The sequence below is a fragment of the Mixta sp. Marseille-Q2659 genome, from assembly GCF_940807255.1.
Lineage (GTDB): Bacteria > Pseudomonadota > Gammaproteobacteria > Enterobacterales > Enterobacteriaceae > Mixta.
The window spans coordinates 1-208,787 of sequence record NZ_CALNWY010000005.1 but is presented as its reverse complement, the minus strand read 5'-3'; the positions used below and the strand labels follow the sequence as shown (position 1 = coordinate 208,787).

Genomic DNA, 208,787 nt, shown 5'->3' with positions numbered 1-208,787 from the left:
GTCATATACGGAGCGCGCTTTAACAGAATATGCTGCGTACACATCTCTACTGCCTGCACGCATTGACGCTGCGCCGCCCCCTGCGCATGATGAATTTTCTGAAGTCTGACCTTCACTGAATGGATGAGAACGCTATGGCAAGTCTGTACCAACCGGTAAAAATCGGCGCGCTGGAATTAAAAAATCGTATCGTGATGGCGCCTCTGACGCGTATGCGCGCGGTTGACGCGCGCACGCCGAATGAAATCATGCTGAAACATTACGTGCAGCGCGCCAGCGCCGGGCTGATCGTCACCGAAGCAACTTCGGTCTCTCCGCAGGGCGTTGGCTATCCCAACACGCCGGGCATCTGGAGTGAGGAACAAATTGCCGGCTGGCGCAAAATCACCGATGCGGTGCATGAGGCAGGCGGCAAAATTGTAGTACAGCTGTGGCATGTGGGCCGCGTTTCCGATCCCATCCACCTGAACGGCGAACTTCCGGTCGCGCCCAGCGCCATTGCGCCGGAAGGACACGTTACGCTGGTGCGTCCGCAGCGCCCTTACGTTACGCCGCGCGCGCTGGAAACCAGCGAAATCGCCGGCATTGTGGAAGATTTCCGCCAGGCGGGGGAAAACGCTAAACGGGCAGGCTTTGACGGCATCGACATTCACGCCGCCAACGGCTATTTAATCGATCAATTCCTGCATGATGGCTCCAATAAACGCAGCGATCAGTACGGCGGTTCCATCGAAAACCGCGCCCGTTTTCTGCTGGAAATTGTGGATAGCCTGCTAACGGTCTGGTCTGCGGATCGCGTCGGCGTGCATCTGAACCTGATGTCCAACGCCTATTCCATGTCAGATTCTAATCCGCGGGCGCTATTTGGCTATGTGGCGGAACAGCTCAATGCGCGCCAGCTGGCCTTTATTTTTGCGCGCGAAGCGCTGACTCAGGCGGAGCCTATTGGCCCGCTGGTGCGTGAAAAATTCAGCGGCGCGTTTATCGCTAACGAGGGCATTACTCAAGAAGAGGCGGAAAAGCTGATTGCCGAAGGCAGTGCCGACGCTGTCAGCTTCGGCAAGCTGTTTATCGCTAATCCCGATTTGGTGGCGCGCTTTACCCGACAGGCGCCGCTGAACGCGCTGAACAACGATACCATCTATCGTATGGAGCCGCCGTTCGAGCGCGGTTATACCGATTATCCTTTCCTGAACGCGTAACGCTTTCCCGGAGCGCCGCAGCGCTCCGGGAACATAGATTACTGCGCCGCGCTCACGCGCCAGACGGTATTGCCTGCGTCATCCGCAATCAATACGCCGCCCTGCTTATCCATCGCTAACCCAACCGGCAGGCCGCGCACTTCTTTCTGATCGTCGCTTAAAAAGCCAGTCACAAAAGGTTCCGGCTTACCGACCGGCTGACCATTCTGGAACGCGACAAACGACACGCGATAGCCGTTGAGCGGCGAGCGATCCCAACTGCCATGCTCGCTGATTAAGGCGCCGCCGCGATATTTTTCCGGCAGATTGCTGCCGGTATAGAACAGCAGTCCCAGCGGCGCAACGTGCGAACTCAGCGCATAATCAGGTTTGATCGCCTTTTTCACCAGATCCGGGCGCTGCGGCATCACGCGATGATCGATATGATCGCCGAAATAGCTATAGGGCCAGCCGTAAAAGCCGCCTTCCTGCACTGAGGTCAGATAATCTGGCACCAGATCGGCACCGATCTCATCGCGTTCATTCACGATCGCCCACAGTTTGCCGGTTTGCGGTTCCCACTGTAGGCCGGTGGGATTACGCAGCCCGCTGGCGTAAATGCGGCTGCCGCCGGTGGCGGTATCCACTTCCAGCACCGCCGCGCGGCGATACTCGGCGCCGAGGCCGTTTTCCATCGTATTGCTGTTGGAGCCGACGCCGACATACAGTTTGCTGCCGTCCGGGCTGGCCAGCAGCGATTTTGTCCAGTGATGGTTAAGCGGGCCGCCCGGCAAATCGCTCACTTCCGTGCCGGGATCGGTAATACGCGTGGAACCGCTCTCATAGCGATAGCGCATAATATTGTCCGCATTCGCCACATAGAGCGTATCGCCCACCAGCTGCACGCCGAACGGCGAGTGCAGATTTTCAAGGAAGATATATTTCTCCCAGGTCACGCCATCGCCGCTGGGATTACGCAGCAGCGTAATGCGATTGCCGCCTTTCCCGCCCTTGCCGGAGGATTTCTGCACCATGCCCATAATCAGCTGTTTGGGCATGGTAACCGGCTTGCCGGCGGGGCTGTTGGCTTCCACCACCAGCACATCATTATTAGGCAGCACATAAACCTGGCGCGGATGCATCAGGCCGTCCGCCACTTTGGTGATTTGCAGACCGTCAGCGACTTTTGGCTTCTCGCCCGCTTGCCAGGGAACGCCTTTCGGCACCTGCATCGGCGGCAACAAAAAATCCTGCGCCTTCGGCAACACCGGATTCGGCCCAACCTGCTGGCTGGGATCGACAGAAGCCTGCTCATCACAGCCGCTCAGCAGCAGCGCGGAAGAAACGGCGAGCAATAAGAGTTTATTCATCGGGCCGCTCCTTGTGCGGTACGCAGGCGCAGGGCCAGCTGAATATTGGCCAGGCAAAGCAGCGCCACCACCAGAGTCGAAAGAATAACGCCCGCAGGCACCACGGCATAAGCGTCGCGGCTGTGGACAAAGGCGTTGAATATCGCCAGCACGATCGCCAGCAGGTTAGCCCAAAAGTGAATCTTTACCGGCGAGGTTTGCGGCCAGGAGACGCCGACCCAGGTCTGCACCAGATTAATCAGCCGCGGAATAATGGCGATAATCAGCCCAAACGCAATCAGCCAGCTGGCGCTTTTCGTCCACATGGGGTTGTAACTTTTCAGATAAATAATGTCGAAAATCCAGGCGGCGACAAAAAATCCCAGCGGAACAGGATTAAGAAATTCATACAGCGCCACAGCAAGCGCAGAGTTGCGTCTGGTCGCGTTCGGGTTCATTAGCAGGCTCCTGAAGGATATGGAATGACCGGCCACAATGGGTTTGCCGCCGTATCGCTATCCTGAAAAAGCGTAGTAAAAGTAATGCGTTTCGCGCAAAAAAGTGCCGAAAATAGTTAACTGTTACCAAAAGGGATCGAAAAGCCGCTTGCACTAAAGATATATCTTAGATATGTTTCTGCTCACCCTTACCGAAGAGACGATAACGATGAGCGCAGAAACACCTGTCCAGGCCTGGCCCCTTCCCTCGCGCAGAAAAAATCAGCTGAGACTGCGTCAGCTACGTGTTCAGAGCAAAACGCAAATCGGCAGCTTCTGGCGCATTTGCTTAACCGGCGACGATCTGCAGGGCTTTACCTCCCACAGCTTTGACGATCATATAAAGCTCTTTTTCCCCGATGCGGAAAATGGCGAACTGGTACTGCCAGCAGTGGGCGATCAGGGCGTGGTGTGGCCGGAAGGCAAACGTCCGCAGTCGCGTGACTACACGCCGCTGGCCTATGACGCGGCAGCCAATACATTAACGCTCGATTTCTTTATTCATCCGGGCGGCCTCGCCAGCGGCTGGGCCGAAAAGGCGCAGCCGGGCGATCCGCTGGTGATCGGCGGCCCGCGCGGCTCGTTCTGTATGCCGCTGGAATATGCTTTCCAGCTCTACCTGTGTGATGAGTCCAGCCTGCCGGCGTTAGGCCGCCGCCTGGCGGAAATCGCCGCGGCGCAGATCGATGCGGAGATCCATGTGATGATCATGGCGGATGAAGCCCAGACGAGAGCCTATCTGCCCTCGCTGGCGAACGTAACCTGCCACTTCCTGCCCGCTGGCGATGTTGATGCCGCGCTGAGCGCGCTGGCAGAGCTGGCGATCCCGCAGCAGGGCTATTTCCTGTGGCTAACCGGCGAAGGCGATCGGGTTAAAACCTTAATCGACTACCTGACCGAACAGCGCGGAATCAATGAAAACTATCTGCGCGGCGTCGCCTACTGGCATCGTAAATAACCGCTTATTCCCGGTCTCACGGACCGGGAATTTTTTAACCAGGCAATGTGAAATAAAATGATGAAAGAGAAAAAACATTCCGGCTTTTTTGCCCATAAAAAACGTAAAGAGCGTCTGCTGGACGCCACGGAAACCCGCCTGCTGATCCTGAGCATTCTCGATTCGCGTCCGGCGCACGGCTATGAAATTATCCGGGCGATTGAGGAGCTGTCGCGTGGCGAATACGCGCCCAGTCCGAGCCTGATTTACCCTAACCTGACGCTGATGGAAGAGATGGGGCACGTCAGCGCGGAAACGGGCGAAGGCAATAAGAAAAACCATTTTATTACCGATGCAGGCAAAGCATTCCTGGCACAGCAGCAGGAACCGCTGGCGCGCGTCACCGGTCGCCTGCAATCGCTGGCGGTGCTGGCCAACAACCGCGGCCTGCCGGAAGTACAGCGCGCCATTCATAATATGCGCATGGCGCTGAATACGCGCCTGGCCGACGAGCAGATCTCGCAGCAGTCGCTGCATGCCATTATCGACGTGCTGGACGACGCCGCGAAAAAGATCGAACGCAGCTAACGCGCGCTATCCGCTGGCCTGTTCAGGCCAGCTTATCCACCGTCTGCTGCCAGCTAAACGGCAGCAGCATTTGATAGTCAATCTGCTTTTGCGCCATCTGTTCTACCAGCGCCAGCTGGCTTTCCGCGATCGCCTGGCTCATGGTGCCGGACAGGGCGACATCCTGTAGCATTTTCACCACTTCGCGCATCTCCTCCGAGCGCCGACGGCCATGCTGCGCCACGCGACTGATCAGGTAATCCGCCAGCTCGCCGTGCCAGCCGAGCGAGGGAAAACTGGCGTGCAGCGAATCCAGCACCGCCTCCTCAACGCCATAGCGTCGCGCGGCGGTCAGACACTCGGTGGTCAGCGCTTCCAGCCCTTTGATCATTACGCTGCGACACATCTTAATCGCCGAAACGTCACCGACGCGATCGCTGAGCGCCTGCGCATGACAGCCCCAAAGCCGCAGTTGCGCGGCGACGCGCTCCGCCTCTTTCCCGCCCAGCAGCAGCGGCGTACGCAGCCGCGCCGGTGGCACTGGCGCCATCACCGCCACATCCAGGTAGTTGCCCTGCCGCTGCGTAACGGCCCGCTCCGCGCTGCGCTTGGTTTCCGGCGCTACCGAATTAAAATCGAGAAACGTCTGGCGCTGGGTTAAAAGCGGCGCCGCTTCCTGCGCCAGCGTCAGCGCGCTATCGGCGGTTACCAGCGAAAAGATCAGCTGTGCATCGGCGATCGCCGCCGCCAAAGACGCCGCCGGTGTCACGCCCGCCTGCTCCGCCTTCGCCAGCATCGCATCGCGCTCCGGGCCGACAAATTTCAGATCCCAGACGTTTACCTGCACCTTATCAGCCAGATCGCTGGCAAAGATGGTTCCCGCCTCACCGAAACCAATAATGGCTACCGTCGTCATTGTTTCCCCTCACTGAACAGCGTAGCGGGCACCGCCACGCGACCGTCGAACAGCAGGCGCGCGGTACGCAGCAGGCCGCTGTTGGTAATGTTGCCGTCGCTATCACGCGTCAGCAGCACGCTAAATTCACCCTGCGGATGCTCAACCTGAATACGCTGTTGCGGCGCCTCGCTGACCTGTGCCAGTCCGGCGGTGACGCTGCCCTCGCTCAGGCAGGCGGTCGCCACGCTGACCGCGCCCAGCACGCCGATCGACGCGTGACAGCGATGCGGAATAAAGGTGCGGCTGCTGATGGTGCCGCCAGCGCGCGGCGCGGCAACCAGCGTCATTTTTGGCACGGTGCGGGCGCTTACATCGCCCAGATTCATCTTCGGCCCGGCCTGCAAACGGATCGACTCCAACCGCTGCTTCAGTTCGCTGTCGTTATCCAGCACCTCGCGGCTTTCATAACCGCTGCGCTGCAAATCGGCGGCGCGCACCAGCACCACCGGCATGCCGTTATCGATACAGGTCACGTCGATACCGTCAAAGCGATCGCGCGTATTGCCGGTAGGAAGCAGCGCGCCGCAGCTGGAACCGGCAATATTCTGGAAATTCAGCACGATCTCCGCCGCCGTCCCCGGCACGCCGTCGATATGCAGCTCACCTTCATAGTTCACATCGCCATCCGGCGTCTGCACCTCCGCCACCGCCAGCTGACCGGTGTTTTCCATCCAGATACGCACCTGAGTTTTATCACCGGTCGGCGTCACCAGCCCGCGCTCGATGGCAAAAGGGCCGACCGCCGCCAGAATATTGCCGCAGTTTTGTCCGTAATCGACCCGCGCCTTGTCCACGTTAACCTGGGCAAACAGATAATCCACATCCGCCTGCGGATGCCGGGATCGACGCACGATCGCCACCTTACTGGTTAGCGGATCGCCGCCGCCGATCCCGTCGATCTGGCGCGCGTCGGGCGATCCCATAACCGCCAGCAGCAGACGATCGCGCAGCGCCGGATCGGACGGCAGATCTTCCGCCAGGAAGCAGGCGGCTTTCGAGGTGCCGCCGCGCATTAATAAACAGGGAATAAAATGCTGTCTCATTGCTTGCTCCTTCACCCGGCGCGGGCGCCAGTTTATTCCGCGACGTCGTCCGCGCAGTCGTAATAGCGCAGGCCCTTTTCCGCCAGCCGGGCACGCATCTGATAAATATCCAGGCCCAGCTCGCCCGCCGCCAGCCGCGCCCGCTTCGTCTCTTCCAGCGCCACGCGCTGCTGCGCCTTATCCAGCACCGTCACCGCCTGCTCGCGCGGCACAATCACTACGCCGTCATCGTCCGCCACCACCACGTCGCCGGGATTGACCAGCTGTCCGGCGCAAACCACCGGCACGTTCACCGATCCCAGCGTCTCTTTCACCGTGCCCTGCGCACAGACCACGCGCGACCAGACCGGAAAGCCCATGTCACGCAACGTCTGGCTGTCGCGAATGCCAATATCGCCCACCAGCGCCACCACGCCGCGCGCCTGAAGCGAGGTCGCCAGCAGATCGCCAAAGAAGCCGTCGCTGCATGGCGAAGTTGGCGCAACCAGCAAAATATCGCCCGGCTGGCACTGCTCAACGGCCACGTGGAACATCCAGTTATCGCCCGGCGTCACCAGCACCGTCACTGCGCTGCCGGAGACCGCCTTCCCCTGCTGAATAGGTCTGATGACTGCGTCCAGCAAACCCTGGCGCTGATGCGCTTCATGTACTGTCGCCACGCCATACTGGGCGAACTGCTCAACGACCCGGCGCTCAGCACGCGGGATCTGGCGTATCACCACGCCCTTTTTGCCAACCAGACTCATGACAAATCTTCCGTCACGCGCGGGAAGATGCTTTGATAGTCTTCGCCGTGGGTAATCTTTTTGTCGGCGGTAATGCCGATATTGCGCTGCGCCTGCACGCCGCGCTGCAGCGCCACGCGGGTGTAATATTCCCAGAGATGTTCCTGCCCCTGCATACACTGAATGGCGCGATATTTTTTCTGCCAGACAGCGGTGATATCCAGCAGCACATCCGGCTTCCAGTTGCACTGCTCCGGCTGATGCGGTTCAAAGCAGTAAACCGGCGGCGCGCCAACGATTTTCTCGCCCGGACGATAGCCTTCCGCCTGCGCAATAATGCGCGCTTCCTGCGCCAGATGGGTGGCCTGCGGATGGTCGTAGTTATAGGGATCCTGCAGCGAATGAGTTAAAACGAAATGGGGTTGAACGCGGCGATAAACGTCCGCCAGGCGGAACAGGGTTTCTTTATCACAGCGCAGCGGATAGTCGCCCAGATCGAAAAACTCGATAGTTGCACCGAGGATCTCCGCCGCTGCCGTCGCCTCTTCACGGCGCACCGCTTTTACTTTCTCTTCGGTCATTTCGCCTTTGCGCCACAGCTTCGCCGATTCGCCTCTTTCGCCAAACGAAAGGCAAACGATATGCATCTGGTAGCCGCGCTCGCCGTGCAGCGCAATGGCGCCGCCCGCGCGCCAGACGAAATCAGCCGAGTGGGCGCTAACTACCAGCGCGCTTTTCTGCGTCGTTTTATCACTCATGGTCTTTACCTTTGCCGTTGCTGTTTTTTTCATCCTGTCACGCGGCCAGCGGCGACGGGTAATCAGTTTATTTGCAGCAGCTATGTATTTTATTTATGTTGTGAAATCGCTCCCGCCCGGATGGAAGAACGCAATGCGCAAAGGCAATGAAAAAGAATTATTAAATATCATGCAGATAAGAGCATTTTGCATGATTGCCAGCCACGGTACGGTTTCAAAGGCTGCGGAAGAATTATTTCGTACCCAGTCGGCCATCACGCGCGCGGTACGCGATCTGGAGCAAACTTTAGCGGTCTCGTTATTCGAACGGCACGCCAGCGGCATGCTGCTAACCGACTTCGGCAAGGCGGTTTTGCCGCGTGCCCAGCGGGCGATGGCCGAACTCAATACCATCCCGGCGATGCTGGCGAAACAGCGCCAGCGCGAAAGCAACCAGCGCGAGAACAGCGAACCGCTCTGGCTCTATAACGGACGCCGCCTTCAGCTTTTTCTCGCGCTCTGCCATTTGCACCACACGCAAACGGTCGCCAGCCAGGCGGGCATCAGCCAGCCTGCGGTCAGCGCGGCGCTGAAGGTGCTGGAAAAAGGCGCCGGACAGGCGCTGTTTCAACGGACGCCGAAAGGTATGATGCCGGTAGCGGTCGCCAGAGAGATGGCGGTAAATATCAGCCGGGCGCTGAATGAGTTACGCCGCATCCCGGAAGATATTGCCGCGCGTCAGGGGATGCTGGTGGGCAGCATCCAGATTGGCGCGCTGCCGCTCAGCCGTACGCGTCTGTTGCCAGAGGCGGTGGTGAAATTAATCGCGCGCCATCCCGGCGTGCAGGTGATAACCAATGAGAGCGACTTCAGCACGCTGGTGTCCGCCTGCGCTCCGGCGATATCGATCTGATTGTTGGCGCGCTGCGGCAGGAAACAGAAGTGGCGGATATGGTGAATGAAGCCCTGTTCAGCGAGGAACTGGTGCTGCTGGCGCGGCCCGGTCATCCGTTAACCCAGCGCGCCATTACGCCACAGGATTTAAGCGCAACGCAATGGATTCTGCCGCGTCCGGCGACGCCCGCGCGCTATTTGTTGCAGCACGCTTTCCTGGCGCTCGGCATCGCCGCGCCGCAGCCGGTAGTGGAAACCGGCGATCTGGCGATGGTGCGCGGACTGCTGCTGCATTCCGATATGCTGGCGGCGGTCTCTTCCCACCAGCTTGAGTATGAAGTTAAAGCGGGGCTGTTGATCGCCCTGCCGCTGGCGCTGCCGACCACGCGGCGCGATATTGGCCTGACGTTCCGCCACGGCGCGCTGCATTCACCGGCCACCGCTGCGTTGATGCATTGCCTGCGCGAGGTGGCCGCCGAGCAGTCAGCGGAGTAAGCCACCAGGCCTGACGACACTGGCGTCAGGCCATCAGCCATCAGCCATCAGCCATCAGCCATCAGCCATCGGCCATCAAATATTTTTCTGATGCAAAATAAAGAGATCATCATAATCCCATTGATATAACTGTAATTTATTTGAAAATTACCGCCTTTCCCTTTGTTATGCCTCTCACAAAATAAACAAAACTCATACCTCTAAAACGTTTTTTTGGCAGACAGCCCTCTTTAACGCTTTTAGCTTTTCCGCTTACAGACAACGCAGTTCACCTGACGTTCTGGCACATAAAAAGCCCCTGAGGGCAGATAAATGAGAGCGTACCCTATGAACCATCGCAATATAACCGACGTAAAAGCGTGGATCGACCAACGGCCCGTTTCCGCGCAGCAGTGGAAGATTTTGCTGCTGTGCCTGACGATTATTATGTTTGATGGCTACGACGCCGCGGTCATGGGCTTTATCGCACCGGCGTTAATCGAAGAGTGGCACATTACCCGTTCCGTAATGGGGCCGATTCTTGGCGCAGCGATGTTTGGCGTGGCGATTGGCGCGCTGATTGCCGGGCCGATCGCCGATCGCATCGGCCGCAAGCGCGTTATTCTGATGTCGGTATTCTTTTTTGCCGCCTTCAGCCTGCTCTGCATCTTTGCCCGTACTCCGACCGAAATGGCGCTGCTGCGCTTTATCGCAGGCCTGGGCCTTGGCGCCGTCATGCCCAACTGCGTCACGCTGATTGCGGAATATATGCCGGAGCGCCGTAAAGGTTTAATGATTACGCTGATGTTCAGCGGCTTTAATATCGGATCCGGGCTGGGCGGCTTTATCGCCGCCGGTTTGCTGGCGCACGCTAACTGGCAGGCGGTGATCCTGTTTGGCGGTGTGGCGCCGCTACTGCTGCTGCCGCTGCTGATCTATGCGCTGCCGGAATCGATCCCCAATATGGTGGTACGCAGAATATCGCGCGAAAAAATCGCGCAGGCGATGAACCGCATCGGCGGCAACTTTACGGCGGAAACCACCTTTGTGATTAACTCGCCGGTGGTCAATAAAAAGAACCCGGTTTCGCAGCTGTTTCGCAATGGCTTTGCCCGCGGCACCCTTATTCTGTGGGTAACCTATTTTATGGGCCTGTTTGTGATCTACCTGCTGAACGGCTGGCTGCCGACCATTATGCGATCTGGCGGCATCTCGCTGGAGCAGGCGGCCATTACCGCCGGTCTGTTCCAGCTTGGCGGCCCGCTCGGCGGCATTATCGTCGGCATGATGATGGATAAGCTGAACCCGCGCCTGGTGATCGGCCTGACCTATCTGCTGGGCAGCCTCTGTCTGCTGTTTCAGGGGCTGGCAGGCTTCACCGGCGTATCGCTGGGCATCATCGTCTTCATTATCGGCATGTGCATTAACGGTGCGCAAAATGGTTTGCAGGTGCTTACTCCTGCCTGGTATCCCACAGAAATCCGCGCCACCGGCGTCAGCTGGATGCACGGCATCGGCCGCAGCGGGGCCATCCTTAGCTCCTCCATTGGCGGCGTGCTGTTAATGGCCTTCCCCGGCCAGCTGGCGATTTTCCTGATTCTGGCGTTGCCGGCGCTGTTGGCCGCGTTCGCCATCATGATGCACAGAAAAGTGAATCCACCCATGAAAATAAAAGGGGCGACGCTGTCTGATGTCCCGGAGCTTTCTCAAACCTTAAATAACCGATAACGGGAGTACCTGTCATGGCAAAAATTATCGGCGGTCTGGCGGTTTCACACACGCCAACTATCGGTTTCGCGGTCGATCATAACAAGCAGGAAGAGGCGGCGTGGCAGCCTATTTTCACCGGTTTCGAGCCGATGCAGCGCTGGCTGGAGGAGAAGAAGCCGGACGCGCTGGTCTATATCTTCAACGACCACGTCACCTCCTTTTTCTTCGATCACTATTCCAGTTTCGTGCTGGGCATCGATAACGAATATGCAGTCGCCGATGAAGGCGGCGGCCCGCGCGATCTGCCGCCGGTTAAAGGCGATGCGGCGCTGTCGCGCCATATCGGGGCTAGTCTGATGTCGGATGAGTTTGATATGTCGTTTTTTATGAATAAGCCGCTGGATCACGGCCTCTTCTCGCCGCTTTCCGCGCTGATGCCCCATGAAAACGGCTGGCCCGCGCCTGTGGTTCCGCTGCAAATTGGCGTTTTGCAGTTCCCTGTTCCCAGCGCCAAACGCTGCTATAAGCTGGGCCAGGCGTTACGGCGCGCCATTGAAAGCTACCCGCAGGACATTAACGTAGCGATTATTGCCACCGGCGGCCTGTCGCATCAGGTACACGGCGAGCGCTGCGGCTTTAACAATACCGAATGGGATGCGCAGTTTGTCGATCTGATCGTCAACGACCCGGAGCGTTTAACCGAGATGACCATTGCGGAATATGCAGAGCTGGGCGGCGTGGAAGGCGCAGAAATTATCATGTGGCTGGTGATGCGCGGCGCGCTGTCGGCCAATGTGGAAAAGGTGCATCAGGCTTACTATCTGCCGTCGATGACCGGCATCGCCACGCTGATTCTGGAGAACAAAGCGGGTACGCTGCCGCTGGATACGATGCAACGCCATCGCGATAAAATGCAGCGCGAGCTGGCGGGCATTGAAAAGCTGCCCGGCACCTACCCTTTCACGCAGGAGCGCAGCCTGAAAGCGATACGTCTGAACCACTTCCTGCATCAGCTGATCCAGCCTGCCCGACGCGAACGTTTTCTGACGCAGCCGCAGGCGCTGTTTGATGAGGCGCAGCTGACTGACGAGGAGCAAAAGCTGTTAACCCAGCTCGACTGGCGCGGGCTGATCCAGTATGGCGCCAGCTTTTTCCTGCTGGAGAAACTGGGCGCGGTGACCGGCGTTTCCAACCTGCACATTTATGCGGCGATGCGCGGCGTCAGCCTGAGCGAGTTCCAGCAAACGCGTAATCAGCAGGTGACCTATTCTGTGGCGGGCAAATCAGCTACGCCGGTTAAATAAAGCGGCACGCAGGAAGGGATAAAAATTGCTGTCAGCAGAGGGAAAACGGAGAGGGAAAATGCCTCCGGCGTCCGCCGGAGGCAGCTAACGTTATTCGCTAACGCGATAGCGTTCCAGCCAGTGAGCGTAAGGCGCAGGCAGCACCCAGGCGGCTTTATCTTCTTTCAGCGCCAGCGCTGCCTGGTAAGGCCAGTGCGGATTCGCCAGGTGCGCGCGACCGACCATCACCAGATCCAGCTGCTGCTGTTCTACGGTGCGGTTGGCAATCGCAGGCGCATCGATGCCCCAGGCGGAAGCGACCGGAATATTGGCTTCACGACGCACATGTTCAGCGATCGGCGCCAGGAAAGCCGGGCCCCACGGAATATTGGCGTCCGGCGTGGAGAAGCCGACGCTGACGCTCAGCAGATCCAGACCGCCAGCGCGCATCTGACGCGTAACTTCAATCGATTCTTCCAGCGTCTGCTCATCGCGACCGTCATACTCAATCACGCCAAAACGCGCGGTCAGCGGCAGGTTTTCCGGCCAGACATGGCGGACAGCTTCCAGCGTTTCCAGCATAAAGCGGCTACGGCCAGCCAGATCGCCGCCGTACTGATCCTGACGCTGGTTCGCCTGTACAGAGAAGAAGCTCTGCGCCAGATAGCCGTGGGCGAAGTGCAGCTCCAGCCATTCGAAACCGGCATCGCGGGCGCGACGGGCGGCGGTGGCGAAATCTTCACGCACGCGTGCAATATCGTCCAGCGTCATCGCTTTCGGCACCTGCGGCAGGTTTGCGCCAAAGGCGATCGCGGATGGCGCGATGGTTTCCCAGCCGCGGCCATCGTCAGCAGCGATATGATCGTCGCCTTCCCACGGACGGTTTGCGCTCGCTTTGCGTCCGGCGTGTGCAATCTGAATACCCGGCACGGCGCCTGCCGCTTTAATATCACGGGCGATCTGCGCCAGCTTTTCCGCCTGCTCGTCGTTCCAGATGCCGAGGCAGCCTGGGGTGATGCGGCCTTCCGGCGCAACCGCCGTAGCTTCAACGATAACCAGGCCAGCGCCGCCGCGCGCCAGGCCGCTGTAGTGAACGCTGTGCCAGTCGTTGCTCAGGCCGTCAGTTGCGGTGTACTGACACATCGGCGGCACCGCAATGCGATTACGCAGCGTCACGTCTTTCAAAGAAAACGGTGTAAATAAACCTGACATGTAAACCCCTTGCATTCAGGAAGTGTGAATATGGCAAAGCCGGTCAGCGACCGGCTCTGAATAATAACCAGAACAGAAATGTTGCTGGCTATCGAACCCCAAAGAGGCCCGATAATAGCCTGCTCGCGCGTTTTAAACTTCGCCGTATTTGCTACGCATCATATTTTCGATCTCTTCCAGGCTCTTGCCGCGCGTCTCCGGCAGCAGGAAGTAAACAAAGACAAATGAGCCGATATTCAGTAGCACAAAGATAAAGAAGGTTTGATTACCGATCAGGCTCAGCGTCAGCGGGAAAGCAAAGGCGACGATGGCATTACAGATCCACTGAAACGACACGGCGGTGCCAGCCAGCGCACCACGAATTTTCATCGGGAACAGCTCTGACATCAGCAGCCAGTAAACCGGCGAAATGCACATCTGCATAAAGAACAGGAAAACCAGAATGCTGGCTAACGCCAGGTAGCTCTGCAACAGGTTTTGCGGCAGCAGCGTCAGCGTCAGGCCCAGCGCAACCTGCGCTAAAATCACCACGCTCAGACCGGTCATCAACATGCGGCGACGGCTGAAGCGGCTGACCGCCCAGATGCCAACCAGCACCGCAATGACCGAAACCACGCCGTTACCAATGGTGGCGGCGATAGATGCGTTGGTGCCCAGGCCGGTGGTTTTCAGGATAATCGGCGTGTAATACATAAAGGCGTTAACGCCGGTAAACTGCAGTACAAAGCCCAGTCCGCAGCCGGTTAACAGCAGGCGGATCACCCAACGCTCTTTCAGCAGCTCTTTTACCGATGGCCCTTTTCGCGCCAGCTTCTCCTGCTTGCGCATATCCGCCATCTCTTTGCGCACCTCGCGCGGCGTCTCGCGCAGCTTTTTCAGCACTTTTAACGCTTCGCTAAAGCGCCCTTCCGATACCAGCCAGTGCGGCGAAGCCGGTACGAAAAAGGTACCGATAAACAGCAGGATGCCCGGCACCATCGCCAGCGCCAACATATAGCGCCAGATATGCGGATCGTGCAGCGCATAGCTCATCACGGTACTGATGATATAGGCGGTAAGCTGACCGACAACGATCATCAGTTCATTGCGGCTGACCAGCGACGCGCGCCGTTTCGGTCCGGCGATTTCAGCGATAAACACCGGCACCGTTGAGGAGCCGCCGCCCACCGCCACGCCTAAGATAAAGCGCATAATCACCATGCTGGTAACCGAAGGCGCAACGGCAGTGCCCAGCGCGCCGGCAACAAACAGCAGTGCCAGACTGCGCAAAGTCATGCGGCGGCCAAAGCGATCGGAAACAAATCCGCTAAGGAAAGAACCCAGCGCCGCGCCGAAAATTAGCGATGAAGCGACCAGCCCTTCAGTGAAAGAGTTGAGCCCCAGGCCGCCTTGTGAAGGCGCGCTGGACATAAACGGCAACGCGCCGGAAATGATGCCGGTATCGTAGCCGTAAGCGAGCGCGCCCATGGTGGCTACCAGCACCACAATAAAGATGCGCTGTCTGACGGACTCTTTGGTTTCTGTTTGATCAGCGGGATGCTGGTCGGATGGATAATCGGTCATATCGCTCCCTGTTATCGGTTTTGTAATAATTTGTGCAGGTGTTACCCACTGAATTTAAAGCGCTTTACTTGGTTAAAACTGAGAAAGGTAAAGATAAGTTTAGACAGGCTTCGCTGAGATCGCCTGTTTTCGTGATGAGGATCACATTGGAAAGGGTTTCATACGGAAAAGCATCACGGCAGTCGGCAGCCGATATAACTACGCATAAAGGGTAGCTGCCGCCCTCAGCAGTCAGCACGCCGCTTTATGCTTGCCCATCCTGATCGGCAAACAGAGTAAACAACTGCTGACGTAACCAGCGATGGGCGATCGCCCGATGAGTACGTTCATGCCAGGCTACGCTTTTGGTAAACCCTGGAATCGTCAGCGGCGGCGTGCGCGTCGTTAAGCCCTCAAGCTGCGCGCTCAGTCTGGCTGGCACCACCGCCACCAAATCGCTGACGCGCAGGATCTCCGGCAAAATTAAAAAGCTGGTTACCGATAAGGTCACTTTTCGCTTCAGGCCCAGCTGCGCCAGCGCCCGGTCGGTCACACCGTTAAAATCTTCGCCCTGATAAGACACCAGCGCCTGATCCAGCGCGCAAAACGCGCTTAATGTCAGCGCGCCTTCCATTGCCGCCGGATGATCCTGCCGCATTAAGCAGAGGTAATGCTCATCAAACAGCGCGCGCGCATGCAGTTCAGACGGCGTACTCTCCGGCGTCACCAGCGCCAGATCCACTTCACCACGTGCCAGCTGCGCCGAAAGCTGTGCATCATCAACCGGCCTGACGCGAACGCGAATGCCGGGCGCGAGCTGACGTAAACGCGCCAGAAACGGCACGACTACCGCCCGTAGCGCGTAGTCAGTCGCGGCAATCGTCAGCTGCATTTCGCTGCTGGCCGGATCGAAATCCTGCGGTTGCAGCATCGCCTCAATATCGCTCAGCACTCTGGTCAGCTGCGGCGCCAGCGCCAGCGCGCGCGGCGTGGGCAGCATGCCGCGCTGACTGCGCACAAACAGCGGATCGTCAAAATTTTCCCGCAGGCGGGCCAGCATGCTGCTGACCGCAGGTTGCGTCAGCGCCAGGGTTTCCGCCGCGCGCGTTACGCTACAGGTTTCCAGCAGTGCGGCAAACGCCTTCAGCAGGTTTAAATCGAGTTTTCTGATATCACCAGACATGATGAGTGGAATAAATAATCGTGATTAGATTTATAACAGCCTGCCACGCACTATAGCGCTTGTCGAGTCAGACGCTGTTAAGCGTTCTGCTTCCCTGCAATAAATCGAGGAAAAGACGATGAGCGATATTATCTGGCCGGAAGGCTATCTGCCGGGCACCACGGACAACGCGGTTTCTAACGAAATTACCGTAGCCAATCTGAGCGCCGCCGACGTATGGGCACAGCTAATCGATACCCGCGCCTGGCCGCGCTATTACAGCAACGCCAGCGACATCCGTTTCCATGATAACAGCGGCCCGCTGCTGAATGCGGGCGCACGTTTCCGCTTTACTACCTTTGGTTTTGCGGTTGAGGCGGAAGTGACGGAATTTGTGCCGCCGCAGCCGGGGCAGCCTGCACGCATCGCCTGGCACGGCTGGGTAGAAGGCAATGCCGATGAGCGCCTTGATGTGCATCACGCCTGGCTGTTTGAAGATTTAAGCGGCGGCCGCGTGCGCATCCTGACGCAGGAAACCCAGAACGGCAAACCGGCGCAGGAGCTGGCGCGCACGCGACCAAATCCGATGCTCAACGCGCATCAGGAGTGGATTGACGGGCTGGCAGCGGCGGCGAAACTTAAGTCCGGCCCGGCACAAGCAGCGCAATAGCAATAAACGACAGCACGCAGAAAGCGGCGTTCACCAGTAATCCTGCGGTTGCGGCGCTGGCCGCGCCCAGCGGCAGCATTGCGGCATAGACCGAAGCGGAAATCGCAATGCCGAACGCGCCGCCCAGCGAACTGGCCATTTTATAAATGCCGGACGCCACGCCGACCTTATCTTCCGGCGCGCTGGAAATGGCGGTATCGGTAGAGGGCGTGGCATAAAAGCCCAGGCCCAGCCCAAACAGAATATAGCCAATAAACACCACCGCCAGATAGAACCGATCGGGGAGCTGCGTTAACGCCATTAACGCCACGCCACTCCCGGTCATTGACGTTCCCCAAAGCATCGGTTTACGCGCGCCGACTTTCTGCAATAGCCTTTCCCCTACCCGAATCATCGCCAGCACCGCAACCAGATAGCCAAGCGTCAACATACCTGACTGAAAGGCGCTAAAGCCGCGTCCCTGCTGCACATAGATGCTGGCGACAATCAGCGTCCCGGCCACCGCATTCAGCAAAAAATTAGAAAGTGTCGCCCCGCTGTAGGCCCGCTGTTCAAACAGCGCGAAATCGATAAAGCTGGCGCTCTGTTTACGCCGCGCGCCGCGAAAAAAGAGCAACGCCGCCAGGACGAATATCCCGCCGGGGATCAGGATGATGCTGCTCATCCAGCCAAAGGCGTTACCTTTAGTGATGGCCCAGTTCAGGCAGATCAGCATAATGACAAAGGTAAACAGGCCAGCATAATCAAAGCGATGCGTAGTGCTGGCGGCGACTTTGCTTTCCGGCGTGCCGCGTATCAGCAGCAGCCCCGCTATCGCGCAGCAAATCGACAGAATAAATACCCATCGCCAGCCGAAACAGGTCGCTATCGCCCCGCCCGCCAGCGAGCAAAGCCCGGAACCGCCCCAGGAGCCGATCGACCAATAGCTGAGCGCCCGCTGCCGCGCCGCATCCTGATAATAGGTTTTTATCAGCGCTAAGGTGGCAGGCATAATACAGGCGGCGGACAGCCCCTGGATAATACGTCCCACGGCAAACAGCAGGCTATTTTGCGCGATGACCAGGCACAGACAGCCAGCGATACTTAATGCAAAACCAAGCTGGGTGAACTTTACCCGCCCCAGGCGATCGGCCAGGCCGCCCGCTACCACAATAAAACAGCCGGAGAATAATCCTGTCAGGCTGATCGCTAAATTAAGCGAGCCCAGCGGAATAGCCACATCCTGTTGAATAGCCGGAACGATATTGACGACCGACTGCGCAAACAGCCAGAACGTCAGCACGCCAGCCATAATGCCGAGAATTAAGCGACCGCTCCCCTGAAATTCAGCGGACGCGGCATGATTAATTTCTGTAGTGGACATTGTGATTCCCTTCATCTGTTAGCCAGCCGGTTATTCTTTTGCCCGGCGACTCGCCGTGCGAAATAAAGCGCAACCGGCGGCGGCATTAATTTAAAAAACGTTCGGTAAGCTGGCTGAAAAATATTGCACCTGGCACGATTAACGCATCATTAAAATCGTAGCCGGGATGATGAACCCGACACCGTTCGGGTTCATCGCCTGCACCGAGGAACAAATAGCTGCCGTGCGGGTTTTCCTCCAGCATAAAGGCGAAATCTTCGCTGCCCATCACCGGCGCGGTATCCGTACAGATCATCTCCTCGCTCACCAGCTCGCGGGCAACCTCAATGGCGAAGGCGGTTGCGGCGGCATCGTTCACCAGCACCGGACTGCCGTTGATATGGTCAATCCTCACCTCTGCACCAAAGCTTTGCGCCTGGGCGCGGGCGATGTCGCTGATACGCTGCAGTAACTGCTGACGAATATCGTTATCCAGCGCGCGTACGCTCAGCTTCAGTAGCGCGCGCTCGTTGATGATGTTCGGTGCCTCGCCTGAACAGAGGCTACCGACGGTGACCACGGCGGGCGCAAAAGGCGAAACGTTACGCGACACAATGGTCTGCAGAGCGACGACGATATGGCAGGCCACCAGCGTGGCGTCGATGGCGGTTTCAGGAAAAGCGCCGTGGCCGCCTTTGCCGATAACCTCAATATGCAGCGTATCGGACGAGGCCATCATCGCGCCGGTTTTAAAATGAAAGTGGCCCTGTTTGATGCCCGGCATGTTGTGCAGCGCGTAAATCGCATCGCAGGGAAAGCGTCGAAACAGCCCATCCTCCAGCATCAGCCGGCCGCCATACAGCAGCTCTTCGCCCGGCTGGAAGATCAGATGCAGCGTTCCGTTAAAGTTTCGCGTTTTCGCCAGATATTCCGCCGCACACAGCAGCGTTGCCGTATGGCCGTCGTGTCCGCAGCCGTGAAATTTGCCGTTGATGGTACTGCGCCAGGCTTTGTCGCCCTGCTCCTGCATCGGCAACGCATCCATATCCGCCCGCAGCCCCAGCGTTTTGTTACCGTTGCCCACTTTCAGCGTGCCGACGACGCCGGTTTTCGCCATGCCGCGATCCACCTGATAGCCCCAGCTCTGTAATTTTTCGGCGACAATATCGCTGGTGCGCCGCTCTTCCAGCCCGATTTCAGGATGCTGATGCAGATCGCGCCGCAGCGCGGTAAACAATGCCCGGTTATTTATAATATGTTGAAATTTTGCGTTCATAGTCCGCCTCAATAAAGGTCATCTATCTGACTAATAAAATAATTCCGCAATCCACTCTCTCCTGTTTTGAGAAATTAAAATGCGCGCCTTTTCACATAAAAATAAAATCGCCTGATATAAACAATAATTAACGGCAACGGACATTTATTCAAAAGCAATATTCCTGTTAATGACCTTTGCACCGTTATTTATTCCCACCCTAATAAATCAGCATATCTAAAGAGTTCCTGGTTACTGGATCGGTTATAAGCTGTTTCAGCGTTGGCAATATTTCCTGGGTGAATAACAGATTGCGCGCATCATATTAATCGCGCTGTATTATCCGTCACTTCATGAATGAATTTATGAGAATAAGTTACCCGATAAAGATAAACAGGTTAGCCAATGCGCTATTTATTATTTTTTAATAATGCCAACTGTTTTTGCCGAAGCCGCTAACCGCAACAATGAACGGGAATGTTATCGTCAGGACATTAAAAAACCACGGCGGCAAGCTTCAAGCCTGCCGCCGTGGTGAGAGATAACGCGCTGCTTACGCCAGTTTATCGAAGTCAGCGGCATCGTGACGCTCGACCAGCTGCCGATCGCCCCATGTACGGTTAACGATGCGTCCGCGCTGTACCGCCGGACGCTCGCCGATCTCCTGCGCCCAGCGCTGAAGGTTTTTATACGACGCGACATCCAAAAATTCCGCCGCCTCATACAGCCCGCCCTGCACCAGCACGCCATACCACGGCCAGATAGCGATATCGGCAATGCCGTATTCGTCGCCGGCAATATAGCGATGTTCGGCCAGTTGGCGATCCAGCACGTCCAGTTGACGCTTGGCTTCCATAGCGAAGCGGTCAATGGCGTATTCGATTTTTTCCGGCGCGTAGTGATAAAAATGGCCTAAACCGCCGCCCAGATACGGCGCCGATCCCTGCAGCCAGAACAGCCAGTTCAGGGTTTCCGTGCGCGCAGCGCGATCCTGCGGCAGGAAATGGCCGAATTTTTCCGCCAGGTAAAGCAGGATATTGCCTGATTCAAACACCCGTACCGCCGGATCTTCAGAACGATCGAGCAGCGCCGGAATTTTGGAGTTTGGGTTAATGGCAACAAAGCCGCTGGAGAACTGATCGCCTTCGCCGATACGAATCAGATGCGCATCATATTCCGCGCCGCTTTCGCCCAGCGCCAGCAGTTCTTCCAGCAGAATAGTGACTTTCTGCCCGTTCGGGGTTCCCATGGAATAGAGCTGAAGCGGATGCTTGCCAACCGGCAGCGTCGCTTCGTGCGTCGCTCCGGCAATGGGACGATTTGTTTTCGACCAGCTGCCCGCACCCTGTTGATCCCATTTCCAGACCTTCGGCGGCTGATAAGTGTTCTCTGACATAATGTGGTGTCCTTAATAAAAGTGATGAGACGACGCACTACATTTAGCTCTGGAGTGTAGCAGTTGGCATTGAACAAACTTAACCGTGCTGGCTTTGCTGACATCCAGCCTGTCAATATGACAAATCCCTGTCATTTTGACCTTACCTGATGCCCTCAAAATGACAGTCCCGCTTTTTTAAATACCTATTATTCAATAGTTTAATTCTGGCATACCGCTTGCAAAAAAGGAGTGACGGCGATGTTCGTCGTCTCAGGCAACCGGCTAAAGGGGTTCATATGACCTGGTATGATGATTTACAGCGACAGGTAGAAAAGTGCGCGGGTGGCGAAAACGCTCAGCTGATGAGCGAGCTGCTGGCAGAAATCGGCGTGGAAGCGATGATCGCCGGAAATGAACGCTATTATTTACAGCGTCTGCTGCGCAACAGCATCGTTGACAGCCTGCGCAGGCGCTTAAGTCTGCATCGTTTTTTGCAGCGCTAATCCAGCGTGGCCTCAACGGTCGTCACGACCAGTCTTACAGAGCGGAAGTAAATGAAAATAATTGCAGTTGAAGCCAATATCGCCGCTGGCAAAAGTACATTAATGGCGCCGCTGGCGGCGAAAATTTCGGCGCTGACCGGAGAACAGTGGCAGGTATTAGTAGAGCCGGTAGACGCCGATCCGCATTTTTTAGCGCTGCTTCAGGAATTTACCAGCCGCCCCGGTGACGCCAATGCCCGCATACGCTTTCAGCTCTATATCACGCTGATGCGGCAACGGCTGTTAAAGGATCTGCCGGAGGGGAATTATCTCATTGAGCGCTCGCTTTACAGCGATGTGGTGTTCTGCCACACCAACTTTCTGCATACCGAGCGTCCCGACGCTATCTATATGGATTACTACTATCAGATTAAAGCCTGCCTGAGCGACTATCCGCCTATTGATGTGGTGCTTTATCTCGATCGCGATCCTGCCGCCTGTTTTGCCAGCTGTATGGCGCGCGGGCGTGCAGGCGAAGCCGCCTATACGCTCGACTATTTTCTCGATCTGAAACGCTTTCACGACGCCTGTTTGCCACAGCTGGTGCGGCAATATCCGGCGCGGCTGATAACCTGGCCGGTCGGCGCAGGCTTCGCCGATGTCGATGCGCTGGCCGCACAGGTGATACAGCAAACCGGCTGGGGAACGGTGTAAGCAGAACCGCAGCGCTTATTAAGCGCGTCAGCGCAGGATTATGGCTTTTTCTTCGGCTGATATTTTTCCGGGATCGGCGGAACCGGGCGCTTATCATCAATCAAATGGCGAATCGCCAGTACCGGATGGTGCCAGAGCATCCTCGGCCCGGCCCAGCGCATGATTTGCTTCATCTCCTCGCGCTTCGCGGGCTGATAGCAATGAATCGGACACTGTTTGCAGGCGGGCTTTTCTTCGCCGAAGGCGCAGCGGTCAAGGCGTTTAACCGCATAACGGTATAACGCCTGATAGCGTTCCGGCTCAGGTTCGGCCTGTGGGCAACCGGCTTTATACAGTGCGATCATTTTTTCAATGGTGCGCTTTTCTCTCTGAATGCGTTTACCTGACATAACGGGTGCCTGAGATCATCTTATTGAACAAGCGGATTTGTTGTGATTGGATATTTTTACAGCAAACAGACAGAGCGGATATTAATCACGATCAACAGACCTTTCTTAACCAGCAAAAATCGCTAAACACGCCTCAGGCTGTCAGTCCGTTTGATGCTAAGCAACACACCCCCTTTAAATAAAATATATTCAAACACTTAATCTGAATTCACATAAGCTCTGTGCAGCTGTTCGTCGGCCCTCACAATGATGCCGCCCGCCTTACTAAGAAAAATCTTAAGAGAAAATTTGCCTTTATCAATATAGTAACTAAGGTTTACTAAGTGGGTTTGTGATGACTCCGCTTAATAACCAGCTATTTCTAACAAGTATCAGAAGGATAACCATTATTTAGTTTCACTCGTTTATTTACATAGCCCCTGTTCTGAAACTATCAGAAGACAATTCATACATCATACTCTTTGCCTGCTAATTAAATGAACGGGCAAGGAAGCGGATATTATTATTAAAATTATGGATGCGAGTTATGGCTGTTTTAAGTACTTCCAGGAAAAAACTTACCGTTCAGGTTGCACTGGCGCTGCTACCGGTTTCTATTTGCGCGGCTGACGTGGAAATTGCCGATGGCGAAAAAGTTTCTGCCATTCTGGCGGATAGCCGACCGGGCACCTCCTCCGCGCCAACAATTATATTCAGCAATGATAATATTCTGGTTAATGGCAGCGTAAACATCGATAGCAGTAATATTACGCCGGAACAGGCTGGATATATTGTTCATGCCTATGGTCGCACCATTGATTTGGGCCAGGGAAGCCATGTACTTTCTGAAAATAGCGCGAATCTGTTAACGGCCGAAGCGAGCGGTTTAATTCACGGAACCGATATTAGTATTAACGCGACAGATAATAATTACGGCCAGACAATGGGCCAGATGTATGGCATTAACGCTATTTCATCGCCCGAATCCGCAGAAAATAAACTTATCGATCTTGCAGGCGTGACGCGCGTTACCCTGAATAATTTCTCCGGTAACGCTACCGGTATCTCCGCTAACTGCGGAACAACAGCCGACTGTAATAACAGCCAGAGTATTAATATTCAGCTTGAGGATCTGGGCGTTAATGTTATCGCCGCAGGCGAGGCAAAAGGCGTTGAAGCCATCGGCCAGAACATTGCCGTGGGCGATGCCTCTGTTGTGGTTAACAGCAATAGCAAAGACGTTAACGTACAGGGGCTGGTCGCCGCTGGCGGCAGCATCACCGCCACCGGCTATACCGATCTTTCCGTTTCCGGCAACGGCGCGCTGACCGCCATCTCTGCCAGCGGCCCTTCTGCTTCAGGCCTGGCGAATATCGATTTGCAGGGCGGCGCCTCGTTGACGTTGGTCAGAGACCAGAACAACACGCACGGCATTAATGGCGTGGTAGCTGCGGACGGCGCAAACGTGCGGCTGAGCGACAGCTGGCTAACGCTCTATAGCGACGCCAGCGTTAGTGAAACCGATCGTTTTGTCACGGCAAAAAATAGCCGTGATGATGTCGCTTCTACCATTGTGGTCGACGGCCAGCTTAATGTCGCCGTAAGCGAAGATTCACCGTTGTCGGACTCCCTGATTTACGTGGGCGCCGAAGGCAACAGCAGCATTAATCTGAACGGCAGTACGACCTTAGGCGATCTGCGCAATGCGGACAATGCAACCGCATTTTATGCACGTGACGGCAGCCAGATCGCGCTCAACGATCAACAGGTTAAGGCGTGGGGTGCGGTGACGGCGGATAACGGAAGCATCGATCTGCGCACCGCTGATAATTCTTATCTCTATAGCACTCTATCCACACTGAACGGCGGTACGACGAACCTGGCGTTGAACGGCGCCAGCAGCGTATGGGATATGACCGGCAGCTCGTCGCTGACTAATTTGCAGCTCAACGGCGGCACCATTAACTTCCTTAACGATTCCGGGACAGCCTTTAAAACGCTGACGGTGAACGGTGACTATAGCGGCAATGGCGGTACGCTGGTAATGAACGTGACGCTGAACAGCGATGATGATTCGCCCAGCGAGCGGATGTTGGTGACCGGCAATACCAGCGGCAGCACAACGGTGAAGTTTAATCATATATATGGCCACGGCGATCATACCGATATGGGAATAGAACTGATCACCGTGGGCGGCGCATCTGACGGGCAATTTACTCAGGATCGACGCCTGGGCATTGGGCTGTATGACTACGCTTTGGTGCAAAAAGGTAAAAACTGGTATTTGAGCAACAGCCTGGCGGATGTGGAAGGCGATGGCGCAGCATCAGCGCCTGCGGCTGATAACCCTGACGCCGGAAACAACAGCGACCCGAATGGTTCCGGCGGCAGCGGAAGCACCGGCGGATCGAACGGTTCCGGCGAGAGCGGAAATACGGGAGGATCAAACGGTTCCGGTAATAGCGATACGCCGAACGAGGCCGGTAATGCGGGCGAATCAGGCGACAGCGGTAATGCCGATAATTCCAACGGCTCTGGCAGCAATACCGATAACTCTGGACGCTATGACTATACCAAAGTGTATCGCCCGGAAAGCGGCAGCTATATCGCCAACATAACCGCGGCCAATACGCTGTTTCTGACCCGTCTGCATGATCGGCAGGGCGAACATGAGTATGTCGATTATGTGACCGGCGAACGTCACTCCACCACATTATGGATGCGCAATACGGGTTCGCACAGCCGCTTCGAAGAGGCAGGCGGCCAGCTGATCAGCCGCAGCAACAGCTATGTCTTACAGCTTGGCGGCGACGTGGCGCACTGGAGCAGTAACGCGCGCGACGGCGGACGGCTTGGCGTCATGGCAGGCTATGGCCATAACCACAACAAATCGCGCTCTCAGGTTACTGGCTATACCTCACGCGGCCAGGTAAATGGCTACAGTGTCGGGCTCTACGGCACCTGGTTTGCCGATGAAGCCACGCGCACCGGCGCCTGGGTCGACAGCTGGGTTCAGTACAGCTGGTTCCATAATGAGGTATCCGGCCATCAGATGCGCGAGGAGAAATATCACGCCGACGGCGTTACCGCCTCGCTGGAAGCAGGCTATGCGCTCCCAATCGGCACCACGGAAAAATTCAGCTACTGGCTGGAGCCGCGCGGACAGGCGGTATGGATGAATGTGCAGGCGGATTCGCTGGTAGAAGATCAGGGAACGCACGTTAGCAGCAGCGGTTCTGGCAACGTGATGACACAACTGGGTATGCGTGCCTGGATGAAGGGCAAGCCGGAAAAAGGCATGGCGGACAGCTTCCGACCCTACGTTGAAGCTAACTGGATTCATCACACCCGCGCATTTGGCGTGCGTATGAACGGCGAAAACAACACCATGATTGGCAGCCGGAATCTGGCGGAAGCGCGCATCGGTGCCGAAGGAGAAATTAACAGCCGTCTGGCGCTATGGGCCGATGTCGGTCAGCGGATAGGCCAGCACAAGTACAGCGACACACGCGGTACGCTGGGCGTGAAATTCCAGTTCTGATGATGAATTTGGTTCGGGCTGGGTAGCAGTTTGCAGGATAAGTTAACGATCGATGGCAGCGGCGCATAAAGCGCCGCACCTTCTCTACTGAAGTGAACCTCGGTTATGTGCCAGAAGCGGACATTGCTGACAACACGTCATGTTGCTGCCAACAGCTCTGTTTACCTCCGGCTAAGTTTGAGGCAGAGACGTCTCGTGAAGATGCCGCCAGATGGCATGACCCTCATGATCACATTCAAACACAGCTGTTGAAAAACGGAGCGTTGCTTCCTGTCCGGGCAATTGCTGTAATTCTTTATAAATGACAGTGGCCCCCCTTTCATTTTCAGCAATAACCTGCATACCGGTAATTTCAATATTCAGCCCCTGACGGGCACCACGTTGAGTACAGAAAAAAGCCTTTAATGCGGCAAAATCGAGCAAGACTCCACCCGGTGTCACCATTGAGAATTTCGGGCTGAAGCGTGACAGTAATTTTTCACAAATATCGGCATGTGCATCAGCATCACCTAGCCAGTTCTGGATTAATACGTGGGCATCCAGCACTTCTTTAAAATAACGATTCATTACTGCTCCTGATTAACCAGAAATATAACGCGTTGATTATTTAGGCGATAACAGCACAGCATGGGAATAACGGCGCTGCATGCTGCTAATACAAAGCAAAGATGATAAGCCTCTTCTGTGGGCAGGCCGGTATTGGCGATCAGATTAAACAGAAGATTGAGCAAGGTGACGCCAAGACAGAAGCTGAGCTGACGATTGATATTCCACAGCGCGCTGGCATCAGCAAGTTCGCGGTCTGCTATCTGGATGAAGGCGGAACTTTGTGCTGTGCTGCTACACAGGCTACTGCCAAAACCCATCAACGTGAACGCCATTACACAAACTGGCACATCCATAGTGTGGCCAGTCAGAGCCAGTAGACCAATACCGAAAGAGCTAACCAGACAACCCGTTATAAACAGGGGGCGTGGTCCCCATATATTGAACTTTTTCCCTGTCATACTGATTGCTGCAAAAGAGGCCAGTGACCATGGCAGCATCATCGCGCCGACAAAGCTGGCACGCATGCCGAGCTGATTCTGCAGATAGAGCATGCTGAGCATATTCACACCGGTAAATACGCCTGGTACAAACTGATAAATCAGCATTGCTGTATGCAGGAGCGGATCCCTGACCAGCCGCAGATTTAACAACGGGCTGCTTTTTGTCAGGGCATGCCATACATAGCCAGCCAGGCAAAATATGCCGGCAGTCAGTATCAAGGCTCCATAAAAAATATGATTGGGCTCGCCCAGATATGTCAGCCCCAGTAGCACCAGGGTTAATGCGGCGCATCCACTCACCAAACCCAACATATCTAACCGCTCGCGTGATTCCTCCCGCGCATCAGTTTTGAGCCAGAACCCGGCCAATATCAGGGCAACAACGGCCAACGGCAGGCTTGCCAGAAATACCCAGCGCCAACTGAGGCTATCGACCAGAAATCCTCCCATTGCGGGAGACAATGCCGGAGCCAGCAGAGCAATCAGCATCACAACTGAAGAGAGCTTTGCGCGTTCATGACTCTGATAGAATGCATAGGTCATTGCCTGACCGACAGGGATAAGTAATCCACCACCAATGCCCTGTATCCAACGCCATGCAATAAGTTGTGAAATTGATGATGACGCCCCAACGCCACAGGTGCCAGCAATGAAAATAAGCAGGGAAAACATGAAAAGACGTTTAGCGCCAGCGCGTCTTGCCAGCCAGCTGCTGAGGGGTATCACAAGTGTCAGGCCTAAGATGTAGCCATTACTTATCCATGCCACCTCGCTGACAGTGGCATCAAAACGTCGCGCAATATCAGGATAAGCGACGTTGGCGATAAACATGTTTACCAAATCAATAAAAAATCCCAGCAGATATACGATGGTAACGCGCACACGATAATTCATTCTGTTCTCAGAAAAGGACATCACAAGACGCGCAGTATAAAAGCTGCGGAAATCGGGATAAATTTCCTCTCCGTTGTTAAACTGTCAAAAAAATTTTGACAGTTGTTACATAAAAGAGCATAAAAAATGATTAACATGCAACGTGCAGCAATCTTTGTTGCAGTAGTTGAGGCGGGAAGTTTTACCGACGCAGCCCAGACGCTGGGTCTGACTAAAGCGGTCGTCAGCTCTAATATTAAAATGCTGGAAAAAGAGTTGGGCGTCTCATTACTATCCAGAAGCACCAGGCACGTTTCAACTACGGATACCGGTGTAAGATTTTACCAGCACTGTCTATGCCTCCTTCAGGATGCCGAACGTGTCCTGGACGATATTCGTAGCGATCACTCAGGATTAAGCGGTTCACTCAGAATTACTACAACATCGGAATATGGCGTGCGCGTCGTTGTCCCGGCACTGGCTGCCTTCAGTGCCTGCCATCCGCAGGTGCGTATACAACATGTTTCATCATCCCAAAATGATAATCTCATTTCTGGCCGTTTTGATGTCGCGATACGGCTTGGCCATCTTGCCGATTCCAGTTACCACGCCCGTCTCATTGATCGGTTTGATATTTATCCGGTCGCTTCGCCTGACTATCTGAATACGTTGGGGGAGATGTATGTCGCGGAACTGGCACAGCTTGCCAGGGCGAAATGGATTGCTCACAGCCGTTTATCCACGCCATTGAGCTGGCAGGTAACCACACCAGAAGGAGAAAATGTGGTTTTTAGCGCCCATAACCCCGCCACGATTATGACCGACAGCGCCTCTTCATTACTGTCTTTTACCCTCGAAGGCGCTGGCGTCGCGATTTTACCCGGCTGGCTGGTAAAAGATGAAGTGGCCAAAGGAAATTTGGTTCGGTTACTGCCAGACCATCATTTTCCCCGGCAAGGTATTTACGCGCTCTATCCTAATACACGGCATGTGCCAGAAAAAGTGCGGGCATTTATTGATTTTTTGCAAAGCAGGGTCGAAAACATGGATACAGGCGATATGTCTTCATAAACCTGTTTAAATAATCCAGGGTTTAACCCGTACACAGATATGTAATGCATGAGAAATAATGGGTCATGTCTTTGGTTGCCCATTCCAGGATTACAGATAATGATTTTACGCCCGCTCCTCGCTCAAAGCGGGCGTCCGGAATGAGCGCCCCCATAACCGTAGTGCGTCTGAACATACCCACACAGAGTAGATATGCCCTGAAATGAATTACTGAAGTTTTAAAAGCGACAGACTTCCCTGAAGCTTAAGCGATTCATGAAAACTACCGGAAACGTCCACGTCTCCGCTCTTAATGCGCAATACAGAAATAAAAAAGCCGACAACAGCGATGTTGTCGGCTTTTTTCATGCCTGCGGCAATCAGGCGTTCTGCAGCTGTTGCCCACTGGCTATGACGCTCGCCAGCAGAACTTTCACGTCCTCCAGGCAAACGGTGGGATTGAGCAGCGTCATTTTCAGGCAGGTAACGCCGTCAGCTTCTGTGACGCCAACGTTGGCGCTGCCGGAGGCCAGCAAGGCATCACCGATACGCTGGTTCAATAACGCCACCGCTGCGGCATCGCCGTTTTCCGAGCGGAAACGGAACAGGACGCTGGCCAGTTGCGGCTGCATTACCAGCTCCAGCTGCGGTTGCTCGGCAACAAACTGCGCCACCTGCTGTGCCAGCGTTACGCCATTATCAATGATTTCAGCGTATTGCTTTTTACCCAGCGCTTCCAGGCCCATCCACAGTTTCAGGGCATCGAAACGACGCGTGGTTTGCAGCGACTTCGACACCAGGTTCGGCACGCCCTGCTCTTCATCAAAGTCAGAGTTCAGGTACGCCGCCTGGTAACGCATTAGCTGATAATGACGCGCGTCTTTCAGCAGGAAGGCACCACAGCTGATGGTCTGGAAGAACTGCTTGTGGAAGTCCAGCGTCACGGAGTCCGCGAGTTCCAGGCCATTCAGGAAGTGACGATACTTCTCAGAAAGCAGCAACGCGCCGCCCCAGGCTGCATCCACATGCACCCAAATCTGCTGTTCAGCTGCCAGCGCAGCGATTTCGGCTAACGGATCGATCGCGCCCGCATCGGTAGTGCCTGCGGTGGCGACAATAGCCATCACCTGTTCGCCATTGGCTTTCGCCTGCGCCAGCTTCTCTCTCAGATCGTTAAGATCCATACGCGAGAATTCATCGGTTTTCACCAGCGTCACAGACCGGTAACCCAGCCCCATCAGCGCCATGTTCTTCTGCACAGAGAAGTGCGCGCTTTCAGAACATAACACTTTAATTTTTCTGAGTTCGCCGGTCAGGCCGTCCTGCTGAACGGAATGGCCCTGGCGAGCAAAAAAGGCATCACGCGCCAGCATCAAGCCCATCAGATTGCTTTGCGTACCACCGCTGGTGAAAACCCCGGCGTCACCCGCCGGGTAACCTACCTGCTCGCGCAGCCACTCAATCAGCTTCATCTCAATGATGGTCGCCGACGGGCTCTGATCCCAGGAGTCCATGCTCTGGTTGGTTGCATTGATCAGCACTTCCGCAGCCTGGCTAATGACCAGGCTCGGACAGTGCAGATGCGCCACACACTGCGGATGATGTACGGACAAACTGTCTTTGAGAAAATATTCAACGGCGCGTTCAATGGCGACCTGGTTGCCCAGGCCCTGCGAACTGAATTCTAACTTGATGCGCTCACGTAATTCTTCAACGCTTTTGCCCTGGTACATTTCAGGTTGCTTAAGCCATTCCACAACCGCTTTTGTACTCTGTTCAATCGCTTCCTGGTAGGCGGCAATACTTTGCGCGGAACCAGACAGAATCGGATTTAAATCAGACATTAATTATTTGCTCCGATTAAACAGGCTTTACGCCAGCACTCAGCAGCGCGTTTTCAAACTTATCGAGGAAAATCCCCAGTTCGGCGTTGCTGATAAGCAGTGACGGCAGCAGACGCAGGACGCAGCCGCCACGGCCGCCGCGCTCAAGGATCAGGCCCGCTTCGAAACATTTTTTCTGCAACAGCGCGGAGAGTTCGCCATCCGCCGGGTAACAACCCATGTGATCCTGCGCTTCGTGCGGTTTAACGATTTCAATACCAATCATTAAGCCCAGACCGCGTACGTGGCCGATAACAGGGAAACGTTTTTGCATTTCAGCCAGTTTGCCTTTCAGCCATTCTCCCTGCTCTGCGACTTTATCGGCAATACGCTCTTCTTTCAGGATCTTAAGCGTGGTGAGGCCGGTCGCCATCGCCAGCTGGTTGCCGCGGAACGTACCGGTGTGATGACCCGGCGCCCAGGCATCGAACTGTTTTTTAATGCCCAGCACCGCTAACGGTAAACCGCCGCCTACCGCTTTGGACATCACGATGATGTCTGGTTCGATACCTGCGTGTTCGAAAGCGAAAAACTTGCCGGTACGGGCAAAGCCCGCCTGTACTTCGTCAAGAATCAGCAGGATACCGTGTTCCTGGGTCACTTTACGGATGCGCTGCAGCCACTCGACCGGAGCCGGGTTTACGCCGCCTTCGCCTTGCACCGCTTCCAGAATAACGGCAGCCGGTTTACGCACGCCGCTTTCAACGTCGTTGATCAGATTTTCAAAGTAGTAGGTCAACGCTTTCACACCGGCTTCGCCGCCGATGCCTAGCGGGCAGCGGTACTGGTGCGGGTAAGGCATGAACTGTACTTCCGGCATCATGCCGTCAACCGCTTCTTTCGGCGACAGGTTACCGGTCACGGAGAGCGCACCATGCGTCATACCGTGATAACCGCCGGAGAAGCTGATCACCCCGGCACGTCCGGTCACTTTTTTTGCCAGCTTCAGCGCCGCTTCAACGGCATCCGCACCGGAAGGCCCGGTGAATTGCAGGCAATATTCTTTGCCCTGATTCGGCAACAGTGAAAGCAGATAAGCGGAGAACTCATCTTTTAGTGGTGTGGTCAGGTCAAGCGTATGTAACGGTAAGCCACTGGTAATGACGCTTTGGATGCTTTGAATCACATCAGGATGATTATGACCCAGCGCCAGCGTTCCGGCGCCCGCAAGGCAATCAAGATATTGTTTATTTTCAACATCGGTAATCCAGACGCCCTGCGCTTTAGCAATTGCTAACGGCAATTTACGTGGATAACTTCTGACGTTGGACTCAAACTCAGCCTGTCTGGTTAAAAAGGACTCATTGCTTTGCGGTAATGAATTAGCACTCAAAGAATCAATACGGACTTTATCCGTCATCATATCTCTCCTACAACCTGGGTCGTTTTAACGCCGGGTTGGATAAGGGTTTAAGGGGGTGAAAAAACGCGGCTAATATATGGCTTTTCAGCGGCGTACTCAATCTTATATTTTGTGTGGTCTTTTATAACATTTCCCTTAAAAATCAATATTAAATAATATTTTTGCGTGGAATGTACACAGTATTAATTATAAGCAATTATGTCTGAAGGTTATTATTGGCTGGATTATGCACAACGCCATATTTTAATATCCATGAGTTTTTATGTTGCATTAATGTTATTAGAAAAATTTGGTCAGCAGCCTGTCATGAAATATTCATATATTCCATCGGCTTATCATAAATGCTAAGGAAAATATCGATTCAGCGGGTTTATTCACTTACTATGCCCGCCTTAAAAATCCCAAAAAGAAAAAGGAACCGCCATTAATGCGCATCAAACCGGATAACCTGTAAGCGGCAATACAGGTTATCGATAGCAGGAGCAAAATCCTGGGTTTTAAACAGAAATGTTCGCGGGCGGACATTTCGTAAGGTGAAGACCGCTTCCCTTATGCCGAGAATGAAAATTTTCATGCCATATGAGTATGGCGCCCTGACATGAGATTGTTATGACTCGCAATTATCCACACATCATCGTTGCCAAGTTTGGCGGAACCAGTGTTGCTGACTTTGACGCGATGAGCCGTAGCGCCACCCTCGTCCTTGCTGATAAACACGTTCGTTTGGTTGTCTTGTCTGCTTCCGCAGGTGTCACTAACTTATTAGTCGAACTCGCTTCCGGTCTGGAAAGCCGTTTTCGGCTGGACAAAATTGATACCCTGCGCACCCTGCAATACAACATTATTTCACGCCTGAAGCAGCCGGAAGCCGTTAGTCAGGCGATCGACCATCTGCTCAACAATATTAACCGCCTGGCTGAACAAGCTGCCGATTCCCGTTCAGACGCGCTGTGCGATGAGTTAGTTAGCCACGGGGAGTTGATGTCTTCCCTGCTGTTTGTGGAAGTATTGCGTGAACGGAATGTGGAAGCGCAATGGTTTGACGCCCGCAAAGTCATTCGCACCGATGATACGTTTGGTTGCGCGGTACCGACGATAAGCGACATTGCAGAGCTGTCAGAAAAACATTTACGTTCGCGTGTTGAACAGTCGCTGGTCGTGACACAGGGCTTCATCGGCAGCGATGCGGCAGGTCACACCACCACGCTCGGGCGCGGCGGCAGTGATTACACCGCTTCTCTGCTGGCAGAGGCGCTACAGGCCGCGCGTGTGGATATCTGGACCGATGTCGCCGGGATCTATACGACCGATCCCCGCATTGTCGCCGAGGCGAAACGGATTGATACCCTCTCATTCTCCGAAGCCAGCGAAATGGCGACCTTTGGCGCCAAAGTGCTGCATCCAGCCACGCTGCTGCCTGCGATGCGCAAAAACATTCCGGTTTTCGTGGGCGCCAGCAGCAATCCATCAGCGGGCGGAACGCTGGTTTGCCGTGACGTGCCGGAGCCGTCGCGTTATCGCGCCCTGGCCGTGCGCCGCCAGCAGACGCTGTTAAAATTATCCAGCATTAATGCACGGCCCACTCCCCACTTTTTAGCGGAGATATTTGGGATTTTGTCTCGTCATGAGATAGCGACCGATTTGGTGACCATCTCGGAAACAAGTATCGCGCTAATCCTGAATGCCACCGGTTCAACATCAGGCGAGGCCGATACGCTAAACAGCGCGCTGCTTAGCGAGTTGTCATCGCACTGCCGTGTTGAAATCGAGACCGGGCTGGCGCTTGTTTCGCTGATTGGCAACGCGCTCCCGCATTCCCCGGTGGTGTACAAAGATATTTTTGCTGAACTGGAACAGCACCCGGTGCGTATGATTTGTCACGGCGCCTCCAGCCATAACCTCTGTTTCCTGCTTCCGGCGGAATTTGCAGAGCGCGCGGTCAAAGCGTTACACCGCAAGCTGTTAGAATAACGACGCCCGGCATGCGCAACAGTTAGCGCGGGCGAACCAGGCGCATAGGGTGAAACGGGCCACTATGCGCCGCGGTATCACAGGGTGCTGTACAAAGGGAAAGATTCACGGGGCGCTGAGCTGAGACAACGAGTGCTGCCGCCCCGCATTCAAGCTGGTTGCTGACAACTCACTGTTATAAGCGCGGCAGTCATGAACACATCGTTATCCCCAATCATCCTGAGCGGCAGTTCACAGTGACAGGGCCTAATCTGGTGTGATGCGGTATATCTGGATTGGAAAACGGCGGGCTTATCTCGCGGTGGTACCCGACCCAGTCAGTTAAGTTAAGCATCCTTCGCTGACGGACCTTTATGCGTTTCTGTAATCAAGGTACTCGATAAACTTTTTCACAGCCCGCGAAACAGTTTTTCTGCTTCTGAAAGCCAGGTCAATATTACGGTGTGGTGAGATATCCATTTTCCTGGTAGCGATACGGTAGGGCATACTCCTGAGGATGAGGCCAGGTAAAATACTCACACCCAGCTTTTTTCCACCATAGCCATGACGGCGTAATCATCCCACAGAGTGAATTTTACGCGCGGTGCCAGTCCATGCTCTCTGAATATCTCTGATATTTCATTATTCTTTCCCTTCTCAAGCAAAATAAACGGCTCCCGGCATAATGAGGCAACAGGAACCACTTCATATGCTGAAAGCGCATGAGCTTCAGGAAGAACAACCAGATAATCATCTCTCTCCAGGAAAATGGTTTCAAATCCGGATGGTCTTCTGTGGGGCTGCGCCGCGATATTCACCCGACTGGGGCTGGATAATGCTTCCCCATTGGCGCTGCTTATTTTCCGTTTCGGCATCGCACTCGGAACATTGCTAATTATTGGTTGCTTCCGCCACCGCTGGCGGCCTGAGAAAGGCGCCCGCCGACAGGTCGTTCTTACCGGTCTGATGCTTATTGGCGGGTATTCGGTCTGTTACTTTCAGGCCATGGCGCACGGCATCACGCCCGGACTGATAGCAACCATTATGGGCATTCAGCCAATCCTTACGCTGTGCATTGTTGAACGCAGAATGCAGGGAACCCGTCTCGTCGGACTCATGGTAGCTCTGTCAGGTCTGGTTCTACTCGTATGGCGCAGCCTCTCCGCCTCACATTTGCCGGTCTCTGGCGTGATGTTTGCCCTGGCAGCACTGCTGTTTATGACCTTCGGCGCAATTATGCAGAAAAAAACCGCCAGGCACCGGCCGACGTACTCCCCCTACAATACGGGATAAGCCTGATATTGTGCGTAGGCCTACTGCCTGTGGGCACCTTTTATGTCAGCTTCACGCCGGATTTTTTCATTTCAGTGCTGTTCCCTGGCGTGCTGATTTCCGTGGTAGCACAGCTTCTGCTTTACCGGCTGCTCAGCGCCGGTAGCATTGTTAACGTCACCAGCCTGTTTTATCTGGTGCCTGTCATAACGGCCGTTCTGAATTACCTGCTGTTGGGTAACACTCTGCCGTGGTCAGGCGTGGCGGGCATGGGCGCCATTCTGCTCGGAATAATGATGGTATTCCGGGCACCCCGGATTAAATCATGAAAGTCTGCTTTTCGCTCAAAGCGGACTGTAAGTAAGATGCTGGGCTACCCCGGCTTCTCTTATACGCCTTGAAGAAAAATACGGCAGGTGTTATGCCTGCCGATGAATCACTTCTCGGTGTAGTGAATTTTATTCACTACACCATCGTTATTGAATTCCAACAACAGAAGCTGCTCTCTGTCCCTGAATATGGGGATAAATAAATAGAGACGGCGATCCACGACTTTCGAGGCATAAATCCAGTTGCTGGCGGTTTTAAACTCGTTTGGAGTGGTAGGAGTACCAAGTAAAAGCAGCATATCTTTTTTAGTGGATTTACCCACTACGATAATTTTTCGGATGTCCTTCTCTGAATAATTATCTAAATCTGAGGCTCGTGTTCTATCCACATTGGCAATACAACCATTCAGCGCGATCGTAGTGAATGCCAGCAAAAGAAATTTTTTTACATTCACTTCACATTATCCTCGTAATAAATGTCCATATCAGCGTCGTATTTTATTTCTTTGGCATAAATGACGCAGTAACCTGCTTTATCTCCGTAGCTGTAATGAATCTCATATAACGATTTTTTCTTTGGAATGATATTCAAATCAACGGTGCAACCACCGTTTAAAGCGTGATGGATGGTTGTCTGACGATCCGGGAGTAGTATCGTTTCGAAAAAGGTGCCGCTGTAATCTTTATTCTTCAGTTTGGGAAATCCTAGATCTCGGGTATTTCCCAATAGGATATTGACGTAAGCGCTATGCTCCTGAACCCAGCCTCCGATTTTTTTACCGTCGCTATCTTTTTGATACAGGGCATAGCTCATAGGCGCGCCCATCAAACGAATTTTTGCTACATCCGGTGTATTCTCTGGGGGAACGTACAGAGTAGGTTTAGGGAATAAGGCACTACAGCCAGTTAATAGTAACGTCGCGGTGAGTACAGTAGCTTTAATAGTACCAGCGCCATTAATAGAATAATTCATCATTGTAAAACCCTTATTACGCTTGCATTAATTTTTTATTTTATGAAAACAGGCGGAGAAATCGTATAAATAACATCTATCGGCAGCACTCTCTTTTTCTTTAGAAGAGAGATAGATGGAAAAATATTCATATCCCAGTTTATTCTTACTAACCACTGGCGTGCTGGACTGCAAATTTGCCTTTATTGCGTGGCATACGGAAATCAGTCAAAGTACATTACACAACGAATCTGCGATGTGAGTAACGCTGAGGATTTCGATATGACCACTTTTCATCAATTTACTGCCACCAGCCTGAGTGGCCAGCCTGTCGCTATGGCCGACTACGCTGGCAGGCTGGTTCTCGTGGTCAATACCGCCAGCCAATGTGGATTTACGCCACAATACGCAGGCCTTGAGTCGCTCTACAGGAAGTACGCCGCTCAGGGTCTGGTGGTGCTTGGCTTTCCCTGCAACCAGTTCGGTAAGCAGGAACCCGGCGGTGCTAACGAAATCGCGCAGACCTGCCATATTAATTATGGTGTGAGCTTCCCGATGTTCGAGAAAGTGGAGGTTAACGGCGCCTTAACGCACCCGGTATTTCGTTATCTGAAGGAAGAATTGCCCGGCGTGCTGGGCGGGCGAATCAAATGGAATTTTACTAAGTTTCTGATCGGACGCGACGGCAAACCCCTCAAGCGTTTTGCACCGATCACGCCCCCCGAGAAAATAGAAGCCGTCATCCTTGCCGCGCTTGAAAACTAAGCGCTTCTGGTATTTACACTCTTTATCCTTAACGCGTTTCCGGCAAATGATTATTTCTGGGTGACGTGAATGTCCGCTCCTCGCCTAAAGCAGACATCGCTGCGCTCATCAGATGAGTGGCCGCCAGAAGCGGACGTTGATAACGTTAATCCAGTACCTGGGCGACGTTCAGCCCGGGTAATTTTGCCTTAACAAATTATCGGGTGCTGAAAGCAAGTTTGGCTGCAAAGCATAAAAAAAGACCTCCTGTTGCACGATCCATTGCCTTGATGACACGGCTTTTTTTAAGAATGCCGGATGCAAAATGCGTGGACATAATAAGCGTGATGGACCACAGGGTTCCGATCAAAATATGGATGCTGACAAGTATAAATGTCCAGATTAAGGGCGAATGCCCGGCTGGTATGAACTGAGGCAGAAATGACATATAGAAAATGCCCATTTTTGGATTAAGTACATTTCCAGGCATCCCTTTTATAAACCAACCTCTGTGTGAAGCAAGAGTGTCATTGTTCTGACTGAATGACGAGCGGGGACGCACCAGCAGCCGTAAACCCAGCCAGGCCAGCCAGGCCGCTCCGCAAAATTTCAGAATGGAATAAGCAAGCTCAGAAACGGCCAGAATAGCGCCCAGGCCCAGCGCGACGAGCGCCCCCCAGATGAAATAGCCGGTATCAATTCCCAGCGCGACCTGAAACGCTTTTTTACCGCCTTCAGCGCATGCAGTTCGAAGAATGAGTGCCGTATCAAGACCGGGAGTGAGAGTCAGTAATAGCGCAGCCAGGGAGAAAGCGAGAAGTGAATCGGTGACAGACATTTTCTTTATCCGAAAGAGCGGATGTTACCGACTTAAAACCATCCTATCAATAGCTTACGGTTTCATTTTTTTATTCAAAGCCCGAGAGAGCAGCACTCCGGTGCAGACACTTGTTGGCCTTTTCCCTGCACTTTTGACATCAGTAGACGTAATTAAAGATAAGAGAAGCTGCCAGCGGACCAGAAATCTCCCTAAGCCACAAAGCAAAAAACCCCCGCTTTTCAGCGAGGGTTTGGAAGAAGTGGTGCCCGGACTCGGAATCGAACCAAGGACACGGGGATTTTCAATCCCCTGCTCTACCGACTGAGCTATCCGGGCAACGGGGCGCATTAAACCGTAAAGGCGCATTGTCGTCAAATGCTTTTCGATGAAAAAAGTTTGATTGCGCTCTTTTGCAGCAATAGACAAAACCTCGCTGAAAAAGCCGCCGTATACGCCTTCTGTCGTTGAACTATTAACCAGCCAGGCCGATAACCCCTGATGAAACTCATAACATAATAAAGGTTCACCATGTTCAGTTCTGTTACATCAGGAATCGCCTCACGCTTCGTCTTCTCGCGGCGTGATTCATCGGCTACGCTGGCGTCGCTAAAAGGCGCTATTGCCATGATCGAGTTTAAGCCTGACGGCACCATCCTTACTGCGAACAATCTGTTTCTGCAGCGTATGGGCTATCGTCTTGATGAGATCGTCGGTCAGCATCACCGCATGTTTTGTCCAGAGGAGCTGATCCACTTGCCAAAGTATCAGGCCTTCTGGCAAAGGCTACAGCGCGGCGAAAGCTTCAGTAATAAGTTCCTGCGGCTGGATAAACAGCGCAATCCTGTCTGGCTGGAAGCCAACTACGTGCCGGTGCGCGATCGCAGCGGCAACGTAGTCAAAATCATTAAGCTGGCATCCGATATTACCGCACATGTTCTTGATGCCCAGCAACAGCGCGCAATGACCACCGCTATCGATCGTTCTATGGCGGTTATCTCGTTTAACTTAAAAGGCGAAGTGCTGAAGGCGAACGCCAACTTTTTACAGGCGACCGGCTATCGTGAAGAGGAAGTGATTGGTCAGCATCATCGCATGTTCTGTACGCCGGAGCTGCGCAACAGCCGCGAATATAGCGACTTCTGGCACAAGCTGAACCAGGGCGATTTTATTTCCGGCCAGTTTCATCGCATCGATAAACAGGGCCGCACGCTCTGGCTACGCGCTACCTATAACCCGGTGTTCGATGAAGAGGGCCAGCTCTGTAAAATCGTGAAGTTCGCTTCCAACGTCACCGCGCAGGTGGAAAAAAACCAGCTGGAGCGCGAGGCGGCGACGCAGGCTTATGAGATCGCGCTGCGTACCAATGAAAGTACGCGCATCGGTGCCAGCGTGGTAGAAAACAGCGTGCTGAATATCAATGCGCTGGCGGGCGAACTGCACGGCATCTCCGGCGATATCTCCAGCCTGAGCGCGCAGTCGGATCAAATCGGCATGATTGTGGAAACCATCCGCAATATCGCCAGCCAGACCAACCTGCTGGCGCTGAACGCCGCCATTGAAGCCGCGCGCGCCGGGGCCCACGGCCGCAGTTTTGCGGTAGTGGCGAACGAAGTGCGTTCGCTGGCGGCGAATATTAACCAGGCGACCAGCGAAATTGAAAAGATGGTCAGGGATAACCATCAGCTGGCGGGGAAAGCGCTAAACGGCATTGAGACCAACCTTCAGCGCGCCGATCGGGGCGTAGAGCTGGCGCAGGAAGCGGGCGAAGTCATTATGGAAATACGTGACAGCGCCGCTGAAGTAGTCAGCGCCATCAGTCATATCGCTGACGCGCTTAAAGAGGAGTAAAGGCTGGACGGCGACGCTGAAACAGGCGTCGCCGTTACCCTCTTTTCAGGCGGCGGGCAAAACGCCTGCCGCCTGCTTCGCCGTCGGCTTATCCGTCGCGCCCTGCCCCTCTTGATCCGGCAGGAAGATATGATCAAGAATTTGCCTGACCACCGGCGCCGCCACCACGCCCTCGCTGCCGCCGTTCTCCAGAATCAGCGCCATTGCCACCTTCGGATCGTGATAAGGCGCAAAAGCGGTATAAAACACATGATCGCGCAGGCGCACCGGGATCATTTTTGCGTTATACACCTCATTCTGCTTCAGACTGAACACCTGCGACGTTCCGCTTTTGGCTGCGATGCCGTAAAGCGCAGTGTGGAAATATTTATAGCCGGTGCCGTTCGGCTCGTTAGCCATGCCGAACATAGCGCGCCGCACCAGTGCCCAGTAAGGTGACTTCGCGTCGGCAATCTGCGGCTGCGGCTTTTGCGGCTGCCAGCGCGTTACCTCTTTGCCGCGCCGGGCGGCATACAGCAGATGCGGCGTTACCACGCGCCCGTTATTAATTAAGGCGTCCAGTGCCTGCACCATCTGAATTGGCGTGGCGATCCAGTAACCCTGGCCGATGCCGACCGACACCGTATCCCCCTGATACCAGGCGCGTTTATGCACCCTCCGCTTCCAGTCGCGATCCGGCAGCAGGCCGTTGTACTCCTCGTTCAGATCGATGCCGGTCGATTTGCCGTAACCGAACTGGCTCAGCATTTGATGAATACGATCGATGCCCATCTCAAACGCCACCTGATAGAAAAAGGTGTCGGCGGACTCCTCAATCGCTTTGGTAACGTCCAGCATGCCATGACCGCTTTTTTTCCAGTCGCGATAGCGCCGTTTGGTGCCGGGCAGCGTCCAGGTCGGCGCGCCGTAAAAGGTGGTTTGTGGCGTAATCACGCCGCTCAGCAGCGCCGACATCGCCATATAGGGTTTGACCGTTGAGGCGGGCGGATAAAGCCCCTGGGTTACGCGGTTAATCAGCGGCAAATCCTTGTTTTTCAGCAGCTGCTGATAAGCCTTGTAGCTGATGCCCTTCACAAACGGATTGGGATCGTAACTGGGGCTGGAAACCATTGCTAATACCGCGCCGTCATGCGGATCTTCAATCAGTACCGCCGCGCGTTGCCCTTTTAGCAGGCTCTCCACATATTGTTGCAGATGCAGATCGATCGTCAGGTAAAGGTTTTTTCCGGCTACTGGCGGCACCTCTTTCAGCACCCGCACGATACGGCCATGATTATCCACCTCGACTTCCTGATAGCCGGTTTTGCCGTGCAGCAGCGACTCGTAATAGCCTTCGATGCCCTGCTTGCCGATGTTATGGTCAGCGGCGTAGTTCTCCGCCGCGCCCGCCTCGCTCAGGCGCTGATAATCCCGATCGTTGATTTTCGATACGTAGCCGACAACGTGCGCCAACGCCGCGCCGTAGGGATATTGCCGATCCTGGTAGCTGTCGATCTCGACGCCTTCGAAGCGGTACTGATTTACCGCAAAGCGCGCCATCTGCTCCTCACTTAGTTCGCTTTTTAGCACTACGGGACGATAGCGGCTGCTTTGCTTCAGCGCCTGACGAAAATCGGCGATCTCCTCCGGCGTAAGCGCGATCACCGGCGTTAACGCCTGGAGCATCGCCTGCATATTTTTCACTTTGTAAGGCATCACCGTGACGTCATACCAGGTAATATTTTTCACCAGCGCAATGCCGTTACGATCGTAAATAATGCCGCGCCGGGGCGCGATCGGGATCATTTTGATGTCGTTACGATCGGATCGCGTCTGATAATAGCTATGCTGCTCTACCTGCAGATGCCAGAGATTAATCACCAGGAGGGTGAAGCAAACCACGACCAGCACAAAGGCGATCGAGGCGCGCCAGGTAAAAAGTTTTTCTTCAGCGGCAAAATCACGAATCTTCATTTAATAAATAATATCATTCTCATTTTGCCGACCATGATAAAGAGGCTACCTGCCCAGACCAGCCGAAAGATGCATACAGGCGGCCTAAAGTGTGACATTTGTTAAAGATGTAACAGATAACCTACTGAAATCATTATAAAGGCGGCTATTTGTAATGAAAACGCAGGTAAAAATGCGAATTAACCTCATTCAGGAATTGAATTAATTATCTTTAAAATCAGTTAATTAAATAGCAAAAAGGGATAAAAAAGCGTATTCCTTTAAAAAACTTTGCTGCATAATCCACCACAGGATCTTTCACCTGCCATGTTTATAAGGAATCGCTATGCTGACCAATGAAATGACCGCTCGGTTAAACGAGCAGCTAAATCTGGAGTTCTATTCCGCCAATCTCTATCTGCAAATGAGCGCCTGGTGCAGCGACAAAGGTTTTGAAGGCGCGGCGGCGTTTTTGAAATCCCATTCGCGTGAAGAGATGGAGCATATGCAGCGCCTGTTTGATTATCTCAGCGATACGGGCGCCATGCCGGTATTAGGCAGCATCGCCGCGCCGCCGGTGGCGTTTAATTCGCTGGCTGACGTATTTGAACAGACCTATGAGCATGAGCAGCTGATCACTCGCAAAATCAACGAGCTGGCCCATGCGGCGATGACGACGCAGGACTATTCCACCTTCCATTTCCTGCAATGGTATGTAGCCGAGCAGCATGAAGAAGAGAAGCTGTTTAAATCGGTGCTGGATAAGCTGGCGCTGGTGGGCAACAGCGGCAAGGGCCTGTTCTTTATCGATAAAGATCTGGCGAAAATGGATGGCGAAAGCCACGGCCCGACGGCCTGATGCTGGCGATGTGGGCAGCGGGGTAATCGCGGTTCCGGCTGTCTGAATAAGATGATTCCAGCTAAACGATTCCGGCGCGCGGCAACGCGCCGGAAGCGCTTTTAAAGCATCGTTAACCGCAATTCAGAAGGCTGCGGTCGGCCAAAGAGATAGCCCTGGAACAGGGTACAGCCTTCCTCTTTCAACTGATCAAACTGCTCGCGATTCTCCACGCCTTCCGCCGTAATCTGAATATCTAAACTGCGACTCATGCCGGTAATGGCGCGAATAATCGCCAGCGCCTCGCGGCTGTCGTGCATATCGTTGATAAAGGATCGGTCGATTTTAATCTTATCGAACGGGAAAGATCGCAGATAGCTGAGCGAAGAATAGCCGGTGCCGAAATCATCCAGCGCAATCAGCACGCCCAACGCCTTCAGGCTTTGCAGCGTGCGGATATTGCCGAGCGTATCGTCCAGCATCACCGATTCGGTAATCTCTACTTCCAGCCTTCCCGGTTCCAGCCCCGACTCACGCAGCGCCCCTTCCACCACCGAGACCAGCGAACTGTTTTTAAACTGAACCGGAGAGAGATTGACCGAGACCGTCTGGCCGTTGGGCCAGCTTTGCGCCTCGCGGCAGGCTTCATAAAGCGCCCACGCGCCCAGGCTGTGAATCAGGCCGGTCTCCTCCGCCAGCGGGATAAACTCGCCCGGCATAATCAGCCCTTTTGAAGGATGATGCCAGCGCATCAGCGCTTCATAGCCGATAATCGCTTTCTGATCGCTGTTAGTGATTGGCTGATAGTAAAGCCGCAATTGGTTTTCGGTAATCGCCTCGCGCAGATCGTTTTCCATACAGCGGCGCGTGCGCGCCTGGGCATCCATCTCCGGCGTAAAATATTCGTAACGGTTGCGGCCATTACGCTTGGCTTCATAGAGCGCCATATCGGCGCAGCGCAGCAGCTGCTCCGGCGAAGAGAGCGCATCGTCGGCGAAGGCGATGCCGATGCTGGTGCCTACCGACAGATTGTGCCCTTCCACATTGACCGGCGGACGCACCGCCTCGATAAGCCGCTGTGCCACCATGCTTGCCTCCTGCGTATGGTTCAGGCCCGGCAGCACGATGGCGAACTCATCGCCGCCGATGCGCGCCAGCGTATCCTGTTCACGCAGCACCGCACGCAGGCGCTTGGCGATGGCACGCAACAGCTCGTCGCCCATTTGATGCCCCAGCGCATCGTTCACATGTTTGAAATTATCCAAATCAAGACAGAGCGCCGCGGTTTGCCGATCGTGCAGCGCGCCCTGGCGCAGCGCATCGTTCAGCCGCTGGCGAAACAGAATGCGGTTCGGCAGGCTGGTGAGGTAATCGTGATGCGCCATATGGTGAATACGGGCGTCGGCGGCGCGCTGATCGGTAACGTCATCCACAATCAGCATGACATATTGCGTGCGGGCATCGCCGCCGCGCACCGTCGCCGCGCGGGTATGCAGAATGCGCTCGCCGCTGGCGGTAAGAAGCTGGCGTTCGCTCTGATGAATGCCTTCGTTGCGCAATGCCGTATCAGCCAGCGCATTAAAATAGTCGCTCAGCTCCGGCGGTAAGCAATCATGCAGCTTTTTACCGTGCATGCTGTTTTTTTCGAGGCCAAACAGCTGCTCGGCCTTGCGGTTGACCAGCAGGATCTCGCGTGAAACTGCGTCCTCCACCAGCACGCAAGAGGGAATGCTGCTGATAATGGTATCGAGAAAGCGCGACATTGAGGTCATGCGATCGCTCTGCGCTTCCGCCAGATCGCGCGCCCGCAGGATCTGCTGCTCATATTCGCGTCGTTCGGTCACATCGCGGGTAATTTTGGCATAGCCAACCAGCCGACCGCCGTCATCATGGATCGCATCGATCACCACGTGCGCCCAGAAGGCGCTGCCGTCTTTACGATAGCGCCAGCCCTGATCCTCAAAACGGCCGGTGGTACGGGCGATATTCAGATTAGTTTCCGGCATTTTGGCCTGCCGATCCTGCGCGCTGTAAAACAGTGAAAAATGCTGGCCGAGGATCTCCTGCGCGCTATAGCCTTTGGCGCGCTGAGCGCCCGCGTTCCAGTTCACTACATGGCCGCGCGGATCGAGCATATAGATCGCGTAATCGGTAACGCTCTCCACCAGCAGGCGGAATTTCTCCTCCTCTGCCCGCCGTTGTCGCTGTAGCTCGCGTTGTTCAGTGCAGTCGCGGGTAATTTTGGCGTAGCCAATCAGCTTGCCGTTATCGTCGTGAATTGCATCGATGATCACGTGCGCCCAAAAGGCGCTGCCATCTTTGCGATAGCGCCAGCCTTCATCCTCAAAGCGACCGGTGCGAAACGCGGTCTGTAGATTCTTTTCCGGGATATAGGCCATGCGCTCTTGCAGGCTGTAAAAGAGAGAGAAATGTTTGCCGACAATCTCTTCGGCGCTGTAGCCTTTGGTGTGCTGCGCGCCGACGTTCCAGTTCATCACCAGCCCGTCCAGATCGAGCATATAGATCGCGTAATCGGTGACGCCCTCCACCAGCAGACGGAATTTTTTCTCCTGTTCGCGCTGCTGCGCCAACAGCGCCTGCTGGCGAGTGCAATCGCGGGTAATCACGGCAAATCCCAGCGGTGCGCCGTTATCGGCGTATACGGCATCGATCACCACGTGCGCCCAGAATGTGCTGCCATCTTTACGGTAGCGCCAGCCTTCCGTCTCGAAGCGCCCCTGACTGACGGCTAGCGCCAGGTTTTTGGCCGGTACGCCTTTGCGCTGATCGGTTTCGCTGTAAAAAAGCGCGACGCTTTTGCCGATAATTTCTTCTGGCTGATAGCCTTTTATCTGCTGTGCGCCTGCGTTCCAGTTAGCAATGGTGCCGTCGGGATGGATCATATAAATCGCGTAATCGACCACGCTCTGCACCAGTAGCCGATAAAGTGTGTCTGAATTCTCGATCATCAGGTTACTCCGTTGCTGCCTGGAATAGCGATCTGGGTGGGTTGGGTATCGCAACGTCGTGCGGCTGGCGGGTCGGCGCTACGCTAAAGAAAAACTTATCGGTCCGCCCGACCTGATGCGATCGGACGCGAGCTTTTCATTCATATCGGCAAGAATGACGAATTTTTCAGAGGATTACAGGCGAAATGATCTTAACTAAACGACTTAAGCAAGATTTTTCCTGAGGGTAATTTTTCGCCTGCGACAGCGGCTGGCGAGCGATCCGGTTCAGCCAGGCGCTATGAATACCCCCTGGCGATTGACTTTTTCGGTCAGGGAAGTGGATGCACATTTCCGGCCTGGGTAATGCCAAATTCGATCAGGATCTGGCGCAACGTTGTAAAGGCGGGCAGCATATTCTTCTCTTCCACGCAGGCAAAACCGAGCAGCAGCCCGCGGCGCGTCGGGCCCTGCATATAATATTGCGACAGCGGCCGCACCCTGACACCGCGCTGATGGGCGGAGGCGGCAATGGCCACATCGTCACAGTTCATCGGCAGGTTAAGAACCAGATGTAAACCCGCTTCGTGGTTGAATTCACGTAAAAAATCATCGCCGAGATAGCGCTGAATCAGCCCGATCAGAAAGGCACGCCGTTTGCCGTACAGCAGACGCATACGGCGAATATGCGCCACGTAATGCCCTTCGCGAATAAACTCCGCCAGCGCCCGCTGGATCAGCAGATGGCCGCCGCGATAGAGTTCCGCCGCCGCAATACGCAGCGGCTGCACCAGTGCTTTCGGCACCACCAGATAACCGATGCGCAACGCCGGATAGAGCGTCTTACTGAAGGTGCCCATATAGATCACCGGCGCATCCGGCTCCAGCCCCTGCAACGCCGGAAAAGGCTGACCGGAGAAGCGGAACTCGCTGTCGTAATCATCCTCGACAATCCAGCTACCGTGCTGGCGCGCCAGACTCAGCAACTGCCTGCGACGTGCCAGGCTTAAATGCGCGCCCAGCGGATACTGGTGCGATGGCGTAACAAAAACCAGCCGCGGCGGGGAGCAATCGGTGGCGGGCACAATACCCTCTTCGTCTACGCGCATCGGCACCGGCTTCAGGCCGTTAATCCGCAGCAGGTTGCGCGTGCCCCAGTAGCCAGGCTCCTCGATCCAGACTCGATCCCCGCTGTCGCATAACAGGCGCGACACCAGATCCACCGCCTGATGGATCCCTTCGGTGATCAGGATCTGATCGGCATCGGCGCGCAACGATCGCGCCACGCGCAGGTAATCAGCCAGCGCGCTGCGCAACTCCTCACAGCCGCCGGCGCTGCTGTAGCTCAAACGGGCAACCTCCGGCTGACGGTTCAGGCGCGCCTGAATACGGCTGAACTGCGCATGGGGAAAAGCGGTGACGTCCGGCACGCCCGGTACAAAAGCACCCCACTGATACGGCGAAGCGCTGGCGTAGCCCAGCAGCGCCGCGCCGCGCTTTGAGAGCCGAACCGGCGCAAAAGGCATATCCGCTGCCGCAACCGGCTGGCTGTGCGCATTCAGACAGCTTTCCGGCAGCGTCGCGGCCACCCAGGTGCCGCTACCGGTACGCGCCTGCACATAGCCTTCCGCCAGCAGATGTTCATAGGCGTTCAGCACCGTATTGCGCGACACCGCTAGTTCGCGCGCCAGATCGCGTGACGCGGGCAGACGGCTGTGCGGCGGCAAAATGCCTTCCACGATTGCGCTGCGCAAACAGCGAAACAGACGCTGATGCAGCGCACCTTCGGTTTCCTGTTGCAAACGCTGCAAAAGGTGATCTCCATGCAGGCTGTGCAATTGGCTCCCTCCTGTTATTGCGAAATGGCTCTCGTCACTACGGCTTGCCCACCGCTAAATAAACGTGATTACACAACTTTTGTAAACAAACAATAACAATGAGGTAACGCTATGGACATCAAAAATGCGGCACTGAACGATCGCAAACAGCAGGCGACGCCGCGCGGCGTCGGCGTCATGTGCCCATGGTTTGCCGATCGGGCGGAAAACGCCAGTCTGTGGGATGTGGAAGGCAACCAGTATATCGATTTTGCCGCCGGTATTGCAGTGCTGAATACCGGGCATCGTCATCCGAAAGTGATGGCGGCAGTAGCGCAACAGCTGGAACGCTTTACCCATACCGCCTACCAGATTGTGCCCTATGAAAGCTATATCGCGCTGGCGGAGCGTCTGAACCAGCGCGTACCGATTGAGGGGCCGGTAAAAACCGCCTTCTTTACCACCGGCGCGGAAGCGGTAGAAAACGCGGTGAAAATCGCGCGCGCCAGCACCGGACGCCACGGCATTATCACCTTCGGCAACGCCTTTCATGGCCGCACCTTTATGACCATGGCGATGACCGGCAAAGTGGCCCCTTATAAGCGCGATTTCGGCCCGATGCCCGCCTCGGTGTTCCATGGGCGTTATCCAACCGCGCTGCGCGGCATCAGCGTTGATGACGCGATGAACAGCCTGGAGGCGATTTTCACCCAGGACATTGCGCCGCAGGATGTCGCCGCCATTGTGCTGGAGCCAATTCAGGGCGAAGGCGGTTTCCATATCGCGCCTGACGAATTTTTCCAGCGTCTGCGCGCCTGCTGTGACCAGCACGGCATTCTGCTGATCGCCGACGAGGTACAGAGCGGTTTCGCCCGTACTGGCAAGCTGTTTGCGATGGAACATTACGCGGTCAAAGCGGATCTGATCACCATGGCGAAAAGCCTGGCGGGCGGCCTGCCGCTGTCGGCGGTTTCCGGGCGAGCCGAGGTGATGGATGCGCCCGCGCCAGGCGGACTGGGCGGCACCTACGCCGGTAACCCGCTGGCGATCGCCGCTGCGCACGCGGTGCTGGACGTTATTGATGAAGAGCAGCTCTGCCAGCGGGCCAATCAGCTCGGCGCCGAACTGGTCGAAGTGCTGCAACAGGCGCAGCGCAAGCTGCCGGGCCTCGCCGAGATCCGCGCGCGCGGTTCGATGATCGCCGCTGAATTTAACGATGCCGACGGCAAGCCCGATGCGGCGCTGGCGCGCGCGGTGCAACAGCACGCCATGGAACAGGGTTTGCTGCTGCTTACCTGCGGTCAGCACGGCAACGTGATCCGCTTCCTTTATCCGCTCACCATTGAAGAGCCGACCTTCCGTCGCGCACTGACCCTGCTGAGCCAGGCGCTGGAGGCTCAGGCATGATTAACGCACAGTCCGACGCCCTGCTCGATCATCCCGATGTCAGCCTGACGCCGCAAAATGATAGCTGGCTGGCGGTTACCGATGCGGCCAACGGCGAATCGCTGGCCTGGGTGAAAACGTACGATGCTAATGCGGTAAACGCGGCCATCGCCCGTTCCGCCGCCGCACAGCGCCAGTGGCAGCGTCAAACCGCCGCCGCCCGCGCCGACGTGCTGTTGAACTGGTATCAGCTAATTTTGCAACGGCAGGAGGCGCTGGCGCAGCTGCTGACCGCCGAACAGGGCAAGCCGCTGGCAGAAGCGCGCGGCGAGATCGGCTACGCCGCTTCATTTATTCGCTGGTTCGCCGAGCAGGCACGCCGCACCGACGGCGCGATCCTGCCCTCCGCGCTGCCGCAGCAGCGCCTGCTGGTAATTAAGCAGCCGGTGGGCGTTTGCGCCGCCATTACGCCGTGGAATTTCCCCGCCGCGATGATTACACGCAAAGTCGCGCCCGCGCTGGCTGCCGGTTGCTCGATGCTGGTTAAGCCCGCCGAACAGACGCCGCTGACCGCCTATGCGCTGGCGGTGCTGGCTGCCGAAGCGGGCCTGCCCGCCGATCTGCTGCTGATCCTCTGCGGCGATGCGGTGAATGTCGGCCAGGCGCTGTGCGCCAGCGATACGGTGCGCAAGCTGAGCTTTACTGGCTCGACGGAGGTGGGACGTCTGCTGATGGCGCAGTGCGCGCCGACGGTGAAAAAGCTGTCGCTGGAGCTGGGCGGCAACGCGCCGGTGCTGGTGTTTGACGATGCGGATCTGGAACAGGCGGTGCAGGGCATTATGCTCAGCAAATTCCGCAACAGCGGCCAGACCTGCGTCTGCGCCAACCGCATCTATGTGCAGAACGGTATCTATGAAGCGTTAAGCGAGCGCCTGACGCAGGCGGTCAGTCAGCTGCAGGTAGGCGACGGCCGCCAGGCTGGCGTCACGCAAGGGCCGCTGATTGACGATGCCGCCATTGCCAAAGTGCTGAGCCATATCGACGACGCGCGCGCTAAAGGCGCCACGCTGCGTCTCGGCGGCGGACGCGACGCGCGCGGCGGCACCTTCTTCCAGCCGACGGTATTGACGGAAGTGACGCAGGAGATGCGCGTAGCGCGGGAAGAAACTTTCGGCCCGCTGGCGCCACTGTTCCGCTTCAGCGACGAGGCCGAGGCGATCGCCATGGCTAACGATACCGAGTTTGGCCTGGCCGCTTACCTGTTTACGCAAAATGCCGCTCGTCAGTGGCGCGTCAGCGAAGCGCTGGAATACGGCATGGTGGGCGTCAATACCGGGCAGATCTCCAATGAAATCGCGCCGTTCGGCGGCATTAAACACTCTGGTCTGGGCCGCGAGGGATCGCAGGCGGGCATCGATGAATATCTGGAAAGCAAATATCTCTGTATGGACATCTCTTCACCGGGCGCCTGACGGCACTAAGGAGCATTTATGTCATACGAAACATCCTGGCCCGCGCGCGCCGCCACCGGCGATGTACGCGCCGTCGTTAATGCCAAACCGCTTAGCTTTGTTGAAGGCGTGGCGATGATCGTCGGCACCAATATTGGTGCAGGCGTCCTCTCTATCGCCTTCGCGGCGCGCAAGGCGGGCTTTATGCCGCTGCTGTTCTGGCTGGTGGTAGTGGGACTGTTTACCACCGTGACCATGCTGTATGTGGCGGAAGCGACGCTGCGCACCCGTGCGCATCTTCAGCTAAGCGGGCTGGCGCGGCGCTATGTGGGCCGCACGGGCAGCTGGCTGATGTTCGCCTCGGTATGCGTGAACTCACTGGGCGCGTTGACCGCTTATATGAGCGGCAGCGGTCGGCTGTTGCAATCACTGCTCGGCCTGCCGCCGTCGCTGGGCAGCGTGCTGTTTTTCCTGCCGGCCGCCGGCGTACTGTGGTTTGGCCTGAAGGCAATTGGCCGCAGCGAAAAAGTAATCTGCATCTGTATGGTGGCGATGCTGGTGCTGCTGTTCGCCGCCACCTTCCTGCAGCCGGAAACCCACCTTGCCCATCTGCTGGAGGGCAACTGGCTCTATATGATCCCGGTGTTTAACGTGGTGGTGTTTTGCTTCTCGGCGCAGTATATCGTGCCGGAGATGGCGCGCGGCTTCAGCAATAAGCCGGAGCAGCTGCCGAAAGCGATTATTACCGGTATGGGCATCACCTTTTTACTGTTGGCGATGGTGCCGCTGTCGGTAATTGCGCTTAACGGGCTGGCTAACGTTTCGGAAGTGGCAACGCTGAGCTGGGGCGAGGCGCTGGGCAACTGGGCCTTTTTCTCCGCCAATATTTTTGCCCTGTTCGCCATGCTCACCTCCTACTGGGGGCTGGGCGGCAGCCTGCTGACCAATATCGGCGATCGCTTTAACTGGCAGGTCGATAGCGCGGCGCGTCAGCGTATGCTGGCGATGCTGCTGGTAGTCGCGCCGCCGTTTGCGCTGGCCTACAGCGGGTTGGTTTCCTTTGTGAATGCGCTCTATATCGCCGGCGTTTTCAGCGGCGTGGTGCTGTCGATTATGCCGATGCTGATTTTGCAAAACGCCCGCAAACAGGGCGATACGCAACCGCGCTGGCAGTGCCGTCGCTGGCTGACGCATCCGCTGATCAAAAGCGTGATTGTGCTGATCTACCTGGCCAGCGCCCTCTACGCCATCGCCTCGCTGTTTAATCTGTTGCCTTCCGGCTGGTGATTTCCCGCCTTCCGCCCTGCCCGGCCAGCGCGCCGGGCGTTCTCTTTCTGCCCCTGCTTCCCCTGGAAAATCAAAAATCTTGTCGGCTAAACGGGTTATGCTTTTACTAACCGCTTAACCAGACAGGGCAACGCATGAAAATCGATGCTGATATTAGCTTCCGCAAGCTGGAAATTTTTCTCGCTTTTATGGCCAGCGGCAATATTGCGCGCACCGCCGAGCAGTTGGATCTGAGCAGTGTCAGCGTCCACCGCGCCCTGCATACGCTGGAAGAAAATGTCCGCTGCCCGCTGTTTATTCATCAGGGCCGCAGCCTGAAGCCGCTGGCCGCCGCCCATACGCTGCGCGAATATGCGCAGGATGCAGTCGAGGTGATGGCGAAAGGGATCGCCGATGCGCGCCAGAAGGCTGGCCTCGGACAGAAACGGATGCGTATCGGCACGCTCTACTCGCTAACGATGGAGACCGTGCCGCGCCTGATTATGGGCATGAAGCTGCGCCGCCCTGAACTGGAGCTGGATCTCACTATGGGCTCTAACCAGCTGCTGCTGGAAAAGCTTCAGCTCGGCGAGCTGGATGCGATTCTGCTGTCGGTGACCGACAGCCAGATCGATCGGCGGCGTCATGAGGTGCTGCCGCTGTTTGAAGATAATATTTTTCTCGCCGCGCCCACCGATGCGCTGCTGGGCACCGGCCCCAGCGCCGATCTGCGCGACTATCGTCAGCAGAAGTTCGTTTCGCTGGCGGAAGGATTTGCCACCTTTCACGGTTTCCAGGAAGCGTTCGGCGTGGCCGGATTCGATGCCAACATTGTGATGCGGGTTAATGATATTTTTTCGATGTTGAGTCTGGTGCAGACGGGCGTCGGCTATGCGCTGGTGCCGGGCCGCATGCGGCGGGTTTATGAAAACAGCGTGCAGCTGTTGCCACTCTCGGAGCCTTATCAGATGCGCCAGCAGATCGCTATCGTGTTTGACCGCAATCGCGAACACGATCCTAATCTGCTGGCGCTGGTCGCGGAAGGCCGAATGTACGCGCGCGAGACCATTGCGTTGGCGGCGGAGCAACAGTAGAACGCCGGACACCGCAGCCAGACACCCTGTTCCGATGCTGGCGACAGGGCGCCGGACGCCGCAGCCAGAGCGTCAGCGCTGGTCGCGCGCCTGGGCCGCCAGCCTGAGCGCCAGCGGCAGGCCCGCCTGATCCAGCGACAGGGCATCGCCTCGCGTCAGCGGCTCGCGCGCCAGGCCGGTCAGCACCGCGCCCGGCGGCATCTCCAGCGCCAGGCCGACATCGCGCTCGCTGGCCGCCTCCATCGCTTCATGCCAGCGCACCGTGCGCGCCATATTCATCGCCAGATCGTCAGCGATCTGCGCGGGTTGAAACAGGACACGCGCGCTGCTGCCGCTGAGATAAGCACAGCGCGGGCGCGTTAGCGTCACGCCGGCAAAGGCCTGCGCCAGTTTTTGCGCCGGTTCATCCAGCAAGGCGCAATGGGAAGGCACGCTGACTGCCAGCCGGTGAATTTTCTGTGCGCCGATCGCCACCGCCCGCTGTGCGACCTGCTGCATCGCGGCATCGCTGCCGGCAATCACCATCTGCTGCGCGGCGTTGATATTCGCCAGGTAGCAGTCGCCGAGCAGCGGCTCCAGCTGACTTTGGCGCAGGCCGGTAATGGCCGTTAAACCGTAGCCGGACGGATAAGCCTGCTCCATCAGATCGCCGCGCAACGCCACCAGCCGCAGCGCATCGCTAAATTCCAGCGCGCCCGCCGCGACCGCCGCCGGAAAAGCGCCGATAGAGAGTCCGCTGACCATATCCGGCTCCAGACCCTGGCGCGCCAGCTCGCGCACCCAGGCGATGCCGGAAATCAGCAGGCAAAGCTGCACGGCGCGGGTATGTTGCAGGGCGTCGCTGCTGTCGAGCTTTGCAGCATCTTCATTCAGCGCCGCGCTGGCTTCCTGCAGCACGCGTTCGCCGTCCGGCAATCCCTGCAGCATGCCTGGACGCTGCGGCCCCTGACCGGGAAACATAAACAGTATTTTCATCAGTCTGACTCCTCCATTTCAGCCTGCCAGGGATCGCTGACCAGCCGCGGCCCCCGGTTGGTTTTTAACAGCGCCCGTCCGTCGCGCAGCCACTCGTTAAGCGCAAAAGCGCCGTTGGGCGTTTCCACCTGGGTATCGGCCCGACACGGCAGACGTTCGATCGCCTGCTGCCAGCGGCTGAAGGCCTGCGGCGGCAACGGCTGCGGCGCGCGAATCAGCAGATCGAGATCGCTGCCGCTGTGCATAACCGGCACCTCGGTCGCCAGCGCGTAACCGCAGCTGCCGGTCACGCCCCAGGCCCAGGGCCATGACTGCTGCGCCAGCAGGATAGTCGCCTGTACCGGCTGTTGTGAGACGAACGCCGAACGCAACAGCTGCGGCAGATCCACCAGCGATTCCGGCGTCACGCGCCGCGCTATCGCCGTTGCGGGCAGCCAGGCGGCGGCGCGGCGTTCGCGTCCCAGGCCGCGTATTCCCACGGCGATCAATCCGGCAGGGTGCGTATCGCGGCGCACCACCAGCGGCAGCGCGGGCCGCCACTGCTGCGCCACCCAGTCGGGCAACTCGCCCTGTAATGCCTGGGGATCGTTAAGCCAGATTAGGTCGTGGGGTCGCGGTAACATCAATTACATTCCTGCGGTCAGAGAGATAAATAACGGCAAGGTGACAATACATAGCACTGAACTGATCAGCAAGGCAGCTTCCGCATCAGGCGACTGCACGCCGAAACGGTTGCCGAATACTACGCCGAAGAAGCCGGCTGACAGCGCAATCATCAGGATAGCGGTAATCGCCAGCGAACCGTGCAGGCCCATCATCAGCACCAGCCCCCAGGCAATAAACGGTTGAATGATCATTTTAGTAAGACTGGAGAGCGCGACTACGCCATTCAGCTTCAGCTGACGCGCGGACAGGATCAGGCCGGTCAGGAACAGCGCGGCGGCGGTGGCGGCCAGGCCCAGCGGTTTAATCGCTGTCAGCACCAGATCCGGCATATGAATGCCCAGCGCCGACAGCACCACGCCCAGCAGCGGGCCCCATACGATCGGTTTTTTCACCGAACGCCACATCAGCACCGGCAGCATGGTCAGCGAAGAACCCTGCGCAGTTCCCGCCTCGCGCGCTTTTTCACGTTCCAGAATCAGCAGGCAGAACGGCGTCATCAGCACGGAACCGCAGGCGATAGAGACCGCCACCGACAGCGAAGTGCTGCCGCTTTCGCCCAGTACGCTACCGAGGATCGGCAGCCCCAGCGCGGCATAGTTCGGCAGCGCGACGGTAAGCGTCAGCACCGCGGCATCCTGCGGCGACTTATGGAACCACTTAATGCAAATAAAGTAGAGGGCGGCGTAGGTGATCCACATCGCCAGCGTTAATACCACCACCAACGGCATCTGTTCGACGATGCCGCTCCACGGCGTCTGTACCGTCGCGCTAAACAGCGCCGCCGGCAGGGCAAAGTCCATCACGAAAATATTCAGTAAAGCAACGTTCTTGTTATCCACCATTTTTGCCTTACCGGCCCAAAAGCCTAACAGCATAATGATGAAAATCGGGGCGAGAGCATGAAGAATGATATATGACATAAACCACCTGTATAACAATGGGTTGTAATTAGCACAGGTGCGATGATTTATTATTTTTACAGGCTATTTTTATGGATGGGCAGCAGGTGCCCATCACTATCGTCCTGGCAGGTTTGTCTTAACATGGATTACCAGTCGGCGCGCATGCGTTCACGCACCAGCGCCGAGCTGTGGCGGTTTTCACCACGCAGGCGATGCTGCAATGTACGGTCGCCCGCGCGCGCATCCTGAATGGCCCGGATCAGCGCCTCGGTAACCTGCTGCTTTTCCTGTTCGCCCGGTGCATCGGGTTTGGCAATATTCAGCAGTTCATCCAGTAGGCCCAGCGTATTGAAACTTTTCACGTCATAGGCCATCGGCGGTACCGTAGACGCCAGTTCAATCAACGCCTCGACGCTGCGCAGCGTAATGCGCGCCGCTGACGCCTGGCCCATCGCATGCACCATCACGCCGGGATCGTTGAAGGCGATAAGACGATTAGCCTGATAGCCATGCGCCAGAAAGGCACCGGACATCGCTTTGCCGACAATCAGGCCGATAACCGGATGGCCAGCCAGCCGCGCCTGCGCCCAGGCCGCGGCGGAAGCCGCCAGCGCCTGATGAATGCCGAAGGCTTCTTCTCGACGGCCATAGGCCTGGCTCGGCACGTCAATTACCGCCACGATAGGACGTTTGCGCTCCGACTGTTCATCGGCGGCGATGGTTTCCTGTACCACCTTCGCCAGCGTCCAGCCTTCCAGCAGACCGACTTCGCCGCCGCGTGCGCGTGGGAAATGGTTATTTTCATCAGGGACGACGGCGATATAACGGACGTTTTCTCCGTCCAGATCGGCGTCCGCCACCTGTACCGACGGGCACAAACCGCCTAAGCGTGGCGCGTTCTGGCTCAGAAGCGCCAGCCAGGTCTCACCGCGACTGTTGGTTTTCATAGCGAATCCTCCGCAAAGAATTGTTGAATTTGTTCGCTTTCCGGCTGCTGGCTGGTATCAACCTTGTTCAGACGCGCCAGCATATCGTCATACTTATCGGTGCGGTGCTGCGCCGGAACGCCGCGTGCCAGGGCGTTGTTTACCGCCTCTTTCACCGCATGAACGCCATCGTTGACCAGCACGTCGGCCAGCCCGCTGCGATAGCGCGCTTCACCGCCGGTCATACGCCAGATAAAGGGACGATCGCGCGAGTCATACTCTTCAATACCCGCTTCCTGTTCGATAACCTGCGGGCCGTTCAGTCCCAGGCGCGCTTCGCGGGTGACGATCAGCGCGCTGCACAGGCCAGCGGCAATTGACATCCCGCCGAAGCAGCCGACGGTGCCGGCGACAACGCCAACCACCGGGGTGTAACGACGCAGATCGACAATCGCCGCGTGAATATCGGCAATCGCCGCCAGGCCGAGGTTGGCTTCCTGCAGACGCACGCCGCCGGTTTCCAGGCAGAGAACCGCCTGCGTCGGAATACCTTTACGATGATCTTCCGCCGCCAGCTCCAGCGCCGCCGCCATTTTCGCGCCGGACACCTCGCCCATGCTGCCGCCCTGGAAGGTGCCTTCGATAGCAATCACCACCGTCGGCTTGCCGTTGATGGTGCCCTTCGCCACTACCATGCCGTCATCGGCCTGCGGCACGATGCCCTGCATCGGCAGCCATGGCGACATGATGCCGTCAAAGGGATCGAGCAGCTCACGGTATGAACCTTCGTCCAGAAGCAAATGCGCACGCTCACGCGCCCGCAGCTCAATAAAACTGCTGTCGTTACGCATCAGCCGCCTCCTCAAAAACCTGTTCAATACGGATACGCGCTACGCCCGGCGTTGCGCCGAAATCATGAATGGTCAGTTTGCCGGCCGGTAAGCCAGTAAGCGTACTGAGACGATCGAACAAGGCGCGCCAGCGCGCTTCGAAATTGACTACCGAAGTAGTGATGTCGACTTCAAGGCGTTCGCCCTGATCGGCGACAAACAGGGCTTCCATATCGCCGGAGCCCACAACACCAGCCAGCGCCTGTCCATACAGGTTGCGCGTGGCGGGGTAAGAAAGTGTGATTTTTTCCATAACATCCTCAATCTGTAGGTAAGCAAATACCATCGAGAAACAGCGTGGCCGCCAGCAGATCCGCTGCGCCGCCCGGCGAAGCGTTCATTTGCAGCATGTCGGCATCAAGACGGGCCAGCGCCTGACGACCTTCCGGCGTACCGCAGCCGCCAGCCGTCAGCACCTGCAACGCCCCCTGCTGCATCGCCTGCAGGCCGGGCAGTCCGGCGCGCGACAGCACGCAGGTATCGCTCAGCGAGGTCATAATCGCCATCAGCGCATCAATACGCGCTTCTGCTTCGGTCGCGCCTGCGGCGCGGCTGCGATGCAGCTGCGGCAAGGCCAGCCGGGCAATATGCGGGAACGCCTGCTGCGCCTCTTCGCGCGCGCCGGGAACCCGATAACGCTGCGTAGCACGTAGCCCTTTGCTGAAGCTGCGCGGCGCCCGATCGTCCGGCAAATTCGCCAGCGCAGCGGCGCTGTGACAAATGGCCTGCGCCGTCGCGCGGCCGCCCAACATCGCAACGCCGCTGACCAGCAATCCCAGCGCCCAGATGGCGCCACGGTGGGTATTAACGCCCTGCGTGGCGGCCATCATCTGCGCTTCGCCAGTGCGCCCCAGCTCGCCAACCTGCTGACGCAGGGCGATATCCGCCGGGCGCAGCCAGCTGTGCAAGGCCAGCGCGTAGAAAGTGGGCTGCAGGCTGTAAGCGGATCGCTCCATCAACGCCAGGGTTAAATCCTGATGCGCCCCGCTGCCGCGTCCGTCGACCAGACCGGGTTTCGGCGTTAAGCGCGCTTCGTCGATCAGCGCTGCGGTGGCACGTTCCGCCAGCCGTAAGGCCAGCGTTTCGGCCTGCTGCGGTGAACGTTGCGGTTGGATCATCATTACCAGCTCCGGAATTTAGCCGGTGGGTTGTAGAGGCCGCCGGACCATTCCACCAGATCCGCCACGCTGCCTGCGGCCAGTAATGAACGGCTGGCTTCGCTGCGGCGAATGCCGAGATCTTCCGGCCAGGCGACTTTGCCTTCCTGACGCAGTTTCGCTACGCGCTGGGCATCGACGCCGAGGCCGATGTCGGTAATACCGGCAACCGCCGCAACCATTGCACGACGCTCTTCCATCGATTCAGCGCGATAGAGGTAAGCAATACCCTCTTCGGTCAACACGTGGGTGACGTCATCGCCATAGATCATGACCGGTGCCAGCGGCATGCCTGAGGCTTTCGCCACGTCAACGGCATCCAGTTTTTCCACAAAGGTCGGCTTGCCGCCCGCCTGGAAGGTTTCTACCATCTGCACCACCAGTTTTCGGCCACGCACCATCGGATCGGGCTTGTCGATCATTGCCAGCCAGGCAGGCGTGGCGTGACGACGGCCATGCGGATCGTGACCCATATTCGGCGCGCCGCCGAAGCCGGAGAGACGGCCACGGGTGACGGTGGAGGAGTTGGCGTAACCGTCAACCTGCAGCGTCGAGCCGATAAACATATCGACCGCGTACTGGCCTGCCAGCTGACAGAAGGCGCGGTTGGAGCGCATCGAGCCATCCGATCCGGTAAAGAAGATGTCCGGGCGCGCGGCGATGTAGTTTTCCATCCCCAGTTCGCTACCAAAGCTGTGAATGCTTTCCACCCAGCCGCTTTCAATGGCCGGAATCAGCGTAGGATGCGGGTTCAGCGTCCAGTGCTTACAGATTTTGCCTTTCAGCCCCAGCTTCTCGCCGTAGGTCGGCAGCAGCAGTTCAATAGCGGCGGTGTTAAAGCCGATGCCGTGATTCAGTGACTGCACCTGGTGTTCGGCATAGATCCCTTTGATGGCCATCATCGCCATCAGGACATGTTCCTGTTTAATCAGACGCGGATCGCGGGTGAACAGCGGCTCAATAAAGAACGGCTGGTCGGCGACCACGACATAGTCAATCCATGAGCCGGGAATATCGACGCGCGGCAGATCGCTGACATCATCGACCAGCTCATTCACCTGGGCGATTACGATGCCGTTGCGGAAGGCGGCGGCCTCGATCAGCGCAGGCGTATCTTCAGTGCTGGGGCCAGTGTAAAGGTTACCCTGGCGGTCAGCCTTAAAGCCCGCGACCAGCGCCACATTCGGCACCAGATCCACATAGAGACGGGCATAGAGTTCGATGTAAGTATGAATGGCGCCGATTTCTAACTGACCATCTTCCAGCAGTTGCGAAATACGCAGGCTTTGCGTGCCGGAGAAAGAGAAGTCGAGCTTGCGGGCGATGCCCTTTTCAAAAATATCCAGATGCTCGCTGCGGCTGACGCTTGGCATGATCATATGCAGATCGTGAACTTTTTGCGGGTTCACTTCGGCCAGCATACGCGATAAGAAATCGGCCTGTTTTTGGTTATTCCCTTCCAGAACCACGCGGTCGCCGGGGGCGATCAGTTTTTCCAGAACGGCGGGTAAATCATGGGTGGGCAGAACTTTACCTGGGATCGCGAGTGATGCGATGCGTCGCTGTTTTTCAGTGCGACGCGTATCCCAGACGCGACCTGACGCTGCTTCAGGCAACATAGCTAACCTCCTGACTCGTTAGTGACTTAACTAAAATCGACAGGGAAAGTTTCTGCCTGATACGTGTGAGCATCAATTAAGGCGGGCGTTAAAACGTTAGCCTAAGAGTAATGGAATTCCGCAGGGAGTGGTGTAGCCTGAAAGAGGTATGTCTAATTTAACCCTTTATAAAGTCGGGTTTTTCGTCTATTTTGCTAATAAATAAAGATTTATTTTCATAAGAACGCGCCTGATGCCGGTTATTGCCTGCCCGCGCAGGCTGATGTAATCGTTACGCTTAACGGCGACTGGCTCACAAAAAAGGCACAAGCAGCCGTCTATTTTTCTGCTTCCCTCTCCTTTAGTTCAGGCGTTCTGCGAAAGCGCACGCGGCGAGAACATTGATTAATTTTTTTACTGACTCATCTAAAATTTATTGTCTCTTACTTTATTATTTTTAAATTCATTTCTTGCAAAGAATAAGGCTGTTATTTATTTAAACTCTTTCTATTTCGCTAAATAAACTCCATTTTTTGTTAAATATCCCTTTTAACATCCTTCCTCCTTTCCCATTTATCAGGTTTGATTAAAAATTGACGAAAAGGCGAAAATAGCAGGACTGCCCCATTTTGATCTGGCAGGATTTTATTAAAACACAATGTAAAAAAGCTTATCAGAAAAATATTGGAGGGAGATCGCATTTGTAATGCATAAGTAAATATATGCTATAAGCGCATAAGCATTACTGCGGAATTAGAGACAATTCTTACATTGATTTATTTGGTGAGCAGATAAAATGCTTCGCACACTAAAGTAAAACAAGCTTTTAATAAATATTTCAACTGTAAATTTTATTCAGGATTTAATATGATTAATACCGTATTTATTGTTGATGACCATCCCTTTATCTGTTCCGGCATCAAAGCCTACTTACGCGCTAACGGCTATACGATTGCCGGCATTGCGGAAGATGGCGTGTCGGTAATCGCCGATGTCGGCCTGCACCGCCCCGATGTGGTTATTATGGATCTTAATATTCCCGGCAGAGACGGTATGCAGGTGATTGAAAGCCTGAAACGTATTAACGCCCAGCAGAAAATTATTGTCCTGACTGCCTCCGAAAGCGAATTTCATATGCAGCGCTGCCTGCTGTTGGGCGTTGACGGCTATCTGTATAAGAGTCATGATATTTCACAGCTGCTGCAGGCGATTAACAGTATCGATAAAGGGATTAAGTTCTATCCCAACACCCATAATTTAGAAAGCAAAAACGTACACCCGGAAAGTGAAAAACTGATGTCCCTCTCGCCGCGCGAGCTAATGGTTCTCAGGAAGCTCGCCGCCGGTTATTCAAATAAAGAAATCGCCGTTCAGCTCTCTCTCAGTAATAAAACCATCAGCACCTATAAAATTAAAATATTACGTAAACTGGGAATTAAAAGCGTGGTTGATATCAACGAAGTCGCTAAAAGAAATTACCTAATCTAATCTATTTGCCAGCTCACCATTTTGTTAAGCAGGTATAATTGTTACAGATTTACGCGTTTAACCGAGTGGGCAGTCGATTACGCCGCCCCGCCCATTGTTTTAATTATGATGAGAAAGCTGTTGAACAACAGGATGCCAGAAATCAGTTACCGCACCTTCGCCGCCGGTTAACGGATCGAACTGCGGTAACGGCACCCGTTTAATCGACGCTATCGCTCTCTCCATCTGGTTTTTATCGTCACGCAGCGTATCGGGTTCCATACCGGCCGGATAGGCGCCAACGGTAAAGAAATCCTCGCTGGCCGCGATTTGTTGATGTCCTACGCCAGCCGGAATTAACACGGCATCGCCGGTCCGCAGCGTTACCATTCGCCCACTTTCCCCGCCAAACAAAATCTCCGCCCAGCCTGCGCCTACGCCCAGCAGTTCGTGACAGTTTGAATGGTAATGTGTGTAAGGGAAAACCGGCGAGCGCCAGCGCGGCGTCCAGCCATGTTCGGCAAAACGCTGTTCGAACCAGGCCGCAATATCTTCGACCTCATCCGGCACCGCACGCGGATAGATAATCAGCGGCAGCGGATTGTTAGGAATACCGTTAGAAGGCGTAGCCAGCATCAGGTGCTGCGGGTTGTTAGATGTTCCTGAAAACAGCGTGCCCGCTGCAAAGGACATCATAGCCATAAGACTGCACGAATAGGGAAACATACCGCGTCTCCAGTTAGCCGCAATGTTGATTGATTGTGGCAAAAGTTAACAACTTTGCAATAGTAAGAATGCCTTCTCGCTCACATAAATCTTTAATTTTCAACACTTAACCCAAATTTTTGCGGCAAAGCGCAATTTTCCGATGGCGTGGGGAGGCGGCTGGCCTTACTCTGTGCCTTCACAGCGGCGCGCCGGTTAGCGTTGCCCTCGCCGGGTTGCGCTATACTCCGTATGTTACATCTCCGCCATTTCGTTATCTTCTCGTGAACAACTGTTATAGTTTTTTTACTAAAATCTGTTTCTGTCATCCTTGCTGTACTCATGGTTTAATTTCGCTCTCGTTGGCTTCAATGACCGAGGTAAAACAATGGATGCCATCAAACAAATCTTGCAGCGCGAAATCGATACGCTGAACCGTGAAGAGTTACGCGATAACAAACCGCGCTTTAGCTTTAATTTTCTTAAGACGCATCCCGGCCTGTGGCTGACGATGTACGTCTGCTATGGCCTGTGCGTTGCGCTGATTTTTACCACCGATTATTTGGGCTGGCCTGCTTTTTGGGGCGCAACCGCGTTTGTGCTGTTGATGAGCTTTTTGATGCTGCTCGACATTAATCCTAAATATCGTTTTGAAGATATCGATACGCTGGATTTGCGCGTTTGCTATAACGGCGAGTGGTATTACGTGCGGACGCTTTCTGAAACGGCGGTTAACGACATTCTTAATCATCCCTCCACGCCTGAACACGTTAAGGCCGGCATTCGGAAGCTGCTGTCGTTAAAAGGTGAAGTGGATTTTTACGATGTTTACCATCTGACCTGGGGCAACAAACCTGCCGCAGCCGTTTAAGCGATTGCCCGACGGCAGATCCTGTCGGGCGATACGATTTCCTTTCCTCAGCTACATCATGGCGGCAATCAGCCCGCCCAGAATGGCCACCGCCGCCTCTTGCGCATCGTCCCACGGCCAGGAAGTATTAAAGCGAAAGTAGTTTTCATACTGCTGTCCCGATGAAAACATGCTGCCCGGCGCGATACTGATATTATGCTCCAGCGCCCGATAATAGAGCTGGGTCGCATTCACCTGGCGCGGCAGTTCAATCCACAGAAAATAGCCGCCGCGCGAATCATTAATTTTTGCGCCGTAAGGCAGATGACGTTTCAGCGACTGGCGGGCGAGGTTTTTGCGCTGCTCCAGTACCTGACGCAGCTTGCGCAAATGGCTGTCATAGCTGCGCGTGCCGAGATAGTTCGCCAGCGCCAGCTGCATCGGCGCGCTGGTGGAAAGCGTACTCATCAGCTGCAGGCGCTGAATACGCAGCGCATGTTGCCCTGCCGCTACCCAGCCGACACGAAATCCCGCCACCAGATTTTTAGAGAAGGATGAGCAGTGCAGTACGCTGCCCTGCCGATCGAAGGCTTTTGCCGGTAACGGCTTGTCAGCGCCGAACCAGAGTTCGCTGTAAACATCATCCTCAATCAGCGCTACCTGATGCGCCGCCAGCATGTTCACCAGCGCCTTCTTTTTTTCACGGCTCAGCGTAAAGCCCACCGGATTTTGCTGATTAGTCATCAGCCAGCAGGCTTTTACCGGCCAGCGTCTCAGCGCCTGTTCCAGCTCGTCCAAATCCATGCCGTGCTGTGGATCGGTGGCGATGGCGACGGCTTTCAGCTTGAGCCGTTCAATGGCCTGCAGCGCGCCGTAGAAAGTAGGGTTTTCCACCACCACCCAGTCGCCCGGTTCGGTAACCGCCTGCAAACTCAGGCTCAGCGCCTCCATCGCGCCGTTGGTGATCACAATCTCATCCGGCGAAACGGTAATGCCCTGCTGAGCATAGCGACGCGCCAGGGTTTTGCGCAGTGCCTCGTTGCCCGGCGGCAGATTATTGATGGCATCGCCCGGCGTCAGGCTGTGAGAGACGTTATTGAGCGCGCGCATCAGCTGCCGCTGCGGGAAAAGTTCGGGATCGGGAAAGGCGGAGCCGAACGGGATAATCAGCGGATCGCGGCAGGCCTGCAACACATCAAAAATAAAGGCGTTAATATCGACAGCTTCCGCCAGCTGCACCTTTTGGTGGCTTACCGGCTGGCTAAGGAACTCGGCGCGTGGCGCTACGTAATAGCCAGACTGCGGACGAGAAACGATGGTGCCCTGGCTTTCCAGCACCTGATAGGCGTGCATCACCGTCATCAGACTAAGGCCGCTCAGGCTGACCTGATCGCGCAGCGAAGGAAGTTTTTCGCCCGGCTGCCAGACTTCGGCATCAATTTGCGCCTGGATTTGCTCCACCAGCTGAAGATACTTCGCCATAAACTGTTACAGCTCTCAGGAGATTAACTGGCAGCTATTATAGTTTTTCTGTTGGAGAGCGGATACCGCAGCCGCGCTTTTTATTCACGCGATACGGTCAGCCAGGCGGACTCGGCGCCTGGCAAGAAAGCTCTCCGCTTCGTAAGTCATCAAACCTGCGGCGAGGATTCGTTTTGCCGAACGAACTCTTTTAGTTCGTGGATGCGATCCGGCGGAATCGGTTTCCCCAGCAGATAACCCTGCAGGCTGTTACAGCCGAGATTGGTCAGGAAGGTTTGCTGTCGGTAGTCTCCACGCCTTCAGCGACCACTTTCAGATTAAGCGACTGCGCCAGCGCCACAATGGCGGAAACAATGGTCGCATCGCCGCTGTTTTCGCTCAGCTCATTGACGAAAGCGCGATCGATTTTCAGCTCGCTGGCGGGCAGGCGCTTCAGATAGAGCAGGCTGGAATAGCCGGTGCCGAAGTCATCGATGGAGGCGCGCACGCCAAGGTCGGTCAACGCGGTGAGGATACGCACGCTTTCATCGGGATTGCGCATCGCCGTCGTTTCCGTCACTTCCAGCGTTAACATCTCCGGCGGGATCTGATGTTTTTCCAACGCCGTCACCACCGTATCAACCAGGCTGCTCTGCTCGAACTGCAGCGCCGGCAGGTTTACCGCCACTGACCAGTTTTTATGGCCTTCTTCGCGCCAGCAGTGTAACTGACGACAGGCTTCATTAATCACCCAGTTACCGACGCTGATAATCAGGCCGCTTTTCTCCGCCAGCGGCAGGAAAATATCCGGCGACAGCAGGCCGCGCTGCGGATGCTGCCAGCGCAGCAGCGCTTCAAAGCCGACAATCGGCCCGCTTGGCGCGGTGTACTTCGGCTGGTAGAACAGCCGCAGCTCGTCGCGCTCCAGCGCCAGCCATAAATCATTAATCAGCTGGAGTTGGCGTTGCGCAATGGTGTTCATCGACGGCTGGAAGAAGTTGTAGCCGTTGCGCCCGTTGTTTTTGGTGTGATACATGGCGGCATCGGCATTAAACATCAGCTCGCGCTCATCCACGCCGTCGCCGGGGTAGACCGCAATGCCGATGCTGATGGAAACCATCAGTTCATAGCGTGAAATAAGAAAAGGTTTCTCAATAAGCTTAACCAGCGCGTCGGCGATGGTCGCCGCATCATTGGGATCGTCAATTTCAGTAAGCAGGACAAACTCATCGCCGCCGAGTCGCGCCAGCGTATAGTGGCCGGAGATGCTCTCCGTCATGCGCTCGGTTACCGCCACCAGCAGGCTGTCGCCAATATGATGACCAAAGGCGTCATTGACCGCCTTAAAACCGTCGAGATCCATAAACATCAGGGCAAAGCGCGAGTTTTCCCGCGTCGCTTTGTTGATGGCCTGATCGAGACGATCTTCCAGCAGAATACGGTTAGGCAACCGCGTCAGATTATCCTGTAAGGCGAGCTGCGCCAGTTCGCGGTTGGCTTCGGCCAGCGACGAGGCGAGCATGGAAGTACGCGCCTGTAAACGTGCATCCAGCATCGAAACCAGCAGCGTAATCCCCAGAATGGAGAGCGAAACCACCGCCACCAGGATTGCCAGCCAGTCGCTGTTAACGCCGTTGTGCATAACGTGGCCGGAGGCGGGAAAACTGGCGGCGGCCATGCCGGTATAGTGCATCCCGGCAATGGCGAAGCCCATAACGATTGCGGCGCCTGCGCGCAACAGCGCAAGACGGCCCGGCCCTTTACGCAGCCGGAAAGCCAGCCACAGCGCCGTGCCGGACGCGAGCAGCGCAATGACGATCGATAAAAACACCCAGCGCCAGTCCCAGACAATACCCGGTTTAAACATCAGCGCCGCCATGCCGGTATAGTGCATCGCCACGACGCCGCTGCCTAACACCAGCGCGCCGTAGCTTAGCCGCGGCCAGCGCAGATCGCCATAACAGACGATCCATAATGCAAAGATGGAAGCGGCGACAGCGATCACCATCGACAGTACCGTCAGCGATCCGCTATAGCTCATCATCATCGGCATATTCATCGCCAGCATGCCGATAAAGTGCATCGCCCAGATGCCGATTCCCATCGCAAAACCGCCGCCGAACAGCCGCCTTGCCCGTGCTGGTAGCTACGCGGCCAGCCATATCAAGCGCGGTATACGAGGCCAGAAAAGCCACGATAATCGAGACGATCACCATAACCGTATCGTAAGAGGTTACCAACATAGAGATTCCCGCGAATAAGCGCCCGCCAACGGACACTGAAATTGAAAAAGAAACAGCGCAAGAGATAAACGGCCTGCAATGGTTAAATTATCGGCAGATTGCAGCCAATGCTTATCACCATCTTCATGAATAAAAGAGATTGCCGGGACCAATGAAATTGTCCTAAAGAAAAGATCAGGTTGCACCCTACACCACACTATTCATAAGTTTTATTTTCGTTTAATCAACAGCAAAAGGCCGCTGATTTCTTCTTGCCATGCCATACTTCGTTTATTACCCTGCGGGAACAAAGGTTATATAACAGCTTATTTTTTTAAGTTGCAGGGCCAACGCAATTTATAAAAAGCGAATTTTCTTAGATAGCGAAAAGAAAATAACATTGATAGTCATTTTCGGATAGATGTTACAGAAAGAGATCGTCAGTTTGTCACCCGAAAGCGCTTCGTCAGGCTTATGCTGCGGATTATGGCGGTAGCCTCAGGATGGTTAGCTATTTTTTTAACTTTCCGTTTACCGCTTTGCTGGAGGTTGATATATAGTAAAAGAAGCTAATATAGTGGTATTAAAATGATATCCGGCTTTTTTTTCGGACGATGAACCACTTTTTTTCATTTTTCCTTGTTTTTGTTGCTTTTAGGCTCGGCTCTTTACTGAACACCAGGTGATAAGGTCAATTATGCTATCGCTATCAGTAAGGAAAATTTATGAAACTGAAGTTATTGCTGGTTGTAGCCGGTTGCACGCTGCCGCTTATTACAACCTCTACTTTGGCTGCCACCACTACCGGCACAATCAACGCGACGCTGACGCTTACTACCGGCTGTCTGGTTAACGGTCAGCCCGGCACCAGCGGCGTTAACTTTGGTACCTTAGACTTCGGCAGCAGCGCCGCTACCTTCGATACGCTGAACGCCACACTGGTCGGCGCGGCGGGCACCGGTATCTATGTGCGCTGCACCACCGGCCAAACCTATAACGTGCAGGTGACCAGCAGTAACGCCGCGCCCGCAACGGTTTACGGCGAAGTCACCGGCCAGCCGCGCTATTTGTTGCTCGGCGCCGATAATACCCAAGGTATCTCCTACACCCTTTACAGCGATGCCGGCTTCTCGAACGCCATCGCCAATAATACCAGTATTCCCGCAACCGGCACCGCGAACCCTACGCTTGGCGATAACTACCAGATATTCGGACGCATTACCGGCGGCGGCTTTAACGCCACCATTCCGGCGGGAACCTATACCGATACCATCAGCGTTGCCGTGAATTACTGAGGTCATCGCTGAGGAATTAAGGTGCCGAGGAAATGGCGGCGCGCAGCGGGCTGGCATGGCCCGCTCGGCCTGATAACGCTTATTGCCAGCTATAACGCCCAGGCGTTGCCAACGCAGACCTTTCAGGTCAGTGCGGCAATTGTGGCGGGCTGCGTGATTTCCGGCAGCAATACCGGCGTTTTCGGCGCGCTGAACTTTGGCACACGCTCCGGCGTGCAAACTGCCGCCATCAGCGCCAGCTTTGTGCAAAGCAGCACCGTTAATATCGCCTGTACGCCCGGCACCGCGCTGTCGATGAGCATTAACGGCGGCAGCAACTACACCACTACGCGCAACCTGAAGCTGACGAATTTTAGCAATACGCTGGCCTATCGCCTGTTTACCAACGCCAGCTTTAGCGCCGCCAGCGAAATTCCTGTGAATCAGAACGTAGCCCTGAGCTACAGCAATGCCAATAACATTACGTTGCCGATTTACGGCCTTTTACAGCTCAGCGGCGTCCAGCGCGCCGGGAGCTACAGCGATACGCTGACGGTGACGCTGAGCTGGTAAAGAGATAACAAGGATTGAGTATGACTCTTCTGCGCGCGCTTATAACGGCTTTCCTGACGCTGCTCGTCCCGCTGGCCGACGCGGCCAATTCCGTGATGATCTGGCCTATCGATCCGAAAATAATCAGCGAAGATAAAGCCAGCGAGCTGTGGCTGGAAAACCGCGGCAGCGCCACCACGCTGATGCAGGTGCGCATTTTCGCCTGGCAGCAACAGGAAGGACGCGAGCAGTACCAAACCCAGCAGCAGGTGGTTGCCAGCCCGCCGCTGTTGCGCATTGAGCCGGGGCAAAAACAGCTGGTGCGCCTGATAAAAATGACGCCGCCGCCTGCAGGACAGGAAGCGGCTTATCGCGTGGTACTGGATGAGATCCCAACGCCGCAGCAGCCGGGAGAAAACCAGGCAGGGCTGCGTTTTCAGATGCGTTATTCCGTTCCGCTGTTCGTGTACGGCAGCGGACTGGCGCCGGACAGTTCACGGCCGCAGCTAAGCTGGAGGACGGTCAATGAAGGCGGACAGCGGTGGCTGGAAATTAATAATCACGGCGCAATTCATGCGCGCATCAGCAAAGCGTCGCTTAACGGGCGCTCGCTGGCGGACGGGCTTTACGGTTATGTACTGGCGAACAGCCGCCATCGCTGGCCATTGACGTTTGCCGTCTCCGACGGCGCGCAGCTAAGCGCTGAGGTTAATAATAGCGCCTGGCGCAGCGCCAGCAGTGCCCGCTAGTTTATGAACATCGCTTTCCGTTTCGGACTGCGGCGCTGTTCGCTGGCTATCGCCGGTCTGTACGGCTGTCTTACGCCCTTAAGCGGCGACGCGGAAACCTTTTCTTCCCTGCCGCCGCCGCCGTCAGCCAGCGCCGCGCAGAGCGAAAGTCCGCAATATATGCTCTCCCTGGTGGTAAACCAGCAGGAGGGCGCAATCGTGCCGGTGATCTTTCGCAACGGCCACTATTGGTTGCGCGCGGGCGATTTACAGCGGGCCGGCCTGCCGCCGGAAAAGCTCAGCGGCGCGGAAGTGGATGTTTCCGCCATGCCGGAGGTACGGGCGGAATATGACAGCCAGCGTCAACGCCTGTTGTTGACCGTTCCCGCCGCCTGGCTGCCCGCACAAACCTTTCGCGGCGAAGAGAACGCGCCGCGTTATCCGGGCCGTAGCAGCACCGGCGCGCTGTTGAACTACGATTTTTACACCAGCCGTAACAGTCAGTCCGGCAGCCGCCTCTCAGCCTGGAATGAGTTCAGGCTGTTTGGCGCGGCGGGACAGTTTTCATCGAACGGCGTCTGGCAGCAGCAGCTTAGCGGTGGCGAAAGTTACCTTAACGAAGGCTATATACGCTACGACAGCTGGTGGAGCTATGAGGATGAAAACCGTGTGCTGAGCTGGCGCGTGGGCGATCTGATCACCGATGCGCTGAGCTGGAGCAGCAGCGTGCGGCTTGGCGGCATCCAGCTGTCACGCGATTTTAGCGTGCGGCCAGATATTGTTACCTGGCCGCTGCCGACCTTTGCCGGTCAGGCAGCGGTGCCTTCTACTGTCGATCTGTTCGTTAACGGCTACCGTTCGAGCAGCAATCAGGTGCAGCCCGGCCCCTGGACGATGACCAATATGCCGTTTGTTAACGGCGCTGGTGATGCGGTGGTGGTGACGACCGATGCGGTGGGCCGTCGGGTCAGTACCGCGCTGCCCTTTTATGTGTCCAGCGATCTGTTGAAGCCCGGCCTGTCCGATTTTTCATTCTCCGCCGGGGCGCTGCGGAACAATTATGGCATCAAAAACTTCGATTACGGCACGGCGGCGGCCAGCGGGTCCTGGCGTTACGGCCTGACCGACTGGCTGACGCTGGAAACCCATGCGGAAGGCGCAGAGAGTCTGGCGCTGGGCGGCGGCGGCGCGCAGGTGAAGCTCGGCGCTTTCGGCGTGGTAAACGGCGCGCTGGCGCAAAGCCGCATGGCTGGTGACAGTGGTACGCAGCACAGCTGGGGCTATCAATATAACAACCGCTGGTTCAGCCTCGGTACCCAGCACACGATACGCAGCGCGGAATTTGCCGATCTGGCGCTTTACAGCACGCGCAGCAGCGACGTTAACGATATTACCTGGTCGCTTAGCCGCCGCAGCGCGCAGTATAACGCCAGCGTGTCGCTGAGCCGCTTCGGCAATCTGGGCGCCGCCTTTATTGATATCACCAGCGGCAGCGGCGATCGCACCCGCTTGTGGAATCTCTCCTGGAGTAAAAATATCTGGGGCAACAGCAGCCTTTATGTGGCCGCTTCGCGCGATATCGGCAGCGGAGAGTGGACCGGCGCGGTTTCGTTGATTATCCCGTTTGGCGAACGCGGCAGCGCCAGTCTGAATCTGGAACGCAATCAACAAGGCCATAACGCGCAGCGCGTCTATCTTTCGCAATCGATGCCCAGCGACGGCGGCTTTGCCTGGGATGCCTCCTGGGCCAGGCAGAGCAGCGACGGCGATTATCGCCAGGGTAGCCTGCGCTGGCGTAATCAGAAGATTGATACCTCCGCCGGTTTCTACGGCGACAGTGAAAACCATACCGAATGGGCCGATCTTACCGGTTCGCTGGTGCTGATGGACAATCGCCTGTTTGCCGCTAACGCCATTAACGACGCCTTTGTGCTGGTGAAAACCGGCTATCCGCAGGTGACGGTACGCTATGAGAACCAGGCGATGGGACGCACCGATAGCGACGGCTATCTGCTGGTGCCGCGTATCAGCTCTTACTATCCGGCAAAATATGATATTGACGCGCTTGATCTGCCGCCGGATATGACGGTGCCGCGCACAGAGCAGCGCTTTGCGGTAAAACGGCAAAGCGGCTTTTTATTGGATTTCCCCGTTGAGCCGCTGCGCGCTGCCAGCGTGATTTTCCACGATCGGCAAGGCAACCCGCTGCCGGTTTCCAGTCAAGTACTGCGCGCCGGCGAGCCGACGGAATATGTTGGCTGGGATGGGCTGGCCTGGCTGAATAACCTGAAGGGCGACAATGCGATTGAGATTGTTGCGCCGGATGGCCGCCGCTGTACGACGCACCTCGCTATCGCCTAGGGGCGGCCGCAGGCGTTAAAAATCTACGGCCCCGTGATCTGCGCCCTGCCGGAAGCGCCGAACGGCGCGCCGGAAAGCGTATCCACTAATTCTACCGCAGGTATATTGCCATGAGCGTCAGGCTGTTACTGTTGTTAACCCTGCTGTTAAGCAGCTTTAGCGGGACGCTGTGGGCGGCCTGTACGTTGCCCTCCTCGACCGTCAGCTTCGGCTCGGTAACTTCTTTTACGGTGAATACCACCGCCAGCACCAGCTCTACCACGGCGAACGTCAACTGCGGCTCCGGCAATACGCTATCGCTGCTGTCAGGAAACAATATTACGCTGCGTCTCGCCAGCGCCTCGGCCACGTCCGGCACACGCGGCACCTTAACGCTGAATGGTGCCGCCGGCGGCGATAATATTCCCGTACAGCTTTGTACCGCCGCGAACTGCGCCACGGAAATGACCATCGGCGCCACGGCGATTACCTATAACTCGACGCAGCTGGTGAACCTGATCGGCCTGCTCGGTGGGCTTAACTTTTCGATACCGCTCTACCTGCGCACCCTGCCCGGTCAGGTGGTTGCCGCCGGAACCTACAGCGGCACTCTGAATCTGGCCGTCACCTACCGGATTTGTACCGGCATTGCCGCGCTTGGCATCTGTCTTGCTGGCCAGGATCAGAACGGCTCCGGCATGATTCCCATTACCGTGACGCTAACCATTACCAACGATTGCACCACCATTACCGCGCCGAATATTAGCTTCGGCAGCGCGCCGCTGGTCAGCGGCTTCTCCGCCGTCTCGCAGTCAATTAACGTGGTCTGCACCAAAGGCAGCACCTATACGGTGGGATTAAGCAACGGCAATAACGCCAACGGCAGTGTGCGCAATATGGCTAACGGCAGCAATCGCCTGAGCTATGAAATTTATAAAGGCAGCAGCACCAACCGCTGGGGGCCATCCGGCACCGAGCGCCAGTCGAGCGCCAATGCCACCACGGTCAGCAGCGATGGCTTAACGCGCACGTTCCCCTATACCGCACGCGTTTTAACCACCCAAACCACGCCGCCTGCGGGCAACTATACCGACAGCGTGGTGGTGGATCTGGCCTTTTGATTACAGTGCGGTGACAGCTATTCCGTTCTGGCGCGTTTGGTACTGTTTTAACAGACGCCGAATAATCAGCGTGCCGAGCAGGCCGCAAACCGCAGCGATGGTGAGCCAGACGCCAGGCATCGCCTTATCGCCGGTCGCGTGGATCAGATAGCTGGAGATGGCAGGTGTAAAACCACCGAACAGCGCGGTCGCCAGGCTGTAGGCCAGCGAGAAACCGCAGGCGCGTACTTCAGCAGGCATCACCTCAGCCAGATAAACCACCATCGCGCCGTTATAGCTGGCGTAGAGGAAAGAGAGCCAAAGCTCCGCCTCCAGCAGATGGGCGAACGAAGGCGATCCTACCAGCCAGTGCAGTACAGGCCAGGCTGTCAGGATCATTAAACAGGTAAAAACGATTAATAGCGGTCGGCGTCCTACCCGATCGGAGAGCGCCCCCATCAACGGCAGCCAGAACAGGTTAGAGAGGCCGATGCAGAGCGTGACGAGAAAGCTCTGTTTATCGCTCATCATCAACACGGTTTTACCAAAGGTCGGCGTAAAGGCGGTGATCATATAAAACATAACGGTTGTAGTGACCACCATCAGCATACCCGCCAGCACCAGCGCCCAGTTGCTGGCGACCGAGCGCACAATCGCCCGCATTGACGGATGCTGCTTACGCTGGCTGAACGCTTCGGTCTCCTCCAGCATCCGGCGGATCCAGAACAGAAACGGCACGATCAGACAGCCGACAACAAACGGAATACGCCAGCCCCAGTCGGTTACCTGCTGCGGCGCCAGCAGATGGTTTAACAGCAAGCCCAGCAGCGCGGCGAAGATTACCGCGATTTGCTGGCTGCCGGACTGCCAACTGACGTAAAAGCCTTTGCGTCCTTTTGGCGCGACTTCAGAGAGATAGACGGAGACGCCGCCCAGCTCGACGCCAGCGGAGAAGCCCTGCAGTAGCCGGCCCAGCAGGATCAATATGGGCGCGACGACCCCGAGCGTGGCATATCCCGGAACGCAGGCGATGGTCAGTGTACCCAATGCCATTAATCCCAGCGTCAGCAACAGCCCTTTGCGGCGTCCGTGGTGATCAATATAAGCGCCAAGGATGATGGCGCCTAACGGGCGCATTAAGAATCCTGCGCCGAAGGTCATCAGCGTTAGCATTAGTGAGGCGAATGGATTGTCGCCAGGAAAGAAGGTCTTGGCTATGGCGCTGGCATAATAGCCAAACACCATAAAATCATACATTTCCAGAAAATTGCCGCTGGTTACGCTAAAGATCGTTTTGGCACCGCTGCGGCGAGGCTTATGTAAATGCTCTACTGAGTTCATATTGGCTTCCTTGTGTTTTTCTCCCTTTTAGCCCGTTCAACAGGCTGATAACGTGACCCTGCTCACCATTGCAGTTTACAAATCGATCTGTTTAGTAACCATTTTTTAACAGAATTGTTATCCTTTGTGTTTATGCGGCGCAACCGCTCTTTTCTCGTACATTATTCATATTTGCTCATATTTATTCGCATTTTCCCGCTGCGTTTTTTCCCTGTAACTACAGCAACCTGGCGATGCAAATGTTACAGCACTCGACATCGCTGCAGTTTCTCCTAGCCTTAACAGTGAAATTTCTTTTAATAAATCAGGAGGAAACATGGCAGACCAGAATAAAATGCAGAATCCTCTTACCCAGTATTACACCGGTGAATACCCGAAACAGCGTCAGCCCGCGCCAGGCATCCAGCAGGATATGCAGCCTGTGCCGGACTGCGGCGAGAAAAGTTATCGCGGCAGCCAGCGGCTGGAAGGTCGTAAAGCGCTGGTGACCGGCGCTGATTCCGGTATTGGCCGTGCTGCCGCTATCGCTTATGCGCGTGAAGGCGCAGACGTCGCTATTAACTACCTGCCTGCCGAGCAGCGTGATGCGGAAGAAGTGGCTAACTATATTCGTGAAGCGGGCCGCAATGTGGTGCTGATCCCGGGCGATGTCAGCGACGAGGCTTTCTGTAAGCAGCTGGTCACGCAGGCGCACGAAGCGCTGGGCGGGCTGGATATTCTGGCGCTGGTAGCCGGTAAGCAGGTCGCGGTAGAAAATATTGCCGAGCTGACCACCGAACAGTTCCGTAAAACTTACGAAACTAACGTATTTGCCCTGTTCTGGATTACGCAGGCCGCGATCCCGCTGTTGCCGGAAGGCGCGTCGATTATTACAACCTCGTCGATTCAGGCTTATCAGCCAAGCCCGCATCTGCTGGACTACGCTTCGACCAAAGCGGCAATTCTGGCCTATACCCGCGCGCTGGCCAAACAGGTGGCGGAGAAAGGTATTCGCGTCAACAGCGTGGCGCCAGGCCCAATCTGGACCGCATTGCAGATAGCTGGCGGACAGCCGCAGGAGAAACTGCCGGAGTTCGGTAAACAGACGCCAATGAAACGTGCCGGTCAGCCTGCCGAGCTGGCTGGGGTTTATGTCTACCTGGCTTCGCAGGAATCAAGCTACGTCACGGCGGAAGTCCACGGCGTGACCGGTGGTGAACACCTGGGCTAAGTTTTCAGCCATAAAAAAACCGGAGCTTTGGCTCCGGTTTTTTTATGGTCGGGAAGCGCTATTTCTGTGCGCTTTCCATGCCCATCAGGCCAATCTTCAGATAACCCGCACCGCGTAACGCATCCATGGCGCTCATCAGCGTTTCATAATCCACAGACTTATCGGCCTGGAAGAAGATAGTGGTATCTTTCTTGCCTTCCGTCTGCGCGTTCAGCACCTCGATCAGCTTATCTTTGGAAACCGCTTCATTGCCGATAAACATCTGCTTATCTTCTTTAATAGAAAGATAAACCGGTTTTTCCGGTCGCGGCTGCGGCGCGCTGGTGGAAGCCGGTAAGTTCACCCTGACATCTACCGTTGCCAGCGGCGCGGCCACCATGAAAATAATTAACAGCACCAACATAACGTCGATAAACGGCGTCACGTTGATTTCGTGCATTTCGCCGTTACTGTCCAAATCGTCATTTAACCGCATCGCCATAACGCTTAACCTACCCGCAGTTTGTGAGCATTCTGAACCGGCTGTGCGCCGCTGTTGCTGCGCGCTAAATCGAGGTCACGGCTTTGCAGCAGCAGCACCTGCGCCGCCACGTCGCCAAGGCCCGCTTTATAGCTGGCGATCATACGCGCGAAAATGTTGTAGGTCACGACCGCCGGGATGGCGGCAATCAGGCCGATTGCGGTTGCCAGCAGCGCTTCTGCGATACCCGGCGCAACCACCGCCAGGTTGGTAGTCTGGGTTTGCGCAATGCCGATAAAGCTGTTCATGATGCCCCACACCGTACCGAACAGGCCGATAAAGGGCGCGACGGAACCGATGGTGGCAAGGAAGCCGTTACCACGACCGGCGTGACGGCTAATGGCAGCAACGCGACGTTCCAGACGGAAGCCGGTACGCTCTTTAATGCCTTCGTTATCGTCGGAGCCTGTGGACAGCTCCAGCTCATTCTGCGCTTCCTGCAGCAGCAGCGTGCTTTGGCTACGTGCATGGAAGTTTTCGCTCAGCTCGGCGGCCTGACGCAGCGAACGCGCATCTGCCAGCGCCTGCTGCTCGTGTTTCAGGCGACGGCGCGCCGACGTTAGTTCGGTAAATTTGCCGAAGAAGATGGCCCAGGTGACGACGGACGCCAGAAGCAGCCCAATCATTACCGCTTTTACCACGATGTCCGCATGTTCAAACATGCCCCAGACGGAAAGATCCGCCTGCATCAGCTCACTGGTTACCACGCTATTTCTCCAACCTTAAGGGAATTCGTCAAAACAGGTCGGGATCATACCAAAACAAGAGTGAATTGATAGTAGTTCTCATTAGTATTTACAAACATTTCTGAGTCCTGGGCCGCCCCAGAAGCGGTGGGTAACTGCGATGTTATCGGTTAGTTTTTAAACTGTGACGCTGCGTATAAATTTATTAAAACATCGTTTTAATTTTGTGATGCAATTCATTCAATTCATCTACGCCAATTTTCCGCCAACGCAATTTATCTATAGTGAATCAGCCCTGCTGGCAGCTCTCTTTCCCTACCCTTCTTTCCGCCAGAGACGGGGTTCCCTTTAAGCGCAGGAGAACAATAGATGAAACTGAAAAAACTGTTGCTGGCGTTATCGCTGGCATCCACCGCGCTGTTTACCTGCGCCGCCTCAGCTAAAGTGCTGAAGGTGGCGGAAGTCCAGCCCGCCGGTTATCCCACCGTTGTTGCGCTTGAACATATGGGGGAGAAGCTGAAACAGGCCACCGATGGACGGCTGGAGATGCGCGTTTACGCGGGCGGCACGCTGGGCGATGAGGAGCAAACGCTTCAGCAGGTGCAAATCGGCGCGGTGGATATGATCCGCGTATCGCTGGCACCCGTTTCCACCCTGGCCCCGGAAACGAGCGTGCTGACGCTGCCCTATATTTTCCGCGATGAAGCCCATATGCACAGCGTGCTGGACGGCGAAATCGGCAAAGCGATCGCCAACAAGTTCGATAACGATCCCAATACCCGGATGGTGTTTCTCGGCTGGACCGACGCTGGCGTGCGTAACATGATCACCAAAAAGCCCGTTACGAAGCCTGACGATTTGAAAGGGATGAAAATTCGCGTGCAGAACAGCGCCATCTCGCTGGCGACGCTGAAGGCGATGGGCGCGAATCCGGTGGCGATGGGCGTCAGCGAAGTCTTCAGCGCCATGCAGACCGGCGTGGTGGACGGTACGGAAAACAATCCGCCAACCTTCGTCGCCCACAACTATATGCCGGTCGCAAAATATTACACGCTGACCGGCCACTTTATTCAGCCAGAAATGATCCTGTTCTCGAAACGCTCCTGGGACAAGCTGTCGGCAGAAGATCAGGCGCTGCTGCGCAAGCTGGGTAAAGAAGCGCAGGAGGATGAGCGCAAGCTGTGGGCCGAGTATAACCAGCAGTCGCTGGATAAGATGAAGGCAGGCGGCGTGACCTTCCAGCAGATCGATCGCGACTATTTTGTGAAGGCGACGCAGCCGGTGCGCGATCAGTATGGCAAGAACTATCAGGATCTGATGCAGCAAATCGCTGCGGTGAAATAACCCTCTTTGCGCCGCGAACCCTCGCGGCGCTCCTAACCAGGTAAAACATCATGTCTGCCTATTCACGTCTGATGGATGCGGTCTATCTGCTGTGCATGACGATCGCCGCAATTGCGCTGATGATCATGGTGACGGTGATCCCGATCGGCATTTTCGCCCGCTATGTACTGAACGATGCGCTCTCCTGGCCGGAGCCGGTCGCCATTGTTTGTATGATTATTTTTACCTTTATCGGCGCGCCGGTCGGATTCCGTGCCGGCACGCATATTTGCGTATCGATGGTGACCGACCGTCTGTCGCCGCGCGGCCAGAAAATTGCCGCCATCGTCAGCGATCTGCTAATGCTGGCGGCCTGCCTGATTATTTTCCAGGCCAGCTATGCGCTGTGCGAAGCGATGTGGCTCCAGCCGCAGGCTTCGCTGCCCGCCGTCACCTTTGGCCAGATGTATCTGCCTATTCCGGTTGGCGCGCTGCTGACCATTCTGTTTGTGATTGAGCGCCTGCTGTGCGGCGATCAGTCCGCCCGCCCGCTGGTCAGCCTCGGCGGCACCCACTGATTCGGAGCTTATGATGGACGCACTGATCTTAGTAGGCAGTATGATGGTTCTGTTGCTGATCGGTTTCCCGGTGGCGTTTGCCGTCGGCCTTAGCGCTTTTATCGGCGCCTGGTGGATCGATCTGCCGCTGGAAGCGGTGGTGATCCAGATTACCAACGGCGTAAATAAATTTTCGCTGCTCACCATTCCCTTCTTTATTCTGGCGGGCGCGATTATGGCGGAAGGCGGCATCGCTCGCCGGCTGGTTAACTTCGCCTATATCTTTGTCGGCTTTATTCGCGGCGGCCTGTCGCTGGTGAATATCGTCGCCTCAACCTTTTTCGGCGCCATTTCCGGCTCGTCGGTGGCGGATACCGCCTCTATTGGCTCGGTGATGATCCCGCAGATGGAGGAGAAAGGCTATCCGCGCGACTTCGCCGCCGCGGTGACCGCCAGCGGATCGGTGCAGGCGGTGCTGACGCCGCCCAGCCACAACTCAGTGATCTATTCGCTGGCGACCGGCGGCGTGGTAACCATCTCCTCGCTGTTTGTCGCCGGGATTTTTCCCGGCCTGCTGCTGGGATTGTGCCTGATGATTATGTGCCTGGGCTTTGCGCGCAAACGCGGCTATCCGCGCGGCGAGCGTATTCCCTTCAAACAGGCGGTAAAGATCTTTTTCGACGCCTTCTGGGGCCTGTTTACCGTGGTGATTATTCTCGGCGGTATTCTCTCCGGCATTTTTACCGCGTCGGAATCGGCGGCGATCGCCTGCATCTGGGCCTTTTTCGTCACCATGTTTATCTACCGCGACTTCAAATGGAACCAGCTGCATATCCTGCTGTTTCGCACCATTAAAACCGTCACCATCGTGATGGTGCTGATCGCCTTTGCATCCGGCTTCGGCGCGGTCATGACCTTTATGCAGCTGCCGCAGCTGATCACCGAGTTTTTCACCAGTGTGTCCGATAATAAGTACGTCATTCTGATGTGCATTAACGTTCTGCTGCTGGTGATCGGCACGCTGATGGATATGGCGCCGATTATTCTGATCCTGACGCCAGTGCTGCTGCCGGTGACTAATGCGCTGGGTGTCGATCCGGTTCACTTCGGCATGATTATGATGATTAACCTGGGGATCGGGCTGATTACGCCGCCGGTAGGCTCCGTACTATTTGTCGCCAGCGCCGTCGGCAAACAGAAGATTGAACAGGTGGTGAAGGCGATGCTGCCGTTTTACTGCCTGCTGTTTGTGGTGCTGTTGCTGATTACCTATGTTCCGGCAATTTCGCTCTGGCTGCCGCGCATGATGGGCGTGATGTAGCTGTCGTCACCAGCCGTTGCGCCTGCGGCTGGCGACTGTCTGATAGTGGTAAATGGCTCTCAACCCTGACTGGCTAAACGTGGTAAGTTAACCGCCTTACTACGGGTTAGGCAGGACCGCTTGCAGCATGTCGAAAAAAAATATTGAAACTACCCTTATTGGCGCTGGCAGACAGAAACGTTACACACAAGGCTCAGTTAACAGCATCATTCAGCGCGCCTCCTCTCTGGTATTTGATACCGTTGCCGATAAAAAACGCGCGACCGCCGGGCGGGCGCAGGGCGAGCTGTTTTATGGCCGCCGCGGTACGCTGACCCATTTTTCTCTCCAGGAAGCGATGTGCGAACTGGAAGGCGGCGTTGGCTGTGCGCTTTATCCCTGCGGTGCGGCAGCGGTATCCAATGCCATTCTCGCTTTTGTCGAAGCGGGCGATGAAGTGCTGATGGCCGGTTCGGTTTATGAACCGACCCAGGATTTCTGCAATAAAATCCTCAGTAAGCTTGGCGTCACCACGCGCTATTTCGACCATACCCTCGGCGCCGGGATCGCTGAGCTGGTGCAGCCGCATACCAAAGTCGTGTTCCTTGAATCTCCCGCCTCGATCACGATGGAAGTGCAGGACGTTCCCGCCATCGTGCAGGCGGTACGCAGCAAAGCGCCGGACGCGATCATTATGCTGGATAATACCTGGGCCGCCGGGCTGCTGTTCCGCCCGCTGGATCACGGCGTGGATATTTCCATTCAGGCGGGCACCAAATATCTGGTCGGCCATTCCGATGCGATGATCGGCACCGCCGTCAGCAATGCGCGCTGTTGGGATACGCTGCGTGAGAACTCCTATCTGATGGGCCAGATGGTGGATGCTGATACCGCTTATGTCACCAGCCGCGGCCTGCGCACGCTGGCGGTGCGCTTGCGTCAGCATGAAGAGAGCGCGCTGGCGGTGGCGAACTGGCTGGCGGCACGCCCGGAAGTGGCGCGCGTCAATCATCCGGCGCTGGAACAGTGCCCCGGTCATCAGGCCTGGAAACGCGATTTTAGCGGCAGCAGCGGCCTGTTTTCCTTTGTGCTGGAACAAAAACTGAGCGATGAAAAGCTGGCACAATTTCTCGACGGCTTTCATCACTTCAGCATGGCCTACTCCTGGGGCGGCTTTGAATCGCTGATTCTGGCTAATCAGCCGGAGGAGCTGGCGGCCATTCGTCCGGTTAACGGCGTGGATTTCAGCGGCACGCTGGTGCGTCTGCACATTGGCCTGGAGCATATCGAGGATCTGATTGACGACCTGTCCGCCGGTTTTGCGCGTATCGCTCAGCCATAAATGGCGTAAAGCACGCTAACCTTAAACCAGAGCTTAACAGGACGTCCCCTGCCGTCTTTCTGGCAGGAAGTGAGCGGCCATTTGCAGTTACACTTATAGCCAAATAATTCAGGCTGCATCGCGGCGGCAAGTGAACGAATCCCGATGAGCTTACACAGTTAAGTGATTCGGGTGAGTGAAAGCAGCTAACAAAGATGCAGCCTGAAGTATGAAGGGTAAGACGATTACCACAGTCAACGAGGAAGCACATGGGTGTGATACATGAGATTGTTCAGGCGCTATGGCATCAGGATTTTGCCGCGCTGGCCAATCCAGATGTGGTTTGGATCGTTTATGGCATTATGTTTTTGACGCTGTTTTTAGAAAATGGCCTGCTGCCTGCTTCTTTTCTGCCGGGCGACAGCCTGCTGCTGCTGGCGGGCGCGATGATTGCCAAAGGGGTGATGGATTTTATCCCGACGCTGGTGATTCTGACCGCTGCCGCCAGCCTGGGCTGTTGGCTTAGCTATTTACAGGGCCGCTGGCTCGGCAATACCCGGCTGGTGAAAAGCTGGCTGATGCACCTGCCGGCGCAATACCATCAGCGGGCGTGGCATCTGTTTAACCGTCACGGTTTGATGGCGCTGCTGGTCGGCCGCTTTCTCGCCTTTGTGCGCACGCTGCTGCCGACGATGGCGGGCATCTCCGGCCTGAAAAACAGTCGCTTTCAGTTCTTTAACTGGCTGAGCGGCCTGCTGTGGGTAACGATTGTTGTCGCTTTTGGCTACGGTATCAGTCAGGTGCCGTTTATCAAACGCCATGAAGATCAAGTGATGGCGATTTTGATTATTCTGCCGGTCGCCCTGTTGTTCCTTGGTCTGGCGGGCAGCATCGCCCTGATCTGGAAAAAACGCCGTCAGCGCGCCTGACGGTTTGCGGCGGCGGGATTAGCCCGCCAGCCGCATCCGCGTGATCTCTTCTCCCGGCGTGACGCCGAAATAGCGCTTAAACTCGCGCGAAAACTGCGAGGCGCTTTCATAACCGACTTTCATCGCCGCCGCGCTGGCCTTTAAGCCCTCCTGCAGCATCATGTTGCGCGCCTGATGCAGCCGATAGCTTTTCAGATACTGCAGCGGCGAGGTGCTGGTCACCGCCTTAAAGTTGTGGTGAAAGGCCGAGACGCTCATATTTACTTCCGCCGCCAGCAATTCAACGCTGAGGCTATCGGTATAGCTGGTTTCAATACGCCGCAGCGCGCGCGCGATCTGGCTAAACTGCGTGTGACGGCTGACCAGCGAGAGCAGCGCGCCGCCGCAGGGGCCGACCAGCACGTAATAGAGAATTTCACGCACGATTTGCGGCCCCAGCACGCGCGCATCGCGGTCTTTCGCCATTACGTCCAGCAGCCGCTCGGTGGCGCACAGCAGCTCTTCAGAAAGAAAGGCGGAGTGAATGCCCTGATTCAGCGGCTTCGGCTGGAAGCTGTCATCGCCGTTGAGTTCAATCAGCAGATCCTGCAGGCGCGGCATATCGACATGCAGCATCAGCCCCGCCAGCGGATCTTCCGGCGTGGCAAAGGTTTCGCACTCAAACGGCAGCGGCACGGTAAGCATCAGATATTTGCTGGCGTCGTAATTAAAGGTGGTGGTGCCGATATAGCCGACCTTTTTCCCCTGAAACAGAATCACGATGCCTGGACGATACATTACCGGCGTACGGCCCCAGGTTTTATCCGCATAAAGCAGCTGCACTTCCGGCAATTCAGGCAAGGCGCCGCGTCCGGCATTACGCAACTGAATCACTTTTTGCGCCAGCAGCGCGCAGATCGCTTCCCGTTCCATTGTTTCTACCCGCATTGATTTATCCATCGGCAGTTTGCCCGCTGTTGCAGGAATTCTCCAGCGCCCTGGAGAAACAGGCAAGATTCTCGCAGAAATAAGCACGGCACCTTTGCATAATGGTTGCCGGGCGCTGAGCCGCCGCGCCATATCTCGACTAAACTTAAGCGCTATCGGGTCCAACTAACCATTAAGGAGACGTTATGGCAGACCAACCAATTATTAAACTGCGCGACGGTAATATGATGCCGCAGCTGGGACTGGGCGTCTGGCAGGCCAGCGTAGAGGAAGCGCGTAACGCGGCGCTGAAAGCGCTGGAGGTCGGCTATCGCTCAATCGATACCGCCGCTATTTATAAGAATGAGGAAGGAATAGGTCAGGCGTTACAGCAGACCGATGTGGCGCGCGACGAAATTTTCGTGACCACCAAACTGTGGAATGAGGATCAGCTGAACTGGCAGCAGGCGATGGAAAGCAGCCTGCAAAAGCTGCAGCTGGAGTATGTCGATCTCTACCTGATGCACTGGCCTTGCCCGCAAAAAGGCAATTTTGTCGAGGCCTGGAAAGGGATGATTGAACTGCAGCAGCAGGGCCTGGCGAAAAGTATCGGCGTCTGTAATTTTCAGGAGACGCATCTGAAGCGGCTGATTGATGAAACGGGCGTGACGCCGGTAGTAAATCAGATAGAGCTGCACCCGATGCTTCAGCAGCGCGAGCTGCATGCCTGGAACGCCATGCACCAGATCCAGACGGAGTCCTGGAGCCCGCTGGCCCAGGGCGGCAAAGGCGTGTTCGATCAGGAAGTGATTAAGCAGCTGGCGAAAAAGTATGGCAAAACGCCTGCACAAATCGTTATCCGCTGGCATCTGGATAGCGGACTGGTGGTTATCCCGAAATCGGTCACCCCAGCGCGTATCGAGGAAAACTTCCGCGTCTTCGATTTCCGCCTGGAGAAAACCGAAGTCACCGAAATTAGCAAAATGGACAGCGGCACGCGTCTGGGCCCGCATCCTGATGAACTGAATTAAGGTGGTTTCAGGGCGGCTTTAGCCGCCCTGCGCCGGTTGTACCAGCAATTGGCCCGCCGTGCCGCGATCGGCCATTTCCAGCGTCTGGCTGTAATAGACAAACGGGAAATGCTCAGAGGAAGGCTGATTAAAGGCCACCAGCAGTTCCACCTCGCCATCAATCCAGACCGTATCTTTCCAGCCGCGATCCTCGCCAAACGGCTGTGCGCCGTTCACGCTTTTCACCAGAAACGCGACGCCCTGAATATGAAACGCCTGCGGCGTATCGGCATGCACGATCCAGCGTTCATAGCTGCCCTGCTGCGCCTCAATATCAATGCGCGACATATCCCACAGCGCGCCGTTGATGCCCGGCTGCGCATCGCCTAAGCGCAGTTCGCGCGTGCGCACCGGCGTGCCGTCGAGGATTTGATCGGCCAGTAAACGCATCGGCAGATTATCGGTCACCAGCGGCAGCAGGCCGGTTGGCCGCAGCGTCAGGATCTGCGTCGAGGTAAGAATACTGGACGGCTCAAACAGGCCGCGCAGACGATCCATAATGCCCGCCGCAACGCCAGCGGTAATGGAGACCTCTTCGCCCTGCGACATATCCAGCAGCACTTCACGCCGCTCGCCAGGTGCCAGCGACAGCTGCTGAACCGCCACCGGCGCGGGCAAAAAGCCCTGATCGCTGGCGATCACATGGAAAGGACGGTTATCGCTCAGAACCATGTCATAACGACGGGCGTTGGAGGCGTTAAGCAGCCGCAGGCGCACCCAGCCGCGGGAAACCTCGACAAAAGGATTCTGTACGCCGTTAACCAGCAGCGTATCGCCCATCAGCCCGCCGTTTTCCGGCGGGTCATAAACCGGCACGCCGAAGTTATCAAGGCGTTTGTCCTGAATAATCAGCGGGAAATCATCTACACCGTAGTGCTTCGGAATCGGCAGCGCCTTACTGATCTCATCTTCAATCAGCCACATGCCCGCCAGCCCGTTATAGACATGCTGCGCCATGCGGTTCGGCGTACTGGCGTGATACCAGCAGGTAGCGGCGCGCTGACGTACCGGCAGCACCGGCGCCCAGTCAACGCCCGGCGACATCATACGCGGCGCGCCGCCGCACAGCGCGCCCGGCACCTGCAAGCCGCCGACGCTCATCGCGATCGGTTCGTTCAGGCGATTGTTATAGATAAGCTTAACGTCATCGCCGCTCCAGACGCGCACCGTAGGCCCCAGATAGAGGCCGTTAATGCCCCAGACCGGCACTTTGTTGGTGTCGCCGGAAAAAGACCAATGGCTGCGCTGAGCCGTAAGGAACAGCGGCTGTCCACGGCGTGACTCCAGTAACGGCGGGATCGGTAACGGCGTTTCACTGCCCCCCCCCCGAGCGCTGAACGGCAGCGCGCCCGCACACAGGGCTATGCCCGAAGCCTGTATAAATTGACGTCGACTGAAAGACATAACGACTCCATAGCGGCGCGTGCGGCGCCTGGCTGACGCGGTCCGTTTTTATTGTTGTTCAGAGATTGCTGTGGGGCCGCGACGGCGGCCCGTATGAATTATACCTTGCCGTTGGCTTCTCGCTCGGCGACTTCAGCGTCCAGCTCAGCCAGTTTGACCTGCATCAGCTCACGACAGTGCGTGGCCAGCTTGCGCACCGAGGTATCTGCAAAGGCGGTAACGTCTACCGGCGGCAGCATTTCTACAATGACCAGGCCGTTTTTCCAACGGTTCAGCTTAATTTTATTGTGCGTGGAGGAAACCACAATCGGGATGATCGGCACGCCAGCGGCTACCGCTGCGTGAAAAGCGCCGGTTTTAAACGGCAACAATCCGCGTCCGCGACTGCGCGTACCTTCCGGGAACATCCAGAAAGAGATGCGCTTTCTTTTAAATTCCTCGACCACCTGAGCGATGGTGCTGTGCGCCTTGGCACGGTTATCGCGGTCGATCAGCAAGTTGCCGGTCAGCCAGTAAAGCAGGCCGAAAAACGGGATCCACAGCAGGCTTTTTTTCCCGACGGTCACCGTGGAGGGCTGCACAATATTCGCCGCGGTAATCATGTCGTAGTTGTTCTGGTGGTTAGCAATGTAAATGGCATTGCCGTAATGTTCCGCTCCCGCCGGTTTGCGCAGTTCCACTTTCACGCCGAACAGCGGCGCCAGCTTGCCGAACAGATGGCCAAAAGTAGCGACGTGGCGTGGATTACGTGGGGAGAACAGACACCAGATACAGCCAAATACACAAACCAGAATTGAGTAAATAATAACCAAAAAGACACGTAAAATTAGCAGCATAACGACCTCATTGTGGCTTCCGCCTAAGTATACCGGCTTTATATGAAAAGACACCGGTATTGCACCGAAGCGCCGCGACGGTAAGTGGCGACGCTTCGGCTTCCGTGCCCGCTATCAGGCTTCGCTATCGTCAGCGCCAACACGCGCTGGCGCATCCACTTCAACGCGATCAATACGCTGCAGGCCGCGCGGCAACAGCGTGCCGCGACGTCCGCGCTCGGCACGGAATTTCTGCAACTCTTCAGAACGCAGCGTCAGCTTACGTTTACCTACGTAGAGCGTTATCGCGCTGCCCGGCGGCAGCAGATAGAGCCATGCCAGACGATCTTCGCCGCTGGCGGCCTGCGCCGACGGAATCGAGATAATCTTGTTGCCCTTGCCTTTCGACAGCTGCGGCAGATCGCCAACCGGGAACATCAGCATACGGCCCGCGGCGGTGATCGCCAGCAGCATATCGTCGTCGCTGTGAATCGCCATCGGCGTCATCACTTTGGCGTTCTCCGGCAGCGTCAGCAGCGCTTTACCGGCGCGATTGCGCGAGACCAGATCGGCAAAGGTGCAGACAAAACCGTAGCCGGCATCGGACGCCATCAGCAATCGCTGCTCTTCCGCCTCCATCAGCACCTGCTCCATCACCGCGCCCGGCGGCGGCGTCAGCTTACCGGTTAACGGCTCGCCCTGGCTGCGTGCCGACGGCAGCGTTGACGGATCCAGCGTATAGCTGCGTCCGGTGGAGTCGATAAAGGCGACCGGCTGGTTGCTTTTACCGCGCGCGGCGGCCAGATAGCTGTCGCCCGCTTTGTAGCTCAGGCCGGTCGGATCGATGTCATGCCCTTTGGCGCTGCGTACCCAGCCCATCTGCGACAGCACCACGGTGACCGGCTCGGACGGCATCAGCTCGTTTTCGCTGATCGCTTTTGCCTCTTCGCGCTCGTGCAGCGGCGAACGGCGGTCGTCGCCATAGGCTTCGCTGTCAGCCTGTAGCTCTTTCTTCAGCAGCGTATTCATGCGGCGTTCGGAGGCCAGCGTGGCCTGCAGCTGATCGCGCTCTTTTTCCAGCTCGCTCTGCTCGCCGCGAATTTTCATCTCTTCCAGCTTCGCCAGATGACGCAGTTTTAATTCAAGAATTGCCTCTGCCTGGGTTTCGCTGATGCCAAAACGCGACATCAGCATCGGCTTCGGCTGATCTTCGCTGCGGATGATTTCAATCACTTCATCAATATTCAGGAACGCCACCAGCAGGCCTTCCAGAATATGTAAACGCTTCAGTACCTTATCAAGACGGTATTGCAGACGGCGGCGCACCGTATCGCGGCGGAATACCAGCCATTCGCTGAGGATCTCCAGCAGGTTTTTCACCGCCGGACGGTTATCCAGCCCGATCATGTTCAGGTTAATGCGGTAGCTTTTTTCCAGATCGGTGGTGGCGAACAGATGGTTCATCACCTGATCGAGATCGACGCGGTTAGAGCGCGGCACCAGCACCAGGCGCGTCGGGTTCTCGTGATCCGACTCATCGCGCAGATCTTCAATCATCGGCAGCTTTTTATTGCGCATCTGCGCGGCAATCTGCTCCAGCACGCGCGCGCCGGAAACCTGATGCGGCAGCGCGCTGATCACCACCTCGCCATCCTCTTTTTTCCAGACGGCGCGCTGACGTACGGAACCGCGTCCGCTCTGGTAGATCTTACGGATCTCCGCGCGCGGCGTAATGATTTCCGCCTCGGTCGGGAAGTCCGGGCCCTGCACGATATCCAGCAGCTCATCAAGGCTGGTTTTTGGGTTATCGATTAGCGCCATAGTCGCCTGCGCCACTTCGCGTAGGTTGTGCGGTGGAATGTCGGTCGCCATCCCGACGGCAATGCCGGTGGTGCCGTTCAGCAGAATATTCGGCAGACGCGCCGGCAACATTTTCGGCTCGTTCAGCGTGCCGTCAAAGTTAGGGACGAAATCAACCGTGCCCTGGCCCAGCTCGCCCAGCAAAACCTCGGCGTAGCGCGACAGACGCGATTCGGTATAACGCATGGCGGCGAAGGACTTCGGATCGTCCGGCGCGCCCCAGTTCCCCTGCCCGTCCACCAACGGATAGCGGTAGGAAAACGGCTGCGCCATTAATACCATCGCTTCGTAGCAGGCGCTGTCGCCGTGTGGATGGTATTTGCCCAGCACGTCGCCCACGGTACGCGCTGATTTTTTGAATTTGGCGCTGGCGTTCAGCCCCAGCTCCGACATCGCATAGACAATGCGGCGCTGTACCGGCTTCAGGCCATCGCCAATATAGGGAAGCGCCCTGTCCATGATGACGTACATGGAATAGTTCAGGTACGCATTCTCGGTAAATTTATGCAGGGCAAGACGCTCTGCACCATCCTGCGTCAAGTCACTCATTATGATTCCTCACGTTGCGGCGGGCGGCAGCGCGCCGCATGGCGATCTGTTTGGCGAGGATAGTACCTTATCTGATGCGGGGATGTCACAGTTTAGTCATGGCGCGCGGGCACGTATAAACGGCAGCAGGTTGGCGATAAGTTTTATGTATTTTTTTAACACATTCGCACCGGATTATTGCGCCCTACGCAAAAGTGTTGTGATCAAACGCACATTTTTCTTTGCCTGATGCGCGCGTAGACTAGCCTCAGAATTTTCAACGGAGCGATAGCGAATGAGTAAGATTTTAATTCTTGATGCGGGTAAAGAATTTGCCCACTCAAAGGGCGAACTGAACCATACCATGACCGAAGTGGCAGAGAGCTTTTTACGCGATAACGGCCATGACGTGCAGGTAACACGTGTTGATGACGGCTACGATATTCAGCAGGAAGTACAGAAGTATCTGGACAGCGACGTGGTGATTTATCAGATGCCGGGCTGGTGGATGGGCGAGCCATGGATCCTGAAAAAATATATCGATGAAGTCTTTACCGAAGGCCACGGCGCGCTGTACGCCAGCGACGGCCGTACCCGTTCCGACGCCAGCAAAAAATATGGCTCAGGCGGCCTGTTACAGGGCAAAAAATATATGCTGTCGCTGACCTGGAACGCGCCGCTGGAAGCCTTTACCGATCCAGAGCAGTTCTTTGAAGGCGTTGGCGTGGATGGCCTTTACCTGCATTTCCATAAGGCTAACCAGTTCCTCGGCATGAAAGGCCTGCCTACCTTTATCTGTAACGATGTGATTAAACAGCCTGACGTGCCGCGTGATATTGCACGCTATCGTGAGCATCTGGGCAAAATCTTTGCTTAACTTAACGCATTGAAACTTTCCAGGGGCTGATTATGTTAACCGTTGTAGCTGAGATTTGCGTAAAGCCTGGCCGCCGAGAGGCAGTGCTGGCCGCCATTTATGATTTGACGCCAATCGTTCTTGCCGAAGAAGGCTGTCACAAATATCAGGCGTTGGTTGATCATCAGGCGCAGGTGCCGTGGAAGCAGAATCTGCCAAACTCCATTTTCATGCTGGAATACTGGGAGACGCTGCGCCATCTGGAACAGCATCAGCAGCAGCCGCATATGGAAGCCCATCGCGAACGTATTAAAGATGATGTGCTGGATGTGAAGATCTTCCTGATGGAGAATCCGACAGACTCCAAATCGGATTCAACATCGCTTTAAGCACAGCGGTGCGACAGGGTTGGTGGTAAAACAAAACATCCAACCCAAAGCGCATTTCACCCGATATCCCATATCGTCTACATCCCGAAGCCCCGCACCTGCGGGGCTTTTAGCTAATTCAAATTGCGTTGAGCAGACTGTATATGACACAACGTCACGCCCCGACCAGTATCAGGTTGCCGCGCTTTACTGGGCAGCGATTGCACGCGGCCACATCTTCAATGCTGCAAACAAACGTACCGCCGTTGCAAAATCGCCCTGGTATTCCTGCGGCGTAACGGGATCGCTGTTCGTGTTGGCGCTCTGGACGCCGCTATCGCAATCTCAGTTGCTGCGACGACCGGAGAAGCGGGTGTTCAACACCTGGCGGATTATCTGCGCTCCCTGGCGGTTAGTGCGCAATAAAAAAACCGCCGTCTGGCGGGTTTTATCAACAAAGCAGTATCAGAACTGGTAAACCATGCCCAGGCCTAACACGTCATCCGTCGCCAGGGTTCAGGGTTTAAACAGCATCGTCATTTTTATTCAGCAGGTTGAATTTGTAATCTGCATAAACGGCCATGTTTTTGTTGAAGTAGTAAGTAGAACCCAGCTCAATGTATTTAACCTGAGCGAACTCCTCGTCCAGCTTCTGCACTTTGGACTGTACATACGCCAGAGCGTTATCGCGGCCATTGGCGCTTTCGCCCGCGCCACGGTTGCTGCCCTGATACTGCAGAGCGAAATCCAGACCGTCAACCAGGCCAAAGAAGTTGCTGTTGCGGTAGGTCGCAATGTTATTAGCGCAACCGGTCATGAAATTGTCAGAGGCAGAGTAGGAATCGCCACCAAACACCGGCAGGATGTCGCTCATGGCTTCTACGTCTTAGATCACGCCGTAGTTACGGCCATAATCGAAAGAACCAAAATCGCCAAATTTCAGACCGGCAAAGCCCAGCCGCGTTGCGCTACCCGCGGTGCCATCTTCTTCCGCGTTGTTGGCCTGGATATTGTATTCCCACTGACCGTAGCCGGAGAGGCTATCCGTGATCTGCGTTTCGCCTTTAAAGCCCAGACGAACATACGTTGCGTCACCGTCATTGCCGTCATCTTTGGAAACAAGATGACGCGCATCAACTTTGCCATACAGATCTAATTTATTTCCGTCCTTGTTGTAAATTTCAGCTGCGTTAACTGCACCCGCGGCCAGAATTGCGGGAATTAAAATAGCGAGAACCTTTTTCATAACTAATAATCTTATATATGCGTTACTGAATAAGTCGGGGAGACAACCCGGCTGCCAACTGCAGTAACATAAACTAAGTAAAAGCACAGAATAATAAACCAGCAAGCTGTAAAGAAATGCAAAACAGTTATCTTCATAACTCATTGAAAAAAGTATTTTATCCAGTTCAAATGCCTGTCAGTTATTCCTTTAATTATTATGAACACAGGTTTTAAAAGCAGCGGAAATTAATTAAAAAATAGCAGCTAATTTTAAATAGATCGCTTATCTAAATAGAATTCCAACGGAATTAAAATAATAAAAAAAAGCAAAATTGCAATTATTATTAAGGATAGCGGATGATATTAATTATTCGACCAGAAAATTCAGACCAGGTTCCGAATTTGACAGATACCCATAACTTCATCATTTCATCCTGTTAATATTATCCTCATTAGGATAAGCCGGGCATTTCTCTATTTCGCCCAGCTTATTTTTATACGAGATAATGCTTTCAGTTCGTAATCTGTTAATCCGCATCGTTTTGTTATGGGGAAAAGCGCGCCATTCCGATCTCCGCGGAACCGGAAAAACGGATCAAAAGTGAGGTCAGCGCGCAGCTGTTTACCGCGATCGATAAAATATTCTGTATGCTTTGAGGGTAAAACCCGGCATATCACCCACACCTGTTCTGCACGGCATATCCGCAAGCCATTTCATGATGAGTCGCGCTACAACAGATAGCAGATAGCAGATAGCAGATAGCAGCCATAGTAAAACGGCCTGGCTATCTTGCGATGCCGGGCCGTTTATTTTTCTCTGCGATGTATGCCGCAATGCCTGCGACGGCAAGCTTTGGCTGAGCAGGCTTAAACCTCGATTTCCGCCTTGTCGCCTTTCTCCTGCAGCCAGTTACGGCGATCTTCTGAACGCTTTTTCGCCAGCAGCATATCCATCACCGCCAGCGTCTGATCGACATCTTCATCATCAATGGTGAGCTGCACCAGACGACGCGTGTTCGGATCAAGCGTGGTTTCACGCAGCTGCATCGGGTTCATTTCGCCCAGACCTTTGAAGCGCTGGACGTTCGGCTTGCCCTTTTTACGCTTCAGCTGCTCCAGCACGCCATCTTTTTCTTCCTCATCCAGCGCGTACCAGACCTCTTTACCCAAATCGATGCGGTAGAGCGGCGGCATCGCCACATAAACATGGCCGCCTTTCACCAGCGAACGGAAATGCTTAACAAACAGCGCGCACAGCAGCGTGGCGATATGCAGGCCGTCCGAGTCCGCATCGGCGAGAATACAGATTTTACCGTAACGCAGTTGGCTCAGATCTTCGCTGTCCGGGTCGATGCCGATCGCAACAGAAATATCATGCACTTCCTGCGAAGCCAGCACTTCGTCTGAAGAGACTTCCCAGGTATTCAGGATCTTGCCTTTCAGCGGCATGATCGCCTGATATTCGCGATCGCGCGCCTGTTTGGCCGAGCCGCCTGCGGAATCCCCTTCCACCAGGAACAGCTCGGTTTTATTCAGATCCTGCGCGGTGCAGTCAGCCAGCTTGCCAGGCAATGCCGGGCCGCTGGTGAGCTTTTTACGCACTACCTTTTTCGCCGCGCGCATACGACGCTGCGCGCTGGAGATCGCCAGCTCCGCCAGCTGTTCAGCCGCCTGCACGTTCTGGTTCAGCCACAGGCTGAAGGCATCTTTTACCACGCCAGAAACGAAAGCCGCGCACTGACGCGAAGAGAGGCGCTCTTTAGTCTGTCCGGCAAACTGCGGATCCTGCATTTTGACCGACAGCACGTAAGCGCAGCGATCCCAAATATCTTCCGCCGACAGCTTCACGCCGCGCGGCAAAATATTGCGATATTCACAGAAGTCACGCATCGCATCGAGCAGGCCCTGACGTAAACCGTTAACGTGCGTGCCGCCCTGCATGGTCGGGATCAGGTTAACGTAGCTTTCCGTCAGCAGTTCGCCGCCTTCCGGCAGCCAGAGCAGCGCCCAGTCTACCGCTTCGACATCGCCCGCAAAACTGCCAACAAACGGCGTTTCCGGCAGGGTAATCAGGCCGTTAATCGCTTCGCTCAGGTAATCGGTCAGGCCGTCCTGATAACACCAGCGTTGCTCGGTGTTATTCACTTTGTCTTTGAAAACAATCTCAACGCCCGGGCAGAGTACCGCCTTCGCCTTCAGCAGATGCGACAGGCGCGAAACGGAGAAGCGTGGGCTGTCAAAGAAACTGCCGTCCGGCCAGAAATGCACGCGCGTTCCGGTGTTGCGTTTGGCGACCGTACCGGTAACGGTGAGATCCTGCACTTTATCGCCGTTTTCAAAGGCCATATCGTAGATTTCGCCGTTACGTCGCACGGTCACTTCCACGCGCTTCGACAGGGCATTAACCACTGAAATGCCGACGCCGTGCAGACCGCCGGAAAACTGATAGTTTTTGCTGGAGAACTTGCCACCTGCGTGGAGGCGGCAAAGGATCAGTTCAACTGCCGGTACGCCCTCTTCCGGGTGAATATCTACCGGCATGCCGCGCCCGTCATCGATTACTTCCAGTGACTGATCGGCGTGCAGTATCACTTCCACGCGTTTCGCATGGCCGGCCAACGCTTCATCAACACTGTTATCGATAACCTCCTGTCCCAAATGGTTAGGGCGCGAGGTATCGGTGTACATTCCCGGACGACGACGAACGGGTTCGAGGCCGCTGAGTACCTCAATGTCTTTAGCGTTATAGCTGGATTGAGTCATCGTATCGTTCTGAATTGGTGGCTGAAAAAAGGGTTATACGATCCCGCGGCATCAGGCGCGATTCAGACCGATAAAGTCAAGAATCGAAGGGAAAAAGCGTTCGAATCCGGTAAAGGCGTGATTGCCGCCCTCCTCGACCGTCTGGCGACAGGCCTGGTAGTAATCCAGTGCCTGAAGATAATCGAGTACCTCATCGCCCGTCTGCTGAAGTAACCAGAGCAAATCCGGCGCCTCAAGCGGGTCAATCTGCATGACTTTCAGATCGTAAATGTGGCGAGACTCTAACACATATTGTTGGCCCGTGTATGGATTCTCGTTGGTGCCAAGGTAATTGAGCAGCAGTTCAAAAGGCCGCACCGCCGGATTGATCACTACCGCTGGCAAGGTAAAGCACTGCGACAGCCAGGTCGCGTAATAACCGCCCAGCGATGAGCCGACAATTCCTAACGGTTCACCCGCGCGCGCCAGCACGATCTCTTCCAGCATCTGCGCTGCGTCAGCCGGATAAGCCGGCAGCTGCGGCACCAGCATCGTAATCTCAGGATGATGGATGGCGAGCCAGCGTTGCAGCAGCGTCGCCTTAGCGGATAACGGAGAGCTGTTAAAACCGTGCAAATAGAGCAGCGTCGCCATTTAGTAGCCTTCGGAATCAAGATCGGGCGTAAAAGCGCGCGTCGCAAGACGCTGCACCCGGGTTTGCACCGTCCCGTTTTCATCCAGTTCCAGCCAGCGCCAGCCCGGCGCAACGGCGTCGATAGTAAAGTTGGTGCAGTGCGGTTTGAACTGAACGCAGGTTGATGGCGAGGCCAACAGGCGTCGCCCCTGCCACTCCACATCCATCTCCTGATGAATATGGCCGCAGATGAGCGTTTTCGCCAGCGGGTAATGCTGGAGTATCGCATCAAGCGCGTGCGGATTGCGCAGGCTGTGCTGATCCAGCCAGCTACAGCCTGACGGCAGCGGATGGTGATGCAGCAGAACCAGCGTGTGTCGGTCAACGGTTTGCGCCAGCGTCTTTTCCAGCCAGTCGAGCTGATAATCACTGAGCATGCCGTGCGGCACGCCCGCCACCTGACTGTCGAGTAACACTAACTGCCAATGCTCGCCGATCAATACCTGTTTAGCTTCCGCAATGCCGGAATGCGCCAGCGTTTCATACATTGCGGGTTGAAAATCATGGTTGCCCGGCAGCCAGACGCAGGGCGCCGTCAGACGCGCAATACCCTCAGCAAAATGCTGATAGGCTTCGGGGGAATGATCCTGAGCCAAATCGCCGGTGGCGATAATCAGATCGATCGGCAGCTGTTCGGCCTCGATAGCCTCCAGTACCGCGTTAAAGCTGGCCCAGGTATTAACGCCCAATAGCGTTTCATGTCTGCCTGAAAAAAGGTGGGTGTCCGTGATTTGTAATATCCTGATACTGGCCCCACTCACCACAGGAAGTTTTAGCAGGCTATCCAAAGAGTTTCCTTAATCTCCACGCCATATCAAGGTTATTGCCGTTTTACCAGGCCGGTACAGCCATCGCGCCATGCGACAAACAATAACGCAGCCAGTCCGCAAGAAACTGGTTGATTTGATGCTTTTCATCACGCTGGTGCAACTTTTTATTCGGGTAATCATATCGCGCTTTGAAGCGATAGATCTGCTGCGTTGAACACACTTCAGCAACCATCGCGTCATGATACAGCCTGACAGACATTGAAGGCAGACTCCAGTAGCTGACGGCGGGCGCGGTCTGACGGATCTCAACCAGCGTGGTGTAGCGCGTAGACTCAATAATAGTAATGCTGTAGCTGGCGCCTTTTACCTGATAGGTCACCGAGGCTCCCGCTTCATCATTGCGCGGCAGCAAACGACGCAGCTGGGCGAAGTTGGTTTCGCTCAACCGCATCATTTCGGGAAAATCAGGGACGTAGCGCTTGATCATGTTGGATTCCACTCGTTTCGCAATTTCTCATAGTGCAACATCAGCCATTGCAGAGCGATGACGGAAGCCGCGTTATCAATTTTCCCCTCTTCCACCCAGTGGTAAGCCTGTTCGCGGCTTACCACATGCACAAGAATATCCTCATTCTCTTCCTCCAGACCGTGGCATCCTTGTGCCACGCTGGCATCCACTTCTCCCACCAGCACCGACAGGCGCTCGCTGGTACCGCCCGGACTCGCCAGGTAATTAATTACCGGCTGGACGCGTTTTACCGTCAGGCCCGCTTCTTCCATCGCCTCGCGGCGCACCACATCCTCAACGCTTTCTCCAGGCTCGATAATGCCGGCCACTAATTCCAGTAGCCAGGGCGTTGGGCTGGTGTCATAAGCGGGAATGCGGATCTGTTCGATCAGCACCACTTCATCTCGCTGGGGATCATAGGGTAGCAGGACTGCGGCATGTCCGCGCTCAAAAACTTCGCGCACAACTTCCTTGCTCATTTCACCGTTAAACAGGCGGTGACGGAAACGATAACGGACTAAAGAAAAAAATCCGTTATAGAGCGGCTCACGTGCAATAATTTCTACATCGTTTTTGCTGAAAGTCACAGGGGATTTTGTATTTTTAACCATAAAGCCGGCGTCCTTTATAGTGGGGGCGGTGGTGAGCGGTTTCAAACAGGCCCCGCCCGGAAGGGTGGTTCTTTCTGAATTATTTACGTAAATTAACGGAAGATGGCACTTTCAGCCAACTTATCACTCTGGCACACTCTGCTAGAATCGGCGCTTATTTTTTTAGCTTACGTCAGTGCTACCATAGCAACTTTGCTGCACTACAAGGAATGCAAATGAAGAAACTGCTCCCTTTACTTATTGGCCTGAGCCTGGGCGGCTTCAGCGTAGCTAGTCAGGCGGAGAACCTGCTGCAAATTTATCAACAGGCCCGTTTAACTAACCCCGATTTGCGCAGCTCAGCGGCTGACCGTGACGCGGCATTTGAAAAAATTAATGAAGCCCGCAGTCCGTTACTGCCTCAGCTTGGCCTGGGCGCTGATTATACTTATAACAGCGGTTATCGTGACGCCCGCGATACACATTCAAATACTACCAGCGGCTCTTTGCAGTTAACCCAAACCATTTTCGATATGAGCAAATGGCGCGCGTTAACCCTGCAGGAAAAAACGGCTGGTGTGCAGGATGTCAGCTATCAGGCAGCGCAGCAGAATCTGATCCTGAATACCGCTACCGCCTACTTCAATGTGTTACGTGCGATTGACGCGCTTTCTTATATTGAAGCGCAGAAACAATCCATCTATCGCCAGTTGGATCAGACTACCCAGCGTTTTAACGTCGGTCTGGTCGCTATTACCGACGTACAGAACGCCCGCGCGCAGTATGACAACGTGCTGGCAAATGAAGTCTCAGCGCGTAATGAGCTGGATAATGCGGTTGAAACGCTGCGCCAGGTAACGGGTAATTACTATCCGACGCTGGCTTCGCTGAACATCGATCGTTTCCGTACCGATAAACCGCAGCCGGTCAGCGCGCTGCTGAAAGAAGCGGAAAGCCGTAACCTGAACCTGTTATCGGCTCGTCTGTCGCAGGATCTGGCGCGTGAGCAAATTCGTTATTACGAATCTGGTCATATGCCGACTATCGATTTAAATGCTTCTACCGGCCTATCGAACAATAAATATGGCGGCAGTCGCGCAACGCAGAACGACAACATTACCGGAAATAATCAGGTTGGTGTCAGCTTCAACCTGCCGCTGTACAGCGGCGGCGCGGTATCTTCGCAGGTGAAACAGGCGCAGTACGCCTTCGTTAGCGCCAGCGAGCAATTAGAAAGCGCGCATCGCTCCGCAGTGCAAACCGTGCGTTCTTCCTTTAATAACGTCAACGCCTCGGTCAGCAGCATTGAAGCCTATAAACAGGCGGTGGTTTCTGCGCAAAGCTCACTGGATGCAATGGAAGCGGGTTATCAGGTCGGTACGCGCACTATCGTTGACGTGCTGGATGCAACCACCACGCTGTACAACGCGAAACAGCAGCTTTCCGATGCACGCTATGATTACCTGATTAATCAGCTGAACATTAAATCTGCGCTTGGCACCCTGAACGAACAGGATCTGGCCGCGCTGAACGCCAGCCTGGGTAAAGAAATTCCGACCGCGCCAGAATCGGTAGCGCCGGAAAATCCACAGCAGGATGCCGCAGCCGATCATGGCACTAACCTGCAGGCAGCCAGCAATAACGCGACAGCGGCTCGTCCCGCAGCAACGCGTCAGCAGAGCGGTAATCCGTTCAGCCACTAAGCATGACTTCCGGCCATGAAAAAGATTAACTTCATGGCCGGAAATCTTCTTTTCCTGCCGTTTCCTTTCTATTCTGATCCCCGCTCGCATTTGAACGTATAACTACGTAAAGATACAGGCACAGCGCTGCCTGTTGCTTCATTTTTGAACCAGTTTCACCTATCCTTTGCGCTACCTTTGGGCAGAGGACTATCCCCATGAAACGGACAAAAAATATTAATCGTGACGCCTTCCGTAAGAGTTGGCGCGCCCGTCATCTGACGCCGGTCGCACTGGCCGTTACCGCCGTGTTTATGCTGGCGGGCTGTGAGCAGGCGGACGAAACGGTTTCTCTCTATCAAAACGCCGACGACTGTACTAAAGCCAATCCGGGCCAGAGCGAGCAATGTACTACCGCTTATAACAACGCGCTGAAAGAAGCGGAAAAAACCGCGCCGAAATATGCCACGCGCGAAGATTGCGTAGCGGAGTTTGGCGAAGCGCAGTGCCAACAGGCCCCAGCTCAGGCTGGCACTAATGCCGAAGCGCATCAAAGCGGCAGCTTCTGGATGCCGTTAATGGCGGGCTATATGATGGGCCGTATGATGGGCGGCGGCGCAGGTTTTGCGTCACAGCCTTTATTCAGTTCAAAAAATCCGGCCAGCCCGATGAACGGTAAGTTTGTTGATGCTACCGGCCGTAACTATGGCGCCGCCACGCCAGGCCGTACCATGACGGTACCGAAAACAGCGCTGGCGCCGAAACCGGCGACAACCCGTACCGTAACTCGCGGCGGTTTTGGCGAGACGGTGGCTAAACAGACTTCGATGCAGCGCAGCAGCGCGACCGGCACCAGCCATCGCTCGCTGGGAGGCTAACCGGCCTGATGAAACGCATTGCTATTGCTGAACGTCCCGACTGGCGCGCCCGTGCGACCGAATACGGTTTTGGTTTTCATACCATGTATGACGAACCTTACTGGTGTGAAGATGCTTACTATCAGTTCACGCTGGCGCAGGTTGATTATCTCGAAGAGACTACCGCCGAGCTGCATCAGATGTGTTTACAGGTGGTGGAGAAGGTGGTTAACAGCGAGGAGCTGCTGACTAAATTCCGCATTCCTAAACATACCTGGGATTTTGTCCGCAGTTCGTGGAAAATCTCGCAGCCGTCGCTCTATTCTCGCCTGGATTTAGCCTGGAACGGCAGCGGTGACGCTAAGTTGTTGGAAAATAACGCCGATACGCCGACATCGCTTTACGAAGCAGCCTTTTTTCAATGGCTGTGGCTGGAAGATCAGCTTCAGGCTGGCAAGCTGCCGGCAGGCAGCGATCAGTTCAACAGCCTTCAGGAAAAGCTGATCGATCGCTTTGCCGTTCTGCATCAGCAGCACGGTTTTAACCTGCTGCACTTTACCTGTTATCGCGATAGCGAAGAGGATCGCGGTACGGTGCAATATTTGCAGGACTGCGCAAGCGAAGCCGGACTGCCGAGCGATTTCCTGTTTATTGATGAGATTGGTTTGGGCGAGAAAGGCCAGTTTACTGATGTTAACGACCAGGTTATCAGTAATCTGTTTAAGCTCTATCCATGGGAATTTATGCTGCGGGAGATCTTCTCAACCAAGCTGAACGATGCTGGCGTACGCTGGCTGGAGCCGGCCTGGAAAAGCATTCTGTCTAATAAAGCGCTGCTGCCCTTGCTGTGGCAGATGTTCCCTGACCATCCGAATTTGTTACCTGCTTACTTTGCTGAAGATGATGTGCCCGCCATGGACAAATATGTGGTGAAGCCCCTTTTCTCACGCGAAGGCGCCAATATTCGCATTGTGGAGCAAGGGCAAGAGATCGCACGCGTTGACGGCCCCTACGGGGAAGAAGGCATGATTGTGCAGCAGTTCCATCCGCTGGCCCAGTTTGGCGACAGCTATACGTTGATCGGCAGCTGGCTGGTGGACGATCAGCCCGCCGGTATTGGTCTGCGTGAAGATCGTGCGTTAATTACGCAGGATCTGTCGCGCTTCTATCCGCACGCCTTTATTGAATAACCTTTACGGGCAACGACAGTTGCCCGCTTTTCACTCTATCCCACCTGCACTGACAGCATACTCAGCGCCGACATCACTATCCCATCCACCGGCACCGTTACGGCTTCATCTGGCTGACGCGAACCGATGATATACAGCAGCGGCAGATAATGCTCCGGCGTCGGATTAGACAGCGCCGCGCCTTCATGTTGCATAAAATTCACCAGCGGATGCTCAGCTGCTTCCCCCTGCCAGCTGAGATTATCGCGCACGTACTGATTAAACGCGGCGGCCCAGGGAAAAGCCTCGCCGTCATCCTGCCAGCGCGCCATGCGCAGGTTATGCACCACATTACCGCTGGCAATCAGCATAACGCCCTGCTCGCGCAGCGCCGCCAGCTTCTGCCCCAACTGAAAATGCCAAAGCGCTGACTGCGTACCGTCAATACTGAGCTGCACCACCGGAATATCCGCTTCAGGATACATTTTGATTAAAACGCCCCAGGAACCGTGATCCAACCCCCAGCTGTTATCCAGCTGTACATTGAGTGGCGCCAGTAACTCTGCAATTTCCTGCGCCAGCGCTGGCGCGCCGGGTGCGGGATAGCGCGTGTCAAATAACGCCTGAGGAAAACCGCCAAAATCATGAATAGTGCGCGGATTCGCCATGGCAGTGACTGCCGTACCGCGCGTATACCAGTGCGCAGAGATAGCCAGAATCGCCCGCGGCCTTGGCAATGCTTTACCCAACGTGCGCCAGGCCTGCGTATAGCTGTTCTCTTCCAACACATTCATGGGGCTGCCGTGCCCCAAAAAAAGTGCGGGCATACGTGGAGATTTCATTGTTCTCAACCTTATTAAATACGATTGAGAAATACCTTACGCATTTTGTCTGAAGGATGCAGGCGGATAAGGCTGACAAACATACTCAGATTTTTTGAACGTCATTCAGACAAAACTTTACCTAATACCCCCTCGCTTTTTGTCAGAATTTAAATAGTCTTGATAAGAATCATTATCATTATGGAGTCTGTAATGTCAGTTCCTTTATTGCTGACTATTTTGGCTGGCGCGGCAACTTTTGTTGGCGCGTTTTTAGGCGTAATAGGTCAGAAACCTTCCAACCGTATGCTGGCTTTTGCGCTGGGCTTCGCCGCAGGCATTATGCTGTTAATTTCTTTGATGGAGATGCTGCCAGCCGCGCTGGATGCGCCAGGGATGTCGCCGCTGCTGGGCTATGGCATGTTTTTACTGGGGCTGCTGGGCTATTTCGCTCTCGATCGCCTGCTGCCTCATCAGCATCCTCAGGATTTAATGGCTGAGAGCCAGAAACCACGTAACCTGCGACGTACGGCAATTTTACTGACGCTGGGGATTAGCCTGCATAATTTCCCGGAAGGTATCGCGACCTTTGTTACGGCCAGTAGCGATCTGGAGTTGGGGCTGGGCATCGCGTTAGCAGTAGCCATTCATAACATCCCTGAAGGGTTGGCCGTCGCCGGCCCGATGTACGCAGCAACCGGTTCAAAATCGCGGGCGGTTTTTTGGGCCTGTATTTCCGGTATGGCGGAGATTCTTGGCGGCGTACTGGCTTTTTGGGTACTCGGTCCGGCAATGTCACCGGTGGTCATTGCGGCTATTATGGCAGCCGTCGCCGGCATTATGGTGGCGCTATCGGTTGATGAACTGATGCCGCTGGCACGCGATATCGATCCGCATAGCAACCCCAGCTATGGCGTGTTGTGTGGCATGACGGTGATGGGTTTTAGCCTGACGCTGCTGCAAACCAGCGGCATAGGGTAATGTCATTTATCTGAAAATAATCACGGACACAATGATAAATCAATAAGATAGTTTAGCGGCGGGATTTTCAAGACCTGTCTGGTATGCTTGCTCCCCGCCGCTTCGTAAACTCCCCGTCACCTTTGTTTGATGACGGAATTCCAATGCTGATACAGGGCGCCATTCTTTGTTTGGCTCTTAATATATATCATGAAGCGCGTGGAGAACCGCTAAAAGGACAGATAGCGGTAGCGTCGGTAACGATGAATCGCGCCAATTGGGATGTGACGCAAATTTGTCCGGTTGTTTATGCACCAAAACAGTTTTCATGGACGCATTTAAAGAAAAGTGCCTACAGCTATCCATTGAAAAGCGACAAAAGCTGGCAGCGGGCACAACAGATAGCTCATCAAATTATTAATGGCGAGCTTTCTGATGTGACTAATGGCGCAACCTATTACCATAATCAAACGGTTAATCCGTCCTGGCGCAGCGAATTCGCGCAAACCGCCGCCATTGGAAACCATATATTTTATGCGAAGCGATAAAAAAGCCGGGAATCTCCCGGCTTTTTTATTCTTTTATCTGTCGCGGCGCGCTTAACTCGCCTGGCGCGTTTCGTGGCTACGACGATAAGCGATCAGGTCTTCAATGGTAACCAGCGGCATATTATGCTGTTTAGCAAAAACTATCGCCTCTGGCGCGTGCGCCATGGTGCCATCATCATTCGTCAGCTCGCACAGCACGCCAGCCGGTTTAAAACCTGCCAGTGAAACTAAATCGATCGTCGCTTCGGTATGGCCGCCGCGCGCCAGGACGCCGCCGTCACGTGCGCGCAGAGGAAACACATGGCCTGGGCGATTAAGATCGCTGGGCTTAGCGTTATCTGCAATAGCGGTACGAATGGTTGTGAGGCGATCCTGCGCTGAAACGCCAGTCGTTACGCCCTGTGCGGCTTCAATCGTAACGGTAAAACCGGTGCCGAAAGAGCTGGTATTGTTCTCCACCATCATCGGCAGATCAAGTTCCTGACGACGCTGTTCGGTAATGCAAAGGCAAACAATACCGCTGCCGTGACGAATCGTTAATGCCATTTGTTCAACGGTCATGGTTTCCGCCGCGAAAATCATATCAGCTTCATTTTCACGGTTTTCATCGTCGAGGACCATTACGCCGCGACCTTCACGCAGAGCTGCGATGGCGCGTTCTACACGCTGTTCAGGCGTGCCAAATTCAGAAAGTAGCGTCTGATTCATGGTAAATTAACCTTATCAATATTGTGGTTACCAGAATCAGGGCGTGCTTGAGGAGTGCATAAAAATAACGCGAAGCGAGCCGAAGCTCGACAGAACCGTTACTCTCTCCCATCCGGACTTTAACCGTCGGCCCCGGAATTACACCGGATCTGCTGACCTTCCAATCGCAAAATCGGAAGCGCTCGCGGGCTTTCAGCTGCTGCTGATTTACCGCCGGTGGGGAATTTCGCCCCGCCCTGAGAATAAGCGGATTTACTATAGCGCCAAATATCTGCTCCGGCAACGCACAATAGCAGCATAAGCTTATCTATATAACGCAACTGCCATTTTAGGTTTATCCTTTTTCATACAGGCATTACACTTAAGTTAACTTTGTTGCGACCAGGAAACGGCCATGATTGACCCGAAAAAAATTGAACAACTCGCTCGCCAGGTACATGACGCCATGCCAAAAGGCATTCGCGAATTTGGTGATGACGTTGAGAAGAAAATTCGTCAGGTTCTGCAAGCACAGCTGACGCGCATGGATCTGGTTAACCGCGAAGAATTTGATGTACAAACGCAGGTGCTGCTACGTACACGTGAAAAGTTGGCCGTACTGGAGCAGCGACTTGCAGCTCTGGAAGGCCAGAATGATGGCACAACTTCAACGTCTGCCGCACCGATAACGTCCGCTTCGCAAACTGCGGCATCTGCACCGCCAACCTCACCTGCAGCAACGCCAGCAACGCAGGATATTGTTAAGACTGAGGATCCAAACAGTTAACAACAACGGCAGGCCTGTCTCTTATAGCCTGCCGCTGTTATTTTACGCGTGCTGTCGTAGCTTATGAGCGAATACGTTTGATGATGTTGGTCGTGGAAATACCGTCTTCAAAGTTCAGCACGCGCACTTCACCGCCGTTATCCCAAACTTCTTTGCTTCCTGCGATCTCTTCAGGCTTATAATCGCCCCCTTTCACCAGCAGGTCAGGCAGGATTCCGGCAATCAGTCGCTGCGGCGTATCTTCTTCAAAAGAAACAACCCAGTCGACGGATTCCAGCGCCCCCAGCACAATCATACGGTTTTCCAGCGGATTAACCGGCCGGCTATCGCCTTTCAGGCGCTTCGTTGACGCATCGCTGTTAACGGCGACAATCAGACGATCGCCCAGCTTACGCGCGTTAGAGAGATAGGAAACGTGTCCAGCATGCAAAATGTCAAACACGCCGTTGGTCATGACCACTTTTTCACCACGCTGACGCGCCAGCGCTACCGCTTCTTTCAGCTGTGCTTCGTTCATAATGCCAAAGCCGCTTTCCGGGCGCGCATGAATCGCGTTTTCCAGTTCCACAGGCGACACGGTAGAGGTACCCAGCTTGCCAACCACCACGCCAGCCGCAGCATTGGCCAGAAAACAGGCCGCTTCCAGATCGTCGCCAGCCGCCAGCGAAGCGGCCAGCACACCGATCACCGTATCGCCAGCGCCGGTCACGTCATAAACTTCCTGCGCCAGCGTCGGTAAATGCAGCGGCGCCTTGCCCGGCTGCAACAGCGTCATGCCATTTTCTGAGCGGGTAACCAGCAGCGCTGACAGTTCATAATCAGCCACCAGCTGCATGCCGCGCTCAACAATCTGCGCTTCGTCCTTACATTTGCCCACTACTGCTTCAAACTCGGACAGATTCGGCGTCAGCAGTGTGGCACCACGGTAGCGCTCAAAATCGGTGCCTTTCGGATCGACCAGAACCGGCACATTTGCGCTACGCGCCAGCTGGATCATCTGTTGCACACTGGCCAACGCGCCTTTAGCGTAATCAGACAGCACCAGCGCTCCGGTATGCGGCAGCGCGGCAGCGATGCGCTGATGAAGGGGTTCAGGGTTGACGCCTTCGAAACCTTCTTCAAAATCGAGACGGATCAGCTGCTGATTACGGGAAAGAATACGCAGCTTGGTAATAGTGGGATGCGTAGACAGCGCAACGAAATCGCACTGGACATTCACATTTTGCAGGCTGGTGCCCAGCGCTTGGGCGGCATCATCCATGCCCGTCAGTCCGATCAGCCGTGAAGAAGCCCCCAGCGCGGCAATATTCATTGCTACGTTAGCTGCTCCGCCAGGACGCTCTTCGACGTTGTCCACTTTAACCACCGGCACCGGCGCTTCCGGTGAAATACGGCTGGTAGGGCCATACCAGTAGCGATCCAGCATCACATCACCGACAACCAGCACTTCTGCACGGCTAAATTCGGGCAGTGTCACTTTCATTACAGAGACTCCAGACTGCATTAAAAATATTGCGCGCGATAATAGCACAGTCAAAACGCTGTGCCGCGCATAATGGTTTCTCTAGCTTTCAGGCGGTGAGATTTGCAGCCAGCGTTGCCAGCTCTCCTGCACCACCTGCCGCTCGCCCATAAAGGATTCCGGCGCGACGTGTCCGGCCTGCTCCTGCAGCGCCAGATGATGTAACTCATCGCGTAACGTGACGTAAGCCTGCGTCAGCGCGTCAGCCTCCTGCTGCGTCATTTTGTTATAGCGAGCCAGCAGCTCAAGGATACGCACGTTATCAGACCATCCCGTCAACTTCGGCTCCAGGGATGCATAACGCAGCACCAGATACTGCGTAATAAATTCAATATCGGTAATGCCGCCTTCGTCGGCTTTAATATCCCAGCGCTCTTTATATTTATGGCTCAGATGGGCATACATTTTTTCGCGCATTTCGCGCACCTCTTTTTGCAAGGAGGCAGCATTGCGCGGCAGGCAAAGGATCTGGCGGCGAATGGCTTCGAAACGCTGGCTTAACGCAGGCTCGCCATAAACAATGCGCGCTCTGACCAGCGCCTGATGTTCCCACGTCCATGCCTCGTTGCGCTGATACTCCTCAAACGCGTCCAGCGTACTCACCAGCATTCCGGCAGATCCTGAAGGCCGTAAGCGCGCATCCACTTCATACAAAATCCCCGAAGAGGTGCGCGTGCTGAATAAGTGCATAACCCGCTGCGCCAGGCGTAAATAGAACTGTCGGCCATCAATCGCGCGTTCGCCGTCGGTTACTGATTCAGCCGGACAGTCGTGGAGAAAAACCAGATCGAGATCGGAACTGTAGCCCAACTCCCAACCGCCGAGCTTGCCATAGCCCACTACAGCAAATCCGCGCTCGCCCTGTTGCAGATGCGAAGGCCGACCATAGCGCTGAACCATCATATTCCACGCTTGTTGAACTACCGCCTGGATAATGGCTTCCGCCAGCCACGTCAGGTGATCGCTGACTTTCATTACCGGCAGCGTGCCGGCTATATCTGCAGCGGCAATACGCAGATGCTGCACCTGCTTAAACTGACGCAGCGCCTCCAGCTGTTGCTCTTCATCATCCTCAGGAATACGCAGCAGATACTGGCGTAGCTCATCACGATAGGCATCGGTCGCGGTAGGTTGATAAAGCGTGGCGGGATCGAGCAGTTCATCCAGCAGAAGCGGATAGCGCGCCAGCTGGCTGGCAATCATCGGCGAGGCGGCGCAGAGACGAATCAGCTGTTTCAGCGCGCCGGACGACTCGGTCAATAACTCAAGGTAGGTGGTGCGCGTGACCACGCCCAGCAAGAGCGGGATCAGTCGTTGCAGTGTGGTATCCGCATCGGCCCGCACGCACACTTCATTCAGCAGACGAGGCATCAGTTGGTCAAGTGCCAACCTGCCGCGCGGACCAATAGTGCGTTTATCCACATCCTGACGAAACGCATTAAGCGTACGCGAAAGGGTTTGTCTGGCTGACATATCAAGATGCGCCAGTAATGCCTCCAGATCGCTTTGTTCCAGCTTATCCAGCCATAGCTCGGCCATCTCCTGGCTTTCATTCTCTTCAGCGCTGTCTGGCGCATCTTCACCAATCAGCTCGTTAAAAATCAGCCGTACCTGCGCCATCTGGTTTTCCAGCGCCTTGTGCAGCGCCGTCCAGTCGGCAAAGCCCATCGCCCAGGCAAGCCGCGCCTGATTCAACGCATCCGCTGGCAGCGTTTGCGTTTGCTCATCAGCAATGCTCTGCAATAGGTTCTCCAGCCGTCGCAGGAACAGATAGGCCTCCCGCAACGCACTAACCTGTGGCCCGGTCAGTAAATTCAATTCTTCAATAGCGGAGAGCGTTGGCAGTAATGCGCGCTGCTGTAGCGAGCGCTCACGTCCGCCACGGATCAGCTGAAAAACCTGAACGATAAACTCGCTTTCGCGAATGCCGCCAGCGCCCAGCTTAATATTATCTTTCAGGCCGCGCCGACGGACTTCACGCGCGATCATTCCTTTCATATTGCGCAGCGACTGTATAACGCTGAAATCGATGTAGCGACGATAGATAAAAGGACGCAGCATCTGCTGTAGCTCCTGGCTCCAGCGATCTTCGCTATCGCCCATCAGCCGCGCTTTTACCATCGCATAACGTTCCCAGTCGCGCCCCTGCTCCTGATAGTAATCTTCCAGCGCGGCAAAGCTCAGCACCAGCGGCCCGCTGTCGCCGAAAGGCCGCAGCCGCATATCCACGCGATAGACAAAACCATCGGCTGTAGGCTGGTCGAGAACTTTAATCAGACGCTGTCCAAGCCGGGTAAAAAACTGCGCGTTATCCAGCTCGCGGCGTCCGCCGCGCGTTGAGCCGTTTTCCGGCCAGACAAAAATCAGATCAATATCCGAGGAGAAATTCAGCTCTCCGCCACCCAGCTTGCCCATACCCAGAATCAACAGCGGCTGAGGATCGCCCGCTGCATTGCAGGGCGTGCCGAAATCGCGACAGCAGGCCTGCCACAGCCAGTCGCGCGCGGCGACAATCAGGGTTTCGGCCAGCACGCTGAGCTGCCGGAGCGACGCTTCCGTACTGCTTGCGCCGGTCGTCTGCATCCAGGCGATACGCACCATCATTTGCCGACGGAACAGACGCAGCTGGCGCATTAGCGCTGTTTCATCGCTAACAGACTGAAGCTGCTCGCTCAGCCAGCTGGCATAGTGCTGCCATTCCTCCGGCTGCGGCGGCTGGTCGGTAAGCTGCTGCCACCACTCCGGGTGCTGTAGCAGGCTTTCGGTAACGAAATCGCTAAAGGCCAGTACCGCCTGCTGTTGCAGGCTCAGCGATGCAAATGAACGCTCCAGCCGCTCCGCCGCTTTCTCTGCCTGCTGCTGCAATAGCGCTGGCAGCGGTCCGGTAAATGTTGGCAGCATAACTTCTCCCTGAGTGCGATCAGACGTTGCCGTTAAGCCAAAATGCCGGTTGTTTTAGTGCCTGACGGCACAGCACGTCCAGCTCGTTATAGCGGTTAGCATGAATTGCCTGCGCCAGCTGTTGCCAGGGCAGCAGCCAGTTCTCAACTTCATGCTGCGGATAAGCGCCAGCCAACAGGTGAACCGCCAGCAGCTGACGCGACAGACGCGCCAGCTTATCCAGATATTCATTATGCTGACGAACAGTACCGAAGGTTTCTTTTAAATCGGCGGCAACGCGACCTAACATAATGTCAGCGAAACGTTTAAAGGAACCCTGTAGACGAGTACTATTTTTTGCGTCAACGAAAGGACGCCAGCCCGCCGCGATCAGCCAGCTGGAAAAAGTAAGCTGCGCATCCAGCCACGCCAGGCTGTAGCAAAATGATGAGGCGTCCTGCCTCCCCTCTTCCAGCGTCTCAATCAGACAGATCAGTTTTTGCCGCAGTTGATTGCTGGCTTTACGCGGCACCAGCGCGCCGAACAGCGAGAATGTCTGTCTTATGGTTTCCAGCGCTTCCAGCACGTTTTCCTGGGCTGCTGGCTCTCCACGCAGCCATAGCTCTTCATGATATTGCCACTGCTTCATCGCCAGTGAAAAGGCGGCCTGCATGCCCTCCTCCACCGTTGCCTTGGGTTTGACATGCAGAATCGGCAGCGGCCGTATTAACTGCGCGGGTTTACCCTGCGCCAGCCAGTAACCGCGAGCCGCTTTACTCAGGCTGCCGAGACGCAAGCCTTCCTCTTTCCCTAACTCAGCCGCCAGCGCCAATACATCGGCCAGCTCGCCCTGTTTCAGCTCCAGCTCCACTTCCTGCAAGGGCTCGCTGAACGCTCCGGCGCTGACTTCGCCTCGATCCAGCGCCACTTCTATTTCGCTGTTTCCATAGGTCACCAGCCAGCGCTCACGATTGAAATGGGTGGTAAACAGCGGCTTAAGCTGCTGCTGTAAAGCCTGCGTATCGGTTCCGGCTGGCCAGATTTCGGCGGGCAGACGCGCTATATCTAACTCCGGCTGGGTTAAATCAACGTTGTATTCCGGACGCTGATGCAGGCCGCCGATCGTCTGTCCGGCCGCTTTCAGCGTCATCTCATAGCGGTCGCCGATACCGCGAATACGCAGCCCCATATCCCAGCGGCGTAGCTGATTGTCCGACGTTTCGTAATAGATGTTGGTTAGCGCGACCGGCGCGCTGTATTGATGAGGCCAGGCGGCCAGCTGGCTGCCAAGTCGATCCGCCGCCTGCGGCGTTGCAATGAACTTTAACTCGATTTCAATGGTCATAATTTTTCATTCAATCTTTCACTGGCGCAGATTTCAGGAATAAGCCGAAGAGTAATGCAGATAACCCGCTGCTGTCTCTGCTTTATTATGCTTTCGCGAGCTTTGCCGCATCAGTTTGAGTCCAGGATAGTTCTCATTCAGATTTTTGCGTAGCCTATCCAGACTGTGCCCTAAAATTTTCCCGGAACACATGAAAAAACGACATCGAATGAAGAAATCACATCTTATTGGTCTGACTTTGCTGGCTTTCAGCGTTACCGTCCCCGCCCATGCCGAAGAAAAACGGTATATTTCCGATGAATTATCTACCTGGGTTCGTAGCGGGCCGGGCGATCAGTATCGTCTGGTAGGCAAGCTGAACGCAGGCGAACAGGTCACGCTGCTACAAACTAACAATGAAAGTCATTACGGTCAGATTCGCGACGCCGAAGGCAAAACGAACTGGATTCCGCTGGCGCAGCTGAGCGTTGAGCCCAGCCTGCGCACACGCGTGCCGCAACTTGAGCAACAGGTGAAAGATCTCACCGATAAGCTGGCGAATATCGACAATAGCTGGAATCAACGCACGGCGGATATGCAGAAAAAAGTGGCCGCCAGCGACTCCGTGATTAACGGTCTGAAGGATGAAAATCAGCAGTTGCGCAATCAGCTTATTGTGGCGCAGAAAAAGGTTAACGCGGCCAATGTGCAGCTTGACGACAAGCAGCGCACTATCATTATGCAGTGGTTTATGTACGGCGGCGGCGTAGCCGGCGTTGGTCTGCTGCTGGGCCTGCTGCTGCCGCACATGATCCCTCGCCGCAAGCAAAACAATCGCTGGATGAACTAGCCAGCGCGTAGTTTCCGTCAGGCTCCTCACTAACCGCAGGGCGAATAACGCGCCCTGCTGCTGTCATGCCCGTAATTCTGCTATTGTTGTGCCAGAATATTTCTTCTGGACACCATGCTTTTGCCGGTTCAGAGAACTGGCTCCGGCACGCCTGATGATTAATTTGCTGAACTCTGGAGAAGATCTGTAGTGAAAACATACCTTGTCGGTGGCGCGGTACGCGATGGTTTGCTTAAGCTGCCGGTCAAAGACAAAGACTGGGTTGTCGTCGGCGCAACGCCGGAAATGATGCTGAAACAGGGATATCAGCAGGTAGGGCGTGATTTTCCGGTGTTTCTGCATCCGACAAGCCGGGAAGAATATGCGCTGGCGCGCACCGAGCGTAAGTCCGGCAGCGGCTACACCGGTTTCATTACCTGGTCAGCACCCGATGTAACGCTGGAACAGGATCTGCAACGTCGCGATCTGACGATTAACGCTATTGCACAGGATGAAGCCGGTCATTATATCGATCCTTATCAGGGACGTGCGGATCTGGATAAGCGCCTGCTGCGTCACGTCTCCGATGCCTTTATTGAAGATCCGTTGCGCGTATTGCGCGTGGCGCGCTTCGCTGCCCGCTACGCCCATCTTAATTTCCGTATCGCTGATGAAACCATGTCGCTCATGCAGGCGATGGTTGCCAGCGGCGAGTTGGCTCACCTGACCGCTGAACGCGTCTGGAAAGAGACGGAAAATGCGCTGGGCACGCGTAATCCGCAGGTCTATTTTCAGGTCTTACGCGACTGCGGCGCGCTGGCCGTGCTGTTTCCTGAAATCGACTGCTTATTTGGCGTGCCGGCACCGGCCAAATGGCACCCCGAAATCGATACCGGCATTCATACGTTAATGACAGTCGCCATTGCCGCTCAGCTAACGCCAGAGATCGATGTCCGTTTCGCTACACTCTGCCATGATGTGGGCAAGGGTTTGACGCCGCCGGAAAAATGGCCCAGCCATCCGGGACACGGGCCAGCCGGCGTGCCGCTGGTAGAAAACATTTGCCACCGCCTGCGTGTTCCGAATCATATTCGCGATCTGGCGGTTCTGGTGGCGGAGTTCCATGATGTGGTACATACCATCGAAAACCAGTCTGCAGAGCGCCTGGTTGCCCTGTTCGATCGCATGGATGTCTGGCGTAAGCCGCAGCGTGTCGTCCAGCTGGCGCAAACCAGCGAAGCGGATGCCCGTGGACGCGCTGGTTGGGAAAGCAATCCCTATCCACAGCGGGATTATCTGAGCGAGGCGTTTCAGGTCGTCCAGGCCGTTCCCACTAAAGCGGTGATTGATGACGGATTCAAAGGCGCGCAGGTGCGTGAAGAACTGACTCGTCGTCGCATCGCGGCACTGGAAGGCTGGCGAGTAGATCGGAGCCGGTAAGATTTGGGCATAAAAAGGAGGCGCATGCGCCTCCTTTTTTTGTCCGTGCTGTTTAAGCGGTTAGACAAACACCATATAAACCGCCGCCGCTACGATAAACCGGTAGATAGCGAAAGGCACGAAAGAGATGCGTTTAATAATGTGCAGGAAGAGTTTGATAGCCAGCAGCGCCACGATAAAGGCAGTAATAAAGCCCACCGCGAACATCGGTAGATCTTCCATTGTCAGGAAGCCCATGCTTTTGTAGAGATCGAGAACGGTTGCGCCCATCATCATCGGCACGGCCAAAATAAATGAAAATTCAGAGGCCGCGTAACGGCTTACGCCCATCAGCATCCCACCGGAAATCGTCGCGCCCGAACGGGAAAACCCCGGCCAAAGAGCCAGACACTGAAAGCAGCCAATCATAAAGGCCTGGCGATAGGTAATATCATCAATACCCGCCGCTTTTGGCTGTTTCGGCTTGAGAAACTCGGCGGCCAGCAGCAGCACGCCGCCAACGATCAGCGCGTACATAACATTGATGGGATTAAACAGCGATTTAATCTGATCGTGCAGGATCAGGCCGATCACAACCGCTGGAATCATGCCCAGCAGAATATGAATCAACGTAAGATGACCGGTGCCTACGCCTTCATACTTAACTTCGCCGAAACGAATACCAATTAAACCGAACAGCCGACGCCAGAACATCACGACAACAGCCAGAATGGAGCCTAACTGAATGACAACTTCAAACGTTTCTGCTTTATCGCCTTCAAAACCCAGCAGATGGCCAACAATGATCATATGACCCGTGGATGAGACCGGAAGAAACTCCGTCAGCCCCTCAACAATGCCAAGGATTGCAGCCACCCAAAGCTGATGAATATCCGCCATCAAATGTCCTCTACCCTAATGTTTAAATCATTAAAAAAGCGGACGTCAGGAACGTAGCCGCCAGAAAATACGCCAACTCAGCGTAACGCCGGATTTTGACAGCCATAATGTGGTTCGGTTTCATTGTGATAGCAATCACATTGGATCTATTTCAGAATTGTCCCCGCTAGCGCTGACGGGTTCCGCGTTCAATAATGACGCCAACCTGCGCCGCCTGCGCCACCGCGCCAGGCTTGCTCAGCTTGATGCGTATCCAGGGCGATCCGAAACGCGTCAGCAGCAAATCGGCCACCTCTTCCGCCACCCGTTCTACCAGCGCAAACCGTCCCTGTTCGACATGTTCGATGATGGCAGAAGCGACATCGGCGTAGCTCAGACAATCATTTACATCATCACTGGCCGCCGCTTTCCGGTTATCCCAGGCCATTTCGACATCGAAAACCAGCTTCTGCTGGATGGTCTGTTCCCAGTCGTAAACGCCAATCGTGGTGATAACCGACAGCTGTTCAATAAATACAATATCCATGATGACAGTCTCTATTTTTGCGTTAACCGGATACCACTTCCGGCGAATTATGCGTATTATCCACGGATGATGAGAATAAAACGACCCTTACGAAACGGAACGTTGCTATGAGTGCAATCGCGCTTGGTATGATTATTTTCGCGTATCTGTGCGGATCCATTTCCAGCGCCATTTTGGTTTGCCGACTCGCCGGCCTGCCCGATCCGCGACAAAACGGCTCAGGCAATCCTGGCGCGACCAATGTGCTGAGGATTGGCGGTAAAGGCGCGGCGGTTGCGGTGCTGATCTTCGACGTTCTCAAAGGCATGTTGCCGGTCTGGCTCGCTTATGCGTTAGGCGTTTCGCCGGTTTATCTTGGATTGACCGCTATCGCTGCCTGTCTGGGGCACATTTATCCGGTCTTCTTCCGCTTTCGCGGCGGCAAAGGCGTCGCAACGGCCTTTGGCGCTATTGCGCCGATTGGCTGGGATCTCACCGGCCTGATGACCGGCACCTGGCTGCTGACGGTACTTTTAAGCGGCTATTCGTCATTAGGCGCTATTGTCAGCGCGCTGATCGCGCCCTTCTATGTCTGGTGGTTTAAGCCTCAGTTTACTTTTCCTGTCGCCATGCTCTCCTGCCTGATTCTGTTACGCCATCACGATAATATTCAGCGTTTATGGCGCGGACAGGAAACAAAGATATGGAAGAAGCGGAAAAAATAACAAGATAAATCCTGTACTGATCACGGTTAAGCGCTATCTTTGCAAATGTATCACTTGTTTTAATCGTGACACTCAATTAAAAAAATATTTTCTTAAGCTTGTAATCCCTACGTCCGCAGGCTATATCGCGTTGATTTTCTAACGGTTTAACGGATGAAACAATGGGGGAAAGATGAGAGAATTAACAGAATTAGAATAGCATTATTATGAAATATCAGGCTTAATCGGCGATTACCTGGGTAACCTTATTTATTCATATGTTCCTGAGCTATCAATTAATATTCCAATTCTCGGCGCCACACATATTACAAGCTATTTTCCTAATCTCGGCCATGACGTCGGTAAAAATATAGGTGTAGGCATCGGCGGAACAATAGAAAGTATCGTCAACAAGGTGCCAGTTATTGGCAGCGTTCTAAATAAGCTTATAGGAAATTAAGGCATTTTTATAAAAAAGCAGGCTGCTTTATATAATAAGCAGCCTGTTTATATTTTGCTTAATAATCAGCGAAAGCGTTTCTTAAGCGATAGCCGGCAGTTCCGCCAATGGCCAGCGTGGACGTACGGTAACGCCGAGTTCGCCGCGCGTGCCGCCTTTTAAGCGCACCATACCTGCATAAGCGATCATCGCGCCGTTATCGGTGCAGAATTCCGGTCGGGCATAAAAAACCTCACCGCCGCGCGCCTGCATGACTTCCGCCAGCTTCGCACGCAGCGTGCGGTTAGCGCTTACGCCGCCAGCCATAACCAGGCGCTTAAAGCCCGTTTGATCCAGCGCGCGCTTACATTTAATCGCCAGCGTATCAACTACCGCATCCTCAAAGGCGCGGGCGATGTCCGCATGAGTTTGCGCATCCTGGCTATTTTCGCGAATCGTATTCGCCGCAAAGGTTTTTAAACCGGAGAAGCTAAAATCCAGTCCTGGACGATCGGTCATCGGGCGCGGAAAAACAAAGCGTCCGGGTGTTCCCTGCTGCGCCATGCGCGACAACATCGGCCCGCCGGGATAATCGAGTCCCAGCAGCTTGGCAGTTTTATCGAAGGCTTCGCCAGCGGCATCGTCGATCGATTCGCCCAGCAGCGTATATTCGCCAATGCCGGTTACGCCGATCAGCTGTGTATGGCCGCCGGAAACCAGCAGCGCGACAAAAGGAAACTGCGGCGGGTTATCTTCCAGCATCGGCGCCAGCAGATGCCCTTCCATATGATGAACCGGCACGGCTGGCACCTGCCAGGCAAACGCCAGCGAGCGGCCAATGGTCGCGCCCACTAATAATGCGCCGACCAGGCCAGGCCCTGCGGTATAGGCGACGGCATCAATATCTTTGCCCTCAAGGCCCGCTTCTTTCAGCGCCGCCTGAATTAACGGCACCGTTTTACGCACGTGATCGCGCGAAGCCAGTTCCGGCACCACCCCGCCATAATCGGCATGGACTTTCACCTGACTATAGAGTTGATTAGCGAGCAAACCGGCCTCATCGTCATAGATGGCAATACCGGTTTCATCACAGGATGTTTCAATACCCAGAACGCGCATGGTTGCTTTACCTCTCAGTTGCGGCGCGCAGTGTACCACAGCCGCCAGGCACTCAAAGGCGATTTTCCGTAACGACCGTCTGTTTTTCGAACAAAAAACGAAAAAATAGTGAACGCCGCCCGGTGCGATACGGTATACTCCTGCGCCTGCAAAAAAGCGGCAGCCGCCAGGTTCGCTGTCACGGTAAAAGTGCGATGTTGCTTTACAACGCAGCCGCGATTGTTGTAAAATTCCGCACCATTTTGAAATGAGCTGACGCTGACGTCAGCAAAAGACCGAATTTATCGAGGTGAGAGTTACATGCCGGTAATTAAAGTACGTGAAAACGAGCCGTTCGACGTAGCACTGCGTCGCTTCAAGCGTTCCTGCGAAAAAGCAGGCGTTCTGGCTGAAGTTCGTCGTCGTGAGTTTTATGAAAAACCGACCACAGAACGTAAGCGCGCTAAAGCGTCTGCTGTTAAGCGTCATGCCAAGAAACTGGCTCGCGAAAACGCACGCCGCACTCGTCTGTACTAATTTCTTTCGGAGGCTTCGCGCTTCCATCGCGTGTTAAACGCAGACAGAGTCAAGTTAGAGGCCGTGCTTTCCGGAAGGAAGCGCGGCTTATTTTCGTTTATGAGCGAAGAAAACGGGGCTTATGGCCGGACGAATTCCACGCGTTTTTATTAATGACTTACTTGCCCGCACGGACATTGTGGATCTTATTGATGCCCGCGTTAAGTTGAAAAAACAGGGTAAGAATTTCCACGCGTGCTGTCCTTTCCATAACGAAAAAACCCCTTCTTTCACCGTTAACGGTGAGAAACAGTTCTACCACTGTTTTGGCTGCGGCGCTCACGGCAACGCTATCGATTTCCTGATGAATTACGATCGTCTGGAATTTGTCGAAAGCATTGAAGAGTTAGCGACGCAGCATGGTCTCGAAGTGCCCTATGAAGCGGGCAGCGGGCCCAGCCAGCTTGAACGTCATCAGCGCCAAAGTTTATATCAGTTAATGACGGGCCTGGCCGAGTTCTATCAACAGGCGCTTAATCAGCCGCAGGCTACCGCCGCACGCGCGTACCTTAATCAACGCGGATTAAGCGATGAGGTTATTGCTCATTTTGCTATTGGTTTCGCACCGCCCGGCTGGGATAACGCGTTAAAGCGGTTTGGTCGTAACCCTGACGATCGCCAGTCGCTGACGGATGCCGGCATGCTGGTTACTAATGATCAGGGCCGTAGCTACGATCGCTTTCGCGATCGCGTGATGTTTCCTATCCGCGATAAGCGCGGGCGCGTGATCGGCTTTGGCGGACGCGTATTAGGCGACGGCACGCCAAAGTATCTTAACTCGCCGGAAACCGATATTTTCCATAAAGGCCGCCAGCTGTATGGCCTTTATGAAGCGCAGAAGCAGCATGCTGAACCCGCCAAACTGTTGGTGGTCGAAGGCTATATGGATGTGGTGGCGCTGGCGCAGTTCGGCATCGATTATGCCGTTGCTTCGCTGGGCACTTCCACGACCGCCGACCATATTCAGCTGCTGTTCCGCAGCACAGATAATGTGGTTTGCTGTTATGACGGCGACCGCGCCGGTCGCGAAGCCGCCTGGCGTGCTTTAGAAACTGCGCTGCCTTACATGAATGACGGTCGTCAGCTACGCTTTATGTTTCTGCCCGACGGCGAAGATCCGGACACGCTGATTCGTAAAGAAGGCAAGGCCGCCTTTGAAGCCAGGATTGAGCAGGCGATGCCGCTCTCCAGCTTCCTGTTTGATTCGCTGCTGCCGCAGGTTGATTTGAGTACCCGTGACGGGCGGACGCGGTTAAGTACGCTGGCGCTGCCGTTAATTAGCCAGATCCCAGGCGAAACGCTACGGATCTATCTGCGCCAGGAGCTGGGCAATATGCTCGGTATCTTGGACGACAATCAGCTGGAAAAGCTGCTGCCGAAGCAGGCCGAAAGCGGCGTTCAGCCCGCAGCACCGCAGTTAAAACGCACAACTATGCGTATACTTGTGGGTCTGCTGGTACAGAATCCACGGCTGGCGACGATAGTGCCTTCATTACAGGGGCTGGAACAGCTTAATATGCCGGGCTTACCGCTTTTTATCGAACTGGTAAAATCCTGTACGGCAAACCCTGGCCTGACCACTGGGCAGCTACTAGAGTTATATCGCGGCACAAATTTTAGCCAGCACCTTGAAACTCTGGCGACATGGAACCACATGATCGTTGATGAAGAAGTCGAGGTGATGTTCCAGGATTCCCTGGCAAAAATATATGACTCCGCGTTGGAGCAGCGGCTGGAAGCGCTGATCGCGCGCTCCAGAACGCACGGCCTTAGCCCTGAAGAGCGGGAAGAAGTCCGCTCATTAAGTCAGGCGCTGGCAAAGAAATAGTCATTCGCGATCGCGCCGGTATGAAGAGACGTTACTGGCGTAACCGGCACAGCGTAGCTTAAAAACGCTTAAACCGGCACGCAAAAGGATAAGCATTACAGTCTCGACAGTAAATTTTAGCGGCTTAAGTGCCGATTTATACTCAGGCAGACCCTGACAGCCGCTACGAGGGCAGCGGCAATAATCCAAACGCCTTCACTGTTATTGTTGGCCCTGTAGCCGACCCGACACCAATCAAATTAACAGAAGTGTGGATACCGTCTTATGGAGCAAAACCCGCAGTCACAGCTTAAGCTACTTGTCACCCGTGGTAAGGAGCAAGGCTATCTGACCTATGCCGAGGTCAATGACCATCTGCCGGAAGATATCGTCGACTCCGATCAGATCGAAGACATCATCCAGATGATCAACGACATGGGTATTCAGGTTGTGGAAGAAGCACCTGATGCCGATGATCTGATGCTGAACGAGAACAGCGCCGACACGGACGAAGATGCGGCTGAAGCGGCAGCTCAAGTGTTATCCAGCGTAGAATCTGAAATCGGACGCACCACCGATCCTGTGCGCATGTACATGCGCGAAATGGGTACCGTAGAACTTCTGACGCGCGAAGGCGAAATTGACATCGCTAAACGCATTGAAGACGGTATCAACCAGGTCCAGTGTTCCGTAGCCGAATACCCTGAAGCGATTACTTACCTGCTGGAACAGTACGATCGCGTTGAAGCGGGCGAATCTCGCCTGTCCGATCTGATCACTGGCTTTGTCGACCCTAACGCTGAAGAAGATCTGGCGCCGACCGCGACCCACGTTGGCTCTGAGCTTTCTGAAGAAGAACGCGCCGATGAAGATGACGAAGAAGATGATGATGACAGCGACAGCAGCGACGATGACAACAGCATCGACCCTGAACTGGCGCGTGAAAAATTCATCGAGCTGCGCGATCAGTATGAAGCAACACGTCTGACTATCAAAGCCAAAGGCCGCAGTCACGCAGACGCTGTTGAAGAGATTCAGAAACTGTCAGAAGTCTTTAAACAGTTCCGTCTGGTGCCGAAGCAGTTTGACTATTTGGTCAACAACATGCGAGAAATGATGGAGCGCGTGCGTACGCAAGAGCGCATCATCATGAAGCTGTGTGTTGAACTGTGCAAAATGCCGAAGAAAAACTTCATTACGCTGTTTACCGGCAATGAAACCAGCCCGACCTGGTTCCAGGCCGCGTTGGCGATGAATAAACCCTGGTCTGAAAAACTGCGCGAAGTGGAAGAAGATGTGCAGCGCAGCATGCAGAAACTGATGCAGATCGAGGAAGAGACCGGCCTGACGATCGAACAGGTAAAAGATATCAACCGTCGGATGTCCATTGGCGAAGCGAAAGCGCGCCGTGCGAAGAAAGAGATGGTTGAAGCGAACCTACGTCTGGTTATTTCTATCGCCAAGAAATATACCAACCGTGGTTTGCAGTTCCTTGACCTGATCCAGGAAGGCAACATCGGCCTGATGAAGGCGGTAGATAAGTTTGAATATCGCCGTGGTTATAAGTTCTCAACTTACGCCACCTGGTGGATCCGTCAGGCAATCACCCGCTCTATCGCAGACCAGGCGCGCACCATTCGTATTCCGGTGCATATGATTGAGACCATTAACAAACTCAACCGTATTTCACGCCAGATGCTGCAGGAAATGGGCCGTGAGCCGACGCCGGAAGAGCTGGCCGAGCGGATGCTGATGCCGGAAGATAAAATTCGTAAGGTGCTGAAAATCGCTAAAGAGCCGATCTCAATGGAGACGCCGATTGGTGATGATGAAGATTCACATCTGGGCGACTTTATCGAAGATACCACGCTGGAGCTGCCGCTGGACTCCGCCACCTCAGAAAGCCTGCGTTCTGCAACGCATGACGTTCTGGCTGGCCTGACCGCGCGTGAAGCGAAGGTACTGCGTATGCGTTTCGGTATCGATATGAATACCGACCATACGCTGGAAGAAGTGGGCAAACAGTTTGACGTCACGCGTGAGCGTATTCGTCAGATTGAGGCGAAAGCGCTGCGTAAGCTGCGTCATCCGAGCCGTTCTGAAGTGTTGCGTAGCTTCCTGGACGACTAAGCAACCAGACGGCAAAAAGGCTTCCTTCGGGAAGCCTTTTTTATTGGTGCTGTTGAAATGAACACCTGGCACAACAGCCGTTTATCACTATAGCCGGGCGAACCATCCCAAAAAGTGTCTCTGCATCTTTTTACGAATAACGCTGTCGGTAACGGAAACAGCGGCGAATAGCTGTTATGGCTAATTCCGCCAGGGCACATTCTTCAAAAAACTTTTTTAAGGGGCATAAAAACAGGGCTTGATAGCTGTTATTAAAATCGGCGGCTGGCACCTCATAGCCGTTGAAGAAGAGCCTGATATAATTCCTGCCCGCCATTACTACAAAAGTACGAACATCATTGTCCACGCATCGCCAGTGCATGCTCCAGCTCCTGGTACGCGGCGGTTAATTTTTCTTGTGTCGCGCGATTCAGTCCGCTGGGATTCGGCAAAACCCAGATTTCCGTTTCGCCAATTGTTATTTCCTGCCTGCCCCACTCTACCTTGCTCTGCCGAAACGCTTTTTTAAATGCGTCCTTACCCAGCACGGCCAGCGCCGCAGGCTGATAGCGCGCAATCTTCTCTGCTAACGCTTTAACGCCTTCACGCAGCTCATCTGATGAAAGTTCGCTGGCTTCCTTTGTCGGACGTTCCACCAGCATAGTAATCCCGCAGCGGGTATCCAAAAGCTGCAGCTCCTCTTCCGGTTTTAGCTGACGCTCGGTAAACCCGGCCAGCCAAAGCGTTTTCCAGAAACGATTACCAGGATAAGCAAAGTGATACCCGCTGTGAGCAGACGACTTTCCCGGATTGATGCCGCAGAACACCACCCGCAGACCGGGCGCAATAATATCGGTAATGTTATGTTCACTCATCCCTGCTCTCCTGATTTCTGTAAACGAACTGAACTGCCTGCAATATGCTGCTCAGTAAAACAGCCTGGGGTTCTGCTAACCACCAGCCAACCAGCCAACCAGCCAGCTAACCAGCTAACCACCTAACCAACTAACCAACTAACCAACTAACCAACTAACCAACTAACCAACTAACAAGCTAACAAGCTAACAAGCTGCATTTATTGTGGCGCAGATTTCTTTATCGGGCACATAAATGACGCAGGTTTCGCGACATATCCCGTTGCGCTACCCTGCCTTAAAGAAATGATGATTTTTCAATCGATTGAATTGCTGTAAAAAGCGCCAACCGAATAGCGATTGCTGGATTGCCCTGACAAGTTACTTTATAATCCCGCTCCACAGGCCCCTTAGCTCAGTGGTTAGAGCAGGCGACTCATAATCGCTTGGTCGTTGGTTCAAACCCAACAGGGGCCACCAAATTTTAGCTGTTAAATCAGTTAGTTAGAGCCACTCTTCGGAGTGGCTTTTTTGTTGGTGTGGCAGCCATTGGCAGCAAAATGGCAGCAGAAATTTTGCATGAATCTTAAACTGAGGCCCTTTTCATGAAAAAAACTCTCTTTGCGCTTTCACTCCTAATGACGTCTAACGCCTTTGCTGAAGCAATCCCACAGCCCATTTTAGAAGTGATAAACGTCTATCAGCATGGTTCTTTCGGTCTTGATAAGGGCGTTCTGTCGATGGCAGTTAAGAAGCCCAGCGTAAACGAAGATATGGCAGTACTGTTTTTCCAGGGCATCTGCAATACGCAATACGTTGGCAAGACATGGAATCCCGACCTGGTAAAAAAGGTTGTAATGTTCAATGCGTCAGGTGAGCAGCAAATAACGATTAACGGCGGCGGGCAGGAATGCAAAAAGCTAGGCCCGATGAATATGGATGAGTCTGATAAGTATATAAAATCGCTTATTCAAAAATAAAACCCGCCTGAGCGGGTTCTGATGGAAGGTTATAACCAAAGAGTGCCTTGTGGCGAGCGGTTCGGATGCGGGGGAACGGGCTTCACTGTACCGGGTTTTGAAATAATTTCAGCTACGGTTTCGTGAGATTTGAAGGTACAGCTGCAATTAATATTCTGGCACTGGTTATAGCGTTCCTTCGTTGTCTTAGAAACCTGAAAACTACTGCGTGTATGTGCTGCGCTTCCACACAGCGGGCAATTCATCATAGCGGCGCATCTCCCCTTCCCATTTGAGATGGATAATACACAAAACAACCATAATGGGATAGTTCTTATTCCATTTCGAGACTATCTATCTTCACTTCCAGTTCCAGACTGGTGGTAAACCCGCCGTCACTGCCCAAGCTGTGCGTCAGCGTAGTAATGATCCAGCTGCTACCGTCTATCTGCTTTTTGAAGCCGCTGACCTTCACCGGCATTTCCGTGTAAAGGTCGGCCCGCCCCCGCGCCAGCTGAATGGAGAATGTTGCCACGCCGCGCTGCAGTCGCTCCCACTGCATTTTAGCCGCCCGCTCCGCGTTGCTGCGGTTAGCATAGGTCCGGCTCAGTACCAGCACGTTTTCATCCGTGCCGATAAGATAATCGCCCTGCTTTGCCTCCGGCTCCTTTTTCTTCGCGGTGCTTTTCCGCCTGCGCTTAACCTTCGTGATTTCCTTTTTGGCCGGTTCACGGGTATGCAGCCAGCTGGCAATCACGCCGGTGTAGGCGTCACGGTCCGCCAGGGTAAAGCGGTGACTGTCGCCCGCCGAACGGGTCAGCGTGATAACCGGCAGGGGTTTACCGCTGGCCGTCCTGCCCTGCCCCTGCCGGATAAACAGCAGTTTTCCGTTCTTCACGCAGGCCAGCGCCCCGCACTGGCGCGCCAGGCGCATCAGAAAACTGGCATCTGACTCGTTGGTCTGGTCCAGGTGATCGATCGCCATCTTTGCCATATCCTCACCCAGCGCCGGGTCCAGCTTGTGCCTGGCGGCAATCTCTTTCACCATGTCGCCCACGGTGGTTTTGTGCCATGACTTTTCGCGCCGGGTATTGAGCGTTTCGCGAAAGTCGGCGCTGCGGGCGCGCAGTACCAGCTTGTCCGGTGCGCCGGTGTGTTCGATTTCGTCCACGGTGTAAGAACCTTTGGAAATAAGCGGCTCGCCCTGCCAGCCCAGCGCCAGCGTAAGCTGAACGCCCCGGCGCGGCAGCTGCAGCTGGCCGTCCGCGTCGTCCAGCTCAATGTCCAGCTGGTCCGCCTCAAAGCCCCGGTTATCCGTCAGCGTCAGGCTAATCAGCCGCTTTTCAATGCGCTGCGTGATGTCGGCGCCGTCCATCGTCAGGCGAAAGGTGGGCGCGCTGGCCGTGCCGGTTACCCATTGTATTGCGCTCACTGGAACAGCCCTCCCACGGCGGCAGCCGCTTTTCCTGCTGCGCCGCTGGCAGCCTTTTGCATCGATGCCAGCTGGTCACTCAGGCTGCCGAACATCTCGCCCAGCGACTCGTCCACCCGTTTCAGCGTCAGCGTGAACTCGATGCGTCGGCACGCGCCGTTACTGAAAAATTCTGCCCTCGTCTGGTTCAGGCTCTCGATCACGAACATACCGAAGATGGTGCCGCTGCCCTCAATCAGCGGCCACGCCTTGCCCAGCTCCGCCATCTGCTCCAGCGCAAACAGCGACAGCCTGCCGCCGGTAATTTCCGGCAGCAGCGTGCCGGTCAGCGTCAGCGTGTCGGTGTCCGGCCCCAGAAACTGCGCTGACGGCCGCAGCCCCACGCGGCTGTTGGTGGGAAAGCGCCAGCTGCGCTGATACTGCAGCTCCTGATACGGCACCGTTTTCAGCATGAAAACAAACAAACCCAGCGTCATCATCATTCGTCAAATCCTCCCCGGTCACGGTAACTGCTGCGGGCGCGGGCCTGCGCCTGCCGCTCTTTTGCCTCCAGCTGGCGCATCACCTCCGCCACCACGTCCTGTGCGCTCTGCCCTGGCTGCTGCACAATGGTAATCGGGGCGTGAATGGTCACGGCGGGCGCCGGGCTGCTTCCGGCACTGGCTGCTTTTACCGCTGCCCCGGACTTAACCGGCAGGCTCATCGGATGCAGCGGGCGGGCGGTTGCAGGCGTGGCAGCAGCGCCCATTGCCAGCGCCGCCGTGGCGGCCAGCGCGGCGGTACGCCTGCGGCTGGTAATGCGGGCGGGACCGTTTACCAGCTCCGGGCCGTTTTCGCCAGCAATGCCAAACTGCCCGGACGGGATAAAACCGCCACTGTCAAACAGCCCGGCAAAGCCTGTTTTCTTCGGCGCCGCAGGCTTGCCCGCAGGGCCGTTGCCGCCTGCGGCATCCGGCTTCATCCAGTCCGGCAGGTAGCTGTTCAGCGACGTCAGCTTACTTTTCAGTGCCTCCCATTTCTGACTAATGCCCGCCATCAGGCCGTCAATCATCTGCGCCCCGGCCTCCTGAAAACGGGCGGGCAGCGCCTTGAGGTCTGACGTGATTTCATTCCATTTAGTGCTTATCCAGGTGGTGATGGTATTCCATGCACCAATTGCACCATCGCGGATGGTGACCCACAGCGCGGCAAACTTTGGCCCCAGCGTCTCCCAGTTCTGCCAGATATACAGCGCTGCCATCGCAATCAGACCCACCACGGCCAGAATCGGGTTTGCCAGCATCAGCCGCCCCAGCCACAGCACGCCCTTGCCCACGATGCCCAGCGCATTACGGATAAGCCCGAACGCGCCGGGCACCTTCAGCCCCAGCATACTGAAGCTCATCCGCATCAGGGCCAGCGGGCCGAGAATGGACGCCGCTGCCAGCGACAGCGCCCCGATGGCCGTCATGGCGACAGCAAACCCGGCTGCCATTTTGAACAGCGCGGCGGTCAGCTGCGGATGCGCTTTTACAAAATTTCCCAGCGCCGAGGCCAGATCGCCCAGCCAGTCGGCCAGCTCCTTCAGCACTGGCGCAACGGTTTCACCGATGGCGGCCATTGCGTTGGTGAATGAGCCGCTGGCAGCGTCCCATTTGTTGCCGAGTGTGTTCAGTGACGCGTCCACGCGCTCACGCAGGGATGCCTGATTTTCCAGTTTGGCCGCCGTTTCCTTATAGCCTGCCAGTCCTTTGGTGATCATGTTGTTCAGGACCTGCAGGGTTTCCGCATCGTCCCCGAACATATCCTTGAGCGTCCGCAGGCGCTTTTCCGTACTCAGCGTTTTCAGCTGGTCCAGCTGCGCATACATCTTTTCGATCCCGGCAAACTCGCCCCTGCCGTTGGTGAAGTCGAACTTCACGCCGGTGCCCTTCAGGTCCTTGTTCACGCCGCCGATTTTTTTAGTGTCCATCATGGCCTGCAGCACCTTGCGGTAGGCGTTCCCCGCCGAGCCGCCGTCCATACCCTGCTGGTCCGCCATGACCAGCAGCGGCGCAAAGGCTTTTGCCGCATCCAGTCCCTTCATTTTGATGATGTCCATCGCGCTGCCGATTTTGGCGTAGCCCTGCAGCATGTTTTCTGAATCCACCCCGGCGTAGAAGCCTTTCTGGATGATGTCGGTCAGCGCCATCATGTCTTTTTCCGAGGTCTGCGTGGCGTCCTGCAGCTTGGCGGCAAACTCCGCCGCCTCCGTGGGCGCCATCTTCAGCTGCACGCCCAGATAGGCGGTGGCTTCACCCAGCCCGCCCAGGATGGACTGCGCGGACATGCCCTGACGGCGCAGCATGGTCATCATGTTCTGGAAGTCCGCCGTGGTGCCGGGCAGCCTGTCGCCCAGGCTGACGGCCAGCCGGTTTATTTTTTCAAACTCCGGCGCGACTTTCGCCCCCGGCCCCATCATGGAGGCGGCCAGCTGCGTGGCGGCGTCCTCCGACTGCGCGTAGGCGCTGACCGGGGCCATCATCGTCATGCCCGCAGCTACACCGGACGCCACCATACCGGCGCCGTTCCCGGCAAGGTTATTGCGCAGTTCCTGCGTTTTCTCCCGGCGCGCCCGGATGGCGTTCAGTTTCTGCTGCCGTTCGCCCAGCTTTCGCAGGGTCGCCTGCTGGCGCTCAATGGCACCGCTGGCGGCTTCCGCGTCGGTTTTCAGGCGACGCTGCGCGGCGCTCAGCTGTTTTGTATCGATACCGGCGGCGTTCAGCGCCTCACGCTGGCGCTGCACGGACAGGCGCAGCCCGTTATATTTCTGCTGCAGCTCGCTGGCGCGGTTTTTGGCCTGCTCCAGCAGTCGGGCCTGCTGTGCCGTGGGGCGGTTGGTGGCGGCAAACTGTGTCGCCAGCGCGGCAGCTTCCTGTCGGGCTGCGGCCAGATTTTTTTCGGTGATGGCAAGCTGCGATCGGGTTTTGCGGAACCCGTCGATTTTTCCGGCCTGCTCGTTCAGGGATTTCAGGGTGTCTTTACTGGCTTTCAGCGCGGCGGCCAGCTCCCTGGAACCGGCCTGCGCGTTTCGGAAAGGACGGGTGATTTTATCCACCGCGTTTAAAACCACCTGCAGCCGCAGGTTTGTGTCACTCATCGTCACCGGCTCCGCTTCGCAATATCGCTTTATGCCGCCACTCCAGCACTTCGGTAAGCGGCATCACGTCAGTGACGGACGGCGGCCAGTGAAAAATGGTGGCGATGTCCGCCACCAGGTCATCCACCGTCAGTTCGTCGGGAAATCCGACAGCACCGACTTCGGCAACAAAAAAGTGACCACCTCCACCGACAGCGAAAGCAGGTCGGCAGGGTCCATTTCGGCAATCTCATGCGGCTGCAGCGCGGGCTGGCTGATGCGCGGGATAACCGTCATCATCGCGTTCACGTCCATATCCATCAGCGCCTGCAGGCGGGTGCCGCGCAGTGCGCCGGACTGCGGCTTGCGCAGGGTCACGCTGGTAATCTGCTCTTTGCCACGCGTTACCGGCGTGTCCAGGGTGACGGTTTTCTGCTGCGGCTGCGGTACGGCGTCGTGTTTAATCTCTGTCATCGTTTTATGTCCTGAATGCGTTAAGAAAATGCGGCAGGGCTTCCCCTGCCGGGGTTATCAGAGGCCAAGGGCGCTTTTGTGTTTTTCCATCAGATCCGTGCCGCCGACGATTTCAACCATGTTCACCAGGTCAACCTCGTACAGCACCTCGCCGTTAATGGTCAGCTTCGCGTAGCTGTTGGTGCCGGACACTTTGGTGCTGTTGCTCTCACCGGTTTTCCACTCGCCGGAATCCACCTCTTTGTGGCGACCGCGTACGACCAGCTCCACGGCCTGCACCTCACCGGTGCTGTCCGTCTGAATGGAGCCGGTAAAGCGCAGCTGAATGGCGTCCGCCGTAACGGCGCCCATCTGTTTGAACAGCAGCAGCTCCGTGCCGCCGATGGAAAATTCGGTATCCAGCGCGCCGTCATCCAGCCCCATATCAATGTCCACCGCGCCCGGCATCCCGCCGCCACGGTATTTTTCAAACTTGCGGGTAAATTTCGGCAGGGTCAACGATTCCACGATGCCCATCCAGTTGTTCCCGTCGTTAAACAGGTTCAGGTGTTTCAGCTTGCGGGGTAATGCCATCTGTTTTTCTCCTTACGCGCTGACCTGGCTGGCAAAGTTCACCAGATACTGGTCCGTGATGCGCTGGCGCAGCATCAGGTTTTCCAGCGGCGGCACCGGCGTGTAGTCATAGTCAATGGTGAGTTTGCCCGCCTTGAGCGTGTCCTTGTCGTTCACGCTCTCATCCAGCCAGCAGTCGGCGCCAATGAGATAGCCCTGGCTGACCAGGCTGCGCAGTTTTGCGCGAATGCTTTCGATAATGTCGCGGGCCAGCGACGGATTCAGGGCACCGTCCACCGCCCACATCTGCGCCTCCGCCATGGTGTCCATCAGCACCTGCGCGGTGCGGGTGTAGTTCTCAAACGCAAACAACGGATCGTCGCTCAGGCAGCGGGAACCCCAGAAGCGGAAGCCGTCCTGGCGGATCAGCGTGGTGACGTCGTTCTGGTTCAGCAGGCCCGCATCCGTTGCCGGGTCCTGCAGGTCCCAGAAGACGTCTGCGGAAATGCCGGTGACGCCGTTCACGCCCACGTTGGACAGGGTTTTGTGCCAGCCGGTCTGCTGGTCTATTTTTGCACGCAGGCCGAGCGCACGGGCGGTGGCATAAGCCGTGGCGTCCGCGTTCAGCACGGTGTCAAAGTTGATGAAATCCGGCCAGATAAGCATCCCTTCGCGCTGGCTGAAGTTGGCGCGATAGGCGATCGCCTCTTCCACGGTCTTACAGCCGTAAGCAGTGAGATAGGCAAAGCCGCGCAGGCTCTGCGCCACGGATAACAGCTCCGTTGCCACCGCCTGCGTGTCGTGTCCGGGCACGCCGAGGATGCGCGGCTTAACGCCGCATTTGGCCTGCGCGGTCAGCAGCGCTTTCATGCCGGTGCGTTTGCCGTCTGCGGTCACGCCGCCGATGATGTTGGACGTGGTTTCCGCTTCGGTTTCGCCCTGCGCCACGCGCACGACCACGGTCACCGGTTTGGCCTGGTCGCCGATCGCATCGAGCGAACGGGCCAGCGTGCCTGACTCTCCGGCTTTGCCGCTGGCGGTCAGCACGTCGGTGAGTAAAACGGGGGTATTCAGCGGGAAGGTTGCCGCGTCGGCATCGTCTGCGGTACAGACCATGCCCACAATCGCGGTACTTACCGTTGAAATGGTGCGGGTGCCTTCGTTAATTTCCGTAACGCGCACGCCGTGATGATAATCGTCTGCCATGTAGCAAATCTCCGGTTAAGGGGTTTTGCTATGGTGTTACGTGGCTCCGGTTGATTCACGCCCTTGCTGTTGTATGAGGTCTGACACAACGGACGACTGGCTTTTTTTCAATTCCTTTTGCTCAGCTGCCGGGATGTAGCGATACAGCGTCTTAACCGAAACATCCAGAACCAGCGCCACCTGATGCAGGGTCGCACCGTTACGTAACATCCGCCTGGCTCTTTCGGTTACCTCTTCTGTCATTATCCTGCGGCGCCCGCCGATGCGACCTTTTTCACGCGCCGCTGCCAGTCCTGCACGGGTACGCTCAACAATCAGCTCGCGCTCCATTTCCGCCAGCGCCCCCATGACATGAAAAAAGAAGCGGCCCATTGGTGTGCTGGTATCAATACTGTCGGTCAGGCTGCGGAAGTTTATTCCTTTTTCGCGCAGTTCCTCAGTCAGCATCACCAGATGGCGCATACTCCGGCCAAGCCGATCCAGTTTCCACACCACCAGTGTGTCGCCCTCCTGCAGGCAGCGCAGTGCTTTTTTCAGTCCCGGTCTGTCTGCCTTTTTTCCGCTTATTCTGTCTTCAAAAATCAGTTCACAATTTGCGCTCTGCAGTGCGTTACGCTGCAAATCGGTGTTCTGGTCATTTGTTGACACCCTGATGTAGCCAATCAGCACGGTAAACCTCGCATAAATGGCATGGAGTGTGCCAGCCTGGTGCTTTTCAGGGCCAGGGGTTTCTTTCGGTTTTTGGTTGGTTTGGGCGAGGCTGCAAAACTGCCTGCGGCCTCAGCAGCAGCAAGTGGTTCAGGGTGGCTGTCCGTACCGGTAGTTATTGGCGGTACAGTGCGGAATATTATTTTGCAGTGGAAATCTGTTACCGTGCCGCAATCTACCGATGGGACGATGGTTGTCGTTAATTCATCATGGCCGGTTTCATTTCCTGCCGCCTGCCTTTCAGTAATTCAGGCGCTGACCAACTCGACCATTTATGCAACGAACGGTAATCCTTACACATCATCCGCAATAGTAGATCGCGCGACTTTTGCTGCTGCATCCAGCTATTCCAAATCAGCTTCTACAGTAACAGTATGGGGTATAGGCTGGTAAAAACGTTGCTATTCGAATGCGTCCGCTATGAGCGAGGAGCGGACATTACTGACAGCATTCTATGCGAATCAACAGGAGGCAGATCAGGTTAGTGAACATTATGTGAAAACTTACTGATATTTGATGCATGGTTAAGAATTGTCTGATAGGGTGGTTTTCCTTATGTTTATGGAAAGGAAATCTGATGAACGTCTTCATTGATACCAATCTATTCTTAGACTTCTACCGTATGGGTAAGGATAAGTTAGACGAGTTAGACAAGGTTTTTGCATTACACCAGTACGGACAACTTAAACTTTGGCTCCCGGCGCTTCTGAAGAATGAGTTCTGGCGTAATCGCTCTAAAGTTGTAGCTGACAACATCAAAGAGATTGAGAAGGACTACAAACCCGGTCTTCCTCACATCTTCAGACAGCATGATGATATCAAAAAGTTCAACAAGGCTGTCACTGAATCAAATAAAATTAAGAACAAAATTTTTAGTGATATTCAGGAGCAGTTCAGGACTGAAACTTTAGCCGCCGATATTGTTATTAAAAGGATTTTTGGAGTAGCTACAATAATTGAGGCAGAGGAAGAAACAATTAAGAAAGGTATGCTGCGCTATGATCTAGGCAATCCACCGGGTAAGAACAAATCTTACGGCGACGCTGTTAACTGGGAATGCTTGCTGAAAGAGATTCCAGAAGGTGAGGATCTTTACCTGATCACCGAAGACTCAGACTACAAAAGCCCCTTCATTGAAGGTGATATGAACGAGTACATGAAGCATGAGTGGAAGACAAAGAAAAAGTCTGAGCCGCACATGTACGCTCGTTTGTCTGAGTTCATCAAAGACCACTTCCCACAAGCAACAAACCTTGCCGATCTTGAAGTAGAACTCACGATCAAGGATCTCGAAGAATCTCCTAATTTCCATGCAACTCATAGAGTAATCGAGAAACTTTCGAAATATAAAGACTTTAACCAGAACCAGATCCTTAAGTTGATGAACATCTACTTTGACAATGATCAAGTTGGATATATTAGACATGATCAGGACGTTCGTAAATTTGGTAGAAAAATTCTCGAAGAATATGTGGCTGGCAAGAACGAAGACAATGATGAGTTTGCTGAATTCTTCAAGAAGTTCATTAACGGTAATTAAAACAGGTTATGCCACACTCAGAGGACTCTTTGGAGTCCTTTTTTATTTTAAACAGTTTAAGTGACCTGTTCCCCGTGGATTAGTACATCATGATATCAGCCATGTCCACTTATGGCACATAGCGGACTAAGGACGCCAAGACATTACCACTAGTGTCACAAATGTTGGTTTGGGCGAAGCGGCAAAACGGGATGTTGGGAGCGATACTAATCAAATCCCTGACATGGGCGCTTTTTCATCCGGTCTGTCAAGAACCGGCTGGCAGAAGATAGCCGGGGGATTAATTTTGCAGTGGGGATATGCTCCTGTCCCTGCAGGAAGTGCGACAGGGAAGGTCCTGTTCCCTATAGTATTTCCAAAAGATATTTTTGCCATATTTGTTACTGATACCGGTGCTGCGTGTCTGTCATACGGAACTACTGACAGAAACAACGCAGGATTTACCGTGGCGCGCCTTACCAGCACGTCGAGTGGTAGCGTCAACGGTTTTTATTTGGCGATCGGAATATAACGTTGGTTTGGGCGAAGCAGCAAAACGGGATGTCGGAACAGGAGAAAATCACATCCCGGATATGAACAGCTTTGGGAGTAATTTATCTGGTAACGGCCATATGTTTTTCCCCGGTGGACTTATCCTGCAGTGGGGCAGGATTGCTGTGGATTATTCGATTGAGCATGGCTCTGCTACGGTGCCTGGAGGAAGTGTACATAAATATAGGGGAATGGGGAGTTTCCCTATTTCGTTTCCTAATACATTAATGTGTGTTACAGCCACAAGTAATGATGTTCCGAATACATATATAGCCAGCATTTACCCGACCTCTATGCAGGATTTTAATTAGTCTTTTCAGTCGGCCCAACCCTACTCAACCAGCAGCTCAGGTGCAAACTCTTTTTGCTGGATCGCAATAGGTTGCTAAGATTAGGGGGAAATTAATAGTCAATTTAGAGTACTAAATAAAAAGCCCTTTCGGGCTTTTTTATTAGTGTTAATTGGGCCAGGCGGGAACAGTATAGCCATTATTTACAGCTTCAATTAAAATCCACTGGGGAATATCTGGCAGTTTGATTAACGGCCATCCCTCAGTGTTAGGCCATACTTTAAAGCTGGAGCGAACATTTAATAATTCCTCTCGCTGCTCACCTGACAAAAGAGTGCCATTAATGGTGTAGTCCTCAATTAACATTCTGTCTGTTGATAATATAAAATCATCACGTAACGTTCTGGCTTGCGCTTTTAATTCATCTTCAGTTACTTCATGAACGGGCATGTCAGCCCAACACGGGTATCCTTCATTGTCAATAGACCGTACTTTTCCAACTGGCGGAATCCCAGTGAATTCCATAAAAGTATCGTTACTTATATCTTTTAAATCTTCCGGCAGTGTCCCTGCAGTCTGGTAGGCTTCTTTAAGGACTTTAGGATAAAAAGCATTAGTTTTAGGACTAAACCAGTAGCTCATTAAAAATCTCCGATAAAATATAAAGCCCTACTCTAAATTTATTTTTCACTGAGTGTAATGACTTACTGTTGTGTCATGTATCAAACAACAGAACCCTAACCAACCTTTAATTGCCAATTAAAATATAGCGCCCATAACATGCTGATCCGTTAGCGCCCCGTGTCACATTCCCGCCTACTGTTGCCGCGTCCAACATGGTGGCTGATGCTTTGACCTGGGTACGGCTTAATACCGTGATTGAATAAATGGTTGGCCGGGCAAAGTGCCCGGAATTATCATGAGTAGCGACAGCAGAGAAAATATTATTTGGAAACGCTACGGGAAGATCGACAGTGACTTCCATCCCTGAAGTCAATGAGGTAAATCTACCCCACTGAATCATGATGGCGGCGCCATCACTGAGTGGAATATTTAACCATCCAGCACCAGTAAGTGCAGCCGTCGGCGCTGGCAGTTTTGCCGCCTCGCCCAAACCAAGATTTTTAAGAAACGCCGCCACGTCGGCAATATCGCTGCCGTTTTTCGCTATATCCATTTTCCCGGCTAACTGGTTAAGAACGGTCGCGGAAAAATTCGGGTCATTGCCCAGCGCATCGGCCAGTTCTTTCAGCGTATCGAGCGCGGCAGGTGCCGCACCGGCCAGCGCAGAAAGCGCAGCGGTCACAAATGCCGTGGTTGCCAGCTGCGTGGAGTTGTTGCCCGCTGCGGGCGTCGGCGCTTTTGGCGTACCGGTAAACACCGGGCTGGCCTTTGGCGCATACTGCGAATGTGGATCGGTAGCGGCCAGATGTTTTGACATCAGGCTGTCCGCGTACTGGCGTACCTCCAGCACGTTTTCATCCACATACTGGCGCGTTGCCAGCACCACGGACGGGTCCACCTTTAGTGTGATGGCCGCCGTGCTGCTGACAATCAGGATCATGCGCAGGCGCTGCGTACGCCCGCTGCCCTCCTGCAGCTGCGGCTTGTAGGTGTCAGCAGTATTACAGACCGCAATCAGCGTGCCGTCACCGTCAAACAGCCCCATCTCCCGAATCCAGAAGCCACCTTCCGTTTCAGGGATAATCTGTTCTGCAATAATCTGGCTGCCGTTGGCCGCGTCAACGGTCAGCGAATTGAGCGCCGCCCGGCGTACCTCGTTTACCAGCTTCGTCTGGCTGGCGTTCGGCGTGGGCGACGTACCGCCACCGTCTCCCACCGCCATGTGCGTGATATTCAGCTTTGTGCCGAGCGATACGGCGTTGGCAATTTTCGCCGCGCCGAGGTTGGTTACGATCGCATAATATTTTTGTGTCATGGTCCCACTTCCAGCAAGTCGATAACGTGAGTCGCCGCACCCGGATAGCTCCGGCCGCTGACGGAAATAATGTCAGGTGTATAGGGGTAAACGGTGAGATCGTCACCGCCATAGCTGGCGGCACCGAGATAACACTGGCCGCCGCTTTGCAGGTTGATGGACATGCCCAGCATATGGCGACTGCACGGCTTCGCATCGCTTATCAGGCGCTCCAGCTCCTGATAGCTTTCTTCCGTGATGCCCTGCTCCTGCACGCCAATATCCAGCCGGAAGGTGCCGGGTGCCTCGCCGTTCTGCCACCATTCAATAACGCGGATAAGAAAACCGAACGGCTCCACCACACGGCGCACCGCGCTGATGGTTCCCTTGTGCTGATGGATGTAAAACGCATCCTGTACCACCTTGCGCTTGACGCTCTCCGCCCAGCTCTCATCCCAGCGGTCTACCGAAAATGCCCAGGCAAGATACGGCAAAAACTTTACCGGGCAGGTTGCCGGGTTCCACAGTTCACGCAGCGGCACCTTCAGCCCGGCCAGGTCGCTGCAGGCTTCTGCCAGCCTGCGCTCAGTGGCAGATGAACCCGGCGGCAGCAGGCTGTTGTTCAGACTCATACCGCTCCCCCCGCAGCGTCACCCGCCACCGTTATCAGCGTGCCGGTGCAGTAACCTGCCTGCGTGCGGTCCATGATGATGTCGCGGGCCGGTTCGACCATTTCCACCCAGTCCACGCCAGCCACACGCAGCACTGCCCCGTAAGAGTCCTGGCGCACGCTGCGCCCCAGCTTCGCCTGTTCTTTCAGGTAGGCGGCCAGCGCTGCGTTAGCGGCATCCAGACAGGGACCGGCCACCACACCGTCATAAAGATGCAGCCTGGCTTCCACGCGGTAGGGGAATATCTCAGCGCCCTGCACCGTCACGCGGTCCGCCACCGGGCGCACGCTTTCGTCATTCAGCGCGCTGTCCACGACAGTCAGCAGGTCAGCCGGTGCCGTGCCGTCCCCTTCCCGGCTCAGTACGGTAATTAACACCTCCGCCGGTGCCGGGCTGGTTGCCGATACGTCCGCCACACGCCCGTCCGCACTTTTGGCGTAAAATTCATAGGCCGCTTTCGGTCCGGCCACGCTCAGCCCTTCAAAGGCATCCGGCACGCGCAGGCGCAGGTCATCGTCCGTTTCCATCTCCGCTTCAACCGGCGGGATAGCCTCCGGGTCCGCCGGGGTAATGGTCAGGCGCTTCAGGTTGTAATTCGCCGCCAGCTGGTCCAGATCGCTGCCAAGCGCGTAGGCCACCATCACCGCCTGCGCGGCTTCGTTGATGCGCTGGCGCAGCAGGATTTCCCGGTAGGCATTTTCCTGCAGCAGCTTAACCACCGGTTCAGACTCCAGCGCCAGCGTGCGGCGTACCGCCGCCTGCTCATCGGCCGGATGCAGCGCGATAAACGCCGCCTTGCGTTCCGCCAGCAGCGTTTCAAAGTCCGGCACCTCCACCACTTCCGGCGCGGGCAGCTGTGAAAGGTCAATTACCGCCACTGTTTCCTCCCGTTGAGACGTTCATGGCCAGCGGCGAACCGTCCGCGCGCTGCCCGGTTAACTCCACCTGCAGGGAGCCGTCATAGTTGCGGCTGACCTGCAGGGCACTGAGCCTGACACGAGGTTCCCAGCGGCTCAGCGCGGCGTAGATGGCGGCCATCAGTTGCAGGTTCAGCGCATCGTTCTGCGGCTGGTCCATCAGGGCAAACAGCATCGAGCCATATTCACGCCGGGCAATGCGGCTGCCCTGCGGGGTTACCAGAATGTCGCGGACCGACTGCCGGATATGGTCGGTGTCCGTCAGCGCCCTGCCGGTCTGCTGGTTCATGCCGAGATACATTGTCATTTCGGCCCGTCCGTTCTGCTGCTGCCACGTTCAACGCCGCCGTGATCATGATCGTCCACAATGACGCCGTTAGAACTCATGGCGCCACCGCTCTGCGTCACGCCGCCGTTTATGGTCATTTCCGCGTTGATTTCCGCCTGCTCAGCGTTAAGCGCAAAGCGCTTCGTGTTCAGCTCCATATTTTCGGCACCCTCTATCACCACGTTCTGCACGCCCTTAATCAGCCAGCGATGCCTGGCCGGGTCATATTCAAACCAGCCGCCGTCCGGGTATTCGGTCACGCTGCCCGCTTCTGAATCGGACGGTGGCGGGAAGGTACTGGAATAAATGGCGGGCAGCGCAAAGGCGGTTTCCAGATTGCCGCCGAGGCTCAGCAGTACAACCTGTTCCCCCACGGTAGGCGCCCACCATGTGCGGCTGCTGCCGGCGCGCAGGGTCAGCCAGTTAATCCAGTTGGTTTCAAGGTCGCCCGTTTTCACCCGGCACAGCCAGTTGTCCCGGTCTACTTCCGACACAATGCCGGTGCGGATCAGGTTGGTGATAAGGCGCATGATTTCGGTAAGTTGAGTATTCATCCCTCTAAGGTATCCATAGGGATGCATTGATAGCATCTGATTATGGTTGTATCGTGAACAGCACAATTACAAACCCAGCTAAGCCAACGGCCTACTCATGACTAACCGCCAGCTTTTTTACAAGATTACAGAAACTCAAAGTGCTGATGAATTATGGGATATGTTGTCACCTACACGACTTAATGAAAAAGGAAAATTTGCTCACCTTAAATTTCGTGGGCATGCAAATTCAAATTGGAAGCTTATTCCAACATCACTTAGGGAAGGGTTTCATAAGAATAACTTTTTATTAAGCGGCATAAAAAACCTTAGTGATATAGTCGCAAATGAAATTGCCATGCTTTTTCACTTCGCACGATCATGCGATAGAGTTGGTATATCGATACCAAACGATTCAATTTTATTCAGAAATGAAAACCTTATACTTACGTCCAATGAGAATGGAAAATACTTCGACAATCCAGCACTATGGCCTAACCCTAAACTTTATGAAATTATGGCGATGGCACAACATCATGGTGTTCCTACCCGGCTTTTAGATTGGAGTGACAGTCCATATATTGCAGCTTATTTTGCTGCAGGCGGTGCTATTGAAAAACATGAAGAACAAGACTGGATTTCACAAAAACTTGCAATATGGGCAGTCAGAAATCCCATTCAGCCTAGTTCAAATCAGCTGCAATTCATTCAAGCCCCAGGTTCAGTAAGTAAACATTTGCCTTCACAGAGAGGTAGCTTTTCAGTTCACCCAATTTATTCTTATACAAACGACATATTAAAAACAAACGGACTTGAAGATTATAATTTTTATGGGGACGGATTTGAGTTTTATAAATTCACACTTCCTGTTACTGAAGCTGTTCGTCTATTACATTTATGTTCAGTTGCAGGCTTTACCGCCGCCGAGCTATTCCCTTCCGCCGACGGCGCTGGTAGAGCAGTTAAAGAAGCTATGCTATTAACAACTGTCATCAACAGGCTTCAGCTAAATTACGATGGCAGTAGCTCAAAGTGAAAATTTAAATGCCAGTCAATTCAGCCAGCGCAGCAACGCCTCCTGCACCGTGGTTTCCACCTCGCCGTTTATGCCCAGCAGGGGGCGCGCGGCGTATTTCACTTCTGGGCCGCCCCGGCTCACCCGATCGCGCAGTCCGTAATGATGCACGCGGGCAATGCGCTGCGCCTGCCGGGTAAAGCTGACTTCCGCCTGGCTGGCATTTGCCGTCGCCTTCAGAAACTTCGCCGTTTTCAGCTTCGTGAACATCTTGCGCTTAACCCGCCCCTGTTTCGTCCGGGCGGTCATGCGGCGCGGCTCCCATGCGGTCCCGTCCGGCGCACGCTGCGCGGTGATGTTCTGCTGCTGAATGCGCCGCACGTCCCGCGCCACTTCGCGCAGCATCCGGGCGCGCGCCGTGGGTTCCAGATTTGCCAGCAGCGCGGCCAGCCAGGCATCCACTTTCTGCAGTTCGTCCATCAGCGGCCCGTCCAGAACTCGTCCGGCTCGTCCGGCTCCGGCACGGCTTCAACCTGCATCTGTCCGTTGACCTCACGCGCCAGCACCCGCTCCGTCAGCTTCAGGTTCAGGCTAAGGTCACATGCACCGTTGCCCAGAATGTCTACCTCAAAGGTAAACAGCTTTTCCCGCTCGTCAGGGTTCTGCAGCGCATCAGGCTGATTGTCCCGCAGCCAGTACAGAATGGGCGCCATCAGCAGGTTCTGGTCACCGGTGAAGTCCGTCACCACCACATTCAGGGTGTAGCGGTACTCCCAGGAGATGGACGCGGCAGCGGTGGCAACCAGCGAACCGTTATCCACAAACAGGTGCAGCCGGTCCGGGTTTTCCCGCACGTAGGGCACCGACTTATTCAGGGCGTGGCGTAAGGACTGCGGTTTGTTCATCGTCTTTTTCCTGGCAGTTCACTATGGTGTCCACCTTGTCCGCGCAGTTCGCCCAGGCGGCTTCCGTCTCATCCAGCAGGCGCATCAGATCGCCGTTACTGCGCGGGGCGGCTTCCGGCAGGTGGCAGCGCGTTATTTTTGGACAGCCAGTCACGGTAAGACTGACCTCCGGTGATGGCCGGTCGCTGGCGCAGCCGGACAGCAACAGCAGGCAAAGGGGCAGCAGCCCAGCGGCGATAGGCTTCATTTTCACGGGTCAGGTCCTCAATTTGGCGCTGGCGCGTCTGCAGCAGCGCACGGGTTTCTTCTGCAGCCGCATAAAGCCGGGTCTGCTCCCGGCTGTTGGTCTGCGTCAGGATATTCAGGGCAATCAGCTGGCTGTTTTTCTGGTTCAGCTTCGCTTCCAGCGCAGCCAGGGCGTTTTTCTGACTGCGGTTCGCCTGCTCAGCCCTGTCCAGCCGCCACGTCTGAACGCACATCGCCGCAACGGCCATCAGTAGCACGGCCACCAGTGCGCGCATCATGCAGCCCCCTTCAGGCACCAGGCCATTTCCCGCCCACGGCGGTTATCCAGCCCCTGATTAAACACGCCGTTCACGTAAACCCAGCGCGGCAGCTGACGGCAGGCATCCGCCCAGCGGCGCTGGTTCAGCAGCTTCACCAGCGTGGAGCCGCAGGCGTTGCCGGTGCCCACGTTGAACGCAAACGACACCACCGCGTCATAGACGTGCTGCGGCAGCTGCGTGACGATGCACCGGCCCAGCACTGCCTCCGTGCGCAGCACGTTGGTAATCAGGCTCTCCGCCGCCTGCCGCTCCGTGATGGCTTTGCCCGGCACCACGCCGTGGGTGTTGCCGATCCCGTCCGTCCATTTTCCGGCGCTGCACTGGTACGGCTGCAGCCTGCAGCCCTCAAAATCAGCAATCAGCTTCAGCCCCTCCAGCGAGGTGTGCAGCTGCTGAAAGCCCGGCAGCGTGGCGGCAATCGCCAGCACCAGGCCCACCGTACAGCGCTTAACGGTTTGCAGATTCATAGTCGCTCCGGCTGATGCGTCCGCTTTCCAGCAGCTGGTAGGTTTTGCGCTTGTAATGCCAGTTGATAAGCGTCATCAGCACGCCCAGCGCCAGCCCCACATATGTGGAAATATCTTTCAGCGACATCTCACCCAGCCAGGCCATCGCCACCGCGATGCACCAGGTGATAAACGCGCTGATGCGTTCTGTTGTCATGATTTCAGTCCCAAAGCTGCACGGTCTGCGCAGTGGCTGCAGGCGTGACGTCCGGCAGCTCCACCTCCAGCCCGTGGGGTAAAAAGGGGCCATGTGACGCCAGCCCCGGATTCGCCTGCAGCACCTGCTCCGTCAGCCCCTGCGTGCGCCCGTAGTGACGCCAGCACAGCGCATCCACCGTGTCATACTGCTGCGCACGCACCTTCATCAGATAAGCTCCACGATGCTGTGCGGCCGGTCCTGCACGCGGCTGATGGCCCAGCGCGCATCCCGCCACAGGTCGCCCGTGGCATCCTCCAGCGCCTCCCCGCGCTTCACGCCTGCCGCCGTGGCGTCATAGTCCTGATAACGCTCATTCAGCACCGCCCGCGTCCAGCACCACACCGCATTGCGGTAGTGATGAACGCGCTGGCTCTGCCCGGCCAGCTTTTCTGCCGGAACCGCTGCCAGTGAGGCATAGCCCAGCTGCTGCTGGCGGCTGCGGTAGTCGTACAGCTCCGCATTAACCTCAGAAATGGCGGTCAGCACCACCTGACGCAGACGGGGCGCGGTTACGGTGCCGTCCGTTCGCATGGCGCTGCGAAAATCCGCCAGGTTAAGGTCCGGCCAGAACGGCGTGTTTTCGATAATTTCCGGCGTGTCCGGTGCCTGCTCCGTCGCTACAAAGTTCATTGCCGTGGTTCTCCTGAATTAGTTGGGCGGTGGACGGGGTTTTGATAAGGCCATGCCTGTCGCCACCCCGTGCCGCCCCGCGCGTGGGCACGTCCGGTTATCAGCTGTCGCTCTTACGCAGAAGGCGCTCCAGCTGTTCAATGTCTTTTTTCACCCCACAGCGTTCATCCAGCTGCAGCGCACGTTTAAGGTGGTCAAGGGCAGCGTGCGGATCGCTTTCACGCAGCAGCCAGCCGGTTGACTTGTGCAGACGGGCGCGGGACTGGTCGGGCATATCCAGCGAGCCGGTCACGTCCAGCACCTGCAACAGCAGCCGCTCATCAAAAGGGGTCTCCGCCAGCAGCGCCGCCTTTGCCGCGTCGGCCATCTCTTCGGCCAGCAGGGTCTGCACATTGCGGTTAAAGCCCTGCGGCATCACCCAGCCGTGTTTCAGCGCATGGCGGCCAATCCGCAGCGCACCGGCATAGTCCCCGGCATCGATGCGCCAGAGCATCACGTACATCAGCACGTCATCCTGTTGTGCGCCGTTGGCGGCCAGCACGCCGTCCACCCAGTTAGCGTATTTGGGCAGCACTTCCTGCTTGATTTCGGCTTTCTTGACCGTGGACTGGATGCCCTTAAGGCGCCGGCGGTCTTCACCCAGCTGCATCAGCATCAAGTCATAGCCCTTTGCATGGCGAACGCTGCCGCCCTGACGGGCGGCCTGTTCGGCCTGAATGCGCAGGCGGTGCTGCCGTGCGGGACTCAGGCTCATGCGTTACGCTCCGGTATCAGCGGGCGCGCTGAAGTCGCCGATGGTGATGTTTTCAACCAGCGCCGCGCAGCGGTAGTCTTCCACTACGTACGCTTCGTTCACTGACTCAAAGTTTTCGATGCGATCGCGCTTCGGATTGTCGATAACCGAGCGGCGGCGGGTCTCCTCCTGCCAGTAGATGGACAGGTTATCCAGACGGGTAATCAGCACGGCATTTGCCGGGAAGAACGGCGCGCGCACGGCCTGCAGTCCTCCCATGCGTTTCTGGCTGATAATCAGGTCGGCGGCCAGTGCCTCCGTGTTCGGCTGCTGCTGGTTAACCAGCGGGAAATACTTATCGGACAGCAGCTCACGCCCGCAGACCACCACCAGTCCGTCATCGTCCTGGAAAATCGGGTCAATCAGTTCGTTCACCGCATCCATCACCAGCGCGTCAAGGTTGGCGTAGGTGCCGCCCTTGCCCACTTTCAACGGGTCCGCCGTGGTCACGCCGTCCTGGGTGCTGCTGCCCATGACATTATCCGGCGCATCCTCACGGATTTTCTGCAGCCAGCCCTTGTTTACGTCCTGCAGCAGCGGGTTTGCAGCACGGTCAGAGGTTTTGGCGCGCTTCACGCCGTTAAAACCGATCATGATGCGGTCCAGCGCCTGACGCTTCACGATGGCGTCACGGATACGCACCTGGAAGTCCTGAAACTTGGCCCACAGGTCCAGCTTCGCGTAGGTCAGTACGGTGTCAAAGTTGGTCTGTTCGCATTTGTATTCCACGTCCGCCATCAGCGTGGGGTCGGTCGGCTCACGCTCTTTCGTCGTGGTGTCGGTGGTGCCTGCAATGGTGCTGCCCACGCCAAGACCCAGCAGCTGGCCGGACTGCTCCGCCACGCCCATGACGTTAATCAGGGTCAGGAAGGCGGTGGACTGCTGGATCTGATCCTCCAGCGTCTGCGCCACGGACGGCTCCACGCTGAACTTACTGGAGAGTTCGGTAATTTCCACGCCGTTCAGGCGGGCCAGCTGCTGCAGGTAGGCGTTAAAGGCAAAGCGGGTATTCTTTTTCATTGGGTCTGTTGCTCCATCAGCAATTGGTCAGGGTGCCTGCCGGTGCGTCACCGCCCGGTGCGCGCTGGCGATAATCGTTGCGGCTGTCCTGACGGCTCAGCTGTTCCTGCAACGCATCAAACGCGGCTTTGTATTCATTCAGTTCGGCTTCCAGCTCGCCGGTGCGCGCTGCCTGCTCCTGCAGGGCGGCATCGGTGCGGGCGCTGTAGTCCTGGTGTTCAGTGGCAATCAGCTCCACCGCCTGATGCACGTCCGAAAAGCGGGCATCGTCGGACTGCTGCTTTTTACGGAACAGCGCGGTGACGCTGGCAAACAGGCCCGGCCTGTCGTCCGGCACCTCTTCCAGCTCGATGACGGTTTCGGTGGCGGCAGTAAACAGGTTATCCGGGTGCTTTTTGCGGTTCGCCAGCGGGTTCTGCGCGGCGCTGGCGCTGAAGGCCAGCATTTCGGTGCCGAGGCTCGCCGGGTCGTCGGTCACCGCCAGGCCAATCAGGTAGGCTTTGCCGGTGTCGGCAAACTTCGGCGCGACTTCCATTGAGGTAAACAGCTTCTGCATTTTCCCGGTCATGGTGACCAGCTCGTCGGTCGGGGAAATGGTGGCAAACAACCCCAGCTTGCCGTCCAGCAGACCACCCTGAATTTCTTCCGTGTCCAGCGCATCCACCACGCCAAAGCGGCGGAACGGGCTGTCAGGCGTGTAGCCCTTGATGTGTTCCATGTTGATCACGGCGGTGTAGACCTTCGGGTCATAGTTCGCCGCCATCTCTTCCAGCCAGTCGCGCTGGATTTCGCGTCCGTCCGTGGTGGCACCTTCCACCCCGATCCGGAAACGCTTTGCTTTCACTGCCATAGGTCAGGCTCCGTTGAGGAAAAACTCGTGAGGCCCTATGTTTGCGGCGGAAGGGGGTCTGAAACAACGCGGGAACATTGTGTGAAAAACCACACAAAGCACAGCAGCAGAAAAGCGGACGGCGGGGCCGTATTTTGTGCCCATGACCACGATAATGACGCCCGACGACCTCGATCCCCGCAGGCAGGCCATGCTCCTGTACTTTCAGGGATACCGTATCGCCCGCATTGCTGAAATGCTGGGAGAGAAGCCTGCGACCGTTCACAGCTGGAAGAAGCGCGACAAGTGGGGCGACTATGGCCCGCTTGACCAGATGCAGCTCACCACGGCTGCGCGTTACTGCCAGCTCATCATGAAGGAGCAAAAAGAAGGGAAAGACTTCAAGGAAATTGACCTGCTGGCGCGCCAGTCCGAGCGCCACGCCCGCATCGGCAAATTCAGCAACGGCGGGAACGAAGCGGACCTGAATCCGAAGGTGGCGAACCGCAACAGCGGACCACGTAAGCCGCCGGAAAAAAACGTGTTTTCAGACGAACAGATTGAAAAGCTGCAGGAGATTTTTCACGGCTCGATGTTCGGCTATCAGCGCCAGTGGTGGGACGCCGGTAATAAACACCGTATCCGCAACGTGCTGAAGTCGCGCCAGATTGGCGCCACCTTCTACTTTGCCCGCGAAGCGCTGATTGATGCGCTGACCACCGGGCGCAACCAGATTTTCCTGTCGGCCAGTAAGGCGCAGGCGCACGTATTCAAACAGTACATCATTGAGTTTGCCAAAGAAGTGGACGTGGAACTGAAAGGCGACCCGATGACACTGAGCAACGGCGCGTGCCTGTACTTTCTGGGCACCAATGCCCGCACCGCGCAAAGCTACCACGGCAACCTGTATCTGGATGAATATTTCTGGATACCGAAATTCCAGGAACTGCGCAAGGTGGCGTCCGGTATGGCGCTGCACAAGAAATGGCGACAGACCTACTTTTCCACGCCGTCCAGCCTGACCCACAGCGCCTATCCGTTCTGGTCCGGTGCCCTGTTTAACCGGGGCCGTGCCAAAGCCGATCGCGTGGACATCGACCTGACGCACCCGAACCTGTCGCCGGGCCGCCTCTGCGATGACGGCCAGTTCCGCCAGATTGTCACCGTGGAGGACGCGGTGCGCGGCGGCTGTAACCTGTTTGACCTTGACCAGCTGCGCCTGGAGTACAGCCCGCCGGAATACCAGAACCTGCTGATGTGTGAGTTTGTGGACGACCTGGCGTCCGTGTTCCCGCTTACGCTGCTGCAGGCGTGCATGGTGGACAGCTGGGAAGTCTGGACCGATTTTGAGGCACTGGCCCTGCGCCCGTTCGGCTTCCGGGAGGTCTGGATAGGCTACGACCCGGCCAAAGGCACGCAGAACGGCGACAGCGCCGGGTGCGTGGTGATCGCCCCGCCTGCCGTGCCGGGCGGCAAGTTTCGCATTCTGGAGCGCCACCAGTGGCGCGGCATGGACTTCCGCGCCCAGGCGGAAGCCATCAGAAAGCTGACGCAGCAGTACAACGTGACCTATATCGGCATCGACTCCACCGGCGTCGGTCTGGGCGTGTATGAAAACGTGAAGATGTTTTTCCCGGCGGTGAAGGAGTTTGTCTACAACCCGAACGTGAAAAACGCCCTGGTGCTGAAGGCGTACGACATTATCAGTCATCAGCGCCTGGAGTTTGACGCCGGGCACCTCGACATCGCGCAGTCGTTTATGGCGATCCGCAAAGCCGTCACGGCCAGCGGCAACCGCCCCACCTATGAAGCCAGCCGCAGCGAGGAAGCCAGCCACGCGGATCTGGCCTGGGCAACCATGCACGCGCTGGCAAACGAACCCCTGCAGGGCGAAGCGGCCCACACCCGCAACATTATGGAGATTTACTGATGAGCAAACGAAAAAACCGCGCCCGCACGCAACCGGTCAGCCAGCCGGAAAACATGACCGGCGCACCGGCGGCGGAAGCGTTCACCTTTGGTGATCCGGTGCCGGTTCTCGATCGTCGCGAACTGCTGGACTACGTGGAATGCGTGGTGATGGACCGCTGGTATGAGCCGCCGGTGAGTTTTGACGGGCTGGCGCGCACGTTCCGTGCCGCCGTGCATCACAGCTCACCGATTGCCGTTAAGCGTGACATTCTCAGCAGTACCTATATCCCGCATCCGCTGCTCAGTCAGCAGGCTTTTACGCGCTTTGTGCAGGACTATCTGGTGTTTGGTAATGCCTATCTGGAGAAGCGTACCAACCGCCTGGGCGGTATTCTCTCGCTGGAGCCAGCGCTGGCAAAATATACCCGGCGTGGCACCGATTTAGACACCTACTGGTTTGTGCAGTACGGCCTGACCACGCAGCCCTACCAGTTCACGCCGGGCAACATCTTTCATCTGCTGGAGCCTGACATTAATCAGGAGATTTACGGGCTTCCCGGCTACCTGTCAGCCATCCCGTCTACGCTGCTGAATGAGTCGGCCACGCTGTTCCGCCGGAAGTATTACCTTAACGGCAGCCATGCAGGTTTCATCATGTACGTGACCGATCCGGCGCAGAGCCAGGAGGACGTGGACAGTATGCGCAAGGCGATGCGAAGCGCGAAAGGACCGGGTAACTTCCGTAACCTGTTTATGTATTCGCCGAGCGGGAAAAAGGACGGGATTCAGATTATCCCGCTGTCAGAAGTTGCGGCAAAGGATGAGTTTCTGAATATCAAGAACGTGTCACGGGATGACATGATGGCCGCGCACCGCGTACCGCCGCAGATGATGGGGATTATCCCGAACAACACCGGCGGATTTGGCGACGTGGAAAAGGCCAGCCGCGTGTTTGTGCGTAACGAACTTATCCCTTTGCAGAAGCGACTGGAAGAATTAAACAGGTGGCTGGGCGAGGATGTGATCCGGTTCAGTCCGTACGTGCTGGATACTGAATGACAGGCATAAAAAAGCCCGGCTAAGCCGGGCTTCATGCAAAACGCATTATGGAATTAAGCAGCTTTCTGCTTTTCTTTGAGCTTGCCATGCAGCTCATTCCCTTCAAACTTGCCGTCCTGTAGCATATGTGGAGCCGCTTGAAGTAGTTCTTCCATTGCGACGCCCATACGGGTGAAAACGTCAGTTACTGAGTAGTGCTTCTGAGTTTTCTTGTCACTATGCGTCATAGTCATGATTTCCTCTTAGAGGCCAAGCCTCGTCATCCGGTTGTGGATGTCAGGCGCAGCATTCTATCACTGCGCAAAAAATTATCTACTGTTTGTTAGAAGTAATGTAACGCCGAACTACATCACTAATTGTAGCAAATGGTGCCGAAAGCAGATTTATGTCACCTTCGAAACCAAATTTTTTGTAGTGGCACGCCACTTTATGATTCAACGCCTCGGGGATGTGGATCTCGCTACAACCGACGGCAGAACCGAACAGGTATACGCCCCAGAGTGTTATCATGAACATGTTCCCGTAGAGGGGATGAGCAACATCATCATCCTTCACAAAGGATTCCACAAAGTGGATCTCTATGACGCCGCTTTCCTCATCAAAGGTACACAAAGCCGCGCCAGATGGAATATGCTTTAACGGACCTGCCAAAAGTTTCAGACAAAACTCAAACTTATCATCCCGGTTCCCATAACGTGAAAAGCCATGATCCCACTCAAGCTGGGCATAACCGGAAGTTAAGATTGCATAGTCTTCGTCGTTGATAGGGCCGACGGCTAGCGGCATCTTCATGTTGTCCAACAGCATCTGAAGATTACTGATGCTTAGACTGGCAATCTGCTCTAAGTTCAATTCTCTATCCTTAATAACGGCATAAAAGGTGAGTTACTTTAATGTCATTTTCGGACAAAGACTATAAATCTTTAATGGGACTTTAGCAGAACCTTTTCAAGCCTGACTACCTATCAATGCAACTTGTGACAGACATAAAATCTATAGCCAATCCTGGTACGAACTCAATATTTTTTTATTAAGCCATAGATAAGTTCGTACGCAATTCCTGCACATTAGCAGGCCTCATTGAAGCGCATCAGCAGCATTCTGCGAGGCGCTTTCTTTTTTGCCGCACGCCTCAGCACCAAAAAAAACAACATGGCAGCGGCCTGCACAGGCAGCTTAACGGGCATAACTCAACCCGCCAGCGCGCGCTCGTACCCCCGCCACGCCTGCCCGCTTTATGTAGTGGTTTTCATGCAGGTGCATGAGATACGCAAAGGCCCGCCATTACTGGCGGGCCCAGGCATTTGCGATCCTCTGCGGATCATGCGTTTTCATGCGGCATAGTCATGCACTAACGCCTCGCTCTGCTCGTTGTTCAACCCCGTCCGCGCAAAAAGCAAGTTTTAACGCGGTCGGCGTTCACTTAATGCAGCCAGCTGTCATCTTCCCAGACGGCCTGAAGAATATTCATTATGTTCTTTTTATCTTCATCCTGTCTCAGGCCGTTCAGCTGCACGCTGGTTGCACTGCACCTTCGGATACGAACAGCCATTGCGGGATAGTGGGGGTGCAAATTTTTAAGCAATTCAGCTTCCAGCGCGTCCAATGTTGCCTGGCTGATTTTTTGCTCTTTATCAATCATGATTTCAACTTGCATAGCTGGTTCTCCCTGTTAATGCTGGCTGCGTTCTGTTATCCGATCGTATTCATCAAGTCTTGTCAGCAGACACGTTGTCAGCTCTGCAATCCATGCCACAGCCAGCTCTTTATCACTCCTGTTGCAGTCAGCCGCATTAATAAGTCGGGCAACTAAATCAATACGTTGCAATTGAACCGATTCTTCAAGTAAATCCTGCACTTTTCCCCCTCCACTCAACCACTGTACATAAATACAGTATAGTTTTTCTGGCGGATTTTAAAATGATTTTTTATCTCACTATGGGATAAATCTTACAATTCCCTGATTTTAAATCTCATAAGGATTAGTGGGTTATAACCAGGCCAGCTAAGACCATTGCCGCCACTTATCATCCTCCTGCAGACGCTGGTTGCGGTAAAAAATCCGCAGTCCTGCGCCGGACGGTATGCTGCCGCCACGTAACAGCAGGTCGATTTCTTTTTCACTCCCGTCAAATCCCCTGATTTTCAGCTCTGCTTCCAGTTGCAGCCGCTGACTGTCAGTAATTTCCTGTTTGTAGCCTTTTCTCCGCTTCGGTTTCACCTGCTGCATCCTTGCCCGCAGTTCACGCAGTTCTTTCTTGCTCATGGTCAGGAAGTCCGGGCACGGTTCCGGCCCTTCTTTACCGGGCAGATCGCCCCCTGTAATGTTTAAATTTTCTACAGGGGGACAGTTATTGCCACGAGTCCAAGGGGCGCTAGCGCCCTGGTCGGCTGAAGCCTCCTGAAGGTCAACGGCCTTACGAACCATTTTCCACTTAACCGCGTGCGTGCAAATTTTGCCCTCAATAAGTGGTGACCAGATACCATAAATGCGAATGCCGTGATCGCCGTAGGCGCTCGGTTCTTCATTAAGCTCATAAGCCGTTCGGATGAGGTGATGCTTGCGGGGAACCAGCACGCCGCCCTGTTTCATAATGTAGGTGGCGAAGCAACCCACATCAGCAGCGGCCAGCACCGCGTCCAGACTGGCGTTTTCAAGCACCGGCGCGCCCGGCTTTTTATCACCGGCCATGCGGTTGCTCTGACTTGCCAGCAGGCGCAGCTCCCGGTAAGCCTGACGCCCCGGAATACCAAAGAAACGGAACTGCTGCACGCGGTGCAGCGATGCCCATGCGTTTACGTTTTCCGCATTGTCACGCAGTGATTTACCGGTTTCTTTGCTGATTTCGCCAGCCAGTCCGCGCCCGTCGATGTTCTTGCTGATGTATTTGGCAATGTAGCTGGTCGGGCTGCCTTTTTTGGGGTTAATCAGTTCAGACTTAAAGCGCGGTCCGGTATTGTTTCCCAGCTCCGCACGATCTTCTCGAATGGCGAACTTACGCAGCAGCGCCGTAATTGAGCGGCGTTCTTTCTTGCGCATAAAGCACAGCAAATGCCAGTGTACGGTGCCGTCATGGTGCGGTTCAGCAACGCGGACGCCATACCAGCGCAGACCGGCCTTATGCATGGCCTTGCGGAACGCGGCAAACGTATCAACCAGATAATCACTGCTCTGGCGGACCGTTTCACTGGTCCACTTCGGATTAGGTCTGCCGTTGCTCAGGGTGGCGTGGAAGCGTGACGGGCAGGTGATGGTATAGAACACGGCGCAGTCGCCGCGCATTTCCGCGATAAGCTCCAGCCCCTTAACGCAGGCCATCATTTCATTACGGCGGTGTGCGGGGTTACTGTTGCTGGCGTTCACCACGTCTTCCATATCCAGCGTGTCGCCGCTTTCATTAACCAGTTCATGCGAGCGGAAGAACTCAAGCGATTTCCGGCGCTGCTCGCGTTTGTGGATCACGGCTTCATAGCTGACATACGGGGAGGCTTTTTTGTTGACCAGGCATACGGCGCGCAGCTGTTCCTCCCGCCACTCGCAGCGCATTTGCCACAGCTTGCGATACCACCAGTCCGCGCACAGCATACGGGCCAGCGACGGCGGAATAAGGTCATAAGGAACGGGCTTACGGCGGCGCTTTTTACGGCGCAGCTGGTCCCAGGCGGGCGGGATGACGTCCAGCCGCATGGCTTCAGCGGCCACCCTTTCCCATGCCTGGCGAATCTGTTCCGGTTTAACCTCATCGGCAACAAACAGATCGCTACTGGCCGCATCCAGACACATGCTCATGTGTGCCGCAACCAGCGTGGACAGGCGCTTGACCTGATGCTGATTCATTTCAGGCAGCACCAGCAGCCCTTCCAGACCGTCATGGCTTGCCATAAACCGGAACGACGCAGACACCTGACTGTCACGCACGCGGGACAACCTTTCCAGGCATGGCCTGATGGTTTCATTCAGATAACGGGAATAGGCTTTGGGCTTGTCCAGGCGCTGGAAATAGTTAATGCGCTCCATCAGCGGTTTGCTGATGTGGGCAGGTTCGGCGTTTACGTCAGCCAGAATAACCAGATCGGGATTGAAGCGCTGCTGTTCGTGGGCCATTCTGGCGCGGCTGACCAGATTATCCTGCGCCATTTCACGTAAGACGGGATCGCGGGACTCGTTATAAAAAAAGCGATTCCATGCCTCATCACTCTGTGCTTCGCGGCGCAGCTGTTCGTGCTTCCCGTCAGCAGCGTAAAGAGTGATAAGGGTTGAAAGCGCTGATGCCGGTACCGGCTCAGTTGTTTTCAAGCGCGGGTTAACCGCTTCCCGTGGAGCGTTCCACGGGTAAGCGTATTCTTTCTGCATCAGAGGCCGCCCCGGTAGTGGCGATTTTTCAGCTCTGCGATTTCCTGGCAGGTGACACAACACTGCACGCCCTGAATTGCGCGGCGGCGCGCTTCCGGGATCGCGGCATCACATTCTTCGCAAAAAAATTTGCTGACGTGAACGGGGCGACTGGTCGCCTTATAAAGATGGCGCGCCAGTTCTTCCTGCACACGTTCCTGTACGCGGTCCATTGAGTCGCTCATCAGTGCAGCTCCTGTGATTCGCTTTCATAACGTGCAGCTTCCTGGCGGATAAGCTCTGCCGCTTCAATGCCGTTCAGCTCCTTCTGATGAATATGAAGGGCAAGCGCAACAAGACGCTCAGAAACGCGCAGCGCACGCTCTTTGCGTTCCTCGTTGCGTGCCTTATTGAGCAGTGCCACCATTGCGTCTGTATCAGCTTCAAAACTACGGGTTTCAATATTTCGCATATTTCTTTCTCCAGAATTTGGGCAAAAGAATGCCCGGCGGGTTTACGCCATTTAATTTCGTTGGGTTAATTAATTAGGTAACGTCAGTTTTTTGGGAAATAAACTCACGACTGCACGAATATGATTCATTGCACTTATCAGCGCGTATTTTTCATCACTCGTCAGTTCATCAAATTCAACGTCATGACGTTCTGACCGGATATTTGCCAGAAAGAAAATTGCGCCTAATGCCCTTTTGTTCTGCTCGTACTGCGTATCGCGCTTGTCGCGCATATCAGCCATAAAACGCTTCAGCTCATTACCGCAGTTATCACCCCACAATTTCGTGCGGATAGCCGCAATGTGATTCAGGCCGTTAACACGCTGACCGGCACTTAACTGAACAGCAATGTCTTCACCTTCAATTGCCATTTTTTCTTTCTCCCGTTTCCGGTTAAACCTGCCAGCAGTTCCGCCTGGTTATTTGACGGGTGCCAGCGCCTGCCGTCCTGCCCCATTATCCAGCCATGACCGTAAGAGGGTGACGGGCTTTGCTGCTTCAGCAGAGGGGCCACTGAAAATGCCATGCTTACCTCAGCTGATACCGATCGAGGCGCCAAGACCGCTGATAGCGTCCACGGTGCTGGCAAGCGTCGGGTTTGAATGAATGCGCGTCTGTACGGCCATTGCGGCCAGCGTCAGACAGCGAATACCGCTGTTTACGTTCTGAATTAAGCCACGGCGGCAGGACGTTGTGATTTTGTCCTGAACAACTGCAGCGGCGGCCAGCTGCCCTACTTCTGCAGTGGCTTTGAGGACGTAAGAAGATAATTTTTCCTGCGCCACTTCATTAACCGGCACACATGGCAGGCACTGCAGCTGTGCCAGCATCCCATCAACCAGCGTTGCATCTTCGGTCAGGTCGGTAAGGATCAGCATTTCCCGAACCGTAAGCTGATGCACCTGTTCCGGGTTCAGCTTGTTGCTGATGGTCTGCGGATTCAGACCCGCTTTCTTAGCCAGCTGGATGATATTGTGCTTTGCCGCAAATGCCCGGCAGGCTTCATCAAAATGGCTATGTGTGGAAACACGGAAATCAAACATGAACTTTCCCTTTCTATATCCCAATATGGGTCCATTACGACTGCATTGTGATTTGGTAACTGCCGGCAGCCTCAACAATCAGTGCCAGCATGTTCACTTCAATAAGACCGTTAGCACCTTCTTTCTTCCTGATAGGTAAGCGGTTTTCATTGCACATCTTACGTGCGGTACGTTTACAGATACCGGTGCGGCGGCAGTATTCATCTAATGAGATGAAAGGCTCTGAAATCACAAAGTTGAGATTTGGTCGCATTGAAAAATCATGTTTCATGATGCAATATCCCCTTTTGGGTTAAACGATGTCTCTATATGTCACTATATGTCACTATATGGCATACATCACAAACGCGATGATAGGATCTCAATTAAAACATGTCAAACGATAAAAACACCACAGAAGAGATCACAGCATACAATTTTTCATCTCAAGGTGGAGGGAAAGAAGCAATTATGCGCATCCTCCAGGCATACGGGTTTAGCACAAGGCAGGCTTTATGCACTCATCTAGGGATTTCGCAAAGCACGATGGCAAACCGCTGGATGCGTGACACTTTTCCACACGACTGGCTAATAGCTTGCCATCTTGATACAGGTGCTTCGCTGCTCTGGCTTGCAACAGGCCAAGGTGAACCGACAATAGCTGATAGCAGCGACAATGGATTTCGTTTGAAATTAAAGCAAATCTCAGATGGGGTTTTAACGTCTTGCGAAGAAATCCGCTATGACGCTCACTTAGTCCCTTCTGACACTACGAATCCATTTATGGTGGGGTTTGAAAACTCGTTTTATTTGGCTGATGAGTTTAGTGGGGAAATCAACGACGGAGTTTGGCTGATTAAAATTGATGGATTTTTGAGCGTCAGGAAAGTTAACAGGCTTCCCGGTAAGCGTTTACGTATTGAGAACGGCCCAGCTTCTTTTGAATGCGCTCCAGAAGATATTACCGTTTTAGGTAAAGTCATTTCAAAAACTGAGTATTTTTAACGACTATGGCAGTTAACAAACTAGCTAATGTAAGTGGCAGGCTCAGGTTTTCCTAACGGACGGGATGGCAAACGCATACGCCGCCAGTTCGCCACAAAAGGCGAAGCGCTGTCATTTGAGAAACACGTTAAAGACCAATCTCAAAACAAGCCTTGGCTTGGGGAAAAGACTGATAAGAGACGCCTTTTCGATTTAGTTGAAACTTGGTACAACGCTCATGGAATTACTTTATCTGACGGTCAAAAGCGGAAAGATGCCATGGAATTTGCCTGCCAAGCTATGGGTGATCCCCTTGCCACAGAATTTAATGCACGAATATTTTCAGCATACCGGGAACAGCGGTTGTCAGGAAAAATCACCCGTTCAAACCGTGTCAAAACAGTGACTCCCAGAACCGTCAACCTTGAACTTGCATATTTTCGAGCTGTATTTAATGAACTGCGTCGCCTGGATGAATGGACCGCTCCTAATCCATTAGATAATGTTAGAGAGTATAAAATTTCTGAGTCAGAAATGGCTTATCTAACTAACGAAGAAATAAGGGCGCTGTTAAAAGAATGTGAAGAAAGTCGTTCTAAAGACCTCTTGGCAGTAGTAAAGCTGTGCCTCGCTACTGGCGCAAGATGGGGTGAGGCGGAGTCATTGAAAGGAAATCAGATACGCGCAGGAAAGGTGATCTTTACTAAAACGAAAGGCAAGAAAAATCGCGCTGTTCCGATTAGCGATTCTTTATTAGAAGAACTGCCAACTAGCAGGAAAGCAAAGCCGCTTTTTTCCTCTTGTTATGCTGCTTTCCGTTCCGCGTTAAAGCGGGCACAGATCGAGACGCCAGCGGGTCAGCTTACACATGTCCTGCGTCATACTTTCGCCTCTCATTTTATGATGAACGGCGGGAACATTTTAGTGCTTCAACGCATCTTAGGACATACCGATATTAAGGTCACAATGCGCTATTCACATTTCGCCCCTGATCACCTTTTTGAAGCGATCAACCTAAACCCATTGAACCGACTCTAATGGCAGCAAAATGGCAGCAGCGCATGACACTATATGTCACTATATGTCGCTATATGTCACACCAATAAAATTAAAAATCAGTAACTTACTGTTTTTACTAAAAACAATTTCGGACTCATAATCGCTTGGTCGCTGGTTCAAGTCCAGCAGGGGCCACCAAATTTAAGCTGTTAAATCAAAGAGATAAACCACCATATGCACGGTGGTTTTTTTGAATCACCACAGATAATCCAGACACTTCCGAGTCGTTGATAATACTGGTTTTCGTATTCAGAAGGTGGCATCTGATTACCCAAACCATGCCGGCGCCTGCTGTTATAAAACATTTCGATGTAATCAAAAACATCACTGCGGGCTTCTTCCCGCGTTCCATAGATCTTTCTCTTTATCCGTTCGCGTTTCAGTAACTGGAAAAAGCTTTCTGCAATCGCGTTATCGTGACAGTTACCGCGACGGCTCATACTCCCCTCCAGGCCGTGTGATTTCAGGAACGACTGCCACTCATGGCTTGTGTACTGACTGCCCTGATCCGAGTGAACCAGCACCTTTCTTTGCGGATTACGCCGCCATACAGCCATCAGCAGTGCGTTCAGGACAATATCCTTTGTCATCCGGGATTGCATTGACCAGCCGATAACTTTGCGTGAGAACAGATCAAAAACCACGGCCAGATACAGCCACCCTTCGTGGGTCCTGATGTAGGTTATATCCGTTACCCAACGCTCATCCGGAGCATCCGGATTGAACTGTCGCTGGAGCCTGTTGGGTGCCACTATGCTGGCTTCACCTTTACGTGCCCGCGGGCTCCGGTACCCGACCTGAGCTTTTATTCCGGCACGCTTCATCAGCCGCCAGACCCGGTTCACTCCGCACTGTTGCCCAGTGTCACGCAGATCCAGCTGGAGCTTGCGATAACCATAGACGCTGCCTGACTCAAGCCAGAACTGTTTGATCTGTCCCGTCAGTCTCAGATCCGCCTGGTGGCGCTGAGAATACGGCTGCTGAAGCCAGGCGTAAAAGCCACTGGGATGAACATCCCGCACCCGACAGAGCAGGCGAACAGGCCAGCAACAGGTGTTGTCGCGGATAAAGGCGTACCTCAGTCGGACAGTTTTGCGAAGTACGCCGCGGCTTTTTTTAATATGTCCCGTCCCGTTCGTCGTTAACCCGCTTCAGCTCTTTCTGAAGACGGTGGATTTCGGTCTGAGCATCTGACTGTTCTTTATTAATGGAAGAATCCGGACCGTACTTCTTTATCCAGGCGTAAAGGCTGTGGGTGGTGATATCAAGACGTGTTGCAACGCTGGAAACAGAATGACCGCGATCGATAACCTGTTTGACTGCTTCAGTTTTAAACTCTTCGGGATAACGCTTACCGCTCATGGGCACCTGTCTTTAAGCCATCTTAAATGACTCTGCGGTGTCTGTTAAGCCCCTGGCGATTCAGCATTTTCTTGTATTTCAGCATAGCGAGCTGTCAATTGTTTCAGATGCATCTCCAGTTGAGCCCGGGCAGCAGCAGGTAAAGGTTCTCTCTCAGGATTTTGTAACAACACCCGCATTTGCTCTTCAGCCGGTACCGATTTGTTAAATGACTGCATGGTGGAAAATACCACAGATTTCAGCTCGCTGACCGTCATGTATTTCCCCTTCTGTTCATCCAGCCCGTTCAGCCTGTCACTCAGTTGCTTCAGCTTCATCATCCCCTGATGCCAACCATCCAGTTGTTCTGTTGGTAATGCAGCAGCATTAAGTCGTTGTTGCCACTTTTTTGCCAGAGGTTTAGCCTGTTCCGGCCACAGCTCTTGGGCCTGTTGTGTGAGTTTTCGGCTGTAAGCAAGATTCCAGTCAGGCGGCAACCTATCCAGTCGGGCAAGCTGCTGCTGTGTCTGTGCGATAAGGTCCTGCGGTAACGGAGTTTGCTGTCGCAACATTCCCAGCTGTTCAGACGTGAGGGGCGCAGGGAACGGAGCCAGTGAAGCAGCAAGCTGAGTCCGCAGCGAGTCTGGCCGGTGAAGAAAATGCCAGCTCCACACAGAGGCTATGCTTATCACCAGCATGGTACACATGCCGGCAGCGAAGGATTTCCACTTTTTAACCGGAACAGGCATTGTCGACAGCACTTCCACATTCGACTGCGGTTCCGGTTGCGCAACGTAAACCCACTTCACTGCACTCTCTGGCGTATCTTCATCCGGTCCACCAGCAAAGTCTCTTGTGGATGCTGCCGCATCATTCATCACGGTGGCAGGCAACACAATACCTGGCTGAATGTTCGACCCGGTGCTGGTTATGCCATCGCTGTTTTCCAGCCGGACAGCACTGTTGTGCATCAGGGTACGCAACGTATCGAGCTGGCTCAGATGCTTAAGCTCCAGACGCTGCAACACTCCCGCCAGAGCGGTAAGCAGTTGCTCCGCCCGGTACAACTGGCTGACGTCCATCCCTTCCACCTGGAAGTGCGGCACGGCGTACAGCTTCACGCGGAAGAAGCCCGGATTATCCTCGATATCTTCCACCACAACTTTCGCATCGCGCAGCGGATGAGAGGCTTGAAGTTCATCGCCTGGATCGGTCATTTCCGTCACCAGTCCGCGCACCCAAGTGTTCAGCTCCAGCTCCAGCAGACGACGGTCCTTGGTGGTGCCGATGTTTTCGCGCTGAATCAGCTTCAGGTAGTGGGCAATACGCGAAAGCAGGAAGATATAGGGCAGACGAGCGTTGATACGGCTGTTAGCGGTCGCATCGGCGGTGTCATAGAGGGCCGGTTTCTGGGTCGAGTTGGCCGAGAAGAAGCAGGCGTAGTCGCGGTTTTTGTAGTACGACAGCGGAATAAAGCCCAGGTTAGCGAACTCAAACTCGCGGGTTTCCGGGATCATCACCTCGCTCGGGATTTTTACCTGGTTACCCGTACCAAGGTCATACAGATGGATAGGCAGATCCTGAACGGCGCCACCAGCCTGCGGGCCACGAATTTGTACACACCAGCCGTTATTGATAAAGCTGCGCACCATGTTGGCGGCAAACGCAAAGGAGGCATTGGTCCACAGGTATTTGTTGTGATCCGGGCCTTTTACTTCTTCCACGTAGTTGAAGCTGCGTACGGGCACGGTATCCGGGCCATACGGCAGGCGACCCAACACGCGCGGCATCACCAGACCGATATAGCGGGCATCGTCCGTCTCGCGGAAGGATTTCCACTTGATGTACTCCGCGCGGTCAAAGTAGTTACCGATATCCTTGATGGCTGCTACTTTTTCCATTGAGTCCTTGAGGAAGAATTTCGGGCCGGCAGAGCCGATAAACGGCATATGCGCTGCGGCAGACACTTTTGAAATGTTGCGCAGGAGCGCGACATCCTGCGCAGACGCATCAAATTCGTAAGCGGAAATCAGCGCAGCGATCGGCTCTCCACCCGGCGTGTCATATTCATCGATATATGTATGTTTATACAGTCCACTCTGAATGATTTCCGGACTGTCTTCGAAGTCCTGACGCAGGTCTTCTTTTGACATATCCAGCAGCTCCACCTTCACGTTCTGACGGAAATCGGTTTTGTCGACCAGGGATTTCACGCCGCGCCACAAGCTCTCCACCGCCTGGAACTCTTCGCTATGCATTACTGCATCCAGCTGACGGCTAATCTGGTAATCCAGTTCCGCGATATGGTGGTCAATCAGGTTTTTGTCGAGTTTCTCAACTTTTGAGCCCGATTTTGTCAGGCACTCCAGGAATACCTGCATCCCCGCCGTTAAACGTTCATCCGCGGTCGCATCCGACATCGCCTGTGCGTCCTGCCAGATGTCCAGCGCACTCATCTCGGACACCGGCTTGAGATTGATTTTTTCAAACAGGGAGGCATAAACCCCTTCAGGCGCATTGCCTTCCAGTAGAGTGGTTTGTCCCTGCGCAGCATTTGTTTCGCTATTGACTGGCATCAGCATTCTCTCTATTAGTCCATTAACAGGCGCCTTTGCGTTTATTCCGGGGCAAGGGCACTTAATTCGTCACGTAATTCCTGAGTCAGTGCGGGATCTTTAATTATTTTTTCCAGCTCTTTGCGGAAAGTGACATTATCCAGAAGATTAGATTTAAGATCGCGTAATAGATTGCGCATCGCCAGCATGGCGCGTAGCTGCGGCATCTGGCGCGCAACCTGCTCCGGCTCGAAATCTTTCATATGGGTAAAGCTCAGCTTTACGCTCTCTTCTGACCCATCTTCAGAAAGCGTATTTTTGACGGAGAGGTTAACTTCTGGATTTAATTCTGCGAGAACGCTATTAAAGTTATTTTTATTGACGTTTATTTTATTTCTTTCCGAAACTGGCAGGGTTTCTTTCCCGTGACTAAAATCCCCAACTGTCAATAACTTCAAAGGTAACTCTACTTTTTTTTGTGCCGAGCCGGTATGCAGATCCAGCCGAATATTTACACGTGCTTTCGGCACCTCATTTTGAAAGGAATCGCCCATAATTATCTCTTTTTGTGAAGGATTGGTGAGAAGTGATGCGTTGATTTTGCAGCCGCATAGTAGAACAAATAATAAAAACAGATCAACAAGTCAGTTCAAAGATCTGAAATTTTGCAGAAAATAAGAATTTTCTTCTAAAAATTAACAGTGCAGATGGTTACCAAACCGCTATTTTCCCAATAAGAAAGCTATTTTCAACAAATAAAGAAGTGACTTGTGCTAAAATTAACTAAAATAACAAGAAAAGCAGCCCACTCTGATATAAACTTAATTTAAATCAATGTTTCCCTTTAGATAAATATTAAGTCAGGAAATTTTTTATTAAAAGTATCAACGACGAATAATAAAAATAACAACAAATATAATTATTCAGATAAATATAACCTCCCTATTTAATTTCTGAGTAAAAACAGCGCAGCTAATTATTTGTTCAGTTTTTCAGGCACCAGGGGGATGGAAGAGTTAATCCAGTAAGTAAGCAAGGATTAAACATTCATCTTTTTATTCAATTTTAAAATAAAGCGGTTTATTATTTTTGAATTACAGACTGATTGAAGCTGAGACAGGACAATTACATAAACTTTAGCGTGGCAGGTAACAGGTAACCTTTGATGGACTTATAGCAGGCTTCCCTGCCCACCAATATGGCGTTAACGCGCCTGACGAAACGCGTTGAGATCAACCACCTGATGCGGCTGATTTATCGCTTTCCTTGCAAGCCAGTAAAGCAATACTCGGTCGTCGTCATTTTCACGATCTGCCATAGAGAGCAGTTTCAGCGAAAGCGTGGATTTATTAACCGGCTGACTGGTGTCACTCAGTTCAACAACAGCGCGACCGATAAGCAAACAAACTTCATCCTCTTTGGTAATGGATTCATATGCTCGGTCTTTCATATTTCCTCCTCTTATGTAAAAACTAAGTCTGGCACAAATAATAATTTCTTGCGGAAATTATCTCGCCAGTGAAATATGTTGCAACGTTTTCTGAAGTTTGCTTGCGATTTATCGCGGCAAAGCGGAGAAAAAATAAACTCAGGAAGGTTTCTATGCGTTATAACGCCGTACTGTTTCTTCTGTTGTCAGGCATGATTCCCACGCTTCATGCCGATCCGCTGACACAGTCCAATCCGATGACTGACTGCCTGAATAATCATATTTTGCCGCAGATGGGAACGAATGCCGCGCCTGCAGAGGTGGTTAATCAGGCCTTTCTGATTTGTCGGCCTTTCGTTGACGGCTGGCTGGCTACCAGGCCTGTTGCACACCGTCAGCCGCTTGAAAATGCGCTGCGTCAGTTCTATCTTGACCGGCTGAATGTCGCCCTTTACCGACGTCAACATTAAAATACCGCGAGAAACATCGGTGTCAGAATTATTGCCGTTGCTTATCAGGCTCTTGACAAGGTATTAACCCTAAAGCTACTGTTTTAACCTTTCCGGCCAGCGCTTATCAGGCCTCTTCGCTGCTCTGCAATGCCATTCATGCCGGAAAAAATGCATTTCATTCCGTTCTGTCAGTCACTCATTCCCTTTTAGTCCATTGAATAACGCAACCGCTCTATTCTGAGGCTAATTCAGGCATTCCCCTGGGGGAGAAGATAATGAGCAGAACTAACCTCTCAACCGTTCCAAATTCCGTTCGCTGGTTAACGCTGGCAGGCACCATCATTATGCAGTTTGCGCTGGGCTCGGTGTATACCTGGAGCCTGTTCAATGGGCAACTGGCGCAAAAGCTGGATGCGCCGGTCAGCCAGGTGGCATTCTCGTTTGGCTTACTTAGCCTGGGACTGGCGGTTTCCTCGTCAGTTGCAGGAAAGCTGCAGGAGCGTTTTGGCGTGCGTAACGTCGCCATCGGCGCCGGACTGCTGATGGCGCTGGGCTTATATCTTACGGCGCAGGCAAATTCACTGATGATGCTGTGGCTCAGCGCCGGGGTGCTGGTTGGTCTCGCCGATGGCGCAGGTTATCTGATGACCCTGTCAAACTGCGTAAAATGGTTCCCGGAACGTAAAGGCGTGATCTCAGCCTGTGCGATTGGCGCGTATGGCCTGGGCAGCCTCGGCTTTAAGTTTATCTGTAGCGGCCTGTTGGCCCATTTCAGCCTCGAAAACACCTTTATTATCTGGGGCGGGCTGGCGATGGCGCTGATTATTCCAGCCGCGCTGATGATGAAAGATGCACCGAAACAGGAAGTTTCTCAGGCAAAAGACGCACCGGCCGTGCGCGATTTCAGCCTGGCGCAATCCGTACGCATGCCGCAATACTGGATGCTGACGCTGATGTTTTTAACGGCCTGCATGAGCGGTTTGTATGTGATTGGCGTGGCGAAAGATATTGGCGAAGGCATGGTTCATCTTAGCGCGCAAACTGCCGCCTCTGCGGTTACCATTATCGCGATTGCCAACCTGAGCGGTCGTCTGGTGCTTGGCGTCTTATCAGACAAAATAGCGCGCATCCGCGTGATTACGCTGGCGCAGATCGTCTCTATCGTGGGCATGAGCATCCTGCTGTTTACCCGCATGAATGAAACCACGTTCTTTATTTCCGTCGCCTGTATCGCCTTTAGCTTTGGCGGCACCATCACCGTGTATCCTTCGCTGGTCAGCGACTTCTTCGGCCTGAATAACCTGACTAAAAACTACGGTCTGATTTATCTCGGCTTTGGGATCGGCAGCGTGCTGGGTTCGCTTATCGCTTCACTGTTCGGCGGCTTTACCGTCACCTTCAGCCTGATTATGACGCTGCTGGTTATTTCGCTGATAATGTCGATTATTATTCGCATGCCGCATAAAGCTCAGGATATGCAACCGGCTTTACAACGCGGTTAATCTCTTGTCGGAGCAATGTCCGGGCTAAGAAAAACAACGTTTCCGGGCGGGTTAATACCCGCCCGATTTTATTTAGCCAAACAGCGGCTCTGGTTGACCGGCCACCGGCATCCGTACGGCAAGCAGGCTGCCAGACCACGGATATTGCGCCAGCTCTTCTGCAGTGCGGTTTTCGCGCGAGGAGGTGATATAAAGCGTTTTCAAATCCGCGCCGCCAAAAGCCACCATGGTTGGCCAGCGAACCGGCAGCGGAATTTCATCAACAATTGCCGCTGTATTGGGATTGATACGTACGATACGCCCGCCGTCAAAAAGCGCCGACCAGTAGAAGCCTTCCGCATCTACCGCCGCACCATCCGGCTGTAGTCCATTTTTGAAATGACAGAAAATTTCACGCTGGCCATGCTCGCCCGTCACCGGATCGAGCGGATAGCGCCAGATCGTATGCTTTGGCGTGTCGCTGTGATACATCCAGCGCCGGTCAGGAGAAAACGCCAGGCCATTGGAAATCTGAACATCATCATTAATGACGTGCAGCTGGAGATCGTTATCGAGACGGCAGAGTTTGCCACCGTTGCGATCCTGCGGCTCCCACAGGCTGCCGCACCAGAAGCGGCCAAAAGGATCGACGCGCCCATCGTTAAAGCGGCTTTTATCGGCGTCGCCGGGATTGTCCGCCACCTTGCGCTGCGGCCTGCCCTGCTCGTCAAGAAACCAGACGCCGCTGCGCATCGCCGCCACCAGCCCGCCTTCGCGACGTAAACCGATACAGCCTACCTCTTCCTGCTGTGGAAAAACCTTGTGTTCGCCGCTTACGGGATCGAAGCGGTGAATGGCGGGGGCCAAAATATCCACAAACCACAACGCCTGCTCTGTTGTTGACCACAGCGGACATTCGCCCAGCTCGGCCTCAATGGGTAAAACGCGTTCTACCTGCCAGTTCATTACGGCTCCTTTTCACTACCGTTTGCGTGCATAAACTGTAGCGGAAATTGGCGTCCTGCGTTTTACCCGACCGGCAAATTAATCAGCCTTTCAGACTGGCACCCTGAGTGGCGATAACCTGCTGATACCAGTAAAAGCTTTTTTTGCGGCTGCGTGTCAGGCTGCCTTCTCCGTTGTCGTCGCGATCGACATAAATAAAGCCGTAACGCTTGGATATTTCTGCCTTCGAGGCGCTAATCAGATCGATCGGGCCCCAGCTGGTATAGCCCATCACCTCAACGCCATCCTGTAGCGCTTCGGCGACCTGCACCAGATGATCGTTCAGATAACTGATGCGATAATCATCTTCAATGGTACCGTCAGGCTGTGGCCGATCTTTGGCGCCCAGGCCGTTTTCCACAATAAACAGCGGCTTTTGATAGCGATCCCACAGCATATTCAGCAAAGTACGCAAACCAATGGGATCGATCTGCCAACCCCATTCGGAGCTGGGCAGATGCGGATTGGGCACCATACTCAGAATATTGCCGCGCGCTTGTTGGTTCAGCGCCTCATCGGTAGTGACGCAGCCGGTCATGTAATAACTAAAAGAGATAAAATCGACGGTTTCACGCAACGCGATACGATCGTCTTCGGTAATGTTCAGTTCAATGCCCTGCTCGCGTAGATAACGCAGCATGTAGCCCGGCCAGGCGCCACGGCACTGGACATCGCCAAAAAACTGCCAGCTGCGGTTTTGTTGCAGCGTTTCGAACACATCTTCCGGCTTGCAGGTCAGCGGATACATCAGGCCGCCCAGCAGCATATTGCCAATTTGCGCATCCGGGATAATGTCGTGACAGGCTTTAACCGCCAGCGCGCTGGCAACCAGCTGATGATGAATCGCCTGATAAATCGCGCCTTTACTGCTGTCGGCAGGCAGGCCGACGCCGGTAAAAGGCGCATGCAGCGACATATTGATCTCATTAAAGGTGAGCCACAGCTTCACTTTATGCTGGTAACGCTGAAAAACGGTGCGGGCATAGCGCTGGAAAAATTCAATCAGTTGGCGATTGCCCCAGCCGCCATAGTTTTGCACCAGTCCCAGCGGCATTTCGTAGTGGGATAAGGTGACCATTGGCTGAATACCGTGCTGTGCCAGCTCGTCAAACAGCCGGTCATAATAGGCCAGCCCCGCCTCGTTCGGCTGGGTTTCGTCTCCCTGCGGGAAGATACGCGTCCAGGCGATAGAGATGCGCAGGCAACGGAAACCCATTTCGGCAAACAGGGCAATATCCTGCGGATAGCGATGATAAAAATCGATGGCGATATCTTTCAGCGATCTGTCGCCCGATTTGCGCTCAACCACCGGCCCGAAGATGCCCTGTGGCTGAACGTCGGAGGTCGACAGACCTTTCCCATCCTGCTGCCATGCGCCTTCAACCTGATTCGCGGCAATGGCGCCGCCCCATAAAAAATTATCTGGAAAACGTTTCATACTGACTCCTTTGTATGATGTTGCACGCCAAGAAAAGGCGCACCTGAATGAATCGTCTCGTCGCAGGCCAGGCTAACAATGCCTGCGTAATCATCGCTGTTGCTGATGATGACCGGCGTGGTGAGATCGAAACCGGCGTTCTGGATCGCCTGACGATCGAATTTCAACAACAGATCGCCCGGCTTGATGACGTCGCCCGGCTTAACGTAAGCGGTAAAGTGCTGGCCGTTAAGTTTGACGGTATCGATACCCACATGAATCAGCACCTCTACGCCGCTGTGGCTCAGCAGGCCGATCGCGTGCCGGGTAGAAAACAGCGAAGCGACCTTGCCATGAAAAGGGGCCAGCACGTAGTTATCCTGCGGTACAATCGCCGCGCCAGCGCCCAGTAAACCGCTGGCAAAGGTCGCATCGGCCACCTGCTCCAGCGCCACGACCTTGCCGCTTATCGGCGCCAGCAGCATTTCGTCAGGCTGCACCGCGCGGTCAGCTGTCCAGGCTGCGGCCTGAGCGGCGTTGGCGATTGTCGAAGAGGAAGAGATAGCAGCAGAACCGTCAGCGGTAGCGGAATCCTTACTGGCGGGCGCGGAAGCGTCTTTTACAGACTGCGCTGACGGCACGGCAACCGCCGCCTTTTGACCGGCGGAAATGGGCAACCCGGCGATAAGCGTTAAGATGCAGCCAATCAGCAGCGCCAGTAACGCGCCCAACGCCGCGTCCCAAACGCTGGCATCAATACCTGATGAGGGAATAAACTGCGCCAGGCTGAAAATGCTGGCCAGCCCGAAAGAGTATGTGCTGGCGCCGCTGAATCCGGCGACACAGCCGCCCAATGCGCCGCCGAGACAGCCAAAAATAAAGGGACGACGATTCGGCAGCGTAACGCCATAAACCGCTGGCTCAGTAATACCAAAAACACCCGCGGTGGCGCCCGATCCCGCCAGCATTTTCAGCTGCGGATCGCGGGTGCGTAACATAACGCCGAGGCTGGCACCGACCTGTCCCATTACCGCAGGCACAATCAGCGGTACCAGCGAATCATGGCCCAGCACCGCCAGATTATTCATCATTAACGGCACCAGTCCCCAGTGCAGGCCAAACATGACGCATACCTGCCAGATGCCGCCAATTACCAGACCGGCCAGCCAGGGCGCAAAAACATAAATGCCCTGGTAGCCATAAGCCAGCAGCTGGCTGAGCCAGGTCGCCGCCGGGCCAATTAACAGAAAGGTTAACGGTACGGTGACCATCAAACAGATCAGCGGCGTGAAGAAATTTTTGATCGCCGCCGGCAGCACTTTGCCACACTGTTTTTCCAGCCAGCAGCTGACCCAGGCGGCAAAAATAATCGGAATAACCGAGGAGCTGTAATTAAGGAAGGTAATGGGCATACCCATAAAGCTGATAATGGCCGCATCGGGCTGACTGCTTGCCTCAAATGCCTGAATCATTAACGGATGCGTAAGCGCGCCGCCGATAGCCATCGTAAGGAATGGACTGCCGCCAAATTTTTTACCGGCGGTGTAGCCCAGCACCAGCGGGAAAAAGTAAAACAGCGCATCGCTGGCGGCGTACCAAAGCTGCCAGGTGCCGCTCCCGGTCGTCAGCCAGCCGCAGACTATACAGAGCGCCAGCAGTCCTTTTAATATTCCCGATCCCGCCATCACGCCAAGAAAAGGGGTGAAAATGGCGGAAATAATGTCGATCAGCCGATTAAAAAGATTACCTTGTTTCTCTTCGTCGGCGGCAGACGCGGTCTGGTCACCCGGCCCATGTTGCTGACATATTGCCTGATAGACATCATGCACATGGTTGCCAATAACTACCTGAAACTGCCCGCCGCTTGATACCACCATAATGACGCCCGGATGCGCTTTAAGCTGCTCGCTGTCGGCGCGGTTGAGGTCTTTTAACTTAAAACGCAGACGAGTAGCGCAATGTACAACGCTGATAATATTATCGCTTCCGCCTACCCCACTGATAATTTCCCTGGCTAGCTGTTGATACGACATACCTAATCCTTTTATGACGGCTGCCTGGCGGCAACATATAACTGATAAAAAAAACCTGAAAGCAAGCCTCCGTCAGAAAGCCTGCTTTCAGGTTTTGCCTGCCGCAGCAGTAACAATCCCAATGTAAACTGTGATTAATTGACCAGCGTCTGATGATTCTCTTTACGTACCCGCTCAATATGGATAGCCAGAAACATCTTCTCTTCGTTAGTTAAATCAGTCTGATATTGCTGATGCAAATGCTGGTTAATTTTTTCCGTGCAACGCCAGGCTTTGGGATAATTCTCTTTTACCGAGAGATAAAGCTTCACGTCATCATCTGCTATTACGCAGCGCCCCAGCATACGTTGCGCAAAGAATTTCAGATGGGTGACAAAGCGCTGATAGCTAAGCGATTGCTGGTCATATTCCAGATGCAGCTGATACTTAACAATATGCAGGATCTCCTGCATCACACGCGTTATATGCATCACCTCCGGCATTTCGCTATGAAGCTGCGCATTAACCAGATGCAGCGCAATAAAACCCGCCTCATCCTCCGCCAGCTGCACGCCAAGCCGCTGGTGAATAATCTCCAGCGCCTCCAGCCCGATGCTGAACTCTTTGGGATAAAGCTGTTTGATTTCCCATAACAGCGCATTGGGGAGTGGAATATTGCCGTTATGACGTACGATGGCAAAATGACAGTGATCACTAAGCGCAATACAGAGATTTTCCTGCAGCTTTCCGAGCCGCTGACGCGCCAGCTCGGTAATACGATCGCAGGCAATCAGCACCTCCGGCGGGATCTGACTTAGCAACTCCGTTAAGCGGGCAACTAACGCATCGTTTTGCCGCGCAAAAACCTTTTCGATTTTACGGCTATCGACGCTGTCGCCAATGCGTTTCTGGAAGCCTAACCCGCGCCCCATCACCACCTGTTCGCACTGATGTTCATCCAGAACGACCACTACGTTGTTATTCAGCACCTTGGTGATCTTCATGCTTCCCTCAAAAACAAAAAAACCCGATCTCCGGCGCAGGCCGGATAACCAGGTTTTGCCTGCGGATGCAGTAACAATTCAGCGCGTTCACTCTACCAGCTTTACCTGGCGTCTCAATGCGAGGTGGGTAAAAACGTGATGGTGATCCAATCGTCCTCGTCAGGGTCGCAGAGAGGATTTCTCTAAAAGGTAATAAATCCAGCCAGGCAAGAAGGCTATTTCGACTGAGATTATTATCACGGGTGCTGGCTATTATTGATGGTAATAAAATTGATGAATAGCTGTATATACAAACAGTTTATTTTATATATTCTTCGCCATGCTGCCGGATAAAGTTTCATAAGCCCACGCACCAGCAGCGATATTCCTGCGAAAAGATAATAGCGACTGGATACACGTCAAAATAATGTGGACGGCAAATGAGAATGAGAATATGCAGGTTATTGCCTTTAGGATAATTCCTGCCAATATCCGCCGCCATTCAGTTCATTCCTATATTTTTGCGCGGTCCTTATCTCTACTCTTAATTGCATTGAAACATTTGTAAATAATTGCCTGGTTAACTCTACAAACGAGCCCTTATTCCTTCACTTTTAGGCCGTAAAGTGAAAGGCATTAAGAAGATGAAGGAGTTCACCATGCGAATAATGATAAAAAGTGCCTCTGTTCTGGCGATTGTCAGCATGCTAAGCGGTTGTATAATAGCTCACGATCGCGGCGGGCCGGGATGGCATCATGATCGCGGCCATCATCACGGCTGGCATCATCACCGCGGGCGTTAAATCAAATTCTAAACGGGCGCGTCACAGTAACGTACCTGGCGGGCAAAGCCTGCACACAGCAATATAATAAAAAATAAGGTAGGAAAAATTGGGCGAGAATATTCTCGCCCTTTTCTTTATTAACCTTTTATCGCGAAATTACATTGATACCAGGCGGTTTTTAATCCGGGTATATGACTGTCCTGCACGGGTAATGGATCAACCAGATCAAAGCCCTGCGCATTACAATAATTCGCCACGTCATTTTCCAATGCCGTTTTATTCACTTTCTGAGGATGGTATCGATATTGAACCGTATGTGAAACCGGATCTTCATCGACGCGTTCAAACGCTCCTGGTTTGCTGGCCGTACAGCCTGCTAATAAAAACAGCGCCAGAGCGCCGTAAATTTTACTCTTCATTTCTCTTCCTTATGCTGGTGTGGTATCTTAACAGGCAGCACCAGAGGCACAATCAGAATGTCCCTTAAAGCGCCGTTTCCATTAACGCTTTTATCAATTGAATCGATTCAATTTAACGCTTTGTGCGGTTGCCTGTCAGGTGCGATTATCATTTCAGACGCCATGATGTCTGTACCAACCACCAGGTTTATCACTATAAATAATAATGATTTGACTGTTAACGCCCGCTGTTTGCGGGCTTTTTTTTGTCTGTCATCCGGCGTTAGCGCTAAGCATCATACGCAAAACGTTAGCCGATTGTTTGGGAGGAAGTGCGAGGATGCTGCGATACAGGTCAATGGTCATATCGCACATTTTCTGCCGATTCACATGGCTGTCTGCTGGCGCGTTAAGCCACTGCAAATCATTACCCCATGTGGCATAAAGCTGCTGTACCACTTTATTTAAGTTTTGATGCGCGGCGGCCAGATCGACTTGCTGCTCAGGCCCGGCGCTGTCCTGCAACAGTTGTTCAATTTCCCGTAAATCCCGCTGCACCAGGCTGGCGGGCAACACCACGTTCAGATTAACGCCGCCGCTAACCTGCGGAAACAGAAAGCGAAAGCAGAGCTGGACATCTTGCGCGCGCAGGCTTTCCATCTGCTCCAGCGATAGCGCGATATAACGGTTAATCGCTTCATCCCCGGCACGGCCAATGCGCTGATTCAACAGATCGCCCAGCATGGCGCGCAAATTGCTCGTTGCCTGTTCAGGCGCGATCCCGGCGCGCATCTGCGCCACCAGTTCCGCATTAAGCTGCCGCCACAGCGCGGGTTCCTGCCGTTGTAAAATACGATAGCCAGGCAGCTGAGCCAGCCGTTGCTGCGCCGTCTCGATCTGCGTCTGCAAACGCGCTTCCGGCAGAATAACCGTGCGATAGCCCAGCCAGCCGCCGACAATGACGATTACCGCAATGGCCAACAGCGAAGCCTGGGTAACGGAAAGCTTTTTATAGCGATACAGGACGATAAGCCCAAAGAGCAACGCCGCCAACAGAGCGGCGCTGATAACAAAATCATGCCTCAAAACGTTTTTCCTGCTTCAGGGCGCTACTGCGCCCGTACGTCGACCAGCACCGGACAATGGGCGCGCTCAATGACGGCCGCGCTGACAGAACCCTTCAGCAGGCGGTTAAAGGGGGAAAGATGACGCCGTCCCATAATAATCATTTTTGCCTCCAGCGCGGCGGCCTGCGCCACAATGGTTTCCGCCGACTCACCGGCCACCACGCGACCGCGCGCTTCAATGCCGGCACCCAGCAGCTGCGCCAGCGCATGACGAATCACCAGCTCCGCCGTGTTTTGCTCATCCAGCGCAGCGCCAAAATCAGCCGGATCCTCACCAGCGGTGATATCCAACGGCTCGCCGCAGGTAGCGTAAGCGGGATCGATACAGCACAGCACCATAATCTGCGCGTTTAGCGCCCGCGCCTGTTCTGTCGCCAGTGAAACCACTTTGCGAGAGTGATCCGAGTTATCTATTGCCACCAGCAAGGTTGTCATTTTCTTTATTCCTCAGTCATGCGCCAGATGTTTACCAATTTCACGCGTCATCGTCTCTTTACATCTTAGTATTTCATGGCGATAGAGCGCTTCATTCCTGTGAAAGCGCGCCGCCGGCACCAGCAGCGAAACGGCAAAGCGTCCCAGCAGCGTATCCAGCGCTACGCCCATGGTTGAGATACCTTCCAGTGTTTCGCCGCGATCGAAGGAGACGCCGGTTTTACGGATCTCTTTCAGCTGCCGCAGCAGTTCCGGCAGGGTTTTAATGGTGTTTTCGGTGATGGGATCCCAGGATTCGCCGACCAGCGTGCGCACATCTTCATCGCTTTCCAGCGCCAGCAACGCGCGGCCGCCGGACGTGCTGTAGAGCGGTAAATTCAACCCCATTCTCGGCACCACGCGCAGTTCGCGATCGGCCACGATAAAATGGACAATCGCCAGCTGAATGCCGCTGGCGCGGGCCAGCGAAACGGTTTCGCCGGTGGCGTCACACAGTGCCTGAAGGGCCGGACGCGCGACTTCCACAACATCGGTATGCACGCTGGAGATCAACCGCAGCAGCGCCGGTCCCAGCCGTACGCCGCCTGCGCCGTGGCTGCGCACCATCTGGGCGGCGTCTAGCGCGGCCACAATGCGCTGCACCGTTGAGCGTGGCAGCGCCACCGCCTGCGCAATTTCGCCCAGGCTCATACCGCCCGGATGTTCGCCTAAAGCGTTAAGGATATTCGCCGCGCGCGCAATCACCTGGATGCCGCCCGTTTTCTCATCATCGCGATGATGCGGTTTATCAGACATGAACATGCTGTTCTCTTTCCATGAAGGGCGGCGATACTGTAGCGCGTTTTATGCCGCTTTCCCACCCTGTACCACATTGCAATACATCTACTCACCATGTAAGATTGCGCGCTCGCTAAATTGCAACAACATCATCACACCATAATAAAAAAACACTATGGAGTACCTGCTATGAACGGTCAGCCTGCCGCTGCACCGGCTCCCCACCCTTTTACCCTGCGTCTGGCGCTGGGTCTGGTCGGCGTGCTGATTGCGGCCCTCGCTTCCGGGCTTAACGATCGCGTCACCGACATCGCGCTGGCCGATATTCGCGCGGCGCTGGGCATCGATTATGCTCAGGGCAGTTGGCTGATTGCGGGGTATCAGGCGGCAGAAGTCGCCGCCATGATGATCGCGCCCTGGTTTGCCGTCACGCTGTCGTTGCGACGCTTCGCCCTTGGCGTGGCACTTGGCTTCGGCGTTACCGCGTTACTGCTGCCCTTCGCCACGCACTATCCGCTGTTTCTGACGCTACGCGTGCTGCAAGGCATTTTCGGCGGCGCGCTGCCGCCGCTGTTGATGACAGTCGCCCTGCGCTTTTTGCCGCCGCCGCTTAAGCTTTACGGCCTGAGCGCCTATGCCTTAACCGCCACTTTCGGCCCCAATATGGCGGCCTCTCTCGCGGCACTCTGGACGGACAGCGTCGGCTGGCCCTTTGTCTTCTGGCAGGTGATCCCGGCGATGCTGGTCGCCATGTTGCTGATTGGTTGGGGTATTCCGCAGGATCCGGCGCGCTTTGAGCGCTTTCGCCAGATCGATCTGTTCGGCATGCTGACCGGCTGTAGCGGTATAGCTTTGCTGATACTGGTACTCAATCAGGGAGAACGCCTCGACTGGCTGAGTTCCCCGTTGATTGCGGCAATGCTGCTGGCGAGCCTGGCGCTGCTGGTAGTCTTTTTTATTAATGAATGGTTTCACCCGTTGCCGCTGTTCCGCCTGCAAATGCTGTCGCGTCCTAATCTGACGCATGGCCTGCTAACGCTGGCGGGCGTGCTGCTGGTGGCGCTGTCCGGTTCGGCGCTGCCGTCGGCTTATTTCGCTCAGGTTGAAGGCTTTCGTACCGCGCAATTTGCGCCGCTGGCGCTGACTATCGGCGCGCCGCAGCTGCTGATCGCACCCTTTATCGCCATGCTGCTCAATATCCGCTGGATCGACTGCCGCTGGATGCTAACCTGCGGCGCACTGCTGATGGCCGCCTCCTGCCTGATGGGTTCGCAAATCACCAGCGACTGGGCGCGTCAGAACTTCTGGCTGATTCAGATTATGCAGGCGTTCGGTCAGCCGATGATGATTTTGTCAGTGCTAATGAGCGCTACTTCTGTGGTATTACCACCGGAAGGTCCGTTTGCCTCCGCAATGTTTAACACCGTACGCGGCTTTTCCAGCGTGGCGGCCGGTACGCTGGTGGAGTGGTTTATCAGTCACCGCGAGCAGTTCCACTCGCATATTCTGCTGGACGGCGCTGCCGGTCGAAGCTGGCTGCTGCGCGCCGATTCCGCCAGCGAAGCCAGCACTTTTGCGCCGTTACTGCCCGACGGCAGCATCAGCTCCACGGAAAATATCGCGCATTTTTCCACGCTGGTTAAACATCAGGCGCAGGTATTGAGCCTCAGCGACGCTTATTTATTGCTGATTGCCTTCGCCTTGCTCCTGATCCTGCTTACCGCCTGGCTGCCAAAACGCGTCTGGCCGCCGCAAACCTTATTACAACAACCTGTTACGCCGAAACCGGGAATTTAATGATGTCTTTTACACCTGCTAAACGTACTGGCCTGCTGGCAGTGCTGTTAATTGTTCTACTGGCGATCGCCTTTTTTATCTGGTCCGCCATGACGCGCGCCGACTATCAAACCGACGATGCCTGGGTCGCCGCCGACTATACGTTGGTCGCGCCGAAAGTTTCTGGCTATATCAGCCAGGTTCTGGTACGTGATAACCAACAGGTTAAGGCGGGCGATTTGCTGGCGACGCTGGACGATCGCGATTATCGCGTGGCGCTGGAAAGCGCCGAGGCGAGCCTGCAGCTAAGCCAGGCGAAGCTCGCCAGCATTGCCGCGCAGCGCGAGCAGCAGCAGGCCGTTATTGCGCAAAATAAAGCGGCGGTAACCGCCAGCCAGGCGACGCTCAGCTATGCGGTCAAAATGCCGATCGCTATCGCCGCCTGCTCCAGAGCGGCACCGCAACCGCCGACGAGCAGCAGAAAGCCAACTCCACCATGCGATCCGCTGCGGCGCAGGTGGCGCAAAACCAGGCTGCGGTGCTGGCGGCGGAAAAAGAGTTGGGCATTTTGCTGGCCAGCCAGAAGCAGGCGGAAGCGGAGATAGCCTCGGCAAAAGCCTCGGTCGATCAGGCGCAGCTTAATCTGTCTTATACGCGGATTGTTGCGCCGGTAAGCGGCATGGTCGGCCAGCGCAGCCTGCGTCAGGGCGCCTGGGTTTCCGCCGGCAGCCGCCTGCTGGCGCTGGTGCCACTGGAAAAGAGCTATATCATCGCCAACTATCTGGAAACCCAGCTGGCTAACGTGCGGCCAGGCCAGGCGGTGGAGATCACCGTGGACGCTCTGCCCGGCCAGCATTTCCACGGCCGGGTAGAGAGTATCGCCCCCGCGACCGGCGCGACCTTCTCCGCCATTGCCGCCGATAACGCCACCGGCAACTTTACCAAGGTGGTGCAGCGCCTGCCGGTAAAAATTACGCTGGACGATCATCAACCCAACCTGGCGCATTTGCGGGTCGGCATGTCGGTCATACCGGAAATTCAGGTGAAATAAGGGTGTCAGAGGCGGGCTGCAGCTCGGATCATGCCTATTTATTTTGGCCGCGAATGCGCGTAAATTAGCGCGCGATCCTGTTCTGAGCGATTCAGAGCTATCTGGAAACAACGGCGTCGTACCAAAGAAAGCGCGCCTTGTTCTTATTCTGTTCAGGTTATGCAGGTTTGGGATCGCCACCGACATAATCGTCAGGGGAGTTTTCAGGTGAAATATGCGTTGATGGGAATCTCTTTCTTCCTGTTAGTCTGGGTTGGCACCTTCGTGCTGATGCTGTAAAAGTGCGGCAACAGAGGCGACGCTATGCGTCGCCTGATTGCTTCTTATGACGCGGAAGCGTCGTTTTCCGTTTCAACCAACCCGCTGTTTTTCACGCTGCCCGACAGAACGCCGTCGGCACGAAACATCGCTTTAATCCCGCGCACCGCCTGCCGGATACGATCGCGGTTTTCAATCAGCGCAAAGCGCACATGCGTATCGCCATAGTCGCCGAAACCGATGCCCGGCGAGACGCAGACCTTCGCCTCCTGCAACAGTCGTTTGGCGAACTCCAGCGATCCGAGATGGGCATAATGATCGGGGATTTTGGCCCAGACATACATTGAGGCTTTCGGCATTTCTACCATCCAGCCCGCTTCATGCAGCCCTTTTACCAGCACGTCGCGACGACGTTTATACTGCTCGGCGATGTCACGCACGCACTGCTGATCGCCTTCCAGCGCGGCGATGGCCGCCACCTGCAGCGGCGTAAAGGTGCCGTAATCGTGATAGCTTTTAATGCGCGCCAGCGCGGCGACCAGCTCTTTGTTGCCGACCATAAAGCCGATGCGCCAGCCCGCCATATTGTAACTTTTCGATAGCGTAAAGAACTCAACGGCTACGTCGCGCGCGCCCGGCACCTGCATAATAGACGGCGCTTTCCAGCCGTCATAAACAATGTCGGCGTAGGCCAGATCGTGAACCACCAGCACGTTGTACTGTTTCGCCAGCGCGATAACGCGCTCAAAGAAGTCCAGTTCGACGCATTGCGAGGTAGGGTTTGACGGGAACCCGAGGATCATCATTTTCGGCTTTGGATAGCTCTCCCGAATCGCCCTTTCCAGCTCGTTGAAAAAATCAACGCCAGCCACCAGCGGCACTGAACGCACCTGGGCGCCAGCGATCACCGCGCCGTAAATATGAATGGGATAGCTGGGATTGGGCACCAGCACGGTATCGCCATGATCGAGCGTCGCCAACATCAGATGTGCCAGCCCCTCTTTCGAACCGATGGTGACAATGGCTTCCGATTCAGGATCGATCTCCACCTCGTAGCGATCGGCATACCAGCGCGAAATCGCCCGACGCAGACGCGGAATGCCGCGCGAAGTGGAGTAACCGTGGGTATCATCGCGCTGTGCCACCTGACAGAGCTTTTCCACAATATGCGGCGGCGTGGCGCCGTCCGGGTTGCCCATGCTGAAATCGATAATATCTTCGCCGCGCCGACGCGCAGCCATTTTCAGCTCAGCGGTAATGTTAAAAACATAAGGAGGAAGACGTTCAATGCGGGAAAAACGACGAGACGAGCTGTTATCAGCCATAGCAACCTCTGTGAGTACGTAAGCGCCCGGACCGTCCGAGCGACGCTGACCACCGTTGTGGTCGAAGAATGACCATAGCCTGGCGGAGATAACGTTGTCGACAGGGGCAGAAAAATAAATTTTTCGCGCCTGCTTCCGTAAAATGCAAAGATCGTGGCGCGCTAAAGCCACATTTTTTATCATGATGTTCCCTGTGTGAAGCCACGAGATGCCTGTGCAATCCATATTCGATATGCTGCTGGCGGTGTTTGACCGCGCCGCCCTGATGCTGATCTGCCTGTTCTTTTTGACGCGCACGCGCCACTTTCGCCAGCTGTTACAGAAGGATGAACACTCGCGTCAGGAGCTGCTGGCGGTAACGGCGATTTTCTCGCTGTTCGCCCTGTTCAGTACCTGGTCGGCGGTCAATGTCGATGGTTCGCTACTGAACGTGCGCGTGATCGCCGTGATGTCGGGCGGCATTTTATTTGGCCCCTGGGTGGGCATTGCGACCGGCGTCATTGCTGGTGTGCATCGCTTCTTAATCGATATGCACGGCGTTTCGGCGGTGCCCTGCCTGATTACCAGCATTATCGCCGGCGTGGTCTCCGGCTGGATTAACCTGAGAGTGGCGAAAGAGCATCGCTGGCGACTGGGGATCCTTGGCGGCATGCTGTGCGAAACCCTGACGATGCTGTTGATCCTGCTGTGGGCGACGCCGCGCGCACGCGGCATTGAGATCGTTTCTGAAATCGCTATTCCCATGATCCTGGGCGCGGTGAGCATTGGGCTGATTGTGCTGCTGGTGCAGAGCGTGGAGGGAGAAAAAGAGGCGGTAGCCGCGCGTCATGCCAAGCTGGCGCTGGATATTGCCAATAAAACGCTGCCGCTGTTTCGTCAGGTCAACAGCGATTCCCTGCGCAAGGTATGCGAAATTATTTGCAGCGATATTAATGCGGATGCCGTAGCCATCACCAACAAGCATCAGATTCTGGCCTACGTCGGCTACGGCGAACAGCATTACCGCCAGGGCGACGACGGGCTGAGTCCGACCACCCGCCAGGCGCTTAATTACGGCAAAATTATTATTAAAAATAACGATGAAGCCTACCGCACGCGCGATATTCATTCGATGATTGTGATTCCGCTCTGGGAAAAAGGCGAAGTCACCGGCACATTGAAAATCTATTATCGCCACGCTCACCGAATTACCTGGTCACTCAAAGAGATGGCGGTCGGCCTGTCGCAAATTATCTCCACCCAGCTGGAAGTGTCGCGCACCGAGCAGCTGCGCGAGATGGCGAATAAGGCCGAACTGCGCGCTCTGCAAAGCAAGATCAACCCTCACTTTCTGTTTAACGCCCTGAACGCCATCTCTTCCTCGATTCGTTTAAATCCCGATACGGCGCGCCAGCTGATCATTAATCTGTCGCGTTATCTACGCTATAACCTGGAGCTGAACGACGATGAAACGATCGACATTAAAAAAGAGCTGTATCAGGTGAAAGACTATATCGCCATTGAACAGGCACGCTTTGGCGATAAGCTCACGATGATTTATCACATCGACGAAGAGGTAAATTGCACGCTTCCCAGCCTGCTTATCCAGCCGCTGGTGGAGAATGCCATCGTTCACGGCATTCAGCCCTGCCGCGGTAAAGGCGTGGTGACGCTGTCGGTTGAAGACTGCGGCGATCGCGTGCGTATCGCAGTGCGCGATACCGGCAACGGCATCAGCGATGAGGTCATTGCCCGCGTTGAGCGTAATGAGATGCCCGGTAATAAAATCGGCCTGCTGAACGTGCATCATCGCGTTAAGTTGCTGTACGGCGGCGGATTGCAGATTAAGCAGCTTCATCCGGGTACGGAAATTGCGTTCTTTATCAGTAAAAACGGTGAAAAACTGCCGGAAAAAACCTTGTCGCTGACGGCCTGAGCGGGAGAAGCAAGTGAAAGCCATCATTGTAGAAGATGAGTTTCTGGCGCAGCAGGAGCTGAGCTGGATGATTAAGCAGCACAGCGCTATCGATATTGTCGCCTGTTTTGACGACGGGCTCGACGTACTGAAGTTTTTGCAGCACAGCGAAGTGGATGTGATCTTCCTGGATATTAATATTCCTTCGCTGGACGGCGTTTTACTGGCGCAAAACATCAGTAAGTTCGCCCATAAGCCGCAAATTGTATTTATCACCGCCTGGAAAGAACATGCGGTGCAGGCGTTTGAACTGGAAGCCTTTGACTACATTCTGAAGCCTTACCATGAGTCACGCATTGTCGCCATGCTGCACAAACTGGAAGCGCACTGGCAACAGCAGCATCAGCCGAGCGTGCCCGACGCGGCAACGCTTCGCCCAATAGCGCAAACCGTGAATCTGATAAAGGATGAGCGGATTATTGTGACCGACATTAATGAGATCTATTACGTCGAAGCCCATGAGAAGCTGACGTTTGTCTATACACGCCGGGAAGAGTACGTGATGTCGATGACTATTACTGAGTTCTGTCATCGGCTGCCGGAAAGCCAGTTTTTCCGCTGCCATCGTTCTTACTGCGTCAACCTGAGCAAGATCCGCGAAATCGAGCCCTGGTTTAATAACACTTATATTTTGCGGCTGCGCGACCTGGATTTTCAGGTGCCGGTAAGCCGCAGCAAGGTAAAAGCGTTTCGCCAGCTGATGCGTTTATGACGCTGTTCGCCGCAGGTGAATATTAACAAGGTGATGAGGCTCAGATAAAAGCAAAGCACGCTGAAAAAAGTGATGAGGCCGGACAGAAGCCCGCTGAAAACGAGAGTGCTAAAACCCGAATAAAAAGCCTGCTTTAAGCAGGCTTTTTATCAGCTTTTTACATGAGGCCCGTACCGACGCCTGTTTTCGCAGACTGCGGTGCGCAGCGTTACAGCACGCGGCCCAGCGTCTGGCGCAGATGCGCGCCCGCGCCCAGCAGGCCAGGCTGATCGTGCGTAATCATATAGACCGGAATGTTATGCACGTAATCGCGGAAACGCCCTTTATCCTCAAAGGCAGCGCGGAAGCCGGATGCTTTAAAGAATTCAAGGAAACGCGGCACGATGCCGCCGGCGATATAAACGCCACCGAAGGTGCCCAGCGTTAACGCCAGGTTACCGCCGAAGCGCCCCATAATCACGCAGAACAGCGACAGCGCGCGACGGCAATCGGTGCAGCTGTCAGCCAGCGCCCGCTCTGACACATCTTTCGGCTTCAGGTTTTCCGGCACGCGCTTATCCGATTTCACAATGGCGCGATAAAGATTCACCAGGCCTGCGCCTGACAGTACGCGTTCCGCTGAAACGTGGCCCAGCTCCTCACGCAGCACCTGCAGGATAAGATCTTCTTCCACGCTGTTTGGCGCTAAATCGACGTGTCCACCTTCGCCCGGCAGGCTGACCCAGCGACGATCGACATGCACCAGATGCGCCACGCCAAGACCAGTGCCCGCACCATACACGGCGATCGGCTTATCTTTAATTGCTTCCTTGCCGCCGAACTGAATAACGTCGCTTTCCGTCAGCATCGGGATCGCCATGGAAACCGCGGTGAAATCGTTAATGATTTCCAGATGTTCAAATTCCAGGCTGGCTTTCAGCGCTTTGGTAGAGAATGCCCAGTCATGATTGGTCATTTCTACCCAGTCTTCGGTAATCGGGCAGGCAATGGCGATACAGCCATCTTTTATCTCCTGCTGCTGCTCTTCCAGGAACAGACGGATCACCGCTTCGAGGCTGGGATGCTCAGAGGTGGAATAGGTGGTTACCTGAGAAATCAGGCCGGATTCTACTTCACACAGCGCCAGGCGCGCGTTGGTACCGCCAACGTCACCCACCAAAGCGTATTTAGTCATTATTCTGCTGCTCCGCTTATGTCAATTCACTACGGGACACTATAAATTTCCCCCGGTAAAACAACAACGCTCACCGAAATGAAAGCGCCTTGCCAAATCGCCCGTTACCTTAACCGTGAAAGCCGGATCTGAACAGCACCATCTTTCTGAAATCGCTATGCCGAATTGCGCTGATGCAGCGAGGCGGAGACCTGCTGTAAGAGCGGCGGCAAATCGAGACGCGGCAACACCACCTCCACCAGCGACAGACGCGGCGCGTCGGCAATAAGTTTCATCACTTCTGTTAACTGTACGGTCTCCATCACGCGCCAGCTTTGCGCGGGACACGCCTGGCTTAATGCCTGCGGTATCTGCGTCCAGTTCCAGGCGGCAATATCGTTATAACGCTGGTCAGCGCCATTGATCGCGCGCTCAACGGTATAACCGTCGTTGTTTAACAGAAAGATGAGCGGTTTCAAATTATCGCGCATCATCGAACCCAGCTCCTGCACCGTTAACTGCGCCGAACCGTCGCCAATAAGCAGAATCACCCGTCGTTCCGGCTCGGCGGTTTGGGCGCCAAAGGCTGCCGGCAAAGTATAGCCGATAGATCCCCAGAGCGGCTGAACCACCAGCCTGGCGTCGCTCGGCAAGCGCAGCGCCGCCGCGCCAAAGGCGGCGGTGCCCTGCTCCGCCACGATCAGATCGCCCGGACGCAGGAAATCCTGCATCGCCTGCCAGAAGGCATTTTGCGTCAGGCCGGGTTGGGCGTCCTGTGCCAGCGGCGCGGGCTGACAGCGATCCAGCATCCAGCCCGCGCTGTAGCGCTGGCAAAGCTGCTGCAATTCATCGATTACGCAAGACATCGGTAGTTGCTCGAAGCACTCTCCAGCGACCGTGACGCTAAACGGCTGAACATCTATCGTTTTTGCGGCCTCAATTTGCTGCGTAAAACCGACAGTGATGGTATCGGTAAAGCGCACGCCAACGGTAATGATAACGTCCGCCTGTTCAATAACTCGGCGCGTTGCGGCGGCACAGCCCTCCCCGGCATAGGTTCCGGCGAAACCTGGGCGCTGTTCATCCAGTACACCTTTACCCATCAGCAGCGTGGCGTGCGGCAGCGGTACGGCCTCCAGCCAGTGTGCAAGCTGCTGTTGAACGCCAAAGCGATCGGCCAGAAAGTCCGCCAGCAGCGAAACGCTGCGCGCGTCGGCAAGCAGGCGTTCTGCTGCCAGACGAAAACCCTGCAGGGAGGAAGCATCAAGCGGATACTGAACGGTCAGCGGCTGAAGCGGCGCCGGAGCGGGCGCGACGGCGACATCTACCGGCAGCAGCAGGTAAGCGGGTCGCCGCTGCATCAGGGCTTCGCTTATTACCCGATCGATTTCGGCACAGGCGTTTTCTACCGTCAGCGTCGCCTGCGTGACCGTCACCTCCTGCTGCATACGCGCAAAGTGTCCGAAGTCGCCGTCGCCCAGCGAGTGATGAATAAGATCGCCGCGCTGCTGAGCTGACAATGAAGGCGCGCCAACAATATGAATAACTGGCAAATATTCCGCGTAGCTGCCCGCAATGCCGTTAATGGCGCTCAACTCCCCTACGCCAAAGGTGGTCAATAACGCGGCGGCCCGGCGGCTACGCGCATAACCATCGGCAGCGTAAGCGGCGTTAAGCTCATTGGCGCAGCCAACCCAGGCCAGACGAGGATGAGCGATCACCCGATCGAGAAAGGTCAGGTTAAAATCGCCTGGCACGCCAAACAGATGATCGATGCCGATTTCATTCAGCCGCTGCAGCAGATAATCACTTACCGTTAGTCCAGACATAGCAGACTCCTTGCGTAATCAGGTCATTTGAGTATCGATTATTCTGCTGCCGCGTCGACATACGATATTGTTATCCTGCTTTGCCCGCTGGCAACCGGGCGTTACGCCTGTGGATTTTTCTGTAATTGCGATCCGTCACGCGCTTTTCATCTTGTGTAAACGTATACACTGCTAAGCTCCTTGCTTTAATTACCTATTTCTTCAGGGAATTGCTATGCATTATCAACCTGCCGCTGAGCGTTATCAGCAGATGGAATATCGTCGTTCAGGGCGCAGCGGCCTTAAGCTGCCCGCTGTTTCCCTTGGTCTGTGGCATAACTTTGGCGACAGCACGCGCGTCGATAACAGCCGTGCCCTGTTACGCCACGCCTTTGACTGCGGCATCACTCATTTTGATTTGGCGAATAATTACGGCCCGCCGCCCGGCTCGGCAGAAGAGAACTTCGGTCGAATTTTACGGGAAGATTTTCACGGCTATCGCGACGAGCTGATTATCTCCACCAAAGCGGGCTATACCATGTGGGATGGGCCTTACGGCGACTGGGGGTCGCGTAAGTATCTGATCTCCAGCCTCGATCAGAGCCTGAAGCGTATGGGCCTTGAGTACGTTGATATTTTCTATCATCATCGTCCCGATCCAGAGACGCCGCTGGAAGAGACGATGATGGCGCTGGATCAGGTGGTTCGTCAGGGCAAGGCGCTGTATGCCGCGATTTCAAACTATCCTGCCGATCGGGCGACAGAGGTCATTCAGATTCTGCGCGAGCTGGGTACGCCCTGCTTAATCCATCAGCCGAAATACTCGATGTTTGAGCGTACGCCGGAAGCGGGTTTGCTGGATGTACTCCAGCGCGAAGGCGTAGGCTGCATCGCGTTTTCCCCGCTGGCGGGCGGCGTGCTGACCGATCGCTATCTGCACGGCGTGCCGGAAGATTCCCGCGCGGCCAGCGGCAGTCGTTTCCTGAATGCCGACCAGTTGACGTCGGAAAAGATGAATACCGTGCAGCAGCTAAACGCCATCGCCCAGCGTCGCGGGCAGAAACTGGCGCAAATGGCGCTGAGCTGGGTGCTGCGCCAGCCCGCCATGACCAGCGTACTCATCGGCGCCAGCAAAACCAGCCAGATTGATGATGCGGTGCAGATGCTGCAGCAGAGCCAGCTCAGCGCAGAAGAGATCCAGGAAATTGATGCCTTACTGAAGTAATTCCCCTCGCTGGCTGTCGGATGGCAGCCAGAAAATTCCCAATTAAGATTATCCTTATCTTTTTCAGAAAGCTGCCGATGCTATACGCGCCCTTTCTTTCTATGCTGGCGCCAACAGTGCTGCTGTTTGCGCACTGATAAGGAGAAATATGAAACGTGCCGTTATTTTTGCCGCTTTGCTGGCAACCTTGTCCCCTTTTGCTACATCCACAGCACATGCCGACGGCGCGACGATTACGCTGGCGCCCGGCATAACATTACAACTGGGCGATCGCGATCGCCACGGCCACTACTGGGATGGCGGACGCTGGCGCGACGGGCGCTGGTGGCACGATCGCTATGAATGGCAACAGGGCCGCTGGTGGCGTCATGAACAGTGGCGACGTCATCGCGACTGGGAGCGTCAACAGTGGCAGCGCCGTGAATGGCGGCGGGAGCGGGAATGGCGTCATCATGAGCGCGCCCGTGAGCGGGAACATCGTAAGTGGGAAAAGCATCACCATCATCATCATGACTAAATCGCCATCCTGCCTGTGGCGATCCGTTTAACGCTTTACCCTGGCGCAGCGCGGCAAACCGGTTCGCGCTGCGTCAGCAGAGCAGGCAACTGTTCTCAGCCCAGCCCCAGTGTTTCCCCTACCAGCAGATAGATATTCAGCGTGACCACCAGCGCTACGATAATCCAGCCGACGGTCTGCATGGTGCGCGTGTTGGTCATATCCCCCATCAGCTCCTGCTTGCCGGTAAATACCAGCAGCGGAATCAGCGCCAGCGCGATGCCGAAGCTCAGCAGCACCTGACTCATCACCAGAATACGCGTAGGATCCCAGCCCGCCATAATGACGATAAAGGAGGGCAGCATGGTAATGGCGCGACGCAGCCACAGCGGAATATGGAAGTGGATAAAGCCCTGCATCACCACCTGCCCTGCCAGCGTGCCGACGACCGTGGATGACAGGCCGGCTGCCACCAGGCTCAGACCAAACACCAGCGCCGCGGCATCGCTTAACAGCGGCTTCAGCGTCAGGTAGGCCTGATCGAGATCCGCCACGCCGGAATGACCGTTAAAGTGAAAAGCCGCCGCCGCCGTCGCCATCATCGCCAGGTTAACGAAGCCGGCAATGGTCATGGCGATGGCGACATCCAGCTTGGTAGAAGAGTAGCGCTCGCTGCGCGAGCTGCCGCGCCCGCCGTTTTGCGTCAGCGAAGAGTGCAGATAAATTACGTGCGGCATAATGGTAGCGCCCAGCACGCCCGCCGCCAGAAATACGGCGTCAGCCGTAGGCAGCGAAGGCAGCGCCATGCCGCGCACCAGTTCGGTCATTTGCGGCTGCGAAAAGAACAGCTCAACAATATAGGCAGCGGCGACAAACAGCAGCAGCCCGCCAATCACCAGCTCCAGCGGCTTTTGCCCGCGATTTTGCAGCATCAAAATTAAAAAGGTGGCAACGCCGGTTAATACCGCGCCCTGCAGGAGCGAAATGCCGAGCAGCATTTTAAAACCGAGCGCGGCGCCGATAAACTCCGCCAAATCGGTGGCCATAGCGATAATTTCCGCCTGTACCCAGTAGAACCAAACTGCCGGGCGCGGAAAGCGATCGCGAATATGTTCTGCGAGATTTTTACCGGTAGCGATGCCGAGCTTGGCGGACATCAGCTGAATGATGGTTGCCATAATATTGGCCCAGACCACAACCCACAGCAGCTTATAGCCATAGGACGCGCCCGCCTGGATATTGGTGGCAAAGTTGCCAGGATCGATGTAGCCAATTGCCGCAATAAAAGCGGGCCCCAGCAACGCCAGCTTTACCTTACGGGCTCCGCGTGCAGCTCGTTCCGCGGTGCGGCTTTCTAACATAGTCATTATCCTGTCTGGAAATGGTGTCACCCTTACAGCGTAAAGGGACATAACCCATAGTGAAATATGATTGTCGTTATCGTTGTGATAGCTCGCGCTATAAAGTATAGCAATGGCTATATCTGTATTCACAATAGCCGACTGTTTAAACATCATCAACCCACTAACTGTAGGCCATCTCAAAAATGTTAACAATGAAGATGTGGTTTTTTTAATCAGTGTTACAGTTGTGATCGAGCAGTCTTTTCTTGCGCTTAGCACGATAGGCAATTGTTATATTGTGGACTTGATCTCGTTTTTACGCTCGGTGTTACATAGAATACGCAGCGAAATATAACCTGCCTCAAATTTGGAGCATACATGTCCCGCATTTTGCATTTTGTTCTGGCGCTGGTGGTGGTTGCGTTGCTGGCATTGCTGGTAAGCCGCGATCGTAAAAATATCCGCGTCCGTTTTATCATACAGCTATTAGTGATTGAGGTTCTGCTGGCCTGGTTCTTCCTCAATTCTGAAGCTGGCCTGGGATTCGTCAAAGGCTTTGCCGGCCTGTTTGATTATCTGCTGAAATACGCTGCTGAAGGGACCAACTTCGTATTTGGTGGAATGAATGACAAAGGTCTGGCGTTCTTCTTCCTTAATGTTCTCTGCCCTATCGTCTTTATCTCTGCTCTGATCGGTATTCTGCAACATTTCCGCATTCTGCCTGTCGTTATTCGCGCTATCGGTACGGTACTGTCGAAAATTAACGGCATGGGCAAACTGGAATCCTTTAACGCGGTTAGCTCACTGATTTTGGGACAGTCAGAAAACTTTATCGCCTATAAGGATATCCTTGGTCAGATGTCGCAGCGCCGCATGTACACCATGGCGGCTACTGCGATGTCTACGGTTTCCATGTCTATCGTGGGCGCCTATATGACCATGCTGCAGCCGAAATATGTGGTCGCCGCGCTGGTGTTGAATATGTTCAGTACCTTTATCGTGCTGTCATTGATCAACCCTTACCGCGTGGATAAAGAAGAAGATTTGCAGCTTCGCAACCTGCACGAAGGCCAGAGTTTCTTTGAAATGCTGGGTGAATATATCCTTGCCGGTTTCCGCGTGGCGATTATCGTTGCCGCAATGCTGATCGGTTTTATCGCCCTGATTTCCGGCATTAACGCGCTGTTCGACGCCATTTTCGGTATCAGTTTCCAGGGCGTGCTGGGCTATGTGTTCTTCCCGTTTGCGTGGGTTATGGGCGTTCCGTCCAGCGAAGCGTTGCAGGTTGGCAGTATTATGGCGACCAAACTGGTTTCCAACGAGTTTGTGGCAATGATGGATCTGCAGAAAATCGCCGGGCAACTCTCGCCGCGCGGTGAAGGCATCCTCTCCGTATTCCTGGTTTCTTTTGCTAACTTCTCTTCTATCGGCATTGTGGCCGGTGCGATTAAAGGTCTGCATGAAGAACAGGGTAACGTGGTATCACGCTTTGGCCTGAAACTGCTGTACGGTTCTACGCTGGTCAGCGTGCTGTCAGCCTCTATCGCCGGCCTGGTTCTCTCCTGATCACATGAGTGACGCTAAAAACCGGGCCTGGCCCGGTTTTTTTATGGGCGCAAAAGCTACGGCAAAAGGTACAGGATTATTTGTTAAGAAGGGGAGTGCTTAGTCAGGACGGTAAAGGCGACTGTCAGGATCGCTGCCAGGCGTCTGGCTAAGTCTGTTATGTAAGACACCATGCATTAAGCAAATGTCATTAACAAGCAGAGGTGTAAAAGCTGATAAGCCAGGCGATTGATGAGCGTCAAAACAGGAAAAGAATAAAGGTGGAATTTATTATTGCGCGATAACAGGGAACATAAGAAGAATGGTGGAGATAAGCGGGATCGAACCGCTGACCTCTTGCATGCCATGCAAGCGCTCTCCCAGCTGAGCTATACCCCCACATCAGATGATTACCCGTTGCCAAATCTCTTGGGATAGATTTGGTGGAGCTAAGCGGGATCGAACCGCTGACCTCTTGCATGCCATGCAAGCGCTCTCCCAGCTGAGCTATAGCCCCATACCGGATAACCGTGTCGTGTTGACGGAGCGCATGATATGAAACCGCCTTCAGGGTGTCAACGGCAAATTCAAAAACTGTGTTTGATCGCTGAAAAAGGCGTCAATCAAGGCGTTGCGTTGCATCAGCAATCCTGTCCGACCGCCGAATCATTATCCCTGGCAACGCCGTTAACCCCTGATTCATCACGCCGATTGCCGTTGCGGAAAGATTTACTACTAAGTGGCCCTGTTTCCCCTGCTGCCTGATGTTAATTTTGCGTTAATGTCATTATAAAATGTCGCTTGTTATTGTTAATTTGCTATGCAAAACTTCGCACGCTAATTAATCGACAGGATGATCGTGTCCGCTCCGGCTGAGCCCTGCCGCCGTTAAGACGCGAAAATGCCTTTTATTCTTTGACTAACACCAGAGCTATTATGTCTTTGCATTCACCTAAAGAAATCGCAGCCATTGCTATTCAGTCTGGCGTGGCAAAAAGCCGTCTTTCCGTTTCTTCTCTGTTAATTCTTGGTTTTATGGCCGGTGCATTTATTGCCACCGGTTTTCTGCTCGATCTGCATGTGATTAATAAACTGCCTGCAGACTGGGGTTCTTTTGGCGGCTTCCTTGGCGCGGCGGTCTTCCCGGTCGGGTTGATCCTGACGATCCTGGCGGGCGGCGAACTGCTGACCGGGAACATGCTGACGTTGCCGATCGCCTGGTTTGCCCGCCAGGTGAGCGGCTTAAGCGTGCTGCGTAACTGGTTCTGGATCACTATCGCTAACTTTATTGGTAGCGTGGCCGTCGCCTGGTTCTTTGGTCATATTCTTGGTATGACCGAAGGGGATTACCTGAATAAGACTGTCGCCATCGCCACGGCAAAAGTTAACGCCGATTTTACGCATGCTTTTATTTCCGGCATCGGCTGTAACTGGCTGGTCTGTCTGGCGGTCTGGCTGGCTTTCGCCAGTAAAGATATGGTCGGCAAAATCTTTGGCGCCTGGTTCCCGGTAATGGCTTTTGTCGCCATCGGTTTTCAGCACGTGGTTGCTAATATGTTTATCATTCCGGCGGCAATTTTTGCCGGTCAGCTTAGCTGGGCAGAATATCTGCCGAACTTCGTGGCCGTTTTCCTGGGCAACGGCGTAGGCGGTGCAGTATTTGTCGGCCTCGCCTATTTCCTCGCTTTCCGTCCGGCGGCAGAAACCGCTACGGCGTCACGCTAACCAGCTTTTCCTCCGCCTGCGGGCGGAGGATGCGACCGCACCCGTTAGTGATCCACGTTAGTTAATCACCTTACGTTTTCATGTAATATATTCGCCTGTTGTTTAAGTTTACAGGGACTGAAACGTGAAAGAGGAATGGTTAACGCCAGATGAGCTAGCCCAGCGGACAGGCTATACGCGCCAGACAATTAACAAATGGATTAAACGCGAGCAGTGGACCACGAAGCCTAAGCCCGGCGTTCAGGGCGGCAAAGCGCGCGTGGTAAAAATTGATGAAAGAGTCAACGCGTTTATCAACGAAATACGTTATGCCGCGGAACCCGCCGGCATTTATCAGGCGCGGCCGAATACCTTGTCCGGTCTATTGCTCTCTGTTGTGCAGCAGATGACGCCGCAGGAACAGCAAAACTTACAGAGATTACTACTGCGTGAAGGCGTTAAAGGCCTTTTGCAACGGCTGGATATTGAAAGTAAGTGAAAAAAAACCGGAAGCTGGCTTCCGGTTTTTTTATGTATCACAGGAAAGGCTTAGGCCTGCGCTTCACGCTCGCTGATAAAGGCCAGCGCTTTTTCAATACGCGCTACGGCACGCGAACGGCCAATCGCCTGCACCGTCACATCCAGCGCCGGTGACTGCCCTGCTCCGGTTACCGCCACGCGCAGCGGCATCCCTACTTTGCCCATACCCACTTCCAGCTCGTCCGCCGTCGCCTGAATGGCGTGATGAACATTTTCTGCCGTCCAGTCGGTAATAGCGGCCAGCTTGTCGCGTACCACTTCCAGCGGCTGACGCGCTACCGGGCGCAAATGTTTTTTCGCCGCATCGGCATCAAAGGTATCGAACTCTTCATAGAAGTAGCGGCAGCTGGCCGCCATCTCTTTCAGCGTTTTACAGCGCTCGCCCAGCAGTTTGACCAGCTGTGCCAGCTCAGGCCCGGTACGGGTATCGATCTGCGCCTGTTCAATGTGCCATTGCAGATGCGTGGCGACATATTCCGGCGGCAGCGCATTGATGTAATGATGGTTCAGCCACTGCAGCTTCTCGGTATTAAAGGCGCTGGCGGATTTGCTTACCGCATCCAGCGAAAACAGCTGTTTCATCTCATCAATAGAGAAAATTTCCTGATCGCCATGGGACCAGCCCAGACGCACCAGATAGTTCAGCAACGCTTCCGGAAGATAGCCGTCATCGCGGTACTGCATGACGCCAACCGCGCCGTGACGCTTGGAGAGCTTTTTACCATCGTCGCCCAGAATCATAGAAACGTGCGCGTAAACCGGCACCTGCGCGCCAATTGCTTTCAGAATATTAATCTGGCGTGGCGTATTGTTGATATGGTCTTCGCCGCGAATAACATGGGTAATGCCCATATCCCAGTCATCGATTACCACGCAGAAGTTATAGGTCGGCGAGCCATCGGTACGACGAATAATCAGGTCGTCCAGCTCCTGGTTGCTGAATTCAATCGGGCCGCGGATCTGGTCGTCAAATACCACCGAGCCTTCCTGCGGATTGCGGAAACGCACCACGTGCGGCTCATTATCAGCATGATGTTCATGGCTGTCGCGGCAGCGTCCGTCATAGCGCGGCTTCTCGCCGTTCGCCATTTGCGTTTCGCGCAGCTGTTCCAGACGCTCTTTGGAGCAGTAACATTTATAGGCGGTTCCCGCTTCCAGCATCTCATCGATCACCGCGTTGTAGCGATCGAAGCGTTTGGTCTGATAATACGGACCCTCATCCCAGTCCAGATTCAGCCAGTTCATGCCGTCCATAATGGCGTCAATCGCCTGCTGCGTAGAACGTTCCAGATCGGTATCTTCAATGCGCAGGACAAATTCACCGCCGTGATTACGGGCAAACAGCCAGGAGTAGAGCGCGGTACGAGCGCCGCCAACGTGCAGATAGCCGGTCGGGCTGGGCGCGAAACGGGTTTTGATTTTCATTGAGCTTGCCTTTGTGCGCAGATTTTCTGCGGAATGACAGAAAAGATGATTTTCTTGCATTGTTTAAGTGCGCATATTCTATCACCTGCCCCTGATTCCTCAACGGCAAACCCGGCGTCCTTGCGGCATACCGTTGAATTTTCATGCGGCTAAATGTCGATTTCGGTTAAAAGCGCGACACGCTGCCTAATTTTAAGACGAACAAACATTTTCGTTTTAAAAAGCGTTGACTCATTTGCAACTCTCCCTATAATGCGACTCCACACAGCGGGGGTGATTAGCTCAGTTGGTAGAGCATCTCCCTTACAAGGAGGGGGTCGGCGGTTCGAGCCCGTCATCACCCACCATCTTCCTGATGGCCCGCAGTGTAAGACAGACCATAAAAGATGGGTGATTAGCTCAGTTGGTAGAGCATCTCCCTTACAAGGAGGGGGTCGGCGGTTCGAGCCCGTCATCACCCACCATCTTTTATAATCTGTCGCACCGAAATGGGTGATTAGCTCAGTTGGTAGAGCACCTCCCTTACAAGGAGGGGGTCGGCGGTTCGAGCCCGTCATCACCCACCATCGGGTCGTTAGCTCAGTTGGTAGAGCAGTTGACTTTTAATCAATTGGTCGCAGGTTCGAATCCTGCACGACCCACCAATGTAGAAAGGCGCCCTAAAGGCGCCTTTTTGCTATGCAAAATCGGCAGGATAAGAACCTGCGCCTTTTCACTTTCTTAGCACTTCTTTTACGCTTTCCGTCCTCAAGCCCTTTGTAACTGTTACCGATAAACGTATTGGTCTATTACAAAGGAGAAGATCATGACAACGATTAACACATCAACCTCAGGCGTTAGCCAAAGCAGCAGCTCCAGCAGCAGCGACGTCTCCTCGCAGATTTCACGTCTGACCAGCCAGATCACCAAACTGCAACAGCAGCTAAAAGATGTGAACAACTCAGACTCATCAACCGAGGAAAAACAGAAACAGCAAGAGCAGCTGCAAAGCCAGATCCAGATGCTTCAGGCGCAGCTGGCCCAGCTGCAACGTCAGCAGGCAGAAGAAGCGACTAAAAAACAAGAAGCTAAGCACAGCGACAGCGGCAGCGCAAAAGTCGCCGACGGCGTTAACCGCCCGACGGCAGAAAACCAGATTAACGTTTATATCTAAAAAGCGGGCATCCGTTGCCGCTGTTGCGTCAGCAGCATCGCCTGCTGACGCACTTCCTGCCAGATAACCTCAGCGGCGGGCGTCAAAGAACGGTTTTTACGGCGAATCAGCATTAGCGTGCGGTTAATCTCCGGTAATAACCGGCGCACTAACAGCGGCCGACCGGCAGGCAAAGGCAGCGCCAGCGCCGGTAAGATACTGATGCCTATACCTGCTTCTACCATGGGATACAGCGTGGTGGGATGGCCGATCTCCTGTACGATTTCTGCTTCGACCTGCTGCTGCTTCAGCGCCTCATCGATTAATACCCGGCTGCCGGAGGCGTAATCCTGTAAAACCATCGTGCGCCCGCTCAGCCGCTGCCAGCGGATCGTTTCTTCCTGCGCCAGTTCATCATCCTGACGGCACAGCAGCAAAAAAGGCTCATCAAGAATCGGCTGCGATTCAAACTCGCCGGCGGTGAGCGGCCCCACCACGATACCAAAATCGACCTCGGCATCGCGTACGCTCTGTAAAACCCACTGTTGCGGCCTGTCACGTAGCATGACTTTGATTTCTGGATAGCGTAGCTGGCTCGCTGCCAGGCACTGCGGCATCAGATGCGCGGAGATGGTTTGACTGGCTGCGACCCTGACCGTGCCGCTGCGCTGCTGCCCGAAGCTGCGCGCATCCAGTATGGTGGTATTTAGCTCTTCCAGCAGCCGCTCCAGGCGATTCGCCAACTGCTGTCCGGCATTGGTTAAAATCACTTCACGCGTGGTGCGATCCAGCAAGCGGATGCCCATTTCCGCCTCCAGCTCCTTAATGCTGTGACTCACCGCCGACTGGCTCAGGCCGATAATCTGCCCGGCCTGACTAAAGCTGCCGTGTTGTGCGACAGCGACAAAAACTCGCAGCTGGCGTAACGTATAATTCATCTATTTCATTCATCAATGGATGCAATAAATCAATTTTATTTCTAAACGCCGCTGGCGCACAATAGACCATCGATTTTTAACCAGGTTTTAACAATGGGAATTTTGCGTCTCGATCCGATGATGGTGAAATTATTGATCGCCGTCCTTCTCGCTACCTTCCTGCCTGCTAAAGGCGGCTTTGTCCCCTTTTTCGAATGGCTGACTACTGCCGCCATCGCCCTGCTGTTCTTTATGCACGGCGCCAAGCTGTCGCGCGAAAAAATCATCGCTGGCAGCAGCCACTGGCGGCTGCATTTATGGATTATGTTCAGTACCTTCGTACTGTTTCCGATCCTCGGTTTGCTGCTGGTCTGGTGGCATCCGGTAGACCTTAGCGCCGATATTTATACCGGCTTTGTTTATCTCTGTATTTTGCCCGCCACGGTACAGTCCGCTATCGCCTTTACATCCATGGCTGGCGGCAACGTCGCCGCCGCCGTCTGCAGCGCCTCCGCATCCAGCCTGCTCGGCGTTTTTATCTCGCCACTGCTGGTCAACCTGGTGATGAATATTCACAGCGAAATGCCGGGCAACGGCCTGGAGCAGATCGGGCGCATTATGTTGCAGCTGCTGGTGCCCTTTGTGCTGGGCCATCTGTCGCGCCGCTGGATCGGCGGCTGGGTTGAACGTCATCGCAGCCTGATTGGTAAAACCGATCAAACATCAATTCTGCTGGTGGTGTATTCAGCATTCAGTGAAGCGGTGGTCAATGGTATCTGGCATCGGGTCGGCATCATGACGCTGGTATGGATTTTGGTGGGCAGCACGCTGCTGCTGGCGATTGTCTTACTGATCAACCTGTTGGCGGCGCGCCTGTTCGGCTTCAACCGCGCAGACGAAATTACCATTCTGTTCTGTGGCTCGAAGAAAAGCCTGGCAAACGGCGTGCCGATGGCGAACATCCTGTTCCCTGCCGCCGCCGTGGGCATAATTGTGTTGCCGCTGATGATCTTCCATCAGGTGCAGCTAATGGTCTGCTCGTTTATTGCCCAACGTTATAAAAAGAAGAATGACGCGGCGCTAAAAGCGAACGCTCCGCAGGGTAAAGCGGTAGTGGAGTCTCAGAAGTAACAAAAAGGGCGCCGCTATCAGCGGCGCCCTTCAGCGAGATTGCTTTAGTGGCTTAACCAGCCCTTCCAGCCCTTCAATTTTAATCGCCAGCGTTAACTGCATCAGTTCCCCCAGCTGTCCGGCCGGAAATTCGCCCTTACGGGCGAACCACAGCAGATAAGGTTCCGGCAGATCGATCAATACGCGCCCCTGATATTTGCCAAAGGGCATTACAGTATTGGCAATATCGATCAGCTGCTGTTTATCCATTCTGGCTGTCCAGACGGCGGATCATCTCCGCTTCATCAATAACCTCGATGCCCAACTCCTGCGCTTTTGCCAGCTTAGAGCCTGCCGCTTCACCAGCGATAACCAAATCGGTTTTCTTCGAAACGCTACCGCTCACTTTCGCGCCCAGCGCTGTTAGCCGCTCTTTCGCATCATCACGAGACATAATGCTTAGCGAACCCGTCAGCACCACGGTTTTACCGGCAAAGGGGTTATCCAGTTCGGCAACGTTGACGATGGTGATTTCCGGCCAGTGAATACCAATATCCTCAATCAGCTGGCGTATCACTTCACGGTTGCTCTCTTCTTCCATAAAGTTGCGCACGTGCGATGCGACAATCTTGCCAACATCCTGTACGGCGATTAATGCATCCAGGTCGGCATCCATGATCTTTTCCAGCGAACCGAAATGATTCGCCAGGTTAACCGCCGTCGCCTCACCCACTTCACGAATGCCCAGCGCATAGAGAAAACGCGGCAGCGTGGTCGCTTTCGCTTTGTTAAGCGCATTCACCACATTTTGCGCCGATTTCGGCCCCATGCGATCCAGCCCGGTCAGCAGGCCCGCCGTCAGACGGAAAAGATCGGCAGGCGTTTTGACATACTCTTTTTCCACCAGCTGATCGATGATTTTGTCACCCATGCCGTCCACGTCCATGGCGCGACGCGAGACAAAATGTTTCAGCGCTTCTTTACGCTGGGCGCCGCAAATCAGTCCGCCGGTACAGCGCGTTACCGCTTCGCCTTCGACGCGCTCGACGTCAGAGCCACACACCGGACAGTGGCTGGGAAATGTAATTTCGCGCGTTTCCTGCGGGCGTTCCGATTCAACCACGTTAACCACCTGCGGTATGACATCGCCCGCACGACGGATCACCACGCGGTCGCCAATGCGCAGACCGAGCCGCGCGATTTCATCCGCATTGTGCAGCGTCGCATTGCTCACCATGACGCCCGCCACCTGTACCGGCTCCAGACGTGCAACTGGCGTAATCGCACCGGTACGGCCCACCTGAAACTCAACGTCACGTACCGTGGTCAGCTGTTCCTGCGCCGGGAATTTAAACGCGATCGCCCAGCGCGGCGCGCGCGCCACAAAGCCCAACCGCTCCTGCAGCTCCTGAGAATCAACTTTGATGACCACGCCATCAATATCAAAACCGAGCTGCGGACGATCGCGCTCTACCTGATGATAGAAATCCAGCACCTCTTCGGCGCTATGGTGAAGACGAATGCGATCGCTGACCGGAATGCCCCAGGATTTAAACAGTTGCAAACGCTCCCAGTGACTGTGCGGCAGTTCGCCGCCTTCGACCAGCCCGATGCCGTAGCAGAAGAAAGTCAGCGGGCGCTTAGCGGTAATACGCGGATCGAGCTGACGCAGGGAGCCTGCGGCGGCGTTACGCGGGTTAGCAAATATTTTGCCACCGGTGCGACGCGCCTCTTCGTTGAGCTTTTCGAAGCCCGCCTGGTTCATGAACACTTCGCCGCGCACTTCTAAGCGCGCCGGAATATTGTCACCTTTCAGACGCAACGGAATCGCCCGGATGGTGCGCACGTTGGCCGTAATGTTTTCTCCGGTGGTGCCGTCGCCACGCGTGGCGGCGCGTACCAGCAGCCCATCTTCATACAACAGACTGACTGCCAGCCCGTCCAGCTTCAGCTCGCAGCAAAAGGTAATGTCGTCGCTGCTTTTGAGGCGATCCTGGACGCGCTTGTTAAACGCCAAATAGCCCGCTTCATCAAATACATTGTCCAGCGACAGCATCGGCACTTCATGACGCACCTGCTCAAATGCCGTTAGCGGGGCCGCGCCTACACGTTGGGTTGGTGAATCCGGCGTGATTAAATCGGGATGTTGTTCTTCCAGGGCACGCAGTTCACGCATCAGACGATCGTATTCCGCATCGGGAATTTCCGGCGCGTCCATGACGTGATACAGATATTCATGATGACGAAGCGTGGTTCGCAGTTCGGTAATTTTGTCTTGTACGGATTCCATAACGCACCATCAGAGAAAGAAAACCCCCGACTAGCGGGGGTTCAGGGAATAGTTCAGAAACCAGCTTATCAGGCGTTCGCGTCAACCACGTCGCGAATACGCGCCTTATAGGTTTCCAGCTTCTGCGGCGTCATCATACGACGCTCATCGTCCAGCACCACGCCGCCGACATCATCAGCGATGCGCTGCGCCGACTGAAGCATGAGCTTAAAGTTTTGATGAGGATCGCCATAGGAAGGCACCATCATAAAGATCGATACGCCAGGCGTGCTGAAATCGGTCATGGCATCCGGGTTAAACGAGCCCGGTTTTACCATATTCGCCAGGCTGAACAGCACCGGGCCGCTTCCTGCCGGGCTTAAATGACGATGGAAAATGTTCATTTCACCAAACTGGAATCCCGCCTGCAAAATGCCCTGTAACAGGCTTTCGCCATTTAGCTCGCCGCCGGCATGAGCGGCAACATGTAGCACCAGCACGGTTTCTTTACGGCGCGCTTCTTCGCGCGGCGGCTGCGGCTGAGCGGCAGTTTCCGAAGCCGCAACAGGCGCATCAGTTTCCAGCGCCATTACCGGCTCGTCGTCATCCTGCCACTGCACGTCGTCAATTAACGGATCCGCTGGCGTTTCTTCATGGCGGACGGGCGTCGGCTGCTGCGGACGCGGCGCAACGGGCTGCGGACGTTCCTGCGGCAGAGGCGCAGCTTCGTCGTCGTCAACCGTTACGGAAGGTTCGCTGTCAAAGAGCGGATCGCGTTCCGGCTGCGGCACGACGGGCACTGAGTTACGTGCAGGCTGCGGCTTACGGGGAGCAGGACGTGGCGCTGGCTCTTCGTCGTCTGCGGTAAAGCCATCAAAAGAGGGTTCGTTATGGGAAGATTTTGGCGGCGCGCGACGAACGCGAACCTCACCTGTGCCGCTAGTGTCCTCGTCGGTCAGGTTATCTTCATGATCCTGCTTTAAACGCTTGTGCGGGCGATCGCGAAACACAGATGAGCGCTCTTTACGGCTGGTCCACAGGCCATGAAGAAGCAGCGCTATTATGGCGATCGCGCCAACAACGATTAATATCAGACGCAAATCCTGCATCATTGTATTCTCTGTTGTTCCAATACCTTGCCACCACGGCAAACTTTATCCTCTAACTGTATTTGTCCCGCTAAACAAGTGCAAGTCTGCACCGGCTTTTCTGACAAATAAGATAGAGCCACCCCGCTTTTTTGCTGTTTTTTCAGCCAAACGGCGGCTGGTAAGAGAAAAAAGCCAGGTTATGATAGCCTGGCCTGCCAAACAGAGGAGAAAAACTGTAGATGGCCACGGTCACCCCCGCTTCTTATAACGGCATTCACTATTTTGCCCAGGGCTGGAAACTTATCCGCCTGCCGGGCATTCGCCGTTTCGTTGTTATTCCGCTGCTGGTTAATATCGTTCTGCTTGGCGGCGCATTTATCTGGCTCTTTCATCGCCTTAATCAGTGGATCCCGCAGATGATGTCGCATGTGCCGGACTGGCTCCAGTGGCTAAGCTATTTGCTCTGGCCGCTGACGGTTATTTCTATCGTGCTGGTCTTCAGCTACTTCTTTTCTACTATTGCCAACTGGATTGCCGCGCCTTTCTGCGGCCTGCTGGCAGAACAGCTGGAAGGCCGTTTAACGGGCCAGCCGCTGCCCGATAACGGCTGGCTGGCGTTAATGAAAGATATTCCGCGCATCATGAAGCGCGAATGGCAAAAGCTCGCATGGTATTTGCCACGCGCGCTGGGCCTGCTGCTGCTCTACTTTATTCCCGGTTTTGGTCAAACGGTGGCGCCTGTGCTGTGGTTTCTGTTCAGCGCCTGGATGCTGTCGATTCAGTACTGCGATTATCCTTTTGATAACCATAAAGTAAGTTTTCAGAAAATGCGTAGTGCGCTGCGCCAGCACAAAACCGACAATATGCAGTTCGGCGCGCTGGTCAGCCTGTTTACCATGGTTCCTCTGCTTAATCTGGCCATTATGCCGGTTGCGGTTTGCGGCGCGACCGCCATGTGGGTTGATCGGTATCGTAACCAGCTGGGTCAGCATACTGCCGACGCGCCTCAGCTGAGCGGCAAACGCTAACTTCTCACGGCGCAACTGCTGCGCCTTCCGGCAAAAGCAAGCATGCTTATCGGGCCCGTTGCATTCGCCTGCAGCGGGCAGCAGAGCGGCCTTATACCCTTTTAAAAAGGCTTATTTCAGCTAAACATATACATATACTTTTTCCTTCCTTCCTTGCGAAACTGGAAAAGGTATGCTTTCACGGTTCCCTGAAATTCATACAGTTAAGGACGGGCTATGAGTAAGATTTATGAAGACAATTCTTTAACAATCGGTCATACGCCGCTGGTTCGTCTGAACCGCATCGGCAATGGACGCATTCTGGCGAAGGTCGAATCTCGCAATCCCAGCTTCAGCGTCAAATGCCGTATCGGTGCCAATATGATTTGGGACGCGGAAAAGCGCGGAATTTTGAAGCCGGGCGTGGAATTAGTCGAACCAACCAGCGGCAACACCGGGATTGCACTGGCCTATGTCGCCGCCGCCCGTGGCTATAAGTTGACGCTGACTATGCCGGAAACCATGTCGGTTGAGCGTCGTAAACTGCTGAAGGCGCTTGGCGCCAGCCTGGTGCTGACCGAAGGCGCAAAAGGTATGAAAGGCGCGATTACTAAAGCGGAAGAGATTGTCGCCAGCAATCCCGATAAGTTCCTGATGCTGCAACAGTTCAGCAATCCAGCTAACCCGGAAATTCACGAAAAAACCACCGGCCCTGAAATCTGGGAAGATACCGATGGTCAGATAGATGTGTTTATTTCTGGCGTGGGCACCGGCGGCACCTTAACCGGCGTTACCCGCTATATTAAAAACACCAAAGGCAAAAAAGATCTTATCAGCGTAGCGGTCGAGCCGACCGATTCTCCGGTTATTGCCCAGACGCTGGCAGGCCAGGAAGTTAAACCAGGCCCGCATAAAATTCAGGGCATCGGCGCAGGCTTTATCCCCGGCAACCTGGACTTAAGCCTAGTGGATCGTGTGGTCGCCATCACTAATGAAGAGGCGATTTCTACCGCTCGCCGCCTGATGGATGAGGAAGGCATTCTTGCTGGCATCTCTTCCGGCGCAGCCGTAGCCGCCGCGCTGAAGTTGCAGGAAGATGAAGCTTTCGCTAACAAGAACATTGTGGTTGTCCTGCCCTCCTCCGGCGAACGTTATTTAAGTACGGCGCTGTTCGCCGACCTGTTCACAGAAAAAGAACTGCAATAGTAGTGCCAGGCCTGTCCAATTGTTGCAAAAAGCGCCTTTCGGGGTGCTTTTTTGTGGCCTACATCAAACTTCTACCAACCTTAAGATTGATTCACTCTGGTAGCTCTGGTATTTAAGCTGACAATTATTTCGAACCGCAAAATTAATCGCGGTTTGAATTGGATCAAGCTGAATCGATTTACTGATTTGGCGGAATAGCGCAACACGCGGCATAATGAGGAGTAGAGCAGCGAAGCGAAAACCCCTGTTTTTTTGCCCCGTCCGCTCTCATACCTTAACTGCGCATTTTTTGGTGAGTTCTGTACTCGAACCAGCGCGACCTTCACAGGCTAAAGTTTGGCCGCCAGGCTAGACTTTAGATACAAAACACCAAACCTAATTAAGTTGGGGAAACATAATGTTCCAGCAAGAAGTTACCATCACCGCTCCTAATGGCCTGCACACTCGTCCGGCAGCTCAGTTCGTTAAAGAAGCCAAAGCGTTTGCTTCAGAAATCACCGTGACCTCTAACGGCAAATCCGCCAGTGCAAAAAGCCTGTTCAAGTTGCAGACTCTGGGCCTGACTCAGGGCACCGTGGTGACGCTGTCTGCTGAAGGTGAAGATGAGCAGCAGGCCGTTGAGCATCTGGTTAAACTGATGGCTGAACTTGAGTAAGCGTCCAGCCGCCTAAAAACCGTTTCATCAGGCAACTGAGTGCAAACATATTGATCGCGGACATTATGTCCGCGTTGTTGCATCCGTACAGTACGGTTCCGCAGGATTCTGGCACCTCGTTTCGCCTGGTAGGCATCGTTATAATAAAGGTAGGGTTATGATTTCAGGCATTTTAGCATCACCGGGTATCGCTTTCGGCAAAGCACTTTTGCTGAAGGAAGATGAAATCGTTATCAACCGGAAGAAAATTTCTGCCGATCAGGTTGATCAAGAAGTAGCGCGCTTTATTGAAGGCCGCCGCAAAGCAGCCGAACAGCTTGAAGCGATAAAAACAAAAGCTGGCGAAACCTTCGGCGAAGAAAAAGAAGCGATCTTCGAAGGCCACATTATGTTGCTGGAAGACGAAGAGCTGGAACAAGAAATCATCAGCCTGATTAAAGATGAACTGGCTACCGCCGACGCGGCGACGCACAGCGTGATCGAAGGCCAGGCCAAAGCGCTTGAAGAGCTGGATGATGAATATCTGAAAGAACGCGCTGCTGACGTACGCGATATCGGCAAACGTCTGCTGCAAAACATTCTGGGTCTGCACATTGTCGACCTGAGTGCGATCAAAGACGAAGTTATTCTGGTAGCGAAAGATCTGACGCCGTCTGAAACTGCACAGCTGAATCTGAAAAAAGTGCTGGGCTTCATTACCGATCTTGGTGGTCGTACTTCTCATACGTCCATTATGGCGCGCTCTCTTGAGCTGCCTGCTATTGTCGGCACCGGTGACGTCACCAGTCGCGTTAAGAACGATGATCATGTGATTCTGGATGGCGTTAACAACAAGGTTTACGTTAACCCGACTGCTGAAGTCATCGAAGAGCTGAAAGCAGTACAGCACCAGTATCTGAGCGAGAAAAATGAACTCGCGAAACTGAAAGACCTGCCGGCTATTACGCTGGACGGCCATCAGGTTGAAGTTGGCGCGAACATCGGTACCGTGCGCGACATTCCGGGCGCAGAACGTAACGGCGCTGAGTGCGTTGGCCTGTACCGTACCGAGTTCCTGTTTATGGATCGCGATGCGCTGCCAACGGAAGAAGAACAGTTCCAGGCCTATAAAGCCGTCGCGGAAGCGATGGGCTCACAGGCGGTCATCGTCCGTACTATGGACATCGGCGGCGACAAAGATCTGCCGTACATGAACCTGCCGAAAGAAGAGAACCCGTTCCTTGGCTGGCGTGCTATTCGTATCGCCATGGATCGTAAAGAAATTCTGCATGCACAGCTGCGTGCCATTCTGCGCGCCTCTGCGTTTGGTAAGCTGCGTATCATGTTCCCAATGATCATTTCCGTCGAAGAAGTACGCTTCCTGAAAGCGGAGCTGGAGATGTTGAAAGCCCAGCTGCGTGAAGAAGGCAAAGCGTTCGATGAAGCGATCGAAGTCGGTATCATGGTGGAAACGCCAGCCTCCGCCGTTATCGCTCGCCATCTGGCGAAAGAAGTCGATTTCTTTAGTATTGGGACAAACGATCTGACGCAGTATACTCTGGCGGTCGATCGCGGTAACGAGTTGATTTCGCACCTTTATAACCCAATGACGCCGTCGGTTCTCGGTCTGATCAAGCAGGTTATCGATGCTTCTCACGCCGAAGGCAAGTGGACCGGCATGTGTGGTGAGCTGGCAGGTGATGAACGTGCTACACTACTGTTACTGGGAATGGGGCTGGATGAATTCAGCATGAGTGCCATTTCTATCCCGCGCATCAAGAAGATCATTCGCAACACGAACTTCGAAGATGCGAAGGCATTAGCAGAGCAGGCTCTGGCTCAACCGACCGCGGAAGAGTTGATGAACCTGGTCAACAAGTTCATTAAAGAAAAAACACTCTGCTGATTCCGCGATACGCTGGCCCAACATTACTGCTTAGGAGAAGATCATGGGTTTTTTATCCAAACTTTTTGGCGATAAAACAGAAAGCGCATCTGGCACCATTGAGATCGTCGCCCCGCTGTCTGGTGAGATCGTAAATATTGAAGACGTGCCAGACGTCGTATTCGCGGAGAAAATTGTAGGTGATGGTATTGCCATCAAACCGGCAGGCAATAAAATGGTTGCGCCGGTAGACGGCACCATCGGCAAAATTTTCGAAACCAATCATGCGTTTTCTATCGAATCAGATAGTGGCATCGAGCTGTTTGTTCACTTTGGTATTGATACCGTAGAGCTGAAAGGCGAAGGCTTTAAGCGCATCGCGGAAGAAGGCCAGAAAGTGAAGAAAGGCGACGTGGTCATCGAATTTGATCTGCCGCTGCTGGAAGAAAAAGCGAAGTCTACGCTGACGCCGGTTGTGATCTCTAACATGGATGAGATCAAAGAGCTGACCAAACTGACCGGTCAGGTTACCGTTGGCGAAACGCCGGTTATTCGCATTAAAAAATAACGGCTTAAGCTTCAGCTAAAACGGCACCGCAAGGTGCCGTTTTTTATTGCCTGCTACAAAACGCTGCTGCTTAATGACTTTGCCAGTGCGGTAAGCGAATGGTCATCTCCAATCCACCGTTACGCCCGTTGACCGCCTGCACCTCGCCATGATGCGCCAGCACCACTTTACGCACGATAGATAAGCCCAGACCGTAGCCTTTGCCCTGCATCGGCGAATTGACGCGCACAAAGGGATCGAAAATGCTGGAAAGCTTATCGGCGTCAACGCCCGGTCCGCTGTCGCTAACGCAAACCGACAGCCAACCGTTATCGGGTTTTAACGTTACGCGCACCTGCTGCCCTTGCAATGAATAGCGCAGCGCATTGCGCACCACGTTTTCCACCGCGCGCCGCACCAGCTCGGCATTGCCTTTTACGGTGTAATCGGCGTTCTGCTCTACTTCCAGCACTATCTCGACGCCGGGCAACTGCGCTTCATAACGCGCATCGTTAACCACGGTTTCCAGCAGGCCGTACAGATCGAAATATTGTTCGTCGGGCATCTTTTCATTTTCAGCGCGCGAAAGCGTAAGCAGCTCGCCAATCATTTTATCCAGCCGTCGCGCCTCTTCATCAATGCGGTCAAGCGATACATTAACCGACTCCGGCGTCTGACGCGCCAGCCCCGTCGCCAGCTGCAACCGTGCCAGCGGTGAACGTAGCTCATGGGAAATATCATGCAGCAGTTCTTCACGCGCTTTCACCAGCACCGCCAGCCGTTCCACCATGGCATCGAAGTCACGCGCAACCACTGAAAATTCGTCATGGCGACGCCGCATTTGTGGATAAAGGCGCACGGAAAGATCGCCGTTTGAAACGCGGGTAAAACCGGAACGCAGCTGACGCATCGGGCGTGACAGGTTCCACGCCAGTAATGAACTGAACAGTAACCCCATCAGGCCGGCAAACCAGAATACCGGCTCTGGAATATTAAGGATTTTACGCGGCGGCCCGCCCATCTCGCTGTCTTCACGCAGCCCTTTCACGTCATAGCGCAGCTGATACTGTTTGCCATCCGCGCCGGTAACCCATTCAATAACCCGATCGGGCACGCCGGCGTCCTGTGAGGTCGGCAAAAGCTGCTGGCGTGGGATTTCCTGCGGTGGAACCGGCATCAGCGTAACGGAGAAAAAGCGGCGGTCACCAGGCGGCCAGTCCGACATCATATCGTCCAGCGCCGGTAAACCGCCGTGCTTTAACACCGAAACGGCGGAGGCCATCTGAAGATTAACAATACGCCGCGTCGCAATATGTTCCGGCGGCTCACGATGTTTGCCATACAGGGTAAATCCCAGCCACAGCAGCTGACTGATGAGAAAAAACACCAGCCAGAAGCCAAACAGGATTTTCCAGAACAGCCGACCACGAAAGCGGGTATTCATCGAATGCGATAGCCAATGCTGCGCACGGTTTCGATATTGATCGCATCACCGGTCAGGCTGGAGAGTTTTTGCCGGATATTGCTGATATGCACATCCACGCTGCGATCGTAGGCTTCGCGCGGGCGCCCCAGCCCTTTTTCAGACAGCTCATCTTTCGAGACTACGCGATCGGGCGCGCGCAGCAGCAGGTCAAGCAGATTGAACTCGGAAGCGGTCAAATCGAAGGGCGTATTTTTCCATTCGCTAATGCGCGTTGCCGGATTCAGCGTCAAATCGCGCCAGCGCACCACATCCTTCTTCTCCTGCTGGGCAGGCAGCTCATCAAAACGGCGCAGCACTGCGCGCAGGCGCGCCACCAGCTCACGGGGATAACACGGTTTCGGCACATAGTCATCGGCGCCCATTTCCAGCCCGATAACCCGATCAATATTATCGCCTTTCGCCGTCAGCATAATGACCGGTATCCGGCTGCTTTGCCGCACCTGACGCAGCACGTCGATGCCGCTCATATCCGGCAGCATAATATCCAGGATCATCGCCTGAAAATTGCCGGACAGCGCACCATTCACGCCAGCCTGTCCGGTCAGCACGAGGGTTGCGTCAAAGCCTTCGCCAAGTAAATATTCGCTGAGCATGGTGCCCAATTCGAGGTCATCGTCAACTAACAGAATTTTCATTCGCGTACTCTCACAAGCGGTTGGCGCTATTTTGACCTTAAGCGGAAAAATACGCAGCCGGTTTTACTCAATCCTTACAGAGATTATCGCCATATTAAGCTGTCGTTTCGCTTTATTGTGGCAGGCTTTTACGCTATACCAGTGCTTTCTCCGTACCAGGGATATTTGTCATGGCATTACGCCGCACCCTTTTCAGCCGTAAGGGATTCTTACTGCTGATGCTTTTGATTGTAGTTGTTGTTATCGCCTGGGCGCTGCTGCATCAGCGTAAGGCGCCGGCAGAATTTTTAACGGCGACCGCGGAACAGCGCCCGCTACAGCAATCGGTGCTGGCTGACGGCACGCTGACCGCCAGCAAGCTGGTAAGCGTCGGCGCGCAGGCTTCCGGCCAGATCAAGCAGCTGTTGGTCGAACTGGGCGACCAGGTTAAACAGGGCCAGTTGGTAGCGGAAATCGACAGCATGACGCAGCAAAACGCCCTGCAAAACGCGCAGGCGGCGCTTAAAAATATCGAAGCTCAGCGCGCGGCCAAAGAAGCACAGCTGAGTAACTATCGCGCCACCTTTGCCCGCCAGAAAGCGATGCTGAGCAAAAACCTGACGGCCAGAGCGGATTACGATGATGCGCTGGCCACCTTAAGTACCACCGAAGCGGAAATCCGTGCATTGGATGCGCAAATTGTCCAGGCGCAGATCGAAGTCAACACCGCGCAGGTCAATCTCGGCTATACCCGTATCGTTTCCCCTATTGACGGCACCGTCGTCTCGGTACCGGTCGAAGCGGGCCAGACGGTCAACGCCGTACAAAGCGCGCCAACGCTTATCAAGGTCGCCAATCTCGATACCATGACGGTTAAAGCGGAGATCTCCGAGGCGGACGTAATTAAGGTTAAGCCGGGCATGAAAGTCTGGTTTACCATTCTCGGCGAGCCGCAAAAGCGCTATGAAGCGACGCTGCGTGCAATTGAGCCCGCCCCGGACTCAATTAACACCGACAGCACCAGCAGCTTGACCAGCTCCTCCTCCAGCAGCTCCAGCACGAAAACGGCTATCTACTATTACGGCCTGTTTGACGTGCCGAACCCGGATCATCGCCTGCGCATCTCCATGTCGGCGGAAGTGCATATCGTTTTGGGTGAACGCCAAAATGCCATTGTGATCCCGGCAACCGCGATCGATACCATTGACGGCAAAACCTCGGTCCAGGTAGTAGACGCGAACCAGAAAGCGACCCGACGTCAGGTTGAAGTAGGATTGAATGATAATGTCGAAGCGGAAATCATCTCCGGCCTGAAGCCTGGCGAGAAAGTGGTATTAGGGCAGCGCAGCGTAACCGCAGCGTCTGGCGGTCCGGGAATGGGGCCACGATAATGGCGCTGTTACAACTGACGAATATCTGCCGCGCGTTTCAGAACGGCGAACAGCAGGTACAAGTGCTGCGTAATATTAACCTGGCGATCGATTCCGGCGAATTTGTGGCGATCGTTGGGCAATCCGGCTCAGGTAAATCAACGCTGATGAATATTCTCGGCTGTCTGGATAAACCCAGCGCCGGCGAATATCGCATTGCCGATCGCGCCGTTTCCTCGCTGGATAACGATGCGCTGGCGGCGCTGCGTCGTGAACACTTCGGCTTTATTTTTCAGCGCTATCACCTGCTGAGCGAGCTAACGGCTTTAGGCAACGCGGAAATGCCCGCCATCTATGCCGGACAGGCGCCGCAGGTGCGCCGTGAGCGCGCTGCCGCCCTGCTTACCCGCCTCGGCCTCGGTGAACGCCTGCACTATCGGCCCGGCCAGCTCTCCGGCGGTCAGCAGCAGCGCGTCAGTATTGCGCGCGCCCTGATGAACGGCGGCGAGGTGATCCTTGCCGATGAACCTACCGGCGCGCTCGACAGCCACAGCGGCGAAGAGGTAATGCGTATTTTGCATGACCTGCATCAGCAGGGGCATACCATTGTTATCGTGACGCACGATATGCAGATTGCCCGGCACGCCCAGCGTATTATTGAAATTCGCGACGGGGAGATCCTCAGCGACAGCCAGCGGCAAACGTCTCAGCCAGTCAGTGCCCGCCAGATAACCGCCCGTACCGCAGGCAAAGCCTGGCGCGCCGCGCGCGATCGGCTGAGCGAAGCCTTTCGCATGGCGCTGGTTTCCATGCTGTCACAGCGTCTGCGTACCTTTCTGACCATGCTCGGCATTATTATCGGTATCGCATCGGTAGTAGCGGTGGTGGCGCTGGGCAAAGGCTCGCAGCAAAAAATATTGCAAGAGATCAGCGCGATGGGCACCAGCACGCTGGATGTTTTTCCCGGTAATGATTTCGGCGATATGCACTCGTCGGCGATCCAGACGCTGCGCGCCAGCGATGCAGATGCGCTGGCCGGACAGCCCTATGTTCATAGCGTGACCCCTTCCCTCTCCAGCAGCAGCACGTTGAAATACCGTAATCAGGCGCTGTCGGTGATGGTCAACGGCGTTGGCGAACAGTTCTTTGCCGTGCGCGGCTATCAGTTATCGCAGGGAATGGCTTTCGATCGCCAGGGCGTTGACACTCTGGCGCAGGAAGCGGTGATTGATGAGAACACGCTAAAGAAACTGTTTCCCAACGGCGAGGATCCGCTGGGCCAGGTGGTGATTCTGGGCAATATGCCGGTGCGCATTATCGGCGTGGCCACGCGCCAGAGCAGCTTCGGCAGCGACAGCAACCTTAATCTTTGGGTGCCTTATACCACGGTAATGAAACGAATGGTCGGACAGACCTGGCTCAGTGGCATTACCGTACGGGTACGGGATAATGTCGATCTGGAGCTGGCGGAACAGGGCGTTACACGTCTGCTGACGCAGCGTCACAACGGCAAAGATTTCTTTATCCTGAATACCGACAGCATCCGCCAGACCATTGAGCGCACCACCGATACCATGACGCTGTTGGTGGCGATGATTGCCCTGATCTCCCTGCTGGTAGGCGGCATTGGCGTGATGAATATTATGCTGGTATCGGTAACCGAGCGAACCCGGGAAATCGGCGTCCGTATGGCGGTCGGCGCGCGTGCCAGCGATATTATGCAGCAGTTTTTAATTGAGGCGGTGCTGGTTTGTCTGACCGGCGGGATTATCGGCGTGCTGCTGTCGCTGGTGCCGGGCATTATTCTGGCGCAGACCACCAGCAGCTTCAGCATGATCTATTCGCCCTTCTCGATTGTGGCGGCCTTTGTCTGCTCCAGCCTGATCGGCGTGATATTCGGTTTCTTCCCGGCGAGGCGCGCGGCGCGACTCGATCCAATTCATGCGCTGGAGCGCGAATAAGGACGCTGACCGAATCGGTTCCCGTACCGGGGCAACAGATTGCCCAACGCAAAGCGCGGAGAGTACATAAATCGGTGCCCGTGCGGGGAATGCAGGCCGATCGTAAAGACGCAAAAACGTCATCCATGACGGCTCGGCCCGCGCCGTCCCTGGCGCGGGACGCTTTACTCTTCTGCCTGCACTCCCCGCACCGTAAGTTCAGCGATTGTTTGCCAGGCTACTATGCGCCCGCTTTACTCTTTTGCATGCACTTTGCACACCGCAATTTCAGCGATTGTTTGCCAGATTGCTACGCGCCCGCGTTACTGATAAACGCCGGTGGAAAGATAGCGGTCGCCGCGATCGCAGATAATCGCCACCACGACGCTGCCGGGATGCTCCGTCGCAACGCGGATCGCGCCCGCGACCGCGCCGCCGGAACTTACGCCGCAAAAAATCCCTTCACGCCGCGCCAGCTGGCGCATCGTCTCTTCCGCTTCGGTCTGCGCCATATCGATAATGCGATCGACTAACTCAGGACGCCAGATACCCGGCATCCAGGCGGCAGGCCAGCGGCGAATGCCCGGAATGCTGCTGCCTTCTTCTGGCTGCAACCCGATAATTTGCACCTGCGGATTTTGCTCTTTCAGATAGCGCCCGACGCCGGTAATGGTGCCGGTGGTGCCCATGCTGGAAACAAAATGCGTCAGTTTCCCGGCGCTTTGCTGCCAAATTTCCGGGCCGGTGGTGGCGTAGTGGCCCAGCGGATTATCAGGATTATTAAACTGATCCAGCACCTTGCCTTCGCCACGCGCCGCCATCCCCTGCGCCATCTCGCGCGCGCCCTCCATGCCTTGCTCGCGGCTGACCAGCAGCAGCTCGGCGCCATAAGCGCGCATCGCCGCCTGACGCTCCTGGCTCATGTTGTCCGGCATCAGCAGCTTCAGGCGGTATCCTTTCATCGCCGCGATCATCGCCAGCGCAATGCCGGTGTTGCCGCTGGTCGCCTCGATCAGCAGATCGCCCGGCGTGATTTCACCGCGCTGTTCCGCATGTTGGATCATCGACAGCGCCGCCCGATCCTTCACCGAGCCCCCTGGATTATTCCCTTCCAGTTTCAGCCAGATTTCACTGCCGTTGGCTGGCCCCAGGCGCTGTAGTTTAATTAACGGCGTATTGCCGATAGTGGTTTCCAGAGTCGTCACGGTTTGGTTCCCGGCAGGCAAAATAGTGCGGGCGGGAATATCCCGCCCAAACAGAGTAAGAGGATTCAGAAAATATCAGGCGCTTTCGGCAAAGGCAACCGTGCGCAGCGGGGTATTTCCCTGATAGAGACGCGCCTGCTGCAGGCCAACATAGAGACGCTCGCCGCGCTGCGGCGCAGCCTGATCGACATCAAACACCAGGCTGAAAGGCTCAGCCGGCCAGCCGACGGGCTGCACAACCAGCTGCCAGAAATGGCCACGCGGGCTGACTTCCAGCACCTGCACCGACAGCGGCGTTTCCAGGCTGCTGTGACGGCTGACATCAATTTCCCAGGGACGCAGGAAAAGCTCGACCGCGCCCTGCTGCGCTGGCGTGTAACCCAGCGGCCAGTGGTGCGCGCCGACGTGGAACTGCGAACCGTGAACCTCCGCATCGAAACGGTTTACCTCGCCGAGGAACTCCAGCACAAAACGGCTGCCCGGTTCACGCCACACTTCATCCGGCGTACCGACCTGTTCGATATTGCCCTGGCTCATAACCACCACCCGATCGGCCACTTCCATCGCTTCTTCCTGATCGTGGGTGACAAAGACGCTGGTGAACTTCAGCTCTTCGTGCAGCTGACGCAGCCAGCGGCGCAACTCTTTACGCACCTGGGCGTCCAGCGCGCCGAAAGGCTCATCCAGCAGCAAAATCTGCGGTTCGACCGCCAGCGCGCGCGCCAGCGCCACGCGCTGTTTCTGGCCGCCGGAAAGCTGAGCCGGATAACGGTTCGCCAGATGCGCCAGCTGTACCATCTCCAGCAGCTGCGTCACCTTCTGCTTAATGGCGGCGGCGGAAGGCCGTTCACGCTTAGGCAGAACCGTCAGGCCAAAAGCAATATTGTCGAACACCGTCATATGACGAAACAGCGCATAATGCTGGAAAACAAAGCCGACCTGGCGATCGCGCGCATGCAGGCGGCTGACATCTTTATCGTGAAAACGGATCTGACCGCTGTTCTGATGTTCCAGCCCGGCAATAATGCGCAGCAACGTAGTCTTACCGGAGCCGGACGGTCCCAGCAGCGCCACCATCTGACCAGAAGGAATATCCAGCGAGATGTCATTAAGCACCCGCGTACGGCCAAAAGATTTATTGATCTGATTAATCTCAATGCTCATGATTTTCCTCCTGCTGTAAACGCTTCTGCTGGTTCTCTAATCGCCATTGCAGTGCGCTTTTCAGAAACAGTGTCACTATCGCCATCAGGGTCAGCAGCGCGGCGGCGGTAAAGGCGCCTACGCTGTTATAGTCCTGATGCAGTAATTCAACCTGTAACGGCAAGGTATAGGTCTCGCCGCGAATCGATCCCGATACCACCGAGACCGCACCAAACTCGCCGATGGCGCGCGCATTGGTCAGCACCACGCCATACAGCAGCGCCCAGCGGATGTTTGGCAGCGTAACGCGGCGAAACATCTGCCAGCCGGAGGCGCCTAACAGCACCGCCGCTTCATCTTCATGACTGCCCTGACTGAGCATTACCGGCACCAGCTCGCGCACCACAAACGGACAGGTTACAAAGACCGTCGCCATCACAATGCCTGGCCAGGAGAACATCAGCTGAATAGCATGCGCATCCAGCCAGCCGCCTACCGGCCCGTTAACGCCCCAAAACAGCAGATAGATCAGACCGGCCACTACCGGCGATACTGCAAAGGGAATGTCGAACAGCGTCAGCAACAGCTGACGGCCCGGAAAGGTAAAGCGCGTTACCAGCCAGGCCAGCAGCGTACCGAACACCAGGTTAACCGGTACGGTAATCAACGCCACCAGCACCGTCAGCCAGATAGCGTGCAGCATATCGCCATCGCTGAGATTGCTGAGCGCCGCGCCAAGGCCCTGCGCCAGCGCTTCGGTAAAGATGGCGATTAGCGGCACCACCAGCAGTAAAAACGAAACCAGCACGCCGACGGCGATCAGCAGCCATTTACCCCAGTTAATCCGCTGGCGCTCCAGGCCGTTCAGTTGGGTTACATCGGCCATCAGTGACCTCCCAGGCGTCGGCCAAAGCGGCTCTGCAACGTATTAATCGCAAATAACAGCAGCAGAGAGGCGGCAAGAATGACTGACGCAATGGCGCTGGCCGCCGGATAATCGAACTCCTGCAAACGGATAAAAATCATCAATGAGGTGACCTCCGTCTTCCAGGCGATATTGCCCGCGATAAAGATCACCGCGCCGAACTCACCCAGGCTGCGGGTAAAAGAGAGCGCGGTGCCCGCCAGCAGCGCTGGCGCTACTTCCGGCAGCACGACGCGGCGGAAACTTTGCCATGGCGTTGCACCCAGCGTTTGGGCCGCTTCTTCATATTCCGGCCCCAGCTCCTCCAGCACCGGCTGCACCGTGCGCACCACAAACGGGATGCTGGTAAAGGCCATCGCCACGGCAATGCCCAGCCAGGTATAGGAAACTTTAATATCGAACTGCGCCAGCCACTGACCGTACCAGCCGTTAACCGAGAACAGCCCGGCCAGCGTCAGACCGGCAACCGCCGTCGGCAGCGCAAAAGGGAGATCCATCAGCCCGTCCAGCAGCGCACGGCCGGGAAAGCGATAACGCGTCAGGATCCAGGCCATCAGCATGCCGAAAACGGCGTTAAACAGCGAAGCCACAGCC

The 208,787-nt window shown here is 54.9% G+C and carries 193 protein-coding genes, 8 tRNA genes, 8 pseudogenes and 1 riboswitch; of the genes and pseudogenes, 84 read left to right on the top strand and 125 right to left on the bottom strand.

The window, feature by feature from the left end; genetic code table 11:
- The first annotated feature begins 134 nt into the window (after window positions 1–134).
- Window positions 135–1,202, top strand: a complete 1,068-nt coding sequence (locus P3C52_RS06175) for an alkene reductase (protein ID WP_275554294.1) — start codon at window positions 135–137, stop codon at window positions 1,200–1,202.
- 38 nt (window positions 1,203–1,240) lie between these two features.
- Here P3C52_RS06175 and P3C52_RS06170 read toward each other — a convergent pair whose 3' ends face one another.
- Entirely contained in the window at window positions 1,241–2,551 is a 1,311-nt protein-coding gene (locus P3C52_RS06170; RefSeq protein WP_275554293.1) for a sorbosone dehydrogenase family protein, read from the bottom strand.
- A complete protein-coding gene (locus P3C52_RS06165; protein ID WP_275554292.1) occupies window positions 2,548–2,988 on the bottom strand; it encodes a DUF2231 domain-containing protein in 441 nt (146 codons plus the stop codon). The genes P3C52_RS06170 and P3C52_RS06165 overlap by 4 nt, the downstream gene beginning before the upstream one ends.
- Before the next feature lie 208 nt (window positions 2,989–3,196).
- On the opposite strand from P3C52_RS06165, the gene P3C52_RS06160 reads away from it, so the two are divergent.
- Window positions 3,197–3,985, top strand: a complete 789-nt coding sequence (locus P3C52_RS06160; protein WP_275554306.1) for a siderophore-interacting protein — start codon at window positions 3,197–3,199, stop codon at window positions 3,983–3,985.
- A gap of 57 nt (window positions 3,986–4,042) precedes the next feature.
- Window positions 4,043–4,552: a PadR family transcriptional regulator gene (locus tag P3C52_RS06155; RefSeq protein ID WP_275554291.1), complete on the top strand. Its 510-nt coding sequence runs from the start codon at window positions 4,043–4,045 to the stop codon at window positions 4,550–4,552.
- A 22-nt stretch (window positions 4,553–4,574) separates the two neighbouring features.
- On the opposite strand, the gene P3C52_RS06150 is transcribed toward P3C52_RS06155, so the two are convergent.
- From P3C52_RS06150 to galB, 4 genes are read right to left on the bottom strand one after another with little or no spacing between them, the layout of a single operon-like run.
- A complete protein-coding gene (locus P3C52_RS06150) occupies window positions 4,575–5,447 on the bottom strand; it encodes a DUF1932 domain-containing protein (protein ID WP_275554290.1) in 873 nt (290 codons plus the stop codon).
- Window positions 5,444–6,532, bottom strand: a complete 1,089-nt coding sequence (locus P3C52_RS06145) for a 4-oxalomesaconate tautomerase (RefSeq protein ID WP_275554289.1) — start codon at window positions 6,530–6,532, stop codon at window positions 5,444–5,446. Before P3C52_RS06145 ends, P3C52_RS06150 begins: the two co-directional genes overlap by 4 nt.
- Window positions 6,533–6,564: 32 nt before the next feature.
- Window positions 6,565–7,278 carry a 4-carboxy-4-hydroxy-2-oxoadipate aldolase/oxaloacetate decarboxylase gene (locus P3C52_RS06140; RefSeq protein ID WP_275554288.1) on the bottom strand — a complete coding sequence of 238 codons (714 nt, stop codon included), beginning with the start codon at window positions 7,276–7,278 and terminating at the stop codon, window positions 6,565–6,567.
- On the bottom strand, window positions 7,275–8,015 hold the full coding sequence (galB, locus tag P3C52_RS06135) for a 4-oxalmesaconate hydratase (protein WP_275554287.1): 741 nt from the start codon (window positions 8,013–8,015) through the stop codon (window positions 7,275–7,277). The genes P3C52_RS06140 and galB overlap by 4 nt, the downstream gene beginning before the upstream one ends.
- Window positions 8,016–8,148: 133 nt before the next feature.
- Here galB and P3C52_RS06130 point away from each other — a divergent pair.
- From P3C52_RS06130 to P3C52_RS06120, 3 genes and pseudogenes are all read left to right on the top strand, one after another.
- Window positions 8,149–9,383 (top strand): annotated as a pseudogene (locus P3C52_RS06130) (LysR substrate-binding domain-containing protein).
- 327 nt (window positions 9,384–9,710) lie between these two features.
- Window positions 9,711–11,090, top strand: coding sequence for an aromatic acid/H+ symport family MFS transporter (locus P3C52_RS06125; protein ID WP_275554286.1), 1,380 nt, complete (start codon window positions 9,711–9,713; stop codon window positions 11,088–11,090).
- Window positions 11,091–11,104: 14 nt separating this feature from the next.
- Window positions 11,105–12,376, top strand: a complete 1,272-nt coding sequence (locus tag P3C52_RS06120; protein WP_275554285.1) for a gallate dioxygenase — start codon at window positions 11,105–11,107, stop codon at window positions 12,374–12,376.
- Window positions 12,377–12,466: 90 nt separating this feature from the next.
- Here P3C52_RS06120 and P3C52_RS06115 read toward each other — a convergent pair whose 3' ends face one another.
- From P3C52_RS06115 to P3C52_RS06105, 3 genes are all read right to left on the bottom strand, one after another.
- Window positions 12,467–13,567 carry an NADH:flavin oxidoreductase/NADH oxidase gene (locus tag P3C52_RS06115; RefSeq protein ID WP_275554284.1) on the bottom strand — a complete coding sequence of 367 codons (1,101 nt, stop codon included), beginning with the start codon at window positions 13,565–13,567 and terminating at the stop codon, window positions 12,467–12,469.
- Window positions 13,568–13,699: 132 nt separating this feature from the next.
- Window positions 13,700–15,130, bottom strand: a complete 1,431-nt coding sequence (locus tag P3C52_RS06110; protein ID WP_275554283.1) for a sugar porter family MFS transporter — start codon at window positions 15,128–15,130, stop codon at window positions 13,700–13,702.
- A 244-nt stretch (window positions 15,131–15,374) separates the two neighbouring features.
- Window positions 15,375–16,292, bottom strand: a complete 918-nt coding sequence (locus tag P3C52_RS06105) for a LysR family transcriptional regulator (protein WP_275554282.1) — start codon at window positions 16,290–16,292, stop codon at window positions 15,375–15,377.
- Window positions 16,293–16,410: 118 nt separating this feature from the next.
- On the opposite strand from P3C52_RS06105, the gene P3C52_RS06100 reads away from it, so the two are divergent.
- Window positions 16,411–16,941, top strand: coding sequence for an SRPBCC domain-containing protein (locus P3C52_RS06100; RefSeq protein ID WP_275554281.1), 531 nt, complete (start codon window positions 16,411–16,413; stop codon window positions 16,939–16,941).
- On the opposite strand, the gene P3C52_RS06095 is transcribed toward P3C52_RS06100, so the two are convergent.
- The 3 genes from P3C52_RS06095 to yghU form a co-directional block, all read right to left on the bottom strand.
- Window positions 16,910–18,304, bottom strand: a complete 1,395-nt coding sequence (locus P3C52_RS06095) for an MFS transporter (protein WP_275554280.1) — start codon at window positions 18,302–18,304, stop codon at window positions 16,910–16,912. The genes P3C52_RS06100 and P3C52_RS06095 overlap by 32 nt on opposite strands.
- Window positions 18,305–18,389: 85 nt before the next feature.
- Window positions 18,390–19,559 (bottom strand): M20 aminoacylase family protein, encoded by a 1,170-nt coding sequence (locus P3C52_RS06090; RefSeq protein WP_275554279.1) that lies wholly within the window; start codon window positions 19,557–19,559, stop codon window positions 18,390–18,392.
- Between the two features lie 532 nt (window positions 19,560–20,091).
- Entirely contained in the window at window positions 20,092–20,934 is an 843-nt protein-coding gene (gene yghU / locus P3C52_RS06085) for a glutathione-dependent disulfide-bond oxidoreductase (RefSeq protein ID WP_275554278.1), read from the bottom strand.
- Window positions 20,935–21,212: 278 nt separating this feature from the next.
- Between yghU and P3C52_RS06080 the strand changes: the two genes are divergently transcribed.
- Together P3C52_RS06080 and P3C52_RS06075 are read left to right on the top strand one after the other, a co-directional pair.
- On the top strand, window positions 21,213–21,419 hold the full coding sequence (locus P3C52_RS06080; protein WP_275554277.1) for a hypothetical protein: 207 nt from the start codon (window positions 21,213–21,215) through the stop codon (window positions 21,417–21,419).
- Window positions 21,420–21,470: 51 nt separating this feature from the next.
- Window positions 21,471–22,112: a deoxynucleoside kinase gene (locus P3C52_RS06075; RefSeq protein ID WP_275554276.1), complete on the top strand. Its 642-nt coding sequence runs from the start codon at window positions 21,471–21,473 to the stop codon at window positions 22,110–22,112.
- A 38-nt stretch (window positions 22,113–22,150) separates the two neighbouring features.
- Here the strand turns inward: P3C52_RS06075 and P3C52_RS06070 are convergent, their stop codons facing one another.
- Window positions 22,151–22,501, bottom strand: coding sequence for a nitrous oxide-stimulated promoter family protein (locus tag P3C52_RS06070; protein WP_275554275.1), 351 nt, complete (start codon window positions 22,499–22,501; stop codon window positions 22,151–22,153).
- 526 nt (window positions 22,502–23,027) lie between these two features.
- Here P3C52_RS06070 and P3C52_RS06065 point away from each other — a divergent pair.
- Entirely contained in the window at window positions 23,028–26,021 is a 2,994-nt protein-coding gene (locus P3C52_RS06065; protein WP_275554274.1) for an autotransporter outer membrane beta-barrel domain-containing protein, read from the top strand.
- A 171-nt stretch (window positions 26,022–26,192) separates the two neighbouring features.
- On the opposite strand, the gene P3C52_RS06060 is transcribed toward P3C52_RS06065, so the two are convergent.
- Both P3C52_RS06060 and P3C52_RS06055 read right to left on the bottom strand, forming a co-directional pair.
- Window positions 26,193–26,588 carry a DUF4440 domain-containing protein gene (locus P3C52_RS06060; protein WP_275554273.1) on the bottom strand — a complete coding sequence of 132 codons (396 nt, stop codon included), beginning with the start codon at window positions 26,586–26,588 and terminating at the stop codon, window positions 26,193–26,195.
- Window positions 26,588–27,964 carry an MFS transporter gene (locus P3C52_RS06055; RefSeq protein WP_275554272.1) on the bottom strand — a complete coding sequence of 459 codons (1,377 nt, stop codon included), beginning with the start codon at window positions 27,962–27,964 and terminating at the stop codon, window positions 26,588–26,590. The genes P3C52_RS06060 and P3C52_RS06055 overlap by 1 nt, the downstream gene beginning before the upstream one ends.
- Before the next feature lie 126 nt (window positions 27,965–28,090).
- Here P3C52_RS06055 and P3C52_RS06050 point away from each other — a divergent pair, with 126 nt between their 5' ends.
- On the top strand, window positions 28,091–29,014 hold the full coding sequence (locus tag P3C52_RS06050; protein WP_275554271.1) for a LysR family transcriptional regulator: 924 nt from the start codon (window positions 28,091–28,093) through the stop codon (window positions 29,012–29,014).
- Between the two features lie 359 nt (window positions 29,015–29,373).
- Here the strand turns inward: P3C52_RS06050 and P3C52_RS06045 are convergent, their stop codons facing one another.
- Together P3C52_RS06045 and P3C52_RS06040 are read right to left on the bottom strand one after the other, a co-directional pair.
- On the bottom strand, window positions 29,374–30,837 hold the full coding sequence (locus P3C52_RS06045; protein WP_275554270.1) for an aspartate aminotransferase family protein: 1,464 nt from the start codon (window positions 30,835–30,837) through the stop codon (window positions 29,374–29,376).
- Window positions 30,838–30,853: 16 nt separating this feature from the next.
- A complete protein-coding gene (locus P3C52_RS06040) occupies window positions 30,854–32,239 on the bottom strand; it encodes a diaminobutyrate--2-oxoglutarate transaminase (RefSeq protein ID WP_275554269.1) in 1,386 nt (461 codons plus the stop codon).
- A gap of 609 nt (window positions 32,240–32,848) precedes the next feature.
- Between P3C52_RS06040 and lysC (P3C52_RS06035) the strand changes: the two genes are divergently transcribed.
- Window positions 32,849–34,210: a lysine-sensitive aspartokinase 3 gene (gene lysC / locus P3C52_RS06035; RefSeq protein WP_275554268.1), complete on the top strand. Its 1,362-nt coding sequence runs from the start codon at window positions 32,849–32,851 to the stop codon at window positions 34,208–34,210.
- Window positions 34,211–34,725: 515 nt separating this feature from the next.
- Here the strand turns inward: lysC (P3C52_RS06035) and P3C52_RS06030 are convergent.
- Entirely contained in the window at window positions 34,726–35,007 is a 282-nt protein-coding gene (locus P3C52_RS06030) for a LysR family transcriptional regulator substrate-binding protein (RefSeq protein ID WP_275554267.1), read from the bottom strand.
- Between P3C52_RS06030 and P3C52_RS06025 the strand changes: the two are divergent.
- Window positions 34,958–35,790, top strand: a pseudogene (locus P3C52_RS06025) (DMT family transporter). The gene P3C52_RS06030 and the pseudogene P3C52_RS06025 sit on opposite strands and share 50 nt — an antisense overlap.
- A gap of 107 nt (window positions 35,791–35,897) precedes the next feature.
- Here the strand turns inward: P3C52_RS06025 and bamE are convergent.
- Complete coding sequence (bamE, locus tag P3C52_RS06020; RefSeq protein ID WP_275554266.1) at window positions 35,898–36,245, bottom strand: outer membrane protein assembly factor BamE; 348 nt, start codon at window positions 36,243–36,245, stop codon at window positions 35,898–35,900.
- Window positions 36,242–36,766, bottom strand: coding sequence for a hypothetical protein (locus P3C52_RS06015; protein WP_275554265.1), 525 nt, complete (start codon window positions 36,764–36,766; stop codon window positions 36,242–36,244). The genes bamE and P3C52_RS06015 overlap by 4 nt, the downstream gene beginning before the upstream one ends.
- Window positions 36,767–37,024: 258 nt before the next feature.
- Here P3C52_RS06015 and P3C52_RS06010 point away from each other — a divergent pair, with 258 nt between their 5' ends.
- Window positions 37,025–37,507, top strand: a complete 483-nt coding sequence (locus P3C52_RS06010) for a glutathione peroxidase (protein WP_275554264.1) — start codon at window positions 37,025–37,027, stop codon at window positions 37,505–37,507.
- Window positions 37,508–37,703: 196 nt separating this feature from the next.
- Here P3C52_RS06010 and P3C52_RS06005 read toward each other — a convergent pair whose 3' ends face one another.
- Together P3C52_RS06005 and P3C52_RS06000 are read right to left on the bottom strand one after the other, a co-directional pair.
- The gene (locus P3C52_RS06005; protein ID WP_275554263.1) at window positions 37,704–38,324 is read right to left on the bottom strand and encodes a LysE family translocator; all 621 of its coding nucleotides are present in this window, start codon (window positions 38,322–38,324) and stop codon (window positions 37,704–37,706) included.
- Between the two features lie 242 nt (window positions 38,325–38,566).
- Window positions 38,567–38,642, bottom strand: a tRNA-Phe gene (locus tag P3C52_RS06000).
- A gap of 192 nt (window positions 38,643–38,834) precedes the next feature.
- Here P3C52_RS06000 and P3C52_RS05995 point away from each other — a divergent pair.
- On the top strand, window positions 38,835–40,154 hold the full coding sequence (locus P3C52_RS05995) for a PAS domain-containing methyl-accepting chemotaxis protein (RefSeq protein ID WP_275554262.1): 1,320 nt from the start codon (window positions 38,835–38,837) through the stop codon (window positions 40,152–40,154).
- A 45-nt stretch (window positions 40,155–40,199) separates the two neighbouring features.
- Here the strand turns inward: P3C52_RS05995 and mrdA are convergent, their stop codons facing one another.
- Window positions 40,200–42,107: a penicillin-binding protein 2 gene (mrdA, locus tag P3C52_RS05990; protein ID WP_275554261.1), complete on the bottom strand. Its 1,908-nt coding sequence runs from the start codon at window positions 42,105–42,107 to the stop codon at window positions 40,200–40,202.
- A 325-nt stretch (window positions 42,108–42,432) separates the two neighbouring features.
- Here mrdA and ftnA point away from each other — a divergent pair, with 325 nt between their 5' ends.
- On the top strand, window positions 42,433–42,945 hold the full coding sequence (ftnA, locus tag P3C52_RS05985) for a non-heme ferritin (RefSeq protein WP_275554260.1): 513 nt from the start codon (window positions 42,433–42,435) through the stop codon (window positions 42,943–42,945).
- A gap of 101 nt (window positions 42,946–43,046) precedes the next feature.
- On the opposite strand, the gene P3C52_RS05980 is transcribed toward ftnA, so the two are convergent.
- Both P3C52_RS05980 and P3C52_RS05975 read right to left on the bottom strand, forming a co-directional pair.
- Window positions 43,047–45,893, bottom strand: a complete 2,847-nt coding sequence (locus P3C52_RS05980; protein WP_275554259.1) for a bifunctional diguanylate cyclase/phosphodiesterase — start codon at window positions 45,891–45,893, stop codon at window positions 43,047–43,049.
- Between the two features lie 311 nt (window positions 45,894–46,204).
- Window positions 46,205–47,710 carry a PLP-dependent aminotransferase family protein gene (locus P3C52_RS05975; RefSeq protein ID WP_275554258.1) on the bottom strand — a complete coding sequence of 502 codons (1,506 nt, stop codon included), beginning with the start codon at window positions 47,708–47,710 and terminating at the stop codon, window positions 46,205–46,207.
- A 117-nt stretch (window positions 47,711–47,827) separates the two neighbouring features.
- Between P3C52_RS05975 and P3C52_RS05970 the strand changes: the two genes are divergently transcribed.
- From P3C52_RS05970 to P3C52_RS05955, 4 genes are all read left to right on the top strand, one after another.
- Complete coding sequence (locus P3C52_RS05970; RefSeq protein WP_275554305.1) at window positions 47,828–49,096, top strand: 4-aminobutyrate--2-oxoglutarate transaminase; 1,269 nt, start codon at window positions 47,828–47,830, stop codon at window positions 49,094–49,096.
- The gene (locus P3C52_RS05965; RefSeq protein ID WP_275554257.1) at window positions 49,093–50,547 is read left to right on the top strand and encodes an NAD-dependent succinate-semialdehyde dehydrogenase; all 1,455 of its coding nucleotides are present in this window, start codon (window positions 49,093–49,095) and stop codon (window positions 50,545–50,547) included. The genes P3C52_RS05970 and P3C52_RS05965 overlap by 4 nt, the downstream gene beginning before the upstream one ends.
- Window positions 50,548–50,565: 18 nt before the next feature.
- Entirely contained in the window at window positions 50,566–51,813 is a 1,248-nt protein-coding gene (locus P3C52_RS05960) for an amino acid permease (protein WP_275554256.1), read from the top strand.
- Window positions 51,814–51,947: 134 nt separating this feature from the next.
- Window positions 51,948–52,886 carry a LysR family transcriptional regulator gene (locus tag P3C52_RS05955; RefSeq protein ID WP_275554255.1) on the top strand — a complete coding sequence of 313 codons (939 nt, stop codon included), beginning with the start codon at window positions 51,948–51,950 and terminating at the stop codon, window positions 52,884–52,886.
- Window positions 52,887–52,958: 72 nt separating this feature from the next.
- On the opposite strand, the gene mdcH is transcribed toward P3C52_RS05955, so the two are convergent.
- The 8 genes from mdcH to mdcA all read right to left on the bottom strand — a co-directional run bounded on the left by mdcH (window position 52,959) and on the right by mdcA (window position 60,021).
- Entirely contained in the window at window positions 52,959–53,861 is a 903-nt protein-coding gene (gene mdcH, locus P3C52_RS05950) for a malonate decarboxylase subunit epsilon (RefSeq protein WP_275554254.1), read from the bottom strand.
- Window positions 53,861–54,484 carry a malonate decarboxylase holo-ACP synthase gene (locus P3C52_RS05945; RefSeq protein WP_275554304.1) on the bottom strand — a complete coding sequence of 208 codons (624 nt, stop codon included), beginning with the start codon at window positions 54,482–54,484 and terminating at the stop codon, window positions 53,861–53,863. Before P3C52_RS05945 ends, mdcH begins: the two co-directional genes overlap by 1 nt.
- Before the next feature lie 3 nt (window positions 54,485–54,487).
- Window positions 54,488–55,447, bottom strand: a complete 960-nt coding sequence (locus P3C52_RS05940; RefSeq protein WP_275554253.1) for an AEC family transporter — start codon at window positions 55,445–55,447, stop codon at window positions 54,488–54,490.
- Window positions 55,448–55,575: 128 nt separating this feature from the next.
- The gene (gene mdcE / locus P3C52_RS05935) at window positions 55,576–56,376 is read right to left on the bottom strand and encodes a biotin-independent malonate decarboxylase subunit gamma (RefSeq protein WP_275554252.1); all 801 of its coding nucleotides are present in this window, start codon (window positions 56,374–56,376) and stop codon (window positions 55,576–55,578) included.
- Window positions 56,373–57,206, bottom strand: coding sequence for a biotin-independent malonate decarboxylase subunit beta (locus tag P3C52_RS05930; protein WP_275554251.1), 834 nt, complete (start codon window positions 57,204–57,206; stop codon window positions 56,373–56,375). Before P3C52_RS05930 ends, mdcE begins: the two co-directional genes overlap by 4 nt.
- Window positions 57,199–57,498, bottom strand: coding sequence for a malonate decarboxylase acyl carrier protein (mdcC, locus tag P3C52_RS05925; protein ID WP_275554250.1), 300 nt, complete (start codon window positions 57,496–57,498; stop codon window positions 57,199–57,201). Before mdcC ends, P3C52_RS05930 begins: the two co-directional genes overlap by 8 nt.
- 7 nt (window positions 57,499–57,505) lie before the next feature.
- Window positions 57,506–58,366 carry a triphosphoribosyl-dephospho-CoA synthase gene (locus P3C52_RS05920; RefSeq protein WP_275554249.1) on the bottom strand — a complete coding sequence of 287 codons (861 nt, stop codon included), beginning with the start codon at window positions 58,364–58,366 and terminating at the stop codon, window positions 57,506–57,508.
- On the bottom strand, window positions 58,366–60,021 hold the full coding sequence (gene mdcA, locus P3C52_RS05915; RefSeq protein WP_275554248.1) for a malonate decarboxylase subunit alpha: 1,656 nt from the start codon (window positions 60,019–60,021) through the stop codon (window positions 58,366–58,368). The genes P3C52_RS05920 and mdcA overlap by 1 nt, the downstream gene beginning before the upstream one ends.
- A gap of 846 nt (window positions 60,022–60,867) precedes the next feature.
- Here mdcA and P3C52_RS05910 point away from each other — a divergent pair.
- Window positions 60,868–61,488 carry a response regulator transcription factor gene (locus P3C52_RS05910; protein ID WP_275554247.1) on the top strand — a complete coding sequence of 207 codons (621 nt, stop codon included), beginning with the start codon at window positions 60,868–60,870 and terminating at the stop codon, window positions 61,486–61,488.
- A 99-nt stretch (window positions 61,489–61,587) separates the two neighbouring features.
- Here the strand turns inward: P3C52_RS05910 and P3C52_RS05905 are convergent, their stop codons facing one another.
- Window positions 61,588–62,193, bottom strand: a complete 606-nt coding sequence (locus P3C52_RS05905; protein ID WP_275554246.1) for a hypothetical protein — start codon at window positions 62,191–62,193, stop codon at window positions 61,588–61,590.
- Window positions 62,194–62,560: 367 nt separating this feature from the next.
- On the opposite strand from P3C52_RS05905, the gene P3C52_RS05900 reads away from it, so the two are divergent.
- Window positions 62,561–63,043, top strand: a complete 483-nt coding sequence (locus P3C52_RS05900; RefSeq protein WP_275554245.1) for a YlaC family protein — start codon at window positions 62,561–62,563, stop codon at window positions 63,041–63,043.
- 51 nt (window positions 63,044–63,094) lie between these two features.
- On the opposite strand, the gene P3C52_RS05895 is transcribed toward P3C52_RS05900, so the two are convergent.
- Complete coding sequence (locus P3C52_RS05895; protein ID WP_275554244.1) at window positions 63,095–64,504, bottom strand: PLP-dependent aminotransferase family protein; 1,410 nt, start codon at window positions 64,502–64,504, stop codon at window positions 63,095–63,097.
- Between the two features lie 149 nt (window positions 64,505–64,653).
- A pseudogene (locus P3C52_RS05890) lies at window positions 64,654–66,726 on the bottom strand (EAL domain-containing protein).
- A 704-nt stretch (window positions 66,727–67,430) separates the two neighbouring features.
- Here P3C52_RS05890 and P3C52_RS05885 point away from each other — a divergent pair.
- The 5 genes and pseudogenes from P3C52_RS05885 to P3C52_RS05865 all read left to right on the top strand — a co-directional run bounded on the left by P3C52_RS05885 (window position 67,431) and on the right by P3C52_RS05865 (window position 72,720).
- On the top strand, window positions 67,431–68,000 hold the full coding sequence (locus P3C52_RS05885) for a spore coat protein U domain-containing protein (RefSeq protein ID WP_275554243.1): 570 nt from the start codon (window positions 67,431–67,433) through the stop codon (window positions 67,998–68,000).
- A gap of 69 nt (window positions 68,001–68,069) precedes the next feature.
- Window positions 68,070–68,552: a spore coat U domain-containing protein gene (locus P3C52_RS05880; protein WP_275554303.1), complete on the top strand. Its 483-nt coding sequence runs from the start codon at window positions 68,070–68,072 to the stop codon at window positions 68,550–68,552.
- A gap of 20 nt (window positions 68,553–68,572) precedes the next feature.
- Window positions 68,573–69,280: a molecular chaperone gene (locus tag P3C52_RS05875; RefSeq protein WP_275554242.1), complete on the top strand. Its 708-nt coding sequence runs from the start codon at window positions 68,573–68,575 to the stop codon at window positions 69,278–69,280.
- Window positions 69,281–69,283: 3 nt separating this feature from the next.
- A pseudogene (locus P3C52_RS05870) lies at window positions 69,284–71,734 on the top strand (fimbria/pilus outer membrane usher protein).
- On the top strand, window positions 71,731–72,720 hold the full coding sequence (locus P3C52_RS05865) for a spore coat U domain-containing protein (protein WP_275554241.1): 990 nt from the start codon (window positions 71,731–71,733) through the stop codon (window positions 72,718–72,720). Before P3C52_RS05870 ends, P3C52_RS05865 begins: the two are co-directional and overlap by 4 nt.
- Here P3C52_RS05865 and P3C52_RS05860 read toward each other — a convergent pair whose 3' ends face one another.
- On the bottom strand, window positions 72,721–74,040 hold the full coding sequence (locus P3C52_RS05860; RefSeq protein WP_275554240.1) for an MFS transporter: 1,320 nt from the start codon (window positions 74,038–74,040) through the stop codon (window positions 72,721–72,723).
- Window positions 74,041–74,356: 316 nt separating this feature from the next.
- Between P3C52_RS05860 and P3C52_RS05855 the strand changes: the two genes are divergently transcribed.
- Window positions 74,357–75,250, top strand: a complete 894-nt coding sequence (locus P3C52_RS05855) for an SDR family oxidoreductase (protein WP_275554239.1) — start codon at window positions 74,357–74,359, stop codon at window positions 75,248–75,250.
- Window positions 75,251–75,308: 58 nt separating this feature from the next.
- On the opposite strand, the gene exbD is transcribed toward P3C52_RS05855, so the two are convergent.
- On the bottom strand, window positions 75,309–75,731 hold the full coding sequence (exbD, locus tag P3C52_RS05850; RefSeq protein WP_275554238.1) for a TonB system transport protein ExbD: 423 nt from the start codon (window positions 75,729–75,731) through the stop codon (window positions 75,309–75,311).
- Between the two features lie 5 nt (window positions 75,732–75,736).
- Entirely contained in the window at window positions 75,737–76,459 is a 723-nt protein-coding gene (exbB, locus tag P3C52_RS05845; protein WP_275554302.1) for a tol-pal system-associated acyl-CoA thioesterase, read from the bottom strand.
- A 366-nt stretch (window positions 76,460–76,825) separates the two neighbouring features.
- Here exbB and P3C52_RS05840 point away from each other — a divergent pair, with 366 nt between their 5' ends.
- The 5 genes from P3C52_RS05840 to P3C52_RS05820 all read left to right on the top strand — a co-directional run bounded on the left by P3C52_RS05840 (window position 76,826) and on the right by P3C52_RS05820 (window position 81,886).
- A complete protein-coding gene (locus tag P3C52_RS05840; protein WP_275554237.1) occupies window positions 76,826–77,800 on the top strand; it encodes a TRAP transporter substrate-binding protein in 975 nt (324 codons plus the stop codon).
- A gap of 50 nt (window positions 77,801–77,850) precedes the next feature.
- Window positions 77,851–78,357 (top strand): TRAP transporter small permease, encoded by a 507-nt coding sequence (locus P3C52_RS05835; RefSeq protein ID WP_275554236.1) that lies wholly within the window; start codon window positions 77,851–77,853, stop codon window positions 78,355–78,357.
- A 13-nt stretch (window positions 78,358–78,370) separates the two neighbouring features.
- Window positions 78,371–79,657, top strand: coding sequence for a TRAP transporter large permease (locus tag P3C52_RS05830; protein ID WP_275554301.1), 1,287 nt, complete (start codon window positions 78,371–78,373; stop codon window positions 79,655–79,657).
- Window positions 79,658–79,784: 127 nt separating this feature from the next.
- Window positions 79,785–80,978 carry a cystathionine beta-lyase gene (gene metC / locus P3C52_RS05825; protein ID WP_275554235.1) on the top strand — a complete coding sequence of 398 codons (1,194 nt, stop codon included), beginning with the start codon at window positions 79,785–79,787 and terminating at the stop codon, window positions 80,976–80,978.
- Between the two features lie 248 nt (window positions 80,979–81,226).
- Window positions 81,227–81,886 (top strand): DedA family protein, encoded by a 660-nt coding sequence (locus P3C52_RS05820; RefSeq protein WP_275554234.1) that lies wholly within the window; start codon window positions 81,227–81,229, stop codon window positions 81,884–81,886.
- Window positions 81,887–81,904: 18 nt separating this feature from the next.
- Here the strand turns inward: P3C52_RS05820 and P3C52_RS05815 are convergent, their stop codons facing one another.
- Window positions 81,905–82,798: an AraC family transcriptional regulator gene (locus tag P3C52_RS05815; RefSeq protein ID WP_275554300.1), complete on the bottom strand. Its 894-nt coding sequence runs from the start codon at window positions 82,796–82,798 to the stop codon at window positions 81,905–81,907.
- Between the two features lie 200 nt (window positions 82,799–82,998).
- On the opposite strand from P3C52_RS05815, the gene dkgA reads away from it, so the two are divergent.
- Window positions 82,999–83,823, top strand: coding sequence for a 2,5-didehydrogluconate reductase DkgA (gene dkgA, locus P3C52_RS05810; RefSeq protein ID WP_275554233.1), 825 nt, complete (start codon window positions 82,999–83,001; stop codon window positions 83,821–83,823).
- Between the two features lie 18 nt (window positions 83,824–83,841).
- On the opposite strand, the gene ftsP is transcribed toward dkgA, so the two are convergent.
- The 3 genes from ftsP to parC all read right to left on the bottom strand — a co-directional run bounded on the left by ftsP (window position 83,842) and on the right by parC (window position 88,490).
- Window positions 83,842–85,266, bottom strand: a complete 1,425-nt coding sequence (gene ftsP, locus P3C52_RS05805; protein ID WP_275554232.1) for a cell division protein FtsP — start codon at window positions 85,264–85,266, stop codon at window positions 83,842–83,844.
- Window positions 85,267–85,364: 98 nt separating this feature from the next.
- Window positions 85,365–86,102 carry a 1-acylglycerol-3-phosphate O-acyltransferase gene (locus P3C52_RS05800; RefSeq protein ID WP_275554231.1) on the bottom strand — a complete coding sequence of 246 codons (738 nt, stop codon included), beginning with the start codon at window positions 86,100–86,102 and terminating at the stop codon, window positions 85,365–85,367.
- A gap of 114 nt (window positions 86,103–86,216) precedes the next feature.
- Entirely contained in the window at window positions 86,217–88,490 is a 2,274-nt protein-coding gene (gene parC / locus P3C52_RS05795) for a DNA topoisomerase IV subunit A (protein WP_275554230.1), read from the bottom strand.
- A 274-nt stretch (window positions 88,491–88,764) separates the two neighbouring features.
- Here parC and P3C52_RS05790 point away from each other — a divergent pair, with 274 nt between their 5' ends.
- The 3 genes from P3C52_RS05790 to P3C52_RS05780 are packed head-to-tail and all read left to right on the top strand — an operon-like array spanning window position 88,765 to window position 90,171.
- On the top strand, window positions 88,765–89,346 hold the full coding sequence (locus tag P3C52_RS05790) for an NAD(P)H-dependent oxidoreductase (RefSeq protein WP_275554229.1): 582 nt from the start codon (window positions 88,765–88,767) through the stop codon (window positions 89,344–89,346).
- Between the two features lie 32 nt (window positions 89,347–89,378).
- Complete coding sequence (locus P3C52_RS05785) at window positions 89,379–89,714, top strand: putative quinol monooxygenase (protein WP_275554228.1); 336 nt, start codon at window positions 89,379–89,381, stop codon at window positions 89,712–89,714.
- 22 nt (window positions 89,715–89,736) lie between these two features.
- The gene (locus P3C52_RS05780) at window positions 89,737–90,171 is read left to right on the top strand and encodes a hypothetical protein (RefSeq protein WP_275554299.1); all 435 of its coding nucleotides are present in this window, start codon (window positions 89,737–89,739) and stop codon (window positions 90,169–90,171) included.
- Between the two features lie 38 nt (window positions 90,172–90,209).
- On the opposite strand, the pseudogene P3C52_RS05775 reads toward P3C52_RS05780, so the two are convergent.
- The 6 genes and pseudogenes from P3C52_RS05775 to nudF form a co-directional block, all read right to left on the bottom strand.
- A pseudogene (locus tag P3C52_RS05775) lies at window positions 90,210–90,939 on the bottom strand (porin).
- 848 nt (window positions 90,940–91,787) lie between these two features.
- On the bottom strand, window positions 91,788–93,683 hold the full coding sequence (gene parE / locus P3C52_RS05770; protein WP_275554227.1) for a DNA topoisomerase IV subunit B: 1,896 nt from the start codon (window positions 93,681–93,683) through the stop codon (window positions 91,788–91,790).
- A gap of 51 nt (window positions 93,684–93,734) precedes the next feature.
- A complete protein-coding gene (gene yqiA, locus P3C52_RS05765) occupies window positions 93,735–94,316 on the bottom strand; it encodes an esterase YqiA (RefSeq protein WP_275554226.1) in 582 nt (193 codons plus the stop codon).
- The gene (gene cpdA, locus P3C52_RS05760) at window positions 94,317–95,144 is read right to left on the bottom strand and encodes a 3',5'-cyclic-AMP phosphodiesterase (RefSeq protein WP_275554225.1); all 828 of its coding nucleotides are present in this window, start codon (window positions 95,142–95,144) and stop codon (window positions 94,317–94,319) included.
- A 43-nt stretch (window positions 95,145–95,187) separates the two neighbouring features.
- Window positions 95,188–95,613 carry a DUF1249 family protein gene (locus P3C52_RS05755; RefSeq protein WP_275554224.1) on the bottom strand — a complete coding sequence of 142 codons (426 nt, stop codon included), beginning with the start codon at window positions 95,611–95,613 and terminating at the stop codon, window positions 95,188–95,190.
- Entirely contained in the window at window positions 95,610–96,245 is a 636-nt protein-coding gene (gene nudF, locus P3C52_RS05750; RefSeq protein WP_275554223.1) for an ADP-ribose diphosphatase, read from the bottom strand. Before nudF ends, P3C52_RS05755 begins: the two co-directional genes overlap by 4 nt.
- A 215-nt stretch (window positions 96,246–96,460) precedes the next feature.
- Here nudF and tolC point away from each other — a divergent pair, with 215 nt between their 5' ends.
- The 3 genes from tolC to P3C52_RS05735 all read left to right on the top strand — a co-directional run bounded on the left by tolC (window position 96,461) and on the right by P3C52_RS05735 (window position 99,953).
- Window positions 96,461–97,927, top strand: coding sequence for an outer membrane channel protein TolC (tolC, locus tag P3C52_RS05745; protein ID WP_275554222.1), 1,467 nt, complete (start codon window positions 96,461–96,463; stop codon window positions 97,925–97,927).
- Window positions 97,928–98,124: 197 nt separating this feature from the next.
- Window positions 98,125–98,784 carry a DUF1190 family protein gene (locus P3C52_RS05740; protein WP_275554221.1) on the top strand — a complete coding sequence of 220 codons (660 nt, stop codon included), beginning with the start codon at window positions 98,125–98,127 and terminating at the stop codon, window positions 98,782–98,784.
- A gap of 8 nt (window positions 98,785–98,792) precedes the next feature.
- On the top strand, window positions 98,793–99,953 hold the full coding sequence (locus P3C52_RS05735) for a glutathionylspermidine synthase family protein (protein ID WP_275554220.1): 1,161 nt from the start codon (window positions 98,793–98,795) through the stop codon (window positions 99,951–99,953).
- 35 nt (window positions 99,954–99,988) lie between these two features.
- Here P3C52_RS05735 and ygiD read toward each other — a convergent pair whose 3' ends face one another.
- On the bottom strand, window positions 99,989–100,774 hold the full coding sequence (ygiD, locus tag P3C52_RS05730) for a 4,5-DOPA dioxygenase extradiol (RefSeq protein WP_275554219.1): 786 nt from the start codon (window positions 100,772–100,774) through the stop codon (window positions 99,989–99,991).
- A 192-nt stretch (window positions 100,775–100,966) separates the two neighbouring features.
- Here ygiD and zupT point away from each other — a divergent pair, with 192 nt between their 5' ends.
- Entirely contained in the window at window positions 100,967–101,734 is a 768-nt protein-coding gene (gene zupT / locus P3C52_RS05725) for a zinc transporter ZupT (protein WP_275554218.1), read from the top strand.
- A 143-nt stretch (window positions 101,735–101,877) separates the two neighbouring features.
- Window positions 101,878–102,261, top strand: a complete 384-nt coding sequence (locus tag P3C52_RS05720; protein ID WP_275554217.1) for a cell wall hydrolase — start codon at window positions 101,878–101,880, stop codon at window positions 102,259–102,261.
- A gap of 51 nt (window positions 102,262–102,312) precedes the next feature.
- Here the strand turns inward: P3C52_RS05720 and ribB are convergent, their stop codons facing one another.
- A complete protein-coding gene (ribB, locus tag P3C52_RS05715) occupies window positions 102,313–102,969 on the bottom strand; it encodes a 3,4-dihydroxy-2-butanone-4-phosphate synthase (protein WP_275554216.1) in 657 nt (218 codons plus the stop codon).
- Between the two features lie 96 nt (window positions 102,970–103,065).
- Window positions 103,066–103,217, bottom strand: a riboswitch (FMN riboswitch).
- Window positions 103,218–103,363: 146 nt separating this feature from the next.
- Between ribB and P3C52_RS05710 the strand changes: the two genes are divergently transcribed.
- Window positions 103,364–103,735: an accessory factor UbiK family protein gene (locus P3C52_RS05710; protein WP_275554215.1), complete on the top strand. Its 372-nt coding sequence runs from the start codon at window positions 103,364–103,366 to the stop codon at window positions 103,733–103,735.
- Between the two features lie 61 nt (window positions 103,736–103,796).
- Here P3C52_RS05710 and hldE read toward each other — a convergent pair whose 3' ends face one another.
- From hldE to P3C52_RS05695, 3 genes are all read right to left on the bottom strand, one after another.
- Window positions 103,797–105,218, bottom strand: a complete 1,422-nt coding sequence (gene hldE, locus P3C52_RS05705) for a bifunctional D-glycero-beta-D-manno-heptose-7-phosphate kinase/D-glycero-beta-D-manno-heptose 1-phosphate adenylyltransferase HldE (RefSeq protein WP_275554214.1) — start codon at window positions 105,216–105,218, stop codon at window positions 103,797–103,799.
- An 81-nt stretch (window positions 105,219–105,299) separates the two neighbouring features.
- Window positions 105,300–108,158 carry a bifunctional [glutamate--ammonia ligase]-adenylyl-L-tyrosine phosphorylase/[glutamate--ammonia-ligase] adenylyltransferase gene (gene glnE / locus P3C52_RS05700; RefSeq protein WP_275554213.1) on the bottom strand — a complete coding sequence of 953 codons (2,859 nt, stop codon included), beginning with the start codon at window positions 108,156–108,158 and terminating at the stop codon, window positions 105,300–105,302.
- 19 nt (window positions 108,159–108,177) lie between these two features.
- Window positions 108,178–109,482, bottom strand: coding sequence for an inorganic triphosphatase (locus P3C52_RS05695; RefSeq protein ID WP_275554212.1), 1,305 nt, complete (start codon window positions 109,480–109,482; stop codon window positions 108,178–108,180).
- Between the two features lie 208 nt (window positions 109,483–109,690).
- Between P3C52_RS05695 and P3C52_RS05690 the strand changes: the two genes are divergently transcribed.
- Both P3C52_RS05690 and P3C52_RS05685 read left to right on the top strand, forming a co-directional pair.
- Window positions 109,691–110,311: a TIGR04211 family SH3 domain-containing protein gene (locus tag P3C52_RS05690; protein ID WP_275554298.1), complete on the top strand. Its 621-nt coding sequence runs from the start codon at window positions 109,691–109,693 to the stop codon at window positions 110,309–110,311.
- A 189-nt stretch (window positions 110,312–110,500) separates the two neighbouring features.
- A complete protein-coding gene (locus P3C52_RS05685; protein ID WP_275554211.1) occupies window positions 110,501–111,730 on the top strand; it encodes a multifunctional CCA addition/repair protein in 1,230 nt (409 codons plus the stop codon).
- 60 nt (window positions 111,731–111,790) lie between these two features.
- Here P3C52_RS05685 and bacA read toward each other — a convergent pair whose 3' ends face one another.
- Window positions 111,791–112,609 carry an undecaprenyl-diphosphate phosphatase gene (bacA, locus tag P3C52_RS05680; RefSeq protein ID WP_275554210.1) on the bottom strand — a complete coding sequence of 273 codons (819 nt, stop codon included), beginning with the start codon at window positions 112,607–112,609 and terminating at the stop codon, window positions 111,791–111,793.
- Window positions 112,610–112,775: 166 nt separating this feature from the next.
- A complete protein-coding gene (folB, locus tag P3C52_RS05675) occupies window positions 112,776–113,135 on the bottom strand; it encodes a bifunctional dihydroneopterin aldolase/7,8-dihydroneopterin epimerase (RefSeq protein ID WP_275554209.1) in 360 nt (119 codons plus the stop codon).
- Window positions 113,136–113,242: 107 nt separating this feature from the next.
- Between folB and plsY the strand changes: the two genes are divergently transcribed.
- Entirely contained in the window at window positions 113,243–113,839 is a 597-nt protein-coding gene (gene plsY, locus P3C52_RS05670) for a glycerol-3-phosphate 1-O-acyltransferase PlsY (protein WP_275554208.1), read from the top strand.
- A 520-nt stretch (window positions 113,840–114,359) separates the two neighbouring features.
- Here plsY and tsaD read toward each other — a convergent pair.
- Entirely contained in the window at window positions 114,360–115,376 is a 1,017-nt protein-coding gene (gene tsaD / locus P3C52_RS05665) for a tRNA (adenosine(37)-N6)-threonylcarbamoyltransferase complex transferase subunit TsaD (RefSeq protein WP_275554207.1), read from the bottom strand.
- A 300-nt stretch (window positions 115,377–115,676) separates the two neighbouring features.
- On the opposite strand from tsaD, the gene rpsU reads away from it, so the two are divergent.
- The 3 genes from rpsU (at window position 115,677) to rpoD (ending at window position 119,868) form a co-directional block, all read left to right on the top strand.
- Window positions 115,677–115,892: a 30S ribosomal protein S21 gene (gene rpsU, locus P3C52_RS05660; protein WP_001144069.1), complete on the top strand. Its 216-nt coding sequence runs from the start codon at window positions 115,677–115,679 to the stop codon at window positions 115,890–115,892.
- A gap of 121 nt (window positions 115,893–116,013) precedes the next feature.
- Window positions 116,014–117,759 (top strand): DNA primase, encoded by a 1,746-nt coding sequence (gene dnaG, locus P3C52_RS05655; RefSeq protein WP_275554206.1) that lies wholly within the window; start codon window positions 116,014–116,016, stop codon window positions 117,757–117,759.
- 264 nt (window positions 117,760–118,023) lie between these two features.
- Window positions 118,024–119,868, top strand: coding sequence for an RNA polymerase sigma factor RpoD (gene rpoD / locus P3C52_RS05650; RefSeq protein ID WP_275554205.1), 1,845 nt, complete (start codon window positions 118,024–118,026; stop codon window positions 119,866–119,868).
- A gap of 130 nt (window positions 119,869–119,998) precedes the next feature.
- Here rpoD and P3C52_RS05645 read toward each other — a convergent pair whose 3' ends face one another.
- The gene (locus P3C52_RS05645; protein WP_275554204.1) at window positions 119,999–120,229 is read right to left on the bottom strand and encodes a hypothetical protein; all 231 of its coding nucleotides are present in this window, start codon (window positions 120,227–120,229) and stop codon (window positions 119,999–120,001) included.
- Entirely contained in the window at window positions 120,204–120,722 is a 519-nt protein-coding gene (mug, locus tag P3C52_RS05640) for a G/U mismatch-specific DNA glycosylase (RefSeq protein ID WP_275554203.1), read from the bottom strand. The genes P3C52_RS05645 and mug overlap by 26 nt, the downstream gene beginning before the upstream one ends.
- 383 nt (window positions 120,723–121,105) lie before the next feature.
- Here mug and P3C52_RS05635 point away from each other — a divergent pair.
- Both P3C52_RS05635 and P3C52_RS05630 read left to right on the top strand, forming a co-directional pair.
- Window positions 121,106–121,181 (top strand) — tRNA-Ile (locus tag P3C52_RS05635).
- Window positions 121,182–121,306: 125 nt separating this feature from the next.
- On the top strand, window positions 121,307–121,681 hold the full coding sequence (locus tag P3C52_RS05630) for a hypothetical protein (RefSeq protein WP_275554202.1): 375 nt from the start codon (window positions 121,307–121,309) through the stop codon (window positions 121,679–121,681).
- A 29-nt stretch (window positions 121,682–121,710) separates the two neighbouring features.
- Here the strand turns inward: P3C52_RS05630 and P3C52_RS05625 are convergent, their stop codons facing one another.
- The 9 genes from P3C52_RS05625 to P3C52_RS05585 all read right to left on the bottom strand — a co-directional run bounded on the left by P3C52_RS05625 (window position 121,711) and on the right by P3C52_RS05585 (window position 129,090).
- Window positions 121,711–121,929 (bottom strand): ogr/Delta-like zinc finger family protein, encoded by a 219-nt coding sequence (locus tag P3C52_RS05625; protein ID WP_275554201.1) that lies wholly within the window; start codon window positions 121,927–121,929, stop codon window positions 121,711–121,713.
- A gap of 65 nt (window positions 121,930–121,994) precedes the next feature.
- Window positions 121,995–123,092 (bottom strand): phage late control D family protein, encoded by a 1,098-nt coding sequence (locus P3C52_RS05620; RefSeq protein WP_275554200.1) that lies wholly within the window; start codon window positions 123,090–123,092, stop codon window positions 121,995–121,997.
- Complete coding sequence (locus tag P3C52_RS05615) at window positions 123,089–123,574, bottom strand: phage tail protein (RefSeq protein ID WP_250650632.1); 486 nt, start codon at window positions 123,572–123,574, stop codon at window positions 123,089–123,091. The genes P3C52_RS05620 and P3C52_RS05615 overlap by 4 nt, the downstream gene beginning before the upstream one ends.
- Window positions 123,571–126,210: a phage tail tape measure protein gene (locus tag P3C52_RS05610; RefSeq protein ID WP_275554199.1), complete on the bottom strand. Its 2,640-nt coding sequence runs from the start codon at window positions 126,208–126,210 to the stop codon at window positions 123,571–123,573. Before P3C52_RS05610 ends, P3C52_RS05615 begins: the two co-directional genes overlap by 4 nt.
- Entirely contained in the window at window positions 126,203–126,325 is a 123-nt protein-coding gene (locus P3C52_RS05605; protein WP_084971544.1) for a GpE family phage tail protein, read from the bottom strand. Before P3C52_RS05605 ends, P3C52_RS05610 begins: the two co-directional genes overlap by 8 nt.
- 14 nt (window positions 126,326–126,339) lie before the next feature.
- A complete protein-coding gene (locus P3C52_RS05600; RefSeq protein WP_275554198.1) occupies window positions 126,340–126,663 on the bottom strand; it encodes a phage tail assembly protein in 324 nt (107 codons plus the stop codon).
- 57 nt (window positions 126,664–126,720) lie between these two features.
- A complete protein-coding gene (locus P3C52_RS05595) occupies window positions 126,721–127,236 on the bottom strand; it encodes a phage major tail tube protein (protein ID WP_250650635.1) in 516 nt (171 codons plus the stop codon).
- A 12-nt stretch (window positions 127,237–127,248) separates the two neighbouring features.
- Window positions 127,249–128,421 carry a phage tail sheath protein gene (locus P3C52_RS05590; protein WP_275554197.1) on the bottom strand — a complete coding sequence of 391 codons (1,173 nt, stop codon included), beginning with the start codon at window positions 128,419–128,421 and terminating at the stop codon, window positions 127,249–127,251.
- Between the two features lie 36 nt (window positions 128,422–128,457).
- Complete coding sequence (locus tag P3C52_RS05585; RefSeq protein ID WP_084971542.1) at window positions 128,458–129,090, bottom strand: recombinase family protein; 633 nt, start codon at window positions 129,088–129,090, stop codon at window positions 128,458–128,460.
- A gap of 72 nt (window positions 129,091–129,162) precedes the next feature.
- Between P3C52_RS05585 and P3C52_RS05580 the strand changes: the two genes are divergently transcribed.
- The 3 genes from P3C52_RS05580 (at window position 129,163) to P3C52_RS05570 (ending at window position 131,511) form a co-directional block, all read left to right on the top strand.
- Entirely contained in the window at window positions 129,163–129,522 is a 360-nt protein-coding gene (locus P3C52_RS05580; RefSeq protein ID WP_275554196.1) for a hypothetical protein, read from the top strand.
- Between the two features lie 184 nt (window positions 129,523–129,706).
- Window positions 129,707–130,669 carry a PIN domain-containing protein gene (locus P3C52_RS05575; protein ID WP_275554195.1) on the top strand — a complete coding sequence of 321 codons (963 nt, stop codon included), beginning with the start codon at window positions 129,707–129,709 and terminating at the stop codon, window positions 130,667–130,669.
- Between the two features lie 470 nt (window positions 130,670–131,139).
- Entirely contained in the window at window positions 131,140–131,511 is a 372-nt protein-coding gene (locus tag P3C52_RS05570) for a hypothetical protein (RefSeq protein WP_275554194.1), read from the top strand.
- 147 nt (window positions 131,512–131,658) lie between these two features.
- Here the strand turns inward: P3C52_RS05570 and P3C52_RS05565 are convergent, their stop codons facing one another.
- From P3C52_RS05565 to P3C52_RS05540, 6 genes are all read right to left on the bottom strand, one after another.
- Window positions 131,659–132,132, bottom strand: a complete 474-nt coding sequence (locus P3C52_RS05565) for a tail fiber assembly protein (protein ID WP_275554193.1) — start codon at window positions 132,130–132,132, stop codon at window positions 131,659–131,661.
- Between the two features lie 106 nt (window positions 132,133–132,238).
- Window positions 132,239–133,429 carry a phage tail protein gene (locus tag P3C52_RS05560; RefSeq protein WP_275554192.1) on the bottom strand — a complete coding sequence of 397 codons (1,191 nt, stop codon included), beginning with the start codon at window positions 133,427–133,429 and terminating at the stop codon, window positions 132,239–132,241.
- On the bottom strand, window positions 133,426–134,040 hold the full coding sequence (locus P3C52_RS05555; RefSeq protein WP_275554191.1) for a phage tail protein I: 615 nt from the start codon (window positions 134,038–134,040) through the stop codon (window positions 133,426–133,428). The genes P3C52_RS05560 and P3C52_RS05555 overlap by 4 nt, the downstream gene beginning before the upstream one ends.
- Window positions 134,037–134,957, bottom strand: coding sequence for a baseplate J/gp47 family protein (locus tag P3C52_RS05550; RefSeq protein WP_275554190.1), 921 nt, complete (start codon window positions 134,955–134,957; stop codon window positions 134,037–134,039). The genes P3C52_RS05555 and P3C52_RS05550 overlap by 4 nt, the downstream gene beginning before the upstream one ends.
- Window positions 134,944–135,303, bottom strand: coding sequence for a GPW/gp25 family protein (locus P3C52_RS05545; protein WP_275554189.1), 360 nt, complete (start codon window positions 135,301–135,303; stop codon window positions 134,944–134,946). The genes P3C52_RS05550 and P3C52_RS05545 overlap by 14 nt, the downstream gene beginning before the upstream one ends.
- Window positions 135,300–135,878 (bottom strand): phage baseplate assembly protein V, encoded by a 579-nt coding sequence (locus P3C52_RS05540; protein WP_275554188.1) that lies wholly within the window; start codon window positions 135,876–135,878, stop codon window positions 135,300–135,302. Before P3C52_RS05540 ends, P3C52_RS05545 begins: the two co-directional genes overlap by 4 nt.
- Window positions 135,879–135,975: 97 nt before the next feature.
- Between P3C52_RS05540 and P3C52_RS05535 the strand changes: the two genes are divergently transcribed.
- Complete coding sequence (locus P3C52_RS05535) at window positions 135,976–136,893, top strand: FRG domain-containing protein (protein ID WP_275554187.1); 918 nt, start codon at window positions 135,976–135,978, stop codon at window positions 136,891–136,893.
- A 15-nt stretch (window positions 136,894–136,908) separates the two neighbouring features.
- Here the strand turns inward: P3C52_RS05535 and P3C52_RS05530 are convergent, their stop codons facing one another.
- The 11 genes from P3C52_RS05530 to P3C52_RS05480 form a co-directional block, all read right to left on the bottom strand.
- Window positions 136,909–137,352, bottom strand: coding sequence for a phage virion morphogenesis protein (locus tag P3C52_RS05530; RefSeq protein ID WP_275554186.1), 444 nt, complete (start codon window positions 137,350–137,352; stop codon window positions 136,909–136,911).
- Window positions 137,352–137,777 (bottom strand): phage tail protein, encoded by a 426-nt coding sequence (locus P3C52_RS05525; RefSeq protein WP_275554185.1) that lies wholly within the window; start codon window positions 137,775–137,777, stop codon window positions 137,352–137,354. Before P3C52_RS05525 ends, P3C52_RS05530 begins: the two co-directional genes overlap by 1 nt.
- Window positions 137,740–137,982, bottom strand: coding sequence for an Rz1-like lysis system protein LysC (gene lysC, locus P3C52_RS05520; protein WP_275554184.1), 243 nt, complete (start codon window positions 137,980–137,982; stop codon window positions 137,740–137,742). Before lysC (P3C52_RS05520) ends, P3C52_RS05525 begins: the two co-directional genes overlap by 38 nt.
- Window positions 137,873–138,298 (bottom strand): Rz-like lysis system protein LysB, encoded by a 426-nt coding sequence (gene lysB, locus P3C52_RS05515; protein WP_275554297.1) that lies wholly within the window; start codon window positions 138,296–138,298, stop codon window positions 137,873–137,875. Before lysB ends, lysC (P3C52_RS05520) begins: the two co-directional genes overlap by 110 nt.
- A complete protein-coding gene (locus P3C52_RS05510; protein WP_275554183.1) occupies window positions 138,298–138,810 on the bottom strand; it encodes a lysozyme in 513 nt (170 codons plus the stop codon). The genes lysB and P3C52_RS05510 overlap by 1 nt, the downstream gene beginning before the upstream one ends.
- Window positions 138,791–139,006, bottom strand: coding sequence for a holin (locus P3C52_RS05505; RefSeq protein WP_275554182.1), 216 nt, complete (start codon window positions 139,004–139,006; stop codon window positions 138,791–138,793). The genes P3C52_RS05510 and P3C52_RS05505 overlap by 20 nt, the downstream gene beginning before the upstream one ends.
- A gap of 4 nt (window positions 139,007–139,010) precedes the next feature.
- Window positions 139,011–139,214 carry a tail protein X gene (locus tag P3C52_RS05500; RefSeq protein WP_150034663.1) on the bottom strand — a complete coding sequence of 68 codons (204 nt, stop codon included), beginning with the start codon at window positions 139,212–139,214 and terminating at the stop codon, window positions 139,011–139,013.
- The gene (locus tag P3C52_RS05495; RefSeq protein ID WP_275554181.1) at window positions 139,214–139,678 is read right to left on the bottom strand and encodes a head completion/stabilization protein; all 465 of its coding nucleotides are present in this window, start codon (window positions 139,676–139,678) and stop codon (window positions 139,214–139,216) included. The genes P3C52_RS05500 and P3C52_RS05495 overlap by 1 nt, the downstream gene beginning before the upstream one ends.
- A gap of 100 nt (window positions 139,679–139,778) precedes the next feature.
- A complete protein-coding gene (locus P3C52_RS05490; RefSeq protein WP_275554180.1) occupies window positions 139,779–140,432 on the bottom strand; it encodes a terminase endonuclease subunit in 654 nt (217 codons plus the stop codon).
- Between the two features lie 3 nt (window positions 140,433–140,435).
- The gene (locus P3C52_RS05485) at window positions 140,436–141,491 is read right to left on the bottom strand and encodes a phage major capsid protein, P2 family (RefSeq protein ID WP_275554179.1); all 1,056 of its coding nucleotides are present in this window, start codon (window positions 141,489–141,491) and stop codon (window positions 140,436–140,438) included.
- A gap of 16 nt (window positions 141,492–141,507) precedes the next feature.
- Window positions 141,508–142,341, bottom strand: coding sequence for a GPO family capsid scaffolding protein (locus tag P3C52_RS05480; protein ID WP_241700228.1), 834 nt, complete (start codon window positions 142,339–142,341; stop codon window positions 141,508–141,510).
- A 142-nt stretch (window positions 142,342–142,483) separates the two neighbouring features.
- On the opposite strand from P3C52_RS05480, the gene P3C52_RS05475 reads away from it, so the two are divergent.
- Together P3C52_RS05475 and P3C52_RS05470 are read left to right on the top strand one after the other, a co-directional pair.
- A complete protein-coding gene (locus P3C52_RS05475; protein ID WP_275554178.1) occupies window positions 142,484–144,250 on the top strand; it encodes a terminase ATPase subunit family protein in 1,767 nt (588 codons plus the stop codon).
- Window positions 144,250–145,290, top strand: a complete 1,041-nt coding sequence (locus P3C52_RS05470) for a phage portal protein (protein WP_275554177.1) — start codon at window positions 144,250–144,252, stop codon at window positions 145,288–145,290. Before P3C52_RS05475 ends, P3C52_RS05470 begins: the two co-directional genes overlap by 1 nt.
- Before the next feature lie 53 nt (window positions 145,291–145,343).
- On the opposite strand, the gene P3C52_RS05465 is transcribed toward P3C52_RS05470, so the two are convergent.
- The 11 genes from P3C52_RS05465 to P3C52_RS05415 all read right to left on the bottom strand — a co-directional run bounded on the left by P3C52_RS05465 (window position 145,344) and on the right by P3C52_RS05415 (window position 151,449).
- The gene (locus P3C52_RS05465) at window positions 145,344–145,517 is read right to left on the bottom strand and encodes a hypothetical protein (RefSeq protein WP_275554176.1); all 174 of its coding nucleotides are present in this window, start codon (window positions 145,515–145,517) and stop codon (window positions 145,344–145,346) included.
- A gap of 85 nt (window positions 145,518–145,602) precedes the next feature.
- Complete coding sequence (locus tag P3C52_RS05460) at window positions 145,603–146,142, bottom strand: hypothetical protein (RefSeq protein ID WP_275554175.1); 540 nt, start codon at window positions 146,140–146,142, stop codon at window positions 145,603–145,605.
- 571 nt (window positions 146,143–146,713) lie between these two features.
- Complete coding sequence (locus P3C52_RS05455; protein ID WP_275554174.1) at window positions 146,714–146,947, bottom strand: DinI-like family protein; 234 nt, start codon at window positions 146,945–146,947, stop codon at window positions 146,714–146,716.
- A gap of 15 nt (window positions 146,948–146,962) precedes the next feature.
- Window positions 146,963–147,148, bottom strand: coding sequence for a hypothetical protein (locus tag P3C52_RS05450; RefSeq protein ID WP_084971032.1), 186 nt, complete (start codon window positions 147,146–147,148; stop codon window positions 146,963–146,965).
- A 147-nt stretch (window positions 147,149–147,295) separates the two neighbouring features.
- Complete coding sequence (locus P3C52_RS05445; protein WP_275554173.1) at window positions 147,296–149,644, bottom strand: replication endonuclease; 2,349 nt, start codon at window positions 149,642–149,644, stop codon at window positions 147,296–147,298.
- Complete coding sequence (locus P3C52_RS05440) at window positions 149,644–149,868, bottom strand: TraR/DksA family transcriptional regulator (protein WP_084971028.1); 225 nt, start codon at window positions 149,866–149,868, stop codon at window positions 149,644–149,646. The genes P3C52_RS05445 and P3C52_RS05440 overlap by 1 nt, the downstream gene beginning before the upstream one ends.
- Window positions 149,868–150,095: a DUF2732 family protein gene (locus tag P3C52_RS05435; protein WP_241700218.1), complete on the bottom strand. Its 228-nt coding sequence runs from the start codon at window positions 150,093–150,095 to the stop codon at window positions 149,868–149,870. The genes P3C52_RS05440 and P3C52_RS05435 overlap by 1 nt, the downstream gene beginning before the upstream one ends.
- Window positions 150,096–150,164: 69 nt before the next feature.
- Complete coding sequence (locus P3C52_RS05430) at window positions 150,165–150,506, bottom strand: DUF5347 domain-containing protein (RefSeq protein ID WP_242190489.1); 342 nt, start codon at window positions 150,504–150,506, stop codon at window positions 150,165–150,167.
- Complete coding sequence (locus P3C52_RS05425) at window positions 150,470–150,661, bottom strand: phage filamentation protein Fil family protein (RefSeq protein ID WP_084971022.1); 192 nt, start codon at window positions 150,659–150,661, stop codon at window positions 150,470–150,472. Before P3C52_RS05425 ends, P3C52_RS05430 begins: the two co-directional genes overlap by 37 nt.
- Before the next feature lie 7 nt (window positions 150,662–150,668).
- The gene (locus tag P3C52_RS05420; protein WP_275554172.1) at window positions 150,669–151,178 is read right to left on the bottom strand and encodes a phage regulatory CII family protein; all 510 of its coding nucleotides are present in this window, start codon (window positions 151,176–151,178) and stop codon (window positions 150,669–150,671) included.
- Window positions 151,179–151,212: 34 nt separating this feature from the next.
- Entirely contained in the window at window positions 151,213–151,449 is a 237-nt protein-coding gene (locus P3C52_RS05415) for a regulator (RefSeq protein WP_275554171.1), read from the bottom strand.
- Between the two features lie 101 nt (window positions 151,450–151,550).
- Between P3C52_RS05415 and P3C52_RS05410 the strand changes: the two genes are divergently transcribed.
- Together P3C52_RS05410 and P3C52_RS05405 are read left to right on the top strand one after the other, a co-directional pair.
- A complete protein-coding gene (locus tag P3C52_RS05410; RefSeq protein WP_275554170.1) occupies window positions 151,551–152,162 on the top strand; it encodes a phage repressor protein CI in 612 nt (203 codons plus the stop codon).
- Between the two features lie 5 nt (window positions 152,163–152,167).
- Window positions 152,168–153,179, top strand: a pseudogene (locus tag P3C52_RS05405) (tyrosine-type recombinase/integrase).
- Between the two features lie 170 nt (window positions 153,180–153,349).
- Here P3C52_RS05405 and P3C52_RS05400 read toward each other — a convergent pair.
- The 4 genes and pseudogenes from P3C52_RS05400 to P3C52_RS05385 all read right to left on the bottom strand — a co-directional run bounded on the left by P3C52_RS05400 (window position 153,350) and on the right by P3C52_RS05385 (window position 158,546).
- A pseudogene (locus P3C52_RS05400) lies at window positions 153,350–154,562 on the bottom strand (IS3 family transposase).
- 44 nt (window positions 154,563–154,606) lie between these two features.
- Window positions 154,607–157,123: a type VI secretion system contractile sheath large subunit gene (gene tssC / locus P3C52_RS05395; protein WP_275554168.1), complete on the bottom strand. Its 2,517-nt coding sequence runs from the start codon at window positions 157,121–157,123 to the stop codon at window positions 154,607–154,609.
- Between the two features lie 35 nt (window positions 157,124–157,158).
- A complete protein-coding gene (gene tssB, locus P3C52_RS05390) occupies window positions 157,159–157,650 on the bottom strand; it encodes a type VI secretion system contractile sheath small subunit (protein ID WP_275554167.1) in 492 nt (163 codons plus the stop codon).
- A 650-nt stretch (window positions 157,651–158,300) separates the two neighbouring features.
- Window positions 158,301–158,546, bottom strand: a complete 246-nt coding sequence (locus P3C52_RS05385) for a hypothetical protein (RefSeq protein ID WP_275554166.1) — start codon at window positions 158,544–158,546, stop codon at window positions 158,301–158,303.
- Window positions 158,547–158,698: 152 nt separating this feature from the next.
- Between P3C52_RS05385 and P3C52_RS05380 the strand changes: the two genes are divergently transcribed.
- Both P3C52_RS05380 and P3C52_RS05375 read left to right on the top strand, forming a co-directional pair.
- Window positions 158,699–158,995 carry a hypothetical protein gene (locus tag P3C52_RS05380; RefSeq protein WP_275554165.1) on the top strand — a complete coding sequence of 99 codons (297 nt, stop codon included), beginning with the start codon at window positions 158,699–158,701 and terminating at the stop codon, window positions 158,993–158,995.
- Between the two features lie 257 nt (window positions 158,996–159,252).
- The gene (locus P3C52_RS05375) at window positions 159,253–160,479 is read left to right on the top strand and encodes an OFA family MFS transporter (protein WP_275554164.1); all 1,227 of its coding nucleotides are present in this window, start codon (window positions 159,253–159,255) and stop codon (window positions 160,477–160,479) included.
- A 72-nt stretch (window positions 160,480–160,551) separates the two neighbouring features.
- Here the strand turns inward: P3C52_RS05375 and P3C52_RS05370 are convergent, their stop codons facing one another.
- The 8 genes from P3C52_RS05370 to P3C52_RS05335 all read right to left on the bottom strand — a co-directional run bounded on the left by P3C52_RS05370 (window position 160,552) and on the right by P3C52_RS05335 (window position 169,415).
- A complete protein-coding gene (locus P3C52_RS05370; RefSeq protein WP_275554163.1) occupies window positions 160,552–161,424 on the bottom strand; it encodes an SMP-30/gluconolactonase/LRE family protein in 873 nt (290 codons plus the stop codon).
- 82 nt (window positions 161,425–161,506) lie between these two features.
- Complete coding sequence (ascB, locus tag P3C52_RS05365) at window positions 161,507–162,901, bottom strand: 6-phospho-beta-glucosidase (protein WP_275554162.1); 1,395 nt, start codon at window positions 162,899–162,901, stop codon at window positions 161,507–161,509.
- Window positions 162,898–164,913 carry a PTS beta-glucoside transporter subunit IIABC gene (bglF, locus tag P3C52_RS05360; RefSeq protein WP_275554161.1) on the bottom strand — a complete coding sequence of 672 codons (2,016 nt, stop codon included), beginning with the start codon at window positions 164,911–164,913 and terminating at the stop codon, window positions 162,898–162,900. Before bglF ends, ascB begins: the two co-directional genes overlap by 4 nt.
- Window positions 164,914–165,047: 134 nt before the next feature.
- Window positions 165,048–165,896 carry a transcriptional antiterminator BglG gene (bglG, locus tag P3C52_RS05355; protein ID WP_275554160.1) on the bottom strand — a complete coding sequence of 283 codons (849 nt, stop codon included), beginning with the start codon at window positions 165,894–165,896 and terminating at the stop codon, window positions 165,048–165,050.
- A 901-nt stretch (window positions 165,897–166,797) separates the two neighbouring features.
- Complete coding sequence (locus P3C52_RS05350; RefSeq protein ID WP_275554159.1) at window positions 166,798–167,079, bottom strand: hypothetical protein; 282 nt, start codon at window positions 167,077–167,079, stop codon at window positions 166,798–166,800.
- Between the two features lie 252 nt (window positions 167,080–167,331).
- Window positions 167,332–168,144 (bottom strand): hypothetical protein, encoded by an 813-nt coding sequence (locus P3C52_RS05345; protein WP_275554158.1) that lies wholly within the window; start codon window positions 168,142–168,144, stop codon window positions 167,332–167,334.
- 23 nt (window positions 168,145–168,167) lie between these two features.
- Window positions 168,168–168,620, bottom strand: a complete 453-nt coding sequence (locus P3C52_RS05340) for a universal stress protein (protein ID WP_275554157.1) — start codon at window positions 168,618–168,620, stop codon at window positions 168,168–168,170.
- 12 nt (window positions 168,621–168,632) lie between these two features.
- Window positions 168,633–169,415 (bottom strand): IclR family transcriptional regulator, encoded by a 783-nt coding sequence (locus tag P3C52_RS05335; protein ID WP_275554156.1) that lies wholly within the window; start codon window positions 169,413–169,415, stop codon window positions 168,633–168,635.
- Between the two features lie 171 nt (window positions 169,416–169,586).
- Here P3C52_RS05335 and P3C52_RS05330 point away from each other — a divergent pair, with 171 nt between their 5' ends.
- The 3 genes and pseudogenes from P3C52_RS05330 (at window position 169,587) to ypdK (ending at window position 172,503) form a co-directional block, all read left to right on the top strand.
- On the top strand, window positions 169,587–171,194 hold the full coding sequence (locus P3C52_RS05330; RefSeq protein WP_275554155.1) for an MFS transporter: 1,608 nt from the start codon (window positions 169,587–169,589) through the stop codon (window positions 171,192–171,194).
- Window positions 171,195–171,196: 2 nt separating this feature from the next.
- A pseudogene (locus P3C52_RS05325) lies at window positions 171,197–172,224 on the top strand (HlyD family secretion protein).
- 207 nt (window positions 172,225–172,431) lie between these two features.
- Window positions 172,432–172,503 carry a membrane protein YpdK gene (gene ypdK, locus P3C52_RS05320; RefSeq protein WP_103790920.1) on the top strand — a complete coding sequence of 24 codons (72 nt, stop codon included), beginning with the start codon at window positions 172,432–172,434 and terminating at the stop codon, window positions 172,501–172,503.
- A gap of 44 nt (window positions 172,504–172,547) precedes the next feature.
- Here the strand turns inward: ypdK and alaC are convergent, their stop codons facing one another.
- The gene (gene alaC / locus P3C52_RS05315) at window positions 172,548–173,807 is read right to left on the bottom strand and encodes an alanine transaminase (protein WP_275554154.1); all 1,260 of its coding nucleotides are present in this window, start codon (window positions 173,805–173,807) and stop codon (window positions 172,548–172,550) included.
- A 232-nt stretch (window positions 173,808–174,039) separates the two neighbouring features.
- Here alaC and P3C52_RS05310 point away from each other — a divergent pair, with 232 nt between their 5' ends.
- Window positions 174,040–175,722, top strand: a complete 1,683-nt coding sequence (locus tag P3C52_RS05310; protein WP_275554296.1) for a sensor histidine kinase — start codon at window positions 174,040–174,042, stop codon at window positions 175,720–175,722.
- A 13-nt stretch (window positions 175,723–175,735) separates the two neighbouring features.
- Window positions 175,736–176,473, top strand: coding sequence for a LytTR family DNA-binding domain-containing protein (locus P3C52_RS05305; RefSeq protein WP_275554153.1), 738 nt, complete (start codon window positions 175,736–175,738; stop codon window positions 176,471–176,473).
- Between the two features lie 208 nt (window positions 176,474–176,681).
- On the opposite strand, the gene glk is transcribed toward P3C52_RS05305, so the two are convergent.
- A complete protein-coding gene (gene glk, locus P3C52_RS05300; RefSeq protein ID WP_275554152.1) occupies window positions 176,682–177,647 on the bottom strand; it encodes a glucokinase in 966 nt (321 codons plus the stop codon).
- A gap of 155 nt (window positions 177,648–177,802) precedes the next feature.
- Window positions 177,803–179,455, bottom strand: coding sequence for a thiamine pyrophosphate-binding protein (locus P3C52_RS05295; protein ID WP_275554151.1), 1,653 nt, complete (start codon window positions 179,453–179,455; stop codon window positions 177,803–177,805).
- Between the two features lie 214 nt (window positions 179,456–179,669).
- Here P3C52_RS05295 and mgrA point away from each other — a divergent pair, with 214 nt between their 5' ends.
- Together mgrA and P3C52_RS05285 are read left to right on the top strand one after the other, a co-directional pair.
- Window positions 179,670–180,659: an L-glyceraldehyde 3-phosphate reductase gene (gene mgrA / locus P3C52_RS05290; RefSeq protein ID WP_275554150.1), complete on the top strand. Its 990-nt coding sequence runs from the start codon at window positions 179,670–179,672 to the stop codon at window positions 180,657–180,659.
- A 148-nt stretch (window positions 180,660–180,807) separates the two neighbouring features.
- Window positions 180,808–181,176, top strand: coding sequence for a DUF2502 domain-containing protein (locus P3C52_RS05285; protein WP_275554149.1), 369 nt, complete (start codon window positions 180,808–180,810; stop codon window positions 181,174–181,176).
- Between the two features lie 95 nt (window positions 181,177–181,271).
- On the opposite strand, the gene P3C52_RS05280 is transcribed toward P3C52_RS05285, so the two are convergent.
- Window positions 181,272–182,516: an Nramp family divalent metal transporter gene (locus tag P3C52_RS05280; protein WP_275554295.1), complete on the bottom strand. Its 1,245-nt coding sequence runs from the start codon at window positions 182,514–182,516 to the stop codon at window positions 181,272–181,274.
- 360 nt (window positions 182,517–182,876) lie between these two features.
- Here P3C52_RS05280 and P3C52_RS05275 point away from each other — a divergent pair, with 360 nt between their 5' ends.
- The gene (locus tag P3C52_RS05275) at window positions 182,877–184,064 is read left to right on the top strand and encodes a NupC/NupG family nucleoside CNT transporter (RefSeq protein ID WP_275554148.1); all 1,188 of its coding nucleotides are present in this window, start codon (window positions 182,877–182,879) and stop codon (window positions 184,062–184,064) included.
- A gap of 302 nt (window positions 184,065–184,366) precedes the next feature.
- Here the strand turns inward: P3C52_RS05275 and P3C52_RS05270 are convergent.
- Window positions 184,367–184,442: transfer RNA gene (locus P3C52_RS05270), tRNA-Ala, on the bottom strand.
- A gap of 42 nt (window positions 184,443–184,484) precedes the next feature.
- Window positions 184,485–184,560, bottom strand: a tRNA-Ala gene (locus P3C52_RS05265).
- Window positions 184,561–184,979: 419 nt separating this feature from the next.
- Between P3C52_RS05265 and P3C52_RS05260 the strand changes: the two genes are divergently transcribed.
- The gene (locus P3C52_RS05260) at window positions 184,980–185,768 is read left to right on the top strand and encodes a formate/nitrite transporter family protein (RefSeq protein ID WP_275554147.1); all 789 of its coding nucleotides are present in this window, start codon (window positions 184,980–184,982) and stop codon (window positions 185,766–185,768) included.
- Between the two features lie 124 nt (window positions 185,769–185,892).
- The gene (locus P3C52_RS05255) at window positions 185,893–186,246 is read left to right on the top strand and encodes a YfeC-like transcriptional regulator (RefSeq protein WP_275554146.1); all 354 of its coding nucleotides are present in this window, start codon (window positions 185,893–185,895) and stop codon (window positions 186,244–186,246) included.
- A 50-nt stretch (window positions 186,247–186,296) separates the two neighbouring features.
- On the opposite strand, the gene gltX is transcribed toward P3C52_RS05255, so the two are convergent.
- Window positions 186,297–187,712: a glutamate--tRNA ligase gene (gene gltX, locus P3C52_RS05250; RefSeq protein WP_275554145.1), complete on the bottom strand. Its 1,416-nt coding sequence runs from the start codon at window positions 187,710–187,712 to the stop codon at window positions 186,297–186,299.
- Between the two features lie 271 nt (window positions 187,713–187,983).
- Here gltX and P3C52_RS05245 point away from each other — a divergent pair.
- The 5 genes from P3C52_RS05245 to P3C52_RS05225 all read left to right on the top strand — a co-directional run bounded on the left by P3C52_RS05245 (window position 187,984) and on the right by P3C52_RS05225 (window position 188,865).
- Window positions 187,984–188,059: transfer RNA gene (locus P3C52_RS05245), tRNA-Val, on the top strand.
- A 41-nt stretch (window positions 188,060–188,100) separates the two neighbouring features.
- A tRNA-Val gene (locus tag P3C52_RS05240) sits at window positions 188,101–188,176 on the top strand.
- 26 nt (window positions 188,177–188,202) lie between these two features.
- Window positions 188,203–188,278, top strand: a tRNA-Val gene (locus P3C52_RS05235).
- Between the two features lie 2 nt (window positions 188,279–188,280).
- A tRNA-Lys gene (locus tag P3C52_RS05230) sits at window positions 188,281–188,356 on the top strand.
- A 161-nt stretch (window positions 188,357–188,517) separates the two neighbouring features.
- Complete coding sequence (locus P3C52_RS05225; RefSeq protein WP_275554144.1) at window positions 188,518–188,865, top strand: FlxA-like family protein; 348 nt, start codon at window positions 188,518–188,520, stop codon at window positions 188,863–188,865.
- Here P3C52_RS05225 and P3C52_RS05220 read toward each other — a convergent pair.
- The gene (locus P3C52_RS05220) at window positions 188,862–189,782 is read right to left on the bottom strand and encodes a LysR family transcriptional regulator (protein WP_275554143.1); all 921 of its coding nucleotides are present in this window, start codon (window positions 189,780–189,782) and stop codon (window positions 188,862–188,864) included. The genes P3C52_RS05225 and P3C52_RS05220 overlap by 4 nt on opposite strands.
- Before the next feature lie 93 nt (window positions 189,783–189,875).
- Between P3C52_RS05220 and P3C52_RS05215 the strand changes: the two genes are divergently transcribed.
- The gene (locus P3C52_RS05215; protein ID WP_275554142.1) at window positions 189,876–190,892 is read left to right on the top strand and encodes a bile acid:sodium symporter family protein; all 1,017 of its coding nucleotides are present in this window, start codon (window positions 189,876–189,878) and stop codon (window positions 190,890–190,892) included.
- A gap of 30 nt (window positions 190,893–190,922) precedes the next feature.
- On the opposite strand, the gene P3C52_RS05210 is transcribed toward P3C52_RS05215, so the two are convergent.
- The 3 genes from P3C52_RS05210 to zipA all read right to left on the bottom strand — a co-directional run bounded on the left by P3C52_RS05210 (window position 190,923) and on the right by zipA (window position 194,252).
- Window positions 190,923–191,141, bottom strand: a complete 219-nt coding sequence (locus P3C52_RS05210; protein ID WP_275554141.1) for a DUF3820 family protein — start codon at window positions 191,139–191,141, stop codon at window positions 190,923–190,925.
- Entirely contained in the window at window positions 191,134–193,161 is a 2,028-nt protein-coding gene (ligA, locus tag P3C52_RS05205; protein WP_275554140.1) for an NAD-dependent DNA ligase LigA, read from the bottom strand. Before ligA ends, P3C52_RS05210 begins: the two co-directional genes overlap by 8 nt.
- 68 nt (window positions 193,162–193,229) lie before the next feature.
- Window positions 193,230–194,252, bottom strand: coding sequence for a cell division protein ZipA (zipA, locus tag P3C52_RS05200; RefSeq protein WP_275554139.1), 1,023 nt, complete (start codon window positions 194,250–194,252; stop codon window positions 193,230–193,232).
- A 218-nt stretch (window positions 194,253–194,470) separates the two neighbouring features.
- Between zipA and cysZ the strand changes: the two genes are divergently transcribed.
- From cysZ to crr, 5 genes are all read left to right on the top strand, one after another.
- Window positions 194,471–195,259: a sulfate transporter CysZ gene (cysZ, locus tag P3C52_RS05195; RefSeq protein ID WP_275554138.1), complete on the top strand. Its 789-nt coding sequence runs from the start codon at window positions 194,471–194,473 to the stop codon at window positions 195,257–195,259.
- Window positions 195,260–195,475: 216 nt separating this feature from the next.
- Window positions 195,476–196,444: a cysteine synthase A gene (cysK, locus tag P3C52_RS05190; protein WP_275554137.1), complete on the top strand. Its 969-nt coding sequence runs from the start codon at window positions 195,476–195,478 to the stop codon at window positions 196,442–196,444.
- Window positions 196,445–196,841: 397 nt separating this feature from the next.
- Window positions 196,842–197,099 (top strand): phosphocarrier protein Hpr, encoded by a 258-nt coding sequence (gene ptsH / locus P3C52_RS05185; RefSeq protein ID WP_038624898.1) that lies wholly within the window; start codon window positions 196,842–196,844, stop codon window positions 197,097–197,099.
- A gap of 157 nt (window positions 197,100–197,256) precedes the next feature.
- Window positions 197,257–198,984 carry a phosphoenolpyruvate-protein phosphotransferase PtsI gene (gene ptsI / locus P3C52_RS05180; RefSeq protein ID WP_275554136.1) on the top strand — a complete coding sequence of 576 codons (1,728 nt, stop codon included), beginning with the start codon at window positions 197,257–197,259 and terminating at the stop codon, window positions 198,982–198,984.
- A 43-nt stretch (window positions 198,985–199,027) separates the two neighbouring features.
- Window positions 199,028–199,531: a PTS glucose transporter subunit IIA gene (gene crr, locus P3C52_RS05175; protein ID WP_103061325.1), complete on the top strand. Its 504-nt coding sequence runs from the start codon at window positions 199,028–199,030 to the stop codon at window positions 199,529–199,531.
- Between the two features lie 70 nt (window positions 199,532–199,601).
- Here the strand turns inward: crr and P3C52_RS05170 are convergent, their stop codons facing one another.
- A complete protein-coding gene (locus tag P3C52_RS05170; RefSeq protein ID WP_275554135.1) occupies window positions 199,602–200,954 on the bottom strand; it encodes an ATP-binding protein in 1,353 nt (450 codons plus the stop codon).
- Window positions 200,951–201,631 carry a response regulator transcription factor gene (locus P3C52_RS05165; protein WP_275554134.1) on the bottom strand — a complete coding sequence of 227 codons (681 nt, stop codon included), beginning with the start codon at window positions 201,629–201,631 and terminating at the stop codon, window positions 200,951–200,953. Before P3C52_RS05165 ends, P3C52_RS05170 begins: the two co-directional genes overlap by 4 nt.
- Before the next feature lie 170 nt (window positions 201,632–201,801).
- Here P3C52_RS05165 and P3C52_RS05160 point away from each other — a divergent pair, with 170 nt between their 5' ends.
- Together P3C52_RS05160 and P3C52_RS05155 are read left to right on the top strand one after the other, a co-directional pair.
- A complete protein-coding gene (locus P3C52_RS05160; protein ID WP_275554133.1) occupies window positions 201,802–203,001 on the top strand; it encodes an efflux RND transporter periplasmic adaptor subunit in 1,200 nt (399 codons plus the stop codon).
- The gene (locus P3C52_RS05155; protein ID WP_275554132.1) at window positions 203,001–204,941 is read left to right on the top strand and encodes a MacB family efflux pump subunit; all 1,941 of its coding nucleotides are present in this window, start codon (window positions 203,001–203,003) and stop codon (window positions 204,939–204,941) included. The genes P3C52_RS05160 and P3C52_RS05155 overlap by 1 nt, the downstream gene beginning before the upstream one ends.
- Window positions 204,942–205,243: 302 nt before the next feature.
- Here P3C52_RS05155 and cysM read toward each other — a convergent pair whose 3' ends face one another.
- The 4 genes from cysM to cysT all read right to left on the bottom strand — a co-directional run.
- Window positions 205,244–206,125 carry a cysteine synthase CysM gene (gene cysM, locus P3C52_RS05150; RefSeq protein WP_275554131.1) on the bottom strand — a complete coding sequence of 294 codons (882 nt, stop codon included), beginning with the start codon at window positions 206,123–206,125 and terminating at the stop codon, window positions 205,244–205,246.
- Window positions 206,126–206,200: 75 nt separating this feature from the next.
- Window positions 206,201–207,289, bottom strand: coding sequence for a sulfate/thiosulfate ABC transporter ATP-binding protein CysA (cysA, locus tag P3C52_RS05145; protein WP_275554130.1), 1,089 nt, complete (start codon window positions 207,287–207,289; stop codon window positions 206,201–206,203).
- Window positions 207,279–208,154: a sulfate/thiosulfate ABC transporter permease CysW gene (cysW, locus tag P3C52_RS05140; RefSeq protein WP_275554129.1), complete on the bottom strand. Its 876-nt coding sequence runs from the start codon at window positions 208,152–208,154 to the stop codon at window positions 207,279–207,281. The genes cysA and cysW overlap by 11 nt, the downstream gene beginning before the upstream one ends.
- Window positions 208,154–208,787 (bottom strand): sulfate/thiosulfate ABC transporter permease CysT (cysT, locus tag P3C52_RS05135; protein WP_275554128.1); only part of this gene is annotated, 634 nt, incomplete at its 5' end. The genes cysT and cysW, both read right to left, overlap by 1 nt.

Bases quoted from the DNA above. Each gene is read 5' to 3' on its own strand.
- P3C52_RS06175 (WP_275554294.1), top strand. From the start codon at position 135: ATGGCAAGTCTGTACCAACCGGTAAAAATCGGCGCGCTGGAATTAAAA.
- P3C52_RS06170 (WP_275554293.1), bottom strand. From the start codon at position 2,551: ATGAATAAACTCTTATTGCTCGCCGTTTCTTCCGCGCTGCTGCTGAGC.
- P3C52_RS06165 (WP_275554292.1), bottom strand. From the start codon at position 2,988: ATGAACCCGAACGCGACCAGACGCAACTCTGCGCTTGCTGTGGCGCTG.
- P3C52_RS06160 (WP_275554306.1), top strand. From the start codon at position 3,197: ATGAGCGCAGAAACACCTGTCCAGGCCTGGCCCCTTCCCTCGCGCAGA.
- P3C52_RS06155 (WP_275554291.1), top strand. From the start codon at position 4,043: ATGATGAAAGAGAAAAAACATTCCGGCTTTTTTGCCCATAAAAAACGT.
- P3C52_RS06150 (WP_275554290.1), bottom strand. From the start codon at position 5,447: ATGACGACGGTAGCCATTATTGGTTTCGGTGAGGCGGGAACCATCTTT.
- P3C52_RS06145 (WP_275554289.1), bottom strand. From the start codon at position 6,532: ATGAGACAGCATTTTATTCCCTGTTTATTAATGCGCGGCGGCACCTCG.
- P3C52_RS06140 (WP_275554288.1), bottom strand. From the start codon at position 7,278: ATGAGTCTGGTTGGCAAAAAGGGCGTGGTGATACGCCAGATCCCGCGT.
- galB (WP_275554287.1), bottom strand. From the start codon at position 8,015: ATGAGTGATAAAACGACGCAGAAAAGCGCGCTGGTAGTTAGCGCCCAC.
- P3C52_RS06125 (WP_275554286.1), top strand. From the start codon at position 9,711: ATGAACCATCGCAATATAACCGACGTAAAAGCGTGGATCGACCAACGG.
- P3C52_RS06120 (WP_275554285.1), top strand. From the start codon at position 11,105: ATGGCAAAAATTATCGGCGGTCTGGCGGTTTCACACACGCCAACTATC.
- P3C52_RS06115 (WP_275554284.1), bottom strand. From the start codon at position 13,567: ATGTCAGGTTTATTTACACCGTTTTCTTTGAAAGACGTGACGCTGCGT.
- P3C52_RS06110 (WP_275554283.1), bottom strand. From the start codon at position 15,130: ATGACCGATTATCCATCCGACCAGCATCCCGCTGATCAAACAGAAACC.
- P3C52_RS06105 (WP_275554282.1), bottom strand. From the start codon at position 16,292: ATGTCTGGTGATATCAGAAAACTCGATTTAAACCTGCTGAAGGCGTTT.
- P3C52_RS06100 (WP_275554281.1), top strand. From the start codon at position 16,411: ATGAGCGATATTATCTGGCCGGAAGGCTATCTGCCGGGCACCACGGAC.
- P3C52_RS06095 (WP_275554280.1), bottom strand. From the start codon at position 18,304: ATGTCCACTACAGAAATTAATCATGCCGCGTCCGCTGAATTTCAGGGG.
- P3C52_RS06090 (WP_275554279.1), bottom strand. From the start codon at position 19,559: ATGAACGCAAAATTTCAACATATTATAAATAACCGGGCATTGTTTACC.
- yghU (WP_275554278.1), bottom strand. From the start codon at position 20,934: ATGTCAGAGAACACTTATCAGCCGCCGAAGGTCTGGAAATGGGATCAA.
- P3C52_RS06080 (WP_275554277.1), top strand. From the start codon at position 21,213: ATGACCTGGTATGATGATTTACAGCGACAGGTAGAAAAGTGCGCGGGT.
- P3C52_RS06075 (WP_275554276.1), top strand. From the start codon at position 21,471: ATGAAAATAATTGCAGTTGAAGCCAATATCGCCGCTGGCAAAAGTACA.
- P3C52_RS06070 (WP_275554275.1), bottom strand. From the start codon at position 22,501: ATGTCAGGTAAACGCATTCAGAGAGAAAAGCGCACCATTGAAAAAATG.
- P3C52_RS06065 (WP_275554274.1), top strand. From the start codon at position 23,028: ATGGCTGTTTTAAGTACTTCCAGGAAAAAACTTACCGTTCAGGTTGCA.
- P3C52_RS06060 (WP_275554273.1), bottom strand. From the start codon at position 26,588: ATGAATCGTTATTTTAAAGAAGTGCTGGATGCCCACGTATTAATCCAG.
- P3C52_RS06055 (WP_275554272.1), bottom strand. From the start codon at position 27,964: ATGAATTATCGTGTGCGCGTTACCATCGTATATCTGCTGGGATTTTTT.
- P3C52_RS06050 (WP_275554271.1), top strand. From the start codon at position 28,091: ATGATTAACATGCAACGTGCAGCAATCTTTGTTGCAGTAGTTGAGGCG.
- P3C52_RS06045 (WP_275554270.1), bottom strand. From the start codon at position 30,837: ATGTCTGATTTAAATCCGATTCTGTCTGGTTCCGCGCAAAGTATTGCC.
- P3C52_RS06040 (WP_275554269.1), bottom strand. From the start codon at position 32,239: ATGATGACGGATAAAGTCCGTATTGATTCTTTGAGTGCTAATTCATTA.
- lysC (WP_275554268.1), top strand. From the start codon at position 32,849: ATGACTCGCAATTATCCACACATCATCGTTGCCAAGTTTGGCGGAACC.
- P3C52_RS06015 (WP_275554265.1), bottom strand. From the start codon at position 36,766: ATGATGAATTATTCTATTAATGGCGCTGGTACTATTAAAGCTACTGTA.
- P3C52_RS06010 (WP_275554264.1), top strand. From the start codon at position 37,025: ATGACCACTTTTCATCAATTTACTGCCACCAGCCTGAGTGGCCAGCCT.
- P3C52_RS06005 (WP_275554263.1), bottom strand. From the start codon at position 38,324: ATGTCTGTCACCGATTCACTTCTCGCTTTCTCCCTGGCTGCGCTATTA.
- P3C52_RS05995 (WP_275554262.1), top strand. From the start codon at position 38,835: ATGTTCAGTTCTGTTACATCAGGAATCGCCTCACGCTTCGTCTTCTCG.
- mrdA (WP_275554261.1), bottom strand. From the start codon at position 42,107: ATGAAGATTCGTGATTTTGCCGCTGAAGAAAAACTTTTTACCTGGCGC.
- ftnA (WP_275554260.1), top strand. From the start codon at position 42,433: ATGCTGACCAATGAAATGACCGCTCGGTTAAACGAGCAGCTAAATCTG.
- P3C52_RS05980 (WP_275554259.1), bottom strand. From the start codon at position 45,893: ATGATCGAGAATTCAGACACACTTTATCGGCTACTGGTGCAGAGCGTG.
- P3C52_RS05965 (WP_275554257.1), top strand. From the start codon at position 49,093: ATGATTAACGCACAGTCCGACGCCCTGCTCGATCATCCCGATGTCAGC.
- P3C52_RS05960 (WP_275554256.1), top strand. From the start codon at position 50,566: ATGTCATACGAAACATCCTGGCCCGCGCGCGCCGCCACCGGCGATGTA.
- P3C52_RS05955 (WP_275554255.1), top strand. From the start codon at position 51,948: ATGAAAATCGATGCTGATATTAGCTTCCGCAAGCTGGAAATTTTTCTC.
- mdcH (WP_275554254.1), bottom strand. From the start codon at position 53,861: ATGAAAATACTGTTTATGTTTCCCGGTCAGGGGCCGCAGCGTCCAGGC.
- P3C52_RS05945 (WP_275554304.1), bottom strand. From the start codon at position 54,484: ATGTTACCGCGACCCCACGACCTAATCTGGCTTAACGATCCCCAGGCA.
- P3C52_RS05940 (WP_275554253.1), bottom strand. From the start codon at position 55,447: ATGTCATATATCATTCTTCATGCTCTCGCCCCGATTTTCATCATTATG.
- mdcE (WP_275554252.1), bottom strand. From the start codon at position 56,376: ATGAAAACCAACAGTCGCGGTGAGACCTGGCTGGCGCTTCTGAGCCAG.
- P3C52_RS05930 (WP_275554251.1), bottom strand. From the start codon at position 57,206: ATGCGTAACGACAGCAGTTTTATTGAGCTGCGGGCGCGTGAGCGTGCG.
- mdcC (WP_275554250.1), bottom strand. From the start codon at position 57,498: ATGGAAAAAATCACACTTTCTTACCCCGCCACGCGCAACCTGTATGGA.
- P3C52_RS05920 (WP_275554249.1), bottom strand. From the start codon at position 58,366: ATGATGATCCAACCGCAACGTTCACCGCAGCAGGCCGAAACGCTGGCC.
- mdcA (WP_275554248.1), bottom strand. From the start codon at position 60,021: ATGTTGCCTGAAGCAGCGTCAGGTCGCGTCTGGGATACGCGTCGCACT.
- P3C52_RS05910 (WP_275554247.1), top strand. From the start codon at position 60,868: ATGATTAATACCGTATTTATTGTTGATGACCATCCCTTTATCTGTTCC.
- P3C52_RS05905 (WP_275554246.1), bottom strand. From the start codon at position 62,193: ATGTTTCCCTATTCGTGCAGTCTTATGGCTATGATGTCCTTTGCAGCG.
- P3C52_RS05900 (WP_275554245.1), top strand. From the start codon at position 62,561: ATGGATGCCATCAAACAAATCTTGCAGCGCGAAATCGATACGCTGAAC.
- P3C52_RS05895 (WP_275554244.1), bottom strand. From the start codon at position 64,504: ATGGCGAAGTATCTTCAGCTGGTGGAGCAAATCCAGGCGCAAATTGAT.
- P3C52_RS05885 (WP_275554243.1), top strand. From the start codon at position 67,431: ATGAAACTGAAGTTATTGCTGGTTGTAGCCGGTTGCACGCTGCCGCTT.
- P3C52_RS05875 (WP_275554242.1), top strand. From the start codon at position 68,573: ATGACTCTTCTGCGCGCGCTTATAACGGCTTTCCTGACGCTGCTCGTC.
- P3C52_RS05865 (WP_275554241.1), top strand. From the start codon at position 71,731: ATGAGCGTCAGGCTGTTACTGTTGTTAACCCTGCTGTTAAGCAGCTTT.
- P3C52_RS05860 (WP_275554240.1), bottom strand. From the start codon at position 74,040: ATGAACTCAGTAGAGCATTTACATAAGCCTCGCCGCAGCGGTGCCAAA.
- P3C52_RS05855 (WP_275554239.1), top strand. From the start codon at position 74,357: ATGGCAGACCAGAATAAAATGCAGAATCCTCTTACCCAGTATTACACC.
- exbD (WP_275554238.1), bottom strand. From the start codon at position 75,731: ATGGCGATGCGGTTAAATGACGATTTGGACAGTAACGGCGAAATGCAC.
- exbB (WP_275554302.1), bottom strand. From the start codon at position 76,459: ATGCAGGCGGATCTTTCCGTCTGGGGCATGTTTGAACATGCGGACATC.
- P3C52_RS05840 (WP_275554237.1), top strand. From the start codon at position 76,826: ATGAAACTGAAAAAACTGTTGCTGGCGTTATCGCTGGCATCCACCGCG.
- P3C52_RS05835 (WP_275554236.1), top strand. From the start codon at position 77,851: ATGTCTGCCTATTCACGTCTGATGGATGCGGTCTATCTGCTGTGCATG.
- P3C52_RS05830 (WP_275554301.1), top strand. From the start codon at position 78,371: ATGGACGCACTGATCTTAGTAGGCAGTATGATGGTTCTGTTGCTGATC.
- metC (WP_275554235.1), top strand. From the start codon at position 79,785: ATGTCGAAAAAAAATATTGAAACTACCCTTATTGGCGCTGGCAGACAG.
- P3C52_RS05820 (WP_275554234.1), top strand. From the start codon at position 81,227: ATGGGTGTGATACATGAGATTGTTCAGGCGCTATGGCATCAGGATTTT.
- P3C52_RS05815 (WP_275554300.1), bottom strand. From the start codon at position 82,798: ATGGAACGGGAAGCGATCTGCGCGCTGCTGGCGCAAAAAGTGATTCAG.
- dkgA (WP_275554233.1), top strand. From the start codon at position 82,999: ATGGCAGACCAACCAATTATTAAACTGCGCGACGGTAATATGATGCCG.
- ftsP (WP_275554232.1), bottom strand. From the start codon at position 85,266: ATGTCTTTCAGTCGACGTCAATTTATACAGGCTTCGGGCATAGCCCTG.
- P3C52_RS05800 (WP_275554231.1), bottom strand. From the start codon at position 86,102: ATGCTGCTAATTTTACGTGTCTTTTTGGTTATTATTTACTCAATTCTG.
- parC (WP_275554230.1), bottom strand. From the start codon at position 88,490: ATGAGTGACTTGACGCAGGATGGTGCAGAGCGTCTTGCCCTGCATAAA.
- P3C52_RS05790 (WP_275554229.1), top strand. From the start codon at position 88,765: ATGAGTAAGATTTTAATTCTTGATGCGGGTAAAGAATTTGCCCACTCA.
- P3C52_RS05785 (WP_275554228.1), top strand. From the start codon at position 89,379: ATGTTAACCGTTGTAGCTGAGATTTGCGTAAAGCCTGGCCGCCGAGAG.
- parE (WP_275554227.1), bottom strand. From the start codon at position 93,683: ATGACTCAATCCAGCTATAACGCTAAAGACATTGAGGTACTCAGCGGC.
- yqiA (WP_275554226.1), bottom strand. From the start codon at position 94,316: ATGGCGACGCTGCTCTATTTGCACGGTTTTAACAGCTCTCCGTTATCC.
- P3C52_RS05755 (WP_275554224.1), bottom strand. From the start codon at position 95,613: ATGATCAAGCGCTACGTCCCTGATTTTCCCGAAATGATGCGGTTGAGC.
- nudF (WP_275554223.1), bottom strand. From the start codon at position 96,245: ATGGTTAAAAATACAAAATCCCCTGTGACTTTCAGCAAAAACGATGTA.
- tolC (WP_275554222.1), top strand. From the start codon at position 96,461: ATGAAGAAACTGCTCCCTTTACTTATTGGCCTGAGCCTGGGCGGCTTC.
- P3C52_RS05740 (WP_275554221.1), top strand. From the start codon at position 98,125: ATGAAACGGACAAAAAATATTAATCGTGACGCCTTCCGTAAGAGTTGG.
- P3C52_RS05735 (WP_275554220.1), top strand. From the start codon at position 98,793: ATGAAACGCATTGCTATTGCTGAACGTCCCGACTGGCGCGCCCGTGCG.
- ygiD (WP_275554219.1), bottom strand. From the start codon at position 100,774: ATGAAATCTCCACGTATGCCCGCACTTTTTTTGGGGCACGGCAGCCCC.
- zupT (WP_275554218.1), top strand. From the start codon at position 100,967: ATGTCAGTTCCTTTATTGCTGACTATTTTGGCTGGCGCGGCAACTTTT.
- P3C52_RS05720 (WP_275554217.1), top strand. From the start codon at position 101,878: ATGCTGATACAGGGCGCCATTCTTTGTTTGGCTCTTAATATATATCAT.
- ribB (WP_275554216.1), bottom strand. From the start codon at position 102,969: ATGAATCAGACGCTACTTTCTGAATTTGGCACGCCTGAACAGCGTGTA.
- P3C52_RS05710 (WP_275554215.1), top strand. From the start codon at position 103,364: ATGATTGACCCGAAAAAAATTGAACAACTCGCTCGCCAGGTACATGAC.
- hldE (WP_275554214.1), bottom strand. From the start codon at position 105,218: ATGAAAGTGACACTGCCCGAATTTAGCCGTGCAGAAGTGCTGGTTGTC.
- glnE (WP_275554213.1), bottom strand. From the start codon at position 108,158: ATGCTGCCAACATTTACCGGACCGCTGCCAGCGCTATTGCAGCAGCAG.
- P3C52_RS05695 (WP_275554212.1), bottom strand. From the start codon at position 109,482: ATGACCATTGAAATCGAGTTAAAGTTCATTGCAACGCCGCAGGCGGCG.
- P3C52_RS05690 (WP_275554298.1), top strand. From the start codon at position 109,691: ATGAAGAAATCACATCTTATTGGTCTGACTTTGCTGGCTTTCAGCGTT.
- bacA (WP_275554210.1), bottom strand. From the start codon at position 112,609: ATGGCGGATATTCATCAGCTTTGGGTGGCTGCAATCCTTGGCATTGTT.
- folB (WP_275554209.1), bottom strand. From the start codon at position 113,135: ATGGATATTGTATTTATTGAACAGCTGTCGGTTATCACCACGATTGGC.
- plsY (WP_275554208.1), top strand. From the start codon at position 113,243: ATGAGTGCAATCGCGCTTGGTATGATTATTTTCGCGTATCTGTGCGGA.
- tsaD (WP_275554207.1), bottom strand. From the start codon at position 115,376: ATGCGCGTTCTGGGTATTGAAACATCCTGTGATGAAACCGGTATTGCC.
- rpsU (WP_001144069.1), top strand. From the start codon at position 115,677: ATGCCGGTAATTAAAGTACGTGAAAACGAGCCGTTCGACGTAGCACTG.
- dnaG (WP_275554206.1), top strand. From the start codon at position 116,014: ATGGCCGGACGAATTCCACGCGTTTTTATTAATGACTTACTTGCCCGC.
- rpoD (WP_275554205.1), top strand. From the start codon at position 118,024: ATGGAGCAAAACCCGCAGTCACAGCTTAAGCTACTTGTCACCCGTGGT.
- P3C52_RS05645 (WP_275554204.1), bottom strand. From the start codon at position 120,229: ATGCACTGGCGATGCGTGGACAATGATGTTCGTACTTTTGTAGTAATG.
- mug (WP_275554203.1), bottom strand. From the start codon at position 120,722: ATGAGTGAACATAACATTACCGATATTATTGCGCCCGGTCTGCGGGTG.
- P3C52_RS05630 (WP_275554202.1), top strand. From the start codon at position 121,307: ATGAAAAAAACTCTCTTTGCGCTTTCACTCCTAATGACGTCTAACGCC.
- P3C52_RS05625 (WP_275554201.1), bottom strand. From the start codon at position 121,929: ATGATGAATTGCCCGCTGTGTGGAAGCGCAGCACATACACGCAGTAGT.
- P3C52_RS05615 (WP_250650632.1), bottom strand. From the start codon at position 123,574: ATGATGATGACGCTGGGTTTGTTTGTTTTCATGCTGAAAACGGTGCCG.
- P3C52_RS05610 (WP_275554199.1), bottom strand. From the start codon at position 126,210: ATGAGTGACACAAACCTGCGGCTGCAGGTGGTTTTAAACGCGGTGGAT.
- P3C52_RS05600 (WP_275554198.1), bottom strand. From the start codon at position 126,663: ATGACAGAGATTAAACACGACGCCGTACCGCAGCCGCAGCAGAAAACC.
- P3C52_RS05595 (WP_250650635.1), bottom strand. From the start codon at position 127,236: ATGGCATTACCCCGCAAGCTGAAACACCTGAACCTGTTTAACGACGGG.
- P3C52_RS05590 (WP_275554197.1), bottom strand. From the start codon at position 128,421: ATGGCAGACGATTATCATCACGGCGTGCGCGTTACGGAAATTAACGAA.
- P3C52_RS05575 (WP_275554195.1), top strand. From the start codon at position 129,707: ATGAACGTCTTCATTGATACCAATCTATTCTTAGACTTCTACCGTATG.
- P3C52_RS05565 (WP_275554193.1), bottom strand. From the start codon at position 132,132: ATGAGCTACTGGTTTAGTCCTAAAACTAATGCTTTTTATCCTAAAGTC.
- P3C52_RS05560 (WP_275554192.1), bottom strand. From the start codon at position 133,429: ATGACACAAAAATATTATGCGATCGTAACCAACCTCGGCGCGGCGAAA.
- P3C52_RS05555 (WP_275554191.1), bottom strand. From the start codon at position 134,040: ATGAGTCTGAACAACAGCCTGCTGCCGCCGGGTTCATCTGCCACTGAG.
- P3C52_RS05545 (WP_275554189.1), bottom strand. From the start codon at position 135,303: ATGACAATGTATCTCGGCATGAACCAGCAGACCGGCAGGGCGCTGACG.
- P3C52_RS05540 (WP_275554188.1), bottom strand. From the start codon at position 135,878: ATGAATACTCAACTTACCGAAATCATGCGCCTTATCACCAACCTGATC.
- P3C52_RS05535 (WP_275554187.1), top strand. From the start codon at position 135,976: ATGACTAACCGCCAGCTTTTTTACAAGATTACAGAAACTCAAAGTGCT.
- P3C52_RS05530 (WP_275554186.1), bottom strand. From the start codon at position 137,352: ATGGACGAACTGCAGAAAGTGGATGCCTGGCTGGCCGCGCTGCTGGCA.
- P3C52_RS05525 (WP_275554185.1), bottom strand. From the start codon at position 137,777: ATGAACAAACCGCAGTCCTTACGCCACGCCCTGAATAAGTCGGTGCCC.
- lysB (WP_275554297.1), bottom strand. From the start codon at position 138,298: ATGCGCGCACTGGTGGCCGTGCTACTGATGGCCGTTGCGGCGATGTGC.
- P3C52_RS05510 (WP_275554183.1), bottom strand. From the start codon at position 138,810: ATGAATCTGCAAACCGTTAAGCGCTGTACGGTGGGCCTGGTGCTGGCG.
- P3C52_RS05505 (WP_275554182.1), bottom strand. From the start codon at position 139,006: ATGACAACAGAACGCATCAGCGCGTTTATCACCTGGTGCATCGCGGTG.
- P3C52_RS05500 (WP_150034663.1), bottom strand. From the start codon at position 139,214: ATGAAGGTGCGTGCGCAGCAGTATGACACGGTGGATGCGCTGTGCTGG.
- P3C52_RS05495 (WP_275554181.1), bottom strand. From the start codon at position 139,678: ATGAACTTTGTAGCGACGGAGCAGGCACCGGACACGCCGGAAATTATC.
- P3C52_RS05490 (WP_275554180.1), bottom strand. From the start codon at position 140,432: ATGAGCCTGAGTCCCGCACGGCAGCACCGCCTGCGCATTCAGGCCGAA.
- P3C52_RS05485 (WP_275554179.1), bottom strand. From the start codon at position 141,491: ATGAAAAAGAATACCCGCTTTGCCTTTAACGCCTACCTGCAGCAGCTG.
- P3C52_RS05480 (WP_241700228.1), bottom strand. From the start codon at position 142,341: ATGGCAGTGAAAGCAAAGCGTTTCCGGATCGGGGTGGAAGGTGCCACC.
- P3C52_RS05475 (WP_275554178.1), top strand. From the start codon at position 142,484: ATGACCACGATAATGACGCCCGACGACCTCGATCCCCGCAGGCAGGCC.
- P3C52_RS05470 (WP_275554177.1), top strand. From the start codon at position 144,250: ATGAGCAAACGAAAAAACCGCGCCCGCACGCAACCGGTCAGCCAGCCG.
- P3C52_RS05465 (WP_275554176.1), bottom strand. From the start codon at position 145,517: ATGACGCATAGTGACAAGAAAACTCAGAAGCACTACTCAGTAACTGAC.
- P3C52_RS05455 (WP_275554174.1), bottom strand. From the start codon at position 146,947: ATGCAAGTTGAAATCATGATTGATAAAGAGCAAAAAATCAGCCAGGCA.
- P3C52_RS05445 (WP_275554173.1), bottom strand. From the start codon at position 149,644: ATGCAGAAAGAATACGCTTACCCGTGGAACGCTCCACGGGAAGCGGTT.
- P3C52_RS05440 (WP_084971028.1), bottom strand. From the start codon at position 149,868: ATGAGCGACTCAATGGACCGCGTACAGGAACGTGTGCAGGAAGAACTG.
- P3C52_RS05435 (WP_241700218.1), bottom strand. From the start codon at position 150,095: ATGCGAAATATTGAAACCCGTAGTTTTGAAGCTGATACAGACGCAATG.
- P3C52_RS05430 (WP_242190489.1), bottom strand. From the start codon at position 150,506: ATGGCAATTGAAGGTGAAGACATTGCTGTTCAGTTAAGTGCCGGTCAG.
- P3C52_RS05425 (WP_084971022.1), bottom strand. From the start codon at position 150,661: ATGGCATTTTCAGTGGCCCCTCTGCTGAAGCAGCAAAGCCCGTCACCC.
- P3C52_RS05420 (WP_275554172.1), bottom strand. From the start codon at position 151,178: ATGTTTGATTTCCGTGTTTCCACACATAGCCATTTTGATGAAGCCTGC.
- P3C52_RS05415 (WP_275554171.1), bottom strand. From the start codon at position 151,449: ATGAAACATGATTTTTCAATGCGACCAAATCTCAACTTTGTGATTTCA.
- P3C52_RS05410 (WP_275554170.1), top strand. From the start codon at position 151,551: ATGTCAAACGATAAAAACACCACAGAAGAGATCACAGCATACAATTTT.
- tssC (WP_275554168.1), bottom strand. From the start codon at position 157,123: ATGCTGATGCCAGTCAATAGCGAAACAAATGCTGCGCAGGGACAAACC.
- tssB (WP_275554167.1), bottom strand. From the start codon at position 157,650: ATGGGCGATTCCTTTCAAAATGAGGTGCCGAAAGCACGTGTAAATATT.
- P3C52_RS05385 (WP_275554166.1), bottom strand. From the start codon at position 158,546: ATGAAAGACCGAGCATATGAATCCATTACCAAAGAGGATGAAGTTTGT.
- P3C52_RS05380 (WP_275554165.1), top strand. From the start codon at position 158,699: ATGCGTTATAACGCCGTACTGTTTCTTCTGTTGTCAGGCATGATTCCC.
- P3C52_RS05375 (WP_275554164.1), top strand. From the start codon at position 159,253: ATGAGCAGAACTAACCTCTCAACCGTTCCAAATTCCGTTCGCTGGTTA.
- P3C52_RS05370 (WP_275554163.1), bottom strand. From the start codon at position 161,424: ATGAACTGGCAGGTAGAACGCGTTTTACCCATTGAGGCCGAGCTGGGC.
- ascB (WP_275554162.1), bottom strand. From the start codon at position 162,901: ATGAAACGTTTTCCAGATAATTTTTTATGGGGCGGCGCCATTGCCGCG.
- bglF (WP_275554161.1), bottom strand. From the start codon at position 164,913: ATGTCGTATCAACAGCTAGCCAGGGAAATTATCAGTGGGGTAGGCGGA.
- bglG (WP_275554160.1), bottom strand. From the start codon at position 165,896: ATGAAGATCACCAAGGTGCTGAATAACAACGTAGTGGTCGTTCTGGAT.
- P3C52_RS05350 (WP_275554159.1), bottom strand. From the start codon at position 167,079: ATGAAGAGTAAAATTTACGGCGCTCTGGCGCTGTTTTTATTAGCAGGC.
- P3C52_RS05340 (WP_275554157.1), bottom strand. From the start codon at position 168,620: ATGACAACCTTGCTGGTGGCAATAGATAACTCGGATCACTCTCGCAAA.
- P3C52_RS05335 (WP_275554156.1), bottom strand. From the start codon at position 169,415: ATGTCTGATAAACCGCATCATCGCGATGATGAGAAAACGGGCGGCATC.
- P3C52_RS05330 (WP_275554155.1), top strand. From the start codon at position 169,587: ATGAACGGTCAGCCTGCCGCTGCACCGGCTCCCCACCCTTTTACCCTG.
- alaC (WP_275554154.1), bottom strand. From the start codon at position 173,807: ATGGCTGATAACAGCTCGTCTCGTCGTTTTTCCCGCATTGAACGTCTT.
- P3C52_RS05310 (WP_275554296.1), top strand. From the start codon at position 174,040: ATGCTGCTGGCGGTGTTTGACCGCGCCGCCCTGATGCTGATCTGCCTG.
- glk (WP_275554152.1), bottom strand. From the start codon at position 177,647: ATGACTAAATACGCTTTGGTGGGTGACGTTGGCGGTACCAACGCGCGC.
- P3C52_RS05295 (WP_275554151.1), bottom strand. From the start codon at position 179,455: ATGTCTGGACTAACGGTAAGTGATTATCTGCTGCAGCGGCTGAATGAA.
- mgrA (WP_275554150.1), top strand. From the start codon at position 179,670: ATGCATTATCAACCTGCCGCTGAGCGTTATCAGCAGATGGAATATCGT.
- P3C52_RS05285 (WP_275554149.1), top strand. From the start codon at position 180,808: ATGAAACGTGCCGTTATTTTTGCCGCTTTGCTGGCAACCTTGTCCCCT.
- P3C52_RS05280 (WP_275554295.1), bottom strand. From the start codon at position 182,516: ATGTTAGAAAGCCGCACCGCGGAACGAGCTGCACGCGGAGCCCGTAAG.
- P3C52_RS05275 (WP_275554148.1), top strand. From the start codon at position 182,877: ATGTCCCGCATTTTGCATTTTGTTCTGGCGCTGGTGGTGGTTGCGTTG.
- P3C52_RS05260 (WP_275554147.1), top strand. From the start codon at position 184,980: ATGTCTTTGCATTCACCTAAAGAAATCGCAGCCATTGCTATTCAGTCT.
- gltX (WP_275554145.1), bottom strand. From the start codon at position 187,712: ATGAAAATCAAAACCCGTTTCGCGCCCAGCCCGACCGGCTATCTGCAC.
- P3C52_RS05225 (WP_275554144.1), top strand. From the start codon at position 188,518: ATGACAACGATTAACACATCAACCTCAGGCGTTAGCCAAAGCAGCAGC.
- P3C52_RS05220 (WP_275554143.1), bottom strand. From the start codon at position 189,782: ATGAATTATACGTTACGCCAGCTGCGAGTTTTTGTCGCTGTCGCACAA.
- P3C52_RS05215 (WP_275554142.1), top strand. From the start codon at position 189,876: ATGGGAATTTTGCGTCTCGATCCGATGATGGTGAAATTATTGATCGCC.
- P3C52_RS05210 (WP_275554141.1), bottom strand. From the start codon at position 191,141: ATGGATAAACAGCAGCTGATCGATATTGCCAATACTGTAATGCCCTTT.
- ligA (WP_275554140.1), bottom strand. From the start codon at position 193,161: ATGGAATCCGTACAAGACAAAATTACCGAACTGCGAACCACGCTTCGT.
- zipA (WP_275554139.1), bottom strand. From the start codon at position 194,252: ATGATGCAGGATTTGCGTCTGATATTAATCGTTGTTGGCGCGATCGCC.
- cysZ (WP_275554138.1), top strand. From the start codon at position 194,471: ATGGCCACGGTCACCCCCGCTTCTTATAACGGCATTCACTATTTTGCC.
- cysK (WP_275554137.1), top strand. From the start codon at position 195,476: ATGAGTAAGATTTATGAAGACAATTCTTTAACAATCGGTCATACGCCG.
- ptsH (WP_038624898.1), top strand. From the start codon at position 196,842: ATGTTCCAGCAAGAAGTTACCATCACCGCTCCTAATGGCCTGCACACT.
- ptsI (WP_275554136.1), top strand. From the start codon at position 197,257: ATGATTTCAGGCATTTTAGCATCACCGGGTATCGCTTTCGGCAAAGCA.
- crr (WP_103061325.1), top strand. From the start codon at position 199,028: ATGGGTTTTTTATCCAAACTTTTTGGCGATAAAACAGAAAGCGCATCT.
- P3C52_RS05170 (WP_275554135.1), bottom strand. From the start codon at position 200,954: ATGAATACCCGCTTTCGTGGTCGGCTGTTCTGGAAAATCCTGTTTGGC.
- P3C52_RS05165 (WP_275554134.1), bottom strand. From the start codon at position 201,631: ATGAAAATTCTGTTAGTTGACGATGACCTCGAATTGGGCACCATGCTC.
- P3C52_RS05160 (WP_275554133.1), top strand. From the start codon at position 201,802: ATGGCATTACGCCGCACCCTTTTCAGCCGTAAGGGATTCTTACTGCTG.
- P3C52_RS05155 (WP_275554132.1), top strand. From the start codon at position 203,001: ATGGCGCTGTTACAACTGACGAATATCTGCCGCGCGTTTCAGAACGGC.
- cysA (WP_275554130.1), bottom strand. From the start codon at position 207,289: ATGAGCATTGAGATTAATCAGATCAATAAATCTTTTGGCCGTACGCGG.
- cysW (WP_275554129.1), bottom strand. From the start codon at position 208,154: ATGGCCGATGTAACCCAACTGAACGGCCTGGAGCGCCAGCGGATTAAC.